Source organism: Micromonospora sp. NPDC049171, assembly GCF_040648275.1.
Classification (GTDB): domain Bacteria; phylum Actinomycetota; class Actinomycetes; order Mycobacteriales; family Micromonosporaceae; genus Micromonospora.
Genome location: NZ_JBEZDJ010000003.1, coordinates 207071 through 417995, shown reverse-complemented (window position 1 = coordinate 417995; position 210925 = coordinate 207071). Strand labels below are relative to the sequence as shown.

161 protein-coding genes and 6 pseudogenes (1 of these 167 only partly in view) are annotated in these 210925 nt (G+C 69.8%); 76 read left to right on the top strand and 91 right to left on the bottom strand.

Annotation, left to right across the window (positions count from 1 at the left end; all coding sequences use genetic code 11):
• Positions 1–445 precede the first annotated feature (445 nt).
• The gene (locus tag AB0B14_RS06290; RefSeq protein WP_357521649.1) at positions 446–970 is read left to right on the top strand and encodes a hypothetical protein; all 525 of its coding nucleotides are present in this window, start codon (positions 446–448) and stop codon (positions 968–970) included.
• Between the two features lie 110 nt (positions 971–1080).
• On the opposite strand, the gene AB0B14_RS06285 is transcribed toward AB0B14_RS06290, so the two are convergent.
• Positions 1081–1440: a hypothetical protein gene (locus tag AB0B14_RS06285; protein WP_357521647.1), complete on the bottom strand. Its 360-nt coding sequence runs from the start codon at positions 1438–1440 to the stop codon at positions 1081–1083.
• A 74-nt stretch (positions 1441–1514) separates the two neighbouring features.
• Positions 1515–1790 (bottom strand): hypothetical protein, encoded by a 276-nt coding sequence (locus AB0B14_RS06280; RefSeq protein WP_357521645.1) that lies wholly within the window; start codon positions 1788–1790, stop codon positions 1515–1517.
• A 21-nt stretch (positions 1791–1811) separates the two neighbouring features.
• On the opposite strand from AB0B14_RS06280, the gene AB0B14_RS06275 reads away from it, so the two are divergent.
• Positions 1812–2990: an ankyrin repeat domain-containing protein gene (locus tag AB0B14_RS06275; protein WP_357521643.1), complete on the top strand. Its 1179-nt coding sequence runs from the start codon at positions 1812–1814 to the stop codon at positions 2988–2990.
• A gap of 446 nt (positions 2991–3436) precedes the next feature.
• A complete protein-coding gene (locus tag AB0B14_RS06270) occupies positions 3437–3625 on the top strand; it encodes a hypothetical protein (protein WP_357521641.1) in 189 nt (62 codons plus the stop codon).
• Here AB0B14_RS06270 and AB0B14_RS06265 read toward each other — a convergent pair.
• Positions 3600–3731 carry a hypothetical protein gene (locus tag AB0B14_RS06265; protein ID WP_357521639.1) on the bottom strand — a complete coding sequence of 44 codons (132 nt, stop codon included), beginning with the start codon at positions 3729–3731 and terminating at the stop codon, positions 3600–3602. The two genes, AB0B14_RS06270 and AB0B14_RS06265, sit on opposite strands and share 26 nt — an antisense overlap.
• 94 nt (positions 3732–3825) lie before the next feature.
• Between AB0B14_RS06265 and AB0B14_RS06260 the strand changes: the two genes are divergently transcribed.
• Entirely contained in the window at positions 3826–4563 is a 738-nt protein-coding gene (locus AB0B14_RS06260) for a DinB family protein (protein WP_357521637.1), read from the top strand.
• A gap of 66 nt (positions 4564–4629) precedes the next feature.
• Here AB0B14_RS06260 and AB0B14_RS06255 read toward each other — a convergent pair whose 3' ends face one another.
• From AB0B14_RS06255 to AB0B14_RS06245, 3 genes are all read right to left on the bottom strand, one after another.
• Positions 4630–7407 (bottom strand): molybdopterin cofactor-binding domain-containing protein, encoded by a 2778-nt coding sequence (locus AB0B14_RS06255; protein WP_357521635.1) that lies wholly within the window; start codon positions 7405–7407, stop codon positions 4630–4632.
• Positions 7404–8228 carry an FAD binding domain-containing protein gene (locus AB0B14_RS06250; RefSeq protein ID WP_357521633.1) on the bottom strand — a complete coding sequence of 275 codons (825 nt, stop codon included), beginning with the start codon at positions 8226–8228 and terminating at the stop codon, positions 7404–7406. Before AB0B14_RS06250 ends, AB0B14_RS06255 begins: the two co-directional genes overlap by 4 nt.
• A gap of 154 nt (positions 8229–8382) precedes the next feature.
• Complete coding sequence (locus AB0B14_RS06245; protein WP_357064613.1) at positions 8383–9942, bottom strand: helix-turn-helix domain-containing protein; 1560 nt, start codon at positions 9940–9942, stop codon at positions 8383–8385.
• 135 nt (positions 9943–10077) lie between these two features.
• On the opposite strand from AB0B14_RS06245, the gene uraD reads away from it, so the two are divergent.
• The 10 genes from uraD to AB0B14_RS06195 all read left to right on the top strand — a co-directional run bounded on the left by uraD (position 10078) and on the right by AB0B14_RS06195 (position 19960).
• On the top strand, positions 10078–10581 hold the full coding sequence (gene uraD, locus AB0B14_RS06240) for a 2-oxo-4-hydroxy-4-carboxy-5-ureidoimidazoline decarboxylase (RefSeq protein ID WP_357521631.1): 504 nt from the start codon (positions 10078–10080) through the stop codon (positions 10579–10581).
• On the top strand, positions 10578–10904 hold the full coding sequence (uraH, locus tag AB0B14_RS06235; RefSeq protein ID WP_357064616.1) for a hydroxyisourate hydrolase: 327 nt from the start codon (positions 10578–10580) through the stop codon (positions 10902–10904). Before uraD ends, uraH begins: the two co-directional genes overlap by 4 nt.
• A 5-nt stretch (positions 10905–10909) precedes the next feature.
• Complete coding sequence (gene pucL, locus AB0B14_RS06230) at positions 10910–11776, top strand: factor-independent urate hydroxylase (RefSeq protein ID WP_357064618.1); 867 nt, start codon at positions 10910–10912, stop codon at positions 11774–11776.
• On the top strand, positions 11764–13143 hold the full coding sequence (locus AB0B14_RS06225) for an 8-oxoguanine deaminase (RefSeq protein WP_357064620.1): 1380 nt from the start codon (positions 11764–11766) through the stop codon (positions 13141–13143). Before pucL ends, AB0B14_RS06225 begins: the two co-directional genes overlap by 13 nt.
• A gap of 61 nt (positions 13144–13204) precedes the next feature.
• The gene (gene aceB, locus AB0B14_RS06220) at positions 13205–14758 is read left to right on the top strand and encodes a malate synthase A (protein WP_357521629.1); all 1554 of its coding nucleotides are present in this window, start codon (positions 13205–13207) and stop codon (positions 14756–14758) included.
• Positions 14758–15930 carry a hypothetical protein gene (locus tag AB0B14_RS06215; protein ID WP_357521627.1) on the top strand — a complete coding sequence of 391 codons (1173 nt, stop codon included), beginning with the start codon at positions 14758–14760 and terminating at the stop codon, positions 15928–15930. Before aceB ends, AB0B14_RS06215 begins: the two co-directional genes overlap by 1 nt.
• Entirely contained in the window at positions 15927–17243 is a 1317-nt protein-coding gene (gene allB / locus AB0B14_RS06210) for an allantoinase AllB (RefSeq protein ID WP_357521625.1), read from the top strand. Before AB0B14_RS06215 ends, allB begins: the two co-directional genes overlap by 4 nt.
• Positions 17240–18241 carry an allantoicase gene (gene alc, locus AB0B14_RS06205; protein ID WP_357521623.1) on the top strand — a complete coding sequence of 334 codons (1002 nt, stop codon included), beginning with the start codon at positions 17240–17242 and terminating at the stop codon, positions 18239–18241. Before allB ends, alc begins: the two co-directional genes overlap by 4 nt.
• Complete coding sequence (locus AB0B14_RS06200; RefSeq protein ID WP_357064628.1) at positions 18238–18828, top strand: nucleotidyltransferase family protein; 591 nt, start codon at positions 18238–18240, stop codon at positions 18826–18828. Before alc ends, AB0B14_RS06200 begins: the two co-directional genes overlap by 4 nt.
• Positions 18821–19960, top strand: coding sequence for an XdhC/CoxI family protein (locus AB0B14_RS06195; protein WP_357064630.1), 1140 nt, complete (start codon positions 18821–18823; stop codon positions 19958–19960). The genes AB0B14_RS06200 and AB0B14_RS06195 overlap by 8 nt, the downstream gene beginning before the upstream one ends.
• A 772-nt stretch (positions 19961–20732) precedes the next feature.
• Here the strand turns inward: AB0B14_RS06195 and AB0B14_RS06190 are convergent.
• Positions 20733–20939, bottom strand: a pseudogene (locus tag AB0B14_RS06190) (DnaB-like helicase C-terminal domain-containing protein); the annotation flags it as partial.
• A pseudogene (locus AB0B14_RS06185) lies at positions 20929–21647 on the bottom strand (site-specific integrase); the annotation flags it as partial. The pseudogenes AB0B14_RS06185 and AB0B14_RS06190, both read right to left, overlap by 11 nt.
• Between AB0B14_RS06185 and AB0B14_RS06180 the strand changes: the two are divergent.
• Both AB0B14_RS06180 and AB0B14_RS06175 read left to right on the top strand, forming a co-directional pair.
• On the top strand, positions 21570–21782 hold the full coding sequence (locus AB0B14_RS06180; RefSeq protein ID WP_357521663.1) for a hypothetical protein: 213 nt from the start codon (positions 21570–21572) through the stop codon (positions 21780–21782). The pseudogene AB0B14_RS06185 and the gene AB0B14_RS06180 overlap by 78 nt on opposite strands.
• Before the next feature lie 146 nt (positions 21783–21928).
• Positions 21929–22171 (top strand): hypothetical protein, encoded by a 243-nt coding sequence (locus AB0B14_RS06175; protein ID WP_357521621.1) that lies wholly within the window; start codon positions 21929–21931, stop codon positions 22169–22171.
• A 689-nt stretch (positions 22172–22860) separates the two neighbouring features.
• On the opposite strand, the gene AB0B14_RS06170 is transcribed toward AB0B14_RS06175, so the two are convergent.
• From AB0B14_RS06170 to AB0B14_RS06150, 5 genes are read right to left on the bottom strand one after another with little or no spacing between them, the layout of a single operon-like run.
• Positions 22861–23352 carry a flavin reductase family protein gene (locus tag AB0B14_RS06170; protein WP_357064640.1) on the bottom strand — a complete coding sequence of 164 codons (492 nt, stop codon included), beginning with the start codon at positions 23350–23352 and terminating at the stop codon, positions 22861–22863.
• Between the two features lie 42 nt (positions 23353–23394).
• Entirely contained in the window at positions 23395–23979 is a 585-nt protein-coding gene (locus AB0B14_RS06165; protein ID WP_357064642.1) for a hypothetical protein, read from the bottom strand.
• 9 nt (positions 23980–23988) lie between these two features.
• The gene (locus AB0B14_RS06160; RefSeq protein ID WP_357521619.1) at positions 23989–25164 is read right to left on the bottom strand and encodes an LLM class flavin-dependent oxidoreductase; all 1176 of its coding nucleotides are present in this window, start codon (positions 25162–25164) and stop codon (positions 23989–23991) included.
• Between the two features lie 33 nt (positions 25165–25197).
• A complete protein-coding gene (locus AB0B14_RS06155) occupies positions 25198–25899 on the bottom strand; it encodes a hypothetical protein (RefSeq protein WP_357521617.1) in 702 nt (233 codons plus the stop codon).
• A 4-nt stretch (positions 25900–25903) separates the two neighbouring features.
• Positions 25904–27175, bottom strand: a complete 1272-nt coding sequence (locus tag AB0B14_RS06150) for a cysteine desulfurase (protein ID WP_357064646.1) — start codon at positions 27173–27175, stop codon at positions 25904–25906.
• Between the two features lie 121 nt (positions 27176–27296).
• On the opposite strand from AB0B14_RS06150, the gene AB0B14_RS06145 reads away from it, so the two are divergent.
• The 3 genes from AB0B14_RS06145 (at position 27297) to AB0B14_RS06135 (ending at position 29769) form a co-directional block, all read left to right on the top strand.
• Positions 27297–27647: a metalloregulator ArsR/SmtB family transcription factor gene (locus tag AB0B14_RS06145; RefSeq protein ID WP_357064647.1), complete on the top strand. Its 351-nt coding sequence runs from the start codon at positions 27297–27299 to the stop codon at positions 27645–27647.
• Between the two features lie 206 nt (positions 27648–27853).
• Positions 27854–28255 carry a metalloregulator ArsR/SmtB family transcription factor gene (locus AB0B14_RS06140; RefSeq protein WP_357521614.1) on the top strand — a complete coding sequence of 134 codons (402 nt, stop codon included), beginning with the start codon at positions 27854–27856 and terminating at the stop codon, positions 28253–28255.
• Between the two features lie 449 nt (positions 28256–28704).
• The gene (locus AB0B14_RS06135) at positions 28705–29769 is read left to right on the top strand and encodes an inorganic phosphate transporter (protein ID WP_357521612.1); all 1065 of its coding nucleotides are present in this window, start codon (positions 28705–28707) and stop codon (positions 29767–29769) included.
• A 186-nt stretch (positions 29770–29955) separates the two neighbouring features.
• On the opposite strand, the gene AB0B14_RS06130 is transcribed toward AB0B14_RS06135, so the two are convergent.
• Both AB0B14_RS06130 and AB0B14_RS06125 read right to left on the bottom strand, forming a co-directional pair.
• On the bottom strand, positions 29956–30312 hold the full coding sequence (locus AB0B14_RS06130; protein WP_357064652.1) for a metalloregulator ArsR/SmtB family transcription factor: 357 nt from the start codon (positions 30310–30312) through the stop codon (positions 29956–29958).
• 129 nt (positions 30313–30441) lie between these two features.
• A complete protein-coding gene (locus AB0B14_RS06125) occupies positions 30442–33039 on the bottom strand; it encodes a molybdopterin-dependent oxidoreductase (RefSeq protein ID WP_357521611.1) in 2598 nt (865 codons plus the stop codon).
• Positions 33040–33661: 622 nt separating this feature from the next.
• Between AB0B14_RS06125 and AB0B14_RS06120 the strand changes: the two genes are divergently transcribed.
• The 5 genes from AB0B14_RS06120 (at position 33662) to AB0B14_RS06100 (ending at position 38965) form a co-directional block, all read left to right on the top strand.
• A complete protein-coding gene (locus AB0B14_RS06120) occupies positions 33662–34732 on the top strand; it encodes an arsenic metallochaperone ArsD family protein (protein WP_357064655.1) in 1071 nt (356 codons plus the stop codon).
• Between the two features lie 66 nt (positions 34733–34798).
• The gene (locus tag AB0B14_RS06115; RefSeq protein ID WP_357064656.1) at positions 34799–35662 is read left to right on the top strand and encodes an ArsI/CadI family heavy metal resistance metalloenzyme; all 864 of its coding nucleotides are present in this window, start codon (positions 34799–34801) and stop codon (positions 35660–35662) included.
• Positions 35663–35691: 29 nt separating this feature from the next.
• Entirely contained in the window at positions 35692–36573 is an 882-nt protein-coding gene (arsM, locus tag AB0B14_RS06110) for an arsenite methyltransferase (protein ID WP_357064657.1), read from the top strand.
• 29 nt (positions 36574–36602) lie between these two features.
• A complete protein-coding gene (locus AB0B14_RS06105; RefSeq protein ID WP_357064659.1) occupies positions 36603–37724 on the top strand; it encodes a GTP-binding protein in 1122 nt (373 codons plus the stop codon).
• Positions 37622–38965 carry a methyltransferase domain-containing protein gene (locus tag AB0B14_RS06100; RefSeq protein WP_357521609.1) on the top strand — a complete coding sequence of 448 codons (1344 nt, stop codon included), beginning with the start codon at positions 37622–37624 and terminating at the stop codon, positions 38963–38965. Before AB0B14_RS06105 ends, AB0B14_RS06100 begins: the two co-directional genes overlap by 103 nt.
• A gap of 29 nt (positions 38966–38994) precedes the next feature.
• Here the strand turns inward: AB0B14_RS06100 and phnD (AB0B14_RS06095) are convergent, their stop codons facing one another.
• From phnD (AB0B14_RS06095) to AB0B14_RS06030, 14 genes are all read right to left on the bottom strand, one after another.
• Positions 38995–39927 (bottom strand): phosphate/phosphite/phosphonate ABC transporter substrate-binding protein, encoded by a 933-nt coding sequence (gene phnD / locus AB0B14_RS06095; RefSeq protein WP_357064662.1) that lies wholly within the window; start codon positions 39925–39927, stop codon positions 38995–38997.
• A 134-nt stretch (positions 39928–40061) separates the two neighbouring features.
• Positions 40062–40898 carry a phosphonate ABC transporter ATP-binding protein gene (gene phnC, locus AB0B14_RS06090; RefSeq protein WP_357064664.1) on the bottom strand — a complete coding sequence of 279 codons (837 nt, stop codon included), beginning with the start codon at positions 40896–40898 and terminating at the stop codon, positions 40062–40064.
• Complete coding sequence (phnE, locus tag AB0B14_RS06085; protein WP_357064666.1) at positions 40895–42658, bottom strand: phosphonate ABC transporter, permease protein PhnE; 1764 nt, start codon at positions 42656–42658, stop codon at positions 40895–40897. The genes phnC and phnE overlap by 4 nt, the downstream gene beginning before the upstream one ends.
• Positions 42609–43658: a phosphate/phosphite/phosphonate ABC transporter substrate-binding protein gene (gene phnD / locus AB0B14_RS06080; protein ID WP_357521607.1), complete on the bottom strand. Its 1050-nt coding sequence runs from the start codon at positions 43656–43658 to the stop codon at positions 42609–42611. Before phnD (AB0B14_RS06080) ends, phnE begins: the two co-directional genes overlap by 50 nt.
• A gap of 165 nt (positions 43659–43823) precedes the next feature.
• Positions 43824–44798 carry a hypothetical protein gene (locus AB0B14_RS06075; protein WP_357064670.1) on the bottom strand — a complete coding sequence of 325 codons (975 nt, stop codon included), beginning with the start codon at positions 44796–44798 and terminating at the stop codon, positions 43824–43826.
• Between the two features lie 164 nt (positions 44799–44962).
• Positions 44963–46996: a molybdopterin-dependent oxidoreductase gene (locus tag AB0B14_RS06070; RefSeq protein WP_357521605.1), complete on the bottom strand. Its 2034-nt coding sequence runs from the start codon at positions 46994–46996 to the stop codon at positions 44963–44965.
• Positions 46997–47046: 50 nt separating this feature from the next.
• Positions 47047–47421 carry a hypothetical protein gene (locus AB0B14_RS06065; RefSeq protein WP_357064673.1) on the bottom strand — a complete coding sequence of 125 codons (375 nt, stop codon included), beginning with the start codon at positions 47419–47421 and terminating at the stop codon, positions 47047–47049.
• A gap of 352 nt (positions 47422–47773) precedes the next feature.
• Entirely contained in the window at positions 47774–49081 is a 1308-nt protein-coding gene (locus AB0B14_RS06060; RefSeq protein ID WP_357064674.1) for an MFS transporter, read from the bottom strand.
• Positions 49081–50478, bottom strand: coding sequence for an NAD(P)-binding domain-containing protein (locus AB0B14_RS06055; protein WP_357064676.1), 1398 nt, complete (start codon positions 50476–50478; stop codon positions 49081–49083). Before AB0B14_RS06055 ends, AB0B14_RS06060 begins: the two co-directional genes overlap by 1 nt.
• A 490-nt stretch (positions 50479–50968) precedes the next feature.
• A complete protein-coding gene (locus tag AB0B14_RS06050; RefSeq protein WP_357064678.1) occupies positions 50969–51400 on the bottom strand; it encodes an arsenate reductase ArsC in 432 nt (143 codons plus the stop codon).
• An 18-nt stretch (positions 51401–51418) separates the two neighbouring features.
• Complete coding sequence (locus tag AB0B14_RS06045) at positions 51419–52180, bottom strand: MIP/aquaporin family protein (protein ID WP_357521602.1); 762 nt, start codon at positions 52178–52180, stop codon at positions 51419–51421.
• An 85-nt stretch (positions 52181–52265) separates the two neighbouring features.
• Positions 52266–52919, bottom strand: a complete 654-nt coding sequence (locus AB0B14_RS06040; protein WP_357521600.1) for an arsenate reductase ArsC — start codon at positions 52917–52919, stop codon at positions 52266–52268.
• Positions 52912–53601 carry a MarR family transcriptional regulator gene (locus AB0B14_RS06035; protein ID WP_357064683.1) on the bottom strand — a complete coding sequence of 230 codons (690 nt, stop codon included), beginning with the start codon at positions 53599–53601 and terminating at the stop codon, positions 52912–52914. Before AB0B14_RS06035 ends, AB0B14_RS06040 begins: the two co-directional genes overlap by 8 nt.
• 425 nt (positions 53602–54026) lie before the next feature.
• Positions 54027–54410 (bottom strand): metalloregulator ArsR/SmtB family transcription factor, encoded by a 384-nt coding sequence (locus AB0B14_RS06030; RefSeq protein WP_357521598.1) that lies wholly within the window; start codon positions 54408–54410, stop codon positions 54027–54029.
• 90 nt (positions 54411–54500) lie between these two features.
• On the opposite strand from AB0B14_RS06030, the gene AB0B14_RS06025 reads away from it, so the two are divergent.
• The 5 genes and pseudogenes from AB0B14_RS06025 (at position 54501) to AB0B14_RS06005 (ending at position 58822) form a co-directional block, all read left to right on the top strand.
• Positions 54501–54647 carry a hypothetical protein gene (locus tag AB0B14_RS06025; protein WP_357064687.1) on the top strand — a complete coding sequence of 49 codons (147 nt, stop codon included), beginning with the start codon at positions 54501–54503 and terminating at the stop codon, positions 54645–54647.
• 59 nt (positions 54648–54706) lie between these two features.
• The gene (locus tag AB0B14_RS06020; protein WP_357521596.1) at positions 54707–56131 is read left to right on the top strand and encodes an FAD-dependent oxidoreductase; all 1425 of its coding nucleotides are present in this window, start codon (positions 54707–54709) and stop codon (positions 56129–56131) included.
• 159 nt (positions 56132–56290) lie between these two features.
• A pseudogene (locus tag AB0B14_RS06015) lies at positions 56291–56512 on the top strand (TetR-like C-terminal domain-containing protein); the annotation flags it as partial.
• A gap of 85 nt (positions 56513–56597) precedes the next feature.
• On the top strand, positions 56598–57773 hold the full coding sequence (locus tag AB0B14_RS06010) for a GDSL-type esterase/lipase family protein (protein WP_357521594.1): 1176 nt from the start codon (positions 56598–56600) through the stop codon (positions 57771–57773).
• A gap of 518 nt (positions 57774–58291) precedes the next feature.
• Complete coding sequence (locus AB0B14_RS06005) at positions 58292–58822, top strand: hypothetical protein (protein ID WP_357521592.1); 531 nt, start codon at positions 58292–58294, stop codon at positions 58820–58822.
• Positions 58823–59056: 234 nt separating this feature from the next.
• Here AB0B14_RS06005 and AB0B14_RS06000 read toward each other — a convergent pair whose 3' ends face one another.
• The gene (locus AB0B14_RS06000; protein ID WP_357064693.1) at positions 59057–60370 is read right to left on the bottom strand and encodes an aspartate aminotransferase family protein; all 1314 of its coding nucleotides are present in this window, start codon (positions 60368–60370) and stop codon (positions 59057–59059) included.
• A gap of 84 nt (positions 60371–60454) precedes the next feature.
• On the opposite strand from AB0B14_RS06000, the gene AB0B14_RS05995 reads away from it, so the two are divergent.
• Together AB0B14_RS05995 and AB0B14_RS05990 are read left to right on the top strand one after the other, a co-directional pair.
• Positions 60455–61342 (top strand): LysR family transcriptional regulator, encoded by an 888-nt coding sequence (locus tag AB0B14_RS05995; RefSeq protein WP_357064695.1) that lies wholly within the window; start codon positions 60455–60457, stop codon positions 61340–61342.
• 227 nt (positions 61343–61569) lie between these two features.
• A complete protein-coding gene (locus AB0B14_RS05990) occupies positions 61570–61794 on the top strand; it encodes a maleylpyruvate isomerase N-terminal domain-containing protein (RefSeq protein ID WP_357521590.1) in 225 nt (74 codons plus the stop codon).
• Positions 61795–61820: 26 nt separating this feature from the next.
• On the opposite strand, the gene AB0B14_RS05985 is transcribed toward AB0B14_RS05990, so the two are convergent.
• Genes AB0B14_RS05985 through AB0B14_RS05970 form a run of 4 tightly spaced genes read right to left on the bottom strand, consistent with a single transcriptional unit; the run spans position 61821 to position 65282 of the window.
• Positions 61821–62474 carry a response regulator transcription factor gene (locus AB0B14_RS05985; protein WP_357064699.1) on the bottom strand — a complete coding sequence of 218 codons (654 nt, stop codon included), beginning with the start codon at positions 62472–62474 and terminating at the stop codon, positions 61821–61823.
• Positions 62471–63625 carry a histidine kinase gene (locus tag AB0B14_RS05980; RefSeq protein ID WP_357064701.1) on the bottom strand — a complete coding sequence of 385 codons (1155 nt, stop codon included), beginning with the start codon at positions 63623–63625 and terminating at the stop codon, positions 62471–62473. The genes AB0B14_RS05985 and AB0B14_RS05980 overlap by 4 nt, the downstream gene beginning before the upstream one ends.
• A 14-nt stretch (positions 63626–63639) precedes the next feature.
• A complete protein-coding gene (locus AB0B14_RS05975) occupies positions 63640–64389 on the bottom strand; it encodes an ABC transporter permease (protein ID WP_357064703.1) in 750 nt (249 codons plus the stop codon).
• The gene (locus AB0B14_RS05970; RefSeq protein WP_357064705.1) at positions 64386–65282 is read right to left on the bottom strand and encodes an ABC transporter ATP-binding protein; all 897 of its coding nucleotides are present in this window, start codon (positions 65280–65282) and stop codon (positions 64386–64388) included. The genes AB0B14_RS05975 and AB0B14_RS05970 overlap by 4 nt, the downstream gene beginning before the upstream one ends.
• Before the next feature lie 134 nt (positions 65283–65416).
• Between AB0B14_RS05970 and AB0B14_RS05965 the strand changes: the two are divergent.
• The 3 genes and pseudogenes from AB0B14_RS05965 to AB0B14_RS05955 form a co-directional block, all read left to right on the top strand.
• Positions 65417–65656: pseudogene (locus AB0B14_RS05965) on the top strand (MerR family transcriptional regulator); the annotation flags it as partial.
• A gap of 254 nt (positions 65657–65910) precedes the next feature.
• A pseudogene (locus tag AB0B14_RS05960) lies at positions 65911–66297 on the top strand (MFS transporter); the annotation flags it as partial.
• Between the two features lie 229 nt (positions 66298–66526).
• Entirely contained in the window at positions 66527–66649 is a 123-nt protein-coding gene (locus tag AB0B14_RS05955; RefSeq protein ID WP_357521588.1) for a hypothetical protein, read from the top strand.
• Between the two features lie 488 nt (positions 66650–67137).
• Here the strand turns inward: AB0B14_RS05955 and AB0B14_RS05950 are convergent, their stop codons facing one another.
• The gene (locus tag AB0B14_RS05950; RefSeq protein ID WP_357521586.1) at positions 67138–68016 is read right to left on the bottom strand and encodes an LLM class flavin-dependent oxidoreductase; all 879 of its coding nucleotides are present in this window, start codon (positions 68014–68016) and stop codon (positions 67138–67140) included.
• 101 nt (positions 68017–68117) lie between these two features.
• Positions 68118–69137 carry an aldo/keto reductase gene (locus tag AB0B14_RS05945; RefSeq protein ID WP_357521584.1) on the bottom strand — a complete coding sequence of 340 codons (1020 nt, stop codon included), beginning with the start codon at positions 69135–69137 and terminating at the stop codon, positions 68118–68120.
• A 155-nt stretch (positions 69138–69292) separates the two neighbouring features.
• Here AB0B14_RS05945 and AB0B14_RS05940 point away from each other — a divergent pair, with 155 nt between their 5' ends.
• Positions 69293–69871: a TetR/AcrR family transcriptional regulator gene (locus tag AB0B14_RS05940; protein ID WP_357521657.1), complete on the top strand. Its 579-nt coding sequence runs from the start codon at positions 69293–69295 to the stop codon at positions 69869–69871.
• A 415-nt stretch (positions 69872–70286) separates the two neighbouring features.
• Here AB0B14_RS05940 and AB0B14_RS05935 read toward each other — a convergent pair whose 3' ends face one another.
• Entirely contained in the window at positions 70287–71054 is a 768-nt protein-coding gene (locus AB0B14_RS05935) for an SDR family oxidoreductase (RefSeq protein WP_357064711.1), read from the bottom strand.
• Between the two features lie 107 nt (positions 71055–71161).
• Between AB0B14_RS05935 and AB0B14_RS05930 the strand changes: the two genes are divergently transcribed.
• Positions 71162–71761 (top strand): TetR/AcrR family transcriptional regulator, encoded by a 600-nt coding sequence (locus AB0B14_RS05930; protein WP_357521582.1) that lies wholly within the window; start codon positions 71162–71164, stop codon positions 71759–71761.
• A gap of 33 nt (positions 71762–71794) precedes the next feature.
• Positions 71795–71953, top strand: coding sequence for a hypothetical protein (locus AB0B14_RS05925; protein ID WP_357521580.1), 159 nt, complete (start codon positions 71795–71797; stop codon positions 71951–71953).
• A 45-nt stretch (positions 71954–71998) separates the two neighbouring features.
• Here the strand turns inward: AB0B14_RS05925 and AB0B14_RS05920 are convergent, their stop codons facing one another.
• The 4 genes from AB0B14_RS05920 to AB0B14_RS05905 form a co-directional block, all read right to left on the bottom strand.
• Entirely contained in the window at positions 71999–72289 is a 291-nt protein-coding gene (locus AB0B14_RS05920; RefSeq protein ID WP_357064713.1) for a hypothetical protein, read from the bottom strand.
• 232 nt (positions 72290–72521) lie between these two features.
• Entirely contained in the window at positions 72522–73640 is a 1119-nt protein-coding gene (locus AB0B14_RS05915) for a serine hydrolase domain-containing protein (RefSeq protein WP_357521578.1), read from the bottom strand.
• A 53-nt stretch (positions 73641–73693) separates the two neighbouring features.
• Positions 73694–75607, bottom strand: a complete 1914-nt coding sequence (locus AB0B14_RS05910) for an FtsX-like permease family protein (protein WP_357064717.1) — start codon at positions 75605–75607, stop codon at positions 73694–73696.
• Positions 75604–76338, bottom strand: coding sequence for an ABC transporter ATP-binding protein (locus AB0B14_RS05905; RefSeq protein ID WP_357064972.1), 735 nt, complete (start codon positions 76336–76338; stop codon positions 75604–75606). Before AB0B14_RS05905 ends, AB0B14_RS05910 begins: the two co-directional genes overlap by 4 nt.
• A 189-nt stretch (positions 76339–76527) precedes the next feature.
• On the opposite strand from AB0B14_RS05905, the gene AB0B14_RS05900 reads away from it, so the two are divergent.
• The gene (locus tag AB0B14_RS05900) at positions 76528–77673 is read left to right on the top strand and encodes a histidine kinase (protein WP_357521576.1); all 1146 of its coding nucleotides are present in this window, start codon (positions 76528–76530) and stop codon (positions 77671–77673) included.
• A 14-nt stretch (positions 77674–77687) separates the two neighbouring features.
• A complete protein-coding gene (locus AB0B14_RS05895) occupies positions 77688–78329 on the top strand; it encodes a response regulator transcription factor (RefSeq protein WP_357064974.1) in 642 nt (213 codons plus the stop codon).
• Positions 78330–78697: 368 nt separating this feature from the next.
• Here the strand turns inward: AB0B14_RS05895 and AB0B14_RS05890 are convergent.
• A pseudogene (locus AB0B14_RS05890) lies at positions 78698–79041 on the bottom strand (transposase); the annotation flags it as partial.
• A gap of 165 nt (positions 79042–79206) precedes the next feature.
• On the opposite strand from AB0B14_RS05890, the gene AB0B14_RS05885 reads away from it, so the two are divergent.
• Complete coding sequence (locus tag AB0B14_RS05885; protein ID WP_357064720.1) at positions 79207–79527, top strand: trypco2 family protein; 321 nt, start codon at positions 79207–79209, stop codon at positions 79525–79527.
• Positions 79528–79543: 16 nt separating this feature from the next.
• On the top strand, positions 79544–84721 hold the full coding sequence (locus AB0B14_RS05880) for a serine protease (protein WP_357521574.1): 5178 nt from the start codon (positions 79544–79546) through the stop codon (positions 84719–84721).
• A 141-nt stretch (positions 84722–84862) separates the two neighbouring features.
• Here the strand turns inward: AB0B14_RS05880 and AB0B14_RS05875 are convergent, their stop codons facing one another.
• Both AB0B14_RS05875 and AB0B14_RS05870 read right to left on the bottom strand, forming a co-directional pair.
• Positions 84863–86455: a hypothetical protein gene (locus tag AB0B14_RS05875; RefSeq protein WP_357521572.1), complete on the bottom strand. Its 1593-nt coding sequence runs from the start codon at positions 86453–86455 to the stop codon at positions 84863–84865.
• Positions 86456–87549: 1094 nt separating this feature from the next.
• Complete coding sequence (locus tag AB0B14_RS05870; protein ID WP_357064724.1) at positions 87550–88032, bottom strand: hypothetical protein; 483 nt, start codon at positions 88030–88032, stop codon at positions 87550–87552.
• A gap of 484 nt (positions 88033–88516) precedes the next feature.
• Between AB0B14_RS05870 and AB0B14_RS05865 the strand changes: the two genes are divergently transcribed.
• Positions 88517–89143 carry a hypothetical protein gene (locus tag AB0B14_RS05865; RefSeq protein ID WP_357521570.1) on the top strand — a complete coding sequence of 209 codons (627 nt, stop codon included), beginning with the start codon at positions 88517–88519 and terminating at the stop codon, positions 89141–89143.
• A gap of 100 nt (positions 89144–89243) precedes the next feature.
• On the opposite strand, the gene AB0B14_RS05860 is transcribed toward AB0B14_RS05865, so the two are convergent.
• Together AB0B14_RS05860 and AB0B14_RS05855 are read right to left on the bottom strand one after the other, a co-directional pair.
• Complete coding sequence (locus AB0B14_RS05860) at positions 89244–91994, bottom strand: tetratricopeptide repeat protein (RefSeq protein ID WP_357521568.1); 2751 nt, start codon at positions 91992–91994, stop codon at positions 89244–89246.
• An 11-nt stretch (positions 91995–92005) separates the two neighbouring features.
• Positions 92006–93487 carry a 5'-methylthioadenosine/S-adenosylhomocysteine nucleosidase gene (locus tag AB0B14_RS05855; RefSeq protein ID WP_357521566.1) on the bottom strand — a complete coding sequence of 494 codons (1482 nt, stop codon included), beginning with the start codon at positions 93485–93487 and terminating at the stop codon, positions 92006–92008.
• A gap of 57 nt (positions 93488–93544) precedes the next feature.
• On the opposite strand from AB0B14_RS05855, the gene AB0B14_RS05850 reads away from it, so the two are divergent.
• Positions 93545–94075, top strand: coding sequence for a hypothetical protein (locus AB0B14_RS05850; RefSeq protein WP_357064732.1), 531 nt, complete (start codon positions 93545–93547; stop codon positions 94073–94075).
• A gap of 466 nt (positions 94076–94541) precedes the next feature.
• On the opposite strand, the gene AB0B14_RS05845 is transcribed toward AB0B14_RS05850, so the two are convergent.
• Entirely contained in the window at positions 94542–94931 is a 390-nt protein-coding gene (locus AB0B14_RS05845; RefSeq protein ID WP_357521564.1) for a hypothetical protein, read from the bottom strand.
• Between the two features lie 94 nt (positions 94932–95025).
• On the opposite strand from AB0B14_RS05845, the gene AB0B14_RS05840 reads away from it, so the two are divergent.
• On the top strand, positions 95026–96054 hold the full coding sequence (locus tag AB0B14_RS05840) for a hypothetical protein (RefSeq protein ID WP_357521562.1): 1029 nt from the start codon (positions 95026–95028) through the stop codon (positions 96052–96054).
• Between the two features lie 357 nt (positions 96055–96411).
• Here the strand turns inward: AB0B14_RS05840 and AB0B14_RS05835 are convergent, their stop codons facing one another.
• Entirely contained in the window at positions 96412–97503 is a 1092-nt protein-coding gene (locus AB0B14_RS05835; RefSeq protein ID WP_357521560.1) for an IS701 family transposase, read from the bottom strand.
• Positions 97504–98930: 1427 nt separating this feature from the next.
• Between AB0B14_RS05835 and AB0B14_RS05830 the strand changes: the two genes are divergently transcribed.
• A complete protein-coding gene (locus tag AB0B14_RS05830; protein ID WP_357521558.1) occupies positions 98931–100382 on the top strand; it encodes an ATP-binding protein in 1452 nt (483 codons plus the stop codon).
• Between the two features lie 167 nt (positions 100383–100549).
• Positions 100550–101464 (top strand): helix-turn-helix transcriptional regulator, encoded by a 915-nt coding sequence (locus tag AB0B14_RS05825; RefSeq protein WP_357064740.1) that lies wholly within the window; start codon positions 100550–100552, stop codon positions 101462–101464.
• Between the two features lie 47 nt (positions 101465–101511).
• Here the strand turns inward: AB0B14_RS05825 and AB0B14_RS05820 are convergent, their stop codons facing one another.
• The 15 genes from AB0B14_RS05820 to glgB form a co-directional block, all read right to left on the bottom strand.
• The gene (locus AB0B14_RS05820; protein WP_357064742.1) at positions 101512–102747 is read right to left on the bottom strand and encodes a PP2C family protein-serine/threonine phosphatase; all 1236 of its coding nucleotides are present in this window, start codon (positions 102745–102747) and stop codon (positions 101512–101514) included.
• Complete coding sequence (locus AB0B14_RS05815) at positions 102716–103198, bottom strand: ATP-binding protein (RefSeq protein ID WP_357064744.1); 483 nt, start codon at positions 103196–103198, stop codon at positions 102716–102718. Before AB0B14_RS05815 ends, AB0B14_RS05820 begins: the two co-directional genes overlap by 32 nt.
• Positions 103198–103515 (bottom strand): STAS domain-containing protein, encoded by a 318-nt coding sequence (locus AB0B14_RS05810; protein ID WP_357064746.1) that lies wholly within the window; start codon positions 103513–103515, stop codon positions 103198–103200. Before AB0B14_RS05810 ends, AB0B14_RS05815 begins: the two co-directional genes overlap by 1 nt.
• Positions 103512–105662, bottom strand: a complete 2151-nt coding sequence (gene glgX, locus AB0B14_RS05805) for a glycogen debranching protein GlgX (protein ID WP_357064748.1) — start codon at positions 105660–105662, stop codon at positions 103512–103514. Before glgX ends, AB0B14_RS05810 begins: the two co-directional genes overlap by 4 nt.
• Entirely contained in the window at positions 105659–105994 is a 336-nt protein-coding gene (locus AB0B14_RS05800; RefSeq protein ID WP_357064749.1) for an STAS domain-containing protein, read from the bottom strand. The genes glgX and AB0B14_RS05800 overlap by 4 nt, the downstream gene beginning before the upstream one ends.
• A 65-nt stretch (positions 105995–106059) precedes the next feature.
• Entirely contained in the window at positions 106060–107886 is a 1827-nt protein-coding gene (locus AB0B14_RS05795) for an AGE family epimerase/isomerase (protein ID WP_357064750.1), read from the bottom strand.
• Positions 107876–108532, bottom strand: coding sequence for a DJ-1/PfpI family protein (locus tag AB0B14_RS05790; protein ID WP_357521556.1), 657 nt, complete (start codon positions 108530–108532; stop codon positions 107876–107878). The genes AB0B14_RS05795 and AB0B14_RS05790 overlap by 11 nt, the downstream gene beginning before the upstream one ends.
• A gap of 202 nt (positions 108533–108734) precedes the next feature.
• Positions 108735–110339, bottom strand: coding sequence for a thiamine pyrophosphate-binding protein (locus AB0B14_RS05785; RefSeq protein WP_357521554.1), 1605 nt, complete (start codon positions 110337–110339; stop codon positions 108735–108737).
• Positions 110340–110373: 34 nt separating this feature from the next.
• Positions 110374–111198 (bottom strand): type 1 glutamine amidotransferase domain-containing protein, encoded by an 825-nt coding sequence (locus AB0B14_RS05780; RefSeq protein WP_357064754.1) that lies wholly within the window; start codon positions 111196–111198, stop codon positions 110374–110376.
• 145 nt (positions 111199–111343) lie between these two features.
• A complete protein-coding gene (locus AB0B14_RS05775) occupies positions 111344–112801 on the bottom strand; it encodes an aminoglycoside phosphotransferase (RefSeq protein WP_357521552.1) in 1458 nt (485 codons plus the stop codon).
• Positions 112798–114552 (bottom strand): maltose alpha-D-glucosyltransferase, encoded by a 1755-nt coding sequence (gene treS / locus AB0B14_RS05770; RefSeq protein WP_357064758.1) that lies wholly within the window; start codon positions 114550–114552, stop codon positions 112798–112800. The genes AB0B14_RS05775 and treS overlap by 4 nt, the downstream gene beginning before the upstream one ends.
• Positions 114549–116516, bottom strand: coding sequence for an alpha-1,4-glucan--maltose-1-phosphate maltosyltransferase (locus AB0B14_RS05765; protein ID WP_357521550.1), 1968 nt, complete (start codon positions 116514–116516; stop codon positions 114549–114551). The genes treS and AB0B14_RS05765 overlap by 4 nt, the downstream gene beginning before the upstream one ends.
• A 188-nt stretch (positions 116517–116704) precedes the next feature.
• The gene (locus tag AB0B14_RS05760) at positions 116705–117400 is read right to left on the bottom strand and encodes an EthD family reductase (RefSeq protein WP_357064761.1); all 696 of its coding nucleotides are present in this window, start codon (positions 117398–117400) and stop codon (positions 116705–116707) included.
• A 40-nt stretch (positions 117401–117440) separates the two neighbouring features.
• A complete protein-coding gene (locus AB0B14_RS05755; RefSeq protein WP_357064763.1) occupies positions 117441–117749 on the bottom strand; it encodes a muconolactone Delta-isomerase family protein in 309 nt (102 codons plus the stop codon).
• Positions 117750–117998: 249 nt separating this feature from the next.
• The gene (gene glgB, locus AB0B14_RS05750) at positions 117999–120128 is read right to left on the bottom strand and encodes a 1,4-alpha-glucan branching protein GlgB (RefSeq protein ID WP_357521548.1); all 2130 of its coding nucleotides are present in this window, start codon (positions 120126–120128) and stop codon (positions 117999–118001) included.
• A 285-nt stretch (positions 120129–120413) separates the two neighbouring features.
• Between glgB and AB0B14_RS05745 the strand changes: the two genes are divergently transcribed.
• Positions 120414–121385, top strand: coding sequence for a hypothetical protein (locus AB0B14_RS05745; RefSeq protein ID WP_357064765.1), 972 nt, complete (start codon positions 120414–120416; stop codon positions 121383–121385).
• Positions 121386–121515: 130 nt separating this feature from the next.
• Here the strand turns inward: AB0B14_RS05745 and AB0B14_RS05740 are convergent, their stop codons facing one another.
• The 4 genes from AB0B14_RS05740 to AB0B14_RS05725 form a co-directional block, all read right to left on the bottom strand.
• Positions 121516–122958: an ankyrin repeat domain-containing protein gene (locus tag AB0B14_RS05740; RefSeq protein WP_357064766.1), complete on the bottom strand. Its 1443-nt coding sequence runs from the start codon at positions 122956–122958 to the stop codon at positions 121516–121518.
• An 83-nt stretch (positions 122959–123041) separates the two neighbouring features.
• Complete coding sequence (locus AB0B14_RS05735; RefSeq protein ID WP_357521546.1) at positions 123042–124127, bottom strand: aldo/keto reductase; 1086 nt, start codon at positions 124125–124127, stop codon at positions 123042–123044.
• Between the two features lie 8 nt (positions 124128–124135).
• Positions 124136–124615 (bottom strand): VOC family protein, encoded by a 480-nt coding sequence (locus AB0B14_RS05730; RefSeq protein WP_357064769.1) that lies wholly within the window; start codon positions 124613–124615, stop codon positions 124136–124138.
• Between the two features lie 43 nt (positions 124616–124658).
• Complete coding sequence (locus tag AB0B14_RS05725) at positions 124659–126131, bottom strand: FAD-dependent monooxygenase (RefSeq protein ID WP_357521544.1); 1473 nt, start codon at positions 126129–126131, stop codon at positions 124659–124661.
• Between the two features lie 384 nt (positions 126132–126515).
• Here AB0B14_RS05725 and AB0B14_RS05720 point away from each other — a divergent pair, with 384 nt between their 5' ends.
• Positions 126516–126956, top strand: coding sequence for a nuclear transport factor 2 family protein (locus AB0B14_RS05720; protein WP_357064772.1), 441 nt, complete (start codon positions 126516–126518; stop codon positions 126954–126956).
• A 110-nt stretch (positions 126957–127066) separates the two neighbouring features.
• Here the strand turns inward: AB0B14_RS05720 and AB0B14_RS05715 are convergent, their stop codons facing one another.
• Entirely contained in the window at positions 127067–128455 is a 1389-nt protein-coding gene (locus AB0B14_RS05715; protein ID WP_357064774.1) for an MFS transporter, read from the bottom strand.
• A 221-nt stretch (positions 128456–128676) separates the two neighbouring features.
• Between AB0B14_RS05715 and AB0B14_RS05710 the strand changes: the two genes are divergently transcribed.
• Complete coding sequence (locus AB0B14_RS05710) at positions 128677–129597, top strand: helix-turn-helix transcriptional regulator (protein ID WP_357064776.1); 921 nt, start codon at positions 128677–128679, stop codon at positions 129595–129597.
• A gap of 76 nt (positions 129598–129673) precedes the next feature.
• Positions 129674–130654 carry an aldo/keto reductase gene (locus AB0B14_RS05705; protein WP_357064777.1) on the top strand — a complete coding sequence of 327 codons (981 nt, stop codon included), beginning with the start codon at positions 129674–129676 and terminating at the stop codon, positions 130652–130654.
• 67 nt (positions 130655–130721) lie between these two features.
• On the opposite strand, the gene AB0B14_RS05700 is transcribed toward AB0B14_RS05705, so the two are convergent.
• Positions 130722–134501 (bottom strand): acyltransferase domain-containing protein, encoded by a 3780-nt coding sequence (locus tag AB0B14_RS05700; protein WP_357521542.1) that lies wholly within the window; start codon positions 134499–134501, stop codon positions 130722–130724.
• Between AB0B14_RS05700 and AB0B14_RS05695 the strand changes: the two genes are divergently transcribed.
• Positions 134388–134690 carry a hypothetical protein gene (locus AB0B14_RS05695; RefSeq protein WP_357521661.1) on the top strand — a complete coding sequence of 101 codons (303 nt, stop codon included), beginning with the start codon at positions 134388–134390 and terminating at the stop codon, positions 134688–134690. The genes AB0B14_RS05700 and AB0B14_RS05695 overlap by 114 nt on opposite strands.
• 432 nt (positions 134691–135122) lie before the next feature.
• Here the strand turns inward: AB0B14_RS05695 and AB0B14_RS05690 are convergent, their stop codons facing one another.
• Both AB0B14_RS05690 and AB0B14_RS05685 read right to left on the bottom strand, forming a co-directional pair.
• Positions 135123–135503, bottom strand: coding sequence for an Mth938-like domain-containing protein (locus AB0B14_RS05690; protein WP_357521540.1), 381 nt, complete (start codon positions 135501–135503; stop codon positions 135123–135125).
• Positions 135504–135994: 491 nt separating this feature from the next.
• Positions 135995–137488 carry a sulfatase gene (locus tag AB0B14_RS05685; protein WP_357521538.1) on the bottom strand — a complete coding sequence of 498 codons (1494 nt, stop codon included), beginning with the start codon at positions 137486–137488 and terminating at the stop codon, positions 135995–135997.
• A 242-nt stretch (positions 137489–137730) separates the two neighbouring features.
• On the opposite strand from AB0B14_RS05685, the gene AB0B14_RS05680 reads away from it, so the two are divergent.
• Complete coding sequence (locus tag AB0B14_RS05680; protein ID WP_357064785.1) at positions 137731–137904, top strand: hypothetical protein; 174 nt, start codon at positions 137731–137733, stop codon at positions 137902–137904.
• A gap of 425 nt (positions 137905–138329) precedes the next feature.
• Positions 138330–138755, top strand: coding sequence for a DUF1731 domain-containing protein (locus tag AB0B14_RS05675; RefSeq protein WP_357064786.1), 426 nt, complete (start codon positions 138330–138332; stop codon positions 138753–138755).
• A gap of 80 nt (positions 138756–138835) precedes the next feature.
• Here the strand turns inward: AB0B14_RS05675 and AB0B14_RS05670 are convergent, their stop codons facing one another.
• Positions 138836–139468 carry a nucleoside monophosphate kinase gene (locus tag AB0B14_RS05670; protein WP_357064788.1) on the bottom strand — a complete coding sequence of 211 codons (633 nt, stop codon included), beginning with the start codon at positions 139466–139468 and terminating at the stop codon, positions 138836–138838.
• A 257-nt stretch (positions 139469–139725) separates the two neighbouring features.
• Complete coding sequence (locus AB0B14_RS05665) at positions 139726–140013, bottom strand: hypothetical protein (protein WP_357064789.1); 288 nt, start codon at positions 140011–140013, stop codon at positions 139726–139728.
• A 209-nt stretch (positions 140014–140222) separates the two neighbouring features.
• Between AB0B14_RS05665 and AB0B14_RS05660 the strand changes: the two genes are divergently transcribed.
• Positions 140223–140927: an MOSC N-terminal beta barrel domain-containing protein gene (locus AB0B14_RS05660; RefSeq protein WP_357064790.1), complete on the top strand. Its 705-nt coding sequence runs from the start codon at positions 140223–140225 to the stop codon at positions 140925–140927.
• A gap of 566 nt (positions 140928–141493) precedes the next feature.
• A complete protein-coding gene (locus tag AB0B14_RS05655; RefSeq protein ID WP_357521536.1) occupies positions 141494–144502 on the top strand; it encodes a tetratricopeptide repeat protein in 3009 nt (1002 codons plus the stop codon).
• Positions 144503–144654: 152 nt separating this feature from the next.
• On the opposite strand, the gene AB0B14_RS05650 is transcribed toward AB0B14_RS05655, so the two are convergent.
• Complete coding sequence (locus AB0B14_RS05650; protein WP_357521534.1) at positions 144655–144957, bottom strand: hypothetical protein; 303 nt, start codon at positions 144955–144957, stop codon at positions 144655–144657.
• Between the two features lie 39 nt (positions 144958–144996).
• Here AB0B14_RS05650 and AB0B14_RS05645 point away from each other — a divergent pair, with 39 nt between their 5' ends.
• Positions 144997–145809: a hypothetical protein gene (locus AB0B14_RS05645; RefSeq protein WP_357521532.1), complete on the top strand. Its 813-nt coding sequence runs from the start codon at positions 144997–144999 to the stop codon at positions 145807–145809.
• Positions 145810–145870: 61 nt separating this feature from the next.
• Positions 145871–146707, top strand: coding sequence for a PhzF family phenazine biosynthesis isomerase (locus AB0B14_RS05640; protein ID WP_357521530.1), 837 nt, complete (start codon positions 145871–145873; stop codon positions 146705–146707).
• 53 nt (positions 146708–146760) lie between these two features.
• Here the strand turns inward: AB0B14_RS05640 and AB0B14_RS05635 are convergent, their stop codons facing one another.
• The 4 genes from AB0B14_RS05635 to AB0B14_RS05620 form a co-directional block, all read right to left on the bottom strand.
• Complete coding sequence (locus AB0B14_RS05635; protein ID WP_357521528.1) at positions 146761–147243, bottom strand: RidA family protein; 483 nt, start codon at positions 147241–147243, stop codon at positions 146761–146763.
• Positions 147244–147385: 142 nt separating this feature from the next.
• Entirely contained in the window at positions 147386–147796 is a 411-nt protein-coding gene (locus AB0B14_RS05630; RefSeq protein WP_357064800.1) for a hypothetical protein, read from the bottom strand.
• Between the two features lie 267 nt (positions 147797–148063).
• Entirely contained in the window at positions 148064–149692 is a 1629-nt protein-coding gene (locus AB0B14_RS05625; protein WP_357521526.1) for an RICIN domain-containing protein, read from the bottom strand.
• Between the two features lie 354 nt (positions 149693–150046).
• A complete protein-coding gene (locus AB0B14_RS05620) occupies positions 150047–150652 on the bottom strand; it encodes a hypothetical protein (protein ID WP_357521524.1) in 606 nt (201 codons plus the stop codon).
• A gap of 195 nt (positions 150653–150847) precedes the next feature.
• Between AB0B14_RS05620 and AB0B14_RS05615 the strand changes: the two genes are divergently transcribed.
• Positions 150848–151222, top strand: coding sequence for a DUF4259 domain-containing protein (locus tag AB0B14_RS05615; RefSeq protein WP_357521522.1), 375 nt, complete (start codon positions 150848–150850; stop codon positions 151220–151222).
• 93 nt (positions 151223–151315) lie between these two features.
• Here AB0B14_RS05615 and AB0B14_RS05610 read toward each other — a convergent pair whose 3' ends face one another.
• Positions 151316–151990, bottom strand: a complete 675-nt coding sequence (locus AB0B14_RS05610) for a hypothetical protein (RefSeq protein WP_357521520.1) — start codon at positions 151988–151990, stop codon at positions 151316–151318.
• A 282-nt stretch (positions 151991–152272) separates the two neighbouring features.
• On the opposite strand from AB0B14_RS05610, the gene AB0B14_RS05605 reads away from it, so the two are divergent.
• On the top strand, positions 152273–152896 hold the full coding sequence (locus AB0B14_RS05605; protein ID WP_357521655.1) for a DinB family protein: 624 nt from the start codon (positions 152273–152275) through the stop codon (positions 152894–152896).
• A gap of 126 nt (positions 152897–153022) precedes the next feature.
• Here the strand turns inward: AB0B14_RS05605 and AB0B14_RS05600 are convergent, their stop codons facing one another.
• Both AB0B14_RS05600 and AB0B14_RS05595 read right to left on the bottom strand, forming a co-directional pair.
• Positions 153023–153904 (bottom strand): PhzF family phenazine biosynthesis isomerase, encoded by an 882-nt coding sequence (locus AB0B14_RS05600; RefSeq protein ID WP_357521518.1) that lies wholly within the window; start codon positions 153902–153904, stop codon positions 153023–153025.
• A gap of 141 nt (positions 153905–154045) precedes the next feature.
• Positions 154046–154654 (bottom strand): TetR family transcriptional regulator C-terminal domain-containing protein, encoded by a 609-nt coding sequence (locus AB0B14_RS05595; RefSeq protein WP_357521515.1) that lies wholly within the window; start codon positions 154652–154654, stop codon positions 154046–154048.
• A 70-nt stretch (positions 154655–154724) separates the two neighbouring features.
• On the opposite strand from AB0B14_RS05595, the gene AB0B14_RS05590 reads away from it, so the two are divergent.
• The 5 genes from AB0B14_RS05590 to AB0B14_RS05570 all read left to right on the top strand — a co-directional run bounded on the left by AB0B14_RS05590 (position 154725) and on the right by AB0B14_RS05570 (position 167651).
• Positions 154725–155711 carry a hypothetical protein gene (locus AB0B14_RS05590; RefSeq protein WP_357521513.1) on the top strand — a complete coding sequence of 329 codons (987 nt, stop codon included), beginning with the start codon at positions 154725–154727 and terminating at the stop codon, positions 155709–155711.
• Between the two features lie 91 nt (positions 155712–155802).
• Positions 155803–156639 (top strand): SAM-dependent methyltransferase, encoded by an 837-nt coding sequence (locus AB0B14_RS05585; protein WP_357521511.1) that lies wholly within the window; start codon positions 155803–155805, stop codon positions 156637–156639.
• Positions 156640–156747: 108 nt separating this feature from the next.
• The gene (locus tag AB0B14_RS05580; RefSeq protein ID WP_357521509.1) at positions 156748–159936 is read left to right on the top strand and encodes a hypothetical protein; all 3189 of its coding nucleotides are present in this window, start codon (positions 156748–156750) and stop codon (positions 159934–159936) included.
• 3 nt (positions 159937–159939) lie between these two features.
• A complete protein-coding gene (locus AB0B14_RS05575; protein WP_357064862.1) occupies positions 159940–163797 on the top strand; it encodes a hypothetical protein in 3858 nt (1285 codons plus the stop codon).
• Positions 163798–163802: 5 nt separating this feature from the next.
• The gene (locus AB0B14_RS05570) at positions 163803–167651 is read left to right on the top strand and encodes a hypothetical protein (RefSeq protein WP_357521507.1); all 3849 of its coding nucleotides are present in this window, start codon (positions 163803–163805) and stop codon (positions 167649–167651) included.
• Here the strand turns inward: AB0B14_RS05570 and AB0B14_RS05565 are convergent.
• Positions 167614–170313 carry an AAA family ATPase gene (locus AB0B14_RS05565; protein ID WP_357521505.1) on the bottom strand — a complete coding sequence of 900 codons (2700 nt, stop codon included), beginning with the start codon at positions 170311–170313 and terminating at the stop codon, positions 167614–167616. The genes AB0B14_RS05570 and AB0B14_RS05565 overlap by 38 nt on opposite strands.
• 213 nt (positions 170314–170526) lie before the next feature.
• On the bottom strand, positions 170527–173889 hold the full coding sequence (locus AB0B14_RS05560; RefSeq protein ID WP_357521503.1) for an FG-GAP-like repeat-containing protein: 3363 nt from the start codon (positions 173887–173889) through the stop codon (positions 170527–170529).
• Between the two features lie 284 nt (positions 173890–174173).
• Here AB0B14_RS05560 and AB0B14_RS05555 point away from each other — a divergent pair, with 284 nt between their 5' ends.
• Together AB0B14_RS05555 and AB0B14_RS05550 are read left to right on the top strand one after the other, a co-directional pair.
• The gene (locus AB0B14_RS05555) at positions 174174–175964 is read left to right on the top strand and encodes an NAD-binding protein (protein WP_357521501.1); all 1791 of its coding nucleotides are present in this window, start codon (positions 174174–174176) and stop codon (positions 175962–175964) included.
• A gap of 107 nt (positions 175965–176071) precedes the next feature.
• Positions 176072–177343 (top strand): CehA/McbA family metallohydrolase, encoded by a 1272-nt coding sequence (locus tag AB0B14_RS05550; RefSeq protein ID WP_357521499.1) that lies wholly within the window; start codon positions 176072–176074, stop codon positions 177341–177343.
• A 118-nt stretch (positions 177344–177461) separates the two neighbouring features.
• Here AB0B14_RS05550 and AB0B14_RS05545 read toward each other — a convergent pair whose 3' ends face one another.
• Positions 177462–177716, bottom strand: a complete 255-nt coding sequence (locus tag AB0B14_RS05545) for a three-helix bundle dimerization domain-containing protein (RefSeq protein WP_357521498.1) — start codon at positions 177714–177716, stop codon at positions 177462–177464.
• A gap of 160 nt (positions 177717–177876) precedes the next feature.
• Between AB0B14_RS05545 and AB0B14_RS05540 the strand changes: the two genes are divergently transcribed.
• On the top strand, positions 177877–178053 hold the full coding sequence (locus tag AB0B14_RS05540; RefSeq protein ID WP_357521496.1) for a hypothetical protein: 177 nt from the start codon (positions 177877–177879) through the stop codon (positions 178051–178053).
• Between the two features lie 293 nt (positions 178054–178346).
• Here AB0B14_RS05540 and AB0B14_RS05535 read toward each other — a convergent pair whose 3' ends face one another.
• The 6 genes from AB0B14_RS05535 to AB0B14_RS05510 form a co-directional block, all read right to left on the bottom strand.
• Positions 178347–178742, bottom strand: coding sequence for a hypothetical protein (locus tag AB0B14_RS05535; RefSeq protein ID WP_357521494.1), 396 nt, complete (start codon positions 178740–178742; stop codon positions 178347–178349).
• 11 nt (positions 178743–178753) lie between these two features.
• Entirely contained in the window at positions 178754–184852 is a 6099-nt protein-coding gene (locus AB0B14_RS05530) for an RHS repeat-associated core domain-containing protein (RefSeq protein WP_357521492.1), read from the bottom strand.
• A gap of 467 nt (positions 184853–185319) precedes the next feature.
• Positions 185320–186087: an SUMF1/EgtB/PvdO family nonheme iron enzyme gene (locus AB0B14_RS05525; protein WP_357521490.1), complete on the bottom strand. Its 768-nt coding sequence runs from the start codon at positions 186085–186087 to the stop codon at positions 185320–185322.
• A 219-nt stretch (positions 186088–186306) separates the two neighbouring features.
• Positions 186307–187800 carry a glucose-6-phosphate dehydrogenase gene (zwf, locus tag AB0B14_RS05520; protein WP_357064877.1) on the bottom strand — a complete coding sequence of 498 codons (1494 nt, stop codon included), beginning with the start codon at positions 187798–187800 and terminating at the stop codon, positions 186307–186309.
• Positions 187801–188028: 228 nt separating this feature from the next.
• Complete coding sequence (locus AB0B14_RS05515; protein WP_357521488.1) at positions 188029–190566, bottom strand: DUF6493 family protein; 2538 nt, start codon at positions 190564–190566, stop codon at positions 188029–188031.
• Positions 190563–191897 (bottom strand): SWIM zinc finger family protein, encoded by a 1335-nt coding sequence (locus AB0B14_RS05510; protein WP_357521487.1) that lies wholly within the window; start codon positions 191895–191897, stop codon positions 190563–190565. Before AB0B14_RS05510 ends, AB0B14_RS05515 begins: the two co-directional genes overlap by 4 nt.
• A 207-nt stretch (positions 191898–192104) precedes the next feature.
• On the opposite strand from AB0B14_RS05510, the gene AB0B14_RS05505 reads away from it, so the two are divergent.
• On the top strand, positions 192105–192593 hold the full coding sequence (locus AB0B14_RS05505; RefSeq protein ID WP_357521485.1) for a hypothetical protein: 489 nt from the start codon (positions 192105–192107) through the stop codon (positions 192591–192593).
• 445 nt (positions 192594–193038) lie between these two features.
• On the opposite strand, the gene AB0B14_RS05500 is transcribed toward AB0B14_RS05505, so the two are convergent.
• Complete coding sequence (locus tag AB0B14_RS05500; RefSeq protein WP_357521483.1) at positions 193039–193953, bottom strand: NADP-dependent oxidoreductase; 915 nt, start codon at positions 193951–193953, stop codon at positions 193039–193041.
• A gap of 336 nt (positions 193954–194289) precedes the next feature.
• Between AB0B14_RS05500 and AB0B14_RS05495 the strand changes: the two genes are divergently transcribed.
• The 8 genes from AB0B14_RS05495 to AB0B14_RS05460 form a co-directional block, all read left to right on the top strand.
• Positions 194290–195177, top strand: coding sequence for a TauD/TfdA family dioxygenase (locus AB0B14_RS05495; protein WP_357521481.1), 888 nt, complete (start codon positions 194290–194292; stop codon positions 195175–195177).
• A gap of 22 nt (positions 195178–195199) precedes the next feature.
• Entirely contained in the window at positions 195200–195721 is a 522-nt protein-coding gene (locus tag AB0B14_RS05490) for an FcoT family thioesterase (RefSeq protein WP_357521479.1), read from the top strand.
• A gap of 38 nt (positions 195722–195759) precedes the next feature.
• On the top strand, positions 195760–202074 hold the full coding sequence (locus AB0B14_RS05485; protein ID WP_357521477.1) for a type I polyketide synthase: 6315 nt from the start codon (positions 195760–195762) through the stop codon (positions 202072–202074).
• Positions 202071–203612 (top strand): long-chain-fatty-acid--CoA ligase, encoded by a 1542-nt coding sequence (locus tag AB0B14_RS05480; RefSeq protein WP_357064887.1) that lies wholly within the window; start codon positions 202071–202073, stop codon positions 203610–203612. Before AB0B14_RS05485 ends, AB0B14_RS05480 begins: the two co-directional genes overlap by 4 nt.
• A 28-nt stretch (positions 203613–203640) precedes the next feature.
• Entirely contained in the window at positions 203641–204873 is a 1233-nt protein-coding gene (locus AB0B14_RS05475) for a cytochrome P450 (RefSeq protein WP_357064888.1), read from the top strand.
• The gene (locus AB0B14_RS05470) at positions 204870–205061 is read left to right on the top strand and encodes a ferredoxin (RefSeq protein ID WP_357064890.1); all 192 of its coding nucleotides are present in this window, start codon (positions 204870–204872) and stop codon (positions 205059–205061) included. The genes AB0B14_RS05475 and AB0B14_RS05470 overlap by 4 nt, the downstream gene beginning before the upstream one ends.
• Before the next feature lie 52 nt (positions 205062–205113).
• Positions 205114–210357 (top strand): type I polyketide synthase, encoded by a 5244-nt coding sequence (locus AB0B14_RS05465; protein WP_357521475.1) that lies wholly within the window; start codon positions 205114–205116, stop codon positions 210355–210357.
• A 448-nt stretch (positions 210358–210805) separates the two neighbouring features.
• On the top strand, positions 210806–210925 hold the beginning of the coding sequence (locus tag AB0B14_RS05460) for an AAA family ATPase (RefSeq protein ID WP_357521473.1). Its footprint extends 2727 nt past the window's final position; 120 of the gene's 2847 nt are visible here — the first part of the coding sequence; the start codon lies at positions 210806–210808; the stop codon falls past the right edge of the window.

The following is a 210925-nucleotide window of genomic DNA, read 5'->3' as shown; positions in this document are numbered from 1 at the left end:
AACATCGTCGCGGCCTGGACCCGGACCTTCTCACGCCGGACCCGGGCTGCCGCGTTCATGCCACCACCAGCCGGATACCTCATCACCCCGACCTACCCAAACCATCGACGCAGATCACGCACACACGTCGAGAGACGCCAGCCTTTCAATCTCTGTAGCTCCTCGAAGAAGCGCTTTGTCTCCCGGGCGGCGTCAGCCAGGAAAGCCTGGTCTTGTGCGTACTGCCATAGGTGGGCGGGGACCTGTTCGAAGCCTGCGGTCTCGGGCACCCGCGCAGAATAGCCATGCAGAAGTCCCGATGGAAGGCGTCGGTTAGATGAGCTGCCATGGCGCAGCCGCCGGGTTGTCCCGGACTCTCCGCTTACGATCGAATGACCGGCGCGCGAGTCTCAGCGGTGTGAGAGGCGGGCTCCTGTGACGAGTCGGATGCCGCTACCTTGGGCGGGTGGACGAAGAAGTGGACGACGACTACACGCTCAAGTCAGCGGACGCCGGCCGTATGGGGAAGGCCGCTGAGCACCTGGTCGCTGCTCTCTGCATCCTCGCGACGCGAGGGGCTCTCAATGTGTCCACCTCGCTGGTTGACGACGAAGGCGTTGACCTCGTCTTCCATCGGCGAGGGTCCACGGCGACGCTGGCCGTGCAGGTGAAGGCTCGGATGTCCGACAGCAAGAAAATCCAGTCCGAAGGGTTCGTCGCCTTCGTCCGATCTCAGACCTTCGTGCCCCGAGACGAGCTGGACATGCTGTTCGTCGCGATCGATGTGGTCCATGGACAAGTGATGAAGGCATGGCTGGTACCCAGCAAGGACTATGCCGATACCCTCGGCGAAGCCAATAGCCGAGGGCGGTACCGCTTCAGTGCCTCGATGAAGGACGGTTCCAACGACCGCTGGAAGCCCTACCGCTTGGAAGCGTCAGAACTGCCTCGTGCAGTACTTCGTCGGCTGGAACAGCTAGAAGGCGTATAGATCCGCTGCCGCGGAAGGAGTTGTTGGTCGCGGTAGACCAGCGCCGTCGAGGATGACAACCGCCCGGCCTCGCCAGTCCGGCTCGACCTGTCGACGGCATGTCGTGTGGCTCAGCGCAGGTCGGGGCCGCCCTCCTCGGCGAGTTCGTCGAGCACGCTGAACTTGTCGTCAGCATCGTTGACGACGAACTCATCCCGCTGATCCAGCCCATCGGCCTGCTGTCGCATTGGTTCGGGCCGTTGGCTGCCGAGGCGCTGCGACGTCGCCGAGGAGGCGAACATGCGTTGTTGTGGCTGGCCCAGCGTGTTGCCGGTTGGGGACGGGTCTACGTCATCGAGGCGCTCTGGCTGCTGCGCCACGCCTGCGACGGCGACTACCTCAACGGCTACTTCGCCGGCCGCGTCGCCACTGCAGCTCACTTGCACGAAGCGATCACCGGGACTGACACCGACGATGACCTGGTCGACCACACCGGTCGACTATTGAAGTAAATGGCGGGCTGCGGTGGCATGGGCATGACCCTCGAGCACTATCCGCCGGCGTCTCATGTCCTCGCCGCGCACTTGGCTCGCCTCGGTCGGCAGACACCGACCCTGAACAGGTACGTCGACGCCGCGGTCATCGCGACCATCTGGCGGACAAGACTCCGCAGCGATCCGGATGCACCAATAAACAGCGAGACCACCTCGTCCGGCAGTACCTGGCCGTGCTTGATCGGCAGGACTGGTGTGACGCGGTTGGTGCCGGCCTTGATGCGGACAACGACTTCGTCGCCTGGTTCGCCAGCAACCCTGCGGCACGGCTGCATCTGAGCGTTCACTGAGATGACGGGTGATGATCGATGATCGAGGCTGCCGATCAGCGCCTGATCGACGCTGTGCAGGCTGGGGACGAGGTGGCCGTCGGGCAGGCGCTGACCGACGGCGCGGACCCGAACGTTCCGGTTGGCCGATTCCGAGGATCGGTGCTGGCCGAGGCAGCGAGCAGCGGCCGGCGGGGGATCGTGGGCATGCTGGTGAACGCCGGTGCGCGCATCGGCCCCGCCGATCCCTACACCGCCTCGCCGTTGCGCGCCGCCGTACTCGGGGCGCACACGGAGGTGGTGCTGTTTCTCATCGCCCGTGGGGCGCTCACGGCGGAACCCGCCACCGGGCCGAGCGTGCTGACCCAGGCCCTGTCCCACACCGCATTCCGCCCGACACCAACAGCTCTTGCGACGCTGCGGGTGCTGCTGGAAGCGGGAGCGACCTCCGTCCCGAACGAGGAAGTACCGCTCATCACCGCGGTGACGCGACCCGTCGCACCGGCGGTGCTGCGACTTCTCCTCGCCCACGGAGCGGACGCTAACCAACAGCGTTCCGACGCCACACCAGCGATCGTGGTGGCGGCGCGTCGAGGCGATCACGCCGCAGCCGACGTGCTCCTTGAGGCCGGCGCCGACGTGAACGCCCGCGACCGGCAAGGGCGAACCGCGTTGATGCACGCAGTCGAACGCAACGAACGACGGGTCATCACTACCCTCCTGCTGGCCGGCGCCGCCATCGAGACCGTCAGTGTCGATGACATGACGGCCCTGCAACTTGCGCGTGGCTGGCAACACCAGAACATCCAGTTCATGCTGGGCGAGCGCCACGCCAGCCTGGACGACGTGCCAATTGTTCGTACCGCTCTGCGGGTTGCCGCGTCCGACGTCCGGCTCGCTGGAGACGCGCAGATGCTTCATCTGCTGGCGGACGTCATTGACATTGCCCTAGGCGATCTCGGAGACGACGAGTGGAACACTCGGACGGGCACGGACGCCGAGGTGGCCCGGGCCGTTGCCGTCCGCCTGCGCGACGACGTCGTCCCAGCAGTCCACGCATCATGGCATCAGCTCGACGCCACTGCGGCCGAGCTTGCCGCCGCGCGCTCAGCGTTGGTGGAGCTTGCCTACGGCACCACGCGGATCATGCCAGCCGCCGCCAGCCGACTCGAGATAACGGACATGCTCGAGGAGCTGAATCGACAGCTTGGTCGCTAACGCCAACGCCAGTCAAGTGCGTCGGAGCACGGGGCGCGGGAGGAAGTCGTGCAAGCTGTTGAGAGGTCTGTGCCTCCAACGTTCGATGGCGGAGAGGCGCTGTTGCCGTTCTCTAGCGCTTCTCCCCCGGAGCCGGGCCGTCCGTGAGATCTCACAACCGTCTCACGGACGGCCCGGGAAGGCCCGGTAGAGCCCCACCTGCCTCGGACCGCCGCCTGGCCGATGACCCGCATATCCGGTAGGAGGCGGTATCGTCCGGCAGCCGCCGGCAGCCCTGCTAGTTCACTGGGGGTCAAGGGGTCGTCGGTTCGAATCCGGCCGTCCCGACTGGTATTCACCAGCGGATATAGAAGATCACGTGTGATCTTGCGGTAACGCTGGCGGTAACGGAGATCGCTTAACGTGGGTTGCATCCCTCGATCCCGTTACTGCGGAGGTGCAGCCTCATGGCTGTCTACAACTACCGCCTCGCCAACGACCAGACCCGCTGGTTCTTCATCATCGACCTCCCGCCCGACGCGCACGGGCGGCGCCGCCAGCACAAGCGGCAGGGGTTATTCGACTGGTGCGAATTCTCCACGTCCGGGGCTGATTCGTCGCGTTCGGTGATCAGCTCTCGTCGGCGGGGTCGATGAAGACTGGGACGTACTCCAGGGCGTCGGGGTCGCCGAGGTGGGCGGCGCAGCGCCACCAGTCGGCGGCTTGGGCGTCGAGTCCTTCCCGCTCGGAGATCTCGGCCATTCGGCGGGCGCAGGTGCATGGGTGTGCCCGTACGGACCATCTCCGTTGACGCGGTACGCCGATCGCTGTCGGTCCCGGGTACTACGATCCGGCGATGGCCACCTACACGGGACCCGACGACCTGAGCGGCACCGAGTTCATCGAGACGAACTTCGCGGGCAGCGTGTTCCGCGAGGTGGATCTGAGCGGTACCCGGATCAGGGGTGCCCTGCTCAACGGCGCCGACATCGACGGGGTCATTGACGGGCTTCGGGTCAACGGCGTCGAGGTGGCACCGCTGGTCGAGGCCGAGTTGGACCGGATGTACCCGGAGCGCACGAAGTTGCGTCCGTCCACACCGGACGATGTGCGTGCCGCATGGGAAACCGTGGAGGCGTTCTGGGCGCCGACGATGGCGCGGGCGGAGTCGCTGCCGGAGGAGGATCTGCACCGGTCGGTCGACGGGGAGTGGTCGTTCGTCCAGACACTGCGGCATCTGGTGATGGCGACCGACCTGTGGTTCGGTCAGGCGGTACTGGGCCGGGAACGGCCGTACCACCCGCTCGGGTTGCCGGCGACGTTCATCACGAACGGTGCGGACCTCGGCATCGACATGGGCGCCGATCCGAGCTTCGCCGAGGTGGTGGCGGTCCGGGCCGGCCGCATGACCGAGGTACGGGAGTTCCTCGCCACCGTCACCCAGGAGGACCTGGACCGGGTACGCGAGCCGAACGCCCCGCCCGGCTGGCCGTCGCTCGGCCTTCGCGCCGCCTCGGCGTGCCTGCGGGTCATCTTCAACGAGGAATGGGCGCACCACAGCTTCGCCGTCCGCGACCTTGACGCGATGGGATGACCAGACGCCCCGCGCTCGGAGAACCAGAACCGGACTCTTATTTGTACAGATGGGAGGATCTTCGCTTCATCGTGCCGGACGGGTGGGCCGATCATCGTGCCCGAGGTCATCCCTGTCCGCTGTGGGACGACGCTCGTCGAGGGCGAGCCAGACCCGGTCGGCGGTGAGTGGCAGGTCGGTGAAGCGGATGCCGGTAGCGTCGCGCAGCGCGTTGGCCAGCGCGGGAGCGACCGGGTTGAACGGGCTCTCGCTCATCGATTTCGCCCCGAGCGGTCCGGTGGCGTCGATGGTCCGGGCAAAGTGGACCTCGGTCCGGGGTATGTCGGCAAAGGTCGGAAGGTGATACTGGCGGAACGCGGCCGTGGTCACCACTCCGTAGGCGTCGACACGTACCTCCTCGTGGAGGGTGGCGCCGATGGCCTGGGCGACGCCGCCCTCGACCTGGCCACGACACTGCATCGGGTTCATCACCGTGCCGGCGTCGGCCGCGTGGACGCTGCGCAGAATCCGGATCTCCCCCGTTACGGGATCGACCGCGATGCGGAACCACTGCGCGTTGAACGCGACCGAGCGTGGGCTGCCTGCGCAGTGTCCGTCGGCAGCCACCTGCTGGCCGGTCGCGTGGGTGTGTTCCCACAGGTCCCGCAGGGGCAGGCGGCTGCCGGCGCAGTCGAGGGCGTCGGTGCCGAGCCGGCAGTCGGTGACCGGTACGCCGCTGTGCTCGGATGCGAGGGTGAGCAGCCGCTCGCGGAGCGCCTGGCAGGCGCGCAGGACCGCGGTACCCCCGACGATCGTGCCGGTCGAGCCGAAAGCGCCGGTGTCGTGGCGGACCAGGTTGGTGTCCGACTGGCGGATGCCGACCCGGTCGGGTGTCGTGCCCAGCGTCTCGGCGGCGAGTTGCTGGTGCACGGTGGTGCTGCCGTTGCCGAACTCGGCGGTACCGACCGTCACCTCGTAGCGCCCGTCGGAGAGCAGGGTGACACGTGCGTCCGCGTAGTGTCCCCCGGGTGGTGCGGTGGCGATCATCGACATCGCCATGCCCTGCCCGGTGAGCCAACCCGAGGGGGCGGGGGGGCCGGTGTCCTCCCGTGCCGCGGCGTCGACGATTTCCAGGCACTGGTCCAGCCCGTAGCTGCCCAGGCTCAGGTCGCTGTCGTGACCGGCGGGAGCGACAAGGGGATCACCGGGCCGGACGATGTTGCGGGCGCGCACGGTGACCGGGTCGATGTCGAGACGCCGGGCCACCTCGTCGAGTGCTGACTCGACGGCGAAGCTGACCTGCCCGAGACCATATCCGCGGAACGCCCCGGCGGGCACCGTGTTGGTGTAGACGGCGTAACCGTCCACTCTCTTGTTCGGGCACCGGTACACCGAGAGTGATTCGTGGCAGCTGTGGAACAGTACGCCGGGGCCGTGATTGCCGTAGGCGCCGGTGTTGGAGACGACCCGGAGACGGATGCCGGTGAGGGTGCCGTCGCGGCGTGCGCCGGCTGTCACACGGACGGTGAAGGGGTGGCGGGTGGTGGCGGCGGTGAACTGCTCCGCACGGGTGTACTCCAGCTTCACCGGGCGGCCGGTACGCAGCGCGGCGAGGACGACGAGGTCCTCGACGAGCATCTCCTGCTTGCCGCCGAACCCCCCACCGACCCGCCCGGCGACCACCCGGACCTGCTCCTCCGGCAGATCGAACAGCCGGCACAGCGCGCGGCGGGTCAGGAACGGGGTCTGGGTGCTGGATCGTACGGTCAGCCGGCCGTCGTCGTCGACGTACGCCAGGGCCCCGTGGGTCTCCAGGCTGGCATGCTGCACCCGCTGGGTGCGGAACGTCTGCTCATACAACAGGTCGGCGGCAGCGAGGCCGGCGTCGACGTCACCAACCTCGGCGTGCACCTCGCCGGCCACGTTGTCGGCCGGACGGGCGATGCCCGCCTCGGTGCCCTTGTCGCCGTGCAGGGCTGGTGCGCCCGGGGTCATCGCCTCCTCGGGATCGGTGACCGCCGGTAGCACCTGGTACCGGACCGTGACATGCCGACACCCCTCCTCGGCGGCGGCCTCGGAGTCGGCGACCACCACCGCGACCCGCTGCCCCACGTAACGCACCACGTCGTCGAGGACCCTGGTGTCGGCCGGGTCGTCACTCGCGTGCTCATGCTGCGCCGTCGAGTAGCGCCGATCGGGAGCGTCGGCGTGGGTCAGCACCGCGTGCACGCCCGGCAGCGCGAGGGCGTCGCGAGCGTCGACCGACAGGATCCGCGCGTGCGGATGAGGCGAGCGCAGCACCTTGAGATGCAGCAGGCCGGGCACCTCGACGTCGAAGGTGTACCGGGCGGTGCCGGTGACCACCTGTGGCCCGGCCGGTGCCGGAAGATTCACCCCCACCGACGCGCCCGGACCCGGCTCCTCGACATGACGGACGCCGCGGATCGCGTCCTCGATCGCCCGGTAGCCGGTGCAGCGACACAGGTTGCCCTTCAACGTCTCGGGCAGCGAGTCGAGTTGGTCGTCGTCGAGCGCGGCGGTGGTCATGATGAACCCGGCGGTACAGAAGCCGCATTGGAAGCCCTGCGCGTCCAGGAAACGCTGCTGCACCGGGTGTAGCCCGGCGGCCGTGGCGAGACCCTCGATCGTGGCCACCCTGCGGCCCTGGGCGCGGACCGCCGGGTACACGCAGCTGTGCACGGGCAGGCCGTCCAGGTGCACGGTGCAGGCGCCGCAGTCGCCGGCGTCGCAACCCTTCTTGACCCCGAAACGGCCTCGTTCGCGCAGGTAGGTGCGCAGGCACTGCCCGGGTCGCGGTGCCTCGGCGCAGATTTCGCCGTCGACCACGACGGCGCGATCGTTCACGACGCGTTCCACTCGGCGAGTTCGGTGCGGATCTGTTCGGCGAAGACGAGAGTGAGATGTCGTCGCCACGCAGGCATCCCGTGCACGTCGTCGACGTACTGCTGGGCGGGAATGCCATCCATGACCGCCTGCCGCAGTACGGTCGCCGACGGTATGGTGTCGAACCGCAGCTGCACCGGCCGCACCGTCGACGCGGTCACAGTGAGCACGAACGACCCGTCGACCGGGTCGGTGCGACCGATGAGCAACACGGCGGACCGGCCGAACGGAAACAACGATCCCTTTCGGAACGCGGCACGGCAGCGCAGCGCCGGGGCCGGCAGGGTCATCGAACGGAGGAACTCCCCGGGGACCAGGGCGGTCGTGCCGATGCCGGTGACGAACTCGGCGACCGGAAGCTCACGCCGGCCACCGTCGGGGGTCAGCAGCAGGCAGATACCGTCCAGGGCGGCGCCGAGCGAGATCATCGGACCGGCGGGCAGTGCCGTGCACAGGTTGCCGCCCACGGTCGCCACGCTCCAGATCTTGAAAGAGGCGAGGAACGCCGCGCAGCACTGCCGGATCAACTCCCGCTGGATCATCGGGCGCGGTGCCGTGGTGAACGTCGCCAGCTCGGAGATTGTGCAGGTCGCGGCGATCTCCAGCCCGTGCGGTGTCAGGGTCAGCGGCGACCAACCCTCGTCGGTCAGATCGCGGAGCCGACGCAGGTGCTGCTGCGGCTCGGAGAACAGGTACGTGCCACCGGCCAGCCACGCGTCTCCCGGCCGCCACGCACCGGCGGCCGTGGCCGCCACCACCGCCTGCACCGTGTTCAGATCCACCACCACACCCCGTCCCAAGAACCTGGTCGGCTCACCTGCCAGCCATCTCAGCAGCGCGACTCGTCGCATCCCATTGGCTCAGGCCACGAACGCTGGCGTACGGGCGCCGCCGGAAGTTGGGCTTTCGCACAGCGGAGCCGTTGACACGTCCGGCTCAGTGGCGTTGTAGTTCGAGTGCGAGATACAGGTCGACGCGGTCGTCGAAGCGGCGCAGCTGACGACCGGTGAGTTGTTCGATGCGCTGGATGCGGTAGCGCAGTGTGTTGACGTGGACGTGCAGCAGTTTCGCGGTGCGGGTCCACGACCCGTCGCAGCGAAGGAACGTGTCGAGTGTGTGCACAAGGCGCGCGTCGTGGGAGCGGTCGTACTCGGCCAGGGGGCGCAGCAGTCGACGGTGGAAGGCTCGCCGGGCTTCGGCCGGGACGGCGGCGAGCAGCAGCGCGTGGGAGGACAGGTCACCGCTGGCGACCACCGCGACCTGCTCCGGGCCGGTCAGGGCGTAGCGGTGGGCGTGGCGTGCCTCCTCGACAGCGCCGTCCAGCGCGGCGACCCCGATCGCGGGGGCGCTAGTCCCGATGGCGATCCGGGCACCGTTGAGGCCCGGTGTCAGCGCCCGCGCCGCGTCGCGGATCCGCGCGACGACGTCGGCCGGGGCTGAGCCGTCGGGTGTGGGAGCGAGCTGGATGATCGCGTGGACCTCGCTGCCGATCTCCGCGATCGCGGCGGAGGGTGCCAGCGGCCGCGCGACCTCCTCGACGATGGTGAGCGCCAGGTCGGTGGTGGGTGACCCCCCGGCGGTCCCTGCGGTGAGTGCCAGGAATGTGGCGTCCGGGTCGAGGCGGCACGACTCGAGGCGGGGCGCGATCTCGGCGGGCGCGGCGCCGTCGAGGAGGGGCTGGAGGAGGTGCGCGGCGAGGCGTCGTTCGACGCGAAGATGTCGGTCGAGGTGGGCCCGTTCGAGGGCGAGCAGGGTGGTCAGGCCCTCGACGGCCTGTCGCCGGTCGTGGTCCCAGGTGGTCACGTCGCCGGCACAGGCCAGGAACCAGGCGTCGAGGCGCCGGCCGGGGTGGGTGCCTGCGGCAAAGAGGGAATATCGCCGGTTTCGGGCGACGCTGAGCACGTGTGGCAGGCGAGGTGCGGTCAGGAACGTGCGCGCCAGGCGGGCACGCAGGTCGTCGGCCAGCGGAGACGTCCCCGCGATGAGCCGGCCGGTCGCGGACAGCGCCCAGCAGGGGATGTCGGCGGCGGCGGAGGGCAGCAGGTCGGCGAGTTGGGCGTCCTCGGTCAGGGCGGCGATCAGGCCCTGGTGCCGGTTCACGACCGCCGCGAGCCCGGTGGCCTGCTCGATGCGCAGGGTCGCCCCGATGGCGTCACTGATGGTGGTGAAGGAGACCTCGACGGGCACCTCGAACACGGGGACGTCGTGGCGGGCGCACGCCTCGACGAGGTCGACCGGGACGGTCCCGTACGCGGCTGCCCCCGCGCCGACCGCGCTGACGCCGGCTCGGGCCACCGCCGCGGCGAACACCTCGGAGTCCTCTGGGGTGCGTCGCCACATCAGCCCGGTGAGCACCACCTCGCCGCCGGAGAGATATCGGCTCGGGTCGAGCAGATCCGTGGTGAAGAACTGCTGGACAACCCGGTCGCCCTGATGGTGGCCGCTGAGCATGGTCAATCGGAGATTGCGCTGGGCCAGGACGTCATTGAGGCGCATCGACACCTCCATGCCTTGGAGGAAGCTCCAGAGACCCTAGGGCGGAAATGTTTCAAATTCGGTTTCCCTGCCCAATGCTCGGCCGCCCACAGCGCTGTTTGACTACCGCCGCCGCAGCACGGAGGGGAGGTCCCGGTGAGTCAGCGTCTGACACGGTTCAACGAGTTGTCGGCGCGCGATGCCGAACGGGAGTTGCTGGCCTGCTGCGCATCGCCCGCCTGGGCGCGTGCCGTGACCGCCGCCCGCCCTCATCCCGACCAGCAGGCGCTTCTCACCACAGCGGCGGATGTGCTCGCCGAGCTTTCCTGGCCGGACATCGCCCAGGCGCTGGCGGCGCACCCCCGGATCGGACAACGGGCCGACGGCGACGGACGTGACGCGGCCTGGTCCCGGCGAGAGCAGGCCGGCGTCGCCGACAGCGACGAGGCGACCCGGGTCGCTCTGCGTGCGGCCAACCAGGCGTACGAGGACCGCTTCGGTCACCTCTTCCTGATCTTCGCGAATGGGCGAACCGCCGCGGAGATCCTCGCCGCAGCCCAAACCCGGCTCGCCAACGAGACAGCGGTCGAGCGGGAGGTGGTTCGGGCGGAGTTGACGCGCATAGCCGTGCTGCGACTGACGGAGCTGACCAACGAATGAGTCTGTCCACGCACGTCCTCGACACCGCCCGGGGCGAACCGGCTGACGGAGTGCTGGTCCACCTGTACCGGTGGGCTGGCGACGAGTGGATCGACGTCGCGGCGGGACGCACCGACGCGGACGGGCGCTTGCGGAACTGGGTGCCGAAGCGGCGCTGGGCGCGAGGAACGTACCGGCTCTGCTTCGACACCGGTGGCTATCTCGGCCTCGGGGCGTTCTTTCCGGAGGTGTCGGTGGTGTTCGTGGTCACCGACGCCTGGCGTCACCTGCACGTGCCCCTGCTGCTGAGCCCGTACGGCTATTCGACATATCGAGGGAGCTGACCCCGATGGACATTGTTCTCGGCACCCACCAGTACGGAAAGGCCGAGGTGCGGCTGGTCCACGTCGTCCGCGACGGCGAGCGCCATCGGCTGACCGACCTCACCGTCAGCGTCGCGCTCGCCGGCGACCTGGCAGACACGCACCTCACCGGCGACAACGCCAAGGTCCTGCCGACCGACAGTCAGAAGAACACGGTGTACGCGTTCGCGCGGCGGCACGGGATCGGCGAGATCGAGGAGTTCGGGCTGCGCCTGGCGCGACACTTCGTCGACTCGCAGCCCGTCATCACCCGGGCGATCGTCCACCTCCAACAGCACGCCTGGAACCGCGTGGGTGAGCACTCGTTCACCCGGTCCGGAGCCGAGACACGGACGGCGACGGTCACGGTGGACGGACCGGACACGGTCGTCGTCTCCGGGCTGACCGGCATGGTGCTGATGAACACGACCGGCTCGGAGTTCTTCGGCTTCGTCCGGGACGAGTACACGACGCTCCCCGAGGCGCACGACCGAATCCTGGCCACGGCGGTGGACGGCCGTTGGCGGCATACCTCCAGCGAGAGCGACGACTGGGCGGCCTCGTTCAGGGAGGCGCGGCGGCACCTGGTCGAGGCATTTGTCGACACGTACAGCCTGTCCCTGCAGCAGACGCTGTACGCGATGGGGCAGCGGGTCCTCGAACACCGCCCGGAGATCACCGAGGTGCGGATGTCCCTGCCCAACAAACACCACTTCCTCGTCGACCTCACACCGTTCGGGCTCGACAACCCGAACGAGGTCTTCTACGCCGCCGACCGCCCGTACGGGCTGATCGAGGGTGCGGTGCGCCGCGACGACGCCCCACGGTGGGAGGAGTCGTGGTGGAACTCCTGACCTCGGCCTCGTCGGGCCGCCTCCTCATCGAGGGCTGCGCGATCGCGACGGTCGACGGCGTCGGCCGCGAGCACGAGCGGGGCCACATCCTTGTCGAGGACGGTCGCATCGCCGCTGTCGGGGCCGGCTCCGCGGACCGGATCGACGACGGCGCGCCCGTCCGGCGTGTCGACGGCACCGGCTGCCTCGCCACGCCGGGACTGGTCAACACCCATCATCACCTCTACCAGTGGGTGACCCGGGGCCTCGCCCAGCAGGCCGACCTGTTCGGTTGGCTCACCGAGCTGTACCCGATGTGGGCGCGCATCCGGGAGGAGGACGTGTCGGCGGCCGTCGGCGCCGGGCTGAGCTGGCTCGCGCTGTCCGGTTGCACCACGACCACAGACCACCACTACGTCTTTCCCGCCGCCGCCGGTGACCTGTTCGCCGCCGAGGTGGCGGAGGCGGGCCGGGTGGGTCTGCGTTTCCATCCCGTCCGCGGCTCGATGGACCTGGGCGCCTCGGCCGGGGGCCTCCCGCCGGACGATCTCGTGGAGGACACCGACGCCGCGCTCGCGGCGACCGCCGACGCGATCGACCGTTTCTCCGACCCGTCACCGGGCGCGATGGTCCGCGTCGCGGTCGGCCCCTGCTCCCCGTTCTCCGCGAGTGAACGGCTGATGCGGGAGGCCGCCGCGTTGGCGCGGGACAGGGGAGTACGGCTGCACACCCATCTGGCCGAGACGGTCGACGAGGAGGATTACTGCCGGGCCACGCACGGGTGCACACCCGCCGAGTACGCCGAACGGCTCGGCTGGCTCGGCCCCGACGTCTGGCTCGCGCACGGCGTCCACCTCGATGCCGAGGCCATCAAGCGGATCGCCGAGACCGGCACCGGCCTGGCCCACTGTCCCAGCTCCAACGCCCGCCTCGGCGCCGGCCTGGCCCCCGTCCGGGACCTGCTCGACGCCGGTGTGCCCGTCGGGCTCGGCGTCGACGGCGCCGCCTCCCAGGAGGCCGGTCAACTCGTCGCGGAGCTTCGCCAGGCGCTGCTGGTGGCGCGGCTGCGGGGTGGGCCGACCGCGTTGACGGCGCGGGAGGCACTCGCTCTCGCTACCCGTGGGGGTGCGCGCTGCCTGGGGCGCGAGGACGAGTTGGGCGCGATCGAGGTGGGCAAGCTCGCCGACATCGCGCTCTGGCGTATCGACGGGCTGGGCCACGCCGACATCGCCGATCCGGTGGCGGCACTCGTGTTCGGCGCACCGGCGCCGGTGGAGTTGCTCCTCGTCGGCGGTCGGCCGGTCGTTGAGAGGGGCCGCCTGGCCACTGTCGACGAACGGGATCTGCTGGTCCGCGCCCGGCGCGCGGCTGATCGCCTGCGGATCTGAAGCCCTGACGACGAACGCCGGATGACAGCGCACAGCGGAGACAGGAGCGGATGTGCCGGACATGACCGAAGAGGGAGTGCTGTGCCGGGAGGCGATCGAGTTCGTCACGGATCTCCAGCGGCGTTTCGGTGCCCGCCGCGCGGAGCTGCTCGCCCGTCGGCGGCAGCGGCGCGCGGAGATCGCCCGGACCGGCCTGCTCGACTTCCTGCCCGAGACGAGGGACGTCCGAGAGTCGGAGTGGACGGTACCCCCGCCACCGCCCGGTCTGTCCGACCGCCGGGTGGAGATCACCGGACCCACCGATCGCAAGATGGCCATCAACGCGCTCAACTCGACAGCGAAGGTCTGGCTCGCCGACCTGGAGGACGCCAACACACCCCACTGGGCGAACGTGCTGACCGGGCAGGTCAACCTGTACGACGCGGTCCGAGGCTCGATCACCTACGACGCGCCGGACGGGCGGCGGTACGCGTTGCGCACCGACCGGCGGCTCGCCACCATCGTCGTCCGCCCCCGCGGCTGGCACCTCGACGAGCGTCACCTGACCGTCGACGGGTCGCCGACCGCCGGTGCCCTGGTCGACTTCGGCCTGCACGTCTTCCACAACGCCCATGAGTCGATCGCGCGAGGCTCCGGCCCGTACTACTACCTGCCGAAGCTGGAGAGCCACCGGGAGGCCGGGCTCTGGAACGACGTCTTCGACCACGCCGAGGCCGCGCTCCACATTCCCCGCGGCACGATCCGCGCAACCGTGCTCATCGAGACCATCACGGCCGCGTTCGAGATGGACGAGATCCTGTACGAGCTGGGATCGCACGCCGCCGGGCTCAACGCGGGTCGCTGGGACTACCTGTTCTCCATCATCAAGACCTTCCGGGAGCGCGCCGTCCTGCCCGACCGCGCGGCGATCACGATGACCGCGCCGTTCCTCCGGGCGTACACCGAATTGCTCGTCGCGACCTGTCACCGCCGCGGCGCAGCGGCGATCGGCGGCATGTCGGCGTTCATTCCCAGCGGTGACGCCGCGCAGAACGCGGCAGCCTTCGGGCGGGTGCGCGCGGACAAGGAGCGAGAGGCGAACGACGGCTTCGACGGCTCGTGGGTCGCCCACCCCAAGCTGGTGCCGGTCTGCCAGGAGGTCTTCGACGGCGTCCTCGGGCCGCGGGACAACCAGCTGGACCGGACGCGCGACGACGTGACCGTGCGGGCCGCGCAACTGCTCGACTTCACCGTCGTCGGCGGCGAGGTCACCTCGGCGGGGCTGCGGACCAACGTCTCGGTCGCGCTGCGGTACCTGGAGGCATGGCTACGGGGCGTCGGCGCCGTCGCCATCAACGACCTCATGGAGGACGCGGCCACCGCCGAGATCTCCCGCGCCCAGACCTGGCAGTGGGTGCACCAGGGGGTCCGGCTGGCCGACAGCGGCGAGGCGGTGACCGCGGCGCTCGTCCAGCGGATCGAGGACGAGGAACTGGCGGCGATCCGCGACGCCGTCGGCGCGGACGCCTACCAGGCGGGACGGTGGCCGCAGGCCCGGACGCTCTTCGAGCGGGGTGCCTTGGCTGACGAATTCGTCGACTTCCTCACCGTGCCCGCCTACGAGGTCATCGACTGATGGCGCGCCGACTGACCGCGCGGGTGACGGCCGAACTGGACCGCCGGCTCACCCCCGTCGACGCCATGTTGCAGAGGCGCTACCCGGGTGACGGTCCCGGCCGGCAACCGGTGCACACCGTGTACGTGCCGGCCGACCGGTTCACCACCGACCTGTGTCGACAGTGGGGTGAGCAGGCGGTCGATACCCTCGATCGGTTCCCACCGCTGCCGTTCCCCACCGGCCTGCGCGACCGCGTGCTGGCGAAGCTGTCGACCGAACCGATCGAGGACCTTCGGCTGGACTTCGAGGACGGGTACGGCGTCCGCGACAACGCGGAGGAGGACGAGACGGCGCGTGCCGCGGCAACGGCGCTCCGCGACGGCCCGAGGCCGGTGTTCGTCGGGCTGCGCTGCAAGAGCCTGGACCGCGCCGACCGGGACCGCGCCGTCCGCACCCTCGACGTCTTCTTCGACGCACTCGGCCCACCCCCGCCCGGTTTCGTCATCACCCTGCCCAAGGTCCGAGCCGTGGAACAGGTGGCGGCCATGGCCCTGCTGTGCGAGGAGTTGGAGTCCGCGTACGCGCTGCCGGGCGCGAGCCTGCGCTTCGAGGTGCAGATCGAGACCACCGAGGCGGTGCTGGGCGCCGACGGCACGGCCACCGTCTCCCGCATGATCACGGCGGCCGGGGGACGGTGCGTCGGGCTGCACTACGGCACCTACGACTACAGCGCCGCGTGCGGAATCGCCGCCGCCCACCAGTCGCTGGATCATCCCGTCGCCGACCATGCCAAGGCCGTCATGCAGGTGGCGGCGGCCGGCACCGGCGTGCGCCTCTCCGACGGCTCGACAAATGTGCTTCCGGTCGGCGACCTGGACGCCGTGCACGCGGCCTGGCGGCTGCACACACGCCTGGTACGACGTTCCCTCGAACGCGGCTTCTACCAGGGCTGGGATCTGCACCCTGCGCACCTGCCCACCCGGTACGCCGCCACCTACGCATTCTTCCGGGAGAGCCTGGACGCCACTGTGGCGCGGCTCTCCGCGTACCTGACGCGTCGCAGCGACGGTGTGCTGGAGGAACCGGCGACCGCTCGTGCGCTCGCTGGTCATCTGCGTCGGGGCCTGGACTGCGGCGCGTTCGACCCCGACGAGGTCAGCGTCGATCGAGCCACCCTGGAGGTGCTGTGACCTACGACGTCATCCTGCGCTCCCGACGCGTCGTCACCGCGCAGGGGGAGCGACCAGCCATGGTCTGCCTCGCCGACGGCCGGATAGCGGCGGTGACGGGGTACGACGACGTGCCCGCCGGGCCCGTCACCGACCTCGGCGACCTGGCGCTGCTGCCCGGCATCGTCGACACGCACGTGCACGTCAACGAACCCGGACGTACGGAGTGGGAGGGATTCACCTCGGCGACCCGGGCCGCGATCGCCGGTGGGGTCACCACCCTCGTCGACATGCCGCTCAACTCGGTCCCGCCGACCGTGACGGTGCCGGCGTTGGCCGCCAAGCGCCGCGCCGCCGAGGGCGCGATCCACGCGGACGTCGGGTTCTGGGGCGGCGCCGTACCCGACAACGTCGCCGACCTCCAGGCGCTGCACGACGCCGGCGTCTTCGGGTTCAAGTGCTTCCTCGTCGACTCTGGTGTCCCCGAGTTCCCACCACTGGCCCCGGACGCGCTCGACACCGCCCTCGGCGCGGTCGATGCCCTGTTCCTGGTGCATGCCGAGAGCCCGGGTGCGATCACCGTCGCCCCCTCCTCGCGTCGCTACGCGGACTTCGTCGCGTCCCGGCCACCGGCCGCCGAGGCGGAGGCCATCGGCTGGGTGCTTGACGCCGCGCTGCGCACCGGCGCCCGGGTCCACATCCTGCACCTGTCGTCGGCGGACGCCGTGCCACTGATCGCCGCGGCGAAGGGCGTGGGAGTCAGCGTCACCGTGGAGACCTGCCCGCACTACCTCTGTCTGGCCGCCGAGGACGTGCCGGACGGGGCGACGGAGTACAAGTGCTGCCCGCCCATCCGCGACCACGGCAACTCCGACCGGCTCTGGGCGGCCCTCGACGCGGGCGTCATCGACTGCGTCGTCTCCGACCACTCACCCAGCACGCCGGCGCTGAAGAGACCGCCGAGCGGTGACTTCGCCGCCGCCTGGGGTGGCATCTCCTCGCTACAGATCGGCCTGCCCGCCATTTGGAGCAGCGCCCGCGACCGCGGGCACCGGCTCGCGGACGTCGTCCGGTGGATGGCGCAGCGTCCCGCCGAGGTCGCGGGCCTGGACACCAAAGGTCGCATCGCCGTCGGCTTCGACGCCGACCTCGTCGCCTTCGCACCGGACGAGTCCTTCGTGGTCGACCCCGCCACGCTCCGCCACCGTCATCCCGTCTCCCCGTACGCCGGCCGGACGATGCACGGCGTCGTGCACGCCGTGTGGCTTCGCGGCCAACCGGTGTCGCCGGACGGCCCGCCACGTGGGCGTCTACTCTCCCGGAGCGCACGATGACCACACCGATCACGTTGCCGGACCTCGCCTCCCGTGCCCTGTCGGGTGGGGTCGTCCACGCGAACGATGAGTTCTTCGCCCCGAGCGACCACCTCGTCGACCCGAACCCACCGACGTTCACCCCACGTACCTTCGGCCCCAAGGGGCAGATCTACGAGGGCTGGGAGACCCGTCGACGCCGCACGCCTGGCCACGACCACGCCATCGTGCGCCTCGGTGTCCCGGGGATCGTCCGCACGATCGTCGTCGACACCAGCCACTTCACCGGCAACTACCCGCCGTACGCGGCCATCGACGGCTGTCGGGTGGACGGGCATCCCTCGCCGGAGCACCTTGCCGACGCGGCCTGGGTGCCGCTGGTGCCACGAGCGGCGCTTGCCGGCGACACCCGTAACGTCTTTCCCGTCGACCCGGGACACCGCATCACCCACGTGCGACTGTCGATCTTCCCGGACGGCGGAGTGGCCCGGTTGCGGGTGCACGGCGAGGTGACCCCCGACCCGCGGTTCCTCACGGGTGGCCTGGTCGACCTCGCGGCACTGGAGCACGGGGGTCTCGTCGTCGGGTGCAGTGACATGTTCTACGGCACGCCGAACAATCTGATCGCGCCGGGCCGGGCACGCACGATGGGGGAGGGCTGGGAGACCGCCCGTCGTCGCGACGACGGCAACGACTGGGTCCTCGTACGTCTGGCCGCTCCCGGCGTCGTCCGCGTCGCGGAGTTGGACACCAGCCACTTCAAGGGAAACGCGCCCGTTGCCGCCGCGGTGCGCGGGAGCGCGGGCGACCCGGACGACCCGGACGGATGGTTCGACCTGCTACCGGTGACTCGACTGCAACCCGACACCCGGCACCGCTTCCTCGTCGAGGACGTGGGCGCGGTGAGCTGGGTGCGGCTCGACGCGTACCCGGACGGCGGGATGGCCCGGCTGCGCCTGCTCGGGGAGATCACCCCCACCGGCCTCGACACCGTCCGCCGGCGTTGGTCGGCACCGTGACCGGTGGTGTCGGGGGAGTGCTGCTGGCCGCCGGCGCCGGCCGGCGCTACGGGCTGCCCAAGGCGCTCGCGGTCGCTGACGGCCGCCTCTTCGTGGAGATCGCCCACCGCACGTTGACGGATGGCGGCTGCGACCCGGTCGTGGTCGTCCTGGGTGCCGCCATCGACGAGGTACGTGCCACCGCCGACCTCGGCACGGCGGTCCTGGTGGTCAACCAGGACTGGCGGACCGGGATGGGGTCGTCCCTTCGGCGCGGGCTCGACGCGCTCCGGCAGAGCAGCGTCAGCGCCGCGATGGTGCTGCTCGTCGACACTCCCGGCATCACCGCGGCGGCCGTCGCCCGGCTGTCGACCCATGCCCACGAACAGGTCATCGCGGTCGCCACCTACCACGGGAGACGGGGGCATCCGGTCCTTCTCGGTCGCGGCCACTGGGACGGCGTGGCGAGGATGGCGGTCGCCGACGTCGGTGCCCGCCCGTACCTCACCACCCACGCGACCACACTGGTCGGCGTGGCGTGCGACGACCTGGCCGACGGTGTCGACGTCGACGAACCAGCCGACCGGCAGGTGGGGCGTGATGCGTGACGTGCTCGACGACCTCGGTCGATGGTGGCGGGAGGGCCGGCCGGTCGGGCTCGCCACGGTCGTCGCCACGTGGCGCTCGGCGCCGCTGCCGCCCGGTGCCACCATGCTCGTCGGCCCCGACGGGACGGTCACCGGCAACGTCTCCGGTGGCTGCGTCGAGAGCGCGGTGTACGAGCTGGCCTGCGACGTCATCGACACCGGCAGGCCGGTGCTACAGCGGTACGGCGTCAGCGGGGAGGACGCGTTCGCTGTCGGCCTGATCTGCGGTGGCACCATCGACGTCTACGTCGAGCGGATCGACAGGCACAGCTTCCCCGCCCTGCCCGAGGTGGCCGCGGCGATCCGGTCCGGCACACCGGTGGCCGTGGCGACGTGCGTGGACGCCAACGGGGGCGACCCGGAGGGGCGACTCGGTCAGCGACTCGTCCTGCTGCCCGACCGGACCATCGGCACGTTGGGTGATGTCGGCCTCCAGGCGGCCGTCGTCCAGGACGTGCGGGGCCTGCTCCCGGCCGGGCGAACCGCCATCCTCCGGTACGGCCACGACGGCCAGCGCCACCGGGAGGACCTCACCTTCTTCGTCAGCAGTGTCCTGCCGCCGCCCCGAATGATCATCTTTGGTGCGACCGACTTCGGGAGGGCGATGACCCGGATGGCGTCGTTCCTCGGATTCCGTTCGACGATCGTCGACGCCCGTCCCCTCTTCGCGGACGCGAGCAGGTTCCCGGACGCGGACGAGGTCGTGCTCGACTGGCCTCACCGCTACCTACGCGCCGAGGCCCAGGCCGGACGTGTCGACGACCGGACGGCTCTCTGCGTCCTGACCCACGATCCCAAGTTCGACATCCCGCTGCTGGAGGTGGCTCTGAGCCTGCCCGTCGCCTACCTGGGCGTGCTGGGCTCCCGACGGACACGCGACGATCGGATCACACAGCTCAGGGACGCCGGGGTCGCCCACGTCGACCTTGGCGGACTCGCCGCACCGATGGGGCTGGACCTGGGTGCCCGCAGCCCGGAGGAGACCGCGGTGAGCATCGCCGCCGAACTGGTGGCACGACGGTGGGGAGGCACCGGCCGACCTCTGCACACGCTGCATGGCCCGATCCACCGACCCGCTGCCGACCGTCGGTGAACCGACGAGTCGCGGATCTCGTTGCAGACGCGTGGCGTCGTCGTCAAACGTGCGGGCTGGTCGACTGTTCCGGATCGGTCGTGGCGCGGCTGCGGCGGTTGTCGCGGCCGGTGTCGCCGCCCGACGTGACGAGCCCGGCCATACAGAGGCTCGGCGCGATTGCCCTCCGGCTGGCTGACAGCTATGGAGTCGCCGGGGGCGTCCCTCATCGATGCCGCTCCCGCGAATCGTGAAGCTTCGGGGCTCACCTGCCTTGGCGCGGCCAGCGCCGGGGGCGTCGTCGAAGGGCCTACGGCTGACCGCGACGGTGTGGCCCATCGAGGTGTCCTTCCTGGTGCAATGTCTATCGGATAGGCATTGAGATGGGCTAACCGCTGCTGAGTTCATCGGAAGGTTCCCGGTGCCGGGAAGCTTCGCGCGGCTTTTCCCCGGCAGCGGGAACAAGGGTGTCCAGCGGGCGGACGGCCCGGCTTTTCGGGGCGCGGCGGAAAAGGGTGGGGCCGGCAGCAACACCCTTCGCCCGGCCTGGGCTGGCTTGTCGCCAGCGGCGGCAAGAAGGCTCCCATGGTGTGGGTACCCCTGGCAGCCGGAGGGGTACGCACGCTCCGCGTACCCCTGTGCCGCTGGGCGGCATGAACGATCGACATCACCGCGGTTGCTGGCGTGAGCACCTGTAGCAACTTGCCATCGCTTTGCTTGGCGCTTGCTTGGCAAGTGCCATCGGTTGTCCGATCGGACCAGCGATCGGACAACCGATCCGGGGCGGTGGGTGTCATGACACCGCGTCGATGGCGATGTCGACGAACCGAGCCAGGTGGAGCTGCGCGGCGACAGTGATCGTGTCCTTCGGGCCGCCTCGATGCTTGGCGACAATGAGGTCCGCCTCCCCCGATCGAGGCGACTCCGGGTCGTAGTAGTCGTCCCGGCTGATCAGCACGACGATGTCCGCCTCCTGCTCAAGCTGCCCAGAGTCGGTCAGCGGCAGGATGGCCCTGGCCCTGGCGCTCGTGATGGGTGGTGAGCGCGGTGACGCACCGGGCCGGCAGAGCCAGGGTGCGACGCGACTTCTTGGTGTTGGTGTCTCCGTCGGCGCGGACGGAGCGCCAGACCTGAATGGATGGTGGCACCGGAGGATCGTTGTCCGGCTTGCCGGCGAGGTCGACGTGTGACCAGGTGAGGGCTCGCAGTTCCTCGGTGCGAGCGCCGGTCAGCAGTGAGACGACGATGTAGGCGTGCAACGAGCTGCTCTCGGCAGCGATGAGAAGCGCCTTGGCATGGTCGAGCGTCAGCGACTTCGAGGGACGGCCGCCGCGACCTGTGGGTACTTCGCAGAGTGCCACAACGTTGCGTTTGACCCTGTCTCGCGCCACGGCTCGGTTGACGGCGCGGATGCGCAGCGAGTGGAGGAGCCGCAGGGTGCGGGTGCTCAGGTGTTGGCTTCGCCCATGAGCCAGCGGTCGATGTCGGTCGCGCTGAGATCCCGCAGCTTCCTCGCGCCGAGGTCACGGATGATGTGGGAGCGCACAAGGGTGGTGTAGTTGGCCTTCGTGCTCTCGGACTGGTTGCTCAGGCCGTAGGTGAGCCAGTCGGTGAGAGCGTCGGCCACGCTGTGTCCGTCTTGGACCAGGGCGAGGCCGTCTTCGTAGTCGCGGATCTTCTCCCGCAGCTTGGTGCGGGCTTCGGTCATACCTTCGGGGCCGAGACCGCACTGTCCTGGGAGGTCGACTGGTCCAACTTCACCGACGAGTACTCCGGAATCACAGGCACCGCCGAGCAGTGGGCCAGACGGCTCGCACTGGCCCTCGACCACGCCTGGACCTGACCAAGCAAGAGCAGGTCGACAGGACTGGCACTCGCTTCATCCGGCTGTCGTAATAGTTGGAAGCGCGCGACGCCGGCAGGCGTTTCGGGCATCACGGCCCGTTGAGCGCGTTCTTCCAAACTGAAGGTGTCCGTACGCTGCTTGGCGTGGCAGAAAACGAGGTGGTCTTGCGGCTCAACCGCGACGAAGCGCTGGTTCTGTTCGAGTGGCTGTATCGCACCGACGAGACCACCAACGACTTCGCTGACCTGGTCGAGGATCAGGCGGAGCAACGGGCGCTGTGGAATCTCACCTGCCTACTGGAACGGGAGCTGGTCGAGCCGTTCTCGCCGCAGTACGCCGAGCTGGTCGAGCAGGCACGAGCCCGGTTGCGGGATGAGGGTTCATGACCGTGCCGCGTGCCCGTCGGGACAGGAGCCGAGGGTCGGCGGCGGTCACCGCCTGGACGTCGCCCCCGGCATGGCGGTGCAGGTCAAACCAGGTCATGGCGATGAGACTTCCCGCCGTGTCCACACTTCCTAAACCGTGCGCTGCGGCCCACCCGTGTCAGCGTCCCAGGGACCAAGTGGGGACCACACGGCCTGCGCGATGGTGCGCGGCACGACGTTGACCGCACGACCTGATCTCGGGGATTGTGTGGCCTTGGTCGCTGCGCAGTTGCGGGAGCGAAGGGTCCTGTCAGGCAGGCGTGCCGGGGTCGGTGAGTTGCCAGTCCTCGTCGCGCTTGCCCGGGAGACGGGGCAGGCGTCTTCACGGCCCACGGTGATGATCGCGTCGGAGGTTTGGCGAGGTCGTATTCCAGTTTGCGGGGAGCGTTGGCGGTGGTGTCGATGTCGACCTCATGCATCGCCTGTACGGCGATGGGGATGATCTGGTGACACCTCGCTCCAGTGGGGAGCCGAGAAACGTCCGAGTTCCGATCTGGGTGTGGCAAGGGCGTCCAGCCAACCATTCAGGACGAGAGCGGTTGGCTGGACGCCACGTCTTCGAACAGGAAGTGGCTCCGCTGTTTGAACAACCAGGACTCATGCCTCGGTGCGAAGCCCTGACCTGCTGCCCCACCTGTATGCCGATTCGATCATGTGTTCCTATTGTTGACCGGCGTGTTGCTCAAGGACCAGTATCCGCGTTGGTAGAAGACCAGCGGAGCCGCGGTGCGTAGATGACGGAACCGTTGTACGCGGCCGATGATCAATTCATGGTCGCCTGCGGCGTGGTTAGCCTGCAGTTCGCAGTCGAGGTACGCGAGGCAGCCGTCGATGACGGGGGACCCGGATTCGGATGTGTGCCAGCGCAGGTCGGCGAACTTGTCCGGGCCGGGTGTGGCGAGTGTCCTACTGACGTGGTCCTGGTCGGCGGCGAGGACGTTCACGCAAAAGGTGTGACCTTCGTTGATGAGCGGCCAACTGGTGGAGGTGCGGTTGACGCCAAACCCGATGAGAGGCGGCCGTAGCGAGATAGAGAAGAAGGAACCGACGACGAGGCCGACGGGGCCGGCAGCACGGGTTGCGGTGACCGCCACGACGCCGGTTGGGAAGTGCCCGAGCAACAGGCGGAAGTCGTCCGTCATCGCCGGTCCTCCATCACGTTTCACAGCTCGCGCTTCCTCCGCTCAGCTGGAGCGACCGCGTTTGATCTCGTAGAAGTAGGGAGCCCGGGCGAGCCGTAGGATGGCGTCGTACAACTCCCCTGCTTCCTCCGACGGCGGGATTCGTTCGAACACCGGGCCGTGGATGCCGCGGGGGGTGTCGGGAAGCTCGATGACAGGGCTGCCGACATCAGGGCCGGCCGAAGCGATGGCGGCGTTGGTCCCGGCGGTGATCGCATCGTCCCAGTCCGTGTCCTGGAACGCGTCGAAGGTGTCATCAACACCGGTGGATTTAGCGGCTTGGCGTAGCAGATCCTCGGTGAGTGGTTCGCCGTTGTCGTGGGTGGCGGTCCCGACTGCGACGTAGAAGCGAACCGCGTCGGTCGCACGGCCGGCGTGTCGGAGCGCTTCGCCGATGCGCAGCGCTCCGTGGGAGTTGCCCAGCATGGTGGCCCAACTGGGGTCCATACCTTCGCCGTAGAGGACCTTGAGGCTGAACGGTTGCCAGTCGATGTCGAACGTCCGCTGTTCGGCTGCGGAGGTCAACCATTGGCCGGCGCGCCATGACCAGTAGCAGGCCGGATCGGACCAGAATTTTACCGACGTCATGGGTGCTCCTCAGCTGATGGCCGGTTGTGCAGGGGTGGGGGCGGTTGCCAGCGCGGCTTTGACGGCGGGGGCGACGTGCTCGCCGAAGAGGCGCATCGATCGGTTGCTTGCCTCAAAGTCGAGGCCACCGAACTGGAACCAGCCTTGGAACATGTCGACGCCGGCCTGAGCCTTGTCCAGCAGTTGCGCCACGCATTGTTCCGGGGTGCCGAAGATAATCCGGCGATGCTCGACCGCCTCTTCGAAGGGTAGCTTCGTAATCTTGTCGAACCAGGCCTTGTGGTCTTCGTAGCCCTTGTCCACCGTCGGGCTCTGACTGATCATGACGGAGGCTTCATGGCCAGCGCCCAACCACGCCTGCAGGTGAGGTTGTGCGAGCGCGCGGGCTTCGGCTTCGGTTTCGGCAACGAAGATGTGTTGCATGGTTCCGTAACTACCGACCGGGGTGCCAGGATGGGCGGCCTGCCACTCGTCACGGTAGATCGCCGCAGTGCGTGCGGTGTCATCGGAATCGAGGAAGGCTGTGCACAGGTTGACACCGAGGCGCGCTGCCTTGCGGATCGACTTTTCGCTGATGCCGGCCATCCAGATCGGCGGGTGTGGCGTCTGGGTAGCCTCGGGGACGACGGAAACGCCCTCGCCGTGCCACGGCCCCGTGGCGTAGGACTCCACACCGCCGTCACGCAGAAGTTGACGGATCAGCGGAAAGCTCGCGTCGAAGAGCTGCTCGCTGTCCTCGCGTCGGACACCGAAGCCGGCTTGCTCGTGGCCGGCGAGCCCTCGGCCTAGCCCGATCTCCAAGCGCCCGTTGGTGAGCAGGTCGAGCATACGAATTTCCTCGGCTGCCCGCACCGGATGGTATAGGGGCAGGTTGAGTGTCATGGCGCCGAGTCGGATGCGTGAGGTTGTTTGCGACAGAGCGGCGATCATCAGATGAGGGGAGGGGAGGATCTGGAACCCGGCATTGGAGTGGTGCTCGGTGAGGAAGTAGGCGTCGATGCCGACCTCGTCGGCGATACGGGCCTGCTCAAGAGTGTGCTGGTACGCGGCGGCGTGGGGGATTTTGCCAGCGACCGGCCGCCAGGCGGACGCGCCGTCTGATGTGGAGGAAGTGATGTCGTAAACGCTGAATCGCACAGGTTGCTCCAGGTCGGGGCTGATGCCGGCGGCGCGTACTTGTGCCACCTGTGTTGGCCGAGCGGATGTGGGGGGTGACAGCTACCGAGGGCGGGCCTCCAGCGTGACGACCTGAGGTGCGCGGGTCTGGCTGATCTTCGGTACGAGGCGGGCGAGCGGGTGGGCGGGGTCGATGGGCCGGTAGTCGCAGCTGTTGTCCGCGCCGGCGATGAGCTCCAGTTCACCAAAGGCGAACTCAATTGGCCTGTTCCGCCCGTCTGGCCCGTTGGGCGGGTAGACCCAGCTCTTCTCGGGCACCTCGCACTGGCAGCCGCGGACCGGCGTCTGCGGGCCACCCTGGCGCACGTGACGCCAACCGGCGGCGACGGCTCGCGCGGCGATGTCGTCGTAGACGGCTCTGCTGTCCGCGCTGTCCTCGCGGAGGTCGATGCCGAGATGGTCGACGTACGGCAGGCTGCGGGTAACGGCGCCGGGAATCAGATCCTCCTCGGCGATCGCACCGCTGGTGAAGATGACAGCCAAGCCGTCGGGGAAGCCGTACTTACGGAAGTTGGTGGCGTCACGTTGTGCCGTCACGCCCTGGCTGAGGATGTCCTCGTGTGGCAACGCGGCGATGTCGGCGACCTTCACCTGGACGTGGACGGAATCAGCGATGCCTATGGCGGCGGCAAACGGGAAGCGCGGATCGAAGAGTTCGGAGACGAGCCCGGCCTCGTCGGCTGTGATCAGGCGTCGTTCGGCGAAAAACTTCAGGGTCGCGGCAGCTGCGGCCTGGTCAGGCATGGGGTCACGCTCCTTGAGCAGCGATGTCGGCTACGGCAGCGATCAGTTGGTCGACCTCGTCGGCCGTGTTGTAGAGGTAGAGGCTGGCGCGCACGTTGCCGGCGCGGCTGTCCTCCTCGTGCAGCTCGTTGAAGAAGTAGTTGAGGGCGCAGTGCTGACCAGCCCGCACCGCGACGCCGTAGCGGTCGTTGAGTAGTTGCCCGACCTCCGTGAAGTCGCGGCCGGCGATGTTGAACGAGACCACGGCAACCCGGTCCGCGGGATCCGGGGGACCATAGAGTTCGACGCCGTCGATGGCGGAGAGGCCGTCGCACAGCTGGTGCATGAGCTCCTGTTCGTGGACGGCGAGGTTGTCCAGGCCCACTTCGGTGAGGTAGTCGATGGCCGCCGCCAGTCCCAGTGCCTCGGCGATCGGCGGAGTACCGGCCTGCCACTTGTCGGGCAGGGACGTGAATGAGCAGTCCGACAGCACACATCCGTCCAGCGTTGGCGCGGCACACGCCGTCGTGTCGATGCTTCCGCCGCCCAGGACACCGGGTACGAGCGATACCGCGTACTGCCGGCGGATGTAGAGCACTCCGATGCCGGTCGGTCCGAGCATCTTGTGCCCGGAGAACGCGAGGAAGTCACAGTTGAGCTTGTTGACATCCAGTGGCAGGTGTGGCGCCGACTGGGCCGCGTCGATCAGGAACAGGATCCCGCGTTCCCGGCAGATCGCGCCGATCTCCTCAACAGGCAACCGGTTCCCGAGGATGTTGGTCACGTGCGCCAGCGTGACCAGCTTCGTACGTTCGCTGAGCAGTGCCCGGAACGCGTCGAGGTCGAAGCCGCCGTCGCGATCGGCGTTGTACCACCGCACGTTGACGCCCTGCTTGTTGGCGATCCGCATCCATGGCGCCATGTTCGAGGTGTGCTCAAGGTTGGACAGCACGATCTCGTCACCGGGCTCGAAGTCCAGGGTGGCGGCGACCAGGTTGATCGCGGTGGTCGTGTTGGACGTGAGCACGATCTCCTCGGTGGACGCGTGGAGGAACCGGGCGATCGTGGTCAAGGCGTCGTCGAAGCGCTGCGAAGCGCGCATGGAGAGGTCGTACGAGCCGCGGTGCACGTTGGCCCGGTAGTTGACGTAGTAGTCGGTCATCGCGTCGATGACCGGTCGAGGGGTCAACGACGAGGCCACGCTGTCGAAGTAGGCCAGCGGGCCCGACAGCGTCGGGAAGTCCCGGCGGACGGCGCTGACATCGAAGGTCGAGGCGAGCTTCTGCGGGGTGCCCATGTCCTCATCCTGGCACCGACAGGGCCTGCTTTCAATAGCCAACCTCGATGGCAGCATCTGACACAGCTTTTATCAACAAGCGCTGTTGTTAGCTGCCGGCCTGATCTGGTTGAATGGTCCCATGACGCAGTCGCTGCAGGTAACACCCTTGGAGTCGCCCTCGAAGACGGCCGAGCAGTGGGCTCCGGTGTTCAAAGCCCTGGGCGACCCGGTGCGGCTGGAGATCACCCTGTTGCTGGCCGGACGGCCGCGCAGTGTCAAGGAACTTCAGGAGGCGCTCGGGCACAACCAGGCCCTGGTCAGTCATCATCTGCGGATGTTGCGTGACCAGGGGATCGTGACGTGCAGCCCGCGAGGTCGCAGCAACGTCTACGAGATCCAGATCGACCCGCTGGCGTGCCTGGCGCAATGCCTGTCCCTGATGGTCCATCCCGCTGACCCGGACTGCGCCTGTCCCCCCACGGGGGAGTAGCCGTCCCGCGACTGAGGTCCGTCGTGTCGGTAGCCGGTCTGCGTGCTGTCGGAATCCCGACCGCCGCACGGGTGGGTGTTCGGCCACCAGAGTCGCCAGGGCGTCCGTAGCCCGACCCATGTCGCTGACCCGCAAGCCCTGATTGTGCGGCTTCCGCCGCCGTCCGATCGCCTTGCCCACTCCTGCTCAGGGGAGCACGCGAGCTTGTGCCTCGATCGGTCCTTGCGGATGAACCTGGTGGCGGGCGACGATGGGTTGTGGCCAAAAGTAGTATCCCTTCACCGACGATCCCAACCCAGCGCTGGGTGCCACTACTGTCAGCGCCGCTCAATTCCTCTGGGGCTGCGGAGTACTCGCAGGTATTCAAGGCTCTGAGTGATCCGGTGCGGCTGCGCCTGTTCTCACTGATCGCCTCGCGGGCGGGCGGAGAAGTGTGCGTGTGTGAGCTGACCGGCGAGTTCGATGTCACCGGCCCAACCATCTCGCACCACCTGAAGGTTCTGCGGGAAGCCGGCCTGGTCGGGTCGGAGCGACGCGCCACGTGGGTTTACTACTGGGTGCACCCCCAAATGCTCGCGCGACTCAGTGAGTTCTTCGCACCCTCTTAGTGTTGCCTTGTCGTGATCACCACGCGGAGCCGGGCCCCCTCGTGCTGGAACGGACGACCGGTGGCGGTCGTCGTCCCCACCCGGTCAGCTCTTCGGGCACGTCCAACGCCGGACGGCGGCTGTCCCGGTGCCTACATCGCTCGGGCCTGTGGTCATCGCGGGGTCACCTCAGGGGCGGGGTCGGACGGCTGGGATCCCAGGCACGGGCAGGAACACATGGAATGATACGGATTTCCTGGATAATTCTCCCAGAAGCGGAATCACTGCGACAACACCCTATGCCGTGATTGCCTACGCGCAGGTGCCGCAGTCTAGAATATTTTCTATATAGGCAGGTCTATTCGGTTGTGGGCAACTCCCCCCTGAACATTGAGTGAATTCAATGTTGACGTACGGTAAATGCTGGTACACACTCGTTCGAGGATCAACTTCGAGAGTGAGGGGCGAATATGACCGTTGCGATCCTTGTCGTACTGCTTTTCCTTGCTGCGGCTAACGGGGCAAACGACGTCTCGAAAGGCGTCGCAACCCTTGCTGGGGCAGGGGTCACTGCCTATCGAACCGCGATTCTCTGGGGTGCGGCAACTACCTTGATTGGCGCCCTGCTATCCATCCAAATTGGACGGAGCATGGGAAAGCTGTTTTCCCAGGGGATCGTGAGTGGTGCACCGACTGCGGCATTTGCCCTGGCCGTCCTGCTGGGCACCAGCAGTTGGGTCGCGCTGGCCACCGTGGCCAGGCTTCCGGTCTCCACCACGCAGGCGATTGTGGGCTCACTCGTCGGCGCGGGGCTGGTCCTGGCTCCATCGAGTGTGCAATGGTCGGGCGTACTCCAAAAGGTTGTCCTGCCATTGCTGCTGAGCATCGTTGTGGCCTACGGCATCTCGGTTACGCTTGTCATGGCGGTACAGGTCGGCCGTCGGCTCCGCCGCACCCCGCAGACCGAACTCGCGACCGTTGGCGTGGCACCCACCGGAACGGGCGCGGCCGTCCCGGCCCCGGACGGGCGGCCTGTCACTGCCGCAGATTACGCGGTACCGGGGCCGGCGCGACGCGATCTAGCCGTCACGTTCCTGCATTGGGCGTCCAGTGGTGCCACGGGCTGCGCGCGAGGACTCAACGACACCCCGAAGATAGCCGCGATCGGTGGATTCGCCCTATTGCCCGCCGGATACTCGGCGACGGTGATCAGCGTGATAGTCGCCGTAGCGATGGCCGCGGGCTCGCTCTTCGGTGTCCGTGTCGCTCGGACGCTGGGCGAGAAGGTCGTGCGGATGAGCCACACCGAGGGCTTCACCGCCAACGCCACCACCGCCTGTCTCGTCGGCGCCGGTGCGTTTCTCGCGCTGCCCATGTCCACCACTCAGGTTTCCACCGGGGCGATCGTCGGATCTGCTGGTGGGCAGTTGAGCCGTATCTCCGGTAGGACCCTGCGCGACTTCGCCATCGCTTGGACCGCCACCCCCATCTGCGCCGGCGTGGTGGCTGCCATCGTGTTCGCCGCCGCTGGCTGAGATTCCGCTCCCACCGGCCCCCAACACCCGACCCCGGACAAGGAGGAGGGCGCCGGCGTGCGTATGACCCGTACTCCCAGGCTCATGGCCGGGCCCTGCTCGACCGGGGACTCGGCCCGAGTCGGGACCATCAATCCGCAGGTGCCGCCTCCGCGGCAACGTCGGACCTTGGCGGGAGTCCGGGTGCTATTTCCCGGAGTCCGGTACGGCGGAGACGAGGCATCCGGCGAGGCGGTGCATCGCGGTCGGGACTACCCAGTAGTACACCCAGGTACCGCGACGTTGGCAACCGACCAGCCCGGCATCTCGTAATACCTTCAGGTGATACGAGATAGTGGGCCCGGTGAGATGGAAGGCCTGGGAAAGATCGCAGACGCACGTCTCGCCGCCTGCTGCGATCATTGTCAGTAGACGCAATCGGACCGGTTCGCCCAGGGCCTTGAACATTGACGCGATCATCGGCGCCTGAATGTCGTCCAGTGGAATCGGCGGGGATGAAGGCTTGCTCGGCCCCACGCTGCCTGAGCCGGCTAACTTAGTCATTCATCTATTTTGACACTCTTCTAACAAAGCGCAAGATGGTTGCTGGAAGTTGACTGCGGAAGGAGGGTGAGGCTGGCCGCGCTGTCCATTGTTGGTCGTGCAGGTAGCTTGACGATGCTAGATCGACTGTCATACCTTGCGAATGCGACAAGCGAAACACTTATACGCCTGCTGTCCAGATAGATTGTCATAGAATGCGTCGTCGACCAGGTGGTTCGCGGCTTGATAGCGTGGGTCGCCGAACTCGTCGCCGACCTGCTGTGCTGGGCCGAAGGTGTTCGGCACGAACACTGTGTCGGGGCGGATCCCCGCGTCGAGTAGCGCAGTGCCGGTTATGGCACCACGGGGGCTTTCGACCATAATGTCGTCTCCCTGCTCGATCCCCAGCGGCCGCGCGGTATCCGGGTGCACCTGGATCAGACGTACTCCGTTGAGCCTCTTCCCGGTGTGCGTCCAGTGCGTCACTGTCGCGAAGTGCGCGACACTGGGCCGGCCGGTCATGCCCATGAGCGGGTATCGACGATGGACCGTGTCGGACCCGGGGACCGCCAGGCGGACCGGGTGCGTAAGGGCCTGGGGTTTGAGCGGGTTGACGATGAATTTCGGATCGTACGCGACGGTCGGATGAGCTCCGGTCACCTCCGGGTGGGTGTAGAAGAAGGGCAGGGCGCTATGACCACTGGGCGCAAGTAGCTGCTCAAGGGCCGGCGTGGTGAATTCGACCTTCCCGCTCGGTGTGAGGAACCGCTTCCCCTGATTCCCGGCGTCCAACGACTCCGCAGCCTGGTACCAGGATGGATGGTCGAGATACAAGGTGCTGACACCGGGATGGTCCAGATCGGGGCAGGGCCAGCGTAGCGGTTCGGCGCGCGTGCGCAGCCGATCACGTGTCATACCCGCCATCCCGGGGGTATGCCTGACGAACTCGGACCACAGGTTCCGGTAGTCACGCCAGCGGCGGGGGAAGGCGTCTGTCCAGTAGGAGCTCGGGTGACGACGTTCCTTGCGAGCGAGAGCTTGGGCGAGGTCGACCCAGATCTCGATGTCGGTGCGAGACTGACCGACCGGGGCCACAGCAGCGTCCTGCCATCGGATCGCGCGATCGTCGCGGCGCATGTACACCCCCTCGAATTCCAACCCGCTACGCACGGGGAGGATCAGGTCCGCGTAGTACGCCGCCTCCTCCATGAACAAGCCCGTGTACACGTAGAAGTCGAGCCGCTTGTATGCCTCACGGACCTTCGCGGTGTTCGCGGAGCTGACCAGGGGATTCCCTTCGGTAACGAGCGCCTGCAGGCGATAGGGGCGACCGGCGAGGATCGACTCGGCGAAGGCGTCCGGGCCGACCGGTAGAGCAGGCCCGCGCTGCGGCGCCGGCGCGGGCAGGGGCGGCAGGTCCAGCCGTCCAGGCCAGGTGTTGTGCATGAAGTTGCAGCCGCCTCCCGGGACGCCGACGTTGCCGGTGATCGCGGCGAGCATCGCGATCACGCGGTACGTGTCGAAGGCGCCCAGCTGATGGGAGATGCCGGCATTGCAAAAGATCGCCGCGGGCCGGGAGGTGGCATAGTCCTCCGCGAGTTGCCGGATCGTGGCCTCTGGTACGCCGGTGACGCCGGCTGCCCAGGCCGGGCTGTAGGCGCGACTGGCGAGATGGCGTCGAAGCTCGTCGAAGCCCGTCGTCCACTGCGCGACGAAGTCCTGGTCGTAGCGCTCGGTCTGGATGATGTGGCCCAGCATGCCGAGGACCAGTGCGAGGTCGGTGTGCGGCTTCGGTGAGATCCAGGTATCCGCGAGCGCCGCGGTCGGTGTGCGGCGTGGGTCGACCACGACCAGGCGGGCGCCGCTCCGTTGTCGACTACGCAGGAGGTAGGCGAACGTGACGGGATGAGTTTCCGCCTGGTTGGTACCGAGCATCAGCAGATAGCGAGCGGAGCCGAGGTCCTCCTGGCCCGTTGTGGGATCGACCCCGTATCCGTTGGTGAAGTTGGGAAGCCCGAAGGTCATCGCCAGAGCGTCCCCGCCGGCGTCGTTGCAGACCGGCCCGACATCGGTGTCGTTGGGGCTGCCCAGCATCGCAAACATGCGGCTGACCAGGGATCCGGTGCCCCTGGGGAGTCGGCCGCTGGTGCGGTTGGCGATGGTGTGCGCGGCGCCCTCGTCGCGCAGTCGCAGAAAGCGAACGGCGATGGTGTCCAACGCCTCGTCCCAGGACACCGGCTCGAAACGCGACGATGGACTGCCCTTGACGCCGGACACCCGGCGCAGAGGTGTCGTCAGCCGAAGCCTGTTGTAGACGAGTTCGGTCATTGCCGGAGCCTTGACACAAAGGTTGCCGTCCTGGACCGGATCGGCCGGCTCGCCCCGCACCTCGATAATCCGGCCAGCCTTGAGCCCCACCCGTAGACGACAGTTGCTGTTGCAGAACTGGCAGGCGGTGACGACTATGCGGTCAGGCTCGAGCGCCGCCGACCCGCGAGTGAAGTCCGGCATCGATGAACAGATCGAGTTCCCCGCTGCGGTGCCGGCTGCTGCTTCACCGCTCGGCCCCGCACCGCCAGGCGACGCCTGGGCGGCGGTGGGCATCAGCCCGGGTACGGTGCCTGCGGCCACGTTCGCGGCACCGAACGCTACGCCCGCCATGAGGGTCCGCCGTGAGACCTCAAGCGGCAGTGGTGTCGGATCCGGGTGATGGTAGGAACTCGATGATCCAGGATCGGACTGCGACATGAGGCAGCTCCAGTTCTTGGTGAGAGCGGCACGCTGCCTGCACCGGCGGACGCAACATCGACACCATCACTTCGCCGGGGGCGATTCCTGCGGTGGCCTCGCACGTGGTCCGTCGTTGCGGGATGGTTGGGCCTGCTGTGGTCGAAGACAGCGTGGACCGGCCGGCGGTGACGGCGCCGCCGGCCGGAGTGTGGAACGGCAAGTGTCCGCGTCCGGCACGGCTGGATTGGTAAGGGACATGAGCTGGGCGCAGGTGATCAAGCGGGCTGCGCGTCCAGTGTTGCCAATCCTAATCATTTTGGTCAATGGGTTGAGCCAGATGCGTCGGTGTGTTCGTTTCAGCGCATACTGAAATCCGACATTGACTTAAATTGATCACTGTTAATGATGTTGCCCGCCCCGTTCTGTGCAGGTGGGGGCCGGATCGGGTGAGCTTTTGGTCCCCCCGGGGAGGCTGCGCGAGGTCGGCTGCCTCCTTGACATCGGACACCGCTGGTTAGACGATGACGAAAGTCAATGAGGATCTAATCAGCTCCGCGCCCAGCTTCTCGGCGCCAGCCATCTCAGGCGAGACTGGACATGTCGTTCTGCGCAAAATAAGCCCGCCTAGGAGGTAGGAATTATGGCCTTTCACGTCCCTACGATCGAGCAGGACCTGCGCCTGTTCACCGAGGTCGGTCTGCTGGCCACGCAGGAGGCCGAGCAGGTCGTCGAGGTGATCAGTGAGGTATTCCCGTTCGTCGACGCGATGGGCAACGCCGAGTCCATCCACGTCCATGTCAACGCCGACGACCTGACCCGACTGCCGAACGAAGAGGCCCTGGCTCGTGCCTGCCAGGAGACCTCGAACTCGGAGTACGAGCGCAAATTCTCCTTCGCTAGCGGCCTCAATGTCATTTTTGCCACCGAACCGACTGCTCAGGACGAATTCATTCCAGGTGCGGTCAATCGGGTGAAGCCCTACGTCGACCACCTAGGCGTCGACCTCCGCGAGGAAAGCGACGCGACGAAATTGGTGTTCGAGGCAATCCCAGGAACCGCTGCCCGCGCCGGCTGGCGGCACGTGTATCAGGATGGCCCGGTACGGTGTTGTTACACCGAGATGGGCCCGAAGCACTGGGTCTATCCCCCGGAAGGATCCGACGGCACCCGGCGGCCGATCGAATTCGCGTTCGGTGACCTGCGGTCGTCCGACGAACACCTGGGATGCGACTACCGGCCGATCGATCCGGCACACCCCCTGGCCGCCCAGGTGAGCGCGATGGTTCCCGGCTGCGGTACCCCGAGCGACGGAGTGGTCAGCGGTGCGGCCAACGCGTCAGAGCAACGGCAGGCGGTGAGCCCCGCAAAGATCTACGTCTTCGAGGAGTGCTCGTGTAATACGGCACCCTCACAGCCGCTGCTCAACGCACTACGGGAGCGGTACGACACGGCGGAGATCCAGGCGTTCGACATGGCCAAGCCCGTCGGCTTGCTCCCGCTGCCACCTGCGCTCTTCTTCGCCCTCGAAGCAGAGGGGTCGCGTTGCCTTCCCGCGCTGGTGGTGGACGGCGCCTTGCGCACCCAGGGTTGGCTGCCCACGGCGACCCAGGCAGTACAGCTCATCGACCATCCCGACGAGACGCAGTCACCGGCCAAGCGCCCAACCGCTACCACGGACGCGTGCTGTGCCACCGACTCGTCGTGCTGCTGACTGAGCGGCTCCGTCCGATCTGACCACCAGGGCGACGCCGGCGTACCCGCAACGGCAGCCGCTCCGGTGAGCGCCGCGACCCCTACCCGGGTGATGACCTCGCCCGCGCCCCCGACCGCAGTGACGACAGGAGCAGCCATGAAGATCGATGTCTTTGTCAGCAGTGACGACGACCAGGTAGCAGCCCAGCGGGTGCTGGACGCGGTACCGGGTGTGCCCGAGACCGTGACGCTGACCGCGACCAACCTCTACGGATCGACGCTGGAGGGGATCCCGGCTGTCGTGTTGCAGGTGATGCGGATCAAGCGGTCGGGCACCATGCCGCTGACCGTGGTGGACGACAAGCCGGTGATCTCCGGCGAACTCCCCACGGTCGCACAGCTCACCGACTACCTCGCCAACGGTGTCCAGACCGCGGCCGGACTCGTCGACCGCGCCGACTCGGCGGTCCAGTTCGCCACCGCCAGTCGCATGCACATCAGCATGTTCGTCAACAGCCTTGAGGAGACGGTCAAATTCTACGAGGTGTTCTTCGGACAGCCTCCGACCAAGTACCTGGCCGACTACGCCAAGTTCGAGGTCTCCGAGCCGCCGCTGGTGATCTCATTCAACCCGGATCGCAAGCCGACCCTTGGCGGCGCCGTCAACCACCTCGGAGTTCAGGTCAAAAGCACCGACATCGTCATGGCGATGAAGGAGCGGTTCGCCGCCGCTGGATTCCTCACTGACGAGGAGGTCGCCACCCCGTGCTGCTACGCCGTGCAGACCAAGGTCTGGGTGGGTGACCCCGACGGCAACCGCTGGGAGGTCTACGTCGTTACCGAGGCCGACGCAGACGAGGGCTGCGGCCCCGATTGCGCCTGTTACGCCGAGATCGCCCCAAGCCGGGTCAGCAGCGAATCCTCATCGAAGATGCCCGTGTCCGCGTGACACCGGCAGGCATGACCAGAGGACAATCGATGATCAATACAACACCGGACGCCGCAGACACCATCAGAGAGACGATCAAACTCCGGTACGGCAGCCGGGCCGCCGCGCAGGCGAGTCAGGCCACCAGCGCCGGATCCTGCTGCAGCACCGACTCCAGCTGCTGCGGCGAACGCCCGACCACCGGAGTAAACGACTTCTCCGCCGACATCTACGAACTCAACGACATGGAGGAGGTACCGCTGCGAGCCGCGCTCGCCCGGCTTGGCTGTGCGAACCCGACCGCCGTAGCGGCGCTGCGCCCCGGCGATGTCGTCCTCGATCTGGGTTCGGGCGGCGGGCTGGACGCTCTTCTCGCCGCCCGCCGCGTCGGGCCCGCCGGGCACGTGTACGGCATCGACATGACCGACGAGATGCTTGGTCTGGCGTGGCAGAACGCGGCCGAGGCGGGCGTTGGCAACGTCTCGTTCCTCAAGGGCGACATCGAGCAAATTCCGATGCCCGACGCATGCGTCGACGTTGTCATCTCCAACTGCGTCATCAACCTCGCCGTCGACAAACGACAGGTCGTCGCTGAGACATGGCGGGTGCTGCGACCGGGTGGACGGCTGGCCGTAGCCGACGTGGTGATCCGGGGAGGTTTGCCGGCCGGCTCGGCATTCGCCGACGCGCTCCGCACGGATCTCTACGCATGGGGCAGTTGTGTCGCCGGAGCCCTCAGCGACATCGACTATCTGCGACTGCTGAGCGAGCAGGGCTTCGCCGACCCGCGGATGGACATCCTGCGAGAACACGATGCCACGGATCTCTTTCCCGCTGGCCTCCCGGACTACGCCCAACTGGAACCCGTGGACGTCGTCGAGGCCATTCTGGCCCGCTTCGCCAGCGCGGTCGTACGCGCCGAGAGGCCCTGAGCGCATTTCGTCACCGATGGGGAGGGTTGATGAGCACGCGGTTCATTGTGCTGAGTGGATTCCTCGGCGCCGGCAAGACAACGACGATGACCACGGCAGCCCAACAGCTACGCGCCGCAGGTCACCGTGTCGCCGTGATCACGAACGACCAGGGCGTCGAACTCGTCGACACCGCCGTGGCAGCTGAAGGCCTGGCCGGCGTAGGCGAGGTCACCGGCGGATGCTTCTGCTGCCGCTTCGAAGACCTGCTCGCCGTGATGTCACAGCTAATCCGCCGTCAGGACGCCGATGTCATCATCGCCGAGTCGGTCGGCAGTTGCACCGATCTGACCGCTACTGTCGTCCGACCCCTGGCCGCCCTGCACGGCGACGACTTCTCCATCGCCCCGATGACGACCGTCGTCGACCCCATTCGATACCTGCGCCTGCTGCCCGACCTCGATCGGGGCGACAGCGGAAGCGACCTTACGTACCTGTATCGCAAGCAGCTCGAGGACGCGGCCGTGATCGGCGTCAACAAGATCGACCTGCTCGCGGCCGACGAGGTGGACACGGTCGTGACCTCACTGACCCGCCGATTCCCCCAAGCCGAGGTGGTGACCTACTCGGCGTCCACCCAACAGGTCGCTCCATTGCTCGACTGTTGGACCCGCGACCATACCGCGGACAGCGACGATCTCGACGTCGACTACCAGCGCTACGGCGCGGCCGAGGCCCGGCTGGCCTGGCTCGACCAGACGCTCGATCTGAAGACGCCGAGCAGCCCGTTCGAGCCGGCGGCGTGGATGCGCACCGTATTGCAGGCACTAGCCCGCGGCTGCCGCGCCGAAGAGCACATGATCGGCCACGTGAAGCTGATGTTCCAGGACGCGGCCTCGGGCACACTCACCAAGGCCAGCCTCATCGACTACGACCGGCCTTCGGCCGTCGATCTGGCCGGCGCCGCCACCTCACTCGGCGGTCGGGCGGTGCTCAACGCTCGCGTGGCCTGCGAGCCGGCTCAGCTCGAACACCTGGCTTCGGACACGGTCGCAGAGGCCGACCAGGCATGGGGTGTCCAATCACGGCTCATCAGCCAGCGCTCGTTCAAGCCGGGCCAGCCAGAGCCGACACACCGCATGTTGGTGGGGAACGCGTTCTCCGGCCAGTAAGTCACCCGCTCATGACATCGTTGGCATCGGCCCTAGCAGGCCGGGGAAAGTCGGGTAGCACTGTGAGCATCGATCGCGCCGTCCAGCAGCGATACAGCGCTGCCTCCCAGGTGGCAGAGGCGGGCCTCTGCTGCCCGGTCGACTATGACCCGCAGTACCTCAAGGTCATCCCGTCGGAGGTGCTGGAGAGGGACTACGGCTGCGGTGACCCGGTGAGTTACGTGCAGCCCGGCGAGCACGTGCTCGATCTGGGCAGCGGGGCCGGAAAGGTCTGCTTCATCGCCGCGCAGATAGTGGGATCCTCCGGCTCGGTCCTGGGCGTCGACCTCAACGACGACATGCTGGGCGTGGCACGCGGAGCCCAGGCGGAGGTGGCGCGGCGGCTCGGCTACGGCAACGTCACCTTCGCGAAGGCGCAAATCGAAGACCTCGCTCTGGACCTTGAGTTTCTCGATGGGCACCTGGGCCGTCATCCGGTGCGCTCCTATGATGACGTCCGACAGTTGGAGGAACTGTCGGACCGGCTGCGACGCGACTCGCCTCTGGTGCCCGACGGTAGCGTGGACGTGGTCATATCCAACTGCGTTCTCAACCTGGTGGCTCCACAGCGCAAGCAGGACATGTTCGGCGAGATCGCTCGCGTCCTTCGCCCGGGGGGCCGAGCGGTCATCAGCGACATCGTCAGCGACATCGATGTGCCGACCGCGATGCAGGCCGACCCGCACCTGTGGTCAGGCTGCTACAGCGGGGCCCTGCAAGAGGAACGATTCCTGGACGGCTTCACACGTGTGGGGCTCACCGGGCTGACGATCCTGAAGCGCGAGGCGCGGCCCTGGGAGACGGTGGGGGACGTGGAGTTCCGTAGCGTCACCGTCGCCGCATACAAGCCCCCGGAGAGAAGCGTGCGACCGTCCCCGCACGCGGTGGTCTACCGAGGGCCGTTCGCGACCGTCACCATCGATACGGGCCTGGAGATGGTACGGGGCCGGGTCGTACCAATCGGACCGGACGATCTCCGATCGATCCTCGCCGGCCCCTACTCGGAGCACACGTTCATTCTCGAAGCTGCCGCGGATTCCACCGACGACGCGCTGCAGCACGGGACGGCCACTGAGCCGCCGGTGTACGCGGTACCCGTAGACCAGGCATCTGGGGTGCGGCCGGAGGCTCCCCGGACCCGTTATCGCCTTGTATCCGAATCAGCTGCGTGCGAACGGGTCAACGGCCAGTGTGACTGCTGAGCAGGCCGTTTGAGCTCCTCGGTGACTGGTCAGTTGCCGATCGGCCCACATGCATCCACGCGGGTGGCTTTGCACGCGTCCCAGATAACCTGGTAGTAGGAGTGCTCGACCGGCAGATAGCCGAAGTCACGGTTCGAGCTCACGAGGCACGCCTCCGCGGCGCACCAACCGCGTTGTTCGAGGTACTCGGCGTTGATCTTCAAAGTGGCGGCGCGGATCTTGTCCCGGAGGTCGTCGGGCAACTCGGAACGCGTGACCACCGGTGAGTGCGGAGCACGCACCTCCCAGATCGACTTCAGTTCTCCCTGGGTGACGTCACCTGTGCGAATGGCGTTCTCCAGTTGGGCGTCGGCCACCAGCCCGATGGTGCAGTCGCCTCGCTTGACAGCGCGCGGGATGGTGTTCCCGGCTGGCACGACAAGTCGTTTGAAGTCCTTGTCCGGTATCAGTCCAGCCTTGGCGAACTCGAACAGCGGCAGCAAGGTGGACGTCGAGGCGGGGTCAGGGAAGCACACGGTCTTGCCGCGAAAGTCCTCGAGCGACGATGCCTGATCCGATGCTTTTGTCACGCCGAGGACCACGTATCCGGGCTGGTCACCTTTCCTGTGCTGAAGGAGGCCTGTCGGCTCAATCTTCGCGCCGTTCTGCACGGCGAGGGCGTATGAGAACGCGCCGAGTTGGGCCATGTCGACGGTGCCGGCGATGAGTGCCTCGATGACACCCGCGTAGTCGGCGGCCTGCATGGTCTCGATCTTGATGCCCACCTCCTCGGACAGTGCTCGGATGAACAGGCCGTAGTGGGCGTCGAAGGTGCTCGCCTCGCCGGCGGGCACCGCAGCGAATGTGATCTTGTCGGGCCAGCTTGTCTGCGGCGCGCCCGCGTCGTCTCCGCCGCAGGCGGTAGTCGTGGCAACGAGGGTGGCGGCTACCGCCCAGGTTGTGAAACGGCGTCTTCTGGTCATCGCTGCTCCTCAGCTTGTGGAAACGACGTGATGGTGCGCCAGCTGGTCGAGGAGGCAGCGATGTCTCGGTGGCGCTGGTCGTCCCCGGCTTCCCTTGGCGGTGATGATCTCGCTGTGCTGTCCCTGAGCGGGCGCTACGGCAGATGCGCCTCGACGGGCACTGCTGGGCCCTGAGGACTGTCGGCGGTGTAGTTGGTTTCGCCCGGTTCACGCTGGTAGATCTGCATGACGGCGGCGGTGTCCAGCTCGCTGGTGGGTTGATCGAGGACGGTTCGTCCGGCGCGTAGGCCGAGTACGCGATGTGCCCACCCAAGCGCCATGTCGACCTGGTGCAGGCTGCAGATGACCGTCAGGTGTTCCTCGGTGCAGATGCGCTGCAGAATCTCCATAACTTGCAGAGACGATTCCGGGTCGAGGGACGCGACGGGTTCGTCGGCGAGCAGGAGCTTGGGCTTCTGCATCAGTGCGCGGGCTATCGCCACTCGTTGCTGTTCCCCGCCCGAGAGCGTGTCGGCTCGCTGGAAGGCTTTGTGACCGAGCCCGACCCGGTCCAGGTGATCGAGGGATTCCCGGCGTAGGGCGCGGGGGTAGGTGCCTATGCCGAGCCTCGGCCACCGCAGTCGGCCCAGCGCGCCGGAGAGCACGTTCTCCATGCACGTTATCCGGCCCACCAGGTTGAACTGCTGGAAGATGAATCCCACCTCGCTGCGCAACTCCTGGAGCGCGCGTCCTCGGGCGGTGATGACGTCGGTGCCCAGCACGGACACTGTGCCGGCCGATGGCTGGTGCAGGCCGTTGAGGAGCCGCAGCAGTGTGGATTTGCCCGACCCGGACAGCCCGATGACGGCGAGGAACTGTCCCGCGGGCAGAGTGAAGGTGACATCGTCAACGGCGGTATGGGTGCCGAAGCGTTTGCTGAGGTGGGCGACGGCGACAACCGGCGCCTGGGGTGCGGTGCCGGGTGGTGTCACAGGATCCTCTTTCTGATCAGGTCGGCGCAGCGCTCGACGATGAAGACAGTCGCGAAGATGACGATCAGAACGGCAGTAGTGGTGTGGAACTGCAGGGTGTGCACAGACTGATAGGTGATGAACCCGATCCCACCCGCCCCGACCACACCGACGATCGTCGACGACCGGATGGTGCTGTCCAGCGTGAACAGGACGGTGGACACGAACGATGGAGCCACCTGGGGGATGACGGCGGTGGAGACCTGCTGCGTACGAGACGCTCCGGCCGCGCGAAGTGCCGCGGCAGGCCCCGGGTCGAGGTGCTCGATGGCGTCGGCCATGAGTTTGGCGGTCATCCCGATGGTGGCGAGACCGAGTGCGATCGCTCCGGCGAAGGGACCGAGCCCGAACGCCGAGACGAAGATCAATGCCATCAGCAATGGAGGGAGCCCGCGCGACAGGACGATGACGAACCGGGCAGCGTGGTAGACCGCCGGATGTGGTGCGACGGTGCGGGCCGCGAAAGCCGCGATGGGCACACTGAGCAGGGTTGCGATCGCGGTGGCTGTGACGGCGATGGTCAAGGTTTCGAGTAGGGCGTCGGGCAGCGAGGAGGCGACCGAGGCGAAATCCGGTGGCCAGAAGTCGGCGAAGCCGGCGATGAGTTCCGGCACCGCCCGTAGCACCGTCCAAGGGCTGATTCCCAGCCCGGCGAAGCTGGCTGCGGTTAGTCCGCAAGCCGTGATGATGGCGCCCAGGCGCGTGATGCGGTCGCGGGTCCACGGCGGGGAGAGGCGCTGCCGTCCTGCACCGTCTGTCGACACGGCCCAGACGCTGCTGTCGCGGTGGGTAATTAGCCGGCCACGGATCACTGCGGATAGGCGTTCTACCATGATCACCAGGACGATGATGATCAGAGCGACGCCCAAGCCTTTCTGGTACTGCAGTGTGCGCAGGGTGGTGTACAGCTCGAACCCGATCCCGCCCGCACCAACGAAGCCCAGAATGGCGGAGGCGGCCACGTTCATGTCGAGTCGATACAGGCCGACCGATACGAACGATGGCATCACCTGCGGCAGGACGCCTGTGACAATGATGTGCAGACGCCGTGCGCCGACTGCGGTCAGTGCCTGGGTGACACCAGGGTCGACCTCCTCGATGGTGTCGGCGAAAAGCTTGCCGATCATTCCGGTCGAGTAGACGGCGATCGCCAGCACGCCCGGCAGGACCCCGACTCCCAGCACGCGTACGAAGATGAGGGCGTAGATCAGATCGGGTATGGAACGGGCGCCGAGGATGACCGCGCGGGCCAGTGCCCGCACCGCAGGGTGCGGGGAGGTGTTGCCGGCGGCCAGGAACGCGAGCGGCACAGAGAGCAGTAGCGCCAGGGCGGTGCCGGTGACCGCCATCATGATGGTGTCCAACAGGGGCTTCGCCAGCCGGGCGTAGTCCGGCGTCTCGATGGGCGTCATCCGTGCCAACAGGTTGCCCATGTCGGTCCAGCCCTCGACGAGCCGGGTCGGTTCGACTCCGACCTGGCTGGCCGAGACGACCGTCAACGCCAGGCACATCGCCGCCGCGGCATATGCCGTTATCCGTCGCCGGGTCCAGGGCGGGCTCAGTCGCCGTCGACGTGGTTGACCGGTGTTGTTGGTAGGCGGCGGCCGGTCGACGGTGGCGCTGCCGGGGGGTGCGGACAACGCCGCCGTCCTTTCCTCAGCCGGAAAACGGTCAGCCGCCGAGAGGGCCGCACGCCTCGATCCTGGTGGCTTTGCAGGCATCCCAAATCACCTGGTAGTAGCTTGCCTCCACGGGTATGTAGCCAAAATCGGCGCTGGCGCTGATGAGGCACTTGTCGCCGCTGCAGTGACCGTTTTGCTCGAGCCACTCAGCGTTGATCTTGTTGACTGCGGTCTTGAGCTTGTCGCGCAGTTCCTGGGGCAACTGCGTCCTGGCGGCGAGTGGCGATCCGGGCGCCTGCACCTGCCACACGACCTTGAGGTCGTCTTTGCCGACGTCGCCCTGCCTGATCGCAGTTTCGAGCTGCGCCTGCGAGGCCATTCCCAGATCACAGTCGCCCTTCTGGACCGTCCGGGGGATTGTCGCTCCAGCAGGCACGGTCAGCCGCTTGAAGTCCTTGTCTGGCTCCATATTCACCTTGCTGAACTCGAAGAGCGGGATCAGCGTGGTGGTAGATGCCGGGTCCGGCAGACACACGGTCCGACCCTTCGAGCCTTCCAGGCCGTTGATGGTGCTGGACGACTTCACCAGGCCGTAGATGGTGTAGCCGGCTTTGTCGCCCTTCGCATGGATGCGTACCCCGGATGGCTCCAGCGACGCGCCGTTCTGCACGCCGAGGGCGTAGGAGAACGCGCCAAGCTGCGCGATGTCCACGTTGCCGGCGATCATTCCTTCGATGACGGCGGCGTAGTCGGCGGCCTGGAAGGTTTCGATCTTGATGCCGACTTCCTTCGACAGGGCGGTCACAAATGGGCCGAAGTCATCGTTGAACGTACGCGCCTCACCGCTCGGAGTGGCGGCGAACACGAGCTTGTCAGGCCATTCAGTAGCCGCGTTGCCGGCGGATTCCTCGGTCGAGCAAGCGCCAATGGTTGTCACGGCCGTTATCGAGGCAAGAATCAGGGCGGCAACGCGGGACGTTTTCCACATCAGGTTATGGCTCCAATCAGCCGTTGTGCAGGGGTACGTGCCGACGCGGTCGACCTGGCGGCCAGCCCGGATCACCTGGGCTTTGAGGTGCTTGACCCGCAGGGTCGCCAACTCGCGAGTGGGGCTGATCCGACACGTGGCCCGTGCGTGGGCATGTGGTGCTCAGCACCGTCGCGGCGCCTCGGAGGCGCCCGGCGCAGCCCGGGACTCTCGCCTCACCTGGTACCTCATTGCTGCTCCTACGTGAACGACTCGGGAGGTGGGCGGCGGAGCAGGCTAGCTGAAGACCTCCGGCGCAGGCGCTTGCACGGGCTCGCTGGCAAGGTGAGCCGCCTCCACAGGTGTCGGGATCCGCTGCGTGACGACCGGATACCCGTCGACGACGGTTAGGGGCAGCGGGCAACTGTCCTTGAGTCGCCACAGGGCAACCACCACGTCCGGATATTCCTCGGGGTACTCGGCGGTGAGCAGCTTGGTCCGCATCGGGGTGCCAGCCAGCCCGGCGAAGACGGCGGTCGCCGCACGGTCCTCGGCGTCGTTCTTGACGTAGACCACGATGCCCGCCATGTCGTCTGGAAGCGCCGAGCGGCGGCTTTCCTCCCAGGGAAGAGCCTGGAGGGCCAGCGGATGGGTCGGATCGATCGGACGGTGGTCGCAGCCCAGGTAGTCCTCATTGATGATGAGTTGGCCGAAGGCGAACTCGACCGGGCGCCGCCAGTCGCTCGCGCCGTCCGGACCGAAGGCCCAGTGCTTCTCCGCGACCTGGGTGTGCGCGCCGTAGACCGGCCGGCCCGGGCCGCCCTGGCGTACGGTGCGCCAGCCGTCCCGGGTGCCAAGGGTGGGTATGCCATCAAACCGCTTCCGGGTGCCTGCGTCCTCATGCCGCAGGTCGACACCAAGGTGGTCCACGAACGGTCGGGGCAGGGTGACCGCACCCCTGATCAAATCGTCCTGGGAGATTGGAAATGAGGAAAAGATGACGTTGATGCTTCCGGGTAGGCGGTACTTGACGTAGCCGGGCGCCTTCCAGCGCTCAAGCTCACCGTGTACGCCGAGTTCGGCATGCGGCAGGTCGGCCAGGTCGTCGACCTTCACGTGGATGTGCAGTGAATCCGCAGCGGCCACGGCCTCGGCATACACGTACGCGTCATCGATGAGAGACAGCACCTGATCGGGTTCGCGACGGGCGAGCAACTGCCGGCCGACCAGGTATTCCAGTTCCTGTTCCACGCGTGCAGGGTCGAACGCCATGGCGTCGGTTCCTCCCCCGTGCCACTGCGACCGGATCCATTTACGAACGCGGTCATCATCAGTGGAATCTGATGTCACTCGTTCTGGTTGAGGCTAATGGGGTGGCCATCGATGGGGCAAGCCTCGTACTGGCATCTGGCCGGACACCGGCTGTCCGGTTAGCGTCATACCTGGCGAGTGACCTGCACAAAGGTGTCGTGATAGGACGATCCGCCTGCCTCGGTCAGGCTGTCGTCCGTGAGCAGGTTGACCGTGGCGCCATCGTTTCGGCCGGGGCTCACAGTCCAGGCCCCGAAGACCGCCGCGACCACTCCCGGCAGCACGCAGGTGCTGACCCGGGCGTAGAAGCTCAAGGAGTCTTGCTGGTTGTGCACGTGCACCGGATCGCCGTCGGCGATGCCACGTTCGTCCGCGTCGTCTGGATGTAGGTCCAGCCACGGGCCCCCGTCGCGCCGCCCCCGCTCGGTGTCCGCGTAGGTGGAGTTCATGGAACGCAATCCTTTGACCGACAGCAGCTGCAACGGCCAACGAGCATCGGTGGGCTGTGCGGGCAACGCTGTCGAGGCCGCGCGGGCTCCGGCGTCAAGATGGGCCCGCCGGTCGGAGGTGGGAAAGCCATCGACAAAGGGAACATAGGGTTGCGGCAGGTTGAGACGCTGCCAGCCGCCGTGCTCGGCAAGGCTGGCCGCGGTGATGCCGGTCAAATGCGGGTGCGGTGAGTCCAGCGCGGTGGCGATGAGATCTTCGTCGGTGTCGCGGAAGCATGGATTGACGAAGCCCATCCGCCTGGCGAGGTCGCGAAAGAGGTCGGTGACGCTGATCGCGTCCCCGGGTGGTGCCACCGCCGGAAGATTGAGCGTGAGGTCGACATGCCCCCACGACTTCATCAGGTCGAGATGCTCCAGCTGGCTTGTCGCCGGAAGCACGATGTCGGCGTATCGGGCCGTGTCCGTCAGAACATGCTCGTGGACAACTGTGAACAGATCGTCACGCCTCAGCCCGGCGCGGACCAATCGCTGTCGGGGCAGGATCACCGCTGGATTGCTGCCGTGCACGAACAACGCTCGCACCGGCGGATCCAACTCCGGATCCGTGAGGGCCCGGCCCAACTGCACCATGTTGATCCGACGGCGCGGACCCGGGGCGAGGTGCGGCATCTTGAGGCCCACCATGTTGAAGGCGTCCATGAAGTGCGGCGAGGTGTGGTAGGCCAGCCCTCCACCATGCTTGCGCCAGGCCCCCGTCAGCGACGGTAGACAAGCGATAGCGGCGTACGCGGCCGCTCCGTGCGTGTGGTGCTCCATGCCGACCAGCAGTCGGATCAGCGATGGGCTGCCGATGGCGTATTCGTGGGCCAACCTGACGATGTCCTGTGCGCGAAGGCCGGTGATCTCCGCGGTGCGTGCCGGGGTGAACTCGGCAACGGCGGCGCGCAGCTCGGCAACTCCACTGGTGTGTGTGGCGATCCACCGCTCATCGGTGAGCTCATGCTCGAAGATCACGTGTGCCAGACCGAGTGCGAGTGCGGTGTCGGTACCAGGGCGGGGAGCGATGTGCCAGTCGGCGGCGCGTGCCGTCCGGGTGGCGACCGGGTCGATGACGATGAGCCGGGCACCCGCCTGTCGGGCCCTGAGCATCGCCGGCCAGAGGTGTTGCGTGGTGACGACAGGGTTGGCACCCCACACGATGATCAGCCGGGCATGCTCGGCATCCTCGGGCAGCACCCCGGTGGTGGTCCCGTTGACTGCGGCGACCCCCAGTCCGCCGGTAGGCCCGCAGATCGCCTTGACGAGCTCAGTAGCGCCCAGCCGGGCGAAGAACCGTTCACTCATCGATTTCGACTGCAGCAGGCCCTGGGTGCCCTCGTAGCTGAATGGCACGACCGCCGCCGGACCGACGTCGAGGACGATCCCGGCCAGCCGCGCCGCGACCTCTTCGAGGGCCTCGTCCAGGTCGATCTCGGCGAATCGCCCATCGCCTTTGTCACCGGTGCGTCGCAGTGCCCGGGTCAGGCGCTGCGAACTGTAGACCCGGTCTTCCAGATAGCCGGCAACCTTGCCGCACAGCCGACCGGCGGTCAGTGGATGGGCGGGATTGCCCTGCAGCGCCACCGCCCGTCCGCTGTCATCGACCCTGACCAGCCAGCTGCACCGGTCCGGGCAGTCATGCGGGCACGCTCCAGTTACGGTGCGGGACACGGTAGGCCTCCTGGGAAGGTGCGCGTGCCGGATGACCCCTGCGGCAGGATTCAGGACGGCAGCAGACTGGGTGCCGGGCCGTACGTCTTGCCGTTGGTGAATCGAGCCAGTTCCTCCAGCGTCGGCAGTCGCTGCGCTACCACCGGGTGCCCGTCTACCACCGTCAGCGGCAACGGCCACGAACCCATGTGTGCGGCGACCTCGGCAACCACCTCCGGACGCGCGCCGGACTCGTCACGGGCGAGCAGGCGGGTGCGCATTCGACAGCAGTCGGGCGGGTCCGCGAGCAGGTCGAACGTCGCCAGGGCCGACCTGCTCTCATCCTCGTCGTTGACGTAGACGACCAGTCCCTTGGAGTCATCAACAGGCGCCGCGCAGGCGGCGCCGATCTCGGTCAGCGGAATACCTACAGGCTGTACGTTCACGAGGTGCCTCCCCGAATCGGCAAACGTCTGTACAAGCGCAGCTCCCGTCGCCAACATCAATATTGGCTGATGTAAGCAACTTCGGCGATGCTATCGGTCGCTGACGAGCGTGGGCAAGACATGAATCCGACAGGCCATTCGCGTTCTGACGGTCGGTGAGGGTGGGGAGCGACCAGCGGTTGAGGTCGTCTCGGATTGACCGCGACGAGAGGAAACCCGCAGCGGCCGACGCACGGTCCACCAGCGGTTGTCGTTTCCGGCAAGCCCGCCGCGCCGTGCGCCGCAAGTTCGCCCCTGGCAACGCGTGGGCGACGATGGTGCCTGCCGGGAGTCGTTGCGGCGCACATTCCGCCTACGACGCCGTGGTGTCCCTGCCCGCCGAGCGGGTGTCCGCGGCGGAGGGGGCGACGAGTTCCCCCTCCGCGATCGGCGACGGCTCTCCGGCCCGGGCGAGGATGCCGGCCGCGGCTACGAGGCAGCTGCCACCGATAGCGACGAGGACTGTCGTGTAGCCACCAGGGCTGACCAGCAGGGCTGCGGCGCCGAGCGGCGCACCCGCCTTGGCAAGAGTCGTGGGCACGGCCAAGGTGCCCGCGATGCTCGCATAGGTGGTCGTCCCGTAACGGTCGGCGAGTAAGGCGGGCGTGGCGAGGCTGGCCACGCCGAAGCCGAGTCCGAAGCCGATCACCGCCACGATCGCCCCGATCCGGCTGCCACCGACAATCGGGAGGGCCAACGCGGCGCCGGCCTGGATCCCGAAGACGATCGCGACGACAGTGGTCGTACGGACACGACGCTGCGCACCGGTGAGAATCAGGCGTCCCGCGACCGACAGGACGCCGAGCAGGCCGGCGACCGTCGCGGCGAACGTTCCCGGATGCCCCACGCTGATGAGGAACCCGACCAGGTGAACGGTTATGGCGGCCACAGCCGCGGTGTGCGCGACGAATGCGACCGCCAGGCACCAGAATCGGCCGTCCCGCAGCGCCGCCCGGATCAGTGCGCGCCGCCTCTCCGGGGTGGCGCTTGGCGATTTCGCCTTGAGGTGCGGCGGCCTGCGCACGGCACTCACGTGCAGCGGTATGGCGATCAGACCGTAGACCACGGCCAGTACGACCAACGTGGTACGCCACTCAAACCGGGCGACGAGCTGGCCGGTAAGCGGCAGGAAGATGGTGCTCGCGAAGCCGGCGATGACGATCATCAGCAGTAGCGCCTTGGCGCGCCGTGCCGGGTCGAACCAGGAGACGATGATCGCCGATGCCGGCTCGTACAGCACCATGGCCATGGTGAGGCCGATACCGATCAGCACGGCGTACAGCTGCGCGACGGTACGGACCTGAGACCATGCCACGACGAGTCCGGTCGCCGCCAGGGAACCGACGGTCATGAGAGCCCTGCCGCCGTGCCGATCGAGCCATCTTCCGACCGGCACAGCCATGACCGCCCAAGCGAGAATCGCCGCGGTCAGAGCGCCCGTGACGGTGGTGGTAGAGGCGTGCAGGGTCGCCGCCATCGGGTGGAGCAGGACTGCGAAGGTGTAGTAGAGGACGCCGTAGCCAACGGTCTGAGTGACCGCCAACGCGGCCACGATCCGCCACCCCTGGAACAGGCCGCCGCCGGTGGGACCTCCGGCAGGCGCTGTTTGCGTGATGGGCATCAGCAGCTGCAGATGTCGGATTGTCCTGTCCCCGCCGGAGACTCATCCACCAGTTCGATCAGGGTTCGGTGCCCGGTCAGCCGGCGACCGGGGAAGCCGGTCGCGGACTGACCGCTCGCCGGCGCGGCGCAGCCGCTGGTGGCGACATCGACGTCTTCCGTGCTGCTCGTGCACACGCCCGCTTCGGGCAGGTTCAGTTGGCTTTCGCGTGCCGCGTCCCAGTCCCCGGCCAGCGCGGCGACAACCGAGCGGGCCTGTTCGTAACCTGTGGTCAGGAGGAACGTCGGGGCGCGACCGTAGCTCTTGACGCCCACGGCGTAGTAGCCCGGCTCAGAGTGGGTGAGTTCGTTGACGCCGTGCGGCGCGACGGTGTCGCAGGTGTGCGCGTTCGGGTCGATCAGCGGTGCGAGGGCACGGGGGGAGCCGAGGATCGGATCGAGATCCAAGCGCAGTTCCGAGGCGATGGTGTGGTCGGGGCGAAAACCGGTCGCTGCCACGATCCGATCCACCACAAGGCGGCGGACCCCGTCGAAGACACTCACCCCGCCACCCGCCGACGGCACCAGCGTCTGCACCGAGAAGCCGGTTACCAGCCGGATTCGCCCCGTTTCGACGTGTTCACGTAGCCGGGTGGCAAGTGCGCCTCGGGCAGGCAGCGGATCCGACTCGCCGCTGCCATAGAGCCGGTCCGGCCTGGCAGCCCGGATTGCCCATGTCACGGTAGTTCCCTCTGACATGCCAGCCAGATCGGCCAGGGCGAGGAGCGTATTCGCGGCCGAGTGGCCGGATCCCACGACCAAGGTGTGCGCACCGGTAAACCGGTCGATGGCGGAGCCAAGGACGTCGGGCAGGGCGTGCTCGAGCAGGCTCCGAGCGGCGGCCTCTCCATGAGCCGGGATGCCAGAGGCTCCGAGAGTGTTCGGCATACCCCAGGTGCCGGAGGCGTCGACGACAGCTCTGGCCAGCATGTCCTCACCGTCGCTGAGGCGAACCAGGAACGGTGTTGATTCCCGCCGGCTGGAGCTGACCCGATCCAAATTCAGCCTGGTGACCGCTACGACTTGCGTGCCGTAGCGCACACTCGGTCGCAAGGCCGGCAGTTCAGCAAGTGGCTGAAGATACGCCTCAGCGAGTTGGGCCCCGGTCGGCAGGTCGTCCGGCTCCGGCTCCACCCAACCGGCCGAGTCGAGCAACCGTCCGGCTGCGCGGTCGATGTTGTACCGCCAGGGGGAGAACAGCCGAACGTGTCCCCACTGCCGGACGGCGGCAGCAGGGCCGTCGCCGGCTTCCAACAGCGCGAACGGGATTCCACGCTCGTACAGGTGTGCGGCGGCGGCAAGGCCCACTGGCCCCGCACCGATCACCACGACGGGCAGGTCTTCCAAACGAGCGTTCACAACAGCCCCCGCAATGGCATTCCTCGAACAGTTCGGCGCACCGTGGTGGCCGGGGCCGAACCAGCATGGTCAACTGATGACGTGGGCGTGACGGCTCAGCAGATGAGGGTCACGTCTCCCCGGCACAACGTCCTGCCAGTTCCCATGGTGGCGGCCTATCCGCCTGCGCAAGCCATGATCCGAAAACCGGGACGTGCCGGTGCGGCTCGCGGTTGTCCCTGGTCGGATCTCCAACCACTTGGCCCGTCTGCGGACCCGCCGCCCAGTCGTTGCCGAACGGCGGGGTCGACGTGTGCTTTACCGCATCGGCAACCCCCGGCTGCGCCTGTTGCTGGACCCCGCTGACGAACTGTCCGCCGACACCGTCGACCTGAACGGCTGCGAGCACGCCGACACCAGCGCCTGGTCCTGACCCGATGGGGCGCAGTGTCCCAACGGCAGAGCGATACATGACATCAGACGGCGTCGGGCATCGGGACGTGCGACGCCGTCAATCAGACTGATTGGTTCGTGCTCGAACGTCAGCGGGAAGCAGCTCCGCCAGGAGGCTCTTGACGCGGTGACGGATCTCATCGCGGACCTCGCGCACAGTTTCAATGCCCTGACCCGCGGGGTCGGTAAGTTGCCAGTCCTCGTACCGCTTGCCAGGAAAGACGGGGCATGCGTCCCCGCAGCCCATGGTGATGATCACGTCGGAGCTTCTGGCGAGGTCGTACTCCAGCTTGCGCGGAGTGTTGGCAGTGATGTCGATACCCACCTCGCGCATGGCCTGCACCGCGACAGGGTTGATCTGTTCGGCGGGTTCCGACCCGGCTGAGCGGACCTCGACGGTGTCGCCGCCGAGGTGGCGGAGCCAGCCGGCGGCCATCTGAGAACGGCCGGCATTGTGTACGCACACGAATAGAACACTGGGCTTGCTCATCGCTGTTCTTCCTTTCTATCAGGATGTCTGGCTGGCAACGCCGGCTGCGTGCTCGTCGGCGGACGGGTGCTGGACATGCACCTCGTCGGCGCGGTGATCAACCTGCGGATACAGGGCGAGGAGGAGGGCCACCCCCAGGAGGAGCCCGCCGAGTTGAGCCAGGATGAACGCGGGAACGGAGGAGGGGTCGATGCCGGCAAAGGTGTCGGTAAACGCCCGGGCAAGGGTGACGGCAGGGTTGGCGAACGACGTTGATGACGTGAACCAGTAAGCGGCGCCGATGTAGGCGCCGACGGCAGCGGGAGCGGCGAGGGAGCGGCCAGCGCGGGCAAGGGCGAAGACCAGCAGGATGAGCCCGGCCGTGGCGACCACTTCACCGAGCCACAGGTGCCCGGCGGACCTTTCCTTGGTCGACCATTCGACCGCGGGTAGCGCGAACATCAGGTTGGCCAGGATCGAGCCGCCGATAGCGCCCGCGCTTTGGGCGGCGATGTAGCCGCACAGTTCCCGGGTGGTGAGGCCGCTACGGGTACGGCGACCGAGGAACCAGTCGGCGGCGGAGACGACGGGGTTGAAGTGCGCGCCGGATACCGGGCCGAAGATCAGGATGAGTGCGCCCAGGGCGAGGGCGGTCGCGACGGAGTTCTCCAGTAGCTGTAGGCCGGTGTCGTTGGGTGACAGGGTGGTGGCCATGATTCCGGAGCCGACGACGGCGGTGACGAGCAGTGCGGTGCCGAGGAATTCGGCGAGGAGTCGCCGCCAGGGTGCTTCGGTGGTCATCAGGGTGGTGCTCCGGTTCTGAGAGGTCGGCGGGCTGGTCCTGCGGCCTGGACGGTTGGTTCGCTGGCTTGGGACGAGGCCGGGGTTATCCGGTGGTGGGGATGTCGAGTTGGTCGAGGAGGCGGCGGACGCGTCGCTTGAACTCGCCGCGTACGGGTCGTATCTCGGCGACGGTGTGCCCGAAGGGGTCGTTGAGGTCCCAGTTCTCGTAGCGGGTGCTGGGGGAGTCGCCGCAGCCCATGGTGATCACGATGTCGGCGGCGCGGACGGCTTCGTCGGTCCAGGGTTTGGGGTACTCGCCGGAGATGTCGATGCCGCGTTCGGTCATCGCGGTGATGGCGGCGGGGTTGACCTCGATGCCGGGTTCGGATCCGCCGGGCCAGGCCACGGCGCGGTCTCCGGCCAGGTGGGTGAAGAAGCCAGGGGCCATCTGGCTGCGGCCGGCGTTGTGGGTGCCGAGGAACAGGACGACGGGGCGGCCGTCGTGGTGGAGTCCTTCGACTCGGGCCAGGGCGTGCAGGCGTTGGCGGGCGAACCGTTCGGCGAGCAGGGGGAGGAAGTGGGCACGCTGCCGTTGGTGGCGAACTGGTCGTCGCTTTGCGTGTAGGGGCCGTTCGATGGTCTCGGTGCCGTAGGTGCCGTCGAACCCGGCGGCGAGCCGGGTGGCGGCGGTGTGCAGCGCGAGTTGCCGGTCGACGGACAGGTCTTCGCGCCGGTCGTGGGCGGTCAGGTCAGGCATGGGACGCTCCGGGCTCGAGGGCGGGCGCGAGGCGGTCGATGCGTCCGGCGAGGTCGGTGAATGCGGCCTCGAACGCGGCGTCACTGTCGGCCGGCGCGGGGTCGGGCACGGACCAGTGCAGCCGGGGCCGGACGGTCTCGGTGAGGTCTTCGTGGGCGTTGTCGCAGACCGCGATGACCAGGTCGCCCTCGTGCACGACATCGGCGACGTGCGCGGTACCGGTCGGGTTGAGCGTGAGGCCGTGCCGGCTCGCGACCTTGATCGCCCGAGGGTGCACCCGTGGGGCGGGTTGAGTGCCGGCGGAGGCGGCCGGGATTCGGGCGCGTTGGGCCCAGAGCGCGGCGGCGAGCTGGGAACGCGCGGAGTTGTGGGTGCACACGAACACCACCCGCGCCGCCTCGGCCAGCGGCGGGGGAGTCAGCGCCGCGAGGGCCTCGGGTTCCAGGCGCAGGTAGGTACGCCGCCGGTCACCCTCGGACCGGGTCCGTACCAGGAGGCCGGCGTCTTGCAGCACCTTCACGTGGTGCGCGACGAGGTTCGTGGGCAGGCGCAGGGCGCGGGCGATCTCGCCGGGGGAGGCGTCGCCGACGGTGAGGGTGTCCACGATGGCGAGGCGGGCCGGCTCGCCTAGGGCGGCGTGGATCCGCGCCCGTCGCCACAACGAAGATGACTCAGCGTCCATTGACTCAATGGTTGCTGAGTTGGTTTGCGAAGTCAAGTCACCCGTTGTGCGGTGGTCACCCCTCCGGACAGCGTGGGCGCCTCGGGGTCAAGCCTTCTCCTGGTCCTGCCCGATCGCGGACAAGGGTGTAGTACTGAGTGATCAGAGGGCTAAGGCGGCGGTGTGCACGAAGGCCCGGCCGGGTTGCCGCTCGTCGGGGAAGACGCGCGAACGAGCGGTCTGGGCAGGTGGGCGGCCCGTCAGGAGGAGATTTGCCCACCGCTTAATTCGTCGGGCTTACGATCGTGTCCAGCCGATCGAACAGTTGCGTGATCACCCCGGCGGCGAACAGCCCACCGGTCTCCGCCAGCCGTAACTGCTGCTCCGCCGCCGGCAGCGTGCACGCCTGCGGCGCCCATGACCCTCAATTGAGGTCCTCACCTCGCTCATCGTGGAGTGCAGGCGGCGTCGACCGTCAGCAGCGACGCGAGCTGTCGCATGATGCCCGGTCGGGGCCGGTAGTACACCCAGGTGCCACGACGCTCGGCGTCGACGAGGCCGGTCTCGCGCAGGGTCTTCAGGTGGTGGGAGATTGTGGGTCCGGTCAGGTCGAACGCCGGGGTGAGGTCGCAGACGCAGGTCTCCCCGCCGGGTGCCGAGGCGATCATCGACATGAGCTGGAGCCGTACCGGGTCGCCGAGAGCCTTGAAGGCCGGCGCGAGCACAGCGGCGGTCTCGGCGGGGATCCGCTGCTCGCTGATCGGCGCGCAGCAGGGCGCACCCTCGTCGAGGTCGGTGAGGCGCAGCGCTGTCCCGGTCTGCTTTGACATCTCTCTAGGTTGACAGATCTCGAAACAACGTGCAACTCTCTGATTCGAGCAACTTCGAGACAGTATCTGCGAGAGCATGAGGAGAGCGCCATGTTCCGGGCAAACCGACGCCGCGCGGCCGACATCGCGGCGCGGTTCTGCGACGGCTGCGCCGAGTTCACCGCGGCAGCCGAGCGGGCCCGCCGCCGCTACGACCGCAACCGCACCGACATCCACGCGCTGATCTGGCCGCGCTGATCACCGAGCGCCCAGTCCGCCCAACTATTTCGAACAGCATCGAGACAGCAGGAGTTGTTGTGAGCATTCACCTGGAAGGCCTGCCCGTCGTCGTGATCGGCGCGGGACCGGTGGGCCTGGCCGCCGCCGCCCACCTGCACGACCGCGGCCTGCCCTTCACCGTCCTCGAAGCCGGGGACGGTCCCGCCGCCGCCGTACGCCAGTGGGGGCACGTGCGGCTGTTCTCCCCGTGGCGCTACAACATCGATCGCACCGCCGGCCGCCTCCTTCAGGACGCCGGCTGGGTCGAGCCCGACCTCGACATCCTCCCGACCGGCGAACAACTCGCCACGGACTACCTCCAGCCCCTGGCCGACCTCTCGGAGCTGAAGCCACACATCCGCTACGGCACCCGGGTCGTAGCGGTGACCCGATTCGGCCTCGACCGGGTCCGCACCACCGGGCGGGAGACCGCCCCGTTTCTGATCCGCCTGAGCACCGGCGAAGACCTCCTCGCGCGGGCGGTCATCGACGCCTCCGGCACCTGGGCCACCCCCAACGTCCTCGGCGCCTCCGGAATCCCCGCCCACGGCGAGACCGACGTGGCCGCGCTGCTCGACCACGCCTTGCCCAACGTTCTCGGTGCCGACCGTGACCGGTTCGCCGGCCGGCGAACCCTGGTTGTCGGCGCCGGCCACTCGGCCGCGAACACACTCCTATCCCTGGCCGACCTAGCTGAACAAGAGCAGGGGACCAGCATCAGCTGGGCGATCCGCGCGACCAGCCCCGCCCGCACCTACGGCGGCGAGGCAGCCGACGCACTCCCGGCACGGGGGGCTCTCGGCACCCGGCTACGCGAGCACGTCGAAGCGGGCCGGATCGACCTGGTCACCGGGTTCTCCGTCCACTCCCTGACGTTGCTGCCGAACGGTGGGGTGGAGGTGTCGGACGGATCCCGCACGATCGAGGTCGACCAGGTCGTGGCCGCCACCGGATTCCGCCCGGACCACACGATCGTCTCCGAACTCCGCCTCGACCTAGACCCGATCATGGGCTCCACCCGGGCGCTCGCCCCGCTGATCGATCCCAACGAGCACTCCTGCGGCACCGTCCCGCCGCACGGCGTCGACGAACTCGCCCACCCCGAACCTAACTTCTACGCCATCGGCGTGAAGAGCTACGGCCGCGCCCCCACGTTCCTCATGGCCACCGGCTACGAGCAAGCCCGTTCCGTCGTCGCCGCGCTCGCCGGTGACTGGGCCGCCGCCCGCGACGTCCAGCTCGACCTGCCGGAAACCGGTGTCTGCAACAGCAACCCGGTCATCGGCGACGACACCATCGCCGACTCCGGCGGCTGCTGCGCCACAGCGGCAGCAGAGCCCGTGACGATCTCCACGGGGAGAGGGCTCGCCACCGGCATCTCCGGCGGTCTACTCACCGCGCCGCTCGCCCTCGTCGACGTGTCCACAAACACGCAGGCATCCGACGGGTGCCGCGGCAGCTGACCAGGATGCCCCGTGCGGAAACGGTGGCCACCGACACCCATCCCGGTGGCCACCGGATCGCAGGCGTTTCGCAACGAAGTGCGGGCCTGAGCTGCTGCTGACCGGCACCGCCTCGACCTTGAAGACCGCAAGTCGTTAGCAGGCAGGCCCGCCAGCGCCGGCGTCCGGCACGCCCAGATGGCCCGGGCGATCCTGCGGGGCTACGACGTGGACGAGCCGGACGCGACGCATGCGGTCCGAATGTTGGGCAGCGTCTTCCACGGCTACGTCAGTTTGGAGCTGGCCGGTGGTTTCGCGCACAGCGCCCCCGCCGCGCAGGAATCCTGGGACTGGATCGTGGATGCGCTCGACGCGCTGTTACGCAACCGCAGCACTACCTGACCCGGACAACGGCCGCACCGCCGCAAGCGGTTCGCTGCGCGGCGCGCCGATGAACACCGAGATTTCGGTCGAAAGGCTTGAGGCAATGCCCACCGAACGCCAATGGATCACCCCGGTCACCGCGGATTTCCTGCGCGGCTTTGTCGACGTGGAGTCGACCGCGCGCGGTCTGCTGCCGCACCGGCTGACCGCCCAGGCGCGCCGGCAGATCCCCGACGACCAACTGGCCATGGCCGAGGCCCAGCCCTCCGGTGTGCGGCTGGCGTTCCGTACCCGGGCCACCACGATCGAACTGGACACGCTGCCCACCAAACGGGTCTACCAAGGCTTCCCACCCCCGGCGGACGGCGTCTACGACCTGCTGGTCAACGGCCGCCTGGCCGCGCAGGCCTCGGTCCCCGAGGGCAACGTCCGGACGGTTACCGACATGTTCACCCAAACCTCGGTGCTGACCGAGGGGCCGGCCGGCACCGCCCGCTTCGCGGATCTGCCGGCGGGGGAGAAGGACGTCGAGATCTGGCTCCCGCACACGGAGATCACCGAGCTGATCGCGCTGCGCACCGACGCGCCCGTTGAGCAGGCCCCGCCCAGCGGGCGCAGGACGTGGCTGCACCACGGCAGTTCCATCAGCCACGGCTCGAACGCCGCTCATCCCAGCGCCATCTGGCCAGCCCTGGCCGCGGCTGCGGGCGGTGTGGAGTTGGTCAACATGGGGTTCGGCGGGAGCGCGCTGCTCGACCCGTTCACCGCCCGCGCGATGCGCGACATCCCGGCGGACCTGATCAGCCTGAAGATCGGCATCAACATCGTCAACAGCGATGTGATGCGTCTGCGCGCCTTCGCTCCCGCGGTCCACGGTTTCCTCGACACCGTCCGCGAGGGGCATCCGACCACACCTCTGCTGGTCGTGTCGGCCATCCTGTGCCCGGTCCAGGAGGACACGCCCGGCCCCCTCGCGCCGGACTTCGAGGGCGGGACCCTGCGGTTCAAGGCCACGGGCGATCCGGCCGAGCGCAGCGCCGGGCGGCTGACGCTCAACGTCATCCGTGACGAACTCGCCCGGATCGTCGAACAGCGCACGGCCGACGACCCGAACCTGTACTACCTCGACGGACGGGACCTGTACGGCGAGGCGGACTACGCCGAACTCCCGCTGCCCGACGAGGTGCACCCCGACCCTGCTGGACATCGCCGTATCGCCGAGAACTTCGCGCGGCTCGCGTTCGGCGACGGTGGCCCCTTCGCCACCAAGACCGGCTGACCATGTGGGGTGCGCCGAGCGACCTCAGGGTCTGGTCACGTCGACCGGGGCCCTTCGCCTGGTCCGCGCGCTCCGCGGGTGTGCCGGCGGTCACGAGGCTGCCGGCGACAAACGCCCTCGTCGAAGAACTCCGCCACGTTTCGGCCATGATCGGCGATCAGGTTGCCGGCGTGGTCGCGGTGCCACCGGCACGACGACGCCCGATCCTGGAAGTCGACGGTGAACATCCGTCCATAGAACGCGAACCGCCGCCCATCCGCAGCCGGGGTGAACCGTTGTGGCCGTAGCTTCCGCTGCCCGGCGGCACCGTGAGCACACCCGAATGACACAAATGCGAAAGGCGCTCTCAGTGTGCTGATGCTGCCTTCCGGGCCTCGGATAACTCGCGCCCGAACGCACGGACCTGGCACCTCGAAATGCCGAGACTGCGAATACGCACACGCCCTCCTCGGCCGGTCGTATGGTGACCGAGAGGCTGCCGTCGGGACATCTTCCATGCTGAAGGGGAGTCGGTCGCGATGCGAGGAATCAGCGACGAGTTCTTCTTTACCATGGCAGAAGTCTCTGGTGCTCTTGTCGGCACACTTCTCGTCGGAGTCTTCTTCTACCTCGACTCCGACCTGCACAAGACCCGCAAGGGCTCAGCTGCGGCCGACCGCTACATGCGCTCAGGAGTGCGGTGGATCTTCTTGGTCTCGGCCGTGCCGCTCATCGTGTCGCTCACACTCGCCGGCCTGGAGCCGATCTGGGGTGCTCTTACTTTCATCGCGCTCTCGGTCGTGCTGGTTGCCTCAACTGCCGACACGACCTACCGCACAGTCGCTCGCGGCGGCTCGGCCATATCAACCGCGTTCGTTGTCAACGAAGTCGCCACCACGGCAGCGGTCGTCGTCCTTGTCACGTTGCCCTGGGTGCTTGGTGGCTGGGTGCCACCGCCAGCTGCCTTCGTACCCTCGCTTCTGCTGGCCTTGGGATCTGGCTTTTTCAGCATTGTGGCGCTCGTCATGACGCTCTTCGGGCCGGCCCGGCATGACGACGCCCCTGCATAGCACCCGCCGTGCGCTCGTGCAGGCTTCGCCCTGATCGAGGGGCGCTGCACGGTGCGATGGCCGATTACGGAAGCTGGGGTCCTCGCTGGAGAGTTGCTGATTCACGCCACGGCTGGCGCGATGCTCGCACGAACGGCTCCGAAGATTTCCCGCGCGACGTAGCGCTTGAAGCTGCTCGACGGCGCCGCGAAGTGGTCATCCATCCAACCGGAATCATGCTCCCCGGCCGGTCTATCAGGGTATGAACTGCGGCACCACGTCGGCGAGTGCATGGTCGAGGATTTCCAGGCCCAGGTCCAGCTCTGCGTGGCTGGAGGTGAGCGCTGGCGCGATGCGGAAGACGCCGCCCATGCCCGGCAGCTGCACCACGTTCATGTGCAGGCCCAACTCCAGGCAACGCCCGGTCACCGCGGCGCCCAACGCGTCGGCCGGTCGTTTCGACTCCCGGTCCCTGACCAGCTCGAGCCCGACCAGCAGCCCGCGGCCGCGCACGTCGCCGACCACGGGGTGCCGTTGGCCGATTTCCTGAAGACCCTTCCGCAGGTACGAGCCCAGTTGCGCCGCCTGTTCGTCGAGCCGGTCATCCTCCAGCACGTCCAGGACCGTGTTGCCGACCGCAGCCACCAGCGGGTCTGAGACGTGGGTGGTGAAGAAGAGGAAGCCGCGCTCGTGCGCCGTCTGCTCGATCTCCGGGCTGGTCACCACAGCGGCCAGCGGCAGGCCGGCGCCGAGCGTCTTGGACAAGGTCAGGATGTCCGGCACGACGCCGTCGCGCTGGAACGCGTACCACTCTCCGGTGCGGCACAGACCGGTCTGCGCCTCGTCGAGGATCAACAGCCCGCCCCGCTCGTGCACCTTGTCGCGCAGCGCCACGAGGTATCCCGGCGGTAGGTCGATCACCCCGCCGGAGCTGAGGATCGGCTCAACGACGCACGCCGCCAGGCTGCCCACCGACTGGGCGTCGAACAGCTCGAACGCGAACTCCAGCTGATGCCCCCAGTCCAGCTCGCCGTTGGGAAAGGTGAAGTCGGGACGGTACGCGTTCGGCGTGGGGATCGCGAAGTTGCCGGGCGCCGCGGGCCCGTACCCCTTGCGCCCCGAGCTGTAGGTGGCGCTCGCCGCAGCCTGCGTCATCCCGTGCCAGGACCGGGCGAACGAGATGATTTCGTGCCGGCCGGTGACCAGCTTCGCCATCCGGATCGCCGCCTCGTTGGACTCCGCGCCGGTGGTGAGCAGCAGGACCTTGTCCAGCGGCGCGGGCAGCGAGCCGGCGAGGCGGCGTGCCAGCTCGACCACGGGTCGGCTCAGCATGCCACTGAACAGGTGGTCGAGAGTGGCTGCCTGCCGCTGGATCGTGGCTACGACGGCCGGGTGGGAGTGGCCGAGGATCGCGCTCATCTGCCCCGACGTGAAGTCGAGCAGGCGGCGGCCGTCGGCGGTGAAGACGAAACTGCCCTCGGCGCGGTCGATGATCTCGCGTACGAAGCTGCCCGCGCCGATGTAGCGGACCAGGTGACGATCGGCGTCGGACCAGAACGAATCAGCCATGGATCGACGCTAGGCAGCCAGGACAGGCACGTCCATCGCACATTTCCGCTGTCGCTGTTAAGCAAAGCCGTACAGTCGGCGGTCATGACGCTGAATCCGTGGCGACTGCGCCTGCTCGCCGACCTGGCGACCTACGGCACCGTCCGGGCCGTTGCGCAGCGCGGCAACCTGAGCCCGTCGGCGGTGTCGCAGCAGCTGATCACGCTGGAACGGGAGACCCGGACCGCGCTGCTCGAACGCACCGGGCGGCGGGTGCGGCTCACTGCGGCCGGAATGTTGCTCGCCGGCCGGGCTCGGGAGATCCTCGCTGCCATGGACTCGGCCGAGGCGGAGCTTCGCCGCCTCGCCGAGGAGCCGGCCGGCACGGTCACCGTGGCCGCGTTCCAGAGTGCGGTGCAAGCCCTCGCCGAACCGGCGCTTGTCCGTCTCGCGGCCCGACACCCGGATGTGAGCGTGGTGTTGCTGGAGCTGGAGCCGCACGAGAGCATGCCGGCGCTGCGTCGCGGCGAGGTTGACCTGATCATCACGACGGCCGACTTCGCCGGCGCCGAGCTCTCCCCGGAGATCCACCTGGTGCCGCTCGCCACCGACCCGATCGTGCTCGTACTGCCCCCGGAGCATCCGCTGACCAGCGCCGAGTCGGTAGCCCTGGAGGCGTGCGCGCAGCAGCGCTGGACGTTCGACGTCGCCGGCTCGTACATGTCCGAGCTGTCCACCCGGCTGTGCCGGGAGGCCGGCTTCGAGCCCGCGGTGATCTGTCGGTTCAACAACTACATGCTGGCGCTCCAGCACGTGGAGAACGGCCGCTCGATCACCATGCTGCCGAAGCTGGCGGTGGACCCGCGATACCGGGTGGTGACCCGACCGCTGAGCCCACCGCTGACCCGGCGCATCACCGCCGGGGCCCGGCGACCGGCCGCGTCACGCCCCGAGGTGACGGCCGTGCTCAATGCCCTGAGAGCAGGTGACTGACCTTGGCCGGACCGTCGGTCGGGCCAGCGCCCGCTCCCTCGGCCTCGCGATCGGACCCGGTCGGCCCGCCGCCGTGCGTCTACGGTCGCCGACGGCCGGGGGTGATCGGCTGGGGCCTGCACGCTATCGAGGTTGCGGCTCCACAAACCCGATACCTGCCGGAGGCGCTGCCCGGGGTCGCGGACGGCACTTGACCCTGTTGCCGGAACACGGTGTCGAATGCTCGCGTGATTGTGACTCTGCTCGATGACTTGGCGCGGGTAGCGGCCGGCACCACCGCGGAGCAGTACACGTTGCCGACTCCGTGCGACGGGTTCGACGTGCGGCGACTGCGGCAGCACCTCACCGGCGGACTGACCTACTTCGAGGCCGCCTTCACCGACCCTGGCGCCGAGGAGCGAGGAGCGGATCCGCATGCCTACGCAGGGCCCGACCACGCAGTGGCTGGATGAGGCATCGGCGCAGGGCTTCCTGCCCGTCAGCGAGGCTGGACCAGGCCGTTGTCGTACGCGAAGATCACCGCCTGGATCCGGTCGCGGGCGCCGATCTTGAACAGGACCCGTCCGACGTGCTTCTTCACTGTCGACTCGGTCAGCGTGAAGCGTTCGGCGATCTCGGTGTTGGTGGCGCCCTGGCCGATCGCCTCGAGCACCTCGCGCTCCCGCTCGCTCAGCGTGCTCAGGCGAGGATCCTCGGATGTGGTCGGCGCCGGTTCCTGCAGGTAGGCGTCCATTAGCTTGCGGGTCAGGCTGGGGGCTACCACTGAGTCTCCGCTCGCGACGGCGCGGATACCGGCGATCAGTTCCTCGGGGCGCGCGTCTTTGAGGAGAAAGCCGCTCGCTCCGGCTCGAAGTCCGGCGTAGACGTATTCGTCCAGATCGAATGTGGTCAGGATCAGCACGTGGGTGCGGGAACCGGCCGCGGTTATGCGGCGGGTGGCCTCGATGCCGTCCATGCCGGGCATGCGCACATCCATCAGCACCACATCGGGCCGGGTCTGATCGACTTTCCGCACGGCCTCGGCACCGTTGGCGGCCTCACCCAGCACGGTGATGCCGGGGGTGCCGTCGAGCAGCATCTTGAAGCCCATTCGTTGCAACTGCTGGTCGTCGACGATCAGGACGGTGGTCATGAGGGCTCCTTGAGGACGACGTCAACGAGCCAGCCGTTCTCGACCGGGCCGGCGGTCACCACCCCGCTGTACATGGCGGCGCGTTCGCCTATGCCGAGCAGGCCGTGGCTTGGCGGGGCCGGTATGGCACGGCCGTTGTCGAGAACGCGTACCCGTACCTCTCCGCGGCAGGCAGCGAGAGTGACTGTCGCGGACGCGCTGCGCCCCGCGTGTTTGAGGGTGTTGGTGAGCGCTTCCTGGACGATGCGGTAGACCGCGAGCTGCAGCCCCTTGCCGAGGGTGTGCAGCTCGCCCGAGGTGGAGTAGGTGACTGGCAGCCCGGCTGCCCGCACGCTCGGCAGCAGCCGGTCGAGATCGTCGATGCCGGGCTGCGGCCTCAGCTGCGGACCAGGGTCACCCTCGCGCAGCACGCCCAGCACCCGGCGCAGCTCCGCGAGCGCCTGACGGCCGGTCTCGCCGATCAGCCCGAGCGGTTCGGCGGTCTGCTCCTGCCGCGATCTGGCGAGGGCGGCGCTGCCGTCGGCGAGGCCGACGATCACCGACACGTGATGGCCGACGATGTCGTGCATCTCGCGGGCCACCCGGGCCCGCTCCTCAGCGACGGCCAGGCGGGCCTGCTGATCCCGTTCGATCTCGAGGCGGGCGGCCCGGTCCTCCAGGGCGATGAGGTACGCCCGGCGGGTGCGCACCGCGACGCCGGACGCGACCGCGGCCGCCTCTGTGCCGATCGCCAGGAGCAGGGTGGTGACGCGGTTCTCCGTCACCGGGTTGATCAGGTAGATCTCGGCGACCAGCAGCGCGAGGGCGATCCCGGAGGCCCAGGCCAGCGCCCGCCACGAACCGCGGGAGGCCACCCCGAACAGCATCACGAGCAGGATCACCCCGGCGCCGACGCCGACGTCCAGTAGTCCCTCGATCAACTCGATGAGGGCGGTGGCCAGGAACGCCGGGAACGGGTACCGCCGCCGCCAGTACAGCGGCGACAGCAGCACCAGGGTCGCGATGGTCGCCGACAGGGGTTTCTCGATGATGTTCGGGATGCTGAAGAGCACGATCGGGACGGCTACCAGGGTGTCCATGACCCACGGGTGGCGCCGGTCGAACGCCCGCAGCCCTGCCTGCCGGTCCACGAGCCATCCCTGCGTGCTCATCGCCCGAGTCTCCCTTACGCGTCGGTCTTCTTGAGCCGATAGGCGGCAGCGGCGAGCGTCACGGCCACGTACCCGGCGAAGACCGCGAGACCGGCCCACGGATCCAGCGTGCCGTCCGTGGGAGCCAGTGCCATCACGGCGCTGCCGGCGTTGCTGGGCAGGTAGGGGGTGATGGCCTCGGAGATCGAGTCCGGCAGCAGCGGGGCCAGACCGGGCACGACCAGCAGCGCGCCGGCCAGGATCGCGATGGCTCCGGCGCTGGACCGGACGATCATGCCGAGCGCGACGCCGAGCACCGCGACCAGCCCCAGATAGAGGCCGGCGCCGAGCAGGGCCCGCAGCACGCCGTCGTCGCCGAGGCCCAGGCTGCCGATCTTGTCGTTGAGCACGGCCGATCCCAGGGCGAAAGCGGCGAAGGCGCCGATGGTCATCGTGACGAAGGCGGCTGCCCCGGCCACGAGGCTCTTCGACCACAGCACCGGCAACCGGCGGGGCACCGCGGCGAGGGTCGCCCGGATCATGCCAGTGGTGTATTCGCTCGCCCCCAGCAACGCGCCGAGCACGCCGACGGACAGGGCGGCCAGGGCGCTGCCGGACAGGGCCAGATCGACCGAGGTCAGGTTGTCGCCCGAGAAGGACGCCGAGGCGATCATGCCGAAGGCGATCAGGAGGAAGACGGAGATGCCGGTCGTGATCCAGGTGGAGCGCAGGGAGGAGAACTTGGTCCATTCGGCGGCGGCGACGCCACCAGGGGTGATCTTCATCGGGAGGCCTCGTATTCGACAGCGTCGCGGGTCAGGTCCATGAACGCCTCTTCCAGCGAGGCGTTCTGCGGGGTGAGTTCGAACAGCGGGATGCCGCGGGCGGCCGCGGCCAGCCCGATCTTGCGGGCGGAGGTGCCGGCGACGAGCAGTTCCTCGGCGCCGGTCGAGGTGACCGTGATGCCCGGGCCGGCAACCGTCGTGCGCAGTGCGTCGGGGGCGGGAGTGACGACCCGGACGCCTTCGGCGGTCACGAAGTCGGCCACGGTGGTGTCGGCCAGCAGCTTGCCCCGGCCGATGATGACCAGGTGGTCCGCGATCAGCGAGACCTCGCTCATCAGGTGTGAGGACAGCATCACGGTGCGGCCCTCGGCGGCCAGGCCGGTGAGCAGGTTGCGCACCCAGAGGACACCCTCGGGGTCGAGGCCGTTGACCGGCTCGTCGAGCATCACCACGGCCGGGTCACCGAGCAGCGCGGCGGCGATGCCGAGCCGCTGGCCCATGCCGAGGGAGAACGCACCGACCCGCTTGTGGGCGACGGCGGAGAGGCCGGCCAGGTCGAGCACCTCGTCCACGCGCGAGCGCGAGATGCCGTTCGTGCGAGCCAAGGCCAGAAGGTGGCTGACCGCCGTCCGGCCGGGGTGCGCGGCCTTGGCCTCGAGCAGCACGCCGATCTCGCGCAACGGCGCCTTCGACGACGCGTACGGCTTGCCGTTGACCAGCACGTCACCGGAGGTTGGTGCGTCGAGGGCGACGATCATCCGCATGGTCGTCGACTTGCCGGCACCGTTGGGGCCGAGGAAGCCGGTGACCTGTCCGGGCTTCGCGGTGAACGACAGGCGGTCGACGACCGTCTTCGCACCGTATCGCTTGGTTACTTCGCGTACCTGAATCATGCTCACCACGCTAGATCCGGGCACAGCCCCCATCGTGGTACCGCGGTCGGCATTTCCGGCCCGCCGTTGGTACTCAGGTTCTACTGGCCATTGCTACGTAAGGGTGTTTCACCGACGCGAACGCCGCCCCGCCGATGCGAGCGTGGAGCCACAGCCGTACCAAGGGGGGAGGAGCTGACGTGGCCTGGAGCACCCGGGAGCTGGCGGAGCTCGCCGGCACGACGGTCAACGCGATCCGGCATTACCATCGGATCGGTCTGCTCGATGAGCCCACGCGCCGATACAACGGATACAAGCAGTACGGGGTGTCCGACCTCATGCTTCTGCAGCGCATCCGGTGCTTGTCCGAACTCGGCGTGCCGCTCTCCCAGATCCGCGAGATCTGCCTGGACGGCGTGGCGGCAGCGGACGTCCTGAGGCAGGTCGACGCCGGCCTTGCCTCGGAGATCGAGCGGTTGAGCAAGGCCCGGACCGACATCGCGACCATTCTGCTCACCCGTGCACCGGTTGGGACCGACCTGCTGGTTCATGCCGGCGTTCTGGAGCACGAGCATCCCTACCACCACGCCGAAGTGACTGTTGCTGACGACGGCTCGACGCCGATCGCGCGAGAATCGTCCGGGCGCAGGTGCACCAAGCGGGTTCTCTGCGGTCGGAGGAGGTCTCGCTCGGTGACCGCTACGGTCACCGCCGGTTCCTGGTCGTGGCGGCCGCCTCGGTCGCGGTCGGGTCGGTGGTCGTGGCCGTCGCGCCGACCTTCGAGATCCTGCTCCTGGGGCGAGCTGTTCAAGGGCCGTTGGCGGCGTTGCTGTCGCTGGAGTTCGCGATCATCCGTGAGCGGGCCGGGCATTCGACCGGACGGGCGATCGGGCTGCTCGTCGGCGCGGTCGCTGTGGGCGGCAGCGCCGGCCTGCTGCTGTCGGGGGTGATACGTCAGTACTTCAGTCTGTCGGCGACGTTGTGGATACCCGCCGCCCTCATGATCCTGGTGGTCCCGGTGGTGGCGTGGCTTGTGCCTGAGACGACGCTGCGCACGATGGGCCGCATCGACTGGACCGGAGCGGTGCTGTTGAGCGTCGGGCTGGTGCTGCTGCTCGCCGCCGTCGGCAACGGCAGCGACTGGGGCTGGGGCTGGACGGACGCTCGCTCGCACGGTCGGAGGGGTCGCCGCAGGTCTGGCCCTGCTCGCCATCTGGGTCCGGGTCGAGCAGCGTGTCTCGCATCCCTTCGTCGACATATCGCTCATGCTGCGCGGTGCACTGGGTCTGCCGGTGCTCGCCGGGTTTTTCGCCGGGGCCGAGTTGTTCGGCAGTCAGGCGGCCAGCGCCCTGTACCTCGGGCTGCCCGCAAGCACCGGAATCGGGTGAGGCCTCGCCTCGCTGCAACTGGGACTCGTGCTGCTCGCGTTCGGTCTCGCCGCGTTCGCCGGCACCTGGCTGGCGCCTCGGCTGACCGAACGGGCCGGGAGCCGGACCGCTGTGGCCGTCGGGGCGGTACTGACTGCGGCGGGGTACGTGCTGACGGCACTGGTTCACGACGCCGTAGCCACCTTCGCGGCCGTCATGGCGGCCCTGTCGAGCCACGTGCCCGGGGTCGCGACGCCGGTGACGGGTACGGCCGGTTACGTGACGGTCTGGCTCGCCTGCGCCGGCTTGGCGATCGTGGTGGCCGCTGTGGCGCTCTGTTTGCCCAGGAGAAATTCTGTTCGAACTCGAAATCCTTCGCGAGCTGGCCAAGGACCTCGACGGCGGTTTGGCAGACCGAGCACGTGAGCAACCGGCCGAGTTGCACAGTTTCGAATTCCGGCTCAATCTGCCGTCCGCACAACTCCAATCAGGCCGACCCGCCGGGGCAGCTATGCGGTGGACGGGGTGATGAGCTCATCGGCGACCCAACGCGCGACGCCAACGGGGTAGGGCGCCGGCAGGATGAGCACGATGTGCCCGAAGCCGGCACCGATAGCCCTGCCGATGGCGTCCTGGGTGAGCCCGGGCTGGTCGTAGGAGACGGGCAGGTTGATCGAGCGGGTGATCGACGCCGGGTCGCGGCCGATTTCGGCGCAGTAGCGTTCCAGCAGGGCGCTGCGGCTGACGGCGTCGTCGATGTCTCCGCTGGCGATGTTCCAGATGTCCGCGTGCTCGGCGACCACCCGCAATGTGGCGGCGGAGCGGCCACCGACAACGATCGGTGGGTGCGGGCGCTGCACGGGCTTGGGGCTGGCGAACGCTCCGGTCAGGTCGACGTACGTTCCGTGGAAGTCGAAGGGCTCGTTGTCGGTCCAGAGTCGCCGGATGACCGTGAGCGCCTCGGCGAGGCTGCCCACGGCGTCGGCGGTGTCGGCGAAGGGCAGGCCGTGCGCGGCGTACTCCCGCCGGGCCAGAGGGTGACCAGGCCGTGACCCGACGCCGATGCCGAAGTCGAGGCGCCCGCCGGAAACGATGTCGACGACCGTGGCGATCTTGGCGAGCAATGCGGGAGGCCGGAAGCGGTTGCTGGTCACCATTACGCCCAGTCGCAGCAGCTCGGTCTGCGCGGCGAGGGCGGAGAGCAGGGTCCAGCCTTCGTACGCCGGTCCGCCCGGGTCGCCGCCGATGGGCATGAGGTGGTCGAACAGCCACGCGTGCTCGATCTCGGCGATGGCGTCCGCCTCCTGCCATACCCGCAGGATGTCGTGGTAGTCGACGTGCATCGGGGCGGTCATGAGCCCGAAGCTGGGCGAGGTCTTGCCTGGCATGGGTCCGTTCGTCCTTTCGGCGCGGAGCCTGGAAGGTCTGGCGGGTCAGCGGCAGGCGGACATGCGCCCGCGCGTCCGCCTGGTCACTGACTGCCGGGTGGTCAGCGGCGGCGCAGCGCCGGCTCGAGCAGAGCGGGCGGGGTGTCGTTCTTCTCGTGGGCGGCGAGGTCGACGCCGGGGGCCACGATCGCGTCGATGGCGTCCAGCACGTCGGCCGGGAGGACCGTGTCCGCGGCGGCGAGCTGCGAGCGGAGGTGGTCCGTCGTGCGAGGGCCGATGATCGCGCTGGTCACGCCCGGGTGCGCGGTGACGAAGCCGAGCGCGAGTTGGATGATGCTGAGGCCGGCCTCGTCGGCGACTGTGGCGAGTTGCTCGACGGCGTCGAGCTTGGCGCGGTTGGCGGGGATGCTGACGTCGTAGCGCTGCTGCATGAAGCTCGAGCGGTTCGTGCTGATGTCCTGTCCGGCACGGATCGCGCCGGACAGCCAGCCCGATGCCAGTGGGCTCCAGGCGAGCACGCCCATGCCGTACTCCTGGGTCGCGGGCAGCACGTGGGTCTCGATGCCACGCTGCAGGATCGAGTAGTTCGGCTGCTCGGTCACGTAACGGCTCAGACGTCCCTCGCGGGCGGCCCACTGCGCCTGCACGATGCGGTAGGCGGGGAAGGTCGAGGAGCCGAAGTAGCGGATCTTGCCCGCGCGCTGCAGGTCCGTCAGCGCCGACAGCGTCTCGTCGTCGCTGGTCGTCGGATCCCACCGGTGCATCTGGTAGAGGTCGACGTGGTCGACGCCGAGGCGGCGCAGGCTGTTCTCCAGCGCGGTGACCAACCAGCGGCGCGAGCCGCCCCGCTGGTTGCGTTCGTCGCCCATCGGCAGGGTCGCCTTGGTGGCCAGAATGACGTCCTCGCGGCGACCGGCGATGGCCTTGCCGACCATCTCCTCGGACTGGCCGCCGCTGTAGACGTCGGCGGTGTCGATGAGGTTGATCCCCGCCTGCAGCGCTGCGTCGACGATGGCGGTGGCGTCCTCCTGGGTGGTGTTGCCGATCTTGCCGAAGTTCATCGCGCCGAGTACGAGGGTGCTGACCTGCACACCAGTGCGGCCCAAGGTGCGGTACTGCATGACTGTTTCTCCTTCAGACGTCCGGCGGTCCAGGGTTTGGCGGTAGCGCGCCGGTTCATTATGCTGAGCAAGCGGAGCGCCGTTCCGTTAAACACGATACGGAACTGCGTTCCGGATGCCAAGTGGAGTGACGGAGGTAACGCGACGTGGCTGACATCGACGGCGGCGTTCAGCAACCGGTCCCGCGTAAGCGGGCCGACGCCCGGCGCAACGAGAGGGCCCTGCTCGACGCTGCCGCCGCGGCGTTTGTCACCTCCGGCGTCGACGTCCCCGTGCGGGACATCGCCGTCCGAGCAGGGGTCGGCGTGGGCACGATCTACCGCCACTTCCCCAGCCGGGCCGACCTCATCGTCGCCGTCTACCGGCACCAGATCGAGGCGTGCGCCGACGCGGGACCGGACCTACTGGCCGACAGCGGCACCCCGTACGCCGCCCTGGCGCAGTGGATCGACCTGTTCGTCGACTTCCTGGTCACCAAGCACGGTCTCGCCGCCGCGCTACAGTCCGACGACGCCGCCTTCCAGACCCTGCACGCCTACTTCCTCGACCGGCTTGTCCCGGTCTGCGACCAACTCCTCGACGCCGCCGTCGCCGCCGACGAGATCCGCCCCGACCTCGACGCCTACGCGCTGCTGCGCGGCGTCGGCAATCTCTGCATCGGCGCGGGCAACGACCCCCGCTACGACGCACGCCGCCTGGTCGACCTCCTCGTGGCCGGGCTCCGCGTCCGCTAGTGCGGTGTCCACGAACGTTCACCGGGCGTCCGGTGGTCGTTGCGGATCCTCGCCTTGTGGGCGAGCGACTCCCCTCCGGGTGGTGGGGCGGTCCTCCGCGGGCCACCTGATCCTCGCACCGCGCGCGGGCGGCCGGGATCACATCGGGACCGGCCGGCTCGACGGTGCGTGAGCACCTCCGACAACACACCAACTGTCGGGGTGGTGTCCGCCGCCCGGGCTACGGGTGGCGATGGTGGCAGCCGCGACCAGGTCACGGTGCCCGGAAAACCGGCAGTGCGGGCAGTGGTAGAGGTCTCCGGTGTGAAGCTCTAGCTTGGTCGCTGAACCAACCACCGGAGACCTTTTCCGTTATCGACTACCGCCACGCCGCAACATCAACGCCACCTACGAACGCGACCTGGCCAGCCTGTCCTCAGAGCGCGGTGCCGCCCGAAGCGTCGATGACCTGACCGGTCACCCAGCGCCCCTCGTCAGAGGCGAGGAAGGCGATGATGCTGGCCACGTCGTCGGTCTCGCCGAGCCGGCCGAGGGCGACGCGCGCCGTCTGCTGCGCCGCGAGTTCCGGATTGTCGACCAGGTACTGGCTGTTCCGGGTCATGACGATGCCGGGTGACACCGAGTTGACGGTGATCCCGCGCGGGCCCAGATCCAGCGCCATGTCGTAGCTGAACCAGTTCAGCGCCGCCTTGCTGACGCCGTAGGCCAGCAGATCGGGGCTGCCGACTCTGGCCGCGGTGCTGGAGACGTTGATGATCCGGCCGCCGTCGCGCAGTCGCGGCAGCGCGAGCTTCGTGATGAAGAACGGCGCCTTCACGTTCACGGCCATCACCTGGTCGAACTCGTCCTCGGGGAGGTCGGCCAGCCGGGCGAAGCTTCCCTTGCCGGCGTTGTGGACGAGGATGTCGATCTTCCCGTCCGGCACGAGCTCCCGGCCCGCCTTGTCGAAGGTCTCCCAGAAGCGAGCCGCGTCGCCCGGTGTGCCCAGCTCGGTGTGCACGGCGAAGGCACGTCCGCCGTCCTTGCGGATGCGCTCCACCGTGTCGCGGGCCGCCGCCTCGTCGTGGCCGTAGCCGACGGCGACCGTCGCCCCGTCGCGGGCGAACCGCTCGACGGTCGCCCGGCCGATCCCGTGACTGCCGCCGGTGACGACTGCCACTTTGTTCCGCAGTGCTCCTGACATGACCGCTCCCTTGTTGAATGATCGCTCAAGAGGAACCTAGCTCGTTCTTGAGTGATCTGCCAACAAATAGCCTGCCCTCTTTTGAACGACCGCTCTAGAATGGGGTCATGGACACACCAGAGGTACGGCGAGGCCGGCCGCCGACCTTCAACCGGGCGGCGGCACTGGCGGCCGCCACCCGCCTGTTCTGGGAGAACGGGTACGAGGGGACCTCGATCAGCGACCTGACCCGGGAGATGGGCATCCGGCCCGGCAGCCTCTACGCGGCGTTCGGCGACAAGAGGTCCCTGTTCAACGAGGTCATCGAGACGTACGGCCGCTCCCCGGCCGGGGAGTTCATCTGGGCCGCCATGTCCAGGGAGTCGACGGCCTTCGACGCCTTCCGCCGCATCCTGCTCGACGCGGCGGCGATGTACACCGACCCCGAGACGCCGGCCGGAAACCTGCTCTGCAGCGCGGCCGCGGCCGACACCGATGTCGCCACCTACATGCGCGACCTGCGCAACGCCAGCGTCGGCACGTTCGAGGAGCGCCTGACAACCGCCCGGCACGAGGGCGAACTGCCGGCGGCAGCCGACCCTCGCAAGCTTGCCGCGTACTTCACGGCCGTCATGCACGGCATGTCCCAACGCGCCCGGGATGGCGCCACGGCGACTGAACTCACCGATACCGCGGAACTGGCCATGGCCGCCTGGCCGGCGCGCTGACCGCCGCGGATCTCCCTGCTTCCTATCGACTCGATGACGCGTGATCCGGCTCGTGACCTGGCCATCGCCTGGAGCATGTTCCGCGGAGCGAGCCAGGCCGCGTACCGCACGGCCCGCAAGGCCGAGGACGGCATGGGGGCGCGCGGCCGCGGGTGGGCACTGTGGAAAGCGCTGATCGTGTACGCCGACTGACCTCGTCAAAGTGGTAGCCGACGTGGGGCAGTTCGGATGTGCGGCCTACCCCTGTGAAGGGCCGTCGGCCGAGGTGGCGGCGCGCAGCTCGTTGAGCACGTACGTGGCGGCCTTCTCGACGACGCGGACGCCCGCTTCCTGGCTCACGTGATGGTCGGAGAGTACGGCGATCAGCCAGTCGTGACGGGCCTCGACGATCCGTCCGGTGCTGTTGACCAGCCAGCGGCCGCCGTCAACATCGGCGGCGTCCCAGCCGTTCTTGACGTAGTAAGACTGACTGCCCGACTCCCGTGCGGCGCTGACCCCCCATCGCTGCTCGGAGATTACCCTCTTCATGAGGCCCATGATGAAAGTACGGTCCTGCGGGGTCAGCGGTCCCGTCGGCGACGTCAGCGCGGTCAGCAGCCGGAGCTGGTCGGCGACCGTGGTCTTGGTGATCCCCCGGTGTGAGCTGGGCCGGGTCTCCCGCAGACCGAGCGCGCGGTTCGCGGAGGCGAGGCCGCGCGAGCCTCCGATCCGCTCCCGCCGCCGCCGGGCCCGATCAGGGTGACGCGGGCGACGCGGGGTGTCAGCCCCGGCACAGGGCGATGTCGAGGGACCGCTCGAGTCGCCGGTTGGCGTCGTCGTCCGGGACCATCGAGTTCACCGCGACGGTCGCCGCCTTGCCGGAGGCGGTGATGCCGACCACGGTGACGTATCCGGGCGCGATGCCACCGTGCGTCCAGGCGAAACCGCCGCAGCTCAGCGCGAACGTGGCGAGGCCGAGGCCGTACCGGGAACCGCCGACGCTGTCGAACCCCGGCGCGGCCACCGTCTTCTTCATCTCCGCCAGTTGCGCCGGTGCCAGGAGGCGGCCGCCCAGCAGTCCGGCGAGGAACCGGTTGACGTCGGAGGGGCGGCCGACCAGGGCGCCGGCGGACCAGGCGGGCGACTGGTCGGACTCGGTGATGTCGACGGGCGGATCGGCGGGGAGGTACCCGCGCGGGTGGGTGCCGCGAATCGTGGTCTCACCCTCGGCCGGCCAGTACATGCCGCGCAGGCCCAGCGGCTCGATGATGCGCTCGGTGATCAGCTCACCGATCGGGCGGCCGCTCGCCTTCTGCGCCACCAGGCCGGCCAGGATGTAATTCGTGTTGCTGTAGACGAACTTGGCCCCCGGCGCGGATTCCGGCTTCGTGGCGAAGCCGGCCCGGAGCAGGTCGTACGGCTCGTAGTAGGTGTTCAGTCCGTCGGGGAAGTCCGCGAAGATCGCCTCGTCGTAGTCGAGCAGGCCGCTCGTCTGCTGCAGCAGGTGCCGGACCGTGATGGTGCGCCCGTCGATGGCGGGACCACGGACCACGCCCGGGAGGTACGTCTCGACCGTTGTGTCCAGGCCGACCTTGCCCTCGCCGACCAGCTGGAGCACCACCGTGGCGGTGAACATCTTGGTGTTGCTGGCGATCCGGACCCGCCCGTCGACCGGCATCTTCGCTCCGGTGCGCAGGTCCGCGACGCCCGCGGTGTAGTTGCGGGTATGGCCGTCGGGTTGCCGCACCGACGCCAGCACACCGGGGAATCGGTCCTGGGAGACCAGCGCGTCCACACTGCGCTGGACGGGGGAGGTGTCGGCGTGGGCCGCGGGCGCGGCGACGAGGCCGGCGCCGACGGTCACCAGGGCCGCCAGGATGCGGGGAAGGACACGGGACATCGGGTTCTCCTGTCGGAAGGATTTAACACCGTGACGTCTTCCGGGATCCACGCTCATGGCGCGTTCCCGGCTAGATGTGGAGCCTTGCGCGTACGGATACCGGCCGCTGCTGCGGCCACGGTGAGCAGCAGGCAGGTGACGCCGATGCCGAGCAGCGGGAGCCATGGGATGGTGATGGGCACGGCGATGCCGACCAGGTCGGCGGTGATGGCGCGGCGTACGAGCCAGCCGAGCAGCACGGTGGTGGCACCGCCCAGGAGCAGGCCGGTGCCGCAGACGAGGGCGGCCTGCCAGATGGCTGCTCGCCGGACCTGGTCGGGGGTCGCGCCGAGGAACTGGACCAGGTCGCGTTGCCGGCGCCGCTGGGATCCGCCGATGAGGGTGGCGTTGACGATCGCGATGGCGGCGTAGAGGCCGGCCGGTCCGAGCAGAATGGTGAGGCCGAGGTTGTTGGCCTGGCGGGTCTGGGCCGTGGTGGCGTCGATCCAGTCGCCGGAGTCGAGGATCCGGCTGTTGGTGCCGGCGAGGGTGCGCTGGAGGGAGACGCGCGCCGCGGCGGCGTCGGCGCGCGGTAGGACGAAGACCGTCCCGGTGGCACGTTCGCTTGCGGGCGGGAGCAGGCCGGCCGGGATGACGAGATCGCCGTACAGGTCGGGTGCGTCGGGGATGACGGCGACGACCCGCAACGGGACCCGCTCGCCGGCGATCCAGACCGGGAGAGTGCCGCCCAGGCCGACGCCGGCGTCAATGACCCCTGAGGCGGTGACCGCCACCACGCGTCCCTGGAAGTCGTCGAGGGTGCCGCGGGTGGCGGTCAGGCCCCGGGCGGCGGAGGCGGTGACGGGGTCGAGGATCTCGACCTGATCGCGCACGCCGGGACGGCCCTCCTCGTCACGCTGGAGCATGCCCTGCCGGCGTACGTCGGCGATCGCGACGGCCTTGTCGGACGCGACCGCCGCCGCGGCCGGACTGTCTGCCTCGACGACGAGCGGTGCGCGCAGCCGGGCCCGGTCCTGCGCGTTCGTCCAGTCGGCGAGGAAGCTGAGGGACAGCAGCAGCGACCCGGCGATGGCGGAGATGGCCACGACCGGGGCGGCGACCGCGGCGGTGGTGCGGGCGGCCGCACGCACCTCGTCGCGGGCCATCCGGGCCGTGACGTCCCGGGCGACGAACGGGCGGGCGAGCAGGGCGGCGAGCCGCGGGATGACGGCGTGGCCGATGCTCGTCAGGCCAATCACGACCACCTCGGGCAGCAGGATGGAGGCGATCAGGGCGAACAGCGGCGGCATGCCGGCGGCGACGACGACCACCACCACCAGGCCGCCGAAGCACAGCGTCGCGACGGCGAGCTGGAGAATGCTCGGCCGGGTTCGTTCGATCGTGGCCTCCCGCAGGGCGGCGCTCGGGGCGATCCGGGCGGCGCGGCGCGAGGATCGCCAGACCCCGAGGAGCGCGATCACGGCACCGGTGGGTACGGCGACCGCCCAGGCGATCCACGGGCGCGGCGCCCGAAGGTCGAGCGTGGTGATCCCGATGGCCTCCACCAGCCAGAGAACAGCGGGGGCCAGCGCCGTGCCGAGCAGACCGCCAACCGTGGTGGCCGCGGCCGCGACGACGAGGGACTCGCCCAGCAGAAGCCGGCGCACCTGCCCTGGCGTCGCGCCGACCAGGCGCAGCAGGCCGAGCTCGCGCCGGCGGCCGGCCACGACGAAGCCGAACGTGCTGCTGACCACGAACAGCGCCATGAACGCCGAGATCGCCGACATCATCCCGAACACCGCGGCCAGGTCGTCGAGTTGGGCGCGCTGGTCGGTGGTGACGCCGGGCCGGCCGCCGGTGGCGTCGACGCTCCCGAGGAGCGTCACGGTGACGGCGATCAGGACGACGCCGAACAGCAGCGCGACGAAGGCGCCCAGGTAGCCGCGCCATGAGCTGCGCACCGTCTGCCGGCTCAAAGTCAGCATCATCGCTCCAAGTCGGTCATCGTCGCGGCGATCTGACCGGCGTCGGCGTGCGTGAGGTGACCGACGATCTGCCCGTCGGCGAGGAACAACACCGCGTCCGCGTACGAGGCAGCCAGTGGATCGTGGGTCACCATGACGACGCTCTGGCCGCCGTCGGCCAGCGAGCGCAGGAGTTCCAGCACGTCGCGTCCGGTGCCGCGGTCCAGGGCGCCGGTGGGTTCGTCGGCGAACAGGACGTCGGGCCGACCGTGCAGCGCCCGGGCGATCGCGACCCGCTGTTGCTGGCCGCCGGACAGCTCCGATGGCCGACGCCTGGCGTGTTCGGCAAGGCCGACGTGAGCCAGGGCGGTCTGCACGGCGGCCGGGTCGACACGGCGTCCGGCCAGGCGGGCGGGAAGCGCGACGTTTTCGAACGCGGTGAGCGCGTCGAGAAGGTTGTAGGACTGGAAGACGAACGCCATCGACGTGCGCCGGAAGCGGGTCAGCGCGGTCTCGTCCAGCTTGTCGAGCTGAGTGTCGCCGACGAGCACCCGCCCGCCGGTCGGCCGGTCGAGGCCTGCGGCGAGCTGCAGCAGGGTGGATTTTCCGGAGCCGGACGGTCCCATGATCGCGGTGAACGTGCCGCGTTGGAACACATGGGTGACGCCGCGCAGCGCATGCACCGTGCCGGCGCGCGAGCGGTAGGTGCGGGTGAGGCCGTCGAGCGTGACGGCCGCCGGGGATGCCTGGTTCATGCCCTGAGTACACCTGCCGGCGCGGCCCACCACACGGGCTTCGACGCGACTTCGGGGGTAGCGCGCACGCTACCCCGCCCGGCCGGTGCGAACCGTAGGGTTGGGCACGTGGATGATGCCTGGACAGCCGTACGGGGACGTCCCACGCGGTTTCTGGCGTCGGTGTGGCCGTGGCGCTCACTCGCGTACGTGGCCACCACCGTGCCCATCGGTCTCGGCTGGCTGATCCTCCTGCTCGTGGTACTCACAGTGGGCGTGGCCACGATCGTGGTGGTCGCGGGACTGTTCGTGCTCGCCGGCCTTCCGACGCTCGCGCACCTCGCCGCCGCGGGCGAGCGGCGCCGCCTCCGGCTGATCTTTCCCGGGCGACCGGTGAGCCGGTTACCTGCGCCGCGCGATCGGGAACGTGGCCGCGTGGCCTGGCCGGAGACAGCCGTCACGGTCCTGCTGGTGACGCTGTTCTGGCTCGTGGACGCCGCGGTGGTGGTGCTGCTGACGGCTCCGGTCGTGCTGATCCTCGCTCCGGTGCTGGTCCGTCACGACGTGGTCGAGGCCGCCGGGTGGCGGGTGGACAACACCGGTGAGGCGTGGTTGGCGGCGCCCGCCGGCATCCTCACACTCGTCCTGCTGGCGTACGCGGTCACCGCGCTGGCCTGCGGCCAGGCGGCCCTGGTGCGGCACCTGCTGGACCCGCCCGAAGCCCAACTGGCCGAAGCGGTCCAGCAGCTGCGCCGCTCCCGAAGCGGGCTGGTCGACGCGTTCGAAACCGAACGCCGCCGGATCGAGCGCGATCTCCACGACGGCGTCCAACAGCGCCTCGTCGCGCTGACCATGACACTGGGCAGCGCCGAACTGGACCTGACCGACGGCCCCGGCCTCGACCTCGTGCGCGAGGCCCATCAGCAGGCCGAGCAGGCCCTCGCCGACCTGCGCACCACGATCCGGGGCATCCACCCCCAGGTACTGACCGACCATGGTCTCGCCGCGGCCGTGCACGAGATCGCCGGTCGCTCACCGGTCCCGGTCCACCTCGATCTCGCCCTCGACGGCCGGCTCCCCCCGGCCGTCGAGGCCGCGGCCTACTTCTTCGTCAGCGAAAACCTCACCAACATCGCCCGCCACGCCCGGGCCCGATCGGCACAGGTGCACGCGTGGACCGAGGACCACGCACTGATCGTCTCGGTGGTCGACGACGGCGTCGGCGGCGCTGACCCGCAGGCCGGCACCGGCCTCGCCGGACTGCGCGCCCGGCTCGACGCCCTCGACGGCGACCTGCACGTCACCAGCCCCGTCGGCGGCCCGACCCAGGTGAGGATGACGTGCCCAATCCACTGACGCCGCCGAAGGCACTGCGCATCGTGGTCGCCGAGGACGCGGCCCTGCTCCGCGAAGGGTTGGTGCGAATCCTCGAACGCGCTGGCCACGACATCGTCGCGGCCGTCGCAGACGCGCAGGCCCTGCTCACCTACGCGGCCAACTGCCGCCCCGACCTCGTCGTCACCGACATTCGCATGCCACCCACCCACACCGACGAGGGCCTGCGCGCGGCGGCCACCATCCGAGCCGCCCATCCCGGCATCGCGATCCTGCTGCTGTCCGCCTATGTCGCCGACGCCTACGTCGGCGAGCTGCTCGACGCCGCCCCCGGCGGCGGCATCGGCTATCTGCTGAAGGACCGGGTCGGCCACGTACGCGACTTCCTCGACAGCGTCGACCGTGTCGCCGCGGGCGGCACGGTCATCGACGCCGAGGTCGTCCGCCAGCTCGTCGTCCGCCGGCACACCGACGGTCCGCTCGCCGGCCTCACCGAACGCGAACGGGAGGTGCTGGCGCTCATGGCCGAAGGCCACACCAACCACGCGATTGCCGGCAAGCTGTTCGTCAGCGAGGCCGCGGTGCGCAAGCACATCGGCAACATCTTCGCCAAGCTCCCGATCGACCCGCACTCGGACCGCCGGGTGTCGGCCGTTCTCACCTACCTTCGCGGCTGACCGAACGGGATCGATCACGCCTGTCAGGCGTGCCATCGGATCGGCCGGGACCGCGGTGCCGTGTGCGTCGGGGGCGTGGAACTGGAGCTGGTCACGGACTTCTGCCCCGCAACGGCGGCGAACAGGTCATGGCGTACGCGAGACCGTAGAAACCCTTCTCGCTCAGCGCCATGTGGCTGTTCCAACGGCCGACCGTCAGCCTGACGGCCACTGTCAAGCGCCACCTGCTGAGCAGCTATGCCAATCTCGGCGTCCGGGACCGCGCCGCCGCCGTGACCGAGGCGTTCAACCCGTTCCCAGCAGATGATGGCGCAGGTCCCAGCAGATGATGGCGCAGGCGAGGGTGAGGAAGGCTTCGTGGATGTCGTCGAGCCTGGCTTGCGGCGGTCGACCGGGCTCGGACCGGCTTTGGGCCGCCCTTGAGGGCCCGAACATGGGTTCCGTCGATCACCGCCCGGGACATGTCGAATTGGTCGGCGGCCCGCAGCTTGCCGAGCAGTGTCTCGCGCAGGCGTTGCCACACGCCGGCGTCGTTCCAGTCCCGCAACCGGCGCCAGCAGGTCATCCCCGACCCGAACCCGAGCTCTTGGGGCAGGTACTCCCACGGGATCGTGGTGTAGAGCACGAACAGGATCCCGCACAACGCCTTGCGGTCATCGAGGGGCCTACGGCTCGGGAACCGGTGCCGACGAGGCGGTCGGGGCGGCAGCAGCGGCGCGCCGACCCGGCACCGATGGGCGCGGGGACGGCGGCCTGCGGCAATCGGAAATCGGACACTCCCTCGCACCGCATCCGCACCGGATGATCGACTACCACCTGCGATGCTGTCGAAACGCCGATCGGGCGGCGCACGCCGATCGTGATCCCGGAGGTGCGGATGACCAGGAAGGGCGGCCTAGACCTGGCCGACGCCATCGAGGAGCTGCGTCGCGAGTTGACGCTCGCCCAGACCAGGGCGGCCAGCGCGGAGATCCGGTTTCCCATCAACGCCGTCTCGGTGGAGCTGAGCGCGGTGGCCACCACGGACATCGACGGCCGGGCCGGCTTCAAGATCCCGATCATCGAGGCGGAGCTGGGCGGGGGCGCCAGCTACTCGCGCGAGGCCACCCACACCATCACCATCGAGTTCGGGGCACCGGTGGACGCCAGCGGCAACCCGGTGCAGGTCAACCGGGTGAGCGCGACCCGGCTGCGGTGAGGGGAGGCCGGTCCTGGTGACACCGTCGGCCGGGCTGTCCTCGGCGGAGCGGCTGGTGCGGATCGAGGTCGGGGTCGAGGGCGGTTACGTCTACGGCAGCGGCTTCGTGGTCCGGCCCGAGGTGGTGCTCACCTGCGCGCACGTGGTGACCGCCGGTCGGACGGTCGCCGCAGTCGACCTGCACGGAGCCCGGCATGCGGTCCCGTGTGGCCCGGACGCGATCTGGACGCCGGGCCCGGACGGCCCCGACCTCGCACTGCTCCGCGTACCCGGGCTTGGAGCGGGGCTGCGCACCTTCCCGGTGGCCCGGCTGGATCGCGTCGGCACCGACCTCGCGCCGCTCGACGGGGTGGACGTGTGGGGTTGTCCGGCGTTCGCCGAGACCAACCGGGGTCTGTCGTTCTGTGAACGGGGTTCGCTGCTCCGGGCGTCGCAGCTGGAATCGGGCCTGGTTGAGGTCCGCCTGCCCCCGGTGACCGACGGCGACCCCGGCGGCGCACGGACGAGAGGCTTCCTCCACCCGCCGAACTCGGCCTGGGACGGGATGTCCGGCGGTCCGGTGATCGTGCGGGACCACCTGGTCGGTGTGGTGGTCGAGCACGCACCGCGTACCGGCCGCCTGCTCTGCGCGCCGCTGACCCTGCTGGAGCCGGACCGGGCGTGGCCGCAATGGGGACCGGGCGTCCCGGATCCGCAGCGGTGGTGGCGGCTGCTCGGTGTGCCCGACCACGCCGCGGCGCCGGTCCTGCCGGGCAACGGGGCCAGCGCCGGTTGGCTGGACGACCTGCGGGCCGTCCACGACGAGCTGCGGCAGAATCCCCGCGTGCCGGAGGCGGCGCGGCGTCCCGGCACCTTCGCGATCCAGTTGTACGAGGTGCTGGAGCGCGCCTTCGCCACGGCGGATCCGCAGGATCCCGGTGCCGCCGCGCAGCGGATCCACACCGAGTTGACACGCTCGGAGGCCGCCGGGCCGGTGTATCGGGTGGCGGCGAGCCGACCCCTCTCCGCGGGCGTCCTGCGCCAGCTGCTCGACGAACTGGCCCGGGTGCACTCGACCGTCGCGGCGCTGCCCCGGGCGAGCGCCCGGTTGCGGTACCGGATCGAGGCGCCTCGCATCGCGGTTGCCGACCCGCACGCGGAGATGCGGCGGTGGCTGACGGACATGCTGGCCGGCCAACCGACGGACGAGCTGGAGGACGCCGAGCGCACCCTGCACGACCTGATCGACCGGGTCGACCTGCACCCGGGCGCGGACCCGCAGGGCCGGCTGATCGCCCTGCTGCACAACGGCGGGTGGGCACAACCGGCGGCGCGGGCACCGAAGCTGGTCAGCGAGATCTTCGCCTCCGGTCTGGGCGAGCACCCGGAGCAGCTGCTGCGGACCACGCTCGGGGAGGCCGGCCCGGCGCCCGTCGTCATGATGACCGGCCGGGACCGGGCACCTGAGCACGTCGTCCCCCGTCCCGGTGGGGTCCTGGTCAACCAGAAACCCACCCTGGCTCACCTCCGCGAGGGTTTCTTCGCCCCCACCGGCGCCATCGACGAGGTGGAACGGGCCTACTGGGCCTGGTACGAGGACGTCATCCTGGCCGACGCGGGTCAGCTCGCCGGCCGGCTTCCGATGTTCTGGGTCACCGGGCCGTCCGGCGCCGGCAAGAGCATCCTGCTCCTGCAACTGCTGGCCCGGCTCAACGCCCGCGCCGGCGTGTCCGTGCTGTGCCCCGCCGGCGGGTCCCACCTGTCCGACGCCGCGCGGCACGCCGACGGACTCGGTCGTACCCGGCACGTGGTGATCGGGGTGGACGACCCGCTCACCGTCGGCGACGGGCAGGGGCCCGACCCCTGGCGGCAGGCGTTCGACATCCTCGCCCACCGGTTGCAGACCGAGCCGGTGAGTGGCCTGCCGGTCTTCGTCTGCTGCGCCCCGACCGAGCAGCGGGCGATGTTCGAGCGGCGGCACGGCGAGGTGGTCACCGGGGGCTACCGCCACGACGGGTACGACACGACGCTGCGCGAACAGCTCCGTGACTGGTACGCCCTGCGCACCGGCACCCCGGCACCCGCGCTGCCCGAGGGGGGAGTTCCCCTGCCCGCGCAGCTGTTCTTCGAGTGGCGCAACAACGGTGAGGGCATCACCGCGTACGCCAGGCGTTTCCGGTCGCGGGTGACCGCGACCAACAGTCCTGAGCTGTACGGGTTCTTCGTCGACCTGCTCGCCGTCAACCGGCTGGACGTCGGCTACCCCGAGGAGTCGTTCCACCTGCTGCCCGCCGAGGTCCGCGACGCCCTCGACGGCTACGGGACCGACCTGCACGTGCTGCCGTCCGACGACGGTCGCCCCGGTTACCGGCTCGCCCATCCCCTGCTGGCCGGCCTGATGTACGACGTCTGGTTTCCCGTGGCGGGGCACGCCGCCGTCCGGCGGGAGCACCTGCGTGACGCGCTGCTGGGCGCGGTGCGGGTCAACCCGCGCGGCTGGGCCAGCCTGCCCCTGCTACGCGTGCTGCTCGCCGCCGTCACCCGGGCCGCCCTGAGTCAGCATCCGACCGAAACGGCAGGTCACGCCGACGGTCCGGACGCAGCGTCCCCGCTTTCCCGGCTGGACGCCGAAGCCGCCGTACTCGCCGCCGCCGAGGCGATCGGTGCGGACCTGACCCGCCTCGCCCACCCGGTGCTCGCGGTCTGGGTCGGCCTGGAGCGCCAGGTCCGGTTTGCCCGGGGCTGGAGTCCGATGGCCCACGCCCTGCACCGGCTGACCACGTCGGCCGACACCGACGTTGGGCTGACCGACCTGGTCGACGCGCTGGTACGGCTGCGCGATCCGGTCGCGGACCGGGCGGTGTGGGCCTTCCTGCGGGCGAAGCGGAGCTGGCCGGCCTGGCACTCCACGGCACGCCGGCTGGTCGAGCGTCGACCCGACGACGGGGACCTCGACGTGTTGGTCGAGACGACGGCCGGCCGCGTCGACGGTGACGCGCTCCAGACCCTGGTGGCCGTCCTGCGCCAGCCGTGGTCGTACCGCCCGCTGCTGGAGGTGGCGCACCGGCTGGTCCGCGGCGGGATCGCGACCGACGGGCCGCTCGCGCCGCTGGTCGCCGCCCTGCATCGCCGGGGCGGCGACCACCAGGGCGTCGTGCACGGTTGGCTGGCCGGTCCTCCCCACCGCGAGCAGGCCCTGGTGTGGCGGCAGATCCTCGCCGCGCCCGTACCGGTCGACCTGCTGCCGGCGCTCGGGGCGTGGATGCGGTCGTTCCCCACCGACATCGGCACCGGCCACGCCCTCGCCCGCCTGGTCAGCTGGCCCTGGTTTCTCCGGGGCGGCTGGCGGCGCGACGTGCTGCGTGCCCACCTGGAACGGCACGGTGAGCTCTGCCCGCCGCTGCGGGATCGACTGGTCGGCCTGCTGACGGCCGACCACCCGGCCTGGTCGCTGCTGTTCGTGCAGCTACGGGCGGCCCACGTCCGGCAACCCGAGATCCGGGCCGCGGCGATCGACTGGCTGGACCGCAACCCCGGTTCGACCCGCTGGCCCCGCGTGTACAGCCATCTCTGTCTGAACATGGTGGAGCCGGACGACGGGCTCGTCGGCCGTGGCGCCGACCGCCTGACCGGCGGCCTGGACGCCCTGCACTGCGCCGACGTGTTCGTCGGCATGCTGCGCGTCGCACCACCGGCGCGGCGCGCCGAGGTGGCGGACACCGCGCTGCTCTGGCTGACCCGCTACCCCGACGAGGAGACCGCGTGGGGTGACCTCGCCTCCCGGATCGCCCGGGCCACGGCCCCCGAGCACCGGGAACGGACGGCCCGCACCCTGCTGGACTGGGTACGCGCCCACCCGGCGTCCGGCCGCGCGGCGCAGCTCCTCCAGGTCGCGACCACCGCCTCGGCGGGCACCCCCGCCGAACCGGCCGTGCTGGTCCACGCCGAACGGTGGCTCGGCGTCCCTCGACCGGCGTGGGGCGCCGTGTACGCCGCCATCCGCCCGTCACTGCCCGTCGACCGGGCCCGCGCCCTGGCGCTGCCCTGGCTGCTGACCGAGATGACCGACAAGCGGTGGGCGGGGGTGCTGGCCGCGACGGCCGGCGACCTCGACAGCACGCACCTGGGCGAGCTGGTGCACCGCTGGTTCAGCGCGGCGGACACCTACGAGTTCTCGGCCGGCCCGCTGTGGCGGATCGCGATACACGAGGGGCCGTGCCGGCACCTGCTGCGGGACCGGGAATTCCGTGTCGTCGTCGCGAACTGGCTGCGCCGCAACGGAACACGGCCGTCCTGGGCGCTCATCGCCAAGGACCTCATCAGCGGCGATCCGACCGACTTGGACGTGGTGGGGGCGGCGGTCGAGTCCAACGCGCCGGTCGACCAGGCGTACGGCGTGATCGACCGGATCGTGGAAGAGTGGCAGGCGCGGCCCGAGTTGCTCGCGGCCGCCCAGCGGGAGCTGATCACCTGGCAGCGCACCGAGGTCTGGGCGGTCCTGTGGCGGTGGCTGATCTCGGTGGCGCCGTCCGAGGCGGCGTGGCGGTTCTCCCGGGAGCTGCTGCCGGGCCTGGCGGCGGAGGTGTTCGCGCCCCTCTGGGTGCGGTTGTGGGACGCGTACCCCGACGAGGTGCACCGCGCCCACCTGCGCCCGCTGGCGCAGCCGCGGCTCGACGCGGCCCCGGCGACCGGCGCGTGGAACAGGGTACGGTCGCGCCTGGCCGACCGGCCGAGCCCGCCGGGCCTCCCCGCGCCGGGACCCGCCTCGACACGGTTGGTCGGTCCGCGCCCGGGCAGCCCGCCGCCCGCACCGGACAACCCACCCGCCGGCCACTGGCGGCGACCGTTGACCTGCGCCGGCTGCCGGGCCCCGTTCGTGCTGCAGGGCAACGGCGCGCATCCCGCCGTGAAGTCCTTCACCTGCCAGGGGTGCGCCAGTGACCTGAACATCGACATCCGAACCGGTCGTGTCGCGGTCGCCCAGCGGCTCACCCGCCTGCCGGCCCCCGCTGCGCAGGTCCGGGGCAGCCGCCGAAACCCCCGGCCCCGGGTGCACTGCGACCGCTGCGACACCACGTTGGACGCCGACATCTCCAGCGTCGACGGCGGCGCTCTCGCCGTGGACCGCGGCTGCGGATACCTGTACGAGATCCCACCGGACCTGCTCGCCGACCTGGTGGCGCACGGTCGGTACGCTTCGCGTCCCGCCGACTGACCCCTAAGCTGCCGCCCCTGGACGTGCACCCCGACAACCCGCAGCCCCGGGGCGACCGGCCAGGTGGCCGAGCTGATCCCCGGCGGCGGCCCGGTCGCCTACCCGACGGCCGCGCGCTTCGATCGACTAGAAACTCCCGGGTCAGGGAGCTGCGGGCGAAGTGGGCCGGTTTGAGGCTATCTGCCAGCAGGCGTCGCGTGCATCGGTCAGCTGTTCGGGGGTGATGCCCTCAAGGGTTCTGGAGAGTTGGCCGGCTCGTTGGCGCATCGCTGTGTTGACCTGATGGGTGCCGGCCCGGGTGAGGCGCACGAGAATCGGGGCTGCGGACACGGTGCTCGCCGAGCCTTGCACGATGCCAGCCCGCTCGGCTTCGGCGACGAGCTCGGAGAGGCCTGCGTCGGGACCCAGGACCAGTTCTTCCAGCGGCCTGCCGTCGTCGTGTGTAACGAGTTGGCCGAGGATCTGGGTCAGCGGGTCGGCGATGGTGGTGCGTAGGCTTTCGAGCAACGGGTCCAGCATGATCGCGGCGGTCTGCAGCGCGTAGAGCGTTTCGGTTTCGAGGATCTGCTCGGGTTGCAGCGTCAGGGCGGCCGCGTGTCGGACGTCGGTTGCGAAGAGATAGCCGGCGTCGTCGCGGGCCAGGGAAAGGCGTGGCAGGCGCGCTATCCGATGGTATGTCCAGTTGGAGATCGTCGTCAGGCAGGCGTGGCGGACTACCGTCATCTGATCGGGGCTTAGCCCGCGCAGCAGCGGTGCGAGCTGGCCATGCTGCCAGAGCGGGAAGTTCCGTTCATGGTGGCATTGCGGTGGCAGGGCACTGGCCACCGCGTTCACGGCGAGCGACGCCGCATTGATCGCAAGCAGCGTCTCGCAGCTGACGATGTGTTCGAGTCCAGCGAAGGCCGGCACCAGCTCGCGTACCCTTGCCGGGTCCAGGCCGCGATCGGCGGCAGACGTCGGTGCCGAGGTCTTCTCGGGTAACGGAGGCGGCAGGTCGGTAGCGGTTTGCCAGACGACGCCGACGTACCAGTTCGATGGCTGCTGACCCGGTTTGCGCATCTCGTGATAGAGCGAGACGCTGCCGCGGTCCCGTCCCCGTCCCAGCGAGTACCTGACCATGCATGTCGTGTCGACGTAGTCGGCGACCTCGGCCGCGGCGACGCTGCCGAGCTCACACCCAAAGGTCCGCAGCTGCTGTGGGTATTCGATGAATGGCCGGCCTGAACGCCGCCAAGCGGCGTGTTCCCAGGTGCCGTCGCGGGCCTGCTGAGCGAGTACGAGCGTGGCTTCCTGCGGTATTGGGAAGCTGGCGGGAAAGCGCGGGGGCAGCCCCCCGTCCAGTTCGGTCAGGCCCGTCGCGGTGCCGTAGAAGATGTCGGCCTGGGCGTCATGGTCGTAGGGCGGCTGTGCTGGCCTCTTGGGCTCGAGTCGACCGTCGATGTCAGCCGCGTCGAGCTCATCAAGGACGATCCGGACGACGTGCTCGGCGTACTGACTTTCGTCCTTGAGGTCCAGACGAAACACCGGAACGGCGTCCTCCAGGAGTACGGTGCACCAACTCGGCAGCGGGTCCTCGGGGTCGTCCGGATGCGGTATCCGGCCAACCGCCCGAACCGCACCCTGCAGCGCTGCGACGCCAGCGGCCTGGTCCGTGGTGTCGTACAACGCGAGGGCCACCCCGGAGCAGTGCTCAGCAACGTAGGCGATTAGATCCGCTTCGTCATAACGCAGCATCGAGCGATGCTCTCACGCGCACCGCAAGCAGACATTCCCACCACCGCCAGGGCTGGCGAGGCGAGGCAAAGCCGCACGTGCAGGCCGTGGCGACCGGTGACCAGCCGGCCCGGTACCCGGTCCAGGTAGGCGGTCACAGCGATGGCGGCGGGGTGCGCGTCGAGGTCGAGCACCACCTCACCAACTGGGTATAGCGGCGGATGAGGTAGGCGAGGTGGCTCGGAGACAGCCCGTGCCAGTCCGGGGATTACACATCCGAGCGCCGGATTGGAAGCCGCGCTCGCCGCCGATCCGAATGCGTCGCTCGACGCCGCCCGGGTGAACAAGATCCTCATCGGGTTGCGCGCCCGTCACAATTAATGCTTTCACCCGGAGGTGACGACGAATTCTTCGCCCCACTGATAGCTACTCCGGCTGGGCGCGCCGTCTACGACTAAATCGGCCCGCGCTCGGGTTCGGTCCTCCCGAAAGAAGTCTTTTTCTCTCGCTCGCCAATTCTCCATGAATGGCAGCAAGTCTCCTCCGTCGCGGGCCGATACTCGTGAAACGCACAACGGCTGGGGTGCTGTGACGAACACTGCGAGACTAAGTTCCTGGCAAATCGCCTGCCGGGAACTGCTGACACCTTCAATGATCACAATCGGGGCGGGCGCGACAGTAATCCAGTCGGCACTACGTTGCGCGGTTGCCCAGTCGTATGGGTAGAAACCGCCAGGATCGCCTCGGCGTAGCGGCTGAAGTACCCAAAGCTCTAGGCGCTCCCAGAACGAAATCTGATCGTCCCAGCCTTCTAGTAGATCGTCAGTATGCACGAGGGAAGCGTTAGACCCACATGCGGCGATGCCCTGCATGAGGTGTTCCGCAAAGAAAGATTTACCAGATCCGCTGGGGCCATCGATGGCAACCAGACGTGAATCGCCGAGTTGAGGAGGTCGAGTTAGGACCGTACGGGCTAAGTCGTCGTATCTCATGACCCGAAGGGCGGTGACGCCTGCGTTGCTAGCCACCCGCTCAAAGTAACACCTCCGGTGTCCGCAGGAGGGGGTGCTGGCGGCGGCTTCCAAGGGCGGGCCACGGCAGTACTTGCCTCAATTCTATGGTCGCGCCAGCTCGCGGCGGTGCTCCCGCCACTGCCGGTTCAGTCGCGGCCAGTACTCTGGGTGATCGTCTACGACGCGGCGCAATGCGGGGCTGGTGTTCATGGAGCTAACTGCGAATGCCGGCCATCCTTGGTAGTTCTCCATGTGCGAGCGCAGGTCACATACCATTAGCCCGTAGTCGATCGTGTCAGCCAGGACCTGTGCCACCATCATCACCCGCGCGCGCTCGAGCTTGTCGGCAGGAAAATCCTTGTCTTCGTGAAAGTACTGTTGCATTTGAGGATCGTCAATCATGATTTGACTGATCTGGTGAATCCGCTCGAGAGCGCTGTAGGCGGCTTCGGTTGAACCGACCTCGTTGCTGATCTTTGTCTGCTGTGTCAACTGGCGAGTCTGTCGTGCAATTAGAAGTAAGGAGATGATTACTCCGATGGAGCCGACAAGATCACCAAGGTTGCCCGCATCTTCCAGCATCACTAGACTTTCTCCTCTGGACGGGCACCCCATGCTACCTAGTGCCCGCAATCTTTGCGCCACCCGCCAGTGGCCTCTTTCGGTTGGTGCGTGAGTGAATTACATTCACGAAGATCTCACTGTTGGCTTTGACTTATAATGCGAACCGCATCAGGCAAAATGATCTTGCAAGTAATCTGAGTCCCGGAGTCTTCACTGGAGAAGCTGGCGCTCTTGACTCCGTCGCCACATTTGTTGGAAGTGGGCAAGGTGCGAGTTCGGCGCCTCGCGCCGACTGATCGGATGCACTCAATTCGGAAGAAGCGGATGCGCCATACCGCCGGTGCTGGCTCGCTGGTAACGGAACGTCACGACAGCATCGGGGCAGCACGCCCCGGCCGAGATGTCTTGAGCGGCGAGCCCGACCACCGCAAGACCAGACGTCCGGCGGCTGTAGCGGTGAGGTGGCAACGGTCCGTCAGATATGAGCATGTCCAGGTATCAGCAGATGCAGCAGGCCGAGGCGGAGCAAGCCGCTGCGGGCTGGCACTCGATGACCTTGCTGATCGCCCGCGTGCAGGCGGGGCAACAACCGCTCGCGACCCCGCCGACGATCGCGTGCCGGCCACAGGAAGTGCAGTACGGCACGCTGCCAGTCAACATGTCCATCTTCTGCGGAGCGGACGTCGAGTACTCAAGCAGCATGTTCTCCGCCGGGGGTCTCTTCCTCACTGCGGCGTCACTGGCCGCTTCGGCCGCGGTCAACGCGAACAACCGGCGCAAGGCGCAGGCGGCTGCCGCTCCGCAGTGGAGGCTGATGGGACGCTTCCCGGCCATCGTCACCAGCGAACGCCTGCTGGTGATGGCGGGGCAGTGGAGTTCGTACTACCACGACCACCTGCTCATGATCGAGCCGAACCCGCTCGGCTACTCCGTGGCGCTGCACTACGAGCGGACCGAGCCGATCATGTTGCATGGGCCGTGGGTCCCGTGGACGACCGTAGCCCTCTGCGCGTCCCGCTGGGGTACCCCGTGGCCGCCCGGCTTCGTGCCGCCGCCGCAGCTCCAGCCGGTGGTACGGCCGCCGGCGCAGGTGATGCCGTCGCAGCGGCCGCCGGATCAGGCAGCCGAGTAATGCTGATGGCAGAAGGCACCCGGGTGATCCTTGGGCGCCAACTGGGCAAGGGTGGCCAGGGCACGGTATTTCAGCCAGCCACTCGAGCGCCTCGTCCAGCTCAGCCATGCAACACTTCCTCGGCCTCCTCAAGGAGTTGTCGTACGCCGGGCCGTTCCCGTACTTCGGCCGGCAACTCGCTGTAGACACGCACGGACTCCTCGGCGGACGCCTGCGACTCGTCGTGGCGGCCGAGGTCATGCAGGGCGCGAGCGCTGCCGTTCAGCGCGGTGACGAGGTTGATCCGGTGCGCGGCCGGCCGCTCGGCCGTGAGCTCGCGATAGAGGGCCGTCGCTTCGGCGTACGACTCGGCGGCCCCCTCGGGCTGGCCGAGCGCCCGCTGCACCTGGCCCTGGTTGTTCAGGGAGGAGGCGAGGAATTCGGTGTACGTCGCCCGGTCTCCCGCGGCCAGCCGGCGTCGGATCGCCACGGCCTCGGCTACCGCGTCCATCGCCTCGCCGGTGCGCTCCGCGGCCAGCAGGTCGACGGCGTAGTTGTTGAGGCCGACGGCGAGGTCAGCCTCGAACACGGCGGGCCGGGCCGTGGCCAGCCGCCGTCGGATCTCCACCGCCTCGGCCGAGGCGGCCAGTGCCTCCGCGATGCCTCTGACGTGCAAGAGCGGCTCGCTCAGGTTGCTCAGAGCGGTCGCGAGGAAGTGCTCGAACGAGTCGGGACGCAGCTTGGCCAGCTTGCGATAGGCCGCTACCGACTCCGTCATCACCTCGACGGCCTCCGGATAGCGGCGCAGGCCGTCCAGCTGCATCCCCTCGTTCACCAGTGAGGCCGCCACCTCGTGCAGGTAGGCGTTCGGGTCGGTGGCCGCCCGCCGCCGATAGATCGCGGACGCCCGGCGCACGTCGGCCAGCGCCTCGTCGTAGGCGCCTAGCCCGTGCAGCCAGATGCCACGGTTGCCCAGCGCCCCGGCCAGCTCACCCTCGTACTGGTCGAGATCGGACTCCGCGAGCCTCGCGTAGAGCTGGACGGCCTCGCCGCAGGCATCGGCGCCCTCCCGGTGCCGGCCGAGGGCGGCGAGGACTGTTCCGAGGGTCATCCAGGCATAGGCCAGGTCGGGCTCGTGCTCCGGCGGATCCTGGACCGCGAGCGTGCGATAGAGATCCCGCGCCTCCTCGGCACTGGCCAGCGCGGAGGAGCGGTCGCCGACGTCGAGTTGGGTATGCGCGAGATTCATGACCGCGTGCGCCAGGTCGGGGTCGGCCGGAATGCCGGCGGCCGCGATCCGGTACGCCTCGACGGCGGCCGCCATCTCGGTGCGAGCCTGCTCGCGATGCCCGGCCACGTTGAGCCGATAGCCGAGGTCGACATGGACGTCACCCCGCGCCCGCGGCCCGTCGGCCGCGGCCAGGCGCTGGTCGGCCAGGCGGCGTTGCAGGGTGAGCGCGGCCAGGTCGAGGTCGAGATGGCGGCCCTTGGGCAGGTGCGGCTCGATCTCGACGAGCAGGTCCAGGTCGACCCCTTCGGCCGTGGCCAGGGCGGCCAGAGGGCTGCCGCCGGCCTCGACAGCCAGACGGGGATCCGAGCGCAGCACCGGATAGAGATGCCGGGCGCCGACGTGGGGCCAGCGTAGCGAGGCGGCGGCCAGGGTGGACATGGCGGCAGAGAGCCACGGTCGCGACGAGCCGGCCGGATCGCGTTCCAGCAGGCGCGCGAGCAACGGCCCGGCCCACGCCGCCGACGGGTGGGGGGCATCGTGGCCGTCCAGGGTCAACGCCACGAAATCCTCGGCGAGCCGGTCGGGATAGAGCGGCTGTAACCGTTGGGTGTCGTCGGCGGGATAGCAGGCGGCGTGGTCGTCGGCGGCCATCACCGGATCGATGTGGCCGGGCAACGCGTCGCTCAGCAAACCGGCGGCCTCGGCGGACGGCCTGACCCCGCACACGGACGCGACGAAGACGACCCGGCGCATCAGGTCGGGCCGCAGGCGGCCGCCCCGGCCGTAGCGATTGGCCCAGTGCAGCTGTTCACGATCGAGCAACGAGAGGGTGAGGCCGGCCAGGTCGGCGGGCAGCGGACGGGCGTCGACCGCGACCAGGGCCGCCATGTGCACGGCCAGGGTCAGGCCGAACTCGGGCCGGGCGAGCAACTCACCGACGCCGGCCGGAACTCCCTCGTCGCCGTCCTGGAAGGCCCGGTGGGCCACCTCGAACATGTGGCGGCGGGTGTCACCGGCGCCGGTCAGCGGGGACAGACGCTCGGACGCCAGCTCAAGGTGACCGGCGTTCAGTGCGCTGGTGAGTCCCCGCCAGGTGGCATCACTTCGCCCCAGGAACAGCACCCGTACCGGCACCGTTGCCCGCGCCAGCAGGCGATTCTCCAACAGCAGCATCAGGTGCGAGACGGGCCAGCGGTCGGCGTAGTCGACGATCACCATGACGCCGGGGGTGTCGGCCGCTGTCAGGTCAGGACCGGCCGACGGAGCATGGATCTGCCCGGCACCGGCACTCGCGGTGACGACCAACCACCCGTCGTCGTGGGCCTGAGCGGCCACCTCGTCAGCCAGCCGGGTCTTGCCCTGCCCGCCCGGGCCGTGCAACCAGCGGATCCCGTACGCGGCCGGGCCGTCCCGCCAGCGCCGGTAGGCGGCCAGCTCGTCGTCGCGACCGGTGAACGGCACCACCCGGTGCCGGGCGTCGAGCAGGCGACTCGGCAGCTCGGCCAGCCATTCCTTCGGAGGCGTATCCACCCGCTCCCACCGGGCGAGCAGGTAAAGCGGCACCCCGTCGGCCCCGACGTGCAGATCGGCCCCGACGACTCCGTGCGCGAATCCCTCGACCGCGCTGACGTGCTGTCCCACGGCCGGTGCCCCTAGCGGTTGCCCTGGCGGAAGGCCAGCAGCAGCCGGGCGGTCAGCTCGGCCGCCACCTCGGAGGCAAGGTTGTCGAGGTCGTCGGCCGGCACAGATTCTTCGGGCGGCACCTCGAGCTTGTCCCTCATCAGGAACCCGCTCGCCGCTGTCCGTGACAACTGATCCGCCCGCCCAATGGTCAGCATGGTGGCCGAGCTCACCGCGAGCGCCGGCGCGTATCGGGCCGCACGCGGAAGACTGAACCTGATCAAAGTGGTGATCAACGCCGCGAGGTGGTCGGTCAGCCAGGACTCGTCGAGGAGGGCGCCCATGGTGTCGCGGGGGAGCGGTTCCCAGGCGGAACGTTGACCGTTGCGGCCGAGAAACAGCCCCTGCGGTCCGGCCCTGCGATCGGTCGAGACGGCCCGGGCGCCCCGATCATCGACCTCGGTCTCGACGGCGACCCTCGCGGGAAGGTGGGTGGCGAGCTCGTCGGCCAGGCCGGCCAAGCGGCGGACCTCGATGTACGGGGCCTGGGTGGCCGGGACCAGATGCACTTCCAGCGTGGACGGCTCGAAATTCAGCGTCGACCGCGTGATCATCGACCGCCAGGCCACCTCGGGCGGTCGGCTCACCGTGCGCCACTCGGGCGTGGACGGGCGCTCGCCTTCGTGCACGTAGACGTTGCCGTGCAGAGCGCCGTAGGCCGGTGCGCCGATTGCGTTGATGTTCTGGATCGAGGACGGGGAACCCGCGCGCTCCGGCCGGCGCCCGGCCGAACTGGGCGGTGCGGAGAGGAAGTCCGCGATGACGGCCATCGTGAAATCGGCCGCGTGCCGGGCCGCCCGAGGCTGCCAACCGGCGGCGTCGACGATGGCCTTGGCGCCGTCGGCCCGGTCACTGATGCCGCGAACGGTCAATGTCGGCTTCCGATGCATGTGGCCCGCCCGAGCCATCCCGGCGCTCTCCATCTCGATCGCCGCGGCGTCGTTGTAGTGCGTCCGCAACTGGTCGGCCAGCGGTTGCGTACGCGAGTTCAGCACGACCTCGCCCGCGGCGACGGGCCGAAAATGGATCATGGGCGTGCTCGGCCCGGAGAACTGCTCGCGGGCGACGGCGTAGGCGCGCTGGAGAAGCTCGTGGTCCGCGTCGTAGGACCGAGGACGCGCGCGGAATCCGTCGTCCGTCACCGAGCCGCCGTGATACGAGTAGACCTTGGTGGCGGCGACGACATCACTCAGCTGGAGATCATCGTGCAGGGCGCCGGCAATTCCGACGAAGAGAATCGCGCGCGGATCGAACAACTCGATGGCCTGACCGGCCAGCAGGGCGGCGTCGGTGTTGCCCGGCCCCAGCACCGCGATCGCCACCCGACCGGTGCCGCCGGGTAAGGACCCGGCCTCGAACTGCGTGCCCGTGGCCGGATGGGAAGAACGCGCCAGGCCTTGCAGGTGCTCTCTGACCGCATCGTACTCGAGCGGCAGCGCGGTCAGCACCACCACGTCCGCACCGTCCTGTGTGCTCACGGGCCAAGCGTAGCGGCGGGCATCATGGACAACATGGACGAGCAGTGGCTTCTCGCGCGCGGCGCCTCAGCCTACGCGGTCATGCATGCTGACCTGCACGTCCACGGACGTGAGAAGGCCTCGTACCGGTTGACCCGGCTGCACGGCCTGATCACCGGGGGGACCGTGACCCACGAGTGGCCCGGCCGCCGGCTGGCCGCGCTCTGGCTGTACGGGCCTGACTTCCCGCGTACGGGTGAAGTGGCCGAATCGATCGCCGCCGAGCTGGAGCAGGCCGGGTGGATCGTGCTCGACGCCCGCATCCAGCAGCCGGCCATGCCCCGGGCCGTCGACCTCTTGCCCACCGAGTCGCCGGCCGGATTCCCCGGCGTCGTGATCATGGTGGGCGGCGCCGACGACTGGTCGACACCCGAGTTGACCTGGTTGCTGAGCAATGGCCTGGTGCACCGCCCCGACGCCCCCGTCCGCCTGCTCCTGACCGCGAGCACCATGGACGGCCTGCCCGCGCTGCGCGCCGCCCTCACCCGGCTTCAGGCCGACATCCGCCCGCTCGAAGTCTGCTAGGTCCGCATCTCGCGTGCCATATCCTCCACCTCGGCCAGACCGTCCTCAGAGCATCCCGGATGCCGCCGGACCAGCTCGCGACAGATCTCACCCGCTTCCTCGACCGCGGCTTCGACAGTCGAGACCAGTCCCTGTCGTGGCTGGAGGAAGCCCGGGTTGTTGAGCGCTGCCTCCGGCCGCAGCTGCTCGGTCGGCCGCGACCAGGGCATTCGCCGGCTGGCCGACTGCCGCGAGGCAGCCGGCCTGCGAGATCAGGCGACCGGCCCACCTGCTCGTAGAGTCAACCTTCGAGGTGCACCGCGGCCCGTACGGCCGGGCTGGTTGTGGCCGCGATCCGGTGACGGGTCAGGACGGCGCTGATCGCGGCGATTCCCGGCGTCGAGATCGACGTCCCGGTGCCGTGGCAGGGCGCCTTCGACCGCATCGAGCAGCCCGAGTGGCACCACCGGGATCGAGGCCAGCCCGATCAGGGCCGGGCTTCCCAGAAACAGCACCCGCGTGGGCACCCCAACCTTCCACCCCCGCGCTGCCGCCTGGTCGGCGAACCGGGCCGCCAGTCGCGTCTTGCCCGCTCCTCCTGGCCCGTGTAGCCAGCGTCCGGCCAGTCGGGGGGCGACAACCACCGATGCAGACCGGCCAGCTCGGCTGTCCGTCCCTGGAATTCGACGACCGCGTTCCGGGAGTCGAGCATCCGGCTCGGCACCGCCCGCAGCCAGGCCGTGTCCGGCTCCGGCCCCGCACGCCAGTTCTCCAGGAGGAACACCGGGACGCCACCGGCGAGCACCTGGGCGTCGGCCCCGATCACCGCGTCCGCGAAACCGGTGTCGACCTCGACCGTCTGGAGACCCGTACGCATGGGCCGCCTCTCCCCTCCGCCGTGTCATGCACCAGCTGTGACGCACCGGCTACCGTGGGAACCCCCGGCTGGAATCGAGGTTCCCGTCTTGGTCGTGACCGTTGCCGCCGCTGTCTTTCTGGTTCTGTGTCTGGCGACCCTCTGGTGGGCGACCCGGCCGGCCTCGGTCGGCGTACGCCACACGCTCTTCGTCTTCGTCTGGTTGTGCGCCGCCCTCACGGCCACGCTCGTCACCTTCTCACTGTTCCCGACGTCTACGGCCGACGGCACAGTCTTCGGGGTGACCTTTGGCGGAGCCGGCGCCTTCGTGCTTCTCGTTTGGACCGCCGCGCTGCGGGCCGGCAACCGGGCCGCCGACCGGGACAAGCGCGAGGCCGCAGCCGCCCGCAAGGCCGTCCCCGCCGCACCGCCCGGACCGGCCGTGATCGGCCGTCAGGAGACCCACTGGTATCGCCTGCGCCGCACGGCCGGCTCGGGCAAGCGGTGGATCGGGGTCATCACCGGTGACGTACGCCGGGTGACCAGCGCCGACGCCTGGGTCAACTCTGAGAACACTGACCTGATGATGTCCCGCATCCACGAGTTCTCGATGTCCGGCATCATTCGCTACGAAGGTTCCCGTCGCGACGTGACCGGCCGTGTCCTCGACGACGTGATCGCCAACGAGCTGGCCGACGCGGTCCGCGACCACCGCCCGGTGACCCCCGGCATCGCCATCGTGACCTCGGCCGGCGAGCTGGCCCGGACCCATGGCGTACGCATGATCGTGCACTCGGCCGCGGTCGAGGGCCAGCCCGGCAGCGGCTACCGCCCGATCCGTGACCTCGATCAGGCCGTGCAGCACGCCCTGAAAGCAGCCGGACGCCCTGTCCTCGCCGATGGCACCGCTCTCGCCCCGGCCCAGGTGGTCCTGTTCCCGCTGGCCGGCGCGGGCACCGGGGGCGGCGACCTGGACGAGACGGCCCGCACCCTCCTGCTGGCCGCTGTCGACCACCTGACCCGCTCGGCCGCCGCCCCCGAGCGAGTGCTGTTCCTCGCCTACACCGAGGCCGAGCTGACAGCCTGCCGACGCATCCTCGACGCCTGTCCCGACGTGACCAGCAAACAGCCCGCCCCGGCCTGATCGCGCAGTCGATCTTCCGGCATTGTGGCGCGCTCGCCTACGACGCCGACCGGGTGACGTGAGACGTGGATGCCACGTTCCTGCCGAATGGCTTCCGTGGATGGTCGCGTCGACGTCCCGCCTTCCTTGGCACGCTGTGCGCTGCTGGCGGTTGACGGCGTCCGTGGTCGCGTAACAAGGGGTCGTCGGTTCGAATCCGGCCATCCCGACAGACAAAAAGCCCTGACCAGCGGAAACGTTGGTCAGGGCTTTAAGCTTGTCGATGGGGTTTTGAGTCGCCCAGTTACCGGGGTTGGCAACCAGGTTCGTGGGCCTCCGCACCGGTCCGATCCGGCGCGGACGCCCACCGGAGCGGGGTCAGGCGTACGACGCGCGCAGTCGCAGTTGCTCGTCCCGCTCCGCGAGGTCCCGGCCGCGCACGTACGCGTGCGCCAGCGAGACCAGGGTCAGGTGATGGTGCCAGCCGCGGAAGGACCGCCCCTCGAAGTGGCACAGCCCGAGTTCCTGGCGCAGATCACTCAGCTCGGCCCGCGTGCGCCGTGGTGTCCGCGCCAGGTCGATCAACTGGGGCAGCCTGACCGAGGTCAGGTTGGTCAGCCAGATCCCGTTCGGCCGCTGCTGACCGGGTAGCCACTCGGCGAGCAGGTGCCGGGGCCGGTGTATGCCGAGTCCGCCGCGGTGCAGCGGTTGCAGTACGAACCGGGATGCGGTGCCGTCGTCGTTGCGCCAGCTCAGGGAGGTGCTGCCGTTGCGGTTGACCAGTGTGGCCAACTCGCTGGCGGTGATCGTGTCGGTCCGGCAGGCCGTCGCGCCCAGGGACATCGGGGTACCCGAGGCGATTCGGACCAGGTAGCGGTGGCCGCGTTCCTCCAGGGCGCGCAGCAGGGGCTCGACTGAGGTGTCGTGGCTGGAGTCGACCACGATCGGCATCGGGGGCAGTTCCCACTCGAAGGTCATCTCGTCCAACGCGTCGATCAGGTACTGCCATCGCGTCCGGTGCCGCTCGTGGTCCGGAACGTGGGCCCGGTCGCGACGGGCGGCGTCGCCGTCCCAGCTCGGCGGCAGCAGCAGGCGCCAGTTGACCGGGCTGGTCAGCTCGCCACTGCTGAGGAAGATGCCCAGGCCGAGTTGGCAGTTGAGTACCCGGCCCGCGGAGGGGGCGTACTGCCGGGCGACCCCGACGGAGTTGGCGCCGTTCTTGGGGATCACCACCTCGTCGACCACCCATGCGTCCGGCTTCGACAGCGACAGCACGTGGTTGGCCAGGCTGCGCCGGACCGGGGCCCACTCCCAGGGGCTCTGGTTGACGAACTGTTGGATGCCCTGGTCGGCCCGCCCGCCGACGATGTAGTCGGACATGCGCCGGATCGACTTGCGGCCGGGCACGGAGACCAGACCCCGGATGTAGATCTCCCCCCAGCGGCGTTGGTCCGACCGCGGCAGGTGCATGAGCATCTCCTGGCAGAACTCAGACAGGAGATCGTCGCCGGTGCTGCCGCGATATAGATTAGTATCAATGTTTACCATTAAATGCTCCCGTCGGATTCGCGGCTTCAGCGGTATTGCCATGCTTCCAGGACGTCCACAGAGTTGGATATCTGGATCGCACGCAGTGTGTACGGGATGTACTCGCCTCTCGGAAAATCTGACGCATTCCGATGCGGATGGGGGGTGATATCGGCGAGGTAAATCGCCGGTTGTTCCATCCATACCGCGCCGGACGGTGGTGCGCCATTCAGAAGCGGAAGCCGTCGATACTTGGCAAGGTTCCGACCGACAGCACCGTCAGTCGGAGAATCGGGGTCGGATTGCCGCGCCCGGCGGTCGTCAGGGCGTCGGACGGTGGCGTTCCATCCGGCGCGCGCATTTTGACTGTGCCGGCCGCGGGCCGCGTCGGGGGTGGGATCACGCTGCACCGCTCACGGCGCCGGGCGCCTCGTCACGGCCGTCGGCGTCCCCGGGGCGCGGCCGGTGGCAGGCGGCCGGACCCGAGCTCCATGCGGAGATCGGGTCCGGGGTGCTGCCGTTCGGTTGTCCGCGACCGGACCGTGGGTCGCGCCAGCGACCATCCGGCGGCGGGTCCCCGCTCCGCGCGGGGACGGAGGTCGGGCGACGTGGTCGGACGCAGTGGTCGGGCGCGGTGGTGCCACCGGTCCTGCCCTCGACATCGTCTGCACCAGGTCGGGGGTGGGGTCGACGATGGCGTGCGCCGCTGGGACGGACCGGATGGGCGTCCGGGTCGGTGTCACCGGTCCGCCGACGCCGCCGCTCCCGGCCGGCCTGGGTCTGGACCGCCGCCCGGCACCCGCCGTCGGTGGCGCCCCGTACCGGCACCTGTGTCCCGGTCCGCATCGGCGGCACCGCCGGCCGGACGGTGACGTCGCCGGTCCGCCGCCGTCGGCACCGTGTCGGCCTGGGCGCGTCGGCAGGCCCTGACTTGCCAGGCTGTCTTCGATCTTGAGGATCACCTACGGCTCCCTGGTTGTGTGACGTCGCATGTCTGGCTGCCTGCTCAAAGAAGTATCGATTCCTTCAAATGAGCGATACAGAATGCAGTGATGTCGGCACTTTGAGTACCAGCATCCAGTCCGCTGCGCTGGTGGGGCACCCCGTCACGTTCGATCCGGTCGGCCGCGACTCACCGGTGGTGATCGACCGCCGTCGTCACCCTCTGTGTCCGTATTGCGGGCCGGGACTACCTCGGCGATCAATACCTGGACATCGCACAAAATGGTGGGACTCTGTTAGCTGTTCTTTGGCAGATGATTCTGTGTGCGAAATCATTGGTTGAGTGACAGTGCGTCGCGTCTGGCGCGTGCCCTGTGCTGGCTGGATCGACAGCGTCCGTCGAGGTCGTGCAAAAGTGGAGGTAGGAAATGATTTGGCCGTTCACCGGGAGAACGGAGCAGTTGGACCATATCGACAACGTGCTGCGCCGGGACCGTCCAGGGCCCCTGATCGTCACCGGCGAGTCCGGTATCGGTCGTACGGCACTGCTCGTACGGGCCCTCGACCTGCTGGACCACCGACGCGACCGCGTGATCGTGGTCGACGTGGGTGCCCCCCGGCCGTCACTGGCCACCATGCTGACCGAACGTCAGATGGCGGAGACGACAGTCGTGCCCGCCTCGACCCCGGCGGTCGTGCAGGCCGCCGCGGCGGCCACCGGGGAACTCCGCGCCCGGCGAACCGTCTTCGTCGTCGACGACGCTCACCTGGCCCACCACGCCGTGATCGAGACCCTGCGCGACCTGCACCGCGGCACGGGAGCGGTCATGCTGCTCAGCCGACCGAGCGATCCGCCCCCGCCGACCCCTGACCCGCTGGACTGCCTCCGCTATGAGCCGGGTGTGCGGACACTGGTCCTGCCCCCGCTGTCGGAGGGCCACACCCGCGCCCTGGTCTCCGGGGTGCTGGGCGGCGAGGTGGCCACCGCCACCGCCGAGGCCCTGCACGCGGCGACCGCCGGCAACCCCGGCCTGCTGCACGACCTGCTGATCGGCAACGGGCTGGCCGAGACCATGGTGCGGACGCGGGGGTTCTGGCAGTTGCCCCCGCAGCTCGGGAGGCGGCTCGACCTGACCGTTCGGGGCCGGGACCGGTTGCTTTCCGCGATGCGGGCAACCTGGGCGGCACTGTCCTTCGAGCGGCTCAGTGAGCTGTGCAAACTCGCCCTGCGGGTCGGGGCGGCCGACGAGACCGTACCCGTGTGGGCCTTCGTGCTGTTGCTGCGCGGCCAGGCGGCCGAGGGGCTCCGGCTGCTCGACGGACTGGACCAACCCCCGGTCGAGGAGGCCCGATCGGTGCGGCTGGTCACGTCCCGGGCGCTGCTGCTCGCCCTCGGCCTGGGCCAGGTCGACCAGGCCGCCGAGCTGCTGGCCGAAGCCGCCCGGCTCAATCCCGGCCGGGAGGCGCTGCTGCTCGCCGTACGGGCGTGGGTGCTGGCCGTCCTGGGCCACATCGGCGCCCCGGTCGCCGCGCTGAGCCCCCCGGGGCCGGACGAGGACCCGGAGGCGGCGGTCTTTGTCCGTAGCGCCCAGGCACTTGCCGAGTTCGCCGCCGACCGGCCGAGACAGGCGATCTCCCACCTGCGCCGGGCGATCATCGGCGCCGACGCGTTGCGCGCCGAACTGCCCTGGTTCGCGCCCTATCTGACCGGCGCGCTGATCGACGCCCTGCTGCTGGCCGGTCGGATCAGCGAGGCCACCGTCGCGGCCGCCGACTTCCACGCGGCCCAGGAGGGATGCGGCTGGGACGTGGCGGTGTCCCTGTCGGCACTGATCAACTCGGTGGTCGGTGTACCGGAGCCGGCCCATCGGGACCGCTGAGCGTCTCCGGCGCCGCCCGTCTCCCTCAATCCACAGTGGACAGCGGATGGCACCGGACCGTATCGTGCGCCCCGTTGACCGGGGGAGCGGTCACCCGCCGATCGGCGGGCGCGGCGTGGGGAAGTCCGGCGGCACCCACGTACTAGGTTGGGTGCTGCCGAGGGCCTATGTCGGCGTGGTTCGGGGGAACCGTACGGGGGGATACCGTCTTGACTGTCAGTCGCAACAGGTTTGACCTTGCCGAGTTCCTGCGAAGCCGGCGGGAGCGCATCATGCCGGCACACGTCGGTCTTCCGGTCGGTCCTCGGCGACGCACCCCGGGGCTTCGTCGGGAGGAGATCGCCGTCCTCGCCGGGCTGAGCCCCACGTGGTACACGTACCTCGAACAGGGTCGCGACATCCGCCCCTCACCCGAGGTGCTCGACAGCCTCGCCCGGGTGCTGCAGCTCAGCGAAGACGAACGCCGCTACCTCTACCTGCTGGCCAACGGCCAGGCACCCCCGGCAAGCCCCGACCTGTCCGAGGCGGCCGACGAGGGCCTCGTACGGCAGATCGTCGCGCTGATCGGCGAGACCGACTATCCGGTCTACGCCGGCAACATCTACGCCGGGGTGACCGCGTGGAACGCCGCGGCGGCCCGGTGGTACACCGACTTCGACGGACTGCCGCCGGGCCGGCGCAACATGCTGTGGTGGATGCTCACCGACCCGCAGGCCCGCGAACGGATCGTCAACTGGGCCGAGGACACCCGGGACGTGATCGCCCGGTTCCGGATCGCCTCCGCCGCCCGCCCCTGGGACCAGCACTTCAACGAGCTCATCGAGGCCATGCGCAAGGCCAGCCCCGAGTTCCGCACCTGGTGGTCCGACCACGACGTGCGGGACCCGCACACCCGACCGCGCCACCTGCGGCTGCCCAGCGGACAGGCCCTGACCGTCCAGCTCGTCGTGCTGCGGATGACCGACGCCTTCAACTCGGTCGTCCTGCACGTGCCCACCGGTGCGGAGGGCGACCGGCTGCGCCGTGTCGCCGCCGAGGGTGCGGTGCAGTGCGGGCAGGGAACCGTCGTCAACGGTGGCTGAGCCCGGCCACGCCGGGGCCGGCCCGTGGGGCGGCCGGGCCCCGTCGGTCAGGGTCGCCGACGCAGCGCCAGCATCGTGATGTCGTCCGCCTGATCCGCCGTTCCCACGTACCGGTCCAGCCGGCCCTCCACCGCCACCAGCAGCGCCTCGGCGGAGTCGACCGGCTGGTCGAGCACGTCGAGCAGGCGTGGCATGCCGAACAGGCCGCCGGTGTGGGAACGGGCCTCGACCACACCGTCGGTGTAGACGAACAGGGTGTCACCCGGCTCCATCCGGACGTTGCCCAACGAGTACACGCTGTTGGCCAGCATCCCGATCGCGGGCCCGGTCGGCGGCAGCAGCGTGTAACTGCCGTCGGCTCGCAGCAGCACGGGCGGGTTGTGCCCGCCGTTGACGAACAGCAGCGCCCCGGAGACCGGGTCGAGGACCCCGAAGAACAGCGTCACGAAGTAGCCCTGGCCGAGGTGGTTGCGGGCCAGGTACCGGTTGGTGGCGTTGACCGACTCCAGCAGCGGTCCGGCCCCGACGGACAGGATCGGCGCCAGCGACGTGCTGGCGATCGACCCGCCGGCGAGGGCGATGGGTGGGGTGTCGCCCATCAGGTTCCACGACCCGGCGTGCTCGGCGGTGTGTCGCAGCAGGGTGCGGATCAGCGCCATGAACAGTGCCGCGCTCAACCCCTTGTCGCAGACGTCGGCCACCAGGAACCCCAACCGCAGCCCGTTGACCAGCTCGAAGCAGTCGTAGAAGTCGCCGGACACCTGCCGCGCCGGCCGGTAGCGTACGCCCACCTCCCAGCCGTCCGGCGTGGGCAGGCACTCCGGCAGGAATCCCGCCTGGACCTCCCGGGCGTTGTTCAGGTCCTGCTCGTACGCCCGCAGGCTCGCCTCGGTGGCCATCTCCTCGACGGTGTCGAGCAGGTCCCCGCGTTCCGAGGCGGTGGACAGCCGACTGCGCAGCAGCCCGGGCAGGAACGGCTCGGTGACGTAGTCGAATCCGCCCCGCGCGCACGCTTCCAGGGCCCACAGGTCGCCCTGCGGAAAGACCAGGACAGCCGGGCGCCGCGGCAGACCGGCCAGCCGTTGACTCAGCAGCGCGACCCGCTGCAGGCCCAGCGACGCCGACACCAGCACCACCGTCGTGCCGTCGGCCAACCCCGGGTGGTACTCCAGCTCCGCTGGGTCGGACCGGCGGACCTCCAGCCCGGCCTCCACCAGTGCGGTGGTCAGCTCGGGCACCAGCAGGGCCATGTCAGCGACGATGATCGCGGTCGGCCTGTTCATCGTGTCCCCCGTCCGTCGGGCCCTGGCCGGTTGCGCCGCGGGCCTGGCGTACCCCCAGGACGTTGTGGTTGCAGCCGTCGACGTACTCGTAGCCGAACTCGTCGAGGCTGCGGATCGCCAGCAGCAGCCCGCACCCGCCGGCCGGGCGCAGCATCGGGTCGGCGTGGACCCGCGCGGTCAGGTCCCGGCCGCGCGGGTCGAACGGCGGCGCGGAGTCGCTGATCCGCACCCACACCATGTCGTCGCGCCGGCCACCGTGGAGGTGGATCCGACCGGGCTGCCAGCGGTAGCCGTGCTCGACGATGTTGGTGGTGATCTCGTCGGAGGCCAGCCGCAGCCGGTACGCCTCCCGCACGGCCAGGCCCAGCCCGGTGGCCAGCCGGGCGACGAAGTCGGCGACCTCCCGGGAGGGCGCCCGTCCGTCGTGCAGGCGCAGACTCCACTCCGTCACTAGCCGAGCTCCGGCCGCAGTTCGATGCTGCGGTCGAATCCGGTCAGCCGGATCGTCTCGGCCACCTCGTCGTTGGCACCGACCAGCACGATCCGTACCCCGCGGCCGAGCCGCTGGTGGGCGTAGACCAGGCAGCGCAGGCCCGCCGACGACAGGTAGGTCAGCCCGGTGACGTCCAGCGTGAGCTGGCGCAGCGGCGACCGGGTCGCGTCGGTGACCAGCCGGTGCAGGTCAGGGGCCGACTCCGCGTCGGCCTCACCGACCAGCACCAGGGTCGCGACGTCGGCCTCGACGATCATTCGGGTATCCAGGCTCATGATGCACCTCGGTTCTCAGATGGTTCGGTCAGCGCGGTCAGCACCACGACCGAGCGGGCGCCGACCGTCAGTCGGGACTGTTCGGCCAGGGGCGGCTCGAGCCCCGGGGGGTACGCGTCGTGCGGCGCGGGCGCCGAGGTGTCGGCAAACCGGCCCCAGACCAGGCCGGGTGGCAGCTCGGGCAGGTGGACCGCGCAGGGCTCCCAGTGCGCGTTCGCCGCCAGGAAGACCACGTCCTCGCCGCCGTCGTCGGGCTCGGCGGCCCGCAGCATCGCCGCCACCAGCAGCCGGTCGGCCGACCAGTCCGGGGTCCACGCCCGCTCGCCGTGCCAGCTGACGTCGGGCAGGGCCGCGCCGGGACTGGTGCCGGTGACGTGCGTGACGCGGCGCAGCGCCGGGTGCGCCCGGCGGAACGCGATCGCCCGTCGGGTGAACTCCACCAGGTCGGCGTTGCGCTCCAGCAGCCCCCAGTCCAGCCAGGAGAGCTCGTTGTCCTGACAGTAGGCGTTGTTGTTGCCCTGCTGGGACCGGCCCATCTCGTCGCCGGCCAACAGCATCGGCACGCCGTGGCTGGTCAGCAGCAGCAGCAGCGCGTTGCGGACCTGCCGGGCGCGCAGCTCGAGCACCTCGGGGTCGTCGGTCGGGCCCTCGTGACCGCAGTTCCACGAGTAGTTGTCGTCGGCGCCGTCCCGGTTGTCCTCGCCGTTGGCCGCGTTGTGTTTGTCGTTGTAGGCGAACAGGTCGTGCAGGGTGAACCCGTCGTGCGAGCAGACGAAGTTGACCGAGGCCAGCGGGCCGCGACCGCGGTACAGGTCGGGCGAGCCGACCAGTCGGGTGGCCAGTTCACCACTGGTACCGGCCTCACCGCGCAGGAACCGGCGAACCAGGTCGCGGAACCGCCCGTTCCACTCCGACCAACGGCCGTAGTCCGGGAAACTGCCCACCTGGTAGAGCCCGCCGGCGTCCCACGCCTCGGCGACCAGCTTGGTGTCGCGCAGCACCGGATCGGCGGCGATCGCCTCCAGCAGCGGCGGGTTGGCCAGCGGGGTGCCGTCCGGGCCGCGGGTGAGGATCGAGGCCAGGTCGAAGCGGAAACCGTCGACGTGGAACTCGGTCACCCAGTACCGCAGGCAGTCCAGCAGGAAGGCGCGGGCCACCGGGTCGTTGGCGTTGACCGTGTTGCCGGTGCCACTGAGGTTCAGGTACGCCCCGTTGCCGGTCAACATGTAGTAGGCGCGGTCGTCCAGCCCGCGCAACGAGATGGTCGGGCCCAGTTCGTTGCCCTCCGCGGTGTGGTTGAGCACCACGTCGAGCATCACCTCGATGCCGGCGCGGTGCAGCTGCCGCACCAGATACTTGAACTCGGTGATCTGCCCGCCGACCCGCGCCGAGGCGGCGTACGAGGCCTTCGGGGCGAAGAACCCGAGGGTGTGGTAGCCCCAGTAGTTGCGCAGCCGCCGCCCGCTCGACGGGTCGACGCGGCCCAGGTCGGTCTCGTCGAACTCGAACACCGGCATCAGCTCGACGCAGTTGACCCCCAGTGCGGTCAGGTACGGGATCTTCTCCACCAGCCCGGCGAACGTGCCGGGCCTCCGTACCCCGGAGGAGGGGTGCCGGGTGAAGCCGCGCACGTGTGTCTCGTAGATCACCAGGTCCCGCATGGGCAGGCGGAGCTGCTGGTCGCCGGCCCAGTCGAAGTCGTCGTCGACCACCCGGGCCCGGTAGCGGTAGCCGTCCGGCGGGTACGGCGGGCTGCCCCACCGCTCCAGGCCGCCGAACGCCCGGGCGTACGGGTCGGCCAGCACCCGCCGGGGGTCGAACCGGTGCCCGGCCTCGGGTTGGTACGGCCCGTCGGCGCGGTAGCCGTACTCGACGGTGGTCGGGTCCAGACCCAGTACCGTCATCGAGTACACCCCGCCGGTCCGGAACTCCTGCGGGAACGGCAGCTCGGCGAAGGGTTCCGCGTCGCCGCGCCGGAACAGCACAAGCGTCATGGCCGTGGCCGCGTTGGAGTGGATGGAGAAGGTGACCCCGTCCGGGCCGGGGGTGGCGCCGAAGGGCAGCGGGTCGCCGGCGCGGACCGTGAAGCCGCCGATCCGGCGGGTGCGCCCGGCGTGCACCGCGGGCGGCAGGCTGGTGGTGGTCATCGGCTCAGCGCCTCCACGCCCGCGTCCACCGTGTCGGCCACCAGGAACGCCTCGATGAAGCCGGTGGCCGACAGCACCGCGTGCACGTCGGCGGGGATGCCGGCCAGCGCCAGCCGGAGCCCCTTCTGCCGGGCCTGCCGGTAGACCAGCAGCAGCACCCGCAGGCCCGCGCTGGACAGGTAGGACATCCGGCTGAGGTCCAGCAGCAGATGGCCCTCGTCGGGGATCAGCTGACCGAGGTCGTTGTGCACCTGCGAGGCTGTGGCACTGTCCAGGTCCCCGATGAGCGCGATGACCGTGGTGTTCTCGCGCATCGACTTTTCGACTCGCATGTCCGTCCTTAGGAGACTCGCGCCGGTCGGCGGTGGGTGCGCTACCGGCCGGCGGATACCGGTGTTCAGACGACCGGCGACAGCCGCACCCGTACCGTCAGGTCGGATTTGCTGTCGGGTAGGGCGACCGACATCTGGTCGGGATCGAAGGCCCGGTACGGGCTGCCGTCGATCTCGACCTGGTCGAGCCGGACCCGACCGGTCGGCAGCGCGTCCGGCGCCACCCGCAGGACCCGGTCGACGAAGCCGTCCGGCTTCGGCTTGAACCACAGGTCCAACGGCTCGCCTCGGATCAGCAGCCGCTGGTACACCGTCGACAGCAGGCACAACTCGGAGGCGTGGTACATGCTCATCGAGTGGCTGCCCTTGAGCCGTTCGGTGCCCAGCAGGTACGGCAGGCCGTTGGCCAGCACGTTGAAGTAGACCCCGCCCTCGTCGTGGTCGAGGAAGAACGCGTTGTAGAACGCCGCCGCCTCCCGGCCGTGCCGCAGGAACTCTTCGTCACCGGTGTTGCCGGCCAGGATCAGGTACGCCAGGATCGCCTGCTCCTGCTGCCACCACGCCTTACGGTCGTGCCAGGTGAGTCGGTGGGCCGTGGCACCGGGGGCGAGGGTGCGGTCCAGCACGTCGTACCAGCCGCCGCGCTGGGTGTCGCTGGCCAGCGCGGGCATCCGGTGGCCGATCTCCTCGGCCAGCCTCCGGTAGGCGTTGCGCGGCCGGATGGCGTTCATCCGCAGCATGTTCCAGGCGATCTTGAGGTTGTGCCCGACCACGGCCCGGTCCTGCTGCCAGCCCCAGGACCGGTCCGGGGTCCAGTCGCCGTGGAACCGCTCCTGCACGAACGGGCTGCCGCTCTCCGGGAAGTACTCCAGGATCAGGTCGAAGCACTCCTGGAGCATGTCGGCGTACCGCTGCTCACCGGTGGCCAGCCACAGGTTGATCAGGTACGCCGGGGCGTGGTCGCCGATGGAGTTCCAGTTCTTGCGGGCCCGGTTGGGCCCCAGGCTCTCCTCGTGCGGGCTGAGCCGGATCGGGTCGACGTGCGACCACCAGCCGCCCTGCTTGTCGTCGTGGAAGAACCTGTCGAACAGCCGCATGGTGCCGTCGATGTCGGCGGCGATCGCCGGGTCGCCGGTGATCCGGTACGTCTGCGTCGGCCCGACCAGCGCGTAGATCTGCTCGTACGCCGGGATGGCCGCGTAGTCGTCGCCGAACTCGGAGGTGAACAGCTTCGACTCCACCGCGTCGCGCACGTCCACGCCGTGGTACCAGTACACGACGTCGTTGTCCCGGTCGACGAAGCGCATGTGCTCGCGCATGTACTCGGTACCCCGCTCGGCGACCTGCAGGTAGGTCTCGTCCCCGGTCAGCAGGTACGTCGAGGCCATGCCGTACACCAGGCGGGACAGGGTGTCGGTCTCCTGCACGTGGTTGGCGCTCTTGTCACCGCCCAGTCGCACCACCGTCCGGTAGTCGGTGAAGTCGGGCACCTCCGTGTCGCCGAACTGGGCCCGCCGGTAGAACCGGGCCAGTTCGGTGAGCTGCTGGGTCCACCAGCCCGGCTCCTCGAAGGCGTGCTCGCCGACCCGCCGCCCGGGCAGCACCACCCGGTGCGCCTCGAACGCGTAGCCGTCCGCGCCGGGGGTGAAGACCCCGTAGGCGAACAGGTGCCGGCCCGGGGTGAGCAGTTCGGGCAGTTCGCCGGTCACGTCCTGCGGCGGCTGTCCGAGGTTGTTGACCACCGTGGCGTACACGGTGGGGGAGTAGGTGGCCCGTAGCGCGCGGCCGTCGCTGGTGCGCAGGTCGACCTGGCGCCGCTGTGGGTCGTGCCCGGTCACGTAGCCGGCGACCAGGTCGGAGAAGGTGAAGTCGGGGCGGTAGTCAGTTGCCATGGCGCACTCTCCGCGCGTTCGGCACCGCCGAGCGCCACCAGCGGGTGTCCCGCGTGGCGACCCGGGCGGCGATCAGGTCGATCATGGTGCGGGCGAACAGGTGGCAGTGGTCGGCGCTGCGGCCGGTCACCAGGTCGCCGTTGACCACCACGTCCTGGTCGGTGTAGACGGCGCCCATGTTTCGCACATCGGCGACCAGGTTGTTGTGGCAGGTCAGCGCCCGGCCGGTGACGGTGTGTGGGATGGGGGCGACCAGCCACATGCCGTGGCACACGATTCCCTTGAGCACCGAGGGCTCGGCGAAGGCCCGCTCCAGCAGCCGGGTGGCCGGGGCCAGCTCGCCCGGCCGCTCGGCGTAGCGCAACCGGTCGGAGACCATCCCACCGGGCACGATCAGCGCGTCGTAGCCGCGCAGCCGCTCGTCGTCGACCGCCTCCAGGTCGCCGTCCACTGTGAACGGCAACCGGTACTCGTGGCCGCTGAAGGTGATGCTCGACTGGCCCCACAGCCGGGTGAGGAACTCCACCCGGGCGCCCTCCTCGGCGAACCGGCGCTGATAGTAGTCGATCTCCGGCTCGACGTAGTCGGTCTCCATCAGGATCGCGACGGTCCGGCCGGCCAGTCGGCCGCCGTCGCGGAGGATCATCTCGTTCACTGTGCGGACTCCAGGGTGAGGATGTGCCGCGGCCGCCGCCGGGCCGTCGGGGAATGCGGGGCGGCGGGCCCCGCCCGGTGCGCCGGGCGGCCCGGTGCGCCGGACCGGTCCCGTGGGGGACCGGCCGGCCGCGGCGCCGGGCCGCCCGGACGCCACCCGTGCCGGCGCGCCGACGCGGGTCAGGTGGTGGCCGTTACCCGGTGACCAGGTCGACCAGGAACGGACCCGGGTGCGCCAGCATGCGGCGCACCGCCGGGACCACCTCGGCGGGCCTGCTCACGCGGACCGCCTCCACGCCGAGACTGCGGGCCAGGCCGGCGAAGTCGATGTCCGGCCGGGACAGGTCGAAGCCCTCGGGGTGGGGGTGCGGGTCGATGCCGCGTTCCCGCCAGTACTGCTCGATGTTGAGGTCGAGCAGCTCGTACCGGTGGTTGTTGCAGATCACGAACTTGGCGCCGACGTCGTGCCGGGCGGCGGTCCACAGCGCCTGGATGGTGTACATGCTCCCGCCGTCACCGGTGAAGCCGACCACCTCGGCCGACGGCCTGGCCATCTTGGCGCCGACCGCCCCCGGGATGCCGACGCCCAGCGACCCGCCGCGGGTGAGGAAGTAGTTGCCGGCCACCCGGGGCGGCAGGTGCTTGACCAGGCCCGGCGAGGCGGTCAGGGCCTCGTCGAACAGCACCAGGTCCGGCCCGGTCTGCGCGGCCAGCTCGGCGGCGAACAGCTCGATCATCGGGCTGTCGGCGGTCGGCTCCGGGCGGACCCACGGCGCCGGCGTGGCCGGCTCCGGCCGGTCGGCGCCGAGCCGCTGCGCCAGCGCGGCCAGGGTCGGCTTCGGGTCGGCGACCAGGGCCAGGTTGACCGGGAAGTTCTTGGCCATCTCCCAGTCGTCCAGGTCGACGTGGACGATGGTGGCGCCCTCGGCGAACGGGCTGGCCAGTGCCGGGAACACCTCGGGGAACACGTACGTGCCCACGATCAGCACCGCGTCGGCGTCGCCGACCACCCCCGCGCTGACCTCACCGAACATGTGCCCGAGCTGACCACGGTAGAGCGGGTGGGTGCTGTCCATGTTCAGTTCGGAGTTGTCCACACCCCACACCGGGGCGTCGAGCAGCTCGGCCACCCGGGTCAGCTCCGCCTGGGCCCCGGAGACCGCCACCCCGTCGCCCATCAGGATCAGCGGCCGCCGGGCCCCACGCAGGGCCTGCGCCGCCCGGTCCAGCTCCGCCGGCACCGGCAGCACCGAGCGGGTGGGGATGGTGCTGGGTACGACCGGCTCCTCCGTTGACGCGTCGAGCACGTCCATCGGCAGGGCGACGAAGACCGGGCCGCGCGGTGGAGTCATGGCGATCTTCACCGCGCGGCGCAGCACCCGCAGTACGGAGTCCGGGTGCACCACCCGGGTCGCGTACTTCGTCACCGGCCGGGCCATCTGCACGAGGTCCACGGCCATCTGCGAATCCATCGCGTCGTATCGCACGCCGGCCTCACCGGCGATCACCACGAGCGGCGAGTGGCCCCGCTTGGCCTGGTACAGCATGCCGATGCCGTTACCCAGCCCCACCCCGGTGTGCAGTTGCACCAACGCCGGACCAGCACTCGCCCGGGCGTACCCGTCGGCGATGCCCACCGCGACGGCCTCCTGCAGCGCCAGCACGTACTCGAAGGCCGGCAACTGCTCCACGACGTCGAGGAATCCCTGCTCCACCGTGCCGGGATTGCCGAACATCCTGGTGATCCCGTCGGCGGCGAACTGCTCGAAAATGGCGATCTTTCCTGGTCTTGCGGTCATTGGTGCTCCTTCACCCGTGTGTCAGACCGTCCGGTTACCAGCCGTACCGGCGCAGGCCGTTCTCCAGCACCTCGACCAGCTTCTCGCCGCCCAGGAACGAGTCCGGGGTGGACCGGGCGGTGACGAAGGGGTAGTCGACGATGACCGAGGTCTCCCTGCCGACGTTGCCGTGGAAACGACCGTCGGGGCCGGTGGCGTCGCGCAGGATGTACTCCAGCGGGTACGGCGGCGGGCCCATGTTGAAGTCGACGCCGACGAAACCGGTGCCGTCCTTGTAGTCGTACTCCTTGCAGTGACCCGTGACGTGCTTGCCCCAGATGATGCTCTCCCGGTCCTCCCAGTCCCGGGCGAACGCCAGCGGGGCCACGCCGTAGCACAGACCCAGGATCGGCTTGTCGGCCCGGTGGAAGGCCAGGATCAGTTCGTGCAGCCGGCCGTTGTTGACCAGGTCCACGATCGGGCCACTGCCGCCGACGATGGTCAGCGCGTCGTACTGCTGGATGTCGCTGTCCAGCGTGGCCAGTTCCCGGTTGTAGGCCTCCAGCAGCCGCAGGTGGTTCGACTCGCTGTCGTACGGCCGCTCCGGGATCCAGTCGGCCAGGCTGATCGGGTTGGCCAGCCGGTCGGATTCGTCGAGCTCACGGGCGGCCACGGCCACCTCGGGGGTGGTGACGGTCCGGCCCAGCGGCGGGTCGACGTAGCCGGGGTCCAGGCTCGGCGGCAGCGCCACCGGGCGCTTTCCGTTGGGGGTGGCGAAGACGCTCGTGTAACCCGCCTGGTCGAAGTTGACCAGCGGACCGAGCAGTTCCTCGCCCCAGTACCCGTATTCCGAAAGAACGATGAGAATCTTCTTGGACACTTTCTCTCCTTCATTCCCGCACGTGCGGAACAATGCTGCCGGATTGTCTCGTAATTACGCGCCCGAGTCGTTCCCCCTTCTTGTTCGGTAATTCAAGTCAACCAATCCGACAGGCCGGCGACAAGGTGGGGGAAAGGTGCCGTCGTCACTTTGCGATGTCGCCGGTGTGACCGGTCGGCATTTCGGCAGGTCCACTGTCGGCGTCCGGCTGGGCGGCGGCGAACCGGCGTACGGCCCGCAGCGGGATGTCCACCCATCCGGGCCGGTTGCGCGTCTCGTAGACCACCTCGTAGACCGCCTTGTCCAGCTCGTAGGCGTCCAGGCCGGCGCGGTCGCCCAGCGGCACCCCGCCGGCGGCGGTGTAGCCGGCGCAGAAGGCGTCCCGGGCCGCGGTCACCCACTGCCGGGCGACCCGTTGGCGCCCGGGGTCCTCTGGCGCGCCGCCGGCCAGCAGGGCGTGCCCGGCGGCGTACTCCAGCGACCGGAGCATCCCGGCGACGTCCTGCAACGGCGAACGCCGGGTCACCCGGTCCCCGATCGGCGCGGCCGGTTCGCCCTCGAAATCGATGAGCAGCCAACCGTCGGTGGTCCGCAGCACCTGACCGAGGTGCAGGTCGCCGTGCACCCGCTGGGCCCGTTCGGTCGGGCCGGCCGGTAACCGGTCCAGCACCCGACGCAGGGCGGGTAGGTGCGGCAGCAGCACCGGCGCATCCCGGGCGGCGGCGGTCAGCCGGTCGTGCATCCGCGAACGGGCCGCGGCAAGTGCCGGACCTGTCACCTCGGCGGTGCCGAACGCGTCGGCCAGTTGGGTGTGCACCGCCGCGACCGCCGAGCCGAGCTCGGACAGCTCCGGCAGCAGGTCCACCGGCTCCGGCTCGCCGTCCAGCAACGCCCGCACACCGGTGGTGACCAGGTCCCAGCCCTCCCGCGCCCGGGGGACGAAGGAGTGCAGCACCCCGAATGTGACCGGCTGGCCGTGCAGTTCGCCCTCGACCGCGCCGACCAGCCGGGCCAGGTGTGCCCCGCCGGCCAGCCGGCGGTGCACCTCCAGGTCCGGGTTGACCCCGGGGGACAGCCGGCGGAACAGCTTGAGGATGAACCGGTCGCCGAAGACCACCGAGGTGTTGGACTGCTCGGCGGAGCCGCGCCTGACCCGCAGCCCGGCCCGCCGGGCCAGGCGCAGGTCGGCCGGCCGCTCCGGGACGAACCGCAGCTCACCCACCCGGGCCCCGTCGGCGATCAGCCGCAGCAGCGCCGACATCAGCTCCGGGTCGGCGGTGCCGTCGTAGACCAGCGTCCCGCCGGCGTGCAGCACCAGTTCGCCGCCGAGCCAGGTCGGGGAGTCGTCCGGGCGCAGGCCCAGCAGCAGCTGGAAGTGCCCGACGGTGTCGCCCAGGTGGACGGCGACGACCACCAGCAGCCCTCGCGGCCCGCCGTGCCGGCCGTGGTCGGTCAGCTCGACCGCCCGTACGACCTCGACCTGCTCCGGGCGCCGCCCGCCGCTGCCGAACCAGCGCCGGGTGGGCAACCAGTCGGCCAGTGCCGGCCCCAGCCGGGCCGCGACGGGCTCACCGAAGGCGTACGTCCACGCGGTGGCGGTCACGACGCCTCCCGTACCGGCAGCACCCCGAACCAGAAGAACCCGTGACCGGGCATGGTGAGGGTGTAGGTGGGCCGTTCGACGACGCCGAACCGGGTCCCGCCGGTCAGCTCGACCAGTTCGCGGCCGCGGTGGTCGGACAGGTCCAGCTCGACCGGCTGCGGGCGCCGGGACAGGTTGTACGCGCACAGCACGACGCTCTCCACCGGTGTGCCGTCGTCGTCCTCGCCGACGTGCCGGCGCAGGAAGGCCAGCACGCTCGGGTTGGAGGAGCCCAGTTCGGCGTACTCGCCAAGGCCGAAGGCGGGATGCTGGCGGCGGACCTGGATCATCCGGCGGGTCCAGTTCAGCAGGCTGGCCGGGTTGTTCGTCTCCACCTCGACGTTGACCGCCTGGTAACCGTAGATCGGGTCCATGATGACCGGCAGGTAGATCCGGCCGGGGTCGCAGTTGGAGAAGCCGGCGTTGCGGTCCGGGGTCCACTGCATCGGGGTGCGTACCCCGTCCCGGTCACCGAGCCAGATGTTGTCGCCCATGCCGATCTCGTCGCCGTAGTACAGCACCGGCGAGCCGGGCAGGCCGAGCAGCATCGCGGTGAACAGTTCCTGCTGGTTGCGGTCGTTGTCCAGCAGCGGGGCCAGCCGGCGCCGGATGCCGATGTTGGCCCGCATCCGGGCGTCCTTGGCGTACTCGGCGTACATGTAGTCGCGTTCCTCGTCGGTGACCATCTCCAGGGTCAGCTCGTCGTGGTTGCGCAGGAAGATGCCCCACTGGGCGCCGGAGGGGATCGGCGGGGTCTGGGCCAGGATCTCCGAGATCGGGTACCGGCTCTCCCGGCGCACCGCCATGAACAGCCGCGGCATCAGCGGGAAGTGGAACGCCATGTGGCACTCGTCCCCGCCGACGGCCGGGTCGCCGAAGTACTCGACCACGTCGGCCGGCCACTGGTTGGCCTCGGCCAGCAGCACCCGGTCGCTGTACTCCTCGTCGACCACCCGCCGGCACCGTTTGAGGAAGTCGTGGGTTTGCGGCAGGTTCTCGCCGTTGGTGCCCTCCTCCTCGAACAGGTACGGCACCGCGTCCAACCGGAACCCGTCGATGCCCAGGTCCAGCCAGAACCGCAGCACGTCGATCATGGCCTCGGCGACCTGCGGGTTCTCGTAGTTCAGGTCGGGCTGGTGGGAGAAGAACCGGTGCCAGTAGAACTGACCGCGCACCGGGTCGTAGGTCCAGTTCGACACCTCGGTGTCCACGAAGATGATCCGGGCGTCGGGGTAGCCGGTGTCGGTGTCGGACCAGACGTAGTAGTCGCCGTACGGCCCGTCCGGGTTGAGCCGCGACTCCTGGAACCACGGGTGGGTGTCGGAGGTGTGGTTCAGCACCAGGTCGGTGATCACCCGGATGCCGCGCAGGTGCGCCTGGTCCAGCAGGTGGACGAAGTCCTCCACCCGGCCGAACTCGGGCAGCACCGTGCGGAAGTCGCGGATGTCGTAGCCGCCGTCGCGCAGCGGCGAGTCGTAGAACGGGGGCAGCCAGAGGCAGTCCACCCCCAACCAGGCCAGGTAGTCCAGCTTGCTGGCCAGGCCGCGCAGGTCGCCGGTGCCGTTGTCGTCGGAGTCCTTGAACGCCCGGACCAGCACCTCGTAGAAGACCGCCCGTTTGTACCACTGGTGTTGTGGCCGGGGCGGCCGGGCCGAGCCGAACTCCTGGGCGTCGACCTCGAGGACCCGGCCGCCGACGGTTCCGGCGCTCACGACCGCACCACCGTGGCGATGTGGGCGACCGCCCGCTGCGGCTCCAACCTGACGTAGGTGTGCTCACGCCACTGGAAGATCTCCCCGCCGACCTCGTCCAGCACGGTGAACCGGGCGTCCGGGTCCAGGCCCAACGCCGGCAGGTCCCACCGGACGGTGCCCTCCCGCGGCCGGTGCGGGTCCAGGTTGACCACGACCAGCACCACGTCCGTCCCCTCCGGGTCGGTCCTGGAGTACGCGATCAGCGCGTCGTCGTCGGTGTGGTGGAACCGCAGGGTCCGCAGGGTGCGCAGCGCCGGGTGGGCGCGGCGGATCTCGTTGAGCCGGGTCAGCCACGGTTGCAGCGACCGGTCCTGGGCCAGCGCGGCGGCGTGGTCGCGGGGGCGCAGCTGGTACTTCTCCGAGTTCAGGTACTCCTCACTGCCCTCGCCCACCGCCTCGTCCTCGAACAGCTCGTAGCCGGAGTAGACCCCCCAGGTCGGCGACATCGTCGCGGCCAGCGCCGCACGCAGGGCGAACATCGCCCGCCCGCCGTGCTGCAGACTGGCGTGCAGGATGTCGGGGGTGTTGACGAACAGGTTGGGTCGGGCCTCGTCCGCGTGTGCCACCAGGTCGTTTCCGAAGTCGATCAGCTCCTGCTTGCTGGTACGCCAGGTGAAGTAGGTGTACGACTGGCTGAAGCCCAGCCTGGCCAGGCCGTACAGCCGGGCCGGTCGGGTGAATGCCTCGGCGAGGAACAGCACGTCGGGCCACTGCTGCTTGACCCGCCAGATCAGCCAGTGCCAGAAGTCCGGTGGTTTGGTGTGCGGGTTGTCCACCCGGAAGATCCGTACCCCGTGCTCGACCCAGAGCAGCACCACCCGCAGGATCTCGGCGTAGAGGCCCGCCGGGTCGTTGTCGAAGTTGAGCGGGTAGATGTCCTGGTAGCGCTTGGGCGGGTTCTCGGCGTAGGCGATGGTGCCGTCCGGTCGGGTGGTGAACCACTCCGGGTGCGCGGTCACCCACGGATGGTCGGGCGCGCACTGCAGCGCCAGGTCCAGGGCGACCTCCAGGCCGAGGCCGCGCGCCTGGGCCACGAACGCGTCGAAGTCGGCCATGGTGCCCAGCGCCGGGTGCACGGTGTCGTGGCCGCCGGCGGCGGAACCGATCGCCCAGGGGGAACCAGGGTCGTCGGCCGCGGCGGAGATCGTGTTGTTCGGGCCCTTGCGGTGCTGCTCCCCGATCGGGTGGATCGGCGGCAGGTAGACCACGTCGAAGCCCATTGCGGCGATCCTGTCCAGCTCCCCGGCGGCGGTGACGAGCGTGCCGTGCACCGGCTCGCCGGTGTCGTCCCAGCCCCCCGCCGAGCGGGGGAAGAACTCGTACCAGGCGCCGGACAGGGCACGGGGCCGGTCCACCCAGACCTGCCGGGTCGGCCCCCGGCTGACGAACTGACGGACCGGGATCCGGGACAGGGCGGCCCGGACCTCGGCGCTCTCGGCGGGACGCAGCCGCTCCCGTAGCGGCAGGGCGGTGTCCCGCAGCGCGGCGGCGGCGGCCGACAGCAGCCCTCGGCCGTGACCCGCGCCGGGTCTACGGGCCACCCGGTCCAGCAGCCGCGCGCCCACCTCGAGGTCGTTGTCCAGTGAGCCGGCGCCCTGGCCGTCGGCCAGTTTGGCGGCCACGGTGTCCCGCCAGCTCTCCCACGGGTCAGCCCAGCCGTCGACCCGGAACGTCCACAGCCCGGCGACGTCCGGTGTGATGGTCGCCAACCAGGAGTCGGTGCCGGGTGCCCCGGGGGTCATCCGGGTGCTCCGCGGACCGTGGTCCCGCGGGCCGCGCCAGACCACGGTCGCGGCCACCCTCTCGTGCCCTTCACGCCACACCGTGGCGCGTACGGTCATCTGCTCGCCAACGACCGCCTTGACGGGGTGGGCCCCCTCGGCGACGACCGGGGAGACGTCCTCAACGGCGATTCTCTTCATTGTCGCGATCACTCCTCCCGCCGTGGCCGGGAAGCCACGGGCAGGCAGACGGGAACCCGTCCGCCACCGCCGTCGGACGGCGGTGGCGGACGGGTGGCGCCGGTGACGGCCGGTCGGGGTTCCCGGGTGGTCCCGGCCGGAGGCCGGCCACGCCGTGGACACGTCGCCTGTCACCGGAGCTGGCCAGGTCAGCGGCTCTCCGGCCCGATCACCCAGTGCTCACGGGTGAGCATCTGGTGGATGTAGCGGGGCTCGACGAAGCTCCGCAGTTCTTTCTCTGCCTGTTGGAACTCCGCGGAGGACAGGGCACGGTGGACCGACTCGACGTCGTCGAACCACAGCTGGTACGCCGCGTCGAGCACCGCCTCGCCGATGCCGTACGCACCGTCGCGGGTGTGGCCCTGCAGGTAGCCGCGCAGGCCGGGGACCTGACGGACGAGTTGGGCGTGTTCACCGAGGCTGCGCCGGCGGAAGTCCGCCAACGGCACGCCCTCGCGCCGCTTGACCAACCGGATGAGCTTGACTCCGGGACCGGTGCCGGTGTGCGCGGGTGGCTCGACCAGGACGTGCGCGTCGGTGTCGAGTACGACGGTGCGCCAGAACGCCGCCCAGCGGGGTTCGTCGAGGCGGGCCCCCTGCAGGAACTCCTCGGTCTGTAGCGAGGCCAACTGCTCCTCCTCGTTGGCCAGCCAGATCTCGGCGACACCACTCCACAGTGGCTCGTCATCCCGGTCGTCGAGCGGGATCCGGGTGTCGATCATGTAGCGGCGGATCTGCGGGATCTTGCTCGCGTACTCGACGGCGTGCACGTCGAGCCAGTACCGCTGGAATTCCTCCTCCGACATACCCGGCTTCGGGTAGGCGAAGATCATCTGATGGATCACGTCTCTTCCTCTCCTCGTGCGGGCGGCGCCGGGGCGCGGGTCAGACCTTGTACCGCTGCTGCACGTCGGCCGCGAAGCCCAGGTAGTCCCGCAACGGCCAGACGACCTCGAACTCCAGGTACTCGCGCATCGGGAGCCGGCCCAGAGCCGTCCGGTCCAACTCCTCGGCATTGGGTGAGTCGATGATGGCGATGACGCGCTTCTGGGCGGCGACCTTCCAGATGCCCACCGCGAAACCGGAATCCACGGTCTCCTGGGCGTGCGCGGTCTCCTCGGCCTCGATCTCCCACAGTTCGTCCAGGGTCACCCGACCCTCGTGGTTCCATTTCATCTGAACGTAGAACAGCATCTACCTCTCCCGTCGACAGATCTGGGCGGTCATTCGGAGGCGGCGGTGTCCACCGGGTTTGTCGCGGCACGCGTACCGGAACGGAATTGTCCGGGGATCTCCGTCAGCGGTACGGCGGCGGCGAATTACGCCTGCCTTCGCTGGATGAAACAATTATCGGCAATCCGTACGAGCGGCGGCAACGCCGACCGCACGGAGTGACGGGTGCCGTTCGTGTCGGCCGTCCGCGGCGACCACCGGCGTCCCGGTTCACCCGGGGTGGGCGGCGGATTCCGGGCGTAGCCACAGCGTCGTCAGTGCCGGCAGCCGGAGTACGGCCGAGGCCGGCATCCCGTGCCACGGCAGCGGCTCGGCCCCGACGACCCCGAGGTTGCCCGCGCCGCCCCCGCCGTAGACTGTGGAATCGGTGTTGATCACTTCGAGCCACCGGCCGGTGCCCGGCAGGCCCACCCGGTGCGCGTCCCGGTCCCGGTCCGACAGGTTCGTCAGGCAGACCACGACGCTTCCGTCACCGGCCTGTCGCAGGAAGGCGTACGTGGCACCGTCCGCGTCGTCGGCGTCGATCCACCGGAAGCCCTCCGGCCGGTCGTCCAGTGACCACAGGGCCGGCTCCCGCCGGTACCGTCGGTTCAGGTCCCGCACCAGGCGACGGATCCGGTCGTCGGCCTGCTCCCAGGCCAGGCCGTGCTGCTCGCTCCACTCGGAGAGCTGGCCGAACTCGCAACCCATGAAGAGCAGCTGTTTGCCGGGATGGGCCCACATGTAGGCCAGCAGTGCCCGCAGGTTGGCCCGCTGTGCGTCCGGGCCGCCGGCCATCTTCGTCAACAGCGAACCCTTGCCGTGCACCACCTCGTCGTGGCTGATCGGCAGGACGAAGTGCTCGCTGAGGGCGTACGACGAGGCGAACGTCAGGGCGTGGTGGCGAGCGGGTCGGCGACCCGGATCCTCACCCAGATATCCCAGGGTGTCGTGCATCCATCCCATGTCCCACTTGAAACCGAACCCCAGGCCGTCCTGGTCGGTGGGTCGGGTGACGCCGGGCCAGGCGGTCGACTCCTCGGCGATCATCATGATCCCCGGGTGCAGGCGGTACGCCGTGGCGTTGACCTCCTGCAGTAACGAGACCGCCTCCAGGTTCTCCCGCCCGCCCCGGGCGTTCGGCAACCACTGTCCGGGAGCGCGGGAGTAGTCGAGGTACAGCATGCTGGCCACCGCGTCGACCCGGAGCCCGTCGACGTGGAACTCCTCCAACCAGTAGAGGGCGTTGGCGACCAGGAAGTTGCGTACCTCCGGCCGGCCGAAGTCGAAGATCGCGGTCCCCCAGTCGGGGTGCTCACCCCGACGCGGGTCCGGGTGCTCGTAGGTGGGTGTGCCGTCGAAGTGCCGCAGCGCCCAGTCGTCGGTGGGGAAGTGCGCGGGAACCCAGTCCAGGATCACCCCGATCCCGGCCCGGTGCAGCCGGTCCACCAGGTGGCGGAACTCGTCGGGGGTGCCGAGCCGGGGATCCGGAGCGTAGTAGCCGGTCACCTGGTAACCCCACGACCCGCCGTAGGGGTGCGCGGCGACGGGCAGGAACTCCACGTGGGTGAAGTCCAGGTCGTCGAGGTAGGCGACGAGCTCGTCGGCCAACTCCAGATAGGACAGTCCGGGCCGCCACGAGGCCAGGTGCACCTCGTAGACGCTGACCGGACGGTGCAGCGGTGTCGTCTCGGCCCGCTGACGCAGCCACGCCCGGTCGCCCCACCGGTACGACGACGCGACGACGACGCTGACCCGCGACGGGGGCGGCTCGGCGCACCTGCCCAGCGGGTCGGCCTTGGCCCGCCACCGGCCGTCGGCGCCGCGTACCTGGTACATGTAGCGGGCCCCGGCGCCGATGTCGGGGACCAGGATCTCCCACACCCCCGAACCCCCGAGCCGGCGCATCGGCAGTCCGTCGCCGACCCTCCATCCGACGAAGTCGCCGACCAACCGGACCGCCCGAGCCCGCGGCGCCCACACCGCGAAGCTGACACCCGCCGGACGGACCCGCGCGCCGAGGACCGTCCACAGCCGTTCGTGTCGGCCCTCGCCGATGAGGTGCAGGTCGAGCTCACCGAGGCTGGGCGGATGACGGTACGGGTCGTCGGCCGGCTCGCCGTCGACGCTCAGCCGGTAGTCGGTGACGGATCCGTCCACCGTGGCCTCGAACAGGCCGATGGGATGGACGCGGGTCATCGGACGGGTCGAGGTGGGCAGCACCAGTTCCACCCGGTCGGCCCCGCGGCGTATGGTGCGTACCACAGTCGTGTCGCCGTGCCGATGGGCACCGAGTACCGCGTGCGGGTCGGCGATTTCGTCGGACAGGATCGCCTCGAGCCGTGCGTCGATGAAGGACATTTTTCCCCCGGACAGCGTCGTCGTGCCGAAAATAGGTCGTCGCATTGTTGTATTTCCGGGTTCCGGAGGCCGGCAAGGTGGAGTCGACGTAGTGGTGCGGGTCGAATACTTCCCACCTGTGGGATCGGCGTCGACAAAGTACGCCTGGTACTCGGGATACCACCACCAGCGGCCGCTGTCGGCGGCCCGCGCGGGTGACCATAATCGGAGATGGTGCACCAATGAGGACATCGCGGAGGTGCGTCCTAATTCGTGAATCCGTAAACTCCTGGCGGGAGAGAGCGAATGTCTGACGTGACCGCGGCCGCAGCGGGTGCGGGATTGCTCATCCTGGTCTGGCTGAGCGTGGTCCGGACGGTCTTCGTCCCGCAGCGTGGCTCCTCCCGGGCGGCGCGGTGGACCGTCCAGGTGCTGTTCGCGGTGAGTGTGGGTGTCGCCCACCGACTACCGGTACCGCTGCGCCGTCTGCTGCTCGACATGTACGCCCCGGTCAGCCTGTTCGTCGTGGCGATCGCCTGGGCGCTGGGTGTGGAGGTGGGCTTCGTGCTCCTGGCGCGGTCGGCCGGCCTGGTCGTGAACCTCGACGACCTGACCCGGTTCCTCACGCTCCGCCTCGATGGCGCCGCTGTCGTGTGGCAGCTGGGCGCGTTCGGGTCGGTGGCGCTGGTGGCCGGCGCCTTCCTGGCCCATCTCGTCCGTTTCGTGATCGCCTACGACCGACGTGAGCGGATGCTGACCGGGCTCCTCGTCGATCCGTCCCTGCTGGCCGACCCGGACCACCTCCTGACGGACCTGAGGCTCGCCCAGCGGCACCGGGTCGACGACTACTTCGCCGACTGGGACCGGTGGCTGGCCGAGACCTGCCACGCCCACCTGAGCTGCCCGGCGCTGGCTCACTCCCGGTCGGCCGGTTCGTTGTCCTGGCTACAGGCCGCGGTGATCGTGCTGGACTCCGCGGCGCTGCTGGAGGCGGTGGCACCCACCGTGGCACCCTCCGGGGGGCGTGCGTTGCTGCGCAACGGGTCGGCCTGGCTGCAGCAGGTGGCCGAGCAGATGGGTGTGGTCATCCATACCGTGCCGGTCAGCCTGCAGGGCCGGGAGGAACGGGCGTTCGACGAGACCGTGGGCGTGGCGATCAGCGTGGGCCTGACGGAGGAACGGGACCGCCACCAGACGTGGACGAGGTTCCAGCAACTGCGGGGCCGGTACGCCCCGTACGCCGCCGCCATCGACTTCCAGTTGGGCCGGTGGACCTGACCGGGCGGTGCCCACCCGCGGCCGGTACGGAGGCGACGCTCCGCCGTCGCCGGCCCGGATGCCTCCGGGCCGGCGACGGCCCGCCCCCCGCACCGCGGCCGGGCGGGGTTGCCCCGCCCGGCCACGGCCGTCAGGCGTTGTCGCGGACCAGAGCGGTGATCTCGTGGTCGTCACCGAACACCTCGATCGCCACGTCGAGGGGGGTCTTCCCGTCGTGGCCGACGCGGTCCAACGCCGCCCCGGCCTGGATCAGCACCCGGGCGCAGTCCGCGTAGCCGTGCCAGAGCGCGTCGTGCAGCGGGGTGTAACCGTTGGTCGCCCCCTGGTAGTTCAGGTCGACGCCGGGAGCGGCGACGAGGATGGCGGTGATGTCGGCGTGGCCGTTGTACACCGCCTTGTGCAGCGGCACCGCGCCGAAGGTCGGCTCGGTGGCGTTGACGTCCGCACCGGCGGCCAGCAACGCGCGGACGATGGCGGTGTGCCCGTCGCGTGCCGCGACCAGCAGCGGCGTGTGCGCGTCGTTGAAGCCGTTGAGGACCGGGAACCGGGCGTCGACCGGCGCGCCCTCGTCCAGCAGGGTCCGCACCTCATCCAGGTCACCCCTGGTCACCGCCGCCATCAACCGCTGCTGCTGAACCTGCCGCTCGTCGTTCTCGGCACGCCTGCGCAGCATCTGCTCGGCGGCCAACAGCTTCTCCTTGCCGAGGCTGTTGACGTTCAGCTCGTACTCGAAGTGCTCCTTCATGGAGAAGCCGTAGTGGGTGGAGAGGTTGACCCCCGCGTTCCTGTCCAACAGGTACTCCACGACGTCCGGCCACTTGTACCACAGGGCGTCCATCAGCGGCGTGTGGCCGGTCGTGGCGGCGACGGCGTCGACGAAGGCCCCGGCTTCCACCAGGACGCGGACCGTGTCGAGGTCGCCGTTCTGCACCGCCTTGTGCAGAGCGGTGCCGCCGGCGCGGCTGTCGGTGCTGAAGACGTCACCGCCGGCGTTGATCAGGGCCTTCACCAGGTCGGCGCGGCCCTCACCGGCGGCGGTCTGCAGGGCTGTCAGACCGGTCGCCGGGTCCCGGTGGTCGGGGTCCGCGCCGTCCCTGAGCAGCTTCGTGACCTGGTCGGCGGCCCCGTCGCGGATCGCGGCGAGGAGCCGCTGCCCGATGTCGGAACGGAACAGCTCGACCTCGGGTACGGAGTCGAAGAAGGCCTTCCAGTGCGCGATCCGGCCGTCTTCGTCGACCGTCAGCATCATCGAGAACTCGAAGTCCACGGTCATGCCGGTCCCGCGGTGCCGCAGCTTCTGGTAGTTGACCACGAAGGCGCGGTTGCCCTCGGCCAGCAGTTCCCGCTGCTCGAACTCGAGAATGTCGGTGAAGGCGGTCCGCAGCCGGAACGCCTCGACCACCTCGTCGTGCCCCCGCCACGTCCGCAGGTTGGGGATGACGGTGTTGAACTCGTTGCCGGGAAGTTCGAAGACGATCGACGGGGACAGGGCGTCGAGCACTCCCTGCAGGTTGCCCGCCTGTACGTCCTCGAAGAGCTTGCGGACGATCTCCCTGGTGCGTGTGGTGTCCATCTCTACCTTCCGTGGATCCGTCGTACTGTCGGTGGGACCACCGGGCACCGCCCGGATGGTGCGGGGGCGGCCGCGACTCGTGGCTAGTCGCGCGGCAGCGGCAGCGGCGAGTGGACGTCATCGGCGACGCCCCGCCGGTCGCCGGTGCGCCGGTCGTCGATGTCGAACCAGCGGCGGCCGTACATGTCGTTGACGGTGACGTCCTGGCGCAGCAGATCGTGCGGATAGCCCAACGGGGTCCGGCTGGCCTCGTCGAGCCGGTTCAGCTGCTCGTTGCTCAGCGTGACCTCGGTGCTGCCGAGGTTGTCCCGGATCTGCTCCTCCTTGGTCGCCCCGAGCAGCGGTATGACGGTCCCCGGTCGAGCGCGCAGCCAGGCGAGCGCCACCTGGGCGGAGGACCAGCCACCCTCCCCGGCCACCTCGGCGACGATGCGGATGAGGTCGTCGACGCCCCCCATGCTGTTGTGCTCCCGGGGCGCCACGGTCAGCCGGCCGGTGCCCCCGCGCAGGTACTTGCCGGTCAGCCGGCCCTCCGCCAGGGCGCCCCAGCACAGCACGGGGATGTCGAACTGGCGGGCCATCGGCAGCAGGTCGCGCTCGGCGCCCCGCTCCAGCAGGTTGTAGCGGATCTGCAGGCCGACGAACGGCGACCAGCCGCGCAGGTCGGCAAGCGTGTTGGCCTGGGCGACCTCCCAGGCGGGCCAGTTGGACGCGCCGACGTAGAGGATCTTGCCGGCGTGCACCTGGTCGTCCAGCGCCCGCATGATCTCCGGCACCGGGGTCAGCGTGTCGTGCGCATGGACCCACAGCACGTCGATGTAGTCGGTCCGCATCCGGCGGAGGCTGGCATCGATCGAAGCGACCAGGTTCTTCCGGTGGCTGCCCGCCGAGTTGATGTTCGCCAGGTCGGTCTGCAACGTGTACTTGGTGCCCAGGACGAACCGGTCACGGCGTCCCTTCAGCAGCTCGCCGAGGATCTGCTCGGAGGTGCCACCGGTGTAGTGGTCGGCGGTGTCGATGAAGTTCCCGCCGGCCTCCTCGTACCGGTCGAGGATGCGGGCGCTGGTCTCGATCGGAGCTCCCCAGCCCCAGTCCTCACCGAAGGTGACGGTGCCCAGGGCGAGTTCGGAGACCCGTACGCCGGTCCTGCCCAGAACGGTGTAGCGCATGCCTCTCCTCATTTCGTGACGACAGGGCTGTACTGCTCGTACAGTTCGATGAGTTCACCGGCTGGGCCCTTGACGAAGGCCACGCGCACGAGCATCTCTGGTGATCCGTTGATGGTCACGGTCGTCGGTTCCCCGGACCACTGGTCGAAGGGGAACGCCGCGCCGCCGGCGCCGAGACAGTTGCGGTACGCCTCGTCCACGCTCGGCACGATGAGGGCGATGTGCTGCAGGGGCCCGGCGGAGGAGTCGACGTCACGCCGGCCCCCCGGGAAGAGCTCGACGTAGGTGTGGCCGCCGAGTTCGATGTAGACGCCCCGACCGCAGTACACCACCTGCCCGGTCTCGGTGAAGGTCCTGGTCCACTCGTAGGTCCGGGAGAATCCCAGTCCCTCCCGGTAGAAACGCAGGGACTCGTCGACGTCCGGGCAGGAGATCGCCACGTGCATCAGGGTGGCGGAACCCGGCGGACGGCTGAACTGGGTGGTCATGGGCCGCTCCTTCCGTTCGTTGTGTCGGTGTGGTCGAGTGCCGTCACCTGGAGTTGAGCCAGGTCCGTAGGCGGGCGGGCAGGTCGGCCGCCGCGGCTGCCGGGGCGGTCAGGGCGACGTGCCCGTCCGGTCGGACGAGGACGGCGTGCGGCAGGTCGGCGCTGACCGCCACGCTGATCGCCGTCGGGCTGTCCGCGGCGGCCCTGGTCGCCGCGTCCAGGTCCGCGTCCGGGGGCAGCAGCATCGACCAGCCCAGCCCTTCGGACATCCCCGGCCGCGGTGGCATCCGGTCACCCACCGCGGGCTTCGGCGTGCCGGCGCCGCCGCCGTAGCTGACGCTCAGCTGGGCCAGCCGGTTCGCCAGGTACGAGGAGAACTCCGGCAGCCGGCCGAGGGTGGCCAGCATGGAGTTGCGCAGGTGGATGCTGGCGGGATCGCTCATGGTCGACACGTCGTGCAGTTGGGCGGTGAAGGCCAGCAGCCCCTCGGCCATCGGCCGCCGTTCCGCGTCGTAGGTGTCCAGCAGGCCCGGGCTCGCCGTGCCGTCCAGGACGGCGGCGAGCTTCCAGGCGAGGTTCAGCGCGTCCTGGATGCCGGTGTTGAGCCCCTGGGCACCCACCGGGCTGTGCACGTGGGCCGCGTCGCCGACGAGGAACACCGGCCCGTCGGCGAAGGTGTCGGCCAGCCGGTGCCGGACCTGCCAGATCGACACCATCTCCAGCGACCGCACCTTCGCCCCCGCCGCGGAGGGTCCCCGCAGGTCGAGCATCTCCTGTACAGCGGCGAGATCGGGGGTGGGCGTGTCGTCGTCGACAAGCGCGACGATGCGGTAGCGGTCACCGGGCAGGTGCGAAACGGCCAGCAGGCCCTCCGGCGAGAAGAAGAAGCTGATCTCCCCCTCCGGGCCGGACCAGTCCATCACGAACTCGATGAGGGCGAAGTTGTGCGGTCGGTCGTGGCCCCGGAAGGGGATGCCGACGCGTTCCCGCACCGTGCTGTGGATCCCGTCGCAGCCCACGACGTAGCGGGCCTGGACGGCCTGTACCGCGCCGGTGTCGTCGTCGGACACCAGCACCGTCGAGCCTGGGTACTGGCGTCGCACGTCCAGCACCGTGTGGCCACGGTGCACCCCACCGCCCAGGTCGTTCAACCGCGCCTCGAGGACCTGCTCGGTGGTCTCCTGCGGGATGGCCAGCACGAACGGGAAGGGTGTGTCGAGCTCGTCGAACGGGGTGGTGAGCAGCACCTGCTCGCCGTCGCGGGCGGCGAAGGCGCGACCCGGCCGGCCCCGCGCCACCATGTCATCGGCCACCCCGACGGCGGCCAGCGACTCCAGTGTCCTGGCGTGCAGGGCCGCGGCGCGCGAGTACGGCGCGGGGGCCGATCGGCGTTCCACCACGACGTGGTCCACGCCCGCGGTCCGTAGGGCGCAGGCCAGCGCCAACCCCACCGGACCCCCTCCCACGATGAGGACGTCCGTTCTGCCCGGTAGCCTCGTGCCTCTGCCCACTGACATACCTGTTCTCCTGCCGCTGATCGTTCGGTGCAGTGCTGACTGCTGCGTTTCCGGACCGGTGTCGATCGTTCCGTCGCATCGCGACCGTGACATCGTTGGAACGATGGCCGGTGATGTATCGATGATCGGAGTGAAATGGCTCCGGTAGCAACGCCGACCGCACGGAGTAGACCTGCCGATCGCACCGGGGAAATCGCCGTGCTCGCTACTCCCGTGGACCTGACGGAGTCTTCGCGCCATAGCGGTTCAGCAATGGTTATCTATCGACGTAGAGCTATGGTCAAAAGTGCAGGAGTGTCGTTTCCGACAAGTCGTTTCCGCGGCGTGGACGGTATTCACCGCCGCGTTCGACAAGGTCGGTCGGTCAAGTGGAGGAGTAGACGAGTGACCCCACACGAGGAGTTGTCGGCGGACGCCCGGAGGGCGCGCAACGTCGCAACGTTGCGTGACTACTACCGGTTGCTGTCCCGGCTGGACATCGACGGCTGGATCGAGCTGTGGGCCGAGGACTGTCTGCAGCTCATGCCGTACGCCACTGGAGGGCTGCCGTCGAGCGTGGTCGGACGGCCCGCGGTGTACGAGCTGTACAAGCAGATGGCGACGGGCTACTCGGTGCTGCGCTACGACGACGTGGAGTTGTACCCGCTGCAGGACCCGGACAAGGTCTTCGCCCGCTGGAAGCCGACCGCCCTGTTGGTGGACGGCACGTCGTACCGCAACGAGAACGCTGCCCTGTTCGAGTTCGACGCGGCCGGACGGATCGTGCGCTTCGTGGAGTACTTCAACCCGGTGCCGCTGCTGGAGGGAACCCCCGGCGTCGGCTAGGAAGGGCGCACGTGGCGGACGCGGCCGGGTCCCGCGTCCGCCGACGGACGGGCGGCGGTGGTCCCCCTCGGGACCACCGCCGCCACGTGCCTGTCAGGACCCGTTGACCGTCAGGCCGGGGTGCCGGCGGTGACGGGCCGTGCCGCGGGTCGGCGCAGGAACAGCGCGGCGACCACCGCGCCGGCCACGGTGACGACGGCGCCCACCAGGAACCCCGCGTGCAGGGCGGTGAGGGCGGGCTGCTGGCCCGCGCTGGTGAGCTGCTCGGTGCGGGCGGTGACCACCGCCGCGAGGATGGCGACGCCGACGGCGCTGCCCACGTGCTGGGCGGTCTGTGCGAGCCCTCCGCCCAGGCCCTGCTCGTGCTCGCCCAACCCGGAGGTCATGGTGCCGATGAAGGCCACCACGGCCAGGACGTGGCCGAAGCCCAACCCGGCGGTCGACGCGATGAACAGGGCCAGGTTGCCCTCGAGGGGCAGCGCGAGCATCGCGGCGGTGCTCAGGCCCTGCACGAGCAGCCCGGTGATGAGCGTGCTGGTCGTGCCCAGACGCCCGATGACCCGGGATGCCAGGCTTCCGGCGACCATCGCGGCGATGCCTTCGGGGAGGAATCCGACGCCGGTCGTCGTGGGCGTCCACCGCAGCACGTCCTGCATGTAGAGACTCAGCAGGACGGTGGTCCCACCGCACATGCCGAAGGTGATGAACCCGGTCAGGCCGCCCCACTTCACGGTCCGCCGGTTCAGGACCGGCAGCGGTGCCAGGGGTGCCGGTTGCCGCGCCTCCACCAGCAGGAAACTGGCCAGCAGAACGATGGCGGCGACGACGGTCAGCACGGTCGGCGTGCTCGTCCAGCCGTTCTCACCGCCGACCGAGATGGCGAACACGAGGGCGAGCAGGCCGAGGGTGGCCAGCAGGGCACCGGGAATGTCCAGGGTGGTGGCGCTGCGGTTCTCCGAGCGCGGCAGCAGCGCCAGCGCGCCGACGAGGACCGCGGAACCCATGACGACCAGCAGCAGCATGGTCCACCGCCAGCTGATGCCCCCGGTGATGACGCCGCCACCGATGGTGCCCAGCACGAAACCCAGGGACAGCAGGGCCCCGCTGAGCCCCAGTGCTTTGTTCCGCCGGGGCCCTTCAGGGAACGAACTGGTGAGCAGGGCCAAGGCCGTGGGCCCGACCATCGCCGACCCGATTCCCTGGCCGGCTCTCGCCGCGATGAGCATCCACGGCGCTGTGGCGAGGCCGGCTACGAGGGAGAACCCGGTGATGATGACGAGGCCGGTGAGAAAGAGCCGGCGGCGGCCGAAAAGGTCGGACGCCCGACCCGCCAGGAGCAGGAAACCTGCGGTGGGCAGAATGAAGGCGGTCATCACCCATTGCAGGTCGCCGGCGCTGACGAAGTTGAGGTCCTGGCCGATCACCGGCAGGGCCACGGTGACGATGGAGAAGTCCAGTGCGACCATGAACTGGGCGGCGCACAGGGTGATCAGTGTCAACCAACCGCGGGTGCCGAGCTTCGCCGATTGTGCGGATTGTTCGGAAGTCGTATCGACGGTATTGCCAACCATGATCGCCTCTCAATTTGCACGACGGAGGTGTATTTAATCAGGGTGCAACGACTCGGCGGGCTTATCCAGCCCTGTGGTTGAGCTAGAACCAGGTTGCCTGGCATTCGGAATACCAGGCTCTGCGGCGGCGGAGACTGGATAATGGCGGCATGGAGCCGAGAACGGAGTTGGGTGAGTTCCTGCGTTCCCGACGGGCCCGCCTGAGGCCCGAGGACGTCGGGCTGGTCAGTCACGGCGGTCGACGGCGGGTGCCCGGGCTGCGCCGGGAGGAGTTGTCCATGCTGGCGGGGGTCAGCGTCGCCTACTACACCCGGCTGGAGCAGGGGCAGACCAGGGGCGCCTCGGACGCCGTGCTCGACGCGATAGCGCGGGTGCTGCAGTTGACCGACGACGAGCGCACCTACCTCTACAACCAGGCGCGTCAACGGCCCAGGGCGCTCCGTCGGCCCCGGCCCGAGCAGCTCCGGCCCGCGGTCAGGGCGATGATTGAGGCCTTCGGCCGGGTCCCCGCGCTGGTGATCGACCGCCGGGCCGACGTGTTGGCGTGGAACCGCCTGGGCCACGCACTGCTCGCCGGCCACCTGCCCTTCCTGGCACCGCGCAGCGAACGCGAGCGGCCCAACCTCGGCAGGTTGGTCTTTCTCGACCCGCACATGCGTGACCTCTACGTCGACTGGCGGGGCAAGGCCCGTGACGCGGTGGCGTACCTGCGGATGTCGGCGGCCCGCTATCCGCACGACCCGCGACTGACCGAGCTGATCGGCACCCTGACGGTGCTCAGCCCGGAATTCGGCGGCCTGTGGGCGGCCCACCCCGTCCGGGAGTGCGCCCATTCGGTACGGGAGTACCGGCACCCACTGGTGGGGTCACTGCACCTTCGGGACGAGTTGTTGTGGCTGCCCGACGACGAAGGCCAGCGCATGGTGATCTACGGGCCCGACGCCGACGACTCGCCGACCGCCGCGGCGTTGGCCCTGCTCGCCGACATGACCATCGAGCAGGCGCAGGCGGATGGACCAGACGCGGGCGCCGCGGCCGGGACCGCCGGTCGCCGCCTGCTGGCCACCTGAGCCGTCTCCGCGCGAGTCGCCGGACCGTCCGGGTCCCGGGCGACGTTGTCCGACCAGACCGATGAAAGGATGAGACGTGGGTGTTCTGCCGACCCGACGGCTCGGGCAGTTGACCGTCAGTGCCCAGGGCCTGGGCTGCATGGGGATGAGCGAGTTCTACGGCACGGGTGACGACGACGAGTCCGTCGCCACCATCCACCGCGCGATCGATCTCGGTGTGACGTTCTTCGACACCGCCGACATGTACGGGCCGTACACCAACGAGCAGTTGGTCGGTAGGGCCCTGCGCGGTCGTCGGGACGACGTCGTGCTCTCGACCAAGTTCGGGGTGGTGCGCGAGGAGAACCGCATCCGCGGCGACGCACCGTACGTCCGCCAGGCCTGCGACGCCTCGCTGCGTCGCCTGGGGGTGGACCACATCGATCTGTACTTCCTGCACCGGATCGACCTGTCGACGCCCGTCGAGGAGACCGTGGGGGCAATGGCCGAGCTCGTGGCGCAGGGGAAGGTGCGCCACCTCGGCCTGTCCGAGGTGGGTGCCGCCACACTGCGCCGGGCCTGTGCCGTGCACCCGATCGCGGCCCTGCAGACCGAGTGGTCGCTGTGGTCCCGTGACATCGAGGACGAGGTGCTGCCCGCCTGCAGGGAGCTGGGCGTGGGCGTGGTGCCGTATTCTCCGCTGGGCCGCGGCTTCCTCACCGGCCGTTACCGGTCGAGCCAGGACTACGAGCAGGGTGACTTCCGGCAGGAGGGGCAGCCCCGGATGATGGGCGGCAACCTCGCACGCAACCTCGCCGTGGTCGACCAGCTTGGTCCGTTGGCCGAACGTCACGGGTTGACCGTCGGCCAGTTGGCGCTCGCCTGGGTGCAGAACAGGGGTGCGGACGTCGTCCCGATCCCCGGCACCCGGCGCCGGACCCATCTCGAGGAGAACGTGTTCGCGGCCACGGTCGAGCTCGACGAGGCCACCGTGGCGGCGCTGGAGGCGGCCGTTTCCCCCGACACCGTGGCCGGGGGTCGTTACCCCGCCGACGCGATGCGCTTGATCGGCGCCTGAGCGGCGGAGATCACGCCCCGGGCGTGATCTCCGCCAGCACCGTTCGTACCAGGTGACGTGCGGCTGGTCAGGGGCGATCCGCGAGGGCCCGACGCCCGTCGAGGTCGCTGGCCAGCTCCGCGATGGTCCGGCCGTCGAGCAGGTGACGGATCGGTAGCTGCACACCGAGTTCCCGGGTCAGCCTGCCGCGCAGCCGTGCCGCCAGCACCGAGTCGACGCCGAGGTCGGGTAGCGGCAGGGCGTGGTCGATGTCGTCCGGGGACAGGTGCAACAGGTGGGCGACAATGTCGACGATTCTGCCGGTACTGTCCGGGTACCCCGCTGCCGGAGGTGACGCGGCCACCGTCGCGGTGGCGACGGGGCTCGCCGCGATCCCGCCGGACACCCCGGCCGGGACGAGCCGTGCCGGGCCGGTGTGGACCGCTCGCGCCACCGCGGGCACCGACCGGAACAGCGTGGTGTCGGCGGCGTCCGAGACGGCGAGCCCGTGCAACTCGCCGACCGGTCGGCACTCCTCATCGAGGACGCGTACGTCGCCGACGGTGACCCTTCCGGTCGGGTCGGCGTGCCGGATGCGCGCGTGTACCCACAGTTTCCCGGCGACGGCGTCGGGCACCGTCACCTCCGCCACCTCGATGGCCCTCCCACCGGCCCCGACGACCGAGACACCACCGGGAACGGCGCTGTGCAGCACCCGGACAGCCAGGTCGAGCAGGTCTGCCCTGCTGTGGGGCGTCCCCCCGTCGGCCACCATCCCGAGGGACTCGCCCGACCGCCGTGTCAGGGACACGAACCCGCTGGCCGCCGGGTACGGGACCGGTTCAGCGCACCAGTCGCGGACCTGATCCAGCGGCTCGACGCGGCGTGGCCGCGGCGTGGCCGGCCGCGCTCTGCCCGAGGCGTAGGTGGTCCAGCCCTCGAGTGCGCCCGCGCCACCGCTGGCCACGCTGACCTCGAACCGCCAGCCGTCGGGCTCACGGGACAGCACGGTCCGGGCCTGCAGCGCGCCGGAGCCGTACCGGCCGACGGACGGGACGCGGAGGTTCTCCAGCACGGTGGGGGCGCCCTCGGTGAGTTCGTGAAGTGCCGAATGGACGAGGGACAACCCCACGGCGAGTGGTGTGGCCGGCCCGGTCCACGTCTGGTCCACCGTGAACGTGTCCGGGACCGGCTGCGTCGGCGCGGCCGGTGCCGCCGCTGGCCGTCCGTCCACCCAGTGGCGCCGGCCCTGCCAGGGATAGTGGGGAAGATCGAGGTGCCCGTGGGGCCCGACGACCGACGACCAGTCCACCGCGCACCCGTGGACGTGGGCGCCGGCCAGGCCCGTCAGCATGGATTCCCGCTCGTCCTCGTCCTTGACCAGCGACGTGACCACGACGGCGGGTGCCCCCACGGACTCGATGGTGTCCTCCATCGCCCCGGTCAACAGGGGGTGGGCGCTGATCTCGACGAACACCACCGGTCGTCCGTCCGCGAGGGCGTGGCGCATCGCGGAGGCGAAGCGTACCGGCTCCCGCAGGTTGGCCATCCAGTAGTCGGCGTCGAGTTCCGTGCCGGTGACCTCGCGATCGTGCACGGTGGAGTACATGGGCACCGTGCCGGCCCGTGGCCGTAGGTCGGCCAGGGCGGTCAGCAGATCGGAACGCAACGGCTCCACCTGGGGGGAGTGCGAGGCGTAGCGGACCCTTACCTGTCGGCAGTACACGCCCCGCGCCGTCAGCCGCTCCACCACCGCACGCACCGCGTCCGCCCCACCGGCGAGAACGGTGGCGTGGTCGCTGTTGACCACCCCCACGCTCACCAGGTCGGCGACGTCCCTGCAGGCCTCCCGGGCGAGGTCCTCGCCCAGCTGCACGGCCCACATCTCGCCCGGCCCCTCCAAGGTTCGGATCAGGGCGCTGCGCCGACACACCACTGCGGCGCCGTCCCGGACCGTCAACGCACCGGTGACGCACGCGGCGGCGACCTCACCCAGGCTGTGGCCGAGGACGAGATCAGGCCGGAAGCCCCAACTGCGCCACAACGCGGACAACCCGAGCTGGACGGCCCACAGCGCCGGTTGCACGACGTCCTCGGTCAGCAGTGGTCGGGCGTCGGAGAGCAGGTCGATGAGCGACCAGCCGACTTCCGCCCGGATCGCCTCGTCGCATTCGACCATCTGGCGGTGGAAGACCGGATCGGCCAGCAGCCGGCGACCCATGCCGGGCCACTGCGCGCCCTGGCCCGGGTAGACGAACACCACCCGGGGCAGGCCTGGTCCCGCGGTGCCGAGCCGGACGCTGTCCGGCACCTGACCGGCCGCGAAGGCGCGCAGGTCCCGGGCGAGCCGACCGCGGTCCCCGCCGACCACGGCCAGGCGGAGGTCGTGGTGGGTCCGTCGGGTGGCGGCCTGGTACGCGACCTGGGCAGGCTCCACCCGCTCCGGCCCGTCCAGCAGGTCCGCGTACCTTTCGGCCAGGGTGCGCAGCGCACCGGGGTCGCGGGCGGAGAGGGGCAACAGGACCGTGGACGGCGCCGCCGCAGGCGTCACGTCCGCGGTCGTCACCTCGGACAGGACGACGTGGACGTTGGTGGCGGACAGACCGAACGAGCTCACTCCCGCGATGGCCGGACGTCCCGTCTCCGGCCAGGGGCGGGTCATGGAGGCCAGGGCCAGTGGTGTTCCGGCGGCCAACAGCGGGTGCGGCCGTTCCACGCCCAGGGAGGCCGGGATGGTCCGGTGACGGATCGCCAGAGCGGCCTTGACCAGACCGGCCAGACCGGCGGCGGCCTCGGCGTGACCGATGTTCGACTTGATCGACCCGGTCAGGCAGGGGCGCTCGGCGGGCCGGCCCTCACCGAGGACGGTGTGCAGCGCGGTCAGTTCCACGTCGTCGCCGCGCGGGGTCCCGGCACCGTGGGCTTCGACGTAGTCGACGTCGGCCGGACGCACACCGGCGTCCCGTAGCGCGGCGCGGAGCATGTCCCGCTGCCCGTCCACCCCCGGTGCCAGCATGGTGGCGTTGGTACGCCCGTTGTTGTTCACCCCGGTGCCGATGATCGCCGCGTACACCCGGTCGCCGTCGCGCAGGGCGTGGCTCAACGGTTTGAGGACCACGGTCACGGCCCCCTCGCTGCGGACGTAGCCGTCGGCGGTGCTCTCGCCGAAACAGCTGCGACCGGTGGGGGACAGGATCTCGGATTCGGACAGGCTGAAGTAGAGGTCAGGACCCAGCAGCAGGTTCGCCGAGCTGACGATCGCCTGGACGGTGCGCCCGGACCAGAGATCCTGACAGCCGAGGTGCACGGCGAGCAGGGCGGTGGCGCAGGTCGCCTCGACACCCATGCTGGGCCCGCGCAGGTCGAGCAGGCGGGATATCCGTCCCGAGGGCAGGCCCCACCCGCCGGTGCCGGTCGCCGCGTCCATGTCGAACATGTCCGCGCCACGGACGTTGTCCCAGTAGTCGGCGGCCAGGCAACTGGTGTAGACGCCCGTGGCGGTGCCGGCCAGCCGCTCGGCGGACAGCCCGGCGTCCTCGATCGCCTCCCAGGTGGTGCGGAGCATGAGCCGGTGCTGGGGGTCGAGCCGGTCGGCTTCGTGGGGTGACATGCCGAAGAACGGCGCGTCGAACTGGTCGACGTCGGGTAGGAAACCCCCCCAGCGGGTGGAGATACGCCCTGGTACACCAGGAGTGGGGTCGTACCATGCGTCGATGTCGAACCGTTCGGCCGGAATTTCTCCGATAGTGCTTTGATGCGCGACCAGCATTTCCCACAGTTCGGTCACATCGGTTGCACCGGGCAGAGCGCAGCCGATTCCGACAATGGCGACAGGATCGCGGCCATGCGCGGGTGCTTCGTCAGTCATGGTCGTTACCTCCAAATGCTGCGCGGCGGGCGAGCAGGTGAAGCCGGACATTGCGAACTGCTGGCGTGCACCGCGCGCCGGAGACCGACGGCCGGCTTGCCGGAAGGGAAAGATAGCATCCGAGAACCCCTTGATCGCGGCGGCCATCGGAAGACCGGATGGGGCATGAAGAATTTCACTGTTCATTGAATCGCAACAATATGATGATAAGTCCTCTCGGGCGTCGCCACGCCGCCCGTCGTCGATGCGGTGCCGCACTCCACCGAATCCCTCACCCAGGACATCGTTCACCGGGATGAAGCGACCCGCCGGATCGAGCGGACGATTGTCGAGCGCTTCGGCACCACCGGCACCGAATCGGACCGCCACAAGAAGGCTGGCAACGTCCACGCCCGTGCACCCAGCGGTAATCCGCGCCGGGCGGGCACGGGATTTCCAGGCCACGGGCGCAGGGCAGGACGTTCGTGCCGACTCGACCAGGTGAGGATCCCGGCCGCTGACGCGCCGCTCGACCCGGCAGTGGTCGGGGTGGCCGACCCACACCATTACGCTGTCGTACTCGAAGACCGGTTTGGTCTCGGGCGCACTCTCACAGCCGCGCGAGCGTGTCTGTGGTCGCGTCTAGCAGGTCGAGTGGAACAGCCCTGCGACGGCGGCGCCAGCGGTGGCGAGGACGTTGTAGATCTGGACTGCCTCCGTGGTCTCGGCCACGTGGACGGTCACCCCGCGCTCCTTGAGTAGCGTCAGGGTGCGCGGGTCGACCTGCAGTCGCAGTTGCATGCCACGCGACAGAACGACGGTCTTGGCGCCCCGAGACAAGAGCTCTTGGATATCGTCGGGCTGGACGCCGGGGCTGTGGCGGGTGCCGGTTTCGGACCAGTCCCAGGGGTGGCCACCCCCGGGGTAGAGCGTGAAGTCCTTGCCAACCCCAAGGTCCTCGACGTCCATTCGACCCCACGAGATCGACAGGACGAGCGGCGAACGAGTTGTTTCACTAGACACGGCATCTCTTCGTCGCAGGGAGCCACGTCGGCCGCGGCACGTACGGGGCTGACGCCGCCGATCGCCCGCTCCACAGTATCAATGGGCGTAGATCCCCATGGTGAACTCGTCTACCGGTTAGCTCGGTGCCCGTCCGGAGGGGTGTCGATAACAGACGCCTTCAGGCGGCCCATATCAAGCGTTCGCAGTGGTGAAAGGCATCGGCCGAGAGGTACTCGTCGACTCCGGGTCAGTTTCTCGCCGAGCAACTGCGCGCTCTCCAGGCACAGGTCCGCGACGAACAGTTGACTGCCGCGGACACTCCTTCCGATAGTGGGGCCCGACCGCAGACTGACGACGGAACTCAAGGTGACGGCTGGTCACTCAACGATGCAGGACGATGGCGGGATCGCCGGCCAGGGTGGAGCCCTCGCACAGGTCCCTGCGGTCCTGCGGTCCTGACCTGGGGCAGCACGAGGCCCCAGGTCAGGGCCGTTGCGGTTGGTGCGGCGTCAGGCCGGCACGTGACCTGCCGTCCAGCACGCCGAGTGGCTGTGGCAGGCGACGTACGCGGCGAGCGCGTCGTGTAGTGCGGCCCGGCGGGCTGTCGAGAGTCCGGCCGCGATGTTGTTGAGCTGGTGGGGGTCGGTGGTCCGGTCGTAGTACTCCCGCTCGCCGTTTGAGTACTCGACGTAGGTGTAGGTCGCTGTCCGTAGGGCCTCGTACGTGACTGGGCTGCCGTTGCGCCGGTCCTGGGCGTCAGGATCGTCGGATGCCTGGTTGGGGCCGCGGTGCTCGATCAGCGCTCCGGTACGCCAGTTCGGTGCCGGGTCGCCCTGGGCGAGGGGGAGCAGGTTGCGCCCGTCGACGTGCGTGCCGACGTCGGCGGCGCCGATACGTTGGAAGGTTGGTGCCAGGTCGATGTTCTGCACGATCTCGGCACGCTGCGAGCCGGGGACGACGCCCGGCCCGGCGACGACGAGCGGTACCCGCACGTCGGTGTCGAAGGCGGTCTGCTTGCCACCGGTCAGCCGGTACTCGCCCATGTGGAAGCCGTTGTCGGAGCTGAACACCACGTAGGTGTTGTCGGCGATGCCGCTGGTGGTGAGTTGGGCGCGCAGGTTGCCGATCAGTCGATCGACGGCCTGCACGGATTGGGCACGCTTGCGGAAGTTCGTGTCCAGGGTGTTCTTTTCCTGCGTGGTCAGCGGGGCGTTGCCAGCCAGCCAGGACGGCGGGTTGGTGGGCAGTCGGTCGTACGCCGCGGTGCGCGGGGCGGTGAGGCCGGGGAAGTCGTCGAGGTCCTGGTTGGCCGGGGTGAACGGGCTGTGCGGGGCGAAGGTCGAGACCTCCAGCAGGAAGGGTGTGTTGGCCGCCGCCGACCGCTGGATGAAGTCTTTACCCTTGCGTGACAGCACGTTGGTCAGATAGTCGGCCGGCTGGTTGCCGTAGTGGACGACAGTGTGGTTCTCGTTGAGGTCGTAGTTGTACTCGGAGTACCCGTTGCCCGCCACGTACCACTCCGACCAGCCGGGTGGGACGTACGGCAGCGACCCTCCCTGGGTGTCCGCCGGCAGGTAGCCGTTGAGGTACTTGCCCAGGAAGCCGGTTCGGTAGCCCTTGCCCTGCAATGCGGTCGCGAAGGTTCGGTCCTCGTTGCCCCGGCCCTTGAAGACCGCGAACCCGCCGTCGGCTCCGCCGTTGGTGAACACGCCGGTGTCGTGGGGGAACTGGCCGGTGAGGATCGACGAGCGGGACGGGCAGCACAGCGAGTCGGTCACCGTGTAGTTGGTGAAGGTGACTCCATCACTCTGCAGTCGCTGTACCTGCGGCAGGTATTGCACGAGGTTCCAGGCGAGGTCGTCGACGAGAACGAAGATGATGTTGGGGGCGGTGGCGGTGGACGCCGGAGTGGGTTCGGCGCCGCGTGCCGGTGTCCAGGCGGCGAGCAGGGTCAGCCCGGCCACGAGGGTGGCGGCGAGGAGGCGTTGGTAGGTGATAGCCATGCCGCCAAGCCTGGCTAAAATTAGTCAGCATCTATTCAACAAGTCGTGATGATCCGGTCAACACCCCGGTAGCCGCACGGCCGCCCCGCAGTGGCCGTCGAGGCGAGTGGGCTCTGCTGAGCACCGCCCGAGGTGACAGGCCGCCCACGGAGCGGTGCCGCCAGTCGCCCAGGGCGAGGGGAAGGCCGCCCGGCTCGCGGGCCCGACGAGCGGCAGTCCGGAAGACGACGGATACTCATTTGATGACTGGACCGGATCTCGACCCCGAACAGTATCCGCCCATCGACCCGCGTGAACCGGTGCCCGACGACGCGGCCGTCCTTCTGCCTGACACGCCGGACGAGTTGCCCGAAGCCCCGGTCGAGCCGATGCCAGACGACGGCGGTAACGCCGGCGGCGTGCGCGAGCCGGCATAGATCCGTCCGCGATCGAGCGCGACACCAGCCCGGCCGCCGATGTCGGCGCCAGCGGCGCTCAAGATGTCGGGGCACCGCCCACCGGATCCGCATACGCCGCCGGCGACCGCGAGCCCGGTTCGGGGGAGCGGATTGGGAGCAAACGGGGTGCCCTGAACGGCCTTGAACCGCACCCAACGACGTCCAACATTCCTCAACCGCACCCGCCCCTGCCAGCCCTTTCAGGCTGGTGACCTCTTCGGATCGCGCCTCGTCCCGGCCGGCGCCGCTCGACTCGGCGACGCCAAAGGCGGCGATCTCCTCAGTCGCTCGGTAGGCCGCGCGCTGATCACCTTGGCGACACGTGAGATCGGTAGACCGCCATAGCGCAGGAGCAGGCGGCAACTCCGAATACCCGCAAGGTTGCGCTGCGGTCGGCCATGGTGATGAGCCCCGACCGCGGCGGGGTGTTCGACGTGCTGAGCTGGCTGGCGCGCCTCGGGCTCGGCGGGCCGGTCGCGGGCGGTAGGCAGTATGTCTCGTGGATTCACGAGACGGACTTCGCCCGCGCAATCCGATTCCTGATCCAACGCGACGACCTCACCGGGGCGGTGAACCTGGCGGCACCCGGCCCGTTGCCACAGCGGGAGTTCATGCGGGAGTTGCGTTCGGCCTGGCGGATGCCGGTTGGCCTGCCGGCCACCAGACGGATGGCTGAGGTTGGCGCGTTCGCGATGCGGTCGGACACCGAACTGCTGCTGACGAGCCGGCGAGTCACCCCGGGGCGGCTCTCTGCTGCCGGATTCACCTTCAGCTATCCGCAGTGGCCGGCCGCGGCCGCGGACCTGGCGTTACGGCGCCGGCGAGGCTAGCAGGACCGCTCGGCGCGCCGTTCATCGTGGCGGTTGCTTCGAGCAGCATCTTTCTGGGCGGAGCGGCAGATCCGAATAGCTCATTCGACTGCTTTGGTGGCGATCTCCGCTGGTGTGAGGGTGGCGTCGATGGAGAACAGCTTGCTCTGAGAGCGGTAATGGTTGAGGGTGACTGCCGCCGCGGGTCGGTAGGACTGCAGGCCTGCGGTGATGCGCTCGGGTGTGTCGTCGTGGCGTTGGACCAGTGTGCCTCCGCAGTGGTCGCAGATGTTGGGGCGCGTGGGGGCGGCGCTCTCGGTGTGCCAGGTTCGGCCGCAGTCGCGGCAGGTGCGACGGCCGACCAGGCGGTGCAGGACCTCGACGTCGGGCAGGACGATGTCGATCGCTCGGTCGATTGGCGCGCCGAGGTTTGACAACAGGGCGTCGAGTGCCGCTGCGGTGATGGCGTGGTTGGGGAGGCCGTCGAGGACGAAGCCAGCGGCGACGTCGGGTTGGGCGAGGCGGTTGCGGATCATCGAGAGGAGCACCTGTTCCGGCACGAGTTCACCAGCGTTCATGTGCTGCAGGGCCTCGAGCGCGGCTGGGGTACTCGCCCGAATCTCGGTTTGGACTATGTCCGCCAGGCTGATGCGGGGAACGCCGAGACGCGCGGCGATGGTGCTGGCGATGGCCTTCCGGTCGGAGCCGGGTGGTCCGAGAACGGCCAGGCGCATCGGCGCAGCATATCGCTGTAGCCCGATGGCCTGTCGCCGGCCGGGTGGCTGCAAGAGGTGGTACTCGACGACGCTCAGCCCCTGCAGGACTACGGCTGTTTTTCCGGAAGACCCCTTCGCGGTGTGCCGTGCTCGGGATGGCGTGGAATCCTCGCCGCGGCCCGAGTGACTGCGCGTGGATGGCCCACGGAAGTGCCGAAGAGCAGGCGCTCGTCGAACGGCTCAACGCCCAGCACGAGTTGGCGCCGCCTGCTCCATCACGCCGTCTCGCCGGGGCCAGGCAGGCCCGCCCCGCCGATGCGATGTTCTTCCTGTACGGCTTCCTCCACGAATGCCCTCAGTATCGGTAGTGGCAGGACAGCGTCGGTCAGCAGGACCTCGGCGCCACCGGCGCTTTCGTCGGCGAACGTGACAGTCACGAGAGCCGGACCCAGCTCGCCGTCCACCAGCTCCGCCAGCTCAAGCGCCGGGCCGTCATGCCGCATAGCGTCGTGGTAGGCCATGACCTGGAACCGCCGACCGCCGTACTCAAGGGACATCGTCACCGGCAGACCTTCGCACGACGGGACGCGCGGCACCGGCGCCGCGCGCTGGGCAGGCCGGGCTCAACGCGTGGTTCCCCCGGTCCCACCCCGGGTGTCCGCCCGGTCGCGGCGAGAAGCGTGTTCCTGGGTCGGCCAGCGTTCGGGCCGGGACGGCGAGATCGGATGGTCGGGTGCGGTGCGGGATTCCCGGATCTCCTACTCTCGACCGCGTGGAGGTCGCTGAGATCCGCAGTTATCCGATCAAGTCGATGCTGGGCGAGGCGGTGCCGGCCGCTGAGGTGGGTGAGCGCGGCTTGCTCGGTGATCGGCTGTGGGCGGTGCGCGACCCGGACGGCAAGTTCGGCAGCGGCAAGAGCACCCGCCGGTTCCGCCGGATGCCGGGCCTGTTCGGGCTTCGGGCGTACGCGGCGACACCGGCTCCGATCGTCGAACTGCCCGACGGTCGTCGTTTCGGGGCCGACGATCCAGACGGGCACCGGGCGGTCGGTGAGGTGCTCGGCCGGACGGTGACGCTTGCCCCGGAGGGCGTTGTCCCGCACCACGATGAAGGCCCGGTCAGCCTCATCACCACAGCCGGGCTGCGCCGTCTGACTGAGCTGAGCGGCGGCGAGCCGCAAGGTACGGGCGTCGACCCGCTGCGGTTCCGGGCCAACCTCCTGATCGATGTGCCCGGCAGTGGCTTCGTTGAGGACGGCTGGCTGGGGCGCCGGCTGCAGGTCGGGCCAGAGGTGGTTCTGCGACCGGTCAGGTCGCTTACCCGCTGCGTGATGATCGACATGGCACAGGATCGTGTCGACGAGCGGAACGACCTGCTCAAGATCCTCGCTGACTACCACGAACTGACCTTCGGGGTTGTAGCAACGGTCGAGCAGCCGGGCCGGGTCGCCGTTGGCGACGTGTGCCTGTGGAACTGACTGGCGCAGAGACCTGCGGTGATGGGGGTGACCTCTTCGGCGTCCCCGAGCAGGTCAGCCGGTTTGCTCCCGGCTGTCAGTCGAGCGGCGTCCGCTCATGGCCGAGATGAGTGCGTTCACGCCGAGCGCCAAGGTAGGCGCCGGCGTCTGCGATACGACGCCGCTTCCAACAGGTGCCGCGTCGCCGCCCGGGCGTGAATATGTCAGTGTGGGGATTCGCCGGATTGAAGTGACGCCGGCTGGTCGATCAGGCCGCCAGTCGGTCGGCGAGCTGCCGCGCCAGGTCGGGGTGGACGACGACCGACAGGTCCAGGGGCCAGCCGCAGGGCGGCCCGGTGCCGCCGCCCGGTGAAAGCCATTGGCCAACATGCGGTTACAGATGTCGGATCGGTCGATGACGCAGCGTGCCGAAAAGGGTTTGATCGAGTTCGATGCCGGGCATCCAGTTTGGAGGTACGCGACATCGAACGCTCGCAACAGCGCCGCCAGCATGGGGCCGAAGCAGCCAAAGATCTCCACCAACTCGCGACACGCAGTGCTGCACTCGACTCCAGCGGGAGATTGTGATGACGACACGCAAGCCCGTCGACCTGGTGTTCGTACACGGGCTGTTTTCGTCGCCCTCGACCTGGCAACCGTTCGTGGACCTCATCCAGGGCGATGTGGAGCTGGCGTCGTTCGTCAGCGTACATACGTTTCGGTACGAGTCGCCGCCCATCAGGGTTCGGATCGACCGCCGCATCGCCGAGGTCGACGACATCGCCGACCGACTGTGGACGTACTACGAGAACGAGTTACGAGACGCCGCGTCGATCGTGTTCGTCACCCATAGCCAAGGTGGCCTCGTCGTGCAGCGACTGCTGGCCCGGCAGGTGTGGCGTGGTCGCGCTGACAAACTCAGCCGGATCAAGAACATTGTGATGTTTGCCTGCCCGAACTCTGGAGCGGAGTTCCTGCTGTCGGTGCGGAGATTCGCGTTCTTCGCCTCAAGAAATCCTCAGGAGCGACAGTTGCGCCCCTTCGATCGGGTCGTTTTGGAGGCACAGGAAACCGTTGTACGGGCGATCGTGCAGGCCCAGGGCGTCAGCAAGACCGAGTGCTTCATCCCGCTCGCCTCATACGGTGGCGTCAGCGATCGGATCGCCCCGCCGATCGTCACGTCGATGCCGTTCCCCGCGAATGGCGTCGTCGACGGTGACCACTTCTCGATCATCAAACCGACAAGCCGGGAGACCTCCCAGTACCGAATCGTCCGGAGGGCACTGCTCGCCGCTGGCGAGCCGGAACAGCCGCCTGCGAGTTCCTCGGACACTTCCTCCGAATGGCAGGTGCGGGCGTCGGTCACTCCGCCCTATGGCCGTAGGGACACCCCTTTGCAGGGGCGAGCAAACCTGATGCGATCGATCGAGTCGCCCAATCCGCCACGGAGGGTCCATGTACTGGCGGGTCTGGGCGGCTCGGGTAAGAGTCGCCTGGCGTTGGAGATCGCTCATCGGGCGGAGGCGACCGGCTGCCGGGTGTGGTGGGTCCCCGTGACCCGCATCAACTCCTGCATGCGAGAGGTGGCCGTGCGACTGGACGCGCCAGAGGTCGAGATCGAACGCGCCTGGGTGGGTTCGGCAAGCGCGACCGATCTGGTATGGCGCCTGCTCAACAGCCAGGAGGAGCCCTGGCTACTGGTGTTCGACAACGCCGACGATCCCGGGCATCTGGCGCCCTACGACGGGCCGGTGTCGGACGGCAGCGGGTGGCTCAGGGAGCCGACAATCGCCAAGGGCAAGGTCCTGGTGACCAGCCGCGACCGGAACGAATCAACCTGGGGAACGTGGAGCGCAGTGCACCATGTGTCGCCGTTGCAGGAGAGCGACGGCGCGGCTGTCCTGCTGGACCGGCTCCGACCCGAGGTCAGCGGGCGTTCCTTCGAGGAAGCCCGGAAGCTGTCCGCGGTGCTGGGAGGTCTCCCACTGGCGCTCCGCGCGGCAGCCGACTACATCAACGACGTCAACACCAAGAAGATCTGGGGCTCTGACTCCGCTGGCATACGGGATCTGGCCACCTACCGGGCAGAGGCTCGTCGGCGTCTCGAATCAACGACCAATTCGGACAGTGGTGACCTCAACGAATCACTTGGTTTGGAAATGGAGCATGTGTTCGGGCTGTCCCTGGAACTTCTGACGGAACGCGGTGTGACTCTGGCGCCGCGGCTGCTGAAGCTGTTTGCCTGCCTGAACATCGCCCCAATCCCGTATCACGTGCTGCTACGGCAGGACGTGGTGGCAGAGTCGCCGCTCTTTCACGGCTCGAGCCTGAAGCAACGAATCGCGGCGCTCGGCGGCCTGGCCGACCTCGGCCTCGTGGAACCCCATGTGCTGCCGGACGTCAACGACGAGGAACTGGCGCAGGTCCTGTCTCTGCATCCACTCGCTCACGGGGTCCTTCGACAGGACAAGGAGGTCAAGCAGCGACGCCTCGACTACTACGGGCTCAACGTGCAGATGCTCCTGGCGATGACCAAAGGTCTCGATCCGGATTACCCAGAGAGCTGGGTCATGTGGAACGTTCTCGCACCGCACGCGGTCAGTCTCGTACCGGCCACGCTCCTGCAGGGCACCTGGCCGCGGGACCGACAGGTCACCGCATCGGCGCTGGAACTCGCCCGGCTCACCGCCCGTTACCTCATCGTCACGGGCCTACTGGGACCGGCGCAGGATCTCATCGACTCCCTGATTTCCCAGTGTCACGTGTTTGGTCTTGATCGCGATGACCGCGAGATATTGGCGCTGCGCCACGAGGAGGGCCGCATCGCTCTCGACCGAGGCGAGCCAATGGCCGCGGAGGAGAAGCTCCGGCAGGTGATCGCCGGACGCACCCAGATTCTCGGTGAGGACCACGCTGACACCCTCGCCAGTCGACACAAGATCGCCAAGGCAATACTCGAGCAGGGCCGCTGGGCGGAGGCAGAGCCACTGCTGCGCTCCATCGTCAATGCGGAGAACTCCGTCCGCGGCCGGGAGCACGCGGACACCATGGTGGTGCGGCACAGTCTCGCCCGGGCCATCCTCAACCTGGGTCGCGCCGCCGAGGCGGAGCAAATGATTCGGGAGGTGCTGGACATCCGAAGGCGGATCTGGTCGCCGACCACGCCGGAGACGCTCTTCGTCCGCCGCACACTCGCGAAGAGCCTTGCCGAACAGGGAAAGGACGCCGAGGCCGAGGCCGAGGCGAGGGACGCAATCCGCGAGGCCGGTGACCGTTGGCACGCTCCGGCGGTGATGCACCTGCGATACATCCTGGCGGTCGCCCTCGTCCACCAGGGCAAAGAGGCAGCCGCCATTTCCGACCTGAGCCAGCTCCTCGTCGATCGGATCAAGGCACTGGGGCCGGGCCACCCGGAGACGGAGCGCACTCGGGTGTTGCTGGCCCAGGCAAAGGGCATCCCGCCGGATCAGACGGACGGCTCGTCTCGTCAACCAGGAGCGGCTGCCCGGCAGGCACCCATGCCGAGGACCACCGCGGAGGACTCCCCTGTCGTGTTGCCGACAGATCGAACCGGGGAGGATCACCGGAACGTCTAGCTACCAGACAGCCCCGTGCACGCTAGCCTCAGGTATCAACATCAGCCGATTCGCGAGTACTGGGAGACCAGATGACGATACCCAACAGCCAGAACGAGTCCAGCTCAACCTGGGCTTCCGGGCCGGCAGTCGATGACGCTCAAGCGCAGACTTCACGCCTCGAAGTGGCCCGGCGGATCGCCCGAGAAGCACTGGAAGCGGATCGCCAGGCAGTTGAACTGGACGCCCGATTTGCCTTTGGCGTCAACAGTAGATGAAGAAGCTTCCCAAGCGGCCTTACCGCCGAAAGTAATATGACCAAGCGGGAATCCCATGCAGCACCATGTGTGTAACGGGGTACGCGATATGGCCTGTTTGGTCGCACCGCCAGCGCAAAACCTAGCCGCCGGCACGGCTCCGGCTGCCCCGTCGACGTGCGCACTCCACATCCAGATGGCGACATTGACGCTCATCATGGGGTATCCTGCGGTCATCGCAGGTTCTACGAGAGTGCGGTGATCAGTGTGATCGACTCCGTATCCCATGACTCGTTTTTCAAGTCCGTGACGATCGACCACTTTGATCGAGACTGCATATCCGATCTGGCGGCAGGCAGAATTGCCGCCATTCGAGTCCCGGATCTACTGCCCCGCTCGATTTGCGAAGAAGTGTTTCAGGCGCTTACCCAAGCGGAATTCGAATCGTACGGTCAGGAGCGGGTCTATCCCACGGTCCTACGCTTCGGCGTCGGCGTCAGCGACCACAGACACGAGGGTGCAGTTGCCGACTCGTACTGGCCGGCCGTCAGGGAGAATGACGAGAGGTGGCGCAGTCTCGGGTTGTCCATCGACCCATTTGAGCTCTGCCGCAAGGCGATCGGCACCGACTGGCCCGGCGGCATCGCTGTCGGCCGCAGCGGTGGCCGGCAAATGTGCCCCGGAGTCGCCCGCGAGCCCAATGGCGGGTTTCAGGTTCACTTCGACAACGTGTTGCGTGAATTCAAGGGCAACCTGCTCGACGCGAACATAATCAGTCAGTTCGCCTTCAACCTGTACCTCAGCATGCCCGATGACGGCGGTGAGACGGTCGTGTGGAGGCATCGTTGGAGCCCGGCCGACGAGGCTTTCAGGCTGCCCAATTCGTACGGCTTCTCGGAGGACGTGGTAGCTGGCGCGGAATCGTTCGTGCTAAAGCCGGCAGTCGGTGAAGGTTTGCTGTTCGACCCACGTAACTACCACGCGGTACGACCCAGTCGTGGCGCGCGACGCATGGCGCTGGGAATGTCGATCGGCCTGAGTGACACTGGTCAACTTCTTACCTGGGGGTAGCGGGCCCGGACAGCGGAGATCCCCATTGACTCCCCCTCCGGGGGAACATTACAGTTGCGAAATGGAAATTCTCCGCTACACCGCCTTCGCGAATGATTCTCGGGGCGGAAATCCGGCCGGCGTGGTGCTCGACGCAACCGGGCTAGATTCCGAGAAAATGGCAGAGATCGCGGCCGAGGTGGGTTATTCCGAGACGGCCTTCCTTTTTCCCGTGGCCGGCGAACACACGGTCGCCCGCTACTTCAGCCCGCGCATCGAAGTCCCGTTCTGCGGTCATGCGACGATCGCAGCCGCAGTGGCCCATGCGCGACTCAACGGCCCTGGCGTTCTGCACCTGGCGACGAAGGCCGGCCACATCGAGGTACGCACCTCGATCGAACCGAGCGGATCGGTCTACGCCACCCTGGTGAGCGTGCCACCGCGGACGGCACGCATCCAGGACGACGATCTGACAGCCCTCTTGGCGGCGCTCGACTGGTCGCCAGACGAACTTGACCCTGGTCTTCCTCCGCTTGCTGCCTACGCCGGGGCCTGGCATCCCGTCATTGGCGCAGCCAGCCGCGAACGTCTGGCCGATTTGCGGTACGACGAAGCCGCCCTACTGGACGTCATGGAGCGCAACGACTGGGCGACCGTCGACCTGGTCTGGCGCGAGTCCGAGCATGTCTTTCACACTCGGAATCCCTTCCCCACCGGGGGGGTGTTCGAGGACCCGGCGACGGGTGCCGCCGCTGCCGCGTTCGGCGGTTACCTCCGCGAGCTGGGCCTCGTGCGACCGCCGGCGCGTGTCACCATCCACCAGGGTGTCGACATGGGGCGGCCCGGCGTCATCCTTGTCGACGTGCCCGCCGAGCCGAACAGCGGCATAGCGGTTTCCGGGACGGCAGTCCAGCTGTAACGGGTGCGGGCAATGCCCGCACCCCTCACCTCAGCCGCAGCCCCGGGGCGATGTCAGTCAGCGACTTCAACAACGATCTCGATCTCGACAGGTGCGTTCAAGGGCAGGATCGCAACCCCGACGGCACTGCGTGCATGACGGCCGGCATCGCCGAAAACGGCTACGAACAGGTCGCTGGCTCCATCTATTACGCTTGCCTGCTGGGTAAAGTCGTCAGCCGACGACACGAAACCCAGCACCTTCACGACCCGGGTGACCTTGTCGAGGCCCACTGCGGCGTCTACCGCAGCGAGGGCAGCCAGGGCGCAACGACGGCTTAGCTCCTTCGCCCGCTGCGGCGTCACCTCTGCGCCAACCCTGCCCGTCTCGACGACCTCGCCGTCCACCATCGGCACCTGCCCGGCGACGAAGACGAGGTTGCCCGAACGAACCGTTGGGACGTAGCTGCCCCTCGGTGGACTGACCGCCGGAAGCTCCAAGCCGAGGTGGGCGAGGCGAACTGACGGGCTTGTATTGGCCTCCACGTCGCGCAGCATCGTGCTGAACCTACCCCTTCGTGAAGCTCTAGGGCTTGATCACCTGTCGTCGATCTGAAGCACGACCGGGCCCACCCTAATAAACGCCACCGAGGCGGATAGGACGTGGTACAGGAAGATACCCGAAACAGTCCTCTCCATGTCACCAGTCGAGTGGCTCGACAGCCCGTCCGCGATCATCGTCCAGTGTGGCGCTTCGTCCAGGCTGACTCGGTGCCGTCGCTGCGACGACCGCCACCCAGACTCGCGTCAAAAGCGTGCCCAGGAACAGCGTCAGGCCTCCGATCAGCACCCCCCGCAGCCATGCGCGGTCGCCGATCAGGCCGCCGAGCACCAGGACCACGCACAGAAGCTCGCACATCAACAGCGACGCGACGGTCAGGACGTAGACACGGACCCGGGGCTTGGTCCAGAAGTACCCGCCCTTCGGCTTCTCACGTCGCGACGGCCGATGATCACGGGCCAGCACGTCCAGGTAGCGGGAGTCGAAGATCATGGCGAGCAGGACCACGGGCAGGACCTGCGCCAACGTCGCGTAGAAGTCTCTGAACACGTCCCCACCCATCGGCGTCACGTGAGTGGGCAAGCCTAGGGCTCATCCTGGCCGACACCTATCAGATCGCCGACAGTCACGACGATCAGGCCGGGCCCAGGCCGCCGTGGACACACCTTTCGCGGGCTGCCCAACTGCACCGTTCGGCGGCGCAGGGTGAGAATCAGGTCGGCTACTGGCAGGGCCGTGGTAGCTCAGCCGGCGGCTGACGCGTACCCAGGTTGTAGGGGGTGGGTCCAGACGGGCGCCGGACCCACCCCCTACGCGTCAGGCGACGCGGTTGGCGGTCCAGCGGTGGCTGGGTTGCGTGGTCGAGCAGGTCGCCAGGACCAGCACAGTGTCGGACGTGGTGCCGTTGTTCTGCGAGCCGATACAGGTGCCGGCGGCCGTGCGGATCTGGTACGTCAGGCCGGCGAGCACGGTGAAGGTCCACCGTTGGGCCGCCGTGCCGTTGCAGGTGACCTGCACTATCGGCGTGCCGGCCGTGGTCGCGCCGCCGAGCGGGCTGAGGCACTTGTTGGTGACCGCGCTGGTCACCGTGTAGGTGCCGCCCGTCGCCGTGGTGAGCTTCCAACGCTGGTTCAGCGAGGAATTGTAGAACCACTGCTTGATCGGGGCGTTGTCGTTCGGGTCGAAGGCGAAGAGGTCCATCGCCAGGTTGCGGCCGTCCGAGTGCAACAGGTCATTGTTGAACACCAGGGTGGCGCCCGTTTCGACCGCGCCGGCGGCCGCCGAGTTGCTGTTGGTGGTCACCGACAGGGCGACCGAGTTCGCCGAGGTACGGGTCACTCCGTTGTAGGTAAGGCGGCTGCGGACCGTGTAGGACGCGGTGCTGTTCGTTGCCAGGCCGGTGACCCGGGCGCTGGTCTTCCAGCCGGGCACGGTGGTCACCACGGTTCCGTTGCGCAGGATCTGATACTCCAACGACCAGTTGCTGCCGATCGGGTTGACCGTGGGGGTCCAGGAGAAGGCGATCGACGTGCCCTCGACGTCGACGGCGCTCAGCAGTTGGGGTTGCAGCGCGGGGATCGTGGTCTGCGTCGTCGTCGACGAGCCGGCGGCCAGGTAGAGGCTGTCGTAGGCCACGTTCCAGTGGGTTGGCAGCCAGCTACCCTGCGGGTATATGCCGAAGTAGTCGTCTCGGTTGCAGTCGAGCAGGCGTTCGGCCATCGGATCGGGGCACGCCCAGCTGGTTCCGTTCTCGCCGCAGAGGGTTTCGAACCCGTCGCTGCAGTGCCAGTCGCCGTCCCAGTTCGGCATTCCCTGCCGCATGCCGCGGACCGAGTGGGCGAACTCGTGCGTGACGGTGTGACCGCCGTAGCAACCGGGCGAGATGGAGGTCCACATCGCGTAGTTGTTGTTGAGGTTGGACGTGCCGGGGCTCAGGTCGTGCGGCACGTCGACGACGTCGGTGTACGCGCAGCTGGTCAAACTCTCGGCGAAGACAACGTAGTTGCGGTTGTTCGCGGTCAGCCCGAAGCCCTGGAGCGTGGCGCGCCAGGCCCGGAAGTCCGCGTTGGTGCTGCCGGCGGGCACCTGGATGGTGATGATGTTGACCTGGCAGCCGGTGGCGCTGGTGACGAACTTCAGCCACCGCTGCGCGCCCTCGCGACGGGCGCTGTCGTTGACGTTCTGCTGGGCCACCCAGGCGGCGAGCCGAATGTGCGGCTCGCGCTCGGCGAACCTGTTGGGAGTGCCCGCCTCGTAGGCGTAGACCATCTGGAGGCGGTTGCCGTCGGTGCCCGTACCGACGCACTGCACCGGCGGCGCGGCGGCGACCGGGCCTGCGGCGGCGGCGGCCGGAGCCGCAGGAACCACTGCGATCGCGCCGGCCGCCAGCGCTGCGACCGCGAGGCCCCGCAGCCACCTTCTCACTGTCGTGTCTATCGATGTCATTCTTGCGATCCTTCCCCGCGACTCACCCGGGCGCGCACGTACGCCACCTCGCCGGAACGACGAGGACGTCCGCTGATGACCTAGAAAGTTGCGCCCGCGCGGCAGTCGCTTGTGGACTACCAACGGCAAGAGATCCCCCGTTGGATCGATGGGCGTAACTGTAGCCTACGTGCCCTGCGCTGACGACATGAAGAGCGGGGCGACCAACATCGCGTCGATGAGCCGCATCCGTCGCGGCGGGCGCCCGAGACCGGCGATCGTGGTGACGATCAGCGCGCCTCGCCTCTGAGCGCGATGCCGCACTCTGTGCTGGCGGCGAGGACGCGTGCTCCAGACAGCCAGTCGACCAGGTCATTAGCCATGGGCAATTCCAGCGTGATCGAGTAGACGACACATGTCGTGGAAACCCTCGGCGCAGGCATCCACGACAGCACCATGTCGGCCGGAGGTCTTCGCGTACTGCAACAGGAAGTACGGATCGACGAGGTCGGGGGCATGGATATTGGCCTCGATGACCTCGCCGCCTGCCGAATTCTCGAACCGGCAGTGCTCTCCGTGCGGGTACAGGTACCAGGTCGCGCCGTGATATCGCACATTCCCCGGGGGGTCCGTGTCGACGTCGCTCACCGGTGACGAACCAGCCTCCATCTGCTCGACGAGTGCGGCTGCCACCCGGCGGAATTCGGCGACAAGGTTCTCCAGAGCTGGGCGTACGGTGGCGGCTTCCGAGTCGCTGACGAGCTGCAGCACAGTGACGATCGGCCCCTGGCGTCCCGCGGAGGCGAAGACGGCCATGTCGGGCTGGAGCGCAACCCGTAACGTCCGCGCAGCGGCCGTGGCAGCCGGCATCGTGACGGTCTCGTCAAGGACGACGACCAGACCGCGACCGCGGGCGACCCGCCGGCGAAGTTCGGCGGGGTCCGCTACCCCCGCGGCAATCGCACCGGCCCCTGATTCCATCCGGAAATGTTAACTCGAACGCATTCGCCATTCGGCATGGCCGAGCGTGGCCGAACGGCCGGCGGACGTCGCCGGTGAACGGACGCGACGACCGGACAGCTGCCTGGCAAGTGGCGAACCCACTCCGCCGCTGCCAGAGGTCGTACCGTCCTGGTTCAATCCACAGGACAGGCGGGCACGACAGGCGGAGGACCAATGGGCAGCTGGGGAAACGGCAACTTCGACAGCGACACCGCGGCCGACCATCTGGGAACCGTGACCGACCGACTCATCGCCGAGGTCGCCAAGGCGATGTCCGGCGACCCCGTCGAGATCGAGCCCGACGAGTACTGGGGTGTCGCCGTGCCCTGCAATCTCGAACTGCTCCACCTCATCGCACAACAGAACTACGTCGGGGCCAGCCTGCCCGACCCGGCCACCATCGCCGGTTGGAAAACCACGTTCCTGACCGTCTGGGACGAGGCCATCGACGACCTGGAGCCCACACCTGACCACAAGGAACAGCGGCGCGCCCACCTCGTCCGAACCTTCGACCAGCTCGCCGCACTCGCCATGGACGACCAGGCGTAACGCCCCGGGGACTCCGCACCACCCACCTCGGGGATGGGCGCTCCTCGCTGGTCGATCACGTCCATCGATGGTGCTGACGGCGGCACCGACATACTAGGAGTCCTCGATCCGCAGGCAACCTGCGCGGCCGTCGGCGGATAGAAACGCGAGTGCCACCGGAGCGGCACCGAGGTTGAGATAGAACGGTGTCCAGTTCGTCGCCAGACGCAGAAGGGGCCGCCACGGTCCACCCGCAGGCCAGTCGTCCGGGTCGAGCGGCAGGGCCGTACCGCCGATCTTGTCGTAGTCGATCGCTTGGAAGTAGCGGTCCCGATCTTCGGACGACAGTGCCAGGTAGACGTCGGACAACAGGGGTTCGGCATCCTCGTCGCGGACCAGGTCGACTGTGTACTCCGCGGGTGATCCATCGTCGTGATAGAGCGTCGGGCCGCTGGCCAGCGGGACGGTTGGCCCGGCGAAGGCACCGGGCTGGACGACCACGGCGTTCTCGCCCCCGTCGGCGAGGATGACGTCCGGGTCGAACTCGTCGGCGTCGCGTCCGTGGCCCCCGTGTGTGACGAATACGTAGGCGAGCCGTCCGGGGTCGTCGCCGATGAGTTCGGGTTCGAGCACTATCTGGCACAGGAAACGCATCGGCGTGCCCCAGGCCGCGCTGACCGGCCACTGCGGCGGCCCGAGCCAGGTGGGCTGGCCGCCGAACTTGGTGATCGGCTCGGTCACGGGCGTCTCGGCGCGCCGGTAGTCCACGATTCGCCAGGCGGCAACCATGGCGCGGACCATAGCAGCGGTCCGTCCTGGGAACCGGCCGCACATCCGGGCGATGCGGCAGAACGCCAAGCCAGATGCGGCCGTGCTGCCACCGATTCTCGCCGTTCTGGACGATCGCCGGCCGATCCGGCGCCCGGGACAGGGACCGGGGCGAGGAGGTGGCCGCGCAGATCCGGGCGAGTACGGCCTACCGGCGACATCGGATAGTGGGTGTGTCGGAACGCAGTGCGGTGTGTGACCTCGGCTTCGGCTTCCCTCGCCTTCACATGGCAGGCTCGGTCCGTGATCGATGACTTCGCGAAGGACTACCTGCACGAGGAACTGCGGTTCACGCGTCAGGCGCTGGTCTGGAAGCTCGACGGCCTGTCCGAGTACGACGTCCGGCGGCCTCTCACGGCGACCGGCACCAACCTGCTCGGCCTGGTCAAACACATGGCGACCTGGGAGGCCAGATACCTGGGAGAGATTTTCGACCGCCCGTTCCCGGAGCCGCTGCCCCGATGGCAGGATGCCGATGGCAGCGACCTGTGGGTGACCCAGGACGAGACCCGCGAACACGTCATCGGTTTCTACCGGCGCGCCTGGGACCATGCGGACGCGACGATCAGAGAGCTTTCTATCGACTCACCCGGCCACGTGCCGTGGTGGCCGCGCCCCGACGTGAAGCTGTTCAACATCATGGTCCATGTCCTCAACGACACCAACCGACATGCCGGACACGCCGACATCCTGCGTGAGCAGCTCGACGGGCGGACTGGGGTGGCAGCCGGGCATGAAGAGCGGGTCGACCCGGCGGCCCGGGAAACTCACCGGGCGAAGGTCGAGCGGGCGGCCCAGGAGGCGGCCCTCGGTTCGGATCGTGCTGGCCTGTCCGGGGCGCACGGTGCGATCGGTGCTGCGTCCTGATCGACGGGACCTTCGTGGTCGCCGTGTTTGTGTCCCAAAGCTGCTGGCGTCCGCTCATGCCGCGATCGGGCACCCGCCCGGCGGGGAGTCCGGGCGGGCCTGCCGTAGGCCGGCCCGTTGGAGCACCTAGTTGTCGCCTCGGTGTCCGTCGCGGACCACCGCCAACCCGCCGACCCGGGTCGTGATGCCCGCCGGCCCGCTTCGGGCCGAAGCGAGCACGCTGGCCGGTCGACCGAGGGTGTCACCCTGCTCCACCTCGATCGTGATGGTCTGTGCCCCTGTCGTGTCGAGCAGGTGGGCAGCCAGACAGCCGGTGCTGTTGGCGTTGGCGACGTCCTCGTCGACACCGATCGCCGGCGCGAACATCCGCGCCGCACCCGGGCGGTCGCCCACCGGCGGTACGTACACGAAACAGCCGAGGAGCCCGTACCGCCGGCACGCCGCTGTCAGCCTGCCGAGGTGCGGGCGGACTCGGAGCAGCGCTGACCGGTCGGGGACCGGTACCAGTATGCGTGGTGCGCCGGGGGCGGCGATCCGTGGCGCGTCGGTCGGATGCGGGTCGGCCGCGCTGAGTCCGAGTGCGGCGACGATCGCGGCGCGCTCGTCCGGTGCCGGGTGACGCAGCGCGACGAGGCCCTGGTCGAACCACACCTCGATGCCGGCGGGGCGGCGGATCGCGACGGTGTCGAACGTGCGCCCGCCGCTGTGTTGGCGGTCGTTCAGCTCGCCCAGCGCGGTGCGGGTCAACCGGACGGCCTGCGCGGCAACGGTGCCGTGGCCGCAGCCGGACAGCTCGGCGGTGGCGGTGAAGAACCGGACCGGCCAGCCGCCGTCCGACGTCCGCCCCGGGCCGAGGAATGCCGCGTGCGAGGTGCCGGCCGCGGCAGCGACCGCACGCCGATCCGCGTCCGTCGCCGCCGGGTCGTCGTCGGTGACCGCAGTGGGGCTGCCGCCCCGGCCGTCGCGCCGCACGCACGCATCAACCACCGTGACATCCGGCCAGGGCATGGGCCCACCTCTGACGCTCAACGAACCGGCAATCGCAAACGGCGTCTGCCGATAGCCGGACGTGCCCGCAACGGCCGACCGAACGCGTCCCGGAGCGTACCGGCCTGAGACGGACGAGCCGGCGGTAGTCCGTCCGGGTGATCAGCGTTCATCCGCTGCGGCCGGCGCGATCTGGTCGAGGTGTGCGCCGACGGTGACCCTGGCGGTTGCGTTCGAGGTCCGGCCGGGGCGCAGGAGGGCGTGCAGGATCACGCCGTCGACGAGAGCGTAGAGACGCTCTGCCTCGACCTTCTGATCGAGACCGGGTCGGAGCGCACCGGCGTCGGCCAGTCGCCGGACCATGGTGGCGAAGGCGTCGGTGAGGCGTTTGTCGATGTCCTTGCGCAGGCCGGCCAGGGTCGGTTCGACGACGGCGCGTGCCGTGAACGCGAGCCACACTTCGCACTCGCCGCGCCGTGGCCGGTCCAGCGGCAACATCTCGTCGATCATCGACCGGACCACCGCACGCGGGTCGCCCGTGGTGTCCACGGCCTGGATCCGCTCCTCGATCCGTTCTCCCACCAACCGCAGGGCGAATCCGAGGAGTTCGGACTGGGTGGTGAAGAAGTGGCGCAGCGAACCCATCGACAGGCCGGCCTCGCGCGCCACGTTTCGCACCGATGCCTGCTCCAGCCCGTCCCGCAGCACGACTCGCCAGACCGCTTCGGCGAGCTCGGTCCGTCGGGCCTGCGCATCCACCAGCTTCGGCATTACCCTTTTATAACACAGTCGTGCTAGCTTCTTGTTGCTAACACAACTGTGCTAGATAACGGGGGCATCTGTGGCACGTCGAGAACACGCCTGGCTCACGGCAACGGTGGTCGGCTGGATCGCACTCAACGGCGCGGTACTGCTCCTCGCGCCCGGCGACACCCCCTTCGACTGGCCGGCGCAGCACGACCCGCCATCCGGGCCCGGCCAGGTGATCGCCGCTCAGGCCACCCTCGTCGAGTTGGCACTGCTCGCCGCCATCGGATACGCGCTCACCCGTGGTCGACCCGCACCGATGATCGCCGAGCGCGCACCGACGCTCTCGACCGCTCGCCGTGAGACAGGACTCGTCCTGGCGTACGGTGTCCTCGCCCAACTCGGTGGCCTGCTCATCGGCCGAGGGCTCGGCTGGCACCCGATCGGCTTCCACCTGGCCGGCACGCTCGTCGGTGCCACCGATCCGGTGGGGCCCGCCGAGGCGGTCGGCTGGGCCACGTACAACGTCGTGGTCTACGCGCTGGTGCCACTCCTGTGGTTCCGGCGGCGCTACACCGCCCACCAGATGTGTCTGCGCTCGGCGGATCGGCGTGGCGACGCCATCCTCATCCTCGCCGTGCTGGTCCTCGAATCGCTCGCGCAGTGGGCGGTGCTCGGCCACGCGTTCGCCGGGCTGGCCCCGGGTCAGCTCGCCGTCGGAGTGCCACTGACATTCCTGCTGTACCTGGCTGGCACGGTGCTGCCCACAGTCATCTTCGTGCAGAGCGTCCTCGTCCCCCGATACGCCCGGCTGACCGGCTCCACCACCGCGACAGTCGTCCTCGGCGGCCTGACGTACGCGGCACTGCACGTGTTCGAGGGCTGGGGCAGGTTCGGGTCGCCGCGCGAGGCCACGCTGACGATCCTGTTCGTGCTTCTCATCTACACACTGCCCGGCGCGTTCAAGACCTGGCTCACCGTCCGGACCGGCAACGCCTGGGTGCACGCGTGGGCGTACCACGCCTTCGCGCCGCACACGATGCACGACACCGGGTTGATCGTTCGGATCTTCCGCCTCTGAAATGTGCGGCCCGGCCGCCGCGGTATCGCCGGATCGTGCGACAGATCCCCTAGGCTGCGGCTCACCGACGACTGCATCGGAGACAGCGGCGATGGCAGACCAGCAGACGAGCGCGCAGAGTTTCGAGGACGGCCGGGCTACCTTCAGCCGCATGTACGACTACCTCCTCGGCGGTGTGCACAATTTTGCGGCCGACCGCGAGGCCGCTCGACAGCTCCTGCGGGCATTTCCGGATGCGGCGGACACCGCCCGGTCGAACCGCCTGTTTCTGGCACGTGCGGTGCGCACACTGGCCGAGGTTGGCATTCGACAATTCCTCGATCTCGGCTCTGGCATCCCCACCCAGGGCAACGTGCACGAGATCGCTCAGGCGATCGACCCGACGATCCGGGTTCTCTACGTCGACATCGACCCGGTGGCGGTCGTCGCCTCCAACCACATCCTCACGGGCAACCCCACGTGCCGCGCAGTCGAGGCGGACTTCACCCGGCCCCAACTGCTCCTCGACGCACTGACCAGCGGCGACCTCGCCACCGTGATCGATCTGGGCCAGCCCACCGCGTTGCTGTACTGCTCCGTCCTGCAACTGGTCCCACCCGACCTGATCGACGGTGTCGTCGCGCCGATTCGCGACCGGCTCGTGCCCGGCAGCGCCCTGACCATCTCCCATCCGGGCACGGCGGTGACCGACGGGTACGACGAATCGAGCGTCTCGTCGGTCGCGGAGGTCTACCGCACCACGGCGGCTGCCGACATCGTCCTGCGCTCGGACGCCCAACTTGCCGCCCTCTTCGGCGGCTTTGACCTCATCGAGCCGGGGCTGGTGTCACTCAACCAGTGGCGACCGGAGCTTGGCGAGCCGGACCCCTACGCCGCCAAGTCCATGCTGTCCCCGATGCGCGGGGGAGTAGCCGTCCTGCACGCCTGAACGTGGTCGCCGACGCCGTGGCGGCACTCGCAACGTGGGTAGCGCGCCGGCACAGTATGGGCAGCGGCTACCGATGTCACCGCGGGCGGCGGAGGCCAGGGTGGGCGTATGGCCTTTTCGCCGTCGTTCGCCCTCACCCGGGCCGAGGACCAGCTCGTGTTGCAGGTGTCGGTCAGCAACCTGCAGCCGCAGCTGCGCCCCGGCCCACCGACCGGTTACGACCTGAAGCTGGTTGCCGGCGCCGCACAGGGGCACCTGTGGGTGCGCTTCCCCCCGCAGCAACTCCTGGAGAACGCCGCCCGGGGCGCCAGCCCACGACTGGTGCAGACCAAGCCGATCTTCACGCCACCCAGCGACGTGGTGCTCGTGGTGCGCCCGTCGGACGGCCCGATCGACCTGTCCGTCGCCAGTATCCTGGCCGCGATCTCCCGGCTGGAGATCGTCCCCGGTGAACAGGGCGGCGCGGTCGAACCGCTCGACGTCCGGCCACCCCGGCCGGCCACCTCGGCGTACCACCTGGTCGCGGCCGCGATGGCCGCGCAGGTCGGCCGGCCCGTGGACCCGGCCGCGGCGGAGGACCGGCGCCAGGACCGCGTGGCCCGCCGGGCCGCTGTCAGCCCACCACGATCCGGCGGTACGTCCAGCGCCCGCGCCGCCAACGCCGCGCTGGTGCCCGCCCCGCCGCCGGGCTTCCCGCAGGCGTCGCAGTTCCGCCTGCCCTACCTGCTCAACCTGCAGTCCCCCGGTGGCCACGTCCGGCTGCGGCACGCCGCCGCGGCCCGGGTGAACGCCGGCCGCACCGCCCTGTGGAGCACCCGGCTGGAGGTCACCTCGGTGGACTTCTCGGCCAGCGCCGAACTGCCACTGGCGGCGCGCTTCACCCACACCCCGCAGAGCGGTGCGCCGCAGCCGGGGTGGGCCGACGACGTCGACGACGCGCGGCTCAAGAACACCCTCCGGGCCGACCTGTGCGTCGAGATCTCCGAGCAGTCACGCACCGTCGCGCCGGCCACCGTGCGGCGGCTCGCACTGAGCAGCCTCGGTGGCTGGCTCAGCGTGCGGGGTGACTGGCCCGACCCGCCGCCGGGCTCCACGCCCGAGCAGATCGCCGCCACCGTCGCGCAGTGGCGCCACGACACGTCGATGGGCCGCGACCAGGCGCAACGGATCGTCGTGGTGGGCCGGCTCTACCCGTTCGGCCACCGGGCGATCTTCACCGAGGAGACGGTACGGCGCTTCGAGAGCGGCAGCACCCGGGTCGCCGCGCTGCGCACCGCGGCGACCATCCTGGTCACCGATCCGCAGATGCCGTTCGTGTCGCCCGCCACGTCGGTGGACGACGTGGGCGGCGACGCTCATCGGCGCTGGCCGTTCACCCGCGTCGACGTCGTCACCACGGTGACCCCGCCGCTGGAGGCCGTCCAGCCGCCCGGTGGGATGACCGGCTCACGGGTGCTGCGGCTGGACGCCGCCACACCGTTCGCCTATCAGCTGGTCGGCTACGACCAGGAGGGCAGCCCGGTGCCGTTCGCGCTGCCGCTGCTCTTCGTGCCCCACACCGCCTCCGATGCGCAGGCCCGGGCGTTGTGGGACACCCTCGGCGGCGGAGCACAGGTGCCCGAGAACGTCTTCCGGACCATCCAGGCCGGTGGGCTGCCGCTGGCGGTCGCCCCGATGCCGGAGCCCGGATCGGCGGCGACCCGGTCGGCGGCCGGCCCGGAGGTGCCCACCCCGGAGCAGGCCACGACGGTGCTCGCCCGCAAGGTCGACCTGGCGCTGGACGCCGCCACCGGGCTGCCCGTCGCCCAACAGATCATCGGGCGCGTCGCGGGGCTGGACCGCTACGCGCCGGGGGCGAAAGAGGCGGTGTTGCAGTACGCCGCGCCGTACACCCAGGCGCTCTTCGACGGGGCGAACGCCCAGGGACAGGTCTTCCTGAAGCTGGTCGGCGAATCGCCGGCGGTCGGCCTGGCGCAGCAGGCCACCGGCGGGCTCGCCGCCCTCAGCCTGAGCACCTCGGCGATCTCCCGGCAGTTCGGGGCGCTGGCGGGCGCGAACCTGACCACCCTGGCAGCCGGGGCGGTGGACCTGTCGTTCCTCAAGGACGCCGACAAGCTGCTGGGTCTGGCCAGGCTCAAGGATCTGCTGCCCACCGACGAAGGCATCGTCCGGGAGCTGGGCAAGGCCTACAAGATGGTCAGCGACCTGGTCGACGGCGTCGCCTCGCAGGTGTTGACCTGGGACACCAAGCTCTTCGGCGACAAGCCGCAGGCCCGCTTCCACCAGGGCTTCGTGGTGCTGCGGCCGGTGCGGGAGAACCCCGGTGACGCCAACCAGGCCACCCTGCGGATCACCCAGACCACCGAGGTGGACACCGCCCGGCTGGAGACCCGGTCCACCAGCGAGTGCGTGGTCCAGCAGGTGGAGTTGCAGATCCACTCCACCACCACGCCGGCCTTCGACACCGTGCCGCTGCTCAGCGTGCCGATCAGGAGCATCCGGTTCACCAGCAGGGACGCCGGCAAGCCCGACGTCGACATCAAGCTGGGTGCGCTGCGCTACGGCCAGGTGCTCGCCTTCATCGCCACCCTGGCCGAGTTGGTCGACCAGGAGGGCTTCTCCGACCCGCCGGCGCTGACCGTGACCCCGACCGGAGTGCGGTCCGGCTTCAGCTTCCCGGTGCCGTCGCTGGCGATCGGCGTCTTCGCGCTGGAGAACATCGCCATCTCCGCCGGCGCGGAACTGAACTTCACCGGCGACCCGTACCCGCTTTCCTTCGATCTTGGCTTCTCCACCCCGGACAACCCGTTCCGGCTGACCATCGCCGCGCTCGGCGGGGGTGGGCACCTCGCCATCGGCGTGGCCACCACCGGTCTGATCAAGCTGGTCGGTGCCCTGGAGTTCGGCGCCTCGCTCTCGGTCGACCTGTTCGTGGCGCGCGGGTCGGTGGAGGCGATGGGCGGTGTGCTCTTCGACATCGACGCCAGCAAGGACATCGCCCGCATCGGCGGCTACTTCCGCATCCGCGGAGAGGTCGAGGTCCTGAGCATCATCAGCGTCTCGATCACCCTGACGCTCACCCTCGACTACGACCTCGACTCCAACGAGCTGTACGGCTACGCCGAGATCGCCGTGGAGATCAAGGTGCTGTTCTTCAGCGAGTCGGTGGTGGTGCCCATGGAGCGCCGCTTCGCCGGCCCCAGCGCCGATCCGACCTTCGCCCAACTGATGGCGCCGACCGGGCGGCCCGGCCCGCGCCCGTGGGACACCTACTGCGCCGCGTTCGCACAGGAGTAGACGATGACGTACAGCGTGCTCTGGACCGTTCTGCCGGCCGGCTTCGCCGACGGCAGGGCGCAGCTCAGCCTGGTCGCCGCCCCGCGCGGCCAGGGCATCACCACGATCGACGGTACGCCGCTGGCGAACTGGCCGGCGGTGGTCAACGCCCTCGGGCCGCTCTTCCTGGCCGACACCGGTGGCGGCGAGCCGCAGCCGCTGACCCGGCGCGGCGGCCCGGCGTCGACGCCGCTGTGGACGGCGCTCTTCGGCCCGGCCACCCGGGTGCTCACCAAGGCCGGCGGGCGCCGTGCGTTGGGAGCCGCCCGACCGGGGCCGACCTTCGCCGTCACCGCGACGGCTCTGGAGCAGATGTACGCCAGCGTCAACGACACCAACCCCACCGGCTCGCTGGGCGCCGACCATGTGGTGCGACGGGCGATCGCCGCACTGGCCACGGTGGACAGTGATCCCCGGGTGGCGCGGGCGATGGGCCGGGAGGTCGGTGCCGCCCTGCTCGCCCCGGCGGCGACGTCGAGCGCGACGCTGGCCACGGCGGTGCGGCGGCTGCGCGAGGAGGGCCACGAGGACCTGGCGATGGCGCTGCCGATCGCCGCCTACGCCCGGTGGCTACGCCGCGCGGGTGGCCCCCGCCGGGCACCCGGTCCGGACGGGCGGGCCGCCGGTGGGCCGCTGACCGGGGTCAACTCGGTCACCCAGGCCGACTTCCACCAGGTCTGCACCCTGCTGATGGCGCACCCCGCACTCTCCGTACCCCTGGGTCTCCGCGTTGATCTCGAGCTGGCGCCGTTCGACGGCGCGCGCACCGTCCGGGTGGTGGACGCGGCCGGTCAGCCGCTGAACGGCCTGGTGCCCCGTTCCCAGCCGTTCAGCGCGGTGGTCAGCGACCTGTCCGCGCGCCGGTTCACCATGGCCACCGAGCCGGACGCCCGCGCCGAAATCGTCGGCGGGGTGCTCAACCTGCGCAACCCGGCCACCACCTACGTGCTGACAAGTGTGGATGTGGCCAGCCTGAGCGGTCAGCTGGCGGCGGCGTCGACCGCGTCGGCGCGCTCCGGCGAGCCGCTGCCGGCCCGGCTGCCGGTGCGCCGCGACGTCGGTCTGACCCTCGGCCAGCAGGCCCGCGCCGAGGCGGTGGTCAGCCACGTCACCAGCCGCACCGATGCGATCGCCTCGGCTGGCGTGCAGGCCCCGGCGGTGCTGTTCGCCGACGACGTGACCACCGGCTACCGGCTGGACGTGGCCACCGACGGCGGGCCGTTCCGGTCGCTCATGCGCCGCCGGGTGCGCTACACGGTGGGGGAGTTGACAGTCGACGCCGACGACGAGGGCCGCACCGAAGCGGTGGTCGCCGCACAGCAGGATGACGAGTTCGGCGTCACCCGGCTCGTCGTCGGCGAGGAGATCGCCGGGTGGGACGGTTGGGGCCTGTCGGTCGGCAAGCCGGGGCCGAAGGTGGGCGGCGACGGCCGCGACAGCCCGGAGGTGGAGGAGATCGACAGCGCCCTCGCGCCCGGCTATCCGCTGCGCGCGGAGGTCACCACCGCGCCGGGCACGCTACCGAGGCTGCGCTACGGACGCAGTTACCAGCTCCGGGCCCGGGCGGTGGACATCGCCGGCACCGCGATCGACCCGGACGTCTGCGATCCCACCCAGGTGCTGCCCGCGGTGCGCTACCTCCGCCACGAGGCGGCCGGCTCGCCCACCCTGGTGCCGACCAGGCGCTTCACCGAGGGCGAGTCGCTGCTCCGGCTGGTGGTGCGCAGCGACGGCCAGGGCACCCTGCTGGGCACCTGCGAGCGGCACGTCGCCGCACCGGACAGCCCGCAGATGCTGGCCGAGCGGCACGCCATGTTCGACGCGGCGTTCGGGCCGCAGGCCACCCCGGCGGTCCGCGAGCGGATGTTCGCCGTCGCCCGCCGGGAGGAGGGCTCGTTCCTCGACCCGATGGTGCCCGGCCCGAACGGTGCGATGGTGCCCCAACCGGGCCTGCAGCTGGTCACCAGCGACCCGACCAGGCAGGTCAAGGGCACTCTGCCGGTGCCGCGCGGTCGAGCGCTGCCCAACGGCGCCTACGTGGTGATCGACGCGCCGGCCGCCCTGCTGCCCTACCTGCCGGACCCGGCCGTCGCGGGCGTGGCCATCGGCGGTGTGCCGGGTGCGTCGCCGGTGGTGAGCACGGAGTACGGGGGCAGCTGGCCGGATCTGCCGCCGGCGAAGCTGGTGGTCCGCCCGATGTCGGCCGGCTCCGGCGTGGTGCAGGTTTCGGTGAAGAAGTCCGGTGGCCGATCGGTGCTGATCGTCGAGGTTCCTCCCGGCGTGGAGCAGACCTTCGAGCTGTCCAGCACGCTGCACCCCGACCGGCTGGACCACCTCGCCGTCGGTGCCGCCGACCCGCAGGACGTCCTGGACGGGCAGGTGCTGGGCCTGTCCTCCCGGCAACCGGTCACCGTGGTGCACGCGGTGCAGAAGCCGCTGGTGGCACCGGCCCTGATCGGGCCGCCCACGGTCACCGCGACCGGCGTGACCGGGCAGGTCACCGTCACCGCGCAGGTGCAGGCGCACCGGCCGACCACCGGTCGGGTGCACCTGGCGGCGTCCTGGCTCGAAGCGGTGGACGCGGGCACCGGCAGCGTCGACCCGCAGCCGCGTACCGCCACGCTCGCCCCCACCGACCTGGAGCGCGCCGGTGGACCGGCGACGCTGACCGCGTCGCAGTTCTTCGGCGACACCCGGCACCGGGCGGTCACCTACCGACCGGTCGGGTCCACCCGGTTCCGGGAGTACTTCCCGGCCGTGCCGGACGGTGACCAGAGTCAACTGCGCGAGGGCACCGAGATGTTGGTGCACGTGCCCAACCGGGCCGTGCCGCCACCACCGGACGTGCACTCGGTGGTGCCGTCGTTCCGCTTCACCAGGGGCACGGAGTTCGGCGAGTGGACCAGCACCCGGGAGACGATGGGCGTGCGGGTGTGGCTCAACCGCCGCTGGAATCGCACCGGCGAGGGCGAGCTGCTCGGCGTGGTGCTCTTCGCCAGCCCGACCGACGGTGACGTCGAGGAGGGCCGGGCGCTGTCCGGCCTGGTCACCCGGTGGGGCAGCGACCCGATCGAGGAGATCGGCCTCGGCGACCAGCAGCACTTCGTCGCCGGCGACTTCGACACACCGGGCCAGGTCACGACCACCGTCACGCTGCTGGACCCGGCCGCGGGCGGCCGGCAGGTCACCGTGATCGGGCACCCGGTGCACTTCGACGCCGAGCGGGACCTGTGGTTCGCCGACATCGACGTGGACGTCGACCTCGCGGTGTGGCCGTTCCTGCGACTGGGACTGGTGCGCTTCCAGCCGCACTCACTGCCCGGCCGCGCGGTCTCCCGGGTGGTCACCACCGACCTGGTCCAGCTGCCCCCGCACCGGCAGATCAAGGTGAAGAAGTTCGGGGCCACCGGAGTGCGGGTCAACGTCTTCGGCAAGCCCGCCACCGCCAGCGAGTTCACCATGCGGCACGAGCGCCGGATGCCCGACCCCTTCCTGGCCAGCTCCGACATCGGCTCCGACAGCGGCGTCCGAGCGCAGGAGGGCACCACCGGCACGCCCGGTGACGGCTGGCGGGTCACCACCCTGCCCGCACCGGCCGGTGGCATCGCCGCGATGCGCCTGGAGTGGGTGGCCGCCGGGGCACCACCGGATCAGCTCATGCGCGAGCTGCGCGCCGGCCGGGTCGTGGTGCAGGAGCGCCAGCGCGGCTGGGCGGTCACCGGTCCGGGCGAAGCCCTGCGGACGGTCTACACCGAGATCTTCGACCGCGCGGTGATCGATCCCAACCCGCCAGCCACCACCGCCGCGACCGAGGAGAGCTGAGCACAGTGGACGTCTTCCGACTGCACATCCGTGACGAGGTCCGCATCGATCAGGCGCTCGTCGACGGTCTGCCGCAATCGACAATCATCGGTGGTCGGCCACTGGTTTTCATCGGCCGCCGGGTGGTGCTGCTCGGCGCGGTGATCCGCGGCTTTCGCGATGTCGTCATCGTCGGTGACGAGGTGGTCGGCGGCGGCCCGGCCGGTACGCCATCGCTGGCGATGCAGGTGCCCGGCACCCCGGCGCAGGGCGAGGAGGGCCTCGCCGGCCGCCAACTGGTGATCCACGCCCGCAGGCTGACGGACGTCTCCGCCACCAGCACCGGGCAGCGCGGCGGCAAGGGTGCGACAGGCGATCCCGGCCCACCGGTCAACGACCCGAACGTCTCGCGGACCACGGCGCTGCCGCCACCGCCCCCGCCGCCGATCGGCGGGCATCCCGGTCTACGGGGTTACCCGGGCGGCCCCGGAGGAGCCGGAGGCCCGGTGCACGTCTTCTACGTCGAGGCCTCCGGCACCAACACCTTCGCCGGAGTCGGCGGCCAGGGTGGCACGGGCGGTGATGGTGGACCAGGTGGGCCAGGCATTCCGAACGAACCGGAGAATCAGGGCCCGCAGGGGCCGCCGGGGGAACCGGGTGGCCAGGGCGGCGCCCGCGCCGCCGAGGTGCTGGCCCGCACCCCGCAGCAGTACGACGAGGAGCTACGCCCACAGCTCTCCGGGCGCGGTGGCGACCGCTGGGCCGAACAGCGCGGCAGGCAGGCGTGGTACGAGTTCCGCTCCGGCAACCTGGTGGAGGCAGAACGGGAGTACGCCGCCGTCGAGTGGCTTCGTCCGGGCGCCATGGCAGCACAGTTGCGGGCCCTGATGGCCGACCACCGCACCGAGATCGGCGTGGAGCGCGACCTGGAACTGGATCTGGTGCCGGCTGTCGACTTCTACGCCGGGCAGTGGCGCGCGGCGGCGGACACCCTCCGGGCGGCGCTGTTCGCGCCCGGCGACGGCCCGCTGCTGCTCGCCGGCGACCAGCAACGGCTGCTGCGGGCCCGGGAGGCGATCCGCACCCAGTTGACCGCGCTGCTGGGCGAGCAGGGGCCGCTGGAGGAGACCATCGGGGAGAGCGCCCGACGCCGACGGGCAGCCGCCGAGCAGGCCCAGCAGGCCTCCGGGCAGCTGATCGGCCACAGTGTGCTGCGCATCCAGGAACGACTCGGCGACCTGACCGTCGCCGAGGCGCTGATCTCGTACGGCTCCGGCACTGTCTCCGGGCCCGACCTGGTCACGACGATCGCCCAGGTGCTCGGCGCGCCCGACCCCACCCAGCCACCGGGTGCCGCGGGGCTGCTGTTGCCGGCGGACACCGACCTGCTTGTCGACGCCGGCACCGCGGCCGGCGGCCCCTACCTCGCCGGGCGGCCCGCCACCAGCCAACTGGCGGCCGCCGGTGTCGGCCTGGCCGCGCACGGCCAGTGGGCCCAGGTCGGCACCCCCGGCTCCGGGCGGGTCGTGCACCTGCGCCGGGTCGCCGCCGACCTGCGCGCCGCCCAGGGTGACGGGCCCCTGCGGGACCTGCTGATCGAGCTGACCGAGGCCTGCCACAGCTGGCGGTTGGCGACGCTGCGGCTGCGGCAGATCGCCGGCACGACGGCGGCCATCGACGACCTCAAACGGCGCGCCCGGGAGGCGATCCGGGACCTGGACTCGGTGGACACCGACGACCGGCCGGCCAAGTCGCCGGTGTCCCGACTGCTGCGCGGCCTGCTCTGCCTCTTCGACGCACTGGACCACTGGAGTCAGCGGGCCCAGCGGGCGTTGAAGCTCTACATCCTGGACCGGGGCAACCCGGGCGGCATCTCGGGACAGACCGCGGCGCTGGCCTACCCGGACCTGGATCTGGACCTGGACGAGAAGGTCCCGCCCGACTTCCCGGTGGGCACCTACGACCTGATGATGAACGCCATCTTCACCCGGGACCCGGTGGCGGAGCGCGACCGGCACCGGGCCAAGGGGCGGTCACTGGTGGTCCAGGACGGCACCCAGGTGATCCACAACGCGTTCTCCGTCGGCGTGCACCCCGCGGCGATCAACCGGTTCGTCAACGCCAAGTCGCTGTGGTTCGACCTGCCGCTGGCCAAACTGCCGCCCGGGCTGGCCGAGTTGAAGGTGGTCGGGGTCACCGTCAACCTGCGGGGGATGGCCGGCAACGACAACAGCCTGCCGATGACGATCACGCATGCCGGCTTCTCCCAACAGCGCGACCTCGACCTCGGCGTGCACGACCTGACCGGTCCTCCGGCCACCCAGGAGTTGGTGCTGCGCTTCGAGCCGGCCACCCAGGTGTGGACCGGCGACACGGCCGCCGTCCCCGGTCAGGAGCACCTGTTCAGCCTGTACGGGCGTGGCCTCACCGGTGGCTGGACGTTGGCCTACGACTCGGTGACCGTCCCGTTCACCGGTCTGCACCAGGTCGACGTCAACATCCAGTACGAGGCGCTGGAGTCCCTCGACTCGGTCTCGCTCAAGCGGGTGGAGCACGCCCGCACCGGGCTCTTCGTCGGGGCCCGGGCGACCGGCCGGGTGCTGCTCACCGGCCCGGCACCGGCCGGCGGCAAGCGGGTCACCCTGCACAGCGACCGCCCCGATCTGGTCCGGGTGCCCAGTGGAGTCGACGTCGTCGCGGGAGCTTCCACGGCTGAGTTCGCGATCGACGTGCTGGCACCCACCGGTCCGCAGCCGATCGACATCTCGGCCAGCCTGGCCGGCGTCCGGCGTGCGGCGATCGTGTACGTACCGCCGCCGGTGCCGGCGGCGCCGCTGGTGACGACGGTGGCCCTGGGCGGTCCGGGCGCCGTCGCGGCGGTGGCGGTGGCCCGCGACGGCGCCGGCGGACGGGTCTTCGCCACCCACTCACCTTCCGACCGGCCCGACGACGACGGCACCCTGAGCAGTTGGGACCTGGAACTGACCCAGGCGCGGACGGCCGCCGTGGGTCACGGGCCGCGCGCGCTCACCATCCAGCCGCAGGGCAACCACGGATTCGTGGTCAACGGTGGCCACCACGACTTCGCCGTGCAGCGCTTCGAGGTGACCGCGGGCCTGCCACAACCGGGGATCAGCAGGCCGATCGGGCTGGGCGTGGTCGACGTGGCGCTCGACGCGTCCGCTCAGCGGCTCTACGTGGTGCACCAGGGCGGTGCGCCGCCGGTGGGAGTCAACATGCACGTGCGGGTGCTCTCCCCGACCGACCTCAGCGAACTTGACGTGGTGGGTGACGAGGACGGCTTCGCCGGGATCATCGCCGCCGCCGTGGACAGCACCGCGGCACGCGTCTACGTCGCCCGGACCTTCCGCTCCGGCGTACCCGAGACGGCAGCCATCTCGGTGATCACCCGGCGCGCGGACGGCCGGCACGCGATCACCGGCACGATCGACCTGGAGGATGTGCTGCTGCAACCGGTCGACGTGGCGGTCGACGTACCGGCCGGGTTGGTCTTCGTGTCCTGTCTCGGCGGCAGCACCACCCACCCCGCGGTCGTGGTGCTCGACCAGGGCGACTTTCCCACCGACGGCGGCACCCGGCCGGTGCCGGCCGGCGCGGTGCTGCCGGTGCCCGGCGGTGGTCGGGCGGTGGCCACCCGACCGGGGACCGGCATCGGTTACGTCGCGACCTCGGCCGGTCTGCTGATGGTGGACGGCCGCTCCCGGGCCCTGCGGGTGGCGGTCAAGCTGGGCACCGTACCGTGCTCGGTGGCGGTTGACCCGGTCACCGGCGTGGCCTACGTCGGTGACTCTCTCGCCGGCACCCTGAGCCGGGTGCTCACACCGGCCGACGTGGCGCCTCGGGCGTGGCGCTAGCCGGGCCGATGCCCCGCGCGCGGGCGGCCGCCGCGGCCTCCTGCCGGTTGCGCACCCCCAGCTTGTCGAAGATCGCCGCGACGTGGTGGTCCACGGTGCGCACCGACAACACCAGGTCGGCAGCGATCTCGGCGTTGGTCCTCCCGGCGCTGAGCTGGCTCAGCACCAGCAGTTGCCGCTCGGTGAGGTGGGCCGGGTTGGCCCGGGTGCCGCGGCGCGCGCCACGCGGGACCCGGGCACCCCGACCGCGCAGCCGGCCCCGGACCAGGTCGGCCGCCGCCACCGCGCCGAGCCCGTCGAGTATCCGCAGACCCTCGGCCACCGTGGTGGCGTCCGGGGATTCGGCCAGCTCCAGAGCCTGCTCGTACGGGTCGCCGTGGGTCGCCCACCGCGCCGCCGCGGTGGCCCAGTCACCACGGGCACCTGCCGCGTACGCCTGGGTCACCACCAGATCGGACGCCTGCGTGCCCACCGCATCGGTCACCGGGCTGCCGACCGGGTCGACGGTGACGCCCAGGCGGACCAGGTACCGCACCGCCTCGGCCCGGAACGGCGCGGCACCCGGGTGCGCGAGGCGGGGCAGCAACTCGGCGGCGACCTCCTCCGCGCGCTGACTGTCGTTGGTGAGCCAGGCCCACTCCAGGTAGGCGAGGCCGGCGTACGCCGTGCCCAGCAACAGCCGGCCGCGACGGGCCCGATCCCACGCCTGCGCCAGCAGCGGCGCGGCGGCCGGGTCACCCCGGCGGGCGCGTAGCCGGGCGTACCAGGGGACGCTGTAGACGTACAGCATGTCCGGGTGGTTCTGGCGCTGCGCCAGCGCGCGCAGCCCCGGCTCGGCGTGGTCCCAGCCGCCGCGGCGCAGCTCGACAAGCAGATCGTGCACCCGCATGTTGTAGGCGTGCGACCAGAAGCCGTGCTCCTCGGCGAAGGCCAGCCCGGCGCGCACGCACCCGGCCGCCTCGGCCAGGGCACCCATCCGGAAGAGCATCTCGCCGAGGTTGGTGTAGCCGCGCGCGACATACTCCAGCAGGCCGTCCTCGCGGGCCGTGTTCACGCTCTGGCGCAGCATGGCCAGCCCACCGGTGTCACCCACCTCGATCCGGGCGATGCCGAGATAGTTGAGGCACAGGGTGTCCAGGTCACTGCGGCCGGCCTGGCCGGCCCGCTTGCGCGCCGACTCCAGGGCGGTGACCGCCCGCGTGAAGTCGTCGGTCAGGGCCAGGATGGCGCCCTGATAGAGCAGTGCGTGTGCCGCCGCCGCGTCGTCGGCCCGGTTGTCGAGGATCCGCACGGCCTCGCCCGCGGTCCGCTCGGCGGCGTCGGTCTCGCCAGCCATGAACTGGTGCCGGGAGACGCGGATCAGGCAGCGCCCACGGGCCGGCTCGTCGCCCAACGCGGCGTACTCCCGGGCGGCCTGCTCGCCGACCCGCACCGCCTCGTGGAACCGGTGCGCGTTGTAGAGCTCCCAGCCGTACTCGTCCAACAGGGCGGCGCTCTCCGCGCCGCCCAGCCGGTCGCGGTAGGGCAGCACCGACTCGAGGAGCACCAGTGCCTGCCGGTGCGAGCCCGCTGCCGCCGCGGCTCGGGCCGCGCTCGGGCCGACCGCGACCACTGTCGCCGGATCGTCCCCGGCGACCGCGTGGTGCACCAGGCGTTCCCGGTCCGGCGACGACTCAGCCCGCAGCGCCGCCAGCACCCGGCGGTGCAGCAGTCGCCGACGCAGCTCCGGCAGGTCGGCCTCGATCGCCCGGCGGGCCAGCTCGTGTCGGAAGGCCAGACCGTCCGGGCGTACCTCGATCACCCCGTTCTGCTCCGCCTCGGCCAGCGCGGCCAGCGCCTGCGGCCCGAGCAGGATGGCGGCCAGGTCCACCCCGACCGCCCGCGGGACCACGCAGAGCTGTGCCAACGCCTCCTGGCAGGCGGGTGCGAGGCGGCGGCACCGGGCGCGGACCGCGTCGCGCACCGCCCCCGAGGCGGCCGAGCCGTCGGACGCCAGCGACTCACTGACGAAGAACGGGTTGCCGCCGGTCAGGGCGTGCAGCGCGGCACCGTCGTGGCCGGTGCCGGCCGCCATCCGGGCCACCGCGGCGGCGGACAGCGGGGCCAGCGGGACGCGGACCACCGGCACCGTGGTCAACGATCCCAGCAGGCGGTGGACGGGGTGTGCGTCGTCCACGTCGTCCCGCATGGTCAGCAGCAGAACGGCCGGCAGCGGCCCGATCCGCCGGGCCGTGTAGATCAGCACGTCGATGGTCGCCTCATCTGCCCAGTGGATGTCCTCCACCACCAGGAGCGTCGCGGGGGCGCCGCGCAGCTCGGCCAGAATCGCGGGCAACACCGCCACCAACGGGTACGTGGCCGCGCCGCTCGGCGCGGTTGGTAGGTGCGGCGCGGTCAGGGCGGCCGCCAGGGGACCCCCATGATTCGCCACCGCCTCGCGCAACGGCGCCAGAGGAGCAGGGGCGATCAGATCGTCGCACCCGCCGGAGAGTGCCCGCACCGCCGGATCGACCTCGGCGAGCAGTTGGCGCACGACGCTGGTCTTGCCGATCCCCGCCTCACCGGTGAGCAGGGCCACCGAGCCGGCGCCGCCCAGCGCGGCGTCGACGGCGGCCCGCAGCGTGGTCAGCGCGGACCGGCGCTCGAGGAGCTGGGCAGGCATTCTTCGATGGTGCCACCCGCACCGGGGGCGAGTCCGGTTGAGACGGCTTGCTGACCGTGCTGTCCCAAGCCGGTGCCCTCCAGGATCGTCGCCACCGGAACGCCGGGCCCGACCTGATGCGCTGGATCGTTGTCGGAATGCGGGCGCGCGCCGCCGGGTTCGGGGCAGCGGTGGGTGGGAGCCGGCCCCCACCCACCGCTGCCGACGCGCGCATTACTTGTCGCAGGGGCCCCGGTTGAGGTTGAGGACCAGTGCGCAGGGGTCGAGGTCGATATCGACGTCCGGCGTGGTCGGGGCGCTGGACATGGGCTCGTCCGGCGCCTTCTGGATCACGTAGTAGCCGTTGAACGTCCACGCGCGGATCTGCCCGCCTGGATCCTCGACGAGGTAGTCGGCCCTGCGGTCGCCGTTGAGGTCGGCGAACCGGACCCGGGGACCGGAGACGCCGACACCCGACGCGATCAGGCCGTCAAACCTCCAGCCGAAGCGTGATTCCTTGTATGCGTTGAGCCAGACGTAGACCCGTCCTGCGGCGTCGACGACGAGGTAGTCGGCGCGCAGGTCACCGTTGAGGTCGGTCAGGTGGACCTGGTCGCGGGCTGCGCCGACGCCGGGTGAGATCTGCCCGACGTGGTCCCATCCGTACCCGGCCGAAGAGCGCTTGTTCAACCACGCCCTGACCTCGCCGTCGTCGTCGACGACGACGTAGTCGTCCTTGCGGTCGCCGTTCATGTCGGCGAAGCGCACGCGTTCCTTCGCCGCGCCGACGCCGGCGGCGATGACTCCGGCGTAGTCCCAGACGAACCCGCGGTCCGGGGCGTAATCGTTGATCCACGCCTTGACGCCGCCGACGTCGTCGACGACGAGGTAGTCGTCCTTGCCGTCGCCGTCGACGTCGGCGAACCTGACCCGGTCCCGTCCGGGGTTGACGCCGGCGGTGATCTGTCCGGCGTAGTCCCAGCCGTAGCCGCCACCCTGAGTCAGCCGGTTGATCCAGGCGGCGACGGTGCCGTCCGCCCGGATCGCGACCCAGTCGGCCCGACCGTCGCCGGTCAGGTCGACCATGCCGCTGGTGGTGTCGGCGTTGGGATTCTGGCCGACGACGCCCTGCCAGTCCCAGGTGTCCGGCTGGCCGTACCGGTCGTTGAGCGCGCCGACGGCCTTTCCGGTGGAGTCGACGAGGAGGTAGTCGTCCTTGCCGTCGCCGTTGAGGTCGGCGAAGCGCACCTGGTCCCGGTTCGCGGCCGTCGCGGTCAGGGTCTGGCCGTGGTTCTGCCACTCGATGCGGGGCGTCGGGTGGCCCGGGGCCTGCACGACGAACCTGGGAACCGTGTTCAGCCACACCTTCACGTGACCCTCGTCGTGCACGACGAGGTAGTCGTCGCGGGCGTCGCCGTTGAGGTCGGCGAAGCGGACCCGGTCCCGGGCGGCGCCGACGCCGGTGGCCACCAGTCCCAGCGACGACCATCCGTACGCGCCGCCGGGGTGGAACTCGTTGGAGTAGGCGGTGACCCGGCCGACGTCGTCGACGACGAGGTAGTCGTCGAGGCCGTCGCCGGTGAAATCGGCGAAGCGGACCTGGTCGCGGGTCGCGCCGACACCGGTGGCGATGACCCCGGCGTAGTCCCAGCCGAATCCACCTCCGGGAGTGAACTTGTTGATCCAGGCGGACACCCGCCCCGCGCCGTCCACGACGAGGTAGTCGTCGAGCCCGTCGCCGTCGACGTCGGCGAACCGCACGTGCTCCGGGACCGCGCCGACCCCGGCCGCGACCGTTCCGCGACCCCGCCAGCCGAACCCTCCACCGAGGGTGTGCGCGTTCGTCCACGCCTTGACCCGGGCCTGGTCGTCGAGCACGAGGTAGTCGTCGAGCCCGTCGCCGTCGACGTCGGCGAACTGCACGCGGTCCCGGCTCGCGCCGACGCCTGCCGCGACGACGCCCTGCCAGCGCCAACCCTCACCGTTGGCGGAGGTGTCGCCGGAGACGGAGTCCGGAGCCTTGCCGGCCTCGCCCCCGCACGCGACCGGGCTCGCACCGACCGGGTCCTCGATGAGGTTCTCGGCGCGGGCGCTCCGGACGGCGCCGAGGAAGGCGTCGGCCATCTTGCGGTAGCCCTCGGCGTTGGGGTGCACGGTGTCGGTCAGGTCGGCCCGGGTCACCGCGCCCATGTCGACCAGGCGTACGCGCTTGCCGGCCGCCCTGAACCGCTCGACGATGCCGGGGATCGCCGCGTTGTACCTCTGGACGTTGTTGTTGGCGCCGGTGTTGAACGCCGGTACGAGCTTCGCGACCAGCACCGTGGTCTCGGGAGCCAGCTTGACGATCTTGTCGATCAGCGCTTCCAGCCGGGCCGGGGCACTGTCGACCGCGTCGTTGAACTGCATGTCGTTGGTGCCGATGTGCAGCAGCACGACATTGGGCCGGTACCTCGGAACCACGCAGTCGACCTGCCTGTCGATATCCGCGATCCGCCACCACGGGTGGCCCTCGTGGTTCCGGTCGGGCAGGGTCCCCGAGTTCATCGAGCCGACGAAGTCGAGCACCGGGGCGTCGGACAGGCCGTTCCAGAGCCGGGCTCGGTATCCGGTGCCCTCCGGGTCGGAGACACCGACGCCGTAGGTGATCGAGTCACCGAGCGGCATCACCCGCAGGGCCGTCTCCCCACGCGGGAGGATCGCCCGGAACGTCGTCGAGATCGCGGCGGACAAGCCCTGGTAGATGGTGCCGAAGACCCCACCGCAGACGACGCATGCCCTGGCGAGCCCGGCCCACACGACGTTGATCACATTCTTCACGTTTGTCCAGAACGTTCCGCCGTCCCGCACGATCGCGCCCTGCAGAGGGTGCTCCCACAGGAAGGCGAATCCGCCGGCGACGACCCCGGCGAGGGTGTTCGCCCCCCACGTGTGCCCGTCACCCAGGGTGCCGTCGTAGTGGCTCTGCACCGCCTTCAGGAGGGCGGTGCTCAAGAACGCGGCGATCCCGACGCACAATCCCTTCATCACCGTGTTGCCGGCGTCGACCTCCCGGTTGAGGGCGCCGCTCAGGCACGCGCTGCGGATCAGGAGCGTCGCCACGGTGATGCCGGCCGTGAAGCCGAAGTGCGCCCACGTCTTCCCGTTGGCCGACGGGGGCTTGTCGTCGTGGATCGTCACCGCGACCCGGTTCTCGCCCGGCCGCAGCTCGATCCTGAAGTCGTCCGGCGCGTCGTTCGACGTCGGCACGTCGTACACCTTGCGCACCAGGCACTCGCTCAGTTCCTCCGCGCTGAGCTGCTTGACGTCGCCCTCGCACAGAACGCCCCGCTTGAACAGGTCGTCGTTGTGTTCGATCAGGAAGCCCTGGTCGCTGTCGTAGTACTGGGCGTCGTAGCTCTCGTTCAACCCCTCCTCGATCAGGGGTTCCTCGTTCGCGGGATAGCTGAACTCGTACACCTGCGTGTAAGCGTCCGCGGCCCGCGCGGGCGTCGCGACCATCCCGACCGAGACCAGTACGGCGGCGAGGATCGCGGCGACCGTCCTGGTGCGACCGCCGTGCGTCGACCACGGGTGGCCGGCTGTCTGCCAAGGGCTCAAGGCGGGGTACGTCCTTCCCGACGTTCGTCCGGCCGGGCCCGCGGCGCTGAGTTCCCGGAGAGGCGCGAGGCACTCCAGGTCACAAGATTGACGACTGAGGTGAACGGAGACTGACGACCGCGTGCACGGACAACGGCGTCGGTGAATGAGCGATATCGCCCAGTCGAGTGGCAGCCACCAATGACCGGGTGAAATGCCGGGAAGGCGCGGGACCCGCCAGATCTGAATCGGGTGGATCGAGAGGATATACACCTCGGTAAGAAGTGGTCGTTTACGATTCGGCTGTGTCCGAAGACACCAGGCAGAGCGGCACCGGGGAGCCGGCACGGCGGCGGTTTGTGGTCTGTGGGGACGGTGCGGTGGCTCGCCGTCTGGTCCTCGAACTGGCAGACCGCTACGGTGTCGCGGTCACCGTGGTCCTACCGTCGCCGAGCGACCACCACGTACCCGACCTTGCCGACCTCGCCTCGGAATTCGGCGTGGTGGAGGGGCAGCCGGAGATCGTCATCGCCCGTCGCCTGACCGGGGAGGTGCTCGATCAGGCTGGGGTGCGGGAGGCTGCGGCCGTGGCGTTCGTCGGTGTCGACGACGTGACGAATGTGGATGCCGCCATGATCACCAGGGAGTTGGCTCCCGACGTTCGGATCGTGGTCAGACTGTTCAATCCGGTGCTCGGCGAGGGCGTGGCCACGATGCTCGGGGACTGCGCCGTCCTCTCGGGGTCCGAGATCGCCGCACCGGCGTTCGTCGCCGCCACGCTCGGGGACGCGACGCCGACGTACCTGCGGCTGCCCGACGGTGAGCTGCTGCGTAGCGCGGTGCGCAGCACCGTTGACCCGGCCGGTGCGGATGTGGTGTGCGGCCTGGCCGACACGACCGGCACGGAGCCGATCGTCCTCCCGGCGGACCAGGATTCGGCGGATCTGGTACTCGTCCGCGCATATGGGCGGCCCCGAATTGATCCGCCGCGTCGAAGGCCACGCCTGCTTCGGGCCCTCGGCCTGGTGTTCAGCCGCAATCTGCGACTGGCGTTGATCGGCACGGCCGCGATACTCGCCGTGGCCAGCGTCCTGCTGGCGTACTCCCGTGGTGTGAACCTCGGAGAGGCCGCCTACCTGACGCTGCTGACCGCGATGGGCGTCGCCGAGGTCGACTCCGCGGCACCGCTGGCCGAGAAGGTGACCGCGGTGGTGCTGGTGGCCACCGGGGCGGCGCTGCTTCCCACCGTCACGGCCCTGGTGGTGGACTCACTGGTGCGTGCCCGGCTGGCGGTCGCCGCTGGCGGCATGATCGAGCAGATCGACGACCATGTCGTCCTGGTGGGACTCGGCAACATCGGCACCAGGGTCCTGGAAGAACTGCACTCCGTCGGCATCTCCGTGGTCGCCGTCGACCGCACGGAGTCGGCACGAGGCATTGGTGTCGCCCGTGAGCTGGGTCTGCCGGTGATCGTCGGCGACGCGACCCGCCCCGAGACACTGCGAGCCGCGTCCGTACACACCTGCCGGGCGCTTGTGGTGTTGACCGACGACGACGTGACCAATCTGGAGACCGCCCTGTCCGGGCGGTCCTCGCACGAGGCGGACCGAGCACGGTCGGCAGCGGTCAGGCCCCCGATGCGGGTGGTGTTACGGCTGTTCGACGACGGCTTCGCGGAGCGTACGCAGCGCCTGCTGAGCATTGACGAGTCACGGAGCGTGTCATCCTTGGCGGCGCCGGCGTTCGCTGCCGCCATGATGGGCCAGCAGGTCATCGACACCATCGCGGTCGGCCGCCGGGTGTTGCTGGTGGCCGAGTTGCCCATTGGCGCCGGGTCCGCACTCGAGGGGCGGTACTGCCACGAGGTCAACCAGCCGGGCGCGCTGTGGGTGATCGCGGTGCGCACCGGCCGGACGGGACAGACCATCTGGTCGTTGCCGCAACGTCGGCCACTGGTCCGCACCGACCGGCTGATCGTGCTGGCCACCCGCGCCGGTCTCGCCACGCTGCTGCCCCGCACCGTACCCAGCCCCGACGCCGAACCACTTGTCGACGTCGCGCCCTTGCGGCTGCTCGCGCCGCGCGATGGTGAGTGAACGCTCCCCGTAGCCCGATCGTCCGCGGTACGAGGCGTACCGCAGTGTTCGCCTGACCGACGACTCGGCGTGACGTCTCAGCCAGCTCCGTCGATCCCCATATATCCATGACTGGACATCACCCACACCACTGCCAGCACGACCACGGATCCGACGACGAGGTGCCGTACGGCCAGGTTGAGGTTTCCGCCGGCTTCGGCCGACGGGCGCTTCTGGCCGGTGCCGGCGGGACACTGATGCTGGCCGCGCTGCCGACTGCCGCCCGGGCGGCCCACACGAGGACGGCCGGCGCTCCGACCGCGGCGGTTGGCGCCGGCCGGTCATCCCTGATCACCCAGGGCACGACGTTGGTCCACGCGGACATGCACAACCACACGGTCATGTCGGATGGTGACGGCAGTGCCGAGGCCGCGTTCGCCTCGATGCGCGAGGCTGGTCTGGACGTCGCCGCGCTGACCGATCATGCGACGCTCTTCTCCATCGACGGGCTCAGCTCGTCCGAGTGGCGCACCACCGGTGACCTGGCCAACGCGGCCAACGACCCGGGTCAGTTCACCGCGCTTCGCGGGTTCGAGTGGTCGCATCCGCTGCAGGGGCACATCAACGTCTGGAACACCTCCGACTTCGCCGACCTGTTGCGGGCCGGCAGCCCTGGCAGCCTGTACAACTGGCTCGCCGGCCGGCCCGGGGGTCTGGCGAGCTTCAACCACCCCGGTCGGGAGGCGGGCCGGTTCAACAACTTCTCCTTCAACGCCTCGGTCCGTGATCAGCTCGTGGGGCTGGAGATGTTCAACCGCACCGACGACTTCCTCTTCGAGGGCTGGTCGTCGGGCATGACGTCACCGCTGGTGGCGTGCCTGAACGCGGGTTGGCGGCCGGCGCTGACCGGCGTCACCGACGAGCACGGCACCAGCTGGGGCTTCCACGAGGGTAAGGGCCGCAGCGGCCTGTGGGTCGCCGAGAACACCCGCGCCGCGGTGTTCGAGGCGATGGCGGCTCGCCGTTCCTTCGCCACCCGCGTCTCGGGGCTACGAGTGGACGCCGTCGCCAACGGTGTACGCATGGGTGGTGTGTTGAACATGGCCTCCGGCGACGTTCGGTTCCTCCTCGATCTGGACCGCGGCTCAGCCTGGGACGGCAAGCCGCTGCGGATCCAGGTCCTCCGTCCCGGCACCTCGGCGCCGACGGTCGTCGACGTCATCGACACCGTCAACGGTCAGGTCACCGACTTCACCGTGCCGCTCAACGTCGCCGACGGCGACTGGGTGGTGCTGCGGATCTCCGACCCGTCCCTGGCCAACGGCACCCCCGGCCCCGCCGGTCACCCCTGTAACGACTTCGCGGTCGCCTACACCAGCCCCTGGTGGCTCCGGCCCTGACCGTCCAGGTGCCGGTCCCGGCACGGCGGGCCAGCCGCAGATGGCCGCATCGCTCGTCCGGGACCGGCATCCGCTGTCGGCAGGCGACGGTTTCGTGTCCATCACCTCCTGCTTCTGCTCAGGTCGTGTTGTCGCTACGGATGTGAACGGTCCCACCGCCGCTACGCAGCTCCTCCGTCACCTGCTTCTCGGTCAGGGCGACCAGGTGCGAGTCGATGCTCGCTTCGTCCTTGAGGCGCTGGTGCGTCCCGTGGACGAGGGCGGAGATCTCGCTCTCGTCAGCATCCGGGAAACGTTGTTTCAGCGTCTCGACCTGGCGTTGCAGGGCGATCTCCGGGTCAACGAGACCGCCACTGGCCGCGGGTTCGGTCATCACACACCTCGCACGTCGTCTCCAGTGTCTGCACGAGTGGTGCCCCGAACATCCACCCGACACTCATTCGTTCGCGCAAAGTTCACCTGCGGACGCCGGCTTTCCCGCCCGGTCGGTGCGACGTTCAAGGAGGCCAGTCCCTTTGACGTTTGGTCAGCCCATGATCATCATCGTGGTCCTCACGCTAACGCTGTTCGGCGCGACGACGTGGACGGCGCTGCAGCAACCGCTCGCCCACAGCCCCGCCTTCCATCACCGCCTGACCGGAGCGCTGCTGGCGCTGAGCCTGGCGGTGACCGCCGCGCTGATCATGACCGTGCTCGCGGCCTACCCGTAACCTGGCGATGGCTGGGGTGGAGATGAGCGCCCAGGTGGCGGGCCACCACGCGATGTCTTCCGCCAGAACCCCGCCCCATGCGACACCTCCTGGCCTACGCCCGATACGCCGGGGACGGCCCGCCGCTGACCGGGCCGGCCCGGTCAGGGCGCGGCTGGACCCCAGTGGTGGACGGGCGGAACGAAGCAGGGGCGGGTCTTCTTGGGTTTTGGCAGCCTCCTCGGCCGCCCCGATCAGTCAAGACGCTCGGGGGCTTGCGGACGCTGAACCCGCAAGCCCCCGAGATCAGTTAATTACCGTTCCGTCCGCTGGTAGGGCTGGTAGTAGGACCGTCGTTCGGTGTCCGCCCGGCGAACTGCGGCGGAGTCACCTACAACCGAGCCGTCATCGAGTTCGATCGCTGCGCCGCGCCGCCGGCCCGAATCAACCACCGTCACCCGCCCGTCGATACATGCGGCGATCACTTTCTCGATGAGGGGCAGGTCCTCGTCGCCCGGCCCGAATTCTAGACGAGAGCCGAGCGCGAAACCGACAACGACCTCATGTGCACTCCAGGCCACGCTGAATGGGCAGGGTCCAGCGTTTATCGGCTCTACAAATAGCGTCGAAACCCCATCTCGATCGATGTTCCACCTAATGGTGGCCGAGTCATTAAGGTCTGCGATCATGTCTTTCAAGAACTTTTCCATATAAATTCCTATTAGGTTCGCGGCCCATTGATGATGTCCCACTTTCGTCCGCCACCGGTGCGGACACGGAAAACCCACCCATATCCGCCGCCCCCACGTGGCTTAACGCTCCAACCAACACGCCAGCCCTTTTTGCCAGGTCCGTTGAGACGACCTGCACGCGCTCCCCTGCCGGCACCCTGGTTGCCGAACCATTTGCTTCGCACCCCAAAGAACTTGCTTGACCAGAGCTTCCTTCCTGCGGCCGACCAGCCTGACCTGATCCCCCTCGCTCCGTTCAGGAAGCCTCGCGCTGCCGTCCTGGCCTGCCAGTTGGTGAATTTGTTATTGAGACGCTTGGCACCGCTGAGTACACGCTGGATCCATTTCTTCACCGGCCTCTTCCAGCCGCTGTCGCTACTGCAGCCGCATTCCGCCCGCTTTCCGTCAAGGTCGGAGCAATTGACCGGATCGGCTCCGCAGTATTCGTAGGGGTTGGCGCTGCCCCCGTAGACGGGGTCGACCTGGAGGAAACGGCCGGTGGTCGGATTGTAGAGGCGGACGCCCATGAGGATGATGCCTGACGGTGTGTCCGCTGCTCGCTGCTTGGCGCCGAGCCAGCCGTAGCGCTGCGTCCCGACGTCGCCGGGATTGCGCGGCGTTCCGTATTCGGTGGCTTCGCTGGTGCGGGACAGGCCTTCGTCGTCGGCGTGGATCGTCGCGATCAGGTCCCCGTGCAGGTTGGTGATCTGCCAGTCGACCTGTGCGCTTTCGCTGTCGAAGATGCCGGCCATCGCCGACAGGCCCGACACCGGTCGGGTGAATCGGGCGGTGGTTTCCTGTGTCCACGAGGGGCTGTCCTCGTCCCCGTCGTAGTGGTGCACCGATTGCACGGCGGTGCCGCTGGCGTTGTCGGTCCACGAGCGGACTCGCTCCCCGGTAACGTCCAGGACGTAATCCGTCGTGCGTCCGCCCTGGGTGATCGTGTCAACCAGGTCCGTCGAGTGGTACGTGAGGGTCGCGTTCCCTCCCGACGTGACGGCGGTGTCGATAGCGGGCACCGTCGTCGTGCGGCCCAACGCGTCGTAGACGTAACCGGCGGTGTTGACCCGGTCTGCCGTGTCGTACGTCCAGGTTCGCGACGAAGCCGGCGTCGACGTCTGGCAGACGCCGTCGGTGCCCGGGCCGTAGGCGCTGGCCGAGGTGCGGTTCGACGAGGTGCTGAACCCGTACGAGCGGGTGGCGCACTGGCCGCCGATGGTGTCCTGGATCGAGGTGAGTCGGCCAGCCTGGTCGTAGGTGTAGTTCTGTTCGGACAGGCTGGACGACCGGTCTCGCCATTGGCCGTGCGTCGATTCCACCACCGACTCGGTGTGCAGAGTGCAGTCGGTGGACGCGCAGCCCGGCTTGACGTAGGTCATGCCGACCTGGGTGCCCGTCTCGTCGGTCTGCGTGGTGACCTGCATGCCGTTTGGCCAGGTCTCCGATGTCAGCGTGCCGTCGGCGTCGTAGCTGCCGGAGAAGGTGCCGGCCTGCGTGTCGTTGACCGACGTGAGCAGACCACGCCGCTCGGCGCCACCGTCATAGGTGTAGGTCCGGGTGGCCTTGCCGTCGTTGCTGGTCGCCACCCGACCGAGCAGGTCGTACGTGGTGGTCGAGGTGACTCCGTCGGCGTCGGTGTACGACGTCTGCCGGCCCAAGCTGTCGTACCCCTCTTCCACCTGCGCGGTCGCCAGTCCGCCAACCACCTGCTGACTGCGCAGCAGGCGGCCCGTCGCGGGGTCGTAGACGTTCCGGCTGATGGGCACCGCCGTGCCGAGCCCTGACGCGGCCACGCTGGTCTCGTACGCGCGACCCGCGCTGTCGTAGGTCGTGGTGGTGGTCCGCAGCGTGCCGGCGCTGGTCTTCTCGGTGACGACCCTTGGCTGGTTGAGCATGTCGTAGGTGGTGGCCTTGGCCGGCAGTTCGGGCCCGCTGGCGGCCTGGCCGCCGGACTGCACCCGGCAGGGCAGGTTGGACCACTCCGGCTTCAGGTCACACTCGGGGTAGCCGGAGCCGGAGGTCGCCCGGTAGTAGACGGTTGTCTGGGTGGAGGGCGTGTTGGTGGTGGCGCCGCCTGCCGGAGCCGTGGTCGAGGTGGTCAGGGCGGTGATCGGGTCGTACGTCGTGCGCGTGGTCTGGGCCAGCCCGGCCGGGTCGACCGTCACCACGGTCGGCTGGCGCAGGGCCCAGTCGTACGCGGTGGTGGTGGTTCTCTGGTCGGTGTCGCTCTCCACGCCGTTGGCGTTCCAGATCCGGGCGGCGACGACCTGGGTGGTCACCAGGTTGTACGGGCCACCGGTGGTCGGTGCGCCCTGGTCGTAGGTGTTCATGGTGTGCCTGCGCCCACGCACGGTGGTGCCGTTTGGCAGCATCACGTCGTGCTCGGGCTCCTGCGTACTGGTCAGCCGCTGGCCGTCGGAGGAGTAGAGGTTGAGGGTGGAGTAGCGGCGGGCGAGCATGCTTTCCGCTGCCGCGTCGTCTGACGAACCGGTGTTGAGGGCGCGGGCCCGGTTGCCGGCGCTCAGCGTGCGGACGGTGTTGCCCCACTGGTCGTACCAGATGGCACCGACGTGCCCTCCCGGTGTGGCCGTGTTGACCTCCCGGGCGTTGGCGTCGAGGTAGGTCACCGTCGCCCGTTCGTACGACGACGGCAGGGTGCCCGCCGCCGGGTTGCCGTTTGGAACCTGGTTGGCCGGGAAGACCGCGGTGGCGTCGGTTGGCGCTTCGGCCTGGGCCCACCGGGTGGTCTGTCCTGGTGAGAGGTCGTAGGGCGCCCCGGTGCCGGAGACCGGAACCTTGTAGACCACCGTCTGGGTGGCGGTTCCGGCGGTGAGCGCCGAGCGGGTCACCTTGTGCAGCCGGCCCAGCCCGGGGTCACCCGGGATGGTGGTGTAGGTGAGCTGCCACGGCTCTTGGGCGTTCGGCTTGACGACGCTGAGGATTCCCTGCGCCGTGTAGTCGTAGGTGTCCCAGAGGTGGCGGGTGGTGCCGGCGTCGTTCCAGTCCAGGCGCGGGTCCCAGCTGGCCCGGAGCTTCCCGGCGTTGTCGTAGGCGTACCGGGCCATCGGCACGGTGCGCATCGCGGGGGTGGCCAGGTCCGGGTCCCAGGCGGTGAAGGATATTTCCTTCACTCGGCCCACGTGATCGCCCCAGGACGCCTCGACCGTGCCGGTCGCGGTGGTGGCGGTCGCGTAGGTGAAGGTGAGGGCGCGGCAGCCGCGGGTCAGGGTGGCGCAGTTGACCCCGTCTGGCACCGGTGCCAGCATCCGGGTGGGTCGAACGACCTCCTTGCTGTTGATCGTCACCTTCTCCCAGCCCAGAGTGCTGGTCTGGTTGCTGCCCGGCGCGGTGACCGAGGTCGGGAAGTACTTCCCGACCGCGGTGCCGGTCACCCGGGTGAACAGCACCGTGTTGCCCTCGTCGTCGGTGAGGGTGTACTTGTCGCCGGTGCCGTCGTAGGCCAGCTTCAGCGACTCCATCCCGACCTCCGGATCGAAGGCGGCGGCGGTGCGTCTGGTGAACCCGATCGTCTCGCCCTCGGGCAGCCCGACCTGGATGAGTGAGCCGTAGACGGTCAACGCCGTGTAGGGCGCGTCGGCCTCCTCGATCACCGTGCCGGAGACCCAGCCGGGGCCGAACATGTTCGCCGCGTCGGTGTCGTTCGCCCGGCGGGTGTTGTAGGAGCGGGTGACCGTCAGATCACTGCCGAACGAGTCCACGGACACGTCGCTGTCGGACAGGCTGTAGTTGCCCGTGATCAGATTGACGGAGCCAGGTCCCACGTCCTCGGACGCGGCGGACGCCTGGGCCCGATCGAAGGTGATCTTCACCGTGCTGGACGTGCCGCCCGTGCCGCCGGTGAAGATGCCGCGCAGTTGTAGCGGGCCGTCGCGAGGGATCGACTCGGCGTCCGCGGCGGTGAGCGTCGCCTCCACGTCCCAGTTCAACTTCGGGAAGGCCCCGCCGCCGCTGCTGACCAGCGGCCAGCTGACCGCCGCGCCGCCTGCGGCCACGCTCACGTGACCGGCCGGGATGCTTACCCACCCGTCGGCGTCGCCGCGTCGCCACTGGTACGTCACACCGGCGGCGGCCGCCTGGCCCACGCCGGTGATGGCCACCTTCGCCGCGGTGATGTCACCCTCCTTGGGCGAGGTCACCGCGCCGGAGCCGACGTTGAAGGTGTACGCCTGGATCGCCGACTGGTTGCCGGCCCGGTCACGCGAGCGCACGTACAGCGTCTGCGGCCCGTCGGCGGTCGGGGTGATCGAGGCGGTGGCGCTGCCGCCGAGACTGGCCGCGTTGACGGTCTGGTTGGGCGGGTTGACGTTGAGGCCGTACTCGTAGGCAGACACGTCGCTTACGCCCGATGGGCCGAAGGTGAAGGTGCCGGCGGTGCCGGCCGCTCCGGCCCACTGGCCCGCGGGGTATGCCGTGGAGGAGACCGCGGGCACCGCCGACGGCGCGGTTGTGTCGATGATCATCGAGCACAGGCCCGTCCATGGCCCGTTCGCGATGCCGTCGTTGCCGCGGACCCGCCACGAGTAGGTGCTGCCCTCGGTGAAGGTGCCGGTCGGCACGGTGGTGGCGAGCCAGGAACCCGAGGAACCGGGGCCGACTGTCGTGCCACCGATCCGCGTGCCGCTGGCGGTCAGCCACTCGAACTCAGCCCGCACCTGCGAGCCCTCCGCGTCGTTGACCTGCGCCCGCAACTGGGGCGTCTTCGAGTTGATGTACGGGGCGCCGGAGCCGGTGGCGCAGGGCGTCGACGGGACGGTTGTTCGTGCCGTGACCGTCGCGTACGACTGATAGGTCAACTCCAGCTTCGGCATGTGCGAGCCGGCGTTGTAGTTGGCCGAGGTGAACCGCTTCCACGCCTTCGCGTCGGTTTCGGACGCGGTCAACGCCAGACCCTCGTTCAGACCTCCGGCGGCCCACTCGTTGAACGTCGTCGTGGGGAGGGTCACCGTGTGCCACTTGCCGGTGCTCCGGTTCGCCGACGTGTTCGTACACGCCGGATAGTTGTCGGCGATCGTGTACGACGCAATCGCCGAACTGAGCGTCGGACCTGGCCACACCCCGCTGGACAGGTTCGCCACCGTCCACGCCTGAGTCACCTTGTGCACGTTGAACGGCAAATGGGTGGTGCAGTCCCACGACCAGGTGTGGAACAACTTCAACTTCGACGCCGTGATCTGCTTGCCCAGGAGGCCGTCGCTGTTGAAATTGTCGAAGTGGATGAACGAACGCGCGTCGCCGTCGTTGTCCGTCCCGGCAGCCAGCGAGTGACCGTTCTGCGAGGCCGCGTCCGTTCCCGCGTCGCTGTCCGCGGTCACGTCGCCGGTCGTCAGCGTCGTGATCGTCGGGTCCACCCGCACCGGCCACACCCGCGCCGGATCTCGCAGCCATGCGGCGTCCGCTGTCACCCGCAACGCCGTACCCTTCCCGGTTTTCACCAGCTTGTAGTCCACCGCGGCCGACGACACCGGCTCACCGGTCGGCAACTTCACCCGGGAGTCCTGCATCGAGCCATGCGGGATCCACGCCACCGCCTTTCCGGCGGTGTCCAGCAGTGCGACGGAACCGTCCTTCTCCATCCGTGGCGTGAGCCCATCGAGCTGGAGTGGGAACAGCCACGAGTTGCCCGCCTGTGGTGACTGAAGGATCACCGTCTCCTTCAGTTCCGCGCCGGACGCGACAAGTTCCACGTCCGTGTGCGGCAACACGTCCCGGTACAGGGCTGTCGAGCCGTCCAGCACCGGGGCGACGCTCGCCGCGCCGTCGAGGCTGTAACCGAACGTGCGACCAGGACGCACGGTCACGGACGCCAACGGCTGCGACCGACCCCGGCTCGACACCGCCGGCCCAGCGAGGGACACCTGCAACCGGCTCGCCGCCATCTGCAACCGGCCATCGCCCCGCGCGACGAGCTTCGTGTCGATCGGTCGCCAGGAGCCGTCCGATTCCCGGAACCGCACCGGGGCGGAATCCATCGACGCCTCGATCTCACCGCTGGGCAGCGCCCAGTGCTCCGCCGTCTCCGACGTCCGGCTGGTGATCTTCACCTTCTTGCCCGTGACCCGCGCTGTCACCAACGCGGCTGCCTCATCAGGCCGCTCCAGCACCTGAGGGCTCGGCGCTGACCGCTGAACGGGCGCCTGCGGCGCCGCAGCAGCCGGCTTCGGCGTCACCCATTCCGCCATCGTCGCGGCCAGCACCACCGACATCCCCACCGCAACCACGCGCCCCCACCGACCACGGGACACGCGGAAAAAACGCGACGGAGCACCCCACAACTGTCTACCTGACGCCACTACGTCCTCCTGAAAAGTGAGTAGCGCTCAGATAACCCCAAGTTAAGTCGATGATCATCAACCTTTATGGTTGATCACTGATCCCATCGGGGGTTGCGGCGGGCGTGCGGCACCCGCGGAAAGGTCGTCGTCTGCCAATCGACGCCGACGAGCCGGTACAGATCTGCCGTGCGGACGTGACGGGCGACGCCGCAGCCCTGATCGGCGACCGTCCGCCCTGCCTGTCGGCCGGAGAAGAGATCCGCTCAGGGCCGCCCTCGGTTCGGCGGCAGTGGTGCCGCTGGGCGTACCGCCGCGAAGTCGGCGTGCTCGTACCGGGTGGCGGAGAGCAGCAGCAGCCACTCGTCACAGCCCTGCCAGGGGAACAGGTCGGCGGCGCCGCCGCGCACGGTCCGGGGACCGTCGCCGGTCCGTGGTCGCGCGTCTGACGGTGCGCCGTCGAACCCGGGGATCCATACGTCGGCGCAGATTTCGTTCGCCGACCCCATGGCCGCCAAGCCGAACGCGTTCTCGCTGGCGGCGGTCCGCATCTCGTCGCCGAAGTCGTCGAGCAGTTGGTCCTCGTCGGGTTTCCCGTCGCCGCGGGAGGTCAGCGTGGTGGTGCCGGCTCGCGCCGCGTATTCCCACTGCGCCTCGCTGGGTAGCTGGAACGGCAACAGCTTAAGCAGGTCGTGCAGGTCGCCTTCGAGCCTAGCCGTGCCGGTGTCCGCATCGGCGTAGTCGTCTTCGTACTCGGGCAGCCAGTGCTGGACCTGCGCCACGGTCAGCGGGTGCCGGGCGAGCAGGAACGGCTCGACCCGCACGTCGCGTACCGGTTGGGCGTCCCGGGCACTGGCGAGGAACGGCTCGATGGTGTCCTCGACACCGCCGCTGCGCTCGATGGCGCGTACCGCGTCCAGTTCCGCCTCGGACAGTCCCATCCGGAACGTGCCGCCCGGAACCTCCCGGAACACGACCCCCGACGGGACATGCCGCCAGGCCGGGCGCCCGGCCACGAATTCCTCGGTCCACATGGCGGCGAACGCTAGCAGCCGAGCCGCCCGGCGGTCGCTCCCGACGCCCCGCGGCTTGCGCACGGATCAACTGCTCGGTGCAGGCTCCTTAGCCAGCCTGCTCGGGCCGGCCGCCGGCCATCGATTCGATGACCGGCTCGCTGAGACGACCGCGCTGCGCGCCGATGGTGAGACCAAGCGGTCGGGCCCAGCAGCGCGGTCGCCCTCGCAACGGCAGGGTCACGCGGAGTTGCGCCACTTTCGGCCGTTCCGGCCGATGAGCCGGTCGGCGTCGGTCGGGCCCCAGGAGGCGGCCTCGTAGGTGGGGATCGGAGAGTTGTCCTTCGCCCAGTTGTCGATGATCGGGTCGACGATCCGCCAGGCCTGCTGCACCTCATCGCTGCGGATGAACAGCGACGCGTCACCGATCAGCGCGTCCAGGAGCAGACGCTCGTACGCCTCCGGGGACTCCTCGACGAACGTCTGGTCGTAGGAGAACTCCATCGTGGCGGTGCGGACCCGGAAGGAGTGGCCCGGCACCTTGGCACCGAAGCGCAGCGAGATGCCTTCGTTCGGCTGGATCCGCAGGATCAGCGCGTCAGCATCGAGGCCGGTGAGCTGGTCGGTCGGGATCGGCAGGTGCGGCGGCCGTTGGAACTGCAGCGCCACCTCGGTGAGCCGGGCCGGCAGGCGCTTGCCGGTGCGGACATAGAACGGCACCCCGGCCCAGCGCCAGTTGTCCACGTTGAGCCGCATGGCGGCGTAGGTCTCGGTCCGGGAAAGGGGGTCGACGCCGGTCTCCTCGCGGTAGCCGGCCATCAACTCCTCGCGGGTGCCACCCCGGGTGTACTGGCCCCGGACCGCGGCCTCGGCGATGTCCCGGTCGGTGGGGAGCCGGATCGCCTGTAGCAGCTTCACCTTCTCGTTGCGCAGGCCCTCAGCCTCGAATGAGGCCGGTGGCTCCATCAGTGCCAGCGCGAGGACCTGGAGCACGTGGTTCTGCACGATGTCCCGCATCGCGCCGGCGTCCTCGTAGAAGCCGCCGCGGCTGCCGACGCCGAGGGTCTCGGCGACGGTGATCTGCACGTGGTCGACCCAGGAGCGGTCCCAGATGGGCTGGAAGATCGAGTTCGCGAAGCGCAGCGCCAGCACGTTCTGGACGGTGTCCTTGCCCAGATAGTGATCGATACGAAAGACCTGGTGCTCGTCGAACGCGCTGTGCACGACGCCGTCGAGACCGCGGGCCGTGACCAGGTCGCGCCCGTACGGCTTCTCGATGACCAGGCGGGCGAAGGAGCCTTCGCGTGGCTGGTTGAGCCCGACGCCGGCCAGTCCCTTGATCACCGGCTCGAAGGCCCCGGCCGGGGTGGACAGGTAGAACAGCCGGTTGCCGGACGTGCCCCGCTGTGCGTCCAACTCGTCGAGGGTCTTCACGAGCCGCTCGTAGGTCTCCGGGTCGTCGTAGCCGCCGGCGACGTACCGCACGCCGCCCTGGACCTGACGCTTGCTGGCGAGGGTGCGTTCGCCGAGGGCGCTCTCGGTGAACTGCTCGTCGGTCATCGGCGTGCGCGCGACGCCGACAAGCGCGAACTGGTCGGGGAGCCGTTCGTGCCGAGCCAGGCTCTCGACTGCGGGCAGCAGCTTACGCCGGGTCAGGTCGCCAGAGGCACCGAAGATCACCAGCGTGGCCGGCGGGGCACTCCGCTCCTGGATGAGCTGAGATGCGTGGTCCATGGTCTGCGTTCCTCCGGGGGCACAAGGGGTGGGGGATGCTGTCCTGCCGGGAATTGTGCGGCTCTGACGGTAGTGGCCGGGGGTCACGAGGCGTGGCCCGTTGGTCGCGGACCTTGAGCGTCGCATGCCGGGCCGACGGGTGGGCGACTCGGTGGCGGTTCGGTGCGGACTGTCGGCGTAACGAGGTGGTGATACGTGTGATCGGCCGGGCAGCCCGCGAAGAGGGCATCACCTGCCGAGCGCGTCGGACAGGCGCCGCGCCTCGGTGACGAGCCGGCTCGACCCGCCGCGCGCGGCGACGTCGGCCAGCCCCGGCACGTCGGTCCGGGCGCCGGTCGCGCCCGCCGTCTCCGCCGCGAGGGTCAACAGGTCCGGGGTGCCGCGCGGGACCTTCGGCGCCGCGAGCAGCGCGGGCACCGCGGCGGCGAGCAGCCGCCAGGTGCTGAGCGGGGCACCGGCGGCGGCCGCGTCGCGCAGCGGCTGCAGGGTACGGGTCAGCGTGACGTCACCGACGGCGGCGAGGGCGCCGAGGTGGGCCCCGACCTGGGGAGCGTCCAGGTCGCCGGTGGCGGCCAAAATCAGCAGGGCGTCCACGGCGGCGACCCGGTCGGACTCGTGCCGGGCACCCAGGCCGTACGCGAGCGCGAGGTCGACGGCGGGACCGCCGTCGCCACCGCACTCGGCGAGCAGCGGCAGGATCGCGGCGCCCCCGGACACGTCCTGGTCGGCGCCACTGGCGATGTCCGGCAGCGCGTACGCCGCGACGAGCCCCCGGTAGCCGGGCAGCACGGCCGGCCAGAGCAGGGTCGCGTCGCCGACGTAGCTGTCCACGGATCGGTCCCGCACGGTGAGCAGACCGAACGGGTCGTCCACGCCCTCCGGCGGGCTGATCCGCACGTGCGTCCGCTGCTGCGGCAGCTCGTCGTACCCCCAGTCGTGGCCCTGTCGGCGCTCCCGGCGGCGCAGCGTGACCACCTGCTGGTCCGGGGTCGGCAGGCCGCCGGCGCGCAGCCAGCCGGCCAGCCGGTCACCGGCAGGCGTGCCGAGCGCCGCCGCCTTGGCCGCGAGGGGCTCGTCGACCCGCGCGGGCAGCCGTAGCAGGGCCTGCGTCAGGTCCATCTCCCACGCGCCGTGCTCGCCGAGCCGGGTCAGGCGGTCGTACAGCGTCTCCGGGTCGACGGCACCGTTCGCCAGGGTCGGAGCCGCGAGCAGACCGGGGTGCTGGGGCGGGCCGACGCGGTCACCGATCTCGGCCAGCCGCGCCCGCAGCAGCCGGTGCGGCGGGGGGACCCGTGGATCGAGGGACGGGCCGCCCGACGTGCGGCGTCGCAGCGCCGCCCGCATCGCGGCCCACCGTCCCCGCCGGACGCTGCCCTCTGCCGGGTCGGCTGCCGCGTGCAGCACCCCGCCGAGGAGACCGCACAGGCAGCACGGATCCCACGGGTGTTCCTCCGCGTTGGCGCGGTGCCGCCGCAGCACCGGCACCAGGGCGTCCTTCAGTCGGGCGCGGTCGCCACCGGCGAGCCGGACCACCGCGTCGAGAACCCGTTCCAGAGCAGACGCCCTCGTGGGGCCGCCGAGCAGGGCAGCGACCTCCTCCGCCAGCTCGTCCGGGTCGGTGATGGCCGGGGGCGCGGGCAGCGGGCCGGCCGGTGGCGGCAGGTCGTCGCCCACCGTGGCGACGACGACCCGCGGGGAGACCACGTACCCATGTCGGGCGGCCAGCGTGCCGGCCCGGTCGCGGATGTCCGCCGCCGGGTGGTCGACGGCTGTCGCGATGACCTCGGCGACCTCCGCCGCCCGGTCGGTGTGCCGGCGGGCGAGCTGGTCCAGCCAGCCGAGCTGCGCGCGGACCAGCGCCTTGTCCGTGCGGATGAGCACAGCCCGCGAAGCGTCGAGCAGCCCCTCGACCTCCGGGGCGTCGAGAGCCCGCAGCGTCCTTTGCGCCATCGACGCCACGGACCCGGGAGCGTCGGCGAGCAGGCGCAGGTAGTCTCCGCGACGCCTGTCGACCTCACTGGCGGTGGGCTCCAGCAGGACGTGCAGGGTGACGAACGCCCGCAACGCGGCCGGCCGGTCGCCGCGCAACAACCGGCTCAGGCAACCGTCGAGCAGCGTCCCACGGTCCAGGCGGCCCTCGCCGGCCAGCCGCGTCAGCGCACGCGGCAGCGCGAACGTCTCGTCGGTCATGAACTCGTCGAAGGACATCCGCGTGCCGACGCCGTCCACCTCGAACAGGCGCGGCACCAGGGCGGCGAGGAACACGTCCGCCCGGAGCCGGTCCACCAGCGGGATCGGTCGCTGCGACTCCGGCGGCCACGCCAGTTGGGCGAGCCACCCGTTCACGAACTGGTCACCGGTGGGTGTCGCCGCCTTCTCGGCGGTGACCAGCTCGGCGACGAATTCCCAGCCGTCCGTCGGGTCGTCCCGGCGGAGCCGGTCGGCCAGCCGGTGGGCCAGCTCGCCCAGCCAGGGCACCCCACGCGTCCGCGCGACCTGGACCACCAGCTCGGCGTCGGCGCGCCGCAGCGACACGTTGCGCCGGCCGAGCAGCTCGGCCGCCGCGGCGGCGGTGGGCAGGGACCCGATCGCGGCCACCGCCAGGGCCGTCGCCTCCTTGTTCCACCACCAGTTGTCGCGCCGGCGGCGCACGTGGGCCACCAGAGCGTCGGCGAACGACCGCCGCCCCTGCTCGTCGAGGCCGGTGACCGCGTCGACGGCCGCGCCGACGTCACCCCGGACCAGGAAGTCGAACGGATCGGTCACGCCCCGACCTCCACCGCGGCGCCCACCATCGTCGTGGCGAGCGCGTGCTTGCAGGGCCCGCGCTGGCCGCGGTGCCGCGCCCACCAGGGACAGGAGCAGGTGTACGACCCGTCCGCCCGGCGGCGGACCCGGTAGACCTCGTCGCCGTGGCGTACGGTCGCCGCCTCGCCGTCGAGCGTGACCGCGCCCGCCTCGACAAGCGCCCGCGCCCCGACCAGTCGGGGATTGTCCCGCTCGGCCCGGCCGGCATCATACGGCAGCACCCGGTGGAAGTAGCCCGCCTCGGCCACGTCGAAGCCGACCCGGCCGGCGGTGCCCAGCTGGGCCAGCGCGGCCCGGACCCGGTCCGCCGAGATCCCCGCCGAGGCGGCCAACGCGTGGACGTCGATCGTCGGGTCCCAGGACAGCAGCGCGGCGACCAGCGCGGCGTCGTCGGCGACGTCGTCCGTGGCGAGCGCGCTCAGCGCGCCACCCTCACCGGAGAAGCCCCGGTAGGGCTCCGGTGACAGGGTCAGCGACAGCCGCAGCGCGCCGCAGTCGAGCTCCCACACGCTGGGCAGCGGTGGCGACCCGGCCGACGTCGGTGGCCCGTACACCCGCAGGGTCTTCGCATACCGGAGTAGCCCACGTAGCGTGGCGAGCCGTCCCGCGCCGGCCAGGCACACCGCGCCGGGCACCGGGCGCGAGGTCAGCCGCAGCGAGCGCCCGGCCGGCACCACCCAGAGCACCGAACGGTCGTTGCCCGCCGGCAGCCGGCGCAGGAAGGCGACCGCCTCCGCCGCCGGGATCTCCGCCCGCGGTTCCATGGCCGCGGCGATCAGGTGAACCTCGGCGAACCCCCGTAGCCAACGCCCGGGCAGCGGCACCTTCTTCTCCACCACCGGACCATCGAGGGTGGACACGGTCAGGTCGTCCGGCCCCACCGACAGGTGCAGCGGGTCGATGCCACCCACGCGGGCCAGCGCCTCTCGCAGCGGCGCGTTCACGTCGACGTTCGTGGTGCCGTGCTCGACGACGTCGCCGTCGAACCCGGCGGGCACGACGTCCAGCCGGGCGTACACGCCGCAGCAGCCGGAGAACGACTCGAAGCGCAGCCGGTCCCGGCTGCCGGTGACCACGGGATCGAGGCTCGCCGGGTTGACCTGCTGGTGATAGCGGGTCCGGGCGACCTCGGCGACCGCCAGCAACCCGGCGGCCGCCGCCTGCGGAGTCGTCAGAAAGCCGAAGAAGAACCGCGGGTTGGTCGCAGGCCCGCCACTGGTCTGCAGCGCCAGGTCACCCCGGTGCAGTGTGGACGGTCGAAGGTAGCGGTACGTCTGAAGGGCGCTCACGGCTGCAGAACTTACGACCAACCCCCGACAGCGCGCCGCGACGAAGCGCGCGTGTCCCGACGTTCGTCGGAGTGTCACGAGCGGCAGCGCTCGGCCTCGGGCAAGCCGGACTGGGGCGAGGACCAGTACCACACCGGATGCCCGGCTGTTCCTGCCGACGGTCGCCGTGACATCTTTCTCGCGGCAGCCGCGCAGGCAGAGGGTGAGATGAGCGAACTCTACATTCGGGTGATCCCGACGGACCCGAAGTGGCAGCCGACGGTCGGGGCGGCCGCCCACGCCGCGGAGTACGTCGCCGGTCTGTTCGCCCGGCCAGACGATCATGTCGAGGTGGTCGAGCCGGTGTTCTACGGCCGCATCACATTGATCGACGGTGGCGAGTACATGGAGAACGTCTTCTGCCCCCGGTGCGGCGCCGCGATCGGGCTGGACTGGTTCTGGGAGCTGCTGATCACGAGGAACGGCGGGCGGCGGGTCGGCGAACCGACCATCGACGACCTGGGTGTGACTGTTCCCTGCTGCCGGGCCGCGCTCACGTTGCCCGAGCTGCGCTTCGAAGCGCCGGTGGGGTTCGCGCGGTTCGAGGTGAGCGCCAGGAACTGGACCCGCCATGCCTGGGATCTCAGCGCCGAGGAACTCGCCGATACCGGTGCCATCCTTGGCCATCCGGTGACGCAGGTGCACGCGCACTACTAGGTGTTCCGTGTCAAGGCCCTCGGCCGGCGAGGGGCTTTGACACAGGTCCTGAGCCGACACCGCACGTCTCGACGACAACGGTGCGGCGGAGCGAGGTCACGCGCGGGCGTACCTGCAACTGGGTGACCTGCGTGGCGCAGCATGCGCCATGGTCGACGCGGACAGTGTCACGCCCGCCGAGGTCCGGTGCCGGCCGTTGGCGCGTACCTCATCGCCGATGTCGCCCGTGCGAAGCCGGCGCCGGCCGGGTGACGCGACCGGCGACGTTGGTCGGCCTCAGCCGGGCGTGGGTGGCCGGTCAGCCTCCCGACTGTGGGGAGGCGGTGATGATCGACTCGGTTTTGGTGAAACCGTGGTGTCCGAGCCGCTGGGACACCGCGAGTTCGCTGAAACCGAGTCGATCTTGGGTCCGCGCACTCCTGCCGGGTGCGGCGCGGGTCGCCACTCACCCCCGGAGTAGGACGGCGGTCTTGCCGCGGGCGTGGCCGGTGTCGATCCGGCGGTGCGCGTCGGCGATCCGGTCCAGCGGGAAGGTCTCCGACACGGTCAGCGTCAGCCGGCCTGCGCGGTACAGGTCGGTGATCGCCTGTAGCCGCTGGGCCGAGCGCTGGCTGCGCAGGGGGCGTACGCCGAGCTTGTCCGCCCGGGCGAAGTCCACGAGTGTGCCGATCCGGCCCCGATCGGCGACCAGTTCGAGGCAGGCGTCCAGGGCCGCGCCGCCCGCGGCGTCCAGGGCGACGTCGACACCGCCCGGTGCCAAGGCTCGCAGGCTGTCGGTCAGTCCGTCGCCGTAGCTGGTCGGTGTGGCGCCCAGCGAGCGCAGGTAGGCCTGGTTCGCCGGGCTGGCCGTGCCGATCACTTTCGCGCCCACGGCCAGGGCCAGCTGCACCGCGACGGTTCCGACGCCGCCGGAGGCGCCCTGGATCAGCAGGGTGTCGCCGGCGCTGACCGTCAGCTCCTCCAGCGCGGTGTGCGCGGTCTGCGCCGACGCCGACAGTGCGCCCGCCTGCGGCCAGGACATCCCGGCCGGCTTGGCCACGACCTGCCCGGCGGGGACGACGACGTACTCGGCGCAGCTGGCGAGCAGGGCCCAACCGAGCACCTCGTCGCCTGTTCGGAAGTCTGTGACGCCGTTGCCGGTCTGGTCGACGACACCGGCGAAGTCGTTGCCGACGATCTGCGGAAACCGCAGCGTCTGACCCGGCGGTGTCCAGCCGGACCGTACCGCCGAGTCGTAGGCCTGCACGCCCGCGGCCTCGACCCGGACCCGAACCTCTCCCGGCCCGGCCACGGGCGTGGGCACCTCGACAACCTGCAGCACCTCCGGACCACCGAAGGTATGGAACGCCGCTGCCCTCATGGATCTCCTCTCGGGTGGCACTCCAGCGCCGGCCCACCAGGCCGGGGAACGTCAGGGCCCAGCCTGCACGTTCAAGCGCGCTTGAGGTCAAGAGGTCCACGGGACGACCGGCTCACGGCTGGTCGTCGTGCTCGCCCCGCCGTCCTCGCGGTCCAGCACGCGATCATCCAGAACCTGAAGGGGGACCCCGGTTGGCTCCGTCGACCCCAGCATCAGCCCCAGAGAAGCGCCGCCGACCCCAGGTTCACCCCCGGCCTCGGCGGCGGGCTCTGTCCGCCCCGATCGCGCGTTCCTACCCTGACCTGAGGCCTGACTCTCGCCGTCGAGGAGGAGCTGGTGACCACGCTTTCCGCCGGAAACACGAATATCGGCGTCGCCGTCCCGGACCTGCGCGTCCTCGACGCGCCGGACGACGTCATCGCGGATCTTAAACAATCGGTTTACACCCACAAAATAGTGGTCCTGCGGAACCAGGAGCTCTCGCCCGCCGACTTCATCGCGTTCGGCCGGCGGCTCGGGGCGGTGGAAACCTACTACGAGCCGATGTACCACCACCCCGAATACCCCGAGATCTTCGTCTCCTCCAACGTCAAGGCGGAGGGCAAGCAGGTCGGCGTCCCCAAGACCGGCAACTTCTGGCACCATGACTATTCGTTCATGCCACGCCCGTTCGGCCTCACCCTGATCTACCCGCAGGTCATTCCGCAGGGCCGGCGCGGCACCCTCTTCATCGACATGGAGAAGGCGTACGCGCGACTGCCCGCCGGGCTGCGCGCCGAGATCGCGGGCACGCGCGTGGTGAACAGCGTGCGGCGGTACTTCAAGGTCCGGCCGTCCGACGTCTACCGGCCGATCTCCGAGGTGCTCGCGGAGATCGAGGAGAAGACCCCGGCGGTCACCCATCCCACCGTGTTCCCGCACCCGGTCACCGGCAACGACGTCCTCTACATCAGCGAGGCGGTCAGCCACCAGATGCTGGACGCCGGCGGTCAGCCGCTGCGCGACAGCCTGCTCCCCGAGCTGTTCGCGGCCGTCGGGCAGGCCGACACGACCTTCACGCATCCCGGCATCCACCTGCAGACGTTCGACCCGGGCGACCTGCTCATCTGGGACAACCGCAGCCTGGTGCACCGTGCCCTGCACACCCCGCAGCCGGAGCCGACCGTCTCGTTCCGGGTGACGGTGCACGACGAGTACGACTTCTATCCCGGCATCGGGCAGTAACCGGGTCGCGAGGGAGATGACGATGGAGCTGGGTGGCGACGATGTCCTGCTGGAACGGGTGCTTCGGGTCTACAAGCCGCACTGCCGCTATCTGACCTCCGCCACGGTTTCGGTCAAGGGCGACCCCGCCGACGAGGGCGGGCAGGCCAGCGTGCACGGCCGGTTGCACATCCCGGAGTCCTGCTACATCGACGACACCGGTCATTTCAACGCTGTCGAGTTCAACATCTGCTTCAACCAGATGATCTATTTCGTCCTCGCGAAGTCCATCAAGGAGCGGGTGATCCGTGCCTTCGCCGACTGGACCGTCGACGACTTCTGGGAGCGGCAACTGCCCGACATGTTCATCGTCGACTTCCACAGCTCCTTCCGCGAGCACATGCGCGGACGGGGGAGCGGCTTCTGGGGCGAACTCGACGTCGTCGACGTCTTTCAGCGGGACTGGGGCAACGGCCCCCTGCTCTTCCTGCAGACCGTGTGCCGCTTCGGCGAGACCGAGCGGGCCGCCTGCCACGGCAAGGTGCTCCTCGCGCTGAAGGCCTAGCAGTCGATCCGGCAAGCCTTCACCACCGAGGGGGAGTGATGTCCACACCGTACGGCGAGCCGATCGCCATCGTCGGTATCGGCCTGCGATTTCCGGGCGGTAACACCACTCCCGACGAATTCGCCGCGTTCCTGCGGGCTGGGCGGTCGGGCATCCGGCCCCTGCCCACCGACCGGTGGGACCCCGAGGGGCTGACCTCCGACGACCCGGACGCCAAGGGCACCATCCGCTGCGCGCAGGGCGGATTTCTCGACGACGTCGACCACTTCGACGCCAAGTTCTTCAACGTCTCGCCCAAGGAGGCGGACTTCGTCGACCCGCAGCAGCGGCTCGCCCTGGAGGTGGCCTGGGAGGCGCTCGAGGACGCCGCCATCGACCCGTCCCGCCTGCGCCACGGCAACAGTGCCGTCTACCTGGCCGTCAGCAACCCGGACTACGCCGGTGAGATGGCCGCCTACTCGTACGCGGAACTGAACACCTACATGGCCACCGGGGCGACCTTCAGCGCGCTGTCCGGCCGGCTGTCGTACTTCCTCGGCCTGCGCGGGCCCTGCATGACCGTCGACACCGCCTGTTCCGCGTCCCTGGTGACGGTGCACCTGGCCGCGCAGGCGCTGCGGGCCGGCGAGACCGACCTGGCGCTGTGCGGCGGCGTGAACACCATCCACAGCCCGCGCGCCCACATCCTCGCCAGCCACGGCAACATGCTGGCCCCCGACGGCCGGTGCAAGACCTTCGACGACGCGGCCGACGGCTACTGCCGCAGTGAGGGCTGTGGCGTCGTCGTGCTCAAACGGCTCTCCGACGCCCGGCGTGCCGGCGACCGGGTGTACGCCGTGGTCCGGGGCTCAGCCGTCGGGCAGGACGGCGAGAGCAGTTCGTTCATGGTCCCGAACGGCACCGCCCAGGAACGGCTGATCCGCGCCGCGCTCGCGGTGGCCGACCTTCAGCCGGGCGACGTCTCCTACGTCGAGGCGCACGGCACGGGCACCCCGCTGGGCGACCCGATCGAGATGGGCGCGCTCAACGCCGTCTTCGGAGCCGGCCACACCGTACAAGATCCGCTGGTGGTGGGTTCGGTCAAGACGAACATCGGGCACATGGAGTCGGCCGCGGGCGTCGGTGGTCTCATCAAGACGGTCCTGCAGATGCGCGACGGCGAGATCTATCCGCACCTGAACCTGGAGACGCCGTCCACCCGCATTCCCTGGGACACCATTCCGGTAACCGTGCCCACCAAGGGCAGCCCCTGGACGGCCGAGCCCCGGCGGGCGCTCGTCAGTTCCTTCGGCCTGACCGGCATCATCGCCTCCGTCGTCCTGGAAGAGGCGCCCGGTGCCGGTCCAGGGCCGGAGCCCCGGCCCGGGGAGGAGCACATCTTCGCCCTCTCCGCGAAGAGCGAGCCCGCGCTGCGCGGACAGATCCGGCGCTACCAGCGGATGCTGCGGGACCGGCCGGACCTCGACGTCGCGGACCTGTGTCACACGGCCACCACCGGCCGGGCCCACTTCGACCTGCGGACCGCCGGGGTGGTCCGGGACCACGACGACGTGGCCCGGCTGCTCGACCGTGCCGTGACCCGGTCCGGGCGACCGGAGCGGACGAGCGGCCCGCCGAAGGTGGCGTTCCTGTTCTCCGGCGGCGGCTCCCAGTACGTCGGCATGGGCCGGCCCCTCTACGAGCGCCACGACACGTTCCGCGAACACCTCGACGCCTGCGACCGGCTGTTCACCCCGCACCTCGGGCGATCGGTCCGGGACATGCTGCTCGGCCGTGCCGACGACGCCGAGCTGATCCACCGCATCCGCTACATGCAGCCCGCCCTGTTCATGCTGGAGTACGCGGTGGCGCAGTTGTGGCTGTCGTGGGGGGTACGTCCCTCCGTGCTGGCCGGCCACAGCATCGGCGAGATCGTCGCGGCCACCACCGCCGGGCTGTTCACCCTCGATGACGCCGTCACCCTGATGGCGCACCGGGCCCGGCTCATGGACGACTCGCCGCCGGGGGCGATGACCGCGGTCGAGGCGCCGCTGCCGGACGTCACCCCCCTGTTGGCCGGTCACGACGACGTGTCGGTGGCCGCGGTCAACGGCGCCCGGCAGCTCGTCCTCTCCGGCGGCCGGGAGTCCCTGGCTGCCGTCGAGGAGCGGCTGGCCGAACGCGAGATCAAGCACCGGCGGATCGCGGTGTCCTGCGCCTCCCACTCACCGCTGATGGCGGCAGCCGCCGAGGAGCTCACCGACATCGTCGCGGGCCTCACGTTCCACCGCCCGGAGTTCACCCTCATCTCCAATCTCACCGGCGAGGTCGCCGACCCCGCCGAGCTGTCCACCCCGGGCTACTGGGGACGCCACCTGCGGGAGCCGGTGCGCTTCGCCGACGGGGTACGGGCCGTCGCCGCCCGTGGCAGCCACGTCTTCCTGGAGGTCGGTCCGGCCACCGAGCTCATCGGCCTGGGCAAGCAGTGCCTCGAACTGCCCGGCGAGCACCAGTGGCTGAACACCCTGCACCCGGAGGACACCGACGGCACGGTGGCCCGCCAGGCCCTCGCCCAGCTGTACGTGGCCGGCGTCCCGGTCTCCTGGTCCGGCTACCACAGTGGCCGTCCCGGGCGCCGGGTCACCCTGCCCACGTACGCCTTCGACCGGCGACGGCACTGGCTACCGGCGGCGATCGACGCCAGCCCGGCGCGTGGCGGGTCCGGCACACACCCACTGCTCGGCCGGGACGTCACCACCGAGGAGCAGCGCGCCACCGGGGTACGGGCGTACGCCGCGCGAATAGACGCCCGCCGACCTGCCTACCTGGCCGGCCACCAGGTGATGGGCCGGATCGTCTTCCCCGGCGCCGGCTACGTCGAGATGCTGCTGGCGCTGCAGGACGCGGTGTTCGGTGAGACCGGGCTACCGGTCACCGGCCTGACGATCCACGAGGCCCTCCTTGTACCCGAGGAGGGCGCCGTCGAGCTCCGAACCCGGCTGCGGCACGGCCCGGACGGCGTCGCGGAGGTGGAGATCACCAGCGTGGCGCGGGACGACGATCCGGCGGGCGAGCCGATCGAGCGCCGCCACGTCACCGCCACCGTCCGGGCCTCCGGTGCGGACGAAGCCACGGCCCGGCTCGCCGGCACGGAACGCGAGTTGCGGGGCCTGGCGGACGCGGCGGGCGAGCCCACCGCCCGGCGGTCGGCCGACGACCTCTACGCCGACTTCACCGAGCTCGGCGTGACGTACGGCGGTGCGTTCCAGGGATTGACCGGGGCCTCCCGGCACGGCGCCGGTCTCGCCGTCGGTGCGCTACGCGGGGCGGAACCGGCCCTGGGCGAGCACCTGCCGCCGGCCGTCCTGGACTGTGCCTTCCAGACCATCGCGATGTTCGCCGACGACAGCGACACGGTCGCCATGCCCGTCGGTTTCGACGGCTGGCGGCTGCTGCGCAAGCCGCGCGGTGAGACGCTGCGCAGCGTACTGCGGATCAACGCGCCCGCCGACGGCACGGACCGGTGGGAGCAGCCGGAGCCGCCCACCGCGGACCTGCTCGTGCTGGACGGCGACCGGGCCGTCTTCGTGCTGGCCGGCCTGACGCTGCGGCGGGTGGCCAACGCCGCCCCGGACCGGGACCGGATGCTCTCCGAGGTGCGGTGGATCAAGCGCTCGCTGCGGGTCACCGGTGCGGAGCCGTGCCGGGTGCTGCTCGTCGGGCCGTCGCCGGCCAGCCTCGCGGCGCTGGCCGATCCGGCGCGGGAGCGCGACGTGACACTCCTCGTCGCGGACTCGGCGGCCGACGCGGCGAGGTTGCTGCCGGAGCGACCCACCCACGTCTGCTGGTTCTGGCGGCCGCCGGAGCCCGGCGAGGAGTTGCCCGCCGAGTGCGAGCGCAACTACCGCGACCTGCTCGCCCTGCGCGACGCGCTGGCCGGTGGCGGCTTCGGTCCGGACCAGCGGCTGTGGCTGGTCACCGAGAACGGCCAGTGGGTGCCGGGCGCCGAGCGCGCGGTCGCGGCGGAGCCGGCTGCCGCCGCCACGCTGTGGGGCTTCGGCCACACCATGTGGACCGAGTACCCCGCCTACCGGGTCACTCTCGTCGACCTGCCACCGTCCACCTCGGACGACGCCGGCCGCAACGCCGCCGCGCTGCTGGACGAGTGGGCCGCCAGGGACTCCGCCGAGTATCAGGTGGCCTACCGCGGCGGACTGCGCCACGTGCGCCGGGTGTACGCCGGCACCGGCGGCCCCCGCACCGACCGCGAACTGGTCGTCAGGGAGTACGGCCAGTTCAGTGGCATCGCCGCGGTGCCGCTCGCCGAGCCGCCGGCCCCCCGGGGCAGTGAGATCCAGGTACGGGTCCACGCGGCCGGCCTGAACGTCAAGGACGTCCTCAACGTGCTGGGCCTGCACCGACAGGTCGCCGAGGAGGCCGGGCTCGCACCGCCGGAGCTGCCGCTGGGACTGGAATACGCGGGCGTGGTGACCGCGGCCGGCCCCCTCGCCCCGTTCCGGGTGGGTGACGCCGTGGTCGGCGCCCACATCGGGGCTCTGCGGCGGATGGTGACGACCGAATCGGTGCTGGCCGCCCACAAGCCCGCCCGGCTGAGTTTCGCCGAGGCCGCGGCCCTGCCGGTGGCCTACCTCACCGCCCACCACGCGCTGCACCGGCTGGCGGGGATCCGGCCCGGTGACCGGGTCCTGGTGCACGCCGCGGCCGGCGGTGTCGGCCAGGCCGCGGTCCGCATCGCCCAACGGGCCGGGGCGGAGGTCTTCGCCACCGCCAGCCCGCACAAGTGGCCGGTCCTGCGCGCCCAGGGTGTGCGGCACCTGATGAACTCCCGCACGCGCGCCTTCGCCGACGAGATCCTGGCCGCCACCAACGGCGAGGGCGTCGACGTCGTCCTGCACAGCCTCGGCGGCGACTACGTCGAGGCGAGCCTGCGGTCCCTGGGGCGCGACGGCCGGTTCGTCGAACTCGGCAAGATCGGCGCGTGGACGCCCGCCGAGATCAGCCACGCCCGGCCCGACGTCACCTACCGCACCTTCGACTTCGGCGCGGCCGGCACGGCGGACAACCAGGAACTCGCCCGGACGGTGCTCGGCCCGGTCATGGAGCTGGTGTCCGCCGGGGACCTCGGCGCCCTGCCCACCACCGTCTACAGCCTCGACGAGGTCGAGGAGGCGTTCGGGGTGCTCAGCCGGGGCGCCAACATCGGCAAACTGGTCATCGGCTTCGACGACGAGCCGTCGCCGGCCGGGCGACCGGTCGAGATCGGCCCGGACCGTACGTACCTGGTCACCGGCGGGTTCGGTGCGCTGGGTCGGCTTGTCGCGGAACGCCTCGTCGCGCACGGCGCCCGCCACATCGCCCTGCTGGGCCGGAGCATCCCGCCCGCCGACGACCTGGCCGCCCTGCGGGCCAGGCTGGGCCCGGACACCGAGCTGATCACCTGCGCCGGCGACGTCGGCACCGCCGCGGACGTCCGGCGCGTCTTCGCCGAGCTGGCGTCGCGACCGCAGCCGCTGGGCGGCATCGTGCACGCGGCGGGCGTGCTGGCCGACGCGCCGGTGGCCGCGCAGACCTGGCAGAGCATCGACACCGTCTTCCACGCCAAGGTGTACGGCAGCCTGCTGCTGCACCGGGCCGCCCTCGACCATCCCGAGCTGCGGTTCTTCATCGGCTACTCGTCGGCGACCTCGATCCTCGGCACCGCCGGCCAGGCGAACTACGCCGCGGGCAACGCGTTCCTGGACGATCTCATGCGCCGGCGGCACGCCGCCGGGCTGCCCGGCACCTCGGTCAACTGGGGAGCCTGGGGCGAGATCGGCCTGGCGGCGGGCATGGACCGGCAGTACGTCACGAACATCGAGCGCCAGGGGTTCGGCTTCTTCCGGCCGGCCGTGGGGGTGCGTGCGCTGTTGCGCCTGCTGAGCCGGCCACCCGCTCAGGTGACGATCGCCGAGGTCGACTGGGACCGGTGCGCGTCGACCCGCCCGCAGCCCAACAGCCTCTACCACGAGGTCGGCCGGGGCCCGTCCGCGCCGACCGCCACCGTCGACCTGCGGGCGCTGCTGGCGCTCCCGGACGGTGACCGGCGCGAGGCGGTCTCCGGGACGGTACGCGGTCTGATCGCCACCCAGCTGCACTACGACGGCCCCGACGACGTGCCGCCGGACGCCCGCTTCTTCGAGATCGGCCTGGACTCGCTGGCCGCCGTCGAGTTGAAGAACGCATTGGAGACGTGCTTCCGGATGCCGCTGTCCACCGCGAGTGTCTTCGACCATCCGTCGGTCGCCCAGCTCGCCGAGTTCATCGACGGGCAGCTCGCCACCGTCCACGCGGGCACGGACGAGGAGACCCGATGAGCCACGCCGGGCCGTCCGCCGGTTCCACCCCGCGGTTCGCCACCATCGCCGCCACCGCGGCGCACCACGCCGAGGTCCGGCCGGACCGGATCGCCGTCGAGTGCGGCGGGCGGCAGCTGACCTTCCGCGAACTGCACGAGCGCAGCGACGACACCGCGCAGACGCTGCTCGCCGACGGCATCACCCCCGGAGCCCGGGTCGGGTACCTCGCCAGGGACACCGAGCACTACCACGAACTTCTCCTGGCCTGCGCCAAGATCGGCGCGGTGCTGGTGCCGGTCGACCCGCGGCTCACCCCGGTGGAGGTGGAGCACGTGCTGCGCGACGCCGAGGTCGCGCTCCTGGTCACCGAACCCGAACGGCGGCCCGGGGTGGAACGGCTGCGGGCGGCACTGCCGGGCCTGCGTACCGTGCTCGATCTGGGTCTCCCGGCCCGCAGCCGGCCCGGCGCCTCGATCCCCGCGGCCACCGCCGGTCCCGGCCGCCCGCTGATGCAGATGTACACGAGCGGAACCACCGGCGCGCCCAAGGGGGTGGTGCTCGGCGAGGGCAGCTTCTGGGCGGTCAACGACCTGCTCGCCCGGCACCGGCTCGACTGGCTGGAACTGCGCGCGGACGACCGCATCCTGCACGTCCTGCCGGGCCACCACATCGGCCCGCCGTGGTGGTTCCTGCAGGGTTTCCGGGCCGGCGCCACAAGCGTGATCGGGCAGGGCTTCGAGGGCGCGCGGACCCTCGCCCTGATCCGCGACGGCGGCATCACCAACACCATGATGGTGCCGTCCATGCTGCGGATCCTGCTGGACGAGCCGGGTGCCGGACGGGACGCCTTCGTCGGCCTGCGCAAGGTCGTCTACGGCGGCAGCCCCATCCCCGAGGAGTTGCTGCGGCGCTGCCTGGACGTGATGGGCTGCCAGTTCGCCCAGATCTACGGGCTCACCGAAACCTGCGCGTCGGCGGTCTGCCTGCCGCCGTCCGACCACGTGCCGGGCAGTTCCCGCCTCACCGCGGCCGGCCGCCCGTACCCCGGGGTGGCCGTGCAGATCGTGGACCGCGCGGGCCACCCGCTGCCCGCCGGGCAGGTCGGTGAGGTCTACCTCGACACCCCCGCCGTCATGGACGGCTACTGGCGGCGTCCCCGCGACACCGAGAGCGCCCTCGCCGGCGGGTGGTTGCACACCGGCGACGCGGGTTACCTCGACGAGGACGGCTACCTCTACATCCGGGACCGGATCAAGGACGTCGTCCTGGTGGCCGGGGAGAACGTGTACCCGGCCGAGGTGGAGAAGGCCCTCGGCCGGCATCCGGCGGTGGCCGAGGTCGCCGTGGTGGGGGTGCCCGATCAGGTCCGCGGCGAGGCGGTCAAGGCGTTCGTGGTGCCCCGGCCGGACCACCAGCCGTCCCCCCGCGAGCTGCGGACCTTCCTGAAGGACCGGCTGGCCGACTACAAGGCTCCCACCGAGTACGCCTTCGTCGCCGCCCTGCCCCGCAACGCCAGTGGCAAGGTCCTGCGCCGCCAGCTGCGTGACCTTTCCTGACCAGACGCACCGGAGACGGAGAAACCCCATGGACCTTGCGCCCCTGCCGACACCCCGGTTGCAGGAGTGTCCGTTCGGCCCGGCGCCGGAGACGGCGCGGCTGCGCGCCGAGGCGCCGGTGACCCGGGTGAGATGCCCGACCGGGCTGACCGCCTGGCTGGTCACCCGGTACGCGGACGTCCGCGACGTCCTCGGCGACGCGGACCGCTTCAGCAGCCGGGCCGGCCAGGCCATCCACCTGATGGCGCACGCCGACCCGGACCGGCCGATCGGGGTGGGCGAGTTCACCCGGCTGGACGGCCCGGAGTACCAACGCTTCCGCCAGCACATGGCCCCCGAACTCGCCACGCCCAAGCGGATGGCGGCGTTGCGTCCGATCGTGCAGCAGATCGTCGACGACCGACTCGACGCCATGGCCGCCGCCGGCCCGCCGGCCGACTTCTACACCGGTTTCGCCCTGCCCGTCACCGCGGCCACCATCGGCGACCTCGTCGGGGTGCCGCCCGGCGATCGCGAGCTCTTCCAGAACGCCGCCACGGCGGTGTTCACCGGCACCAGCAAGGAGGACCTCGCCGCCGCGGTCCAGCCCCTGCACGCGTACCTCTACAAGATGATCGTGCAGCGGCGCGCGCACCCCGGCGACGACGCCCTCAGCCGCATGATCACGCGCAGCGCCGCCGGCGACCGACCCTTCAGCGACCCGGAACTGGTGGCGATCGCCGCCACCATGCTGGCCGTCGGGTTCGACACCACCGCCACCGTCATGTCCCACGGCGTGCTCGCCCTGCTGGCGCACCCGGCGGAGTTCGAGCGGCTGCGGGCCGATCCCACCCTGGTGCCCGGCGCGGTGGAGGAGTTGGTGCGCTTCTTCGGCGGCGCGCCGGGGATCGTGCGCCAGGCGACCCGCGACACCGAGATCGGCGGCCATCCGGTCGCCGCGGGGGACTACGTCGTCGCCGCCATCCAGGTGGCCGACCGCGATCCCGAGGCGTTCGCCGACCCCGATCGGCTGGACGTCGGCCGGCGGCCCAACCCGCACATGGGCTTCGGCTACGGCACCCACCAGTGCTTCGGGCAGCAGACCGCGCGACTCGAACTCACCGTCGTCCTGGAGACGCTGCTGCGCCGCGTGCCGTCGCTGCGCCTGGCGACGCCGCTGGCGGACGTGCCGTTCAAGACCGGAACGCCGGTGTTCGGGCCGGCCGAGGTGCCGGTGGACTGGACCGCCATCCGGCCCGCGACGGCTGGGGCGTCGGCATGAGGATCAGGGTGGACGCCGACCGGTGCGTGGCATCGGGCGTGTGCGCGTTCACCGCACCGGAGGTGTTCGACCAGGGCGACGAGGACGGCGTGGTCCGGGTGCTGCAGGCCGAACCACCGGCCGATCAGCACGAGGCGGTGGAGGAGGCGGTGCTGGGCTGCCCGGCCCAGGTGATCACCATCGAGTAGCCGCCCCGTCCGTCCCGCCCCCGCCCCGCCTCCGCCCCTGGGGAGTCCCGTCGTGTCCGCCAGCGAACAACAGTTGCGCCAGTACCTCCGGCTGGCCACCGCTGATCTGCGTCAGACCAGGCAGCGCCTGCGGGAGCCGGTCGCCGTCGTCGCGATGGCCTGCCGGTTCCCCGGCGGAGTCAGCTCACCCGAGGAACTGTGGAACCTGGTCGCCGGCGGCCGGGAGGCGATCTCGCCGCTGCCCGCCGACCGCGGCTGGGACCTCGACGCGTTGTACGACGCCGACCCGTTGCGGCCCGGGACGAGCTATCTGCGCGCCGGCGGGTTTCTCCACGACGTCGCCGGGTTCGACGCCGGGCTGTTCGGCATCTCGCCACGCGAGGCGCTCGCCATGGACCCGCAGCAGCGGTTGCTGCTGGAGGTGGCGTGGGAGGCGTTCGAACGCGCCGGTCTGCCCGCTGGAGACCTGCGCGGCGAGACGGCCGGCGTCTTCGTCGGCGCCGCCCCCCAGGAGTACGCGCCGCGGTTCGGTGATCCGGCCGGCCGGGACCTGGACGGCTACCTGGCCGTCGGGAACACCACGAGCGTGCTGTCCGGCCGGATCGCCTACACGTTCGGGCTGCGCGGCCCGGCGATCACCGTGGACACGGCCTGTTCCTCGTCCCTGGTGGCGCTGCATCTCGCCGTGCAGGCGCTGCGGCGCGGCGAGTGCACGATGGCGCTGGCCGGCGGGGTCACCGTCATGTCCACCCCGAACTGGCTCGTCGGCCTCAGCCGGCAGCAGGCGGTGGCGGCGGACGGCAGGTGCAAGGCGTTCGCCGCGACGGCCGACGGCTTCGGCCCGGCCGAGGGCGCGGGGCTGCTGCTGCTGGAACGGCTGACCGACGCGCGGCGGCACGGGCATCCGGTGCTCGCCGTGGTGAAGGGCTCTGCGGTCAATCAGGACGGCGCGTCCAACGGCCTGACCGCCCCCAACGACGAGGCGCAGGAACAGGTCATCCGGCAGGCGCTGGCCGACGCCGGGGTGGCCGCCGCCGACGTGGACGTGGTGGAGGCCCACGGCACCGGCACCAGGCTGGGCGACGTCATCGAGGCACAGGCGCTGACCGCCACCTACGGCCGGGACCGTCCCGTGGACCGGCCGTTGCTGATCGGCACGGTGAAGCCCAACATCGGCCACACCCAGGCCGCCGCGGGTGTGGCCGGGGTCATCAAGCTGGTCATGGCCATGCGGCACGGCCTGCTGCCCCGGACCCTGCACGCGGACACCCCCTCGCCGCACATCGACTGGACCGGCGGGCTGCGGCTGCTCGCCCGGGACCAGCCCTGGCCGGGCACCGACCGGGGACGGCGGGCGGGCGTCTCGTCGTTCGGCATCAGCGGCACCAACGCCCACGTCATCATCGAGGACGTCGCCGGCGTTCCCCGGGCGGACCACGGACCGGAGCCGGCCGAGCCCGTCGTCGTACCCTGGGTGTTGTCGGCGCGTGACGCGGACGCGCTGCGCGACCGGGCCGCGGCCCTGCTGGGGTCCGCCGGGGAACCCTGCGCCGCCGCGCGGCCGGTGGACGTCGCCTGGTCGCTGGCCCGCACCCGGACGCCACTGGAGCACCGGGCCGTCGTGGCCGGGCACTCACGGGCGGAGTTGAGCGCCGGGCTCGAAGCTGTCGTCTCCGGCGCCCCGCGGGCCGGGGTGGTCCGCTCCGTGACCCGCGGCGTCGGGACCAGCCTGGGTCTGCTCTTCGCCGGCCAGGGCGCGCAACGACCCGGCATGGGCGCTGAGCTGTACGCGGCCTTCCCGGAGTTCGCGGCGGCCTGGGCCGAGACGCGTGACGTGCTGGACGGCATGCTTCCCGGCCGGCTGGACGAGGTCGCCTTCGGTGCGGACGAGCGGGCGCTCCGCCGGACCGAGTGGGCCCAGCCGGTGCTGTTCGCCTACCAGGTGGCGCTCTTCCGTCTGCTCGCGTCCTGCGGGATCCGCCCGGACCTGATGGTGGGCCATTCGGTGGGGGAGATCGCGGTGGCGCACGTCGCCGGCGTCCTCGACCTGCCGGACGCCTGCGCGCTGGTGGCGGCCCGGGGACGGCTGATGCAGGAGCTCCCGGAGGCCGGCGCCATGCTGGCCGTCGCCGCCGGGGAGGCCGAGGTGCTGGCGGCGCTGGCCGGCCGCGCGGGCGACGCCGGCATCGCCGCGGTCAACGGCCCGGCGGCGGTCGTGGTCTCCGGCACCGAGCGGGCGGTGACCGACCTCGCCGGGCACTTCGCCGGCCACGGGGTACGGACCCGCCGGTTGCGGGTCAGCCACGCCTTTCACTCGCCGCTGGTCGAGCCGATGCTTGCCGGCTTCCGCGCCGTGCTGTCCGGACTCACGTTCCGGGAGCCACGGTTGGCGGTGGTGTCCACGGTGACCGGCCGTCGCGCCGGGCCCGGTGACCTCACCTCGGTCGGCTACTGGCTGCGGCACGCCCGCGAGGGGGTGCGTTTCGCCGACGCCGTCCGGGCGCTGGAGGGTGCCGGCATCCGCCACCTGATGGAGGTCGGCCCGGACGGCGTGCTGTCCGGGCTGGCCGCCGACACCCTGACAAGCCCGGACGAGGTGGTGCTCTGCCCGCTCGGCCGCCCGGGACGCCCGGAGCCGGTAGTCGTCGTGGAGGGTCTGGCCCGGGCCTGGACCTCCGGGATCGAGGTGGACTGGGCGGCGCTCTGCCCGGGTGGTCAGCGGGTGGACCTGCCGACCTACCCCTTTCGGCGCGAGCGGTTCTGGCTCCGGCCGTCCGCGCGTGGCCCGGCCCCGGATACCGGCCACCCGCTGTCCGGCCCGGCGGTGGAGCTTGCCGACGGCCGGGGCACGGTCCGCACCGGACGGCTGTCGGTGGCCACCTGGCCGTGGCTGGCCGACCACCGGGTGGGTGAGCGGGTGGTGCTGCCGGGCACGGCCCTGCTGGACATGGCCCTGCGGGCGGGCCACGAGGCCGGTTGCGACCGGCTCGACGAACTTCTCCTGCACACCCCGCTGGTGCTGGTCGACGGCGACGGGATGGACGTCCAGGTCGTCGTGCGCGAGGCGGACGACGCCGGGCGGCGCCGGGTGGAGGTGTACGCCCGGCCCGGCCCGGCCGCGGGCGGGCCCTGGACCCGCCACGCGTCCGGCGTGCTCGCCCCGGCCGACGTGCCCGGTCCCGGGCTCCCGATCTGGCCGCCACCGGATGCCGATCCGCTCGACCTGACCGGCTGCTATGCCCGCCTCGCGGGCGCCGGCCTGCGGTACGGGCCGGCCTTCCGGGGCCTGCGGGCCGCCTGGCGGCGCGGCGACGAGGTGTTCGCCGAGGTGGCCCTGCCGGACGGCGTCGACGCGACCGGCTGGCTGGTGCAGCCCGCCCTGCTGGATGCCGCGCTGCACCCGATCGTCCTGACCGGCCTGGTGCCCACCGGCGGCGCAGGCGTGCTGCCCTTCGCCTTCGAAGGCGCCGAGGTGTACGCGACAGGCGCGACCGTGCTGCGGGTGCGGCTCGCCCCGGCGGTCGCCGGGACGGTGTCGGTAACCGTTGCCGACGAGTCCGGCGACCCGGTCGCGGCCATCGAGGGGCTGACGCTGCGGCCGCCACCCGCGGGGGACGCGAGCGAGGCGTGGCCCGGGCGCGACGCGTTGTTCGTCGTGGCGGAGGTGCCCGTGTCCGGCCGGCCGGTCGACGTCCGGCGCGCCGTACCGCTGCCCCCGCTCGGCCCGCGCGCCCTGGTTTCTCCGCCGGCCGCGGCGGATCCCGCCGGACCGCCGGGGGTGGCCGTCGCCGCGCTCGATCCGCGAGCGGACGCGCGGGGCGCGGTACGGCAGGCTCTGGCGCTGATCCGCAGCTGGCTGCTGGAGGAGGAATACCACGCCGGTATGCGGCTCGCGGTCGTCACGCGTGCGGGTCTGCCCGCCCACGCCGCGGCCGAGGGGCTGGTGCGTTCCGCGCAGGCCGAGCATCCGGGCCGGTTCCTGCTGGTGACCGGTGACCGACTCGGTCGGGAGACTCCGATCCTGGACGCCGTCGCGCTCGCGGCCGCCGCCGGTGAGGACCACCTCGTGCTCCGCGACGGCGAGGCACTCGTACCGCGCCTGGTCCGGGCACACCCGACGCGCGCCGCCACTCTCCTCGGGTCCGCGACGGGCACGGTCCTGGTCACCGGGGGCACCGGCACGCTGGGCCGGCGGCTGGTCCGCCACCTGGTGACCCGCCACGGGGTGCGGCGGCTGCTGGTCACCGGTCGGCGCGGCCCGACCGCCGGTGACACCGCCGGGTGGGCCGCGGAACTCGCCGACCTCGGGGCGAGGGTGGACGTGGTGACCTGCGACGTCACCGACCGGGGCGCGCTGGCCGCGCTGCTCGCCGCCGTCCCCGCAGACGCGCCGTTACGCGCCGTGGTCCACCTCGCCGGTGTGGTCGACGACGCGACCGTCACCATGATCACCGACGAGCAGTTGGAGCGGGTACTGGCGCCGAAGGCCGACGCGGCGGTCGCGTTGGACGAACTGACCGCCGGGCTGGACCTGTCGGCGTTCGTGCTGTTCTCGTCCGTCGCGGGCGTCCTGCCCACCGCCGGTCAGGGCGCCTACGCCGCGGCCAACGCCTTCCTCGACGGCCTGGCGGCCCGCCGCCGGGAGCGCGGCCGGCCCGCCCTGTCGCTGGCGTGGGGCCTGTGGGCCGAGACCAGTGGCATGACCGGCGGGCTGGACGCGGGCGACCGGGCCCGGCTCGGCCGCGCGGGAATGCGGGACCTGTCCACCGAGGACGCCTTGGCGCTGTTCGACGCGGCACTGGGGATGGACGCGAGCACGGTGGTGCCGGTACGGCTGGACCTGGCGGCCCTCCGGGCGGCCGAGGGCGGCGCGCCCTCGCTGCTGCGGTCCCTGGTCCGCGCTCCGATGCGTCGCGCCGCCGGTGCGGCCGGTGGACCCGCGCTGGCGCAACGCCTGACGGCGCTGTCCGAGAGTGAACGCCGGCGCGTCCTGCTGGAGGTGGTGCGGGGGAGTGCGTCCACGGTCCTCGGACACGGGTCGGCCGGCGACATCCTGGCCGGTCGGTCCTTCCGGGAGGCCGGGTTCGATTCGCTCGCCGCGGTGGAACTGCGCAACCACCTCGTCGCCGCGACCGGCATCCGGCTCCCACCGGCCGCGGTCTTCGACCACCCGACCCCAGCCGAGCTGGCCGACCACCTGCGCACCCTGCTGCCGCGGTCCCGGCGAGCCGGTCGCGACGAACCGGACCGCGAGATGTTCGGGCTGTTCGCCGCGGACGAACTCGACCTCCGGTGACCGGGCCGGCCGACCCACGCGCCCGTCCCCGCGCGGAGCCGCGCCGGCAGTTCACCGGAACCGGGAACCACCGTCAGGCGGCCGCTTCTGTCGCCGCACCGTCCATTGTGTAAACGATTGGTAACGAGCCTGCGGGCTTCATGAAGTGACCCCCTAGCCAGGCCCGGTGATCCGTGATCCCGGGTCAAAACGTGTGCTCCGGCACCCCTATTCACCACACCCCTATAGGGGTGTCCATCGACGAGGGTCTTGCGCATCATGGAGTCGACGGCGAAGGGCGTGGTCGAGCTTTCATCCGGGGGGATGCCGCAGACGCAGCCGGTGGTCCTCTGGGAGAGCAACGAGCGCCGCTTCGCCCGACGGCCCGTCTGTGAGTGTTGCTAACGGGAACGGGGGGTCCTCAGTGACGCAAACGAGAATCAAGTTGCGAACCGACAGTACACTAGTGGTGGAGCGACAACACCAGCTCCGGGTCGTGGACGACGCCTTCCAGGCCTGCCACCGCAACGCCGGTGCGCTCGTCCTGGTCGAGGGATACTTCGGCACCGGCAAGACCGCCCTTCTCAAG

Coding starts and splice junctions, on each gene's coding strand:
- AB0B14_RS06275 (WP_357521643.1), top strand. CDS start 1,812: ATGATCGAGGCTGCCGATCAGCGCCTGATCGACGCTGTGCAGGCTGGG.
- AB0B14_RS06270 (WP_357521641.1), top strand. CDS start 3,437: ATGGCTGTCTACAACTACCGCCTCGCCAACGACCAGACCCGCTGGTTC.
- AB0B14_RS06265 (WP_357521639.1), bottom strand. CDS start 3,731: ATGGCCGAGATCTCCGAGCGGGAAGGACTCGACGCCCAAGCCGCCGAC.
- AB0B14_RS06260 (WP_357521637.1), top strand. CDS start 3,826: ATGGCCACCTACACGGGACCCGACGACCTGAGCGGCACCGAGTTCATC.
- AB0B14_RS06245 (WP_357064613.1), bottom strand. CDS start 9,942: ATGCGCCTCAATGACGTCCTGGCCCAGCGCAATCTCCGATTGACCATG.
- uraH (WP_357064616.1), top strand. CDS start 10,578: ATGAGTCTGTCCACGCACGTCCTCGACACCGCCCGGGGCGAACCGGCT.
- pucL (WP_357064618.1), top strand. CDS start 10,910: ATGGACATTGTTCTCGGCACCCACCAGTACGGAAAGGCCGAGGTGCGG.
- aceB (WP_357521629.1), top strand. CDS start 13,205: ATGACCGAAGAGGGAGTGCTGTGCCGGGAGGCGATCGAGTTCGTCACG.
- AB0B14_RS06215 (WP_357521627.1), top strand. CDS start 14,758: ATGGCGCGCCGACTGACCGCGCGGGTGACGGCCGAACTGGACCGCCGG.
- alc (WP_357521623.1), top strand. CDS start 17,240: ATGACCACACCGATCACGTTGCCGGACCTCGCCTCCCGTGCCCTGTCG.
- AB0B14_RS06195 (WP_357064630.1), top strand. CDS start 18,821: ATGCGTGACGTGCTCGACGACCTCGGTCGATGGTGGCGGGAGGGCCGG.
- AB0B14_RS06170 (WP_357064640.1), bottom strand. CDS start 23,352: ATGACGGACGACTTCCGCCTGTTGCTCGGGCACTTCCCAACCGGCGTC.
- AB0B14_RS06165 (WP_357064642.1), bottom strand. CDS start 23,979: ATGACGTCGGTAAAATTCTGGTCCGATCCGGCCTGCTACTGGTCATGG.
- AB0B14_RS06155 (WP_357521617.1), bottom strand. CDS start 25,899: ATGCCTGACCAGGCCGCAGCTGCCGCGACCCTGAAGTTTTTCGCCGAA.
- AB0B14_RS06150 (WP_357064646.1), bottom strand. CDS start 27,175: ATGGGCACCCCGCAGAAGCTCGCCTCGACCTTCGATGTCAGCGCCGTC.
- AB0B14_RS06145 (WP_357064647.1), top strand. CDS start 27,297: ATGACGCAGTCGCTGCAGGTAACACCCTTGGAGTCGCCCTCGAAGACG.
- AB0B14_RS06135 (WP_357521612.1), top strand. CDS start 28,705: ATGACCGTTGCGATCCTTGTCGTACTGCTTTTCCTTGCTGCGGCTAAC.
- AB0B14_RS06130 (WP_357064652.1), bottom strand. CDS start 30,312: ATGACTAAGTTAGCCGGCTCAGGCAGCGTGGGGCCGAGCAAGCCTTCA.
- AB0B14_RS06125 (WP_357521611.1), bottom strand. CDS start 33,039: ATGTCGCAGTCCGATCCTGGATCATCGAGTTCCTACCATCACCCGGAT.
- AB0B14_RS06120 (WP_357064655.1), top strand. CDS start 33,662: ATGGCCTTTCACGTCCCTACGATCGAGCAGGACCTGCGCCTGTTCACC.
- arsM (WP_357064657.1), top strand. CDS start 35,692: ATGATCAATACAACACCGGACGCCGCAGACACCATCAGAGAGACGATC.
- AB0B14_RS06105 (WP_357064659.1), top strand. CDS start 36,603: ATGAGCACGCGGTTCATTGTGCTGAGTGGATTCCTCGGCGCCGGCAAG.
- AB0B14_RS06100 (WP_357521609.1), top strand. CDS start 37,622: ATGGGGTGTCCAATCACGGCTCATCAGCCAGCGCTCGTTCAAGCCGGG.
- phnD (WP_357064662.1), bottom strand. CDS start 39,927: ATGACCAGAAGACGCCGTTTCACAACCTGGGCGGTAGCCGCCACCCTC.
- phnE (WP_357064666.1), bottom strand. CDS start 42,658: ATGCCTGCAAAGCCACCAGGATCGAGGCGTGCGGCCCTCTCGGCGGCT.
- AB0B14_RS06075 (WP_357064670.1), bottom strand. CDS start 44,798: ATGGCGTTCGACCCTGCACGCGTGGAACAGGAACTGGAATACCTGGTC.
- AB0B14_RS06060 (WP_357064674.1), bottom strand. CDS start 49,081: ATGCCCATCACGCAAACAGCGCCTGCCGGAGGTCCCACCGGCGGCGGC.
- AB0B14_RS06050 (WP_357064678.1), bottom strand. CDS start 51,400: ATGAGCAAGCCCAGTGTTCTATTCGTGTGCGTACACAATGCCGGCCGT.
- AB0B14_RS06045 (WP_357521602.1), bottom strand. CDS start 52,180: ATGACCACCGAAGCACCCTGGCGGCGACTCCTCGCCGAATTCCTCGGC.
- AB0B14_RS06040 (WP_357521600.1), bottom strand. CDS start 52,919: ATGCCTGACCTGACCGCCCACGACCGGCGCGAAGACCTGTCCGTCGAC.
- AB0B14_RS06035 (WP_357064683.1), bottom strand. CDS start 53,601: ATGGACGCTGAGTCATCTTCGTTGTGGCGACGGGCGCGGATCCACGCC.
- AB0B14_RS06030 (WP_357521598.1), bottom strand. CDS start 54,410: ATGTCAAAGCAGACCGGGACAGCGCTGCGCCTCACCGACCTCGACGAG.
- AB0B14_RS06025 (WP_357064687.1), top strand. CDS start 54,501: ATGTTCCGGGCAAACCGACGCCGCGCGGCCGACATCGCGGCGCGGTTC.
- AB0B14_RS06010 (WP_357521594.1), top strand. CDS start 56,598: ATGCCCACCGAACGCCAATGGATCACCCCGGTCACCGCGGATTTCCTG.
- AB0B14_RS06005 (WP_357521592.1), top strand. CDS start 58,292: ATGCGAGGAATCAGCGACGAGTTCTTCTTTACCATGGCAGAAGTCTCT.
- AB0B14_RS06000 (WP_357064693.1), bottom strand. CDS start 60,370: ATGGCTGATTCGTTCTGGTCCGACGCCGATCGTCACCTGGTCCGCTAC.
- AB0B14_RS05995 (WP_357064695.1), top strand. CDS start 60,455: ATGACGCTGAATCCGTGGCGACTGCGCCTGCTCGCCGACCTGGCGACC.
- AB0B14_RS05985 (WP_357064699.1), bottom strand. CDS start 62,474: ATGACCACCGTCCTGATCGTCGACGACCAGCAGTTGCAACGAATGGGC.
- AB0B14_RS05980 (WP_357064701.1), bottom strand. CDS start 63,625: ATGAGCACGCAGGGATGGCTCGTGGACCGGCAGGCAGGGCTGCGGGCG.
- AB0B14_RS05975 (WP_357064703.1), bottom strand. CDS start 64,389: ATGAAGATCACCCCTGGTGGCGTCGCCGCCGCCGAATGGACCAAGTTC.
- AB0B14_RS05970 (WP_357064705.1), bottom strand. CDS start 65,282: ATGATTCAGGTACGCGAAGTAACCAAGCGATACGGTGCGAAGACGGTC.
- AB0B14_RS05955 (WP_357521588.1), top strand. CDS start 66,527: ATGCTGCGCGGTGCACTGGGTCTGCCGGTGCTCGCCGGGTTTTTCGCC.
- AB0B14_RS05950 (WP_357521586.1), bottom strand. CDS start 68,016: ATGCCAGGCAAGACCTCGCCCAGCTTCGGGCTCATGACCGCCCCGATG.
- AB0B14_RS05945 (WP_357521584.1), bottom strand. CDS start 69,137: ATGCAGTACCGCACCTTGGGCCGCACTGGTGTGCAGGTCAGCACCCTC.
- AB0B14_RS05935 (WP_357064711.1), bottom strand. CDS start 71,054: ATGTCAGGAGCACTGCGGAACAAAGTGGCAGTCGTCACCGGCGGCAGT.
- AB0B14_RS05930 (WP_357521582.1), top strand. CDS start 71,162: ATGGACACACCAGAGGTACGGCGAGGCCGGCCGCCGACCTTCAACCGG.
- AB0B14_RS05925 (WP_357521580.1), top strand. CDS start 71,795: ATGACGCGTGATCCGGCTCGTGACCTGGCCATCGCCTGGAGCATGTTC.
- AB0B14_RS05920 (WP_357064713.1), bottom strand. CDS start 72,289: ATGAAGAGGGTAATCTCCGAGCAGCGATGGGGGGTCAGCGCCGCACGG.
- AB0B14_RS05915 (WP_357521578.1), bottom strand. CDS start 73,640: ATGTCCCGTGTCCTTCCCCGCATCCTGGCGGCCCTGGTGACCGTCGGC.
- AB0B14_RS05910 (WP_357064717.1), bottom strand. CDS start 75,607: ATGATGCTGACTTTGAGCCGGCAGACGGTGCGCAGCTCATGGCGCGGC.
- AB0B14_RS05905 (WP_357064972.1), bottom strand. CDS start 76,338: ATGAACCAGGCATCCCCGGCGGCCGTCACGCTCGACGGCCTCACCCGC.
- AB0B14_RS05885 (WP_357064720.1), top strand. CDS start 79,207: ATGACCAGGAAGGGCGGCCTAGACCTGGCCGACGCCATCGAGGAGCTG.
- AB0B14_RS05875 (WP_357521572.1), bottom strand. CDS start 86,455: ATGCTGCGTTATGACGAAGCGGATCTAATCGCCTACGTTGCTGAGCAC.
- AB0B14_RS05865 (WP_357521570.1), top strand. CDS start 88,517: ATGCAGCAGGCCGAGGCGGAGCAAGCCGCTGCGGGCTGGCACTCGATG.
- AB0B14_RS05850 (WP_357064732.1), top strand. CDS start 93,545: ATGGACGAGCAGTGGCTTCTCGCGCGCGGCGCCTCAGCCTACGCGGTC.
- AB0B14_RS05845 (WP_357521564.1), bottom strand. CDS start 94,931: ATGCGTACGGGTCTCCAGACGGTCGAGGTCGACACCGGTTTCGCGGAC.
- AB0B14_RS05835 (WP_357521560.1), bottom strand. CDS start 97,503: ATGCACCTGCCGCGGTCGGACCAACGCCGCTGGGGGGAGATCTACATC.
- AB0B14_RS05830 (WP_357521558.1), top strand. CDS start 98,931: ATGATTTGGCCGTTCACCGGGAGAACGGAGCAGTTGGACCATATCGAC.
- AB0B14_RS05825 (WP_357064740.1), top strand. CDS start 100,550: ATGTCGGCGTGGTTCGGGGGAACCGTACGGGGGGATACCGTCTTGACT.
- AB0B14_RS05820 (WP_357064742.1), bottom strand. CDS start 102,747: ATGAACAGGCCGACCGCGATCATCGTCGCTGACATGGCCCTGCTGGTG.
- AB0B14_RS05810 (WP_357064746.1), bottom strand. CDS start 103,515: ATGAGCCTGGATACCCGAATGATCGTCGAGGCCGACGTCGCGACCCTG.
- glgX (WP_357064748.1), bottom strand. CDS start 105,662: ATGACCACCACCAGCCTGCCGCCCGCGGTGCACGCCGGGCGCACCCGC.
- AB0B14_RS05800 (WP_357064749.1), bottom strand. CDS start 105,994: ATGCGAGTCGAAAAGTCGATGCGCGAGAACACCACGGTCATCGCGCTC.
- AB0B14_RS05795 (WP_357064750.1), bottom strand. CDS start 107,886: ATGGCAACTGACTACCGCCCCGACTTCACCTTCTCCGACCTGGTCGCC.
- AB0B14_RS05790 (WP_357521556.1), bottom strand. CDS start 108,532: ATGATCCTCCGCGACGGCGGCCGACTGGCCGGCCGGACCGTCGCGATC.
- AB0B14_RS05785 (WP_357521554.1), bottom strand. CDS start 110,339: ATGACCGCAAGACCAGGAAAGATCGCCATTTTCGAGCAGTTCGCCGCC.
- AB0B14_RS05765 (WP_357521550.1), bottom strand. CDS start 116,516: ATGAAGAGAATCGCCGTTGAGGACGTCTCCCCGGTCGTCGCCGAGGGG.
- AB0B14_RS05755 (WP_357064763.1), bottom strand. CDS start 117,749: ATGCTGTTCTACGTTCAGATGAAATGGAACCACGAGGGTCGGGTGACC.
- glgB (WP_357521548.1), bottom strand. CDS start 120,128: ATGTCCTTCATCGACGCACGGCTCGAGGCGATCCTGTCCGACGAAATC.
- AB0B14_RS05745 (WP_357064765.1), top strand. CDS start 120,414: ATGTCTGACGTGACCGCGGCCGCAGCGGGTGCGGGATTGCTCATCCTG.
- AB0B14_RS05740 (WP_357064766.1), bottom strand. CDS start 122,958: ATGGACACCACACGCACCAGGGAGATCGTCCGCAAGCTCTTCGAGGAC.
- AB0B14_RS05735 (WP_357521546.1), bottom strand. CDS start 124,127: ATGCGCTACACCGTTCTGGGCAGGACCGGCGTACGGGTCTCCGAACTC.
- AB0B14_RS05730 (WP_357064769.1), bottom strand. CDS start 124,615: ATGACCACCCAGTTCAGCCGTCCGCCGGGTTCCGCCACCCTGATGCAC.
- AB0B14_RS05725 (WP_357521544.1), bottom strand. CDS start 126,131: ATGTCAGTGGGCAGAGGCACGAGGCTACCGGGCAGAACGGACGTCCTC.
- AB0B14_RS05710 (WP_357064776.1), top strand. CDS start 128,677: ATGGAGCCGAGAACGGAGTTGGGTGAGTTCCTGCGTTCCCGACGGGCC.
- AB0B14_RS05695 (WP_357521661.1), top strand. CDS start 134,388: ATGCGCGACCAGCATTTCCCACAGTTCGGTCACATCGGTTGCACCGGG.
- AB0B14_RS05700 (WP_357521542.1), bottom strand. CDS start 134,501: ATGACTGACGAAGCACCCGCGCATGGCCGCGATCCTGTCGCCATTGTC.
- AB0B14_RS05685 (WP_357521538.1), bottom strand. CDS start 137,488: ATGGCTATCACCTACCAACGCCTCCTCGCCGCCACCCTCGTGGCCGGG.
- AB0B14_RS05680 (WP_357064785.1), top strand. CDS start 137,731: ATGACTGGACCGGATCTCGACCCCGAACAGTATCCGCCCATCGACCCG.
- AB0B14_RS05675 (WP_357064786.1), top strand. CDS start 138,330: ATGAGCCCCGACCGCGGCGGGGTGTTCGACGTGCTGAGCTGGCTGGCG.
- AB0B14_RS05670 (WP_357064788.1), bottom strand. CDS start 139,468: ATGCGCCTGGCCGTTCTCGGACCACCCGGCTCCGACCGGAAGGCCATC.
- AB0B14_RS05655 (WP_357521536.1), top strand. CDS start 141,494: ATGACGACACGCAAGCCCGTCGACCTGGTGTTCGTACACGGGCTGTTT.
- AB0B14_RS05650 (WP_357521534.1), bottom strand. CDS start 144,957: ATGATGAGCGTCAATGTCGCCATCTGGATGTGGAGTGCGCACGTCGAC.
- AB0B14_RS05640 (WP_357521530.1), top strand. CDS start 145,871: ATGGAAATTCTCCGCTACACCGCCTTCGCGAATGATTCTCGGGGCGGA.
- AB0B14_RS05635 (WP_357521528.1), bottom strand. CDS start 147,243: ATGCTGCGCGACGTGGAGGCCAATACAAGCCCGTCAGTTCGCCTCGCC.
- AB0B14_RS05625 (WP_357521526.1), bottom strand. CDS start 149,692: ATGACATCGATAGACACGACAGTGAGAAGGTGGCTGCGGGGCCTCGCG.
- AB0B14_RS05620 (WP_357521524.1), bottom strand. CDS start 150,652: ATGGAATCAGGGGCCGGTGCGATTGCCGCGGGGGTAGCGGACCCCGCC.
- AB0B14_RS05615 (WP_357521522.1), top strand. CDS start 150,848: ATGGGCAGCTGGGGAAACGGCAACTTCGACAGCGACACCGCGGCCGAC.
- AB0B14_RS05610 (WP_357521520.1), bottom strand. CDS start 151,990: ATGGTTGCCGCCTGGCGAATCGTGGACTACCGGCGCGCCGAGACGCCC.
- AB0B14_RS05600 (WP_357521518.1), bottom strand. CDS start 153,904: ATGCCCTGGCCGGATGTCACGGTGGTTGATGCGTGCGTGCGGCGCGAC.
- AB0B14_RS05595 (WP_357521515.1), bottom strand. CDS start 154,654: ATGCCGAAGCTGGTGGATGCGCAGGCCCGACGGACCGAGCTCGCCGAA.
- AB0B14_RS05585 (WP_357521511.1), top strand. CDS start 155,803: ATGGCAGACCAGCAGACGAGCGCGCAGAGTTTCGAGGACGGCCGGGCT.
- AB0B14_RS05580 (WP_357521509.1), top strand. CDS start 156,748: ATGGCCTTTTCGCCGTCGTTCGCCCTCACCCGGGCCGAGGACCAGCTC.
- AB0B14_RS05575 (WP_357064862.1), top strand. CDS start 159,940: ATGACGTACAGCGTGCTCTGGACCGTTCTGCCGGCCGGCTTCGCCGAC.
- AB0B14_RS05565 (WP_357521505.1), bottom strand. CDS start 170,313: ATGCCTGCCCAGCTCCTCGAGCGCCGGTCCGCGCTGACCACGCTGCGG.
- AB0B14_RS05550 (WP_357521499.1), top strand. CDS start 176,072: ATGACTGGACATCACCCACACCACTGCCAGCACGACCACGGATCCGAC.
- AB0B14_RS05545 (WP_357521498.1), bottom strand. CDS start 177,716: ATGACCGAACCCGCGGCCAGTGGCGGTCTCGTTGACCCGGAGATCGCC.
- AB0B14_RS05540 (WP_357521496.1), top strand. CDS start 177,877: ATGATCATCATCGTGGTCCTCACGCTAACGCTGTTCGGCGCGACGACG.
- AB0B14_RS05535 (WP_357521494.1), bottom strand. CDS start 178,742: ATGGAAAAGTTCTTGAAAGACATGATCGCAGACCTTAATGACTCGGCC.
- AB0B14_RS05525 (WP_357521490.1), bottom strand. CDS start 186,087: ATGTGGACCGAGGAATTCGTGGCCGGGCGCCCGGCCTGGCGGCATGTC.
- zwf (WP_357064877.1), bottom strand. CDS start 187,800: ATGGACCACGCATCTCAGCTCATCCAGGAGCGGAGTGCCCCGCCGGCC.
- AB0B14_RS05505 (WP_357521485.1), top strand. CDS start 192,105: ATGAGCGAACTCTACATTCGGGTGATCCCGACGGACCCGAAGTGGCAG.
- AB0B14_RS05500 (WP_357521483.1), bottom strand. CDS start 193,953: ATGAGGGCAGCGGCGTTCCATACCTTCGGTGGTCCGGAGGTGCTGCAG.
- AB0B14_RS05490 (WP_357521479.1), top strand. CDS start 195,200: ATGGAGCTGGGTGGCGACGATGTCCTGCTGGAACGGGTGCTTCGGGTC.
- AB0B14_RS05485 (WP_357521477.1), top strand. CDS start 195,760: ATGTCCACACCGTACGGCGAGCCGATCGCCATCGTCGGTATCGGCCTG.
- AB0B14_RS05480 (WP_357064887.1), top strand. CDS start 202,071: ATGAGCCACGCCGGGCCGTCCGCCGGTTCCACCCCGCGGTTCGCCACC.
- AB0B14_RS05475 (WP_357064888.1), top strand. CDS start 203,641: ATGGACCTTGCGCCCCTGCCGACACCCCGGTTGCAGGAGTGTCCGTTC.
- AB0B14_RS05470 (WP_357064890.1), top strand. CDS start 204,870: ATGAGGATCAGGGTGGACGCCGACCGGTGCGTGGCATCGGGCGTGTGC.